Origin of the sequence: Streptomyces sp. enrichment culture (assembly GCF_964272855.1) — a bacterium.
Lineage (GTDB): Bacteria > Actinomycetota > Actinomycetes > Streptomycetales > Streptomycetaceae > Streptomyces.
The window spans coordinates 4,188,949-4,416,319 of record NZ_OZ186847.1 but is presented as its reverse complement, the minus strand read 5'-3'; the positions used below and the strand labels follow the sequence as shown (position 1 = coordinate 4,416,319).

Genomic DNA, 227,371 nt, shown 5'->3' with positions numbered 1-227,371 from the left:
CCGCCATGTCACCCACCTCGCCGAGCGCGGCTGGATCCAGCGGTCCCCCGACCCGGCGGACAAGCGCTCCCGCATCCTGCACCTCACCCCGGCCGGGCAAGCCCAGCTGGACGAGTTGTCCGAGCGGACCAGCCGGCTGCTCGCCGAGCGGCTGAGCGACTGGTCCGACGACGACGTCGGCCGGCTCACCCAGCTCATGGCCCGGCTGCGGGCGAGCTTCGACGACTGCCGGGCCGCTCCGCCCCGGCCACCGGTGCGGCCCCCCGCACCGCCGGAGGCCGAGCAGCGCACGGCTCCCACCACCCGTACACCCGCATCAACGACGTAAGCAAAGGAAGCCCATGGCAACGACCACACCAGCCGGTGTGCGGGCTCACGCCAAGCACGGCGGAGGCGCCCACGGCGCCCATTCCGCCGGCGGCGCATCCATGTCCCACCGGCAGATCATGGAGGCGCTCTCCGGGCTGCTGCTCGGCATGTTCGCCGCCATCCTGTCCTCCACGATCGTCTCCAACGCCCTGCCCGAGATCATTCAGGACCTCGGCGGCGGACAGAGCGCGTACACCTGGGTCGTCACCGCCGCGCTGCTGTCGATGACCGCGTCCACCCCGCTCTGGGGCAAGCTGGCCGACCTGGTCAGCAAGAAGGCGCTGGTGCAGATAGCCCTGCTGATCTACATCGTCGGCTCGGTCGTCGCCGGTCTGTCGCAGAACAGCGGGATGCTGATCGGCGCCCGGGTCATCCAGGGTCTCGGCGCGGGCGGTCTGACGGCCCTCGCCCAGATCATCATGGCCGCGATGATCTCCCCGCGTGAGCGTGGCCGCTACTCCGGCTACCTGGGCGCGACGTTCGCGGTCGCGACGGTCGGCGGTCCGCTGGTCGGCGGTGTCATCACCGACACCGACTGGCTGGGCTGGCGCTGGTGCCTGTACGTCGGTGTGCCGTTCGCGCTGATCGCGCTGGTGGTGCTGCAGAAGACGCTGCACCTGCCGGAGAGCAAGCGCAAGGTGAAGGTCGACTGGGCCGGCGCGTTCTTCATCACCGCCGCGGTCTGCCTGCTGCTCATCTGGGTGACCTTCGCCGACGACAAGTACGAGTGGCTGTCGTGGCAGACGTACACGATGGTCGGCGGCGCGGCCCTGCTCGCCCTCGTCTTCCTGTTCATCGAGGCGAAGGCCGCCGAGCCGATCATCCCGCTGCACCTGTTCCGCAACCGCACCATCACGCTGGCCTCGGTCGCGTCGCTGTTCGTCGGTATCGCGATGTTCGCGGGCACCGTGTTCTTCAGCCAGTACTTCCAGCTGGCCCGGGACAAGTCCCCGACGATGTCCGGTGTCATGACGATCCCGATGATCGCCGGTCTGTTCGTCTCCTCCACCGTCTCCGGTCTGATCATCACCAAGACCGGCAAGTGGAAGGCGTGGCTGGTCAGCGGTGGTCTGCTGCTGACGGCCGGTCTGGGTCTGCTCGGCACCATGCGCTACGACACCGACTACTGGAAGATCGGCGTCTACATGGCGGTCATGGGTCTCGGCGTCGGCATGATGATGCAGAACCTCGTGCTGTCCACGCAGAACCAGGTCGCCCCGCACGAGCTGGGCGCCGCCAGCTCGGTCGTCACCTTCTTCCGGTCCCTCGGCGGCGCGGTGGGCGTCTCCGCGCTGGGCTCGGTGATGTCGACCCGGATCACCCACTACGCCGAGGACACCATCGGCACCCTCACCCCCGAGCAGCAGGCCGGTGCCGCCAAGGCCATGGGTTCCGGGCAGCTGCCCGACATGGACCTGCTGCCCGCTCCCATCCGCACCTGGCTGGAGAGCGCCTACGGGCACGGCATCGCCGACGTCTTCCTGTACGTCACCCCGGTCGCCCTCGTCGCGTTCCTGGTGACCCTGTTCATCAAGGAGGTCCCGCTGCGGACGTCCGGCGCGCTGGCCCAGGCGGCGGAGGCGGACGCTCCGGCGCAGGCCCAGGCGCAGGCCGCGGCCCCGGCCGCCACGGTTCCGGCCGCCACGGCTGCCACCGCCGAAGCCGCGACCGCCGAGGAGCAGGTCCCGAGCTGGGCGGTGGCCGTCCCCGCCGACACCACCGGCGGCATCCCGGTCCGCGGCCACGTCCGCGGCGCCGAGAGCGCACCGGTCCCGCAGGCAGCGGTCACGCTGATCTCGCTGTCCGGGCGCCAGCTGGGCCGGTCGGTCACCCAGGCCGACGGCTCCTACGCGCTCGACGCGCCGGGCGCGGGCTCGTACGTGCTGATCGCCTCCGCCGACGGGTTCCAGCCGCAGGCGTCCACGGTCGTCGTGAACGACGAGCCGCTGGCGTACGACATCCTGCTCAGCGGCACCAGCGGGCTGAGCGGTGTGGTGCGGGCCGCCGACGGCGGGCTGCCGGTGAAGGACGCGATGGTCGTCGTCACCGACGTGCGCGGTGATCTGCTGGTCGGCGCGGCCACCGGGGAGCAGGGCGAGTTCGGCTTCGCCGAGCTGGTGCCCGGTCCGGTGACGATCGCGGTGAACGCCGCCGGGTACCGGCCGCGTGCCCTGCCCGTCGAGGTGGGCGGCACCGGGGTCACCCGGGTCGAGATCGACCTGGACGCCGGCGCCCGGGTGCAGGGCGTGGTGCACGCGCCGCACGGTCCCCTCGCGGACGCCCGCGTGACGCTGGTGGACGCGGCGGGCAACGTGGTCGGCTCGGCCACCACCGGGACGGACGGGGCGTACGCCTTCACCGACCTGGACGGCGGCGAGTACACGGTCATCGCGACGGGTTACCCGCCGGTGGCGACCGCGCTGACGGTCGCCGGCGCGGGCGTCGACGACCACGACATCCGGCTCGCCCACCCCGGCGAGTAGTCCGGACCCCGGCCCGTGGCGCGCGCTCTGAGCGGAGGTGCGCGCCGCGGGCCGGTTCACATCCAGGCCGAACGACTCGGCGAGAAAGCTTCGAAGGACGTAGGGACATGGGACTGACCGCGAGGATCCGTACCCGGGACGGATGGGCCGTGTCGCACGCGGTCGTCACGCTGACCGACATGACCGGTACGCAGGTGCTGCGCGCCGAGGCGGACGCGGAGGGAGCCGTACAGGACACGACCGGGCTGGCGCCCGGGGCGTACACCGTGATCGTCACCGCCGTCGGGTACGCGCCGCACGCCGCCAGCGCGATCGTCACCGCGAGCGGACGCGCCGAGGCCGGCACGGTGACGCTGGCCCGGCAGGGCGGTGGCTCGGAGCTGCCGCCGCCGGGGCCCTGGACGATCGATCCGGCGCACTCCAGTGTCGCCGCCGTCGCCCAGCACCTGGGGATCTCCAGCGTGCACGGGCGGTTCACCGAGTTCGGCGGGGTGATCGAGATCGCGCCGGACGACGTCGCCAAGTCGCGGGTGGAGGCAGTCATCCGGGCCGCGTCCATCGACACCGGCAACGGCATGCGCGACACGCATCTGAGGTCGGCGGACTTCCTGGACGTCGAGCGGTTCCCGGAGATCACCTACCGGTCGGCGGGCCTCACCGAGGCCGGCCCCGACCGCTGGACGGTCCACGGCGAGCTGGGCCTGCACGGCGTCGTGCGCCCCGTCGACCTGGACCTCTCCTACCTCGGCACCGGCGCCGACCCGTGGGGGGGCACCCGGGCCGCGTTCCGGGCGACGACCGAGCTGCGGCGCGACGACTTCGCCATGCACTACAACCAGGTCGTGCAGGCGGGCATCGCCGCCATCGGCACGACCCTGCGGGTGGAACTCGACATCCAGGCGGTCCAGGGCGAGGGCCTGCCCCAGTCGTAGGCTGCGGTCATGGCACCGAACATCGCGACCAACACCCGCGTATCGCTGACCGAGCTGCTGGACTTCGTACGTCCCCGCCACCGTGCCCTGCTGATCACCCGCCGTGCCGACGGCAGCCCCCAGGCGTCGCCGCTGACCTGCGGTGTCGACGACTCCGGGCGGATCGTGGTCTCCACCTACCCCGAGCGTGCCAAGACCCGGAACGCCAAGCGGGACGTGCGGGTCAGCGTGGTCGTGCTGAGCGACGACTGGAACGGGCCCTGGGTGCAGATCGACGGCACCGCCGAGGTCGTCGACTCGCCCGAGTCCGTCGAGCCGCTGGTGGAGTACTACCGGAACATCGCCGGTGAGCACCCGGACTGGGACGAGTACCGGGAGGCGATGGTCAAGCAGGGCAAGTCGATCATCCGGATCACCCCCGAGCGGTGGGGGCCGGTCGCGACGGGCGGGTTCCCGGCGCGGCTGGTGTCCGGAGAGGGCGGGCAGTAGGCCGGGCTCAGCCCCGTTCGACCATCGCCTCGATGCCCGCGACCAGCAGGTCCAGGGCGTAGGTGAAGTCCCGGTCCAGCATCTCCTCGACCGTGTCGCCGCCGCGGGCCGCCATGATGTCCTTGGACTCCTGGAGGACCTCGGCGGTCTCCGGCACCTCGCTGACCGAGCGCATGGCCTGCTCGAAGTAGTCGTCCGGGGTCACCCCGGCGTCCGCGACGCGGGCGAAGAAGTGGCCCTCGATCGTGCCGTAGCCGTAGACGAACTGGAAGACCGCCGAGATCGCGCTGGTCACCCGGTGTGCGGGCATCCCGGTCCGGCGGATCACCCGCTGCACCACCCGGGAGAAGGCGAGCGAGTTGGGGCCGATGTTGAGGTAGGCGCCGGCAAGCGGCGACAGCCACGGGTGGCGCACCAGCAGCGAGCGGTACTCGGCCGCCAGCCCGCGCAGCTGGTCGCGCCAGTCGTCGCCGGCGTCCGGGTCGGGCAGCCGAAGCTCGCCGTAGACGGCGTCCAGGGCGAGTTCGAGCAGGTCGTCCTTGGTGTCGACGTACCAGTACACGGACATGGCCGTCACGTTCAGCTCGGCGGCCAGCCGCCGCATGGAGAACCTGGCCAGTCCCTCCGCGTCCAGCAGCCGCACGGTCACCTCGGTGATCCGCTCCCGGTCCAGCCCGGACGGCTGCCCCCCGCCGCGCCGGCGGCGCGCCTCCCCCAGCCAGACGCTGGCCCGCGCCCCCGAGTCCTTCGTCATACCGTTCCTCACCTTCCAGCGCGGGTCGTCCGAGGCACCCTAGGGGCGCGGGGAACTCCGCGACCAGCCACGACGGCCCGCAGCCTCACGGCACGCCGCACCCTCCGGGTTCCTAGGCGTCTTCCCGCTCGGCCCGCCGCAGCAACGCGGCGGCCACGAACCCGCCGAACAGCACGGCCAGCGCCCCCACCAGCTGACTGACCGACAACCCGTCGGCGTACGCGTCGATCACCCGCTGCCGCTCCGCGGCCGTGCCCGCCGCCGCCAGCGCCACCGGCAGGGACACCGCCGCGAACCGGGAGTTCAGCACCGCGCCCAGCACGGCCACCCCCAGCCCGTTGCCGAACTCGGCCAGCGTGCCGTTGACACCGGCGCCGACCCCGGCCTTGGCCGGCGGGATGGCGCTCATGACGGCGTGGGCCATCGCGGGGTTGGCGACCGCGCAGCCCACCCCGATCAGCACCAGGCCGAGCAGCATCCCGGCGTATCCGGCGGAGCCGAGCGTGGCGATCGACACCAGGCCCGCGGACATCAGCACCATGCCGAGCGCGACGGACACCGGGGTGCCGAGCTTGGTCAGCCACTTGGCGGACAGCCCGGAGAAGTTCAGCGCGACGACCACCAGCGCCAGTGGCGCCGTCCGCACCCCCGCCTCCAGTGGGCCGTAGCCGAGCACGAACTGCAGGTGCTGGGTGAGCAGGAACAGCGCCCCGCCCATGCCGAAGGTGATCAGCACCGCGCCGGCGACCGCGCCGGTGAACCGGCGGTTGCGGAAGAAGTGCATGTCGAGCATGGGGTACGGGATCCGGCTCTCCCACCAGGCGAACAGGGCGAGTACGACGACCGCGACGCCGCCGCTGGTCAGCACCCGGCCCGAGGACCAGCCGTGCTCCGGCCCGGAGATGATCGCGAAGACCAGTGACGACATGCCGATGGTGGAGAGCACCGCGCCGAGCAGGTCCGGCCGGTCCCCCTGCGGGTTCCTGGACTCGGGGACCAGCGCGACCACGGCGGCCAGTCCCAGCGCCGCCACGGGGAGGTTGATCAGGAAGATCGCGCCCCACCAGTAGTGGTCGAGCATGAAACCGCCGACCAGCGGGCCGGTCGCGAAGCCGAGCGCGTTGACCGCGCTCCAGATGCCGATCGCCTTGGGGTGCTCCTCCGGCGTGAAGATCTGCATGGCGACGGCGAGGGTGGTGGTCAGCAGCAGCGCGCCGCCGACGCCCATGCCGGCCCGCGCGGCGATGAGCTGGGCGGTGGAGTCGGCGAGTCCGGCGGCCAGCGAGCCCGCGCCGAACAGGGCGAGACCGGTGATCAGCATCTTCTTGCGGCCGTAGCGGTCGGCGGCGCTGCCCGCGGTGAGCAGCAGGCCCGACTGGACCAGCGAGTAGGCGTTGATCATCCACTGGATGTCGGACGTGGCGGCCCCCAGTTCCTCGGTGAGGGAGGGGATCGCCACGTTCAGGACGGTGTTGTCGAGCAGCACCGTGAGCTGTGCGAGACAGATGACTCCGAGGATCAGCCAGCGCTGCGGGTGGCCGCCCTGGGTGTCCTGCGGGGACCGCGCCTGGGAGGTCGATGACATGCTGTACACCGTATAGGGACTCCCATACGGTGTACAGCGCTTATCGGGCCGGGGTGTCGGTGCCGGTCAGTTCCCGCTCTTCGGCTGGGTCAGGTCGTAGAAGGTGGCCGAGCCGGCCGTGACCTCCTCGAAGTTCTCCTCGACCCAGGAGCTGATCTGCGAGGAGCTGCCGTCGGCGCCGCCGCCCGGTCCGCCGCCCATGCCGCTCGCGATGAAGTAGTGGATCCTGCCGTCCGCCACGTACTGCTTGAACTGGGCGAGCGTCGGGGACGGGTCGGTGCCGTTGAAGCCGCCGATCGCCATCACCGGCTCGCCGGTCGCCAGCTGGTAGCTCGCGGCGTTCTGGGAGCCGATGGCCGCGGCCGCCCAGGTGTGGTCCCCGGCGTTCGCCTCCAGCAGTTCCTTGGCCTCGTCGGAGACGGAGGCGCCGTTGAGCAGGCCGCCCATGCCGCCGCCGCCCTCGCCCGTCTGGCCGCCGGCGGCCTGGCCGCCGGGCGTCTGGTTCTGCGGGCCGCCTTGCCGGCCCTGCTGGTTCTGGCCGCCGCCGGGGAACCCGCCGCCGAAACCGCCCGCCGGGGGCTGGCCCATGCCGCCGCCCTGCCGGCCCTGCTGACCGCCCTGCTGGTTCTGGCCCCCGCCCGGGAGGCCGCCGACCCCGCCGGGGCCGCCGCCGGGACGCCCGCCGCCCATGCCGCCCAGGCCGCCCGCGACCGACGGGCCCGCTGTGACGATGGAGCCGCTGTGACCCTCGCCGAGGGTGGTGAGGCTGTACGCCGCCGGACCGGCCACCCCGGTCACGACGCTCAGCGCGACCACGCCGAGGGCCACGCGACGGCCCAGCCGGTTCGCGAAGACCAGGCCGAGCGCGGCGAGCAGGCCGCCGACCAGGACCAGCCACTTCAGCCACGGGAGGTAGTCGGAGGAGCGGTCGAGCAGGACGTATCCCCACGCCGCGGTGGCCGTCATCGCCGCCGCCAGGGTCAGCGAGGCCCGGGCCCGGCCGCGCTCCGCCCACAGCAGGGCCGCGCCCATGCCGGTCAGCGGGGCGATGTACGGGGCGAGGGCGACGGTGTAGTACTCGTGGAAGATGCCCTGCATGAAACTGAAGATCACCATGGTGATCAGCAGGGAGCCGCCCCAGAGCAGGAACGCGGCGCGCGTGGCGTCCGTGCGCTTCAGCCTGCGGGTGGCGAACAGCGCGCCGACGAGGAGGATCAGCGCGGCCGGGATCAGCCAGGAGATCTGGCCGCCGATGTTCGAGCCGAACATCCGGTCCCAGCCGGTCTCGCCCCAGCCGCCGCCCCCGTTGCCGCCACCACCGCCGACGCTGCCGGTCTCCTCGCCGTTGATGCGGCCGAGGCCGTTGTAGCCGAAGGTCAGCTCCAGGAAGGAGTTGTTCTGCGAGCCGCCGATGTACGGCCGCGAGGACGCCGGCCACAGCTCGACGACCGCCACCCACCAGCCGCCCGCGACGACCATCGCGGCACCGGCGAGCAGCACCTGCCCGATCCGCTTCCTCAGCGGGGCGGGCGCCAGGGCGACGTAGACGAGCGCGAGCACCGGCAGGATCAGGAACGCCTGGAGCGTCTTCACCAGGAAGGCGAGGCCGATCGCCGTGCCGGCGAGGAGCAGCCACTTGGTCCGTGCCTTCTCCAGGGCGCGCTGCGTGCAGTACACGGCGGTGGCCATCAGCAGGGCGAGCGCCGCGTCCGGGTTGTTGAAGCGGAACATCAGCGCGGCGACCGGGGTGAGCGCGAACACCGCCATGGTGAGCAGTCCGGCCGGCGCGGGGAAGCGGCGGCGCACGGACGCGTACAGCACGCCCGCCGTCGCCACCGCCATCAGCACCTGCGGGAACAGGACGGCGAAGGAGTTCAGGCCGAGGAGCCGCACCGACAGGGCCATCGGCCACAGGGCGGCCGGGGGCTTGTCGACGGTGATGGCGTTGCCCGCGTCCAGCGAGCCGAAGAAGAACGCCTTCCACGACTGGCTGCCGGCCTGGACGGCCGCGGAGTAGAAGGAGTTGGCGTAGCCGGACGCCGTCAGGTTCCAGGTGTAGAGCGCGCCGATGACGAGGAGCGCGCCGAGGAAGGCCGGGCGGACCCAGCGCGCGTCCTCGGGACGGCCGCGCCACAGCCGTCGTACGAACGACCGCTCCCGGGTCTCCGGCGAGGGCGCGGGAGTGCCGACGGGCGGGCCGTGCAGGGTGGTCGTGGTCATCGGAAGTCCCTTGGATCGGTGTCGTACGGACGCACCGGCTGCAACCGCATGGTGTCGTCCCCCCAGGTCGTGGTGGTGCGGTCCGGGAAGACCCAGGCCCGGAAGAGCAGGAAGCGCAGCACCGTCGCCGCGAGGTTCGCGGCGATCAGCACGGCGAGTTCGGTGGAGTGCGCGGGGTCGGGGGTGGCCGCGCCCAGGGCGGCGAGGGAGCCGCTGGTGAGGGCGAGGCCGATGGCGAAGACCACCAGACCCTGCGCCTGGTGCTTGACGGCCCCGCCGCGGCCGCGCACGCCGAAGGTGAGGCGCCGGTTGGCCGCCGTGTTGGCGATGGCGGAGACGAGCAGGGCGAGCGCGTTGGCGGTCTGCGAACCGGTGAAGGAGCGAAAGCCGCTGTAGAGGAGGAGGTAGAAGAGGGTGGACAGGGCGCCGACGAAGCAGAAGCCGAGGAGCTGGCGGGCCAGCCCCCTCGGGACGTCGGGCAGTTCGCGGTCGCGCGGGTCGTCGCCGAACGGCCGGGTGAGCCGGTCGAGCGGCAGCGAACCGGTGGCCAGGGCCTTGCCCACCCGCCAGACGCCCTTCAGGTCGTCCGTGGCGGTCCTGACGATGTGGACGGTGGAGTCGGGGTCGTCGACCCAGTCGACGGGCACCTCGTGGATCCGCAGGCCCGCCCGCTCGGCGAGCACCAGCATCTCGGTGTCGAAGAACCAGCCGGTGTCCTCCACCAGCGGCAGCAGCACCTGCGCGACGTCCCGGCGGATCGCCTTGAAGCCGCACTGGGCGTCGGAGAAGCGGGCCTGGAGCGAGCCGCGCAGGATCAGGTTGTACGAGCGGCTGATGAACTCCCGCTTGGCGCCGCGCACCACGCGCGAGCCGCCGGCGAGCCGGGAACCTATCGCCAGGTCGGAGTGTCCGGAGATCAGCGGCGCGACCAGCGGCAGGAGCGCGTTGAGGTCGGTGGACAGGTCCACGTCCATGTAGGCGAGGACCGGCGCGTCCGAGGCCGACCAGACGGTGCGCAGGGCGCGCCCCCGGCCCTTCTGCTCCAGCCGCACGGACCGCACCTGCGGGATCCGGGCGGCCAGCCCGGCGGCGACCCGCGGGGTGGTGTCCGTCGACGCGTTGTCCGCGATCGTGATGCGGAATGCGTACGGGAAGGTGCGTGCCAGGTGCTCGTGCAGCCGCAGCACGCACGGCTGGAGGTCCTTCTCCTCGTTGTAGACGGGAATCACTACGTCCAGGACAGGCGTACCGGCGTCTCCGGCCGGGAGGTGCTCCCGCGCCGGCAGGGTGCCGGGAGAAGAGTCGGTTCGCATGGCACCGACTCTTCTCAACTCCCCTGTCGCACCCGTGTGGTGAGGCTGTGCCGTGCCTGTGAGTGCGGTTGCCGGTTCGTTTCGGCGGCTGTGGGCGTCGTGAGCGCCGGCAGGTGGACGGTGAAGACGGTCCGTCCGGGCACGCTGTCGACGGTCACCGCGCCACCGTGCGCGGTCGCGACGGCCTGCACGATGGCCAGCCCGAGGCCCGTGGAGCCGGTGGCGCGGGAGCGCGCCGAGTCGCCGCGCGCGAACCGCTCGAAAACGTGCGGCAGCAGTTCGGGCGGGATGCCCTGACCGTCGTCCTGCACGTCCACGCACAGCCACGCCCCGCTCCGCCGCACCCGCGCGGTGACCGTCGTACCGGGCGGGGTGTGGGTACGGGCGTTGGCGAGCAGGTTGACGAGGACCTGCTGGAGCCGGGCCGCGTCCGCCGACACCGGCGCCGGCTCGTCCGGCAGCTCCAGGCGCCAGTTGTGGTCCCGTCCGGCGGCCCGCGCGTCGCTGATCGTGTCGACGACGAGCGGGACGAGGTCGGTCTGCTCGAACTGGAGCGGGCGTCCGGCGTCCAGCCGGGCGAGCAGCAGCAGGTCCTCGACCAGCAGGGTCATCCGGCCGGCCTCGGACTCGATCCGGCCCAGGGCGTGCCGGGTGTCGGGGCCGACCGCCTCCCGGCCGCGCCGGGTCAGCTCGGCGTAGCCGCGGATGGAGGCCAGGGGCGTCCTGAGTTCATGGCTGGCGTCCGCGACGAACTGCCGTACCCGCGTCTCGCTCCGCTGGCGGGCGTGCAGGGCGCCGTGCACGTGGTCCAGCATCCGGTTCAGGGCCGCGCCCACCTGGCCGACCTCGGTGTGCGGGTCGCACTCCGACTCCGGGACCCGCTCGTCGAGGTTCACCTCGCCGCTGTGCAGGGGGAGTTCGGAGACCCGGGTGGCGGTCGCGGCGACCCTGCGCAGCGGGCGGGTGGCGACACCGACGATCACGACTCCGGCGAGGAAGGCGGCGGCCAGGCCGGCGGCGGTGACGCTGACCTCCACGATGATCAGGGTGTTGACGGTGCGGGTGACGTCGGAGGTCGGGATGGCGACGTAGTAGCTGCCGTTGGGGCCGGTCTGGTACCGCGCGAGGTATCCGCCGAGGCCGGGGACGTCCACGGTGTGCGCCTCGCCGTCCCGGGCGACCGAGCCGAGCGCCTCGGTCTGGGCGTCGCTCAGCGGCTCCGGGTTCAGCTGGGGCACGTTGTTGCCGTCGGCGGCCTTCTTGCCGACCTCGGCCTCGGCGATCGAGCCGTCGCGCACCTCGGCGGCGATGGTGCCGACGGGCTGCGGGCCGCGTGTGACGAACTTGGAGAGGTCGATGTCCTCCGGCGGCTTGTCCTGCCCGCCGATCAGACCGGCGCCGCCACCCCCGGTCACGTCCTTGTCGGGCGGGTCGAACCTGCCGGACGCGCGCGCGGCGACCTCCTTCAGCTGGCCGTCGAGCTGGCCGTAGAGATAGGAGCGCAGCGCGAGCGTCGTCACCGAGCCGATCACCGCGCAGACGACGGCGATCAGCACCACGGACGCGACGACGAGCCGCGTCCGCAGGGTGCGCGGCTGCGGACGCGGCCGTCGTCGCCCGCTCATGAGACGGCGGGCTTGATCAGGTAGCCGGCGCCGCGCCGGGTGTGGATCATCGGCTCGCGGCCGGCGTCGATCTTCCGCCGCAGGTAGGAGATGTACAGCTCGACGACATTGGCCTGCCCGCCGAAGTCGTACGACCAGACCCGGTCCAGGATCTGCGCCTTGCTGAGGACGCGCCGCGGGTTGCGCATGAGGAAGCGCAGCAGCTCGAACTCGGTGGCGGTGAGGTGGATGGAGTCCCCGCCGCGGGTGACCTCGTGGCTGTCCTCGTCCAGGGTGAGGTCGCCGACGACCAGCAGCGAGTCGGAACGCCGGTCGGCGGCGCCGGAGCGGCGGATCAGCCCGCGCAGCCGCGCGACGACCTCCTCCAGGCTGAACGGCTTGGTGACGTAGTCGTCGCCACCGGCGGTCAGCCCGGCGATACGGTCCTCGACGGCGTCCTTGGCGGTCAGGAAGAGGACGGGGACGTCCGGCAGCTCGCGACGCAACCGCCCGAGCACGGTCAGGCCGTCCATGTCCGGCAGCATCATGTCCAGCACGACGGCGTCCGGCCGGAACTCCCGCGCGGTCTGCACGGCACCGTGGCCGTCGCCCGCCGTCCGGATCTGCCAGCCCTCGTAGCGCAGGGCCATGGACAGCAGCTCGGTGATCGACAGCTCGTCGTCCACCACAAGCACCCGGACGGGGCTCCCGTCCGGCCTCAGCAGTTCGGTGCGCCCCTGGGGCGAGGTCGTGGTCATGCTGAACACCCTGTCGGGGCGCTCTGAGAGCGTCCTTTCGGCAACCTGTGATTTTCCTGAGAAACACACAGGCCGTGGACAGAGGTCTCTCAGCTACCGCACGGGTCCCTGCTCGTCCACGTGGAAGGCGGGGGTGCCGAGGAAGACGTCGTCGGCCGGTACCTCGCCGTAGGCGATGTTGAACGTGTCCAGCCAGTACGTCCAGTCCTGCATGCCGGCCGCGCTGCTGAACCGGTAGTTGAGCTGCCAGCGCACCCACTCGCCGGGCGCGAGCCGCACGGCGGGCGGGCGACGGGGCCGCGGGGGCAGCGCGTACAAGGGCTCCACGCGGGGCAGCACCCGCAGCCGCCCGTCCCGCTCCCGCAGTTCCACGCCGACGCGTCTCGGCTCCGCCCACCCGTGCCGGGGCGTGAAGTCGTCCCGCTCGTGCATCCGCACCGTGTGGGCGCGGGCGGGGACACCGTCCGGCAGGGCGAAGGCGACGGGTACGGCGTTCCGCCGGGCGGCGGCCGGGCCGCCGCGGGACCGCTTGGTCCACAGCGTGCGCACCCACTGCACGGTGATGTCCACGCCCGCTCCTCCTCCTGTCGCCGCGCCCGGTGTCAGAAGAGCCCGCCCTGCTCATGGGCCGGCGCGCCGCGCAGCTCCCGCACCGGCACCGACAGCTCGTCACCCCCAGCGGACACCAGGTCCCACCCTGTCATCAACCGGATATCGAGTACGACGACCCGGCCGCCGCCCGTCGCCACATGCAGGTCGGGCCCGGCCGCCGCCACCAGCTCCCCGCTCACCGCCCCGCCGGGCACCAGCTCCGTCACCTCCGCCGCGGCGGGGGGCGCGGCGGCGAGCCCGAAGGCCCGGACGTGGTCGACGGGCCGGAACGGCTCGGGGGCCAGGGACTCCGGCCAGCCGGGCAGGGCGACCGCGCGGGCGTGCAGCCCGGCCAGCTCGGCGGCCCGCTCGGCCTCCGTCGCCGGCAGCGCGGCCCGCACGGCCCGCTTCTCGGCGTACGGGATCCGGTCCGGCACGCGCAGCGCGGCCCGCAGCAGCTCCTCCGTCCGCCGCGCGGCCATCAGGGGCCCGGCGCCGAGCCAGCTGAAACAGACCGCGCCCTGCTCCAGCAGCCTCGCGGAGCCGCGTTCCACGGCGGTGATGCCGACCTTGGTCATGCCGGGCCCGAACCAGGCGAGGTAGACGTGGTACGGCCGTGGATCGTCGGCGACCGTGTCGGCGGCCACGGAGTGCGCCCGCTCCAGCCGGGCGCACTCCTCGCACCGCCCGCCGGTACTCCGGCCCGCCACCACGGCCCGCACCGGACATCCGTGCCCCCGCGCCCCGAGACACCTCCGCTCACCCCCGTCCACCACCCGGAACGCCACCCGCCGCCCCCAGCCCAGCGCACTGCGCCGTCCCCCGTCCCACCGGAGAACGGGTCCGCTGTCCGTCCACCGGAGACCGACGCATGTCCATGTCCGTGCCATCACCTGCGAGCGTAGGGGGAGGCACTGACAACGCGATGCGCCGCAGGTGGGGGCTCTAAGGTCTGGCCACCGGCAGGCAGTAACCACCGGCAGCCGCCGACGGCGATGGCATCCCACGGGGGCCACCCGCGCCCGACGATGAAAGTCGCACGGGTGGTGCGGGTGGGAACCCTCGACGGCCGAAGGCGAAGCCGAGGCCGAGCCGGACTACAACCGCGGCTCCACCCGAGCCACCCTCCGCAATACCCCCGGCAGGAACCGCGCCAGCAGATGCGCCCCGCGAGCCTCGGGAGTCACCGGCACCACGGCCTGGTCCTCGACCACCGCCCGCAGGACCGCGTCGGCGACCTTCTCCGGCGGATAGTTCCGCAGCCCGTACAGCCGGGCGGTCCGCTTCTGCCGCCGCCGCTCCTCCTCCGCGTCGACCCCCGCGAACCGCGCCGTGGCGGTGATGTTGGTGTTCACCAGCCCCGGGCAGATCGCGCTCACCCCGATGCCCTGCCCGGCCAGCTCCGCCCGCAGGCACTCGCTCAGCATCAGCACCGCCGCCTTGGAGGTGCTGTACGCCGGCAGCACCTTGGACGGCTGGTACGCCGCCGCGGACGCGGTGTTGACAATGTGCCCGCCCTGGCCCCGCTCCGCCATCTGCTTCCCGAAGAGCCTGCACCCGTGGATGACACCCCACAGGTTCACGTCGAGTACCTTCTTCCAGTCCTCGGGCGTGGTGTCGAAGAAGGACCCGGACAGCCCGATCCCGGCGTTGTTGACCAGCACGTCCACCACGCCGTACTCGGCGGCGACCTTCTCCGCGAGCTTCTCCATGCCCTGCTCGTCGGAGACGTCCACGGTCTCCGCCCACGCCGCCGGCGCTCCCAGCAGCCGCGCCATCTCCGCCGTACGCGCCGCCGTCTCCGCGTCCCGGTCGACGGCGATCACCCGCGCCCCGGCTTCGGCGAACGCGTACGCCGTGGCCCGCCCGATGCCGCTGCCGGCGCCGGTGACCAGCACCAGCTGGCCGCCGAACCGTTCGGCGTAGCGTCCCTTGCCGGTGGCCGGGGCGGTCCGTCCGCCCTCCACGCCGGTGACGAACTCCTCGATCCACGCGGCCAGCCGGTCGGGCCGCGTCCGGGGCACCCAGTGCTTCGCGGGCAGCGTGCGCCGGGTCAGTTGCGGCGTCCACAGCTCCAGTTCGTCGTACAGCCGCTCGGACAGGAACACGTCTCCGACAGGGATGATCAGCTGCACGGGCGCGTGCGCGTACGCGTCACCGCGCGGGCGCCGCAGCCGGGACCGCACGTTGTCGCGGTACAGCCAGGCGCCGTGGGCGGCGTCGGTGGGCAGCGAGGAGGTGGGGTAGTCGCCGGCCGGGACGTTCTCGAGTCGTGCCAGCATGCGCGGCCAGGCCTTGCCGAGGGGGCCGCGCCAGGCGAGTTCGGGCAGGGCGGGGGTGTGCAGCAGGTAGACGTACCAGGACTTGGCGCCCTGGCCGAGGAGCTGCCCGACCCGGCGGGGGGTGGGCCGCTTGACGCGGTTGTTGATCCAGTGGCCGAAGTGGTCGAGGGAGGGCCCGGACATCGAGGTGAAGGAGGCGATCCGGCCCTCGGTGCGCTTGACCGTCACGAACTCCCAGGACTGCACCGATCCCCAGTCGTGCCCCACCAGGTGCACCGGCCGGCCGGGGCTGACCGCGTCGGCGACGGCGAGGAAGTCGTCCGTCAGCTTCTCCAGTGTGAACCCGCCCCGCAGCGGCTGCGGCGCGGTCGAACGCCCGTGGCCGCGTACGTCGTACAGCACCACGTGGAAGCGGCCGGCGAGCCGCGCCGCCACCTCCGACCAGACCTCCTTGCTGTCGGGATAGCCGTGCACGAGGACCACCGTCGGCTGTTCGGGGTCGCCCAGCTCGGCCACGCACAGCTCGACGCCGCCGGTCCGTATCCAGCGCTCCCGCGCGCCCTTGAGCACCGTCACTTCTCCTCCGTCCAGCGCCGCACGTGCGGCAGATCGTCGTCCAGCCAGAAGGCGCTTTCCTCGGGGTCCCGGGAATCGGTGACGACCAGGATCTCCTCGAACTTCGCGCCCGTTCCCCGGAAGCCGAGGTGGGGTTCGACCGCCCACAGGCCCGGCTGCGGCGGATGGTCGGAGAAGCGGTACGGCGACCACAGCGGCGACCAGCCCTCCCGGTGGCCGTGCAGCGCGTCGGCCGCGAGCCCCTTCAGGGACTGGGTCCCGAACCCGAACAGCCGGGGCGAGAAACGCCGTTCGCGCACCCGGTCGACCTTGTGCGCGATCACACCGAAGGGGTACGCGCGGTGCCGGTTGGCGTAGCCCTGGCGGACCATGAGGCGGTCGACGTCCTCGTAGATCTCCCGCAGCGAGCGGCGCTCGCGCACCTCGCGCAGGATCAGCTCGCGGTGCGCCTCCAGGTCGGCCATCAGCCTGTTCTGTACGGGGTTGATGCCGAGCGAACCGGAGTAGCCGATGTCGGCGGTGTGGCCCCGGTGGACGGGCGCCATGTCCAGGATGAACGGCATCCCGGGCTCCAGCCGGCGGTTGGTGGGGAAGAACTGGAGCGGGACGCGGAAGTTCACGAAGGCGGTGCGGTCGCCGAACCAGGCGAACGGCAGGTGGAACCAGTCCCGCACGCCCCGCGCGCCGAGCCATTCCCGCTGCATGCGCGCCGCCTCGCGCTCGGTCACGCCCGGCTCGAGCCGTGCGGCGACGGCCTCCGCGCACTCGTAGGCGAGCCGCTGGACCTGCCGGAACCCGTCCAGCTCCGCGGAGAGTGCCGCCGCCGAGAGTCCGCTTGTCAACGCCGTGGTCATGCCGGCTCCTTCGACTGCGCTACGCGCCCGTAACTTGACAGGCCTGAATCTCGCAGTTGTTAGAGTCCGCGTCAATAGGCGTGATCCCTCACGCTCCGGAGCCCGCTCCGGGACCCGGTCCGTAGCCCTCAGGCACTGCATCCCCTACGGGTCCGTACGACTGGAGGCTGACGCGAAGACGGCTCTGCGGGGTGACGCCCGGCGTGCCACGCGTCACTACCTTCTATGACGTGACTGTGATCGCGACCGAAAGCCTGAGCAAGCGGTTCCCCCGGGTGACCGCGCTTGACCGGCTCTCCGTGGACGTCGGGCCCGGTGTCACCGGACTCGTCGGAGCCAACGGTGCCGGCAAGTCCACACTGATCAAGATCCTGCTGGGTCTGTCCCCGGCCACCGAGGGCCGCGCCGAGGTGCTCGGCCTCGACGTCGCCACCGAGGGCGCCGCCATCCGCGAGCGCGTCGGCTACATGCCGGAGCACGACTGCCTGCCGCCCGACGTCTCGGCCACCGAGTTCGTCGTCCACATGGCCCGCATGTCCGGCCTCCCGCCCGCCGCCGCCCGCGAACGCACCGCGGACACCCTGCGGCACGTGGGGCTGTACGAGGAGCGCTACCGCCCCATCGGCGGCTACTCCACGGGCATGAAGCAGCGCGTCAAACTCGCCCAGGCCCTGGTGCACGATCCGCAGCTGGTCTTCCTGGACGAGCCGACCAACGGGCTGGACCCGGTCGGCCGGGACGACATGCTCGCCCTGATCCGCCGCATCCACACCGACTTCGGCATCTCGGTCCTGGTCACCTCCCACCTGCTCGGCGAACTGGAACGCACCTGCGACCACGTGGTCGTCATCGACGGCGGCAAGCTGCTGCGCTCCAGCTCCACCACCGACTTCACCCAGACCACGACCACCCTGGCGATCGAGGTCACCGACAGCGACGAACACCCCGACGGCACCCGCGCGATGCGCGACGCGCTGCACGCGCGCGGGATCACCGTCGACCACGCCGGCGGCCTGCCCGGCGCGGGCCACGTCCTGCTCCTCACCGCCCAGGGCGAGGAGACCTACGACCTGGTCCGCGACATCGTCGCCGGCCTCGGCCTCGGCCTGGTCCGCATGGAGCAGCGCCGTCATCACATCTCGGAGGTCTTCCAGGAGACCGGCGACCAGCGGAAGGAGGCCGTGGGCCATGGCGGTTGAGCATCCCCTGCCCACCTCGGACGCCCCGTCGGGCCCGGGCGACCAGAGCCGCATCCACAACATCGGCTACCGCGGTTACGACGGCCCCCGCCTGGGCCGCGCCTACGCCCGCCGCTCGCTCTACTCGCAGTCCCTGCGCGGCGCCTACGGCCTCGGCCGCTCGGCCAAGTCCAAGGTGCTGCCGATGCTGCTGTTCGTGGTGATGTGCCTGCCCGCGGGCATCATGGTCGCCGTGGCCGTCGCCACCAAGGCCGACGACCTCCCGGTCGACTACACCCGCTACGCGATCCTGATGCAGGCCGTGATCAGCCTCTACGTCGCCTCGCAGGCACCCCAGTCGGTCTCCCGCGACCTGCGCTTCAAGACCGTCCCGCTGTACTTCTCGCGGCCCATGGAGACCGCCGACTACGTCCGTGCCAAGTTCGCGGCACTGGCCTCGGCGATGTTCCTGCTCACCGCCGCCCCGCTGCTCGTGCTCTACATCGGCGCTCTGCTCGCCAAGCTCGACTTCGCCGACCAGACCAAGGGATTCGCACAGGGACTCGTCTCCGTGGCACTGCTCTCGCTGCTCTTCTCCGGCATCGGCCTGGTCATCGCCGCGGTCACCCCGCGCCGCGGCTTCGGCATCGCGGCCGTGATCGCCGTACTGACCATCGCCTACGGCGCGGTCACCACCCTCCAGGCCATCGCCTTCGAACAGGACACCACCGACGCCATCGCCTGGATCGGCCTCTTCTCACCGATCACCCTCATCGAGGGCGTGCAGTCCGCCTTCCTGGGCGCCACCTCGACGTTCCCCGGCAACGTCGGCCCCGGTGACGGCCAGGGAGCCGTCTACGTCCTCGTCTCCCTCGGCCTCATCGCCGGCTGCTACGGCCTGCTGATGCGCCGCTACCGGAAGGTGGGCCTGTGACCACACTCAGCATCGACCACGTCTCCCGCTGGTTCGGCAACGTGGTCGCCGTCAACGACATCACCATGACGATCGGCCCCGGCGTCACCGGCCTGCTCGGCCCCAACGGCGCCGGAAAGTCCACCCTCATCAACATGATGGGCGGCTTCCTCGCCCCCTCCACCGGCTCGGTCACCCTCGACGGGCAGCCGGTGTGGCGCAACGAGCAGATCTACAAGCACATCGGCATCGTCCCCGAGCGCGAGGCGATGTACGACTTCCTCACCGGCCGCGAGTTCGTCCTCGCCAACGCCGAACTCCAGGGCCTGGATGCCAAGGCCGCCCAGAAGGCGCTGGCCACGGTGGAGATGGAGTACGCGCAGGACCGCAAGATCGCCACCTACTCCAAGGGCATGCGGCAGCGCGTGAAGATGGCCTCCGCGCTCGTCCACGACCCCTCGCTGCTGCTGCTCGACGAGCCGTTCAACGGCATGGACCCGCGCCAGCGCATGCAGCTCATGGACCTGCTGCGGCGCATGGGCGACGAGGGCCGCACGGTGCTGTTCTCCTCCCACATCCTCGAGGAGGTCGAACAGCTGGCCTGGCACATCGAGGTCGTGGTCGCGGGCCGGCACGCGGCGAGCGGCGACTTCCGCAAGATCCGCCGCCTGATGACCGACCGTCCGCACCGCTACCTGGTCCGCTCCAGCGACGACCGCACCCTCGCGGCCGCGCTCATCGCCGACCCGTCGACCTCCGGCATCGAGGTGGACCTCGCCGAGGGCGCGCTGCGGATCCAGGCCGTCGACTTCGGCCGCTTCACCGCCCTGCTGCCCCGGGTGGCCCGGGACCACGGCATCCGGCTGCTGACGGTCTCACCGTCCGACGAGTCCCTCGAGTCCGTCTTCTCGTATCTGGTCGCGGCGTAGGAGGCCGAAGATGTACGACCCCACCGTCGCCCGGCTCACCTACCGGGCCCTGCTCGGCCGCCGCCGCGCGCTCATCCTCGGCGCGCTGCCACTGCTGCTGATCGTCATCGCCGTCGCGGTGCGCGCCCTGTCCGGCGCCGACGACCAGACGGCCGTGAACGTCCTCGGCGGCTTCGCCCTCGCCACCATGGTCCCGATCATCGGCGTCATCGCCGGCACCGGCGCGATCGGCCCGGAGATCGACGACGGCTCCGTGGTGTACCTGCTGTCCAAGCCGCTGAAGCGGCCGACGATCATCTACACCAAGCTGATCGTCGCGATCGCCGTGACCATGGTGTTCTCCGCGATCCCGACCCTCGTCGCGGGCCTGATCCTCAACGGCAACGGACAGCAGATCGCCGTCGCCTACACGGTGGCCGCGCTGGTGGCGTCCATCGCCTACGCGGCGCTGTTCCTGCTGCTCGGCACGGTCTCCCGGCACGCCGTGGTGTTCGGGCTGGTCTACGCCCTGGTCTGGGAGGCGCTGTTCGGCTCCCTGGTGCCCGGCGCCCGCACCCTCAGCGTCCAGCAGTGGTCGCTGGCGGTGGCCCAGAAGGTCTCCGGCGGGGATCTGATCACCTCGGACGTGGGGCTGACCACGGCGACCGTGCTGCTGGCCGCGGTGACCGTGCTCGCCACCTGGTACGCCGGGCAGAAACTGCGCTCGCTGACCCTCGCGGGCGAGGAGTAGACGCCCCGCCGCGGACGGCCCCGTTAATCGGTGGCACCCGACTCCTCGTACCGGCACAGTGGTTGTCGTCCACCACGAACCGGGAGAGGAGTCCGGCGATGCCCATGCACGGCAGTACGCCGCACTCCCTTCAGGGCAGCCGCCGGCGGGCTCCGGAGTAGTCGCCACCCCTCCGTAGAGCCCGCCGCACACGGGGAGCTGCCCGGGGCGGCCGCTTCGAGCACGCGACGCACACTCGCGTGGGCCGCCCTTCCCGCCTTCGCCTCTGTTCGAAAGAGGCGCCTGGGCAGCCCGAGGCTAGGGGGTGTCTCCTAGGCCAGCAGTCGTTCCAGCACCACGGCGATCCCGTCCTCCTCGTTGGAGGACGTCACCTCGTCGGCGACCGCCTTCAGCTCCTCGTGGGCGTTGGCCATGGCCACGCCTCGGGCCGCCCAGCCGAACATCGGGATGTCGTTGGGCATGTCGCCGAAGGCGAGCGTGTCGGCCGCCTTCAGGCCCAGCCGCCGCGCCGCCAGGGACAGGCCCGTGGCCTTGGACAGTCCGAGCGGCAGCAGCTCCACGATGCCCTCGCCCGCGATGAGGACGGTGACGAAACCACCGGCCACACGGGTGGCGATCGCGGCCAGCTCGTCGTCGTCGAGGGTCGGGTGCTGGATGTACAGCTTGTTCAGCGGCGCGGTCCACAGGTCGGAGGCGTCCGTGAACGGGACCGCCGGAAGGGTGCCCTGCACCTCGTAACCGGGGCCCACCAGCACATCGCCGTCCAGACCGTCCCGGCTCGCCGCCAGATACAGCGGGCCGGTCTCCGCCTCGATCTTGGCCAGCGCCACCCCGGCGAGCTGCCGGTCCAGCGTGACCGAGGTCAGCAGACGGTGCTCGCCGGCGTGGTACACCTGGGCGCCCTGGCCGCAGACGGCGAGGCCCTGGTAGCCGAGGTCGTCGAGGACGGGCCGGGTCCACGGGACCGCGCGCCCGGTGACGACGATGTGCGCGGCGCCCGCCGCGGTGGCCGCGGCGAGCGCGTCACGGGTGCGCCGCGACACCGTGTCGTCGGAGCGCAGCAGCGTTCCGTCCAGGTCGGTGGCGATCAGCCGGAACGGGAACCCGGAGGCCGTACTCACTTGGCGACCGGCTCCAGAACCTCACGTCCGCCCAGGTAGGGGCGCAGCACCTCGGGCACGCGCACCGAGCCGTCGGCCTGCTGGTGGTTCTCCAGGATCGCCACGATCGTGCGCGGCACGGCGCACAGGGTGCCGTTGAGCGTCGCCAGCGGCCGGACCTGCTTGCCGTCGCGGACGCGGATCGACAGGCGGCGGGACTGGAACTCGGTGCAGTCCGAGGTCGAGGTCAGCTCGCGGTACTTGCCCTGGGTCGGGATCCACGCCTCGCAGTCGAACTTGCGGGAGGCCGAGGAACCCAGGTCGGCCGAGGCGACGTCGATGACGCGGAACGGCAGCTCGAGCGAGGTCAGCCACTGCTTCTCCCACTCCAGCAGGCGCTGGTGCTCCGCCTGCGACTCCTCCGGAGCCACGTAGGAGAACATCTCGACCTTGTCGAACTGGTGCACGCGGAAGATGCCACGCGTGTCCTTGCCGTGCGAGCCGGCCTCACGGCGGAAGCAGGGCGAGAAGCCCGCGTAACGCAGCGGGAGGCGGTCGGCCTCGATGATCTCGTCCATGTGGTAGGCGGCGAGGGCCACCTCGGAGGTGCCGACCAGGTACAGGTCGTCGTTCTGCAGGTGGTACACGTCCTGCGCGGCCTGGCCGAGGAAGCCGGTGCCGGCCATCGACTGCGGGCGCACCAGCGCGGGCGTCAGCATCGGGGTGAAGCCCGCCGCCGTGGCCTGCGCCATCGCGGCGTTGACCAGCGCGAGCTCCAGCAGCGCGCCGACGCCGGTGAGGAAGTAGAAGCGGGAGCCGGAGACCTTCGCGCCGCGCTCGACGTCGATGGCGCCGAGGAGCTGGCCGAGCTCCAGGTGGTCCCTGGGCTCGAAGCCCTCCGCACCGAAGTCGCGGATCGTGCCGTGCGTCTCCAGCGTGGCGAAGTCCTCCTCGCCGCCGACGGGGACGTCGGGGTGGACGAGGTTGCCGAGCTTGAGCAGCAGCTCCTGGGTCTCGGCGTCGGCGGCGTCGCGCTCGGAGTCGGCGGCCTTGACGTCGGCGGCGAGCTGGCTCGCCTTCTTCAGCAGCTCGGCCTTCTCTTCCGGCGAGGCCTTGGGGATGAGCTTGCCGAGCGACTTCTGCTCGGACCGCAGCTCGTCGAAGCGGACGCCGGACGACCTGCGCCGCTCGTCGGCAGACAGGAGAGCGTCGACGAGCGCGACGTCCTCTCCACGGGCGCGCTGGGACGCGCGCACACGGTCGGGGTCCTCACGGAGCAGGCGAAGGTCAATCACGCGCTCAAGGCTACCGGTGCGGGGTGACGGCTCACGACCCACTATTCCGCGTCGCCACTTACGTTCCGTTATGCGTCATTTGCCGACTGTGCTCTACGCTGTCAATAAAAAGGATCTCACCCCCCGGAACGGGGCACTCCGGAAGGTCGCCCGTTGACCGGAACCCTCTGGAATCCCTTGCGGCAGGCGGGACTTGAGGACCGTTCGTCCACAGGAATCCACAGCCGCGAAGAGTTATCCACAGGCTGTGCGAAAGTTCTGTGGACAGCGGAAGTGATCATTCCGAATCGGGCAAGCGGGACGAGGAATTCCAGATCCAAACCACCCCCGCCCCCACTTTCGAGTGGAATTGGGTCACCCCAAAGGATTGATCGAAGGAAACAGATGGACGAAGGGTGACCTGTGACCCTGTGGACGGCCTTGCCGCCTGTAGGGCGATTTGTCGACTACATCGCACTTCGTTGTCGACTTGTCCCCAGGTCGAGAAGCGGACCTGTGGATAACTTCTGTGGACAAGGAAAATCGGCCGGTAGGACCAGTGGGACAGTGGGACTGGCTAGAACCGACCGTCCTGGCAGCGCGCCACCCAGTCCGACGCCGTCGTGAACGCCTCGTCCGACGTCCCCTGCCGAGGCGGCAGCACCTCGCCCGGCCGGACATCCGCCCGCGGGTACGAACCGAGGAAGCGCACCTGGAGACAGATCCGCTTGAGTCCCATCAGCGCCTCGGCGACCCGGCGGTCGGAGATATGGCCCTCGGCGTCGATGCAGAAGCAGTAGTTGCCGATGCCGGCGCCCGTCGGGCGGGACTGGAGCAGCATCAGGTTGATGCCGCGTGACGCGAACTCGCCCAGCAGGTCGCGCAGCGCGCCCGGGTGGTCGTCGCGCTGCCACAGCACCACGGAGGTCTTGTCCGCGCCGGTCGGCGCCGCGGGCCGGGCGGGGCGGCCGACCAGCACGAAGCGGGTCTGGGCGTTCTCCGCGTCGTGGATCTCCGTCTCCAGGGCCTCCAGGCCGTACCGGGCGGCCGCGAACTCACCGGCGAAGGCGGCGTCGTAGCGGCCCTCCTGCACCAGCCGGGCGCCGTCCGCGTTGGAGGCGGCCGACTCCCAGGTGACGTCCGGGAGGTTCGCCTTCAGCCAGTTGCGCACCTGGGGCTGTGCGGCCGGGTGGGCGGTGACCGTCTTGATGTCCGACAGCTTGGTGCCCGGGCGCACCAGCAGCGCGAAGGTGATCGACAGCAGCACCTCGCGGTAGATCATCAGCGGCCGGCCGGCGACCAGCTCGTCGAGGGTGGTGGTGATCCCGCCCTCGACGGAGTTCTCGATCGGCACGAACGCCGCCTCGGCCTCACCGTTGCGCACCGCGTCGAGCGCGGACTGCACGGACACGTACGGGATCAGCTCCCGCGTCGCCGCCTCCGGGAGGGTGCGCAGGGCGACTTCGGTGAAGGTGCCTTCGGGGCCGAGATACGCATAACTGGCTGGCATGACCTCACCCTAATGCGGCGTCTCACCCCATGGCTCGGACGTCTCGCCGACGCGCACCCCGGTCAGCCCTCCAGCAGCCGCTGCCCGACGTACTCGCCCTCCGCCGCCCCGCCCGGCACCGCGAACAGCCCGCTCGCCTCGTGCCGGATGAAGCGTGACAGCGCGTCGCCGCGGTCGAGCTTGCGCTGCACCGGCACAAAGCCGCGCAGCGGGTCCGCCTGCCAGCAGACGAACAGCAGCCCCGCGTCGGGCACCCCGTCGGCGTCGATGCCGTCGTGGAAGGAGAAGGGGCGCCGGAGCATCGCCGCGCCGCCGTTCTGGTCGGGCCGGGTGATCCGGGCGTGCGCGTTGATCGGCACGACCAGGTTGCCCTCGGCGTCGACCTTCTCCAGGTCCATCTCGGTGGTCTCGTCGCCCCCGGACAGCGGCGCCCCGTCGGACTTGCGGCGCCCGATGACGTCCTCCTGGGCCTTGACCGACAGCTTCTCCCAGTCGTCGAGGAGCATGCGGATCCGGCGTACGACGGCGTAGGAGCCGTTCGCCATCCACGCGGGCTCCCCGCTCGCGGGCACGAAGATCCGCTGGTCGAAGTCGGACTCGGCCGGCTTCGGATTGCGGGTGCCGTCGACCTGGCCCATCAGGTTGCGGGAGGTCATCGGGTGGGCGGTGGCGCCCGGCGAGCGGTTGAAGCCGTTCATCTGCCAGCGGACCCGGGCCGCGCCTCCCGCGTCCTTCTGGATGGCCCGCAGCGCGTGGAAGGCGACCAGGGCGTCGTCGGCGCCGATCTGCACCCACAGGTCGCCGTTGCTGCGCTTCTTGTCGAGCTGGTCGGAGGAGAAGTCCGGTAGCGGGTCCAGGGCGACCGGGCGCTGCTTCTCCAGGCTCGTACGGCCGAAGAAGCCGTGCCCGAAGCCGAAGGTGACCGTGAGGGACGACGGTCCGGCGTCCCGGGCGATGTCCGTGTCGTCCTGCCCGGCCGGTTCGCCCGCCATCAGCCGCCGAGCCGTCTCCGACCAGCGGCGCAGCAGCGCGGCGGCCTCCTTGCGGCCGGCGCCGGGCGCGAGGTCGAAGGCGACGAGATGGCCACGGGACTGCGTCGGGGTGGTGATGCCGGGCTGATGTTTCCCGTGAAACATCACCTCCTCGGCGCCGAGCGAGGTGAGCGGCGTCGCCGCGGAGGGCGCCGAGGCGTAGCCCACGGCGCCGCCCGCCGCGCCGAGCACGAGCCCGGTGGCACCGGCGGTGCCGAGCAGCCGGCGACGGGAGAGGCCGTCCCTCGGGGGCGTGCCGGACGTGCCCGGGTCGCCGGGGGTGCCGGGCGTCCGGGCCTGCGGAATGGACTGGTCAGCCGTCTGGTCAGGCATGGTGTGGGGTTCAGCCGATCTGCGCGTTCTTGTCGACGGTCACCTGGTCGATGTCGGAGGTCCGCACGGTCACGGCGATCTTCCACTCGCCCGCCATGGGGATCTGCACTCCGCTCGCCGACCAGTGTCCGGTGGTGATGTGGTCCGGGACGACGGGCAGCGGCCCGATGTCCTGGGACTCCAGGGTGAAGGCGACCTTCACCTCGGGGACGTCGAAGGCCCGGCCGTTCGGCCGTGTCACATAGACGTGCATCTCGTTGGCGCCGGCCCGCGCGGGGTCGAGGTCGATACGGACGACGCCCTTGCCGTCCTCGCCGCCGGTGTCGAAGGGGATGTCGAGGGTGACGGTCCCGGTCGTGGTGGTCGACGACGAGGCCGCCGTGGCCGCCTTGGCCTCCTCCTCGGTGCGGCCCGGCTCGGTGGACGTCAGCGCGGTGGTGACGGCCAGCAGGACGACGGCGACACCCGCCTCGGCCAGCACCGAGCGGCGCAGTCCGTACCGGTTCGGGTCGGCGTCCCGCTCCCGCTTCTGCCGCGCGGTGTCGACGGCGGCCCGCTGCCGGGCGAGCTGAGCGGCGCGCTCGGGGTCGGGCCCCGCGCCGGAGGAGGAGGACGACGAGGACGAGGCCGATGAGGCCGCCCCCTTCTTGACGCCGTCGCCCTTCTCGGCGACCTCGGCGCCATCACCGGTCCCGGCACCTTCTGCGGTCACCGCGCCCCCGGCGCTCCTGGCGCCCCCCGCCGTCCCGGCACCCTCGGCCAGACGCTCGGCCCCGGCGCTCCCGACCCGAGCCTCGACACGCTCCCCACGCTCTTCCACCGCCACGGTCACCGTGTCCGCCAGCCTCGCGGTCCATCGGCGTGAGATCCACGCGACCCCGAGGAGCAGCAGCACGAGCCCGACCTTCACGCACAGCAGCTGCCCGTACCGGGTGCCGGTGAGCGCCGACCAGGAGCCGACCTGCCGCCAGGACTGGTAGATCCCGGTCGCGACCAGCGCGAGCACGCTGCCGAAGGCGACCTGGGAGAACCGCCGTACGACCGTGGCCCCGAGCGGGGTCTCCACGGGTGCCCGGTAGAGCGCGACGAGCAGCGCGCCGAGTCCGCCGAGCCAGGCCGCGACGGCCAGCAGATGGGCGACGTCGACGGGCATGGCGATCCCGGGCTGGATGCCGGTGGAGGCGTGCTCGGCCATGGCCCAGCTCGCCGCGAGCCCGGCGGCCACGACGACCCCGCCGACGGCGAGCCCGAAGGCGAGGTCCCGTGTCTCCTTCAGGTCCTGCTCGTCCTCGCCCTCGACCCGCCGGGCGAACGCCCCGAAGAGCACGGAGATGAACAGCGCCGCCGCGGCGAGCAACAGCAGCCGGGAGACGAGGGCCGCGCCGGTCTTGGTCTGCAGCACCTGCCCGAGCAGGTCCAGGTCGAAGACGTCCGCGAACTTCCCGGACGTCGTGTAGGAGCCGCGCAGGAGCAGCAGGCCGAGCGTGGCCGCGGTGAGGGCCAGCCATCCGGACACGACGAGCCGCTGCACGGCCCGTACGCCCGCGCCGCGCGGCCAGCAGGCGAGCACGAACGCGGCGCCGCCGACGAGCACGATGAACCCGGCGTACGACGCGTACCGTCCGAGGTCGTACAGCAGGCCGACGACTCCGCCGTCCGACGTCTCGCCGGACACCGTGACGGTGGTCTCGGAGGGCGCGCCGACGGAGAAGGTGAACGCCCCGGCGACGGGATGGCTGTCCGCCGACACCACCTGGTACGACACGGTGTACGTACCGTCGGGCAGGCCGGGCTTGAGCTTCACGGAGTAGGTGGCGCCGCCGGTGCCGGTCGGCTCGCCGGTGTCGACGCGCCCGCCCTTGGGGTCGAGGACCCGCAGCGCGTCGTCGGACAGCGAGACCGTCTCGGAGAAGGTGAGCGAGACCTGCGCGGGCGCCTTGTCGACCACCGCACCCTGCTGGGGGTCGCTGCCGGTGAGCGCGGCGTGCGCGGAGGCGGGCGCCGCACCGGCGAGGAGCGCGCCGACGACGGCCAGGAGCAGCAGCACCAGGCTTCGGACGCGCGGTGCGATGGTCTGCGGCACGGTGGTTGGTCCCTCCCTCAGTGTCCGGACACCGGGCGGTACGTCGCCGGCTTCACGGGCATCTCGACCGTGACCGGGTCGGTCCCGGCGAAGTGCAGTTCGATCTCGACCGTCTCACCCTGCTTCGGCTTGCGCTTCAGCTTCTCGAACATCAGGTGGTTCGCGCCGCTCTCGAAGACGAGCCGGCCGTGCGCGGGCACCTCGGCGTCCGTCATCTCGCGCATCGCCGAGTCGACGGTCTCGTGGAGGGTGACCTGGCCGATCTCGCTGGTTATCGAGGTCAGCTCGGCGGCCTCGTCGCCGTCGTTGGTGACGGTCAGGAAGCCGGCCGCCATGGAGTCGGAGACCGGCTGCGGCATGTAGGCGCCGCTGACGGAGAGGTCCGCGCCCGGGTCGCCGGCGCCGGACCCGGAACCGGAACCGGAGTCCGAGCCGGTGCCGCAGCCCGCGAGGGCCAGCGCTCCGGCGGCGAGCAGGGCGGTCGCCGCTGTGCGCCTCACGGCTTCTCTCCCTTGACCAGCTTGGGCAGGTCCTTGGTGTAGTCGTCGACGGTGGCGTCCTCGCCGTAGAGCACGTACCCCGCGTCGGTCTTCGGCGAGAAGGCGATGACCTGGGTGCCGTGCATGGAGACGACCTTGCCCTTCTCCTTCGTCGTCGGCTCGATGGAGATGCCGATGGTGCGGGCGCCGGCCTGGATGGTGTCGAAGTCGCCGGTCAGGCCGACGACCTGGGGGTCGATGCCCTTCAGCCACTTGCCGAGGGCCTCGGGGGTGTCGCGCTCCGGGTCGGTGGTGACGAACACGACGCGCAGCTCGTCCTGGTCCGCCTTGGGCAGCTGCTTCTTGGCGACGGCGATGTTGCTCATCGTCGACGGGCAGACGTCGGGGCAGTTGGTGTAGCCGAAGTAGATCAGCGTGGGCCTGCCCGCGGTCTCCTTGCGGAGGTCGTAGGCCTTGCCGTGGGTGTCGGTCAGCACCAGGTCCGGCTTCTCGAACGGCTGGTCGAGGACGGTGGCGGCCTTGTCGGAACCGGTCTCCTCGGAGACCACGGAGACCGGCGAACCGGCCTCGTCGTCACCGCCGCAGGCGGTCAGGGTCAGGGAGGCGGCGGCGAGCAGCGCGGCCGCCGCGAACATCTTCTTGCGCATGTCGGTATTTCCTGGGATGGGAGTGATCCGGCAGGCGCCGGGGCCTGCCGCGGCCCCGGCGCCCGCCACGAGCGGAGAGCGTCAGGCGTTGCCGCGCCGACGGCCGGCCAGCACGCCGTAGGCGACGCCGGCGGCGCCCACGACGATGCCGACGATGCCGAGGACCCGGGCGGTGGTGTCGGTGCTGTCGCCGGACTCCTCGGAGGCGGTGGTCTGCGCGGCCGCCTCGGTGTCGTCGGCGGTCTCCTCGGACGCCTCCTCGGCACCGGAGCCGCCGTGGTGGTCGTCCCCGGCCTCGGACAGGGTCAGCACGGGCGCCGGGCTGTCGGGCTCCTCCTGGCCCTCCTGCGGCACCTCGATCCAGCGCACGACGTCCTTGTTGTCGTAGGTCTGGATCGCCTTGAAGACCAGTTCGTCGGCGTCCTCGGGCAGCTGGCCGACGGAGACGGGGAACTTCTGGAGGTAGCCGGGCTCGATGCCGTCGCCCTTCGCCGTCCAGGTGATCTTGGAGACGGCCTCGGTGATCTTCTCGCCGTGCGAATCGACAGGCTTGTCCAGCTCGGCCTTGGTCACCTTGACGTCCCAGCCGTCGACCGGCACGGGCAGCGCCGAGGTCAGCGGGTGGTCGGCCGGGAAGCTGACCTCCAGCTTGATCGTCGCGGCGTTGTCGCGCTCGTTGGGGACCCGGAAGTCCACGATCGCGTAGCCGCCCTTGGCGGCCGTGCCCTCCGGCTGCACGGTGACGTGCGCGAAGGCGGGCACGGACAGGGCCAGGACGGCCGAGGCGGCGAGGGCGCCGGCGGCGGCGATACGGGAAGCCTTCATGGTGATGAGCACTCCACTTCGAGTGAGAGTCCGTTGACGGACGTGATCGCGGTGGCGGACCGCGGACGGTCCACCGCTCGGGAGGGATACGCGCGGAACGGCGCACCGTCGAAGACGGAAGTGCGCACGCGCGCGTGCCGCGCGACGGCGGACCCTCCCCACCGCGGGTGGAGTGCCGGGTCGCGTCGCGTCAGGCGGCGAGGGCGAACACAGCGGCCGGCGGGCCGCGCCGGATCACGGTGTGCTGGAGTGCGAGGGTGCGGGGCTCGGGAACGGTGAGCAGCGTGGTGCGCGGCAGGCGCGGGCCCGCGTGGGGCGCGGCCGGGAGCCCAGTGCACAGGGCGCGCACCAGCGCGAGCGCCGCGCGCAGGGAGCGTACGAACGCGCCGTCGGCGACGGTTTCCGCCGACAGGCCGAGGATGCGCAGCAGCGCCAGGTCACCGCGCCGCAGCAGCCAGCCGGCGGTGACGGCCGCCAGGACGTGGCCGAGGAGCATCGGCAGGGACGGCAGCAGCGCGGCCGGTGAGCCCGCCGCCGTGGACAGGGCGTCCGACGGCTGATGGGCCAGGTGTGTGCCGGGATCGATCCGGGCGTCCGCGAGGATGCGCTGGGCCTGGGCGGGGCTGAGGGCCGCGGCGGTGGTGCCGCACACCAGCCGCGCGGCCTGCTGGACCAGCGAGGCGTCGGTCGCGGCGGTCGCCGCCGTGCCCGCCGTGCCGTGCTGCCCCAGTCCGAACAGCATGTGCAGGACCGTCTGTCCGCCCGCGAGGAGCACCGCGATCCCCGGCAGCGAGCGCGCCCGCCCGGCGAGCGGCGCCGCGACCAGGACCGCCCCCAGGAAGCCCGCGCCCAGCGTCCACAGCGGCACTGTGGCGCACGAGGCGATCGCGTGACCGGCCGCGGCCAGCACGACGCAGACCGCGGCGAAGACCGCGGCCCGCAGCATCCGGAGATCGCGTCCGGCGGGCGCCGGGCGCGCGTGGGGGGCAGACATGGCGGGCTCATCATCCCACTGGACTTACCGCCGCCATACGGCAGGTCCGCAAAATCGCCGACTGATGCATTCGGCCCTACATACACCGATTGGCGCCCTCGGCGCATCCCCTGTATGGGCGGCATCACGTTGACGGAGGGCTTACGCACGGACGCGCGCGGTAATACGTAACGGTATGTCGAGCCGCGGCCAGGAGGCCGGCGCCCAGGAGGCTGGAGCATGAGCATCTGGTGGTCACTCCATCTACGGCGCGAGGCCGCGAGCGTGCCGCTCGCCCGCAGGCTGCTGCTCGGCACGATGGAGACGGCGGGCGTCGACCCCGAGGTCTCCTACGACCTGTCCGTCGCCCTCACCGAGGCCTGCGCGAACGCCGTGGAGCACGGCGGCGGCCGCGCCTCCGGGGCGTACCGGGTCACCGCGTACCTCGACGGCGAGAAGTGCCGGATCGAGGTGACCGACTCGGGCCCGGGCTTCACCCGTACGACCTCCCGCCCGGCCCCCGCCCCCGCCGCCGACGAGGCGGAGCACGGCCGCGGCCTGTGCCTCATCCGGGAACTCGCCGACCACGTCCACTTCGGCAACAAGCCGGGCCGGGGCGGCGCGGTGGTCAGCTTCGACAAGATGCTGAAGTGGCGTGACAACGCCCCCCTGATGACGGCGTCCTGAGCGCCCGCCGCATTCACAGCGCCCTCTTACGCCGGACCCGACTGCCTGACGGGCTGCGGTCCTACGTTCCCGCTCATGACGGAGAACACGACGGGCGCCCCGAAACGGGCGGCCCACAAGGACACATCCCTCACCCGGCGCCGCGCCCTCGCGGTGACCGGCGGCACGGTCGTCGCCGGCGGTCTCGCCGTCGCCGGCTACCAGGCGGCGTTCGCCGGCCCGGCCACCGGCACGGAGGCGACCGGCCGACGTCCTGACCCGGGCCCGGCGGGCCTGCGCCACGTCCAGGCGGGCGCGCGGACGGTCCTGGACGCGGGCGGCACGGCGACCCCGGCATGATCCGCGAGACACCCCCTAGGGAAGTGCGGGCCTGCTGGCGGGCGCCCTGTTCCTGGACGCCCTCCAAGGGGCGCGGGGCTGAGCCGACACGCGGCCCCGCCCCGTGGGCACGGCCGACCGCGGCACAGCCTCGCCCAGCAACGATGGCCGGGCACCCGGTCGGTGCCCGGCCATCGAGCGGAACGTCAGCCCTTCAGCGCGGCCATCCAGGCCTCGACCTCGTCCGACCTGCGGGGCAGCCCCGCGCTCAGGTTCCGGTTACCGTCCTCGGTCACCAGGATGTCGTCCTCGATCCGCACGCCGATGCCCCGGTACTCCTCCGGCACGGTCAGATCGTCGGCCTGGAAGTACAGCCCCGGCTCCACGGTCAGGCACATGCCCGGCTCCAGCACGCCGTCGACATACGTCTCGGTCCGCGCGGCGGCGCAGTCGTGGACGTCCATGCCGAGCATGTGGCCGGTTCCGTGCAGCGTCCACCGGCGCTGGAGACCCAGCTCCAGCACCCGCTCGACCGGCCCCTCGACGAGCCCCCACTCGACCAGCTTCTCGGCCAGCACCCGCTGGGCGGCGTCGTGGAAGTCCCGGTACTTCGCGCCCGGCTTCACCGCCGCGATACCGGCCTCCTGGGCCTCGTACACGGCGTCGTAGATCTTCTTCTGGATCTCGCTGTAGCGGCCGTTGACCGGCAGCGTGCGGGTGACGTCGGCGGTGTAGTACGTGTGCGTCTCCACACCCGCGTCGAGCAGCAGCAGATCACCGGACCGCACGGGCCCGTCGTTGCGCACCCAGTGCAGCGTGCAGGCGTGCGGTCCGGCGGCGGCGATGGTGCCGTAGCCGATGTCGTTGCCCTCGACGCGCGCGCGGAGGAAGAAGGTGCCCTCGATGTACCGCTCACTGGTCGCCTCGGCCTTGTCGAGGACCTTCACGACGTCCTCGAAGCCGCGCACGGTGGAGTCGACGGCCTTCTGCAGCTCGCCGATCTCGAACTCGTCCTTGACCAGCCGGGCCTCGGAGAGGAAGACCCGCAGTTCCTCGTCGCGCTCGGCGGTGACCTTGTCGGTCAGCGCCGCCTCGATGCCGGTGTCGTAGCCGCGGACGACGCGCACCGGGCCGGTGGCCTCGCGCAGCTTGCCGGCCAGCTCGCGCACGTCGGAGGCGGGGATGCCGTACAGCTTCTCGGCCTCGGTGAGGGAGTGCCGGCGGCCGACCCACAGCTCGCCCTGGCCGTCCAGCCAGAACTCGCCGTTCTCGCGGTTGGAGCGCGGCAGGAGGTAGATGGTCGCCGTGTGGCCGTCGGTCGTCGGCTCCAGCACGAGGACGCCGTCCTCGGTCTGGTTGCCGGTGAGGTACGCGTACTCGACCGAGGCGCGGAAGGCGTACTCCGTGTCGTTCGAGCGGGTCTTCAGGTTGCCGGCGGGGATCACCAGGCGCTCACCCGGGAAGCGGGCGGAGAGCGCGGCACGGCGGGCGGCGGTCTCGGCGGCCTGGGCGATCGGCTGCAGGTCGTGCAGCTCGGTGTCCGCCCAGCCGGAGCGCATGTTCTCGGCCAGCTCGTCGGACACGCCCGGGTACAGGCCGTTCTTCCGCTGCTTGATCGGCTCTTCCGTCTCCTCCGGGGTCTCCGGGGTGAGCTCGTCGGCCACGGTCATCCTCCTTGATACGGCACTGGACCTCCCCCATCGTACGGTCGTACGGCTCGGAGCCCAGGTGCCGAAGGACCCGTCACCTGCCGTTGTGGCCGTTCACTCGAACCGCGCCGCGAGCAGGACCACGTCCTCCTCGCTGTCGGCCTCGTCCAGCCCGTCGGGCAGCACGGTCCGCAGGACGTGGTCCACCACCGCCTCCGGGTCGCGCCGCTTGGTGCGGGGCAGGCCGGCCGCCGCCGCGTGCAGGCGGGCGAAGGCGCGGTCGGCCGGGTCGCCGGTGCGGTGCAGCAGCCCGTCGGTGTAGAGCAGAACCGTCTCTCCGGGTTCCGCCTCGATCTCCACGCTGGGCGCCTCCCAGCAGGCCAGCATCCCGAGCGGGGCGGAGACGGAGGTCTCCGCGAACTCGGTGCGCCGCTCGCCGATCAGCAACGGCGGACTGTGCCCGGCGCCGGCCAGGGTGATCTTGCGCAGCGCGGGCTCGCAGAACGCGAAGAGCGCGGTGGCCGAGCGGGCCGGTTCGGTCAGCCGGAGCAGCAGTTCCAGGTCGGACAGGACGGCGACCGGGTCCTCGCCCTCCATCACGGCGTACGCCCGCAGCGACGCCCGCAGCCGGCCCATCGCGGCGATCGCGCTGGGCCCCGAGCCGGTGACCGAGCCGACGGCGAGACCGAGGGCCGCGTCCGGCAGCGGCAGCGCGTCGTACCAGTCACCGCCCCCGCGCGGGCCGGTGCGGTGCCGCGCGGCGAGCTGGACACCGGAGACCCGGGGCAGCCGGGAGGGGAGCAGTTCCTCGGCGATCGTCGTCATGCACGCGCGCGTGCGCTCGACCTCGAGGAGCCGGGCGAGGTGTTCGGTGGCGTAACGGATGTACAGGCCGGCGAGATGGCGCTGCCGCTCGGTGGGCTCGGCGGGCTCGTCGTAGACCCATACGGCGGCGCCGAGGCGGCCGGCGGTGTCGGTGGACAGCCGCAGGGCGTAGCTGGCGGCGTAGCCGAGGCGGGCGGCCACCTCGCGGTGGCGGGGGTCGAGCCCGTCCTCGGCGAACAGGTCGGGGCGGACGATCTCGGTGACGCCGCCGGGCCGTCCGGCGGGCGGGTCGAGGAGGTCGCCGTACGGCAGCGCACCGCGCGGGACGGTCTCCAGGTGGCCGAGATCCGACGGGCCGAGCCCGAGGCCGACGGTGCCGCGGGGCGCCAGGCCGTCGGCGGGTTCCAGGACGACGAGTCCGCGCCGGGCGCCCACGAGCGCGGCTCCCGCGCGCAGCAGTTCGTTCAGGGCGTCCGCGAGGGTGTCCGTGCGGACCAGGCGTTCGGTGAGCTCGTGCAGGGTCGTGAGATCGGAGACCCAGCCGGCGAGCCGGTCCTGGAGAAGAGCCCCTGGTCCGGTCGCCGCGGCGGCGACGCCCGGGGCCAGCGACGCGGGCGCGACAGTGTGTGCGGGCGCCGGAACCGTTGAATCGATTCCGGCCACTTTCGGAGGGTGCGGGGCGTTCATGGCGTCCGGCTTTCCGACCGGCGCGTATTGCTCAAAAGCATCGCAAACCCCCATGTCAATCTGCGCCGCTGGCAATGTCTCCACATGTACACGCAGTCAGGAGGAGATGTCCAGCATTGTCCTGGTGGGATTGGTGGTGTCAGTGGGATTTCAGGGACTTGGAGCCGACTCTCTTGCGGAAAGGCAAAGTTGGCTTAAAACTGCCTCGGGTAAGCCCATATTGCGGTCGACTGGGCTTGCTCGACGGAGCGTCACAGCGGTCGTGATGGGTACGTACTTCGGTGAAGGCCAGGGGCGGTTGGGAGCCGCCCGGAACCTGGCGACGGACCCGGGCGTCCTATCCACCGACGACCGTGCCCCATCCTCCCGTGGCGGCGGCGGAGAGAAATACGCGGGACGGCAAAACGCCACACTTCGCCACCCCACGCCAGGCCCCACGCTTTTGAAACACGGCGGCGGAGGCAGCCAACGCTCGGCCCATAGGGGTTCCCCGCGCTTCGACGCAGGGTGTGATGCGCCAGCAGGTACGCACAGTGAAGTGATCGACACATGATGTGATGTGGCCCACCGTGTTGCCAGGCGTGCAACGGAAAGGACGAGCGCTCATGCGCGAGATCCCCGGAAGGCGACGCAGGCTCCTGTCCAGGCGGAACGACGGGAGGCGTGAACTGATCAGCGCGGCCCTGACCTTCGCGACGGAATGGCAGTGGCCCGTACTCCCGGGTGTGGCGGCCGACCCGCAAGGGCGCGACCGCTGCGGCTGCCCGGACCCGGAGTGCCCGGCGCCCGGCGCCCATCCCTTCGACCCCGGCCTGCTCGCGGCCACCACCGACGAACGCATGGTGCGCTGGTGGTGGACCAACCGGCCGACGGCACCGATCATCCTGGCCACCGGCCACAAGGCGCCCTGCGCGGTCAGCCTGCCCGCCTCCGCCGCCGCCCGCGCGCTGGCCGCGCTGGACCGGGAGGGCGTCCGCGTCGGCCCGGTCGTCGCGTCCCCCGCCCGGTGGGCCGTGCTCGTCCGGCCGTACTCCATGGAACGGCTGGGCGACCTGCTGTACGCCCAGGACTTCGTCCCCGGCTCGCTGCGCTTCCACAGCGAGGGCGGCTATCTCGCCCTGCCCCCCTCCGAGACCGGACAGGGCCGGATCCGCTGGGAGCGTGCCCCGCTGCCCGCCCCGGCCGCCCCCTGGGTCCCGGACGTGGAGACCGTGGTGGGCGCCATGGTCGACGCCCTCACTCGTACGGGTGTGAGCGCGCCCGAGTTCTAGGGTGTCGGGCGCGCGCGGAACCGGGCGCCCGACATGGATCGTTATCGTCCTGTTCATGCCGCGTCACTCTGGGGGCCCCAGGTCCCGAACGCCGCGCCGCCACCGGTCAACGGCCGCACCCAACGCCCGAAGGTTCCGACTCCTCGCCGTCGCGGGCGCCGCCACATGCGCGGTGGCACTGCCGCTGGCGATGGCCTACGGAGGGTCGGTGGGGTCCCGGGGCGCCACGAGCACGGCGGAGCCGGGCACCGGGTGGCCCCTGGGCGCCGGGCCCGCCGCGGGGCCTGAATCCGCTCGGGAGGGCGCCGGGGAAGCCTCGGACGCCGAGGGCGCCGGGCATGCCGGAGAGCGCGGGGGCGCCGGGGACGACCGGGCGCCGTCGGACCGGGGCAGCGCCGGACCCGACGCCCGCCGCTCCCCGTTCCTCCTCGGCCTCGGACTGGCCACCGCCGCCCGCTGCGGGCCCGAGCTCACCTCGCCCGACGGCATCGAGGCGCAGACCTGTGTGCTGACCCAGAACGAGGAGAACTGGGCGCGCACCTACTACCGCAACGCCACCGGCCGCTCCCTGGACGCCGTACTGACCCTGATGGAGCCCGGCGGACGTACCGTGCGGATCCGCTGTGCCGTCGGCGCCGAGGACGAGCCGGCGAGCTGCGAGACCCCCCGCGAGGGCGGCCGGGGTCCGGTGAGCGGGTACACGGCGGTCGCGGAGTTCGCGGAACGGGGCGGCCGGGGGCCGCTGCTGCTGCGGGTCGGCAGCAACTCAGGGCAACTTGACGGCAGTTGAGGCGCGGCCGCGCACCGGGCGCCGGATCGCACATGGAAAGACCCGGTTGCTGGCGACGGGGGATGCACCAGCAACCGGGCTACTGGAACGGTAACAAGAGATCGGCGGTTCGCAAATTCGATCTCAGGATTGCCTCGGCTATTCGGACACCGACTCCCCCTGCTCCAGGGGGAGTTGTGACACGATTCACCCGATGCGCCGGATCCGGTTCGGCTGACCGGTCGGTCAGCCGAACCGGGTCCGCGGGGTCCGCGTCAGCTGAGCGTGACCTGCCGGTTGGTCAGTCCGCCGCGCGCCCGGCGCTCCTCCGGGGTGAGCGGCGCGTCCGTGGCGAGGGCGGCGGCCAGGCGCTCGGCGAACTCGGCCGCCGGCTTCTCGATGTCCTCGGCCGAGACGCCGCTCGGCAGGTCCCAGACCGGGACCGTGAGCCCGTGAGCACGGAAGGAACCCACCAGACGGGTGCCCTCGCCGAGGCTGGAACGGCCCGCGGCGTGCAGCCGCGCGAGCGCGTCCAGAAGCTGCTCCTCGGGGTGCGGCATGACCCAGCGCAGGTGGTTCTTCTCCGGGGTCTCGCACCAGTAGGCGGCATCGACGCCGGTCAGCTTCACGGTGGGGATGGCCGCGGCGTTGGCCCGCTCCAGGGAGGCGGTCACCTCGGGAGTGGCGTTCTCCGCGTCCGGCACCCAGAACTCGAAGCCGCTGTGGACCACCGGCTCGAACGCGCCCTCGGTGTCGAGCAGGTCCTGCAGGCGCGGTCCGTCGGCCGGCGCGCGGCGGCCCTGGACGGGCGTACCGGGCTTGGCCTGAAGGGCTCGCTCGAGGGTGTCCGCGAGATCGCGGCTGATGTCACCGGACGCCGTGTCGTTCTGCAGGCCGAGCAGGACCGAGCCGTCCTCGCGGCGCAGGGCGGGCCAGGCCATCGGCAGCACCGTGGCCAGGGTGACCGACGGGACTCCCTCGGGCAGGCCGTCCTTCAGGGTCAGCTCGGCGGTGGCGGCCGGCACCAGCTCGCGCAGCGCCACCCAGTCGCACTCGCCCGGCAGCCCTTCGAACGGGCGGTGCACCAGCTCGGTCACGGCGTGGGCCGCGGCCCGGCCGTGGCAGGCCTTGTAGCGGCGGCCGCTTCCGCAGGGGCAGGGCTCACGGGCACCGACGACCGGGACCTCACCGTCGGTGATCTGCGGCCGCGTGGCCTTCGTCTGGGGTCGCTTCTTGGCCATGGTGGGTGTCTCCCGGTGACGGCTCATCTCGTACGTCGGGAGCCTAGCCGTTTGCGCCATGACCGACGGGCCCCTGTGGACAACGCCCCGGGCGTGGACTACCCGAGCGGCGGTGCGGAGTGCTCCCCCAAGGGCCCGGAACGGTGCTCAGTCCAGGTCGTCGAAGGCGTCCGCGAAGTCCAGCTCCGGCATGGCGGCCACCGACGGGGCGGCGACGCGCGTAGCGAAGTCGTCGCGGCGGTGCCCGGCATCCGGATCATGGACGTCGTCGTGGACCACGACCCACACGGTGACCTCGCCGTGGAGCTCGTCCCGTACGCCCCAGTCGTCGGCCAGGGCCGTGATGATGTTCAGCCCGCGGCCGCCGTGGGCCGTGACCGACGGAGTGGCCGGGGCCGGGCGGGTCGGGCCGCCCCCGTCCGTCACCTCGACGAGGAGCCGGCCGCCCGGATCGACGCGCCACGCGGCCCTGACGTCACCGTCCCCGGCGAGGGCATCACCCAATGGCCGGCCATGTTTGCAGGCGTTGCTCAAAAGTTCCGAAAGGATCAGTACGGCATCGTCGATGACCGATTCCGCCACGCCGCCTCTGCGCAATTGATCACGCATACGGTGCCGTGCTTTCCCCACGCCCGCAGGGCCATGGGGTACGGCCATGCTCGACGACGTGGGCACCTCCTGTGCCACCACCAACGCCACCCCCGAGACCTCCTTCGCCCCACGCCACGGTGTGGATGCCCCATTGGCCTGTACCGGAAACCGGCCGATTCCTCTCCGGTGACGCATTCGAAACGATCGAATACGGACCGAACACGCCGGAGCACTACCCGTGACGACGCTGCGGTCAGGGGCGGTTTTCGGTCAGCGGCCGAGCCGGTCCAGCACCGCGCGGGGGCGGTTGGTGATGATCGCGTCGACCCCCAGCTCCACACAGAGGTCGATGTCCTCCGGCTCGTTCACCGTCCAGACGTGCACCTTGTGCCCGGACTGCCGCAGCCGCTCCACATACGCCGGGTGACCGCGGACGATCCGGATCGACGGGCCGGCGATGCCGACGCCGACGGGCAGCCGCCCGTCGCGCAGCCGGGGCGAGAGGAACTGCATCAGATAGACCGTCGGCAGCGTCGGGGCGGCGGTCCGCACGCGGTGCAGCGAACGCGCCGAGAAACTCATGATCCGCACCGGGGACTCCTCCGGAGCGGCCGGCGCGTCCAGGCCGAACCGCTTCAGGAGCACCAGCAGCCGTTCCTCGACCTGCCCCGCCCACCGCGTGGGGTGCTTGGTCTCGATGGCCAGTTCCACGCGGCGTCCGGCGTCGGCGACCAGCTCCAGCAGCCGCTCCAGGGTCAGCACCGACGTCTCCGCGGGATCCTCCGGGCGGTGCTCCCAGTCGGGATCCTCGTCCCGCACGCGCCCCGCCGGGGTTCGCTTCCAGGAGCCGAAGTCGAGGGCGGCGAGATCGGAGAGCTCCAGGGCGGAGACCGCTCCGCGACCGTTGGACGTACGGTTGATCCGGCGGTCGTGCACACAGACCAGATGGCCGTCCGCGGTCAGCCGTACATCGCACTCGAGGGCGTCGGCGCCGTCCTCGATCGCTTTCTTGTACGCGGCCAGGGTGTGCTCGGGGGCGTCTTCGGAGGCTCCCCGGTGGGCGACGACTTGGATCCGGTGCTGCCGTGCGTGGGTCACCGCGTCATGGTGCCACCGGGACGGGGTAGCCGTCGGGTCGGATGGAATGCGAAGAGCCTGCGGGCCTCTGCAAGGCGCCTGAGATGCACCGCTTGTCGATAAAAGATCCTATATAAAGAATGACCGCGGACCCACAGGCACGGCTTATGGTGCCCTGACGGCCCGTGGGAAAAGCTGACGGCATACAAAAACACCGGCACAGCTGCGTGACCGAGCATGAGGAGAAGAGCTGTGAGCACCGAGAACGAGGGCACTGCGGTACCCCCGGCCCCGTCCGCACCTCCGGTGCCGGTGGACACTCCGGCAGCTTCCCCCGCGCCCGCGCCTCCGGCCCCGGACCAGCCCCCGGCGCCCGCGTCGCCGGCCGCCCCGGAGACCGGCTCCCCGTACGCCGCCCCCACGGCCTCCGGCTCCGCCCCCGACAGCAGCTGGCCGCCCCCGCCGCCGCCGAGCGGCCCGTCGGCGACGCCGACGCAGACCTCGGCGTACGGCCAGGACGGGCTCGGCACTCCGGGTGCCCCCGGCGGCCCCGGCGGTCCGGACGCCGGATGGGGAGCCGCGTACCAGCAGCCCCCCGCCCCCGAGCCCAAGCGCAGGCGTGGCGGGCTGGCCGCCGCGATCCTGGTGGCGGCGCTGCTCGCGGGCGGTCTGGGCGGCGGCCTCGGCTACACCCTGGCCAAGAACGACGACAGCTCCAGCTCCACCACCGTCTCCTCCTCCGAAGCCGGCGGCGACTTCAAGCGCGACCCCGGCACGATCGCGGCCGTCGCCTCCACGGCACTGCCCAGCACGGTCACCATCGAGGCGGAGAGCAGCAGCGGCGAGGGCGGCACCGGCACCGGTTTCGTCTTCGACACCGAGGGCCACATCGTCACCAACAACCACGTCGTCGCGGACGCGGTGGACGGCGGCAAGCTCACCGCGACCTTCCCCAGCGGCAAGAAGTACGACGCTGAGGTCGTCGGCCACGCGCAGGGCTACGACGTCGCGGTCATCAAGCTCAAGAGCGCCCCGTCGGACCTGAAGCCGCTCACCCTCGGCGACTCCGACAAGGTCGCCGTCGGCGACTCCACGATCGCCATCGGCGCCCCCTTCGGCCTGTCCAACACGGTGACGACCGGCATCATCAGCGCCAAGAACCGCCCGGTCGCCTCCAGCGACGGCACCGGCAGCCAGGCCTCCTACATGAGCGCCCTGCAGACCGACGCCTCGATCAACCCCGGCAACTCCGGCGGCCCGCTGCTGGACGCCAAGGGCAACGTCATCGGCATCAACTCCGCCATCCAGTCCGCCGGCAACGGCCTGGGCGGCACCAGCCAGTCCGGCTCCATCGGCCTCGGCTTCGCCATCCCGATCAACCAGGCGAAGTACGTCGCCCAGGAACTGATCAAGACCGGCAAGCCGGTGTACGCCAAGATCGGCGCCTCGGTCTCCCTGGAGGACGCCGTCGGCGGCGCGAAGATCACCGACACCGGCGCCGGCGGCTCCGACCCGGTCGAGGCGGGCGGCCCCGCCGACCAGGCGGGCCTCAAGCCCGGCGACGTCATCACCAAGCTCGACGACACGGTGATCGACAGCGGCCCCACCCTGATCGGCGAGATCTGGACCCACAAGCCCGGTGACGAGGTCACCATCACCTACGAACGCGACGGCAAGACCCGGACGGTCGAACTCACCCTGGGCTCACGGGTCGGCGACAGCTGACACAGGGCCGCACCCAACCGTTACTCTTGTCCCGCGCCGCCGATCACCGACGGCGCGGGGTGGGTTGCCCGAGCGGCCTAAGGGAACGGTCTTGAAAACCGTCGTGGCGCGAGTCACCGTGGGTTCAAATCCCACACCCACCGCGTGGTGAGCTGTGAGAATGGCCCCTGACCTGCATGTTCGGTTGGGGGTCGTTCGCATGCGGAGACTCTGTGGCTACCCGGTGTTCCCCGTGGTTTCCCGGTCGATCGGGCACGCCTGGGGCACGGTTGTGTGCGACGGCCGAGGCGACTTCTCCGGGCAGGATGCAAGTCGGCAGCCCCCGAGAAATTCCCTGCCTAAACGCCTGGCATCATGCCTATCCTGTGAATCATGGCGCGACAGCAGCTGCAAACATGGTGGATAGATCCCGCGCTTCCGGGTTGCGGAGAGGGTGGGTCTGGGCGGTCCGGTATGACGTCAGAGGAAAACGCTCTTAAGGACCTGGCAGAGTTCTCGCACGCTCACGCTGATTACCGGATCAAGAATCACCAGAACGCATACGACAGGATTGACGCCATATTGGCACTCAAGCGGTCTATGCAAACCCGCATAGATCACTTAGATCAGCTGTATGGGTTCAAGCAGTACCCGGAGTTCAAGCAGCTCGGTCCTCTTGGTCTACTGGATCACTGGGGCGTCATTCGTCGGCGGATGCTGCATCGCATGAGGCAGCTTCGTAATGCGGTTGAGCATGACGGCGCTGAGCCTCCGAGCCTGGATGACTGCGAGGACTACGCTGAGGTGACCTGGTGGTTCTTGCGAGGGACTTCTCCGCTCTTGCAGCCGATCGAGAATGTCGATTACCTCGGCAAATTTCGCGGCGACATTACGTACACTTACCAGCCGCTCCAGATCAGGATTTCGGGCGATGTGGCCCGTGATCTTATCTCTGATTCGGAGCGTTTGGGGTGGTCCAAGCTGAAGACCGAGGTGGCTCGGTACGGTGCTCGAAAAGGGGACATGACGCCGGTTGAAGATCGTGACGGGCGTTACCAACTCGAGGCCACCGTCGCTGACACTGAATGGGCACACGAATTCCTGAGGAATGCATTCCGGCAGCTGCTGTGACGCTGCTCTTCGGGTTCGCCTTCCCGCCTGCCTTTCTCACCACTTACCCCAGCTCCCATCCCGTCTGCCGTCGACCCACACACCGTGGAGCGGGCGTGGTCCATGGCGTCCAGGTGGAGCGCGCCACTGTACGAACGACCTGGACGCCATGGGCCGCGTCTGCTCGGCTCTGCCTGGGTCGACGGCAGACGGGATGGGAGCTCCCCGCGCACGCCACCACTCCGCCGGCACTTGCGAACGGCGCCCCTCCATCTCGGAGCCTGAGCGCCCCCGCCGGAGGCACTGCTTTGAGCGTTGCCGCGCCATGCGGTGATCGACTCATGGCCACCCGGCCCTATCCACATGTGGGCGCGCGTCGGCGGCGGCAGCGCCGAGCGGGCCGAAGGCAGGAGCGCGGGCGCAGCCAGAGCCGGGAAGCGCGCCCGGCGGAGCGGAGCGCAGCCGGGGCTTGATGAGGTAGAGAAACCTGTAACAGCTCTCGTTTCGCTGGTCAGGTCGAAGATGTCGCGGCGGATGTAAGTCGGCTCGTGTACCCGGCTTGGCACAGGCGCTCGTACGCCTCGGCCACGTCGGCGGGTACTGGCTGGCGGATCATGAATCCCTGATCCGGGTAGATCATCAGCCGTTGCAGGGCGCCGACCAGCATGTCGATCACCAAACGGGCGTCACCGATGGAGTCGACGTACTCGTCGAAGGTCATGGGCGTGGAAGCGCTGACGACGTCGACCTCGGGCCAGAGCTTGCGTGCCGTGGCGTACGCGCGCCGCTCCTCGTACGGCTTGCTGATCAGCAGCACGGAGGCGACCTCTACCCCATTCTCCTCCAACACCTTCCGGGAGAAGCGGATGTTCTCCCCGGTGTTCCGGGCGTGCGGCTCCACAAGGATGGCCTCGCTGGGAACCCCCAGCTCCAATGCCCGCTCGCGGTAGTGGACGGCTTCGCCGCGGGGCATGCGGTCCCGTGTCGTCGGGCTGGTGGCTCCGGTGAAAACGAGCAGTGGGGCCATGCCGCGCTTGTACAGGTCCACGGCGGTGTCAGCCACTCCCAGGTCGTGACTGCCGAGTCCGATGGCCACCGAGCACGGCCGGGGGGCATGGCCCATCTGGTGGTAGTCCCACACGCGCCGGGCGTCGGCCCAATCCTGCGTTGAGATCACTGCTGCCCTTCTCCGTCCCTCGCCGAGTCGGGCACCTTGAAGTCGTACTCCCACGCGAAGCGTGATGCCGCGTGCACCCCGATGGCGAACTCCACGACGGTGCCGTCCGCCGTATACGTCGTCCGATGCAGCTCGACCACCGGTTCGCCCGGCGGCAACTGGAGCTGCTTCACCTCGTCCGGTGTGGCGGCGCGAGCGAACAACTGCTCCTTCATGTGGTCGATCTCGTAACCCGCGTCGTACAGCACGCGGAATCCGCCGCCTCGGCCGGCGGGGCCCGGAGTGGGGTCGACCAGTCGCGTCCCTTCCACGTGCTCGGGCCGGTAGTAGCTGGTCAGCGTGTGCGTCGGTTGGTCGCCTTCTTTGACCAGGCGGGCGCGTGCGTAGACCTCCGCGCCTTCCGGCAGCCCGTGTGCGGCTGCGACCTCCGGCGGTGCCACGACGCGGCTCACCGTCTGAGTCTGCTCGTTCCGGCGGTAAGTGCGGCCCGATGCCACGCGGTCCGCGATGAACGCGACCTCGTCGCCGTCTCGCCACTTGGCCTTGTCGTAGCGGGCAATGCCCAAGCGCTTGAGGGGGACCTGCTGGCGCACGACAGTGCCGTGGCCGCGTGAAGAGGTGACCAGGCCTTCGGCTTCCAGTGCCTTGTAGGCGGCGTGCACGGTTGCCTTGGAGCCTTCACCGGCGTCGACGAGTTCTCGGATGTGAGGCAAACGCTGGCCAGGGGCGTAGTCACCCCTTCTGATCTGCTCGGCCAGCTTGTCCGCCAGCTCCCGCCACTTGGACGCCATCTCGAACCCCTCTCAACGAGGTCTAGTGAAACATAGTCCTAGGACTGTTGACAGTCCTAGGACTGCGATGCACTATCTCAATCAGCGGCTCGCAGTCCTAGGACAGCGAGTCATGCAGTCCGGTTTGGGCTGCCTCGTCTTCAACGCTGGGAGAACTGATGCCGTCCTTCAAGATCGACACGTCGTCTGCTGTGGTGTTCGTGGCGACCGCGCCGGTGCCGAAGCTGGCCAACGCCAAGACCGGGGAGCGGGCGATGGACCGGGAGACCGGAGCCGCGCTGTCCACGGTGGGCCTGCTGGTCTCGGACGAGGGGGAGGGGAACCTCTACCAGGTGACCATCCCGGAGACGGGCCTGCCCGAGGGTCTTCAGCCGGGTATCCCGGTGCGGGTCGTCGGGCTCAAGGCGCGGGACTGGGAGAACGAGTTCAACGGCCAGAAGCGGCACGGGATCTCCTTCCGTGCGGTCGCGATCACCCCGGCGGCCTGACCATGAGCGACTGGACGTTGTGGCTGGAGGCCACGGGGGCGTTAGCGGGGGCCGGCGGTGTCGGCTACGCCAAGGCTCGGGCTCCGCGCGTGTACTGGTCGACGGTGGGTCTGCCGCTGACGTGGGGCCGCTTCGCCTGGTCGTATCGGTCCACGATGGAAGTGTGCGGGCTGACGGTGCAGCCGACGGGTCTGCGGGCGTTCATGACCCGCAACCTGGCCCGGCGTGAGGTCCGGCCCGTCGCGCCGAAGGTCCGCCGTATCCGCCCGACCTCGACGGGCCTGCGGGTGACGTTGCGGCTTCCGGCCGGTCTTGAGCCGGTCGACGTGGCGGTGTCCTCGGAGCGGCTGCGGCACGCCTTCGGGGTGCAGTCGGTGACCGTGGCGGAGACCAAACCGGGCTATGTAGAGCTGCGGATGACGGGCTACGACGTGCTGCGCCGGGTGCGTCTGCCGCGCAAGGCCCGGCCGCGTGACCTGGTGGTGCCGGTGGCGCTGCGGGAGGACGGCACGGTCTTCGAGCGGGACTACCGCAAGATGCCGCACGCCCTGACCCTGGGGGCGAACTCGTCGGGCAAGTCCATGTACCAGCGCAACCTGGTGATGGGCCTGGCGAAGCTCCCGGTCGGCCTGGTCGGGATCGACTGCAAGCGCGGTGTCGAGCACAGCCGGTACCTGCCCCGCCTGTCGGCGCTGGCCACCGATCCGGACATGGCCGGCCGCCTGATAGACGCGCTGGTGCTGGAGATGAGCGAACGGTTCGATCTCCTCGCCCTGCACGGGGTGTCCGACCTGTGGGACCTGCCCGAGAAGCTGCGGCCGGTGCCGCTGGTCGTCCTGGTCGACGAGGTGGCGGAGCTGTTCTTCGTCACCTCCAAGAAGGAGGAAGCAGCGCGGGACAGGACCGTCATGCAGCTCGTGCGGCTGGGGCAGATGGCCCGCGCGGTCGGGATCTACCTGGAGGTGTGCGGGCAGCGCTTCGGCTCCGACCTCGGCCGCGGTGCGACCGCGCTGCGGGCTCAGCTCACCGGCCGTGTGGTGCACCGCGTCAACGACAAGCAGACGGCAGAGATGGGCCTGGGTGACATCGCCCCTGAGGCGGTGGTGTCCGCGACCTCGATCCGGGTGGACCGTCCCGGTGTCGCGGTGGCCGGTGACACCTCCGGTGGCTGGTCGCGCATCCGCACCCCGGAGACCACGCCGGCCCAAGCGGCGGCCGTCTGCCGGGAGTACGCCCACCTGACCCCGGACCTGCCGTTCCTGGCCTCGTTCCGCCCGCCCGTGGCGGTCCCGCCGATGCCCACCACACCGCCGTCCGTCCCGCAGTCCTGACCACTGAGGGGAGGTGAGGACGTGTTCCGCTCGATCCGCATCGATGCCGTGCTCATTCAGGCCGTGATCGCCGGTGCCCTGTCCTTCGCCCACCTGCACGACCTCGCCGAAGCGGCCGGACAGTCCGGCTGGAAGGCGTGGGCCTACCCGGTCTCCGTCGACCTGCTGTTGGTGGCGGCCTGGCGTCGACTGCGCGGCGCTCGCCGGGACCGTTCGGCCTGGACGTGGTTCGTCATCGCCCTGGTCGCCTCCCTCGGCGCGAACGTCGCGACCGCCGGACTCCTCGACCTGGCCAACGTTCCCGCCTGGCTGCGCATCCTCGTCGCGGGCTGGCCCGCGCTGGCCTTCCTGGGCGGCACCCTCCTCGTCCACCAGCCCACCGAACCCGCACCGGCACCCGCGCCCGCGGCTTCTGCCGATCCCGCGCCGGTCATCGACCGCCCCGACGTGGCGGACGAGGGACCGGAGATCGCCTCGGCCGAACCCGTCCCGGCTCTGCCGGAAGCCCCGGCCCCGGCCTCGGTGCCGGTGGTGCCCCCGGCTCTGGTCGACCACGCACGCAAGGTCGCCACCGAGCACCGCACCCGCACCGGATCCGACATCGACACCGCCACCTTGCGCGCTCGCCTCGGCATCCCGGAAGACCTCGCCGGCGCGATCGTCGCCCAACTCGCCTGAAAGGAGGTGACCAGGTGCGCCCCAACCGCTTCTACGACGTGATCCGCATCGGCCCCGTGCAGGTCGGCACGTTCAACAACGGCCGTGGCCAGACCCGGCACACCGCCGCCTGCACCGCCCCTGAGTGCGGCTTCTCCACCGAGCACCGCGACCGCTCGGCCGCCGAACTCGCCGCCCGCACCCACCGCTGCAACCCCTGAGAGGCCGACCATGCAGCTCCCCGAGGACCAGCTCCGCGCCGGTCACATCCCCGCCGACGTCTACCGGCGGCTCCCGCCCGGCACCGACGTGCACAAGGTCGTGATCGTGCAGGAAGCGCCCCACTCCTACACCGGGCCGATCGTGCTGACGCTCGTCGTCGTCACCGGGTCCATCGCCGTGCTGCTGGTCATCGCCTTCGTCGCCCAGGTCGTCGCCGGCGCCGCCGTCGCGGTCCTGTCGGCTACCAGCGGACTCACCTACACGATCAACCGCGCGGCCAAGCGCCGCGCCGTCAGCAAGTAACGCCCTCCGGGGCGGCCTCGGTCGCCAAACTTCCGCCGCCCCGGACGGCTCCACCCATCCAGATCCAACGGACCCGAAAGGGAAGCCTCATCATGCCCCAGCACGCCCAGAACACGCGTGTCTGCCGCGACTGCGACGGCTTCGCCACCGCCGCGATCACCACCGGCACCCGCCACCGCGACGGGACCCGCGTCACCCTCCGCGTCACCTGCCCGACCTGCAAGGGCACCGGCATCACCCGCCACGTGCGCCCGCTGGGGGTGAACGCCTGATGCCGCGCCGCTGGAGCCTCGGCCTCGACCGCCTGCACTACGAGGCCATCGACGGCGACTACGACCGCTTGAAGAAGACAGCCAAGGCCCACGAGCTGCACGACGGCGACCGCAAGATGCCCCTGTCCGGCCGCAGTGGCCCGTCCAAAGGCCTGTCCGGACCGTCCAGCAACGACGCCAACACCCCGAAGAAGCGTCGTTGGGGGCGGTGATCAAGTGACTGACACCGCCACGATGGCGGGCCTGGACCCGGCCACCCTCGCCGACGTGCTGAGGCTGGCCGGGTCTCCCGGCTTCGACCGCATCCAAGAGCAGCTCCGCCGTACTGGCGGCTGCACCGACCCGATCCGCCTGACGGGCTCGACCGTCACCCGCGACGCCGCCACGGGGCAGGTGCTGTACTCGTACTCCACCGACACCGAGCCCGGCGGGGTCCTGCGCGTCGCCTGCGGCAACCGCCGCGCCTCCCGCTGCCCGGCCTGCGCCTGGACGTACGCGGGCGACACCTACCACCTGATCCGCGCCGGCCTCGTCGGTGACCCCGCCAAGGGCACCCCCGAGACGATCCGCGACCACCCGCGCGTGTTCGCCACCCTCACCGCGCCGTCCTTCGGCCCGGTCCACAACCGGCCCGGCAACCGGCCCTGCCGCTGCGGCACCCGCCACGCCGAGGACGCCCCCGAACTGGGCACACCACTCGACCCCGACAGCTACGACTACGCGGGCGCGGTGCTGTGGAACAACCACGCCTCCGAGCTGTGGCGCTACTTCACGATCTACCTGCGCCGAGAGATCGCCAAGCGGGCCGGACTCATCCAGAAGGCCGCACGCGAGCAGTCGCGGGTGTCGTTTGGGAAGGTCGCCGAGTACCAAAAGCGCGGGGCCGTGCACTTCCACGCGGTGATCCGCTTCGACGGCCCGGCCGGCCCCGACGACCCGCCGCCCGCGTGGGCCACCCTCGACCTGCTCACCGACGCCATCCGGGCCGCTGCCGCCCGCGTCGAAGTCGACGTGCCCCCGTCCGGGGACCAACCGGCCCGGACCCTGCGGTGGGGCACCCAGCTCGACGTACGGCCCATCCGCGCCTTCGGTGACGGCGAGGACATCACCGAGCAGGCGGTCGCCTCCTACGTCGCCAAGTACGCCACCAAAGCGGCCGAGACCACCGGCACCGTGGACCGCCGCATCGGCAACAAGGAAGCCCTGGTCCTGCTCGACGTCCCCGACCACCCGGCCCGGCTCATCGCCGCCTGCCTCGACCTCCACCCGCTCTACCCGGACCGCAAGCTCCGCGACTGGGCCCACATGCTCGGCTTCCGCGGCCACTTCTCCACCAAGTCCCGCCGCTACTCCACCACCCTCGGCGAGCTGCGCCAGGCGCGCGCCGACTACCGCGCCGCCCAGCAACGCGCCGCCCTCGGCCTGCCCGACCCCGACGACGAGGAAGCCACCACCCTCACCGTCGCCCACTGGGCCTACGCCGGCCACGGGCACACCCCCGGCGAATCCTGGCTCGCCGCCAACATCCGCCGGGACCTGCAAGCAAGCCGCGAACTCGCACGCGAAGCGCTCACAGACCTGCGCTCGGAAGGGGAGGACTGGTGAACACGGACCGACTGCTCACCGTGCAGGAAGTCGCCGAACGTCTCGGCACGGGCGTGCGGTTTCCTCGACGGCTCATCGAGGAACGGCGGATCACCTTCGTGAAGGTCGGTCGACACGTGCGCATCCCTGAGAGTGCGGTGGACGCGTTCGTAGCTGCCCACACCGTGCAGCCGGTCAACCTGCGTCTGGTGGCTCTGCGGGGTGCTGCCTGATGGCTTCGAAGCGTAGGTCCCGCCGGCCGTTCGGTCGTGTCCGTAAGCTTCCGTCCGGCCGCTTCCAGGCTCGCTATCCGGGACCGGACGGGGTGTTGAGGCCAGCGAACCGGACGTTCGCCACGTCGACGGACGCCGACCGGTGGCTCATGCGGAAGCGCATCGAGATCGAAGAGGGCCGTTGGCTCGACCCTGCCGAGGGGCGGACGACCGTGCGGGACTGGTCCGCTCGCTGGTTGGCCGCTGTCGCTCCGCAGCTGAAGCACAAGACGCAAGCGACGTACCGGTCGCTGATCAACTCACGGATCAATCCGGCACTCGGGGACCGGGAGTTGTCGAGCCTGCGGCCGATCACGATCACTGAGTGGGTGGCCGCGATGCGCACCGAGGGCCTGAGTGCTTCGCGCATCCGCCAGGCGTACCGGGTGCTGTCGCAGATCATGGCGTCGGCCGTGGACAACGACCTGATCCCGCAGACTCCGTGCCGTGGTGTCCGGCTTCCGCGTATGCCGCAGACCGAACCGCACATCGTCACGCCGCAGGAGGCTTCGGGCATCGTCCGCGCTGCCGAGAAGCCGCACGACTTGCTGATTGCGCTGCTCGCCTTCGCCGGTCTGCGGGTGGGAGAGGCGTTCGCGCTTCGGCGCTCGGACGTGGACGTCGTCGGCGGCTTCCTCCTGGTCGACGAGAACCTTGCCGAAGCGAACGGCACCCTCGTCTTCGACACCCCGAAGTCGCATCAGAAGCGGGTTCTACGGCTGGCGCCCTCCCTGGCTCAGCGGCTCGGGGCCTACCTCGAGGAGCTGCCGGACGGGGAAGACGCGCTGTTGTTCACCACACCCGCGGGCAAGCCGCTGCGCTACAACCAGTGGCGCAAGGTGTATTTCGACCCTGCCGTCTCGGCGGCCGGCCTCGCCGACGTGACGCCTCACGACCTCCGGGCCTCCCACGGCACATGGGTCGCCGACCGGTACGGCGTCATGACTGCCGCTCACCGCCTCGGCCACTCAAATGCGAGCGTGACCACCCGGCACTACGCCAGGCCGGTCGCCGGCCGTGACGACCAGGTGGCGGATGCGGCCGATGCATGGCTCAGATGGCAAGAGGGAGAGGCCTCTCCTGAGGCGCGTAAGCCGTTCTGAGCAGCCTGCACTTACTGATGCCCCTGGCCAGGATGTAGCCAGGGGCATCACCGTTTGTGACCCTCAGTGTTGCGCAGGAAGCCTTCACCTCTACATGGTCACCTGACCAAAACGTCTCTATGCACCATGCATATGCGCGGATACTCTGCGTGCTCATGGCGAAAGTGGTGCATCTGTACTGGGGATACATGGTGGCCGCGGCTTTGATCGTGGCTTGGAGTCAGCAATGGTCCTTGCCCGTGATCGTGGCTCTATCGCTTGGCGTCTCGGCCTACGCGGCCTTCCAAGTGCCTGTCTGGTGTGGAGCGGTCAACCGGGACGGGCAGACCTACTGCCGCAACAACGCCTATGGCGTGTTGATGGGTTGTTCGAAACGTCAACACAGGTGGCAGAAGGTGAAGATGATCGTCTTGCGTAGCAAGGTCGGTAACGCGAGTCGCTCCGTGTTCCCTACGGCCAAAGAGAAGTTCAATGGCGCCCTCGCTGTGGCAGGGCTGCTGTCGGCCGTCGCGGCCGTGATCGTTCCCGTTGTGACGGGAGGCTGAGGGGCACGATCGTGCCGCCTGGGGCACGTAGAGGGCACGACATCGCTGACGACGGCTCCGCAGGGGCTTTCACACTTGCTTGACCTGCGGCGGAGCACACTGCGCGCCGTACGTCGGGAAGGTCTTGAAAACCGTCGTGGCGCGAGTCACCGTGGGTTCAAATCCCACACCCACCGCACGGTGAACGGCCCCTGACCGGATGGATCGGTCAGGGGCCGTCGCGTGCCCGGGATGCCTCGACAGCGTCTTCGTGCGCGACGCACCATGAGGGGGAGGCGGCGCCGACGCGCGTGCCCGGTACGTCGGAGCTCCTCCCGATGAAGTGGAGGCCCCGATGAGATGCAGGACCGCGGTGCGCGGCGCGGGGTCGGCCCCGCTGGCCCTGGGGATGGCGTTCGGCCCGGTCGGGCGGTGCGCAGGTCGCGGAGCCAGGCCACGGCCGCGGTGCCGTCGCCCGGCCAGGTGACGGCGGTGCGGTCCCGGGGCGGACGGCCCTGAAGGTGGTCCTGGGCGACGGTCCACCACCAGCCGATGTGCCAGGTCAGTCAGCCGATGGTGGGGACCGGGACGGGATCCGGCTCGGTGTCCGACCAGTCCGGCAGCCAGGGTGCCGTCGGCCGTGGGGCGGACGGTCCAGGAGCCCGGCGCGGGCTCCCAGAGGAAGTCCTCCGGGGCCAGCCGCTCCAAGTGGTACTCGAACAGCGCCCACGTCAGGTCGAACTGGCGGCGAAGCAGCGCCACCGTCGCGTCAGAGTTCGTAGTCAACGGCCAGCTCCTCCCAGGCGATTCCGCGCAGCCCTTCGTCCGCGTCGTGCTCCGCCGGGATCCGCGGTGTCGGCTGGTACCAGACCACGGTGAGGCCGGAGCGGTACTCGACCGGGTCGTGCTCCGGGTCGACGGCGGTGGAGTGGAACGAGCCGACGCAGGAGACGGACGGCAGCACCTCGACCGGGCCGAACGGGCCGGCCGGCTCGTCGTGCCGTTCACGCGGGGGCGGGACGAGGTGCACCGGCAGGAAGGGGAAGGCCGTTTCCGCGGCGGCCACCAAGGTGTCGACCTTGCGGTCGTTCAGCGGCTTGCTGGGGTAGCCCTCCAGCATCCCGCCGTAGGTCGACGTCAGCCGCAGTTCGACCAGCTCGAGCGAGCGGCCGGAGGCGAGCACTACTCGGGTCAGGGACATGGCGCTCACCCTAGGAGCGCTCCCGGGGCGCGGGCCCGGGATTTTTCCCCTCTCAGTGACGCTGTCCCGTCAGCCGCGCCGCCGAGGCGATCGTCGCGCGGGCCTCGCGTTCGGTGAGGCCGGTGCTGCGGGCCGCGTCGATCAGCGGGGCGACGAGGTCGGGGCCGATGCCGTTCTCGTAGGCGCGGCAGGCCGCCCAGAACAGACGGGTGTTGCGCTGGCCCTCGTGGGCGGCGAGGACGAACTGGACGAGGCCCTGGCCGTGCCCGCCGGACGAGGCGGGCGGTGGGGCGGGGGTGCGGGGCGGGGGCAGGAGGAGCCGCAGCAGGGCCGGCGGGCAGGGCGCCGGGGGCAGGCCGGCGGTGCCGGGGGCCGTGCCGTACACGCCGTGCTCGGTGCGGGAGCCGGGGCCGACGAGGTAGCCGCCGGCGCCCCGGATGTCGATTCCGGGGGCGAGGCGGCCGGCCGAGTTGGGGACGACCACGTCCGGCGGCCCGGTGAGCCAGAGGTGACGGCCGCCGCTGGGGGTCAGGACGACGACCGTGTCGGGGATCGTGAACAGATGCCGCAGGGCGAGTTCGCGCAGGGCCGCCGAGGAGTCGGTGCCTGTCTTGGTGTCCAGGTCGATGCCGATGAGGTGGTGCGGGGGCAGTCCGCAGGCGATGCCGTAGCCGGTGGCCCAGGGGGCGGCGGCGAACAGGGCGCGGATGCGCGCGGGGTCCGTCGAGGCGTCGTACACGCCGTGGCCGAACCGGCCGCATTCGCCGTGGCAGGGGATGGGGACGGGGTCGAGGCGGTGGGGGGAGCGCAGGGCCGGGAGCTTCGTCCGGGACAGGGGGATGACGGGCAGTCCGCGTTCGGCGGCTGACAGGGCGTGCGCGAGGGCCAGCGTCGTGGCCTGCCGGTCGGTGGTGGCCATACTTCATGTTCGTACACACGTTCGAAAAAGGAAAGGGGCAGACCAGGGCGACGCGCCGGGGCTCGGAGATTGGCCGGAATCGCGCCGGAACGCTTCACCTCTTGTGGCGCTTGGGGTGGAGGTGTCCTGCCTGCCCCGTCGTGGGGCTCCAGTGAAGTAAAGGTGGCGAAGGGGGTTTATCGACTTGTCATCACGCTTGAGGGCGAATCGGTGCTTCCGGGGTGGTTCGCCAGGGATTCGGTGGGCAACTCTGGTCTCGCGACGTCGTGCACAGCACCGAGGCGGTCGGCCAACTGCCTGGGTGGAAGCCGTACTTACGCACTGAACGGCCCACAGGCCGGTGCGACATTTGCTTCTGAGAGGAACCAACATGGCAAGCTTCCGTACCGCCCACGTCATCGCCGCCGTCTCCGCCCTTCCGCTCGCGGCCGCCCTCTTCAGCGGCGTTGCGACGGCTGACAATGGCGCGATCGCGGACAACGGATCCAGCGCGGCCGTCACCAACGCCATCCAGGGCAGCCTCGGCAGCGGTGTCGGCGGTGACAACAGCGGCAACTCGGCCACCACGCAGCAGCAGGCGATCGGCTCGGGTGCGTCGAACCAGAGCAACACCGCCCAGGTCGACGGTTCCGCCTTCACCGCCGTCAACCAGGGCAACGACAACGTCGCCGTCTCCTTCACCCCGCTGTGGTGGTGAGCTGAGGGGCCGGTGCCGGGGTACCGGCCCCTCGACTTCCGGTGGGGTGTTCCGTGGGGTGAGCAAGGTCCGGCTGCGCGGCGGTGCTTCGGCACCGCCGCGCAGTCGTTCTCGGCCCTTGACAGGCCTTCACATCTGGCGGCCAGTCAGATTCCTGCCGGAGGGAGGCACCGCAGTGGACGACGACGACCTCGCCGCACGGCTCAAGGCCTTCGAAGGCCGCCGCACCACCGTCGCCGGCCGGGGCAAGGACCCCGTCAACCTGCCCATGATCCGGCACTGGTGCGAGGCCCTGGGCGACACCAACCCCGCGTACACCGGCCCGGACGCCATCGCCCCGCCGACCGTGCTGCAGGGCGTGGACATGGGCGGCCTCTCCGGCCACACGAGCCGCACGCGCGCGTAGGACGACCTGCTCGCCCTGCTGGACGAGGCGGGCTGCACCTCGGTCGTCGCCACCGACTGCGAGCAGGAGTATCCGCGACCGCTGCGTCCCGGCGACGAGATCACCTTCGACACGGTGATCGAGTCGGTGTCCGCGCGGAAGACCACCAGGCTCGGCACCGGCTACTTCGTCACCACGCGGACGGACATCCGCGCGGGCGGCGAACCCGCGGGCACCCACCGCTTCCGCATCCTCAAGTACGCGCAGGGCGCGGGGCGGGCGCAGGGGCAGATGACCGGCTTCCACCACGGCGACCTGACCGGCCTGCCGGAGGCCCGGGTGGTGGCGCGGCAAGTGTGGCGGCGGTCCGGACTGGGGCCCGCCGACATCGACGCGGGGATCCTGTGCGACCGCTTCACCGCGTTCGTCCTGATGCAACTCGAGGAGTACGGCTGCTGCGGCCCCGGTGAGGCGGCCGGCTTCGTCGCCGAGGACCGGCTGCCGCTGAACACCCACGGCGGCCGGCTCGGCGAGGCCTGCCTGCACGGCATGAACGGCGTCGCGGAGGCGGTGCGGCAGCTGCGCGGCACCTCCCCCAACCAGGTGCGCGGCGCGGAAAGGGTGCTGGTGACGGCGGGGACGGGGTGCCGACGTCGGGACTGGTGCTCACCGCCGACCGGTGAGCACCGCGGCGCCCTCCGCCTCCTGCCTCCAGACGAGCCCCCAGGGGTAAACCCGCAGGCGTTCTCCCCGCCTCGTCCGCCTTCAGGAGGTGCGGCGGACCCCACCTCTACAACCTGAGGGGGAGTCGTCTTCGGGACCTGCGGGCGATGAGGACTACACGCTCGCGAACCTAGCGTTGAGCCATGACCACACCCGTCTGCACCAGCGCCTCGGACGCCGCCACGTTGGCCACGCGGGTCCTGCCGCACGCCGCGTACCCGTCGTTCTCGTCGTACGTGCGGGCCCGGCAGCCGGTACTGCTGCGCACCGCCCGGTCGCTGACCGCGAACCCGAGCGACGCGGAGGACCTGCTGCAGACCGCGCTGACCAAGACGTATGTCGCGTGGGACCGCATCGAGGACCACCGCGCGCTCGACGGCTATGTGCGCCGCGCCCTGCTGAACACCCGCACCTCGCAGTGGCGCAAGCGCAAGGTCGACGAGTTCAGCTGCGACGAGCTGCCCGAACCCGAGCCGATGCCCCACGGGGACGACCCGGCGGAGCGCCAGGCGCTGCACGACGCGATGTGGCGGGCGATCATGCGCCTGCCCGCCCGGCAGCGGGCGATGGTCGTCCTGCGGTACTACGAGGACCTGACCGAGGCCCAGACCGCCGAGGTGCTCGGCGTCTCGGTCGGCACGGTGAAGTCGGCGGTCTCCCGCGCCCTCGGCAAACTCCGCGAGGACCCGGAGCTGGAGCCGATCCGCTAGATCTGGTCGACGTCGCCCCCGCCGGCCGGCGATAGCAGCGCGCCATTGTTGCCGCAAGGTGACAAGTTCTATCGCCCGCGCCTAGTGACATACCGCGCGGTATGCGTCCAGAATCAGCGCAACCTTTACCACCGCGCAGGCAATGCCGCCCCGGGAGGACGCCGTGCTGAGCACCATGCAGGACGTACCGCTGCTGATCTCCAGGATCCTGACCCACGGGTCCACGATCCACGGATCGTCGCAGGTGACCACCTGGACCGGCGAGGGTGAACCGCACCGCCGCTCCTACGCCGAGATCGGCGCCCGCGCCGCCCAGCTGGCGCACGCCCTGCGCGAGGACCTGGGCGTCGCCGACGACGACCGCGTGGCCACCCTGATGTGGAACAACGCCGAGCACGTCGAGGCGTACTTCGCGATCCCCTCCATGGGCGCGATCCTCCACACCCTCAACCTCCGCCTGCCTCCGGAGCAGCTGGCCTGGATCGTCAACCACGCCGCCGACCGGGTCGTCATCGCCAACGGCTCCCTGCTCCCGCTGCTCGCCCCGCTGCTGCCGCACCTGAAGACGCTGGAGCACGTCGTGGTCTCCGGCCCGGGCGACCGCTCCCTGCTCGCCGGGGCGTCCGTGCGGGTCCACGAGTACGAGGACCTGATCGCCGGCAAGCCGATCACCTACGACTGGCCCGAGCTGGACGAGCGCCAGGCCGCCGCCATGTGCTACACCTCCGGCACCACCGGCGACCCCAAGGGCGTGGTCTACAGCCACCGTTCGATCTACCTGCACTCCATGCAGGTCAACATGGCCCAGTCGATGGGCCTGACCGACCAGGACACCTCCCTGGTCGTGGTCCCCCAGTTCCACGTCAACGCCTGGGGTCTGCCGCACGCCACCTTCATGACCGGCGTGAACCTGCTGATGCCGGACCGCTTCCTGCAGCCCGCGCCGCTCGCCGAGATGATCGAGGGCGAGAAGCCGACGCACGCCGCCGCCGTCCCCACCATCTGGCAGGGCCTGCTCGCCGAACTGACCGCCAACCCGCGCGAGGTCTCCTCCCTCGGCCAGGTCACCATCGGCGGCTCCGCCTGTCCGCCCTCCCTGATGGAGGCCTTCGACAAGCTGGGCATGCGGGTCTGCCACGCGTGGGGCATGACGGAGACCTCCCCGCTCGGCACGATCGCCCGCCCGCCGGCCCACGCGGTCGGCACCGACGAGGAGTTCGGCTACCGCCTCACCCAGGGCCGCTTCCCGGCGAGCGTCGAGGCCCGCCTCACCGGCCCCGGCGGCGAGCGCCTGCCCTGGGACGGGGAGTCGGCCGGTGAGCTGGAGGTCCGCGGCCCGTGGATCGCCGGCGCCTACTACAACGGCCCGGACGCCGAACCGCTGCGCCCGGCCGACAAGTTCAGCGAGGACGGGTGGCTGAAGACGGGCGACGTCGGCACCATCTCCGCCGACGGCTTCCTCACCCTCACCGACCGCGCCAAGGACGTCATCAAGTCCGGCGGCGAGTGGATCTCCTCGGTGGAACTGGAGAACGCCCTGATGTCCCACCCGGAGGTCGCCGAGGCCGCGGTCGTCGCCGTCCCCGACGAGAAGTGGGGCGAGCGCCCGCTGGCCACGGTCGTCCTCAAGGAGGGCGCCACCGCCGACTTCGAAGCCCTGCGCGCCTTCCTCACCGAGGAGGCCAAGATCGCCAAGTGGCAGCTCCCGGAGCGCTGGACGGTCATCGCGGCGGTGCCGAAGACGTCCGTCGGCAAGTTCGACAAGAAGGTGCTGCGCAAGCAGTACGCGGAGGGCGAGCTGGACGTCACCAAGCTCTGAACCCTCCGCGCGGACGGCAGCGCGATCGTCGTACGGCGGCCTCACCGCCGTGCGGCGGTCGTCCCCCAGCCCAGCAGCAGCCACAGCCCCGCCACCGCGCACACCCCGCCCCAGGCGAAGTGGGCGTAGGCGGAGCCCGCGAGGGCTGAAGCGGTGGCGCCGCCCGCGAAACCGGCGACGACGTAGGCGGTGTTGGCGGTGGCCGGGGTCGAGGTGGTGGTCAGGGCCAGGGTCTGGTTGGCGACGTGCGAGGCCACCAGCGCCGCGTGGATCGCGATCGCGGCGACGAACAAGGCCGCGAGGACCTGACCGCCGGCCCAGAACAGCGGCACGGACACGGCGGCGAGCAGATACGCGGTACGGACGACCCGGGCCGCCCCGAACCGGTCCACCAGCCCGCCCGCCAGCGGCGCGACCACGGTCGCCGCCAGGCCGAAGAGGCCGAAGAGACCGGCGGTCGCCGTGGACAGACCGTACTCCGGGCCGGTCAGCAGCAGCGCGAGCGAGGTCCACAGCGCGCTCCACGCGCCGAACATCCCCGCCTGCCGGACGCAGGCCCGCCACAGGTCGGGCGAGTGGCGGACGACTCCGGGCAGCGCGGTGATGCCCCCGAACAGCGATCCGGTGCGCGGCCGCCGCTCGGACGGCAGCACGAGCGAGGTCGCGAGACCGAGGGCGAGAGTCAGTACGGCCGCGCCCGCGAACACCCAGCGCCAGCCGAAGGCCTGCCCGGCCAGCCCGCCGGCCACCCGGGCCGCGACGATGCCGGTGAACAGCCCCGCGACGACGGCCGCGACATGGCGGGCGCGGCGCTCGACGGGCGCCCGTTCGGCGACCAGCGGCACGAGCAGCTGGGGGATGACGGTCGCCGCGGAGGCGACGAGTACGGCGGCCGCGAGGGCGGCGGAGCCGGGGGCGGCCGCGGCGGCGGCCAGTGCCAGGGCGGTGACCACGGTGAGACCGGAGACCAGCCGGCGCCGGTTCACGCTGTCCCCGAGCGGGGCGAAGAGCAGCAGGCCGAGCGCGTAGCCGAACTGCGCGACCGAGGCGATCCAGGCCACGGCGGAGGGCGCGGAGCCGAAGTCGCGGGCGATGAGGGTGAGCAGTGGGGCGGCCAGATAGATGTTGGCGGCGGTGACCGCGCTGCACACGGCCAGAAGGGTGAGGAAGAGGGCGGGTGCGGGGGTGCGGGGCCCTCCTGCGGAGGGCGTACCGGTCGCACCACGTGTCGCGGTGATCTGCTGGGTGGTGCTGCTCGCTGACGGCATGAGCGGGAGCCCCTTCGAGCCGACTCTAATAACTAACTGGTTGGTTGGACGATGGGGGAACAGTCTGCGCCGCCTCCGATTCCCTGTCAACCAAACAGTTGGTTATCCGCCTTCCCGCGTTACCCTGTCCCCCATGGGAGCAAGGGACCCCGAGGCCACCAAGGCCCGGATCTTCGAGGCGGCCGTCGCCGAGTTCGCCCGCCACGGCATCGCGGGCGCCCGCATCGACCGCATCGCGAGCGAGGCCAAGGCCAACAAGCAGCTGATCTACGCCTACTTCGGCAACAAGGCGCAGCTGTTCACCCACGTCCTCGAGAAGAAGATGCTCGACCTCGCCGCCTCGGTCCCCGTCGACCCGGACGACATCGAGGCCTGGATCGACCGCCTCCTCGACCATCACTCCGCCCACCCGGAGATCCTGCGCCTGCTCTACTGGGAAGGCCTCGAATACGGCTCGTCCGAACTCCCCGACGAAGCCGAACGCCAGGAGCACTACGCCCGCAAGGTCGCCACCGTCGAGGACGGCCAGCGCCGGGGCGTCATCACCGACGCGATCCCGGCCCCCGACCTGCTGCTCCTGCTGACCGCGCTGGCCAACTGGGCGACCGTCGTCCCCCAGATGGCCCGCATCCTGGTCGGCGCGGACAGCCCCGACCGCGAGCGCCTGCGCGCGTCGATCAAGGAGGCGGCACGCAGGCTGGTCGCCCCGTAGGCCTGGGCGTCGTACCCGTAGGCGCAGGGGTCAGTTGGTGCCGATCCGCGCCAGCAGGTCCACGATCCGCGACTGCACCTCTTCGCTGGTCGACCGTTCCGCCAGGAACAGCACCGTCTCCCCCGAGGCGAGACGCGGCAGGTCGGCCTGGTCGACGGCGGCCGTGTAGACGACCAGCGGGGTCCGGTTGAGCTGCCCGTTCGCCCGCAGCCAGTCCACGATCCCGGCCCGGCGCCGATGCACCTGCATCAGGTCCATCACGACCAGGTTCGGCCGGAACTGCCCCGCCAGCGCCACCGCGTCCGTATCACTCGCCGCCCGCGCCACCTGCATCCCGCGCCGCTCCAGCGTCGCGGTCAGCGCCAGCGCGATCTCCGCGTGCTCCTCGATCAACAGGACGCGCGGCGGGTGCTGCTCGCTGTCGCGCGGGGCAAGCGCCTTCAGCAGGACGGCGGGGTCGGCGCCGTACGCCGCCTCCCGCGTCGCCTGACCGAGCCCGGCCGTCACCATCACCGGCACCTCGGCGGCGACCGCCGCCTGCCGCAGCGACTGCAGGGCCGTACGGGTGATCGGCCCGGTCAGCGGGTCCACGAACAGCGCCGCCGGGAACGCGGCGATCTGCGCGTCGACCTCCTCGCGCGAGTGCACGATCACCGGCCGGTAGCCGCGGTCGCTGAGCGCCTGCTGGGTGCTGACGTCCGGCGCCGGCCACACCAGCAGGCGCCGCGGGTTGTCCAGCGGTTCCGGCGGCAGCTCGTCGTCCATCGGCTGCGGCCGCGGCGTGTCGGCCACCTCGACGGCCCCACCGGGACCGTCCAGCGGCTCGGGGCCCTCGGCGGCGTTCTCGTCGGGTGCGCCTATGGCGTACGACCGCCCTGCACCCTCACTGGCCTGCCCGGGCAGCCGCGGCGGCTGCGCCGGCTGCGCCGACGGCTGGGGGACGGGCTGCTCGGCCGAGGGGTGCGGACGGGCGGCGGCCGGGTCCGGGGGCGTGCCCAGCTTCCGGCGCCGGCCGGAGCCGCCCGGCTGGTTCGGGGGAGGCGTCGCGGTCGACGGCTGCTGTACCTGGGCGGCCTGCCGGGTGAACGGCACGCCCTGGCCCAGCGTGCGCACGCTGATCGACCGGCCCTGCGTGGAGGTGGAGTCGGTGTCCGCCGGCGCCGCCGCCTCGGCGGGCAGCGGCTGGGCGACCCGCGCGGCGGTGGCCTCCGGGGGCAGCGGGGTGCCGGAGCTCGGGGTCGGCTGCGGCTGCGGCGCGGCCTGCGGCGGCACGGCGGCACCGTCGGCCGGTACGGCCGTACCCGCGCCGGACGTGTCGCCGTCGGCGGCCGGCCACGGCTGGGGCGCCGGGGTGCCCGCGGCGGGGGTCGCGGCGCCGGGGGCCGCCTCGGCCGGGAGCGGCCGGCCGGGCAGCGGGGGCGCCACCGGCTGGACGGCGGGCTGGGCGACCGAGTGCCCCACGGGCTGCGGCGCGGCCTGCGCGGGCACGGTCACCTGGCCGGTGCCGGACGCGGGCTGCGCGGGGGCCGCCGCCGGGGCCGCCGGGACAGGGGCGGGAGCCTGGGCGGGCCCGGCGTCGGGCCTCGCCACCGGCGTCGCCTGATCGGCGTGCCCCTGCTGGGCGGCCACCTGCGCCGGGATGCCCTGCGGGGGCGTCACGGACGGCTCCGCGGGCGGGGCCACGGCACGCCGGCGACGGCCCGTCGGCGCGCTCGCGGGGTGCGGCTGCGGCGGGGTGTGGTCGTGGGACTGGTCGTGCGGTACGGCATCGTGCCGACCGTGGTCGCGGGCGTCGGCGTGCGCGTCGGCCGGCGGGACCTGGTGCGGGACCTGGGCCGGAACGGGCGTCGGCAGGGGCACGGAAGCGGGCGCCGGGGCAGCAGGTGCCGGGGCAGGCGCAGGCGCGGGCTGCGGTGCCGGAACCGGAACGGGGACGCCGGGGGCACCGGGGGCGTCGGCCTGTGGGGCCTGCGGAACCTGCGGGACGGGCTGCTGGGCGGTCCGCGGCTGTTGCTGTTGCTGTTGCTGTTGCGGGGGCGATGCCTGCTCGGGCAGCTGAGGCGACACCTGCTCGGGGAGCGTCTGCTGAGGCAAAGCCTGCGGCGGCAACGCCTGCTGGGACATCGCCTGCGGCGGCAAAGCCTGCGGCGGCAGCGCCTGCTGCGGCCCCGCCTCCCCCTGCGGCCCGTCCGGCGCCCGGTCCGCCTCCGCGGGCGGCAGCGCGAACACCGTGCGCGGCCCGGCCTCCTGAGCCGCGGCGCGCTCCTGCGCGGCGGCCAGGGCACGGCGCCGACGGCCCGTCGGCTGCTGGTCCTCCCCCGACACGGCCGGCAACGCCGGTGGCAGGGCGTGCTGTTCCTCCGGGGCGCGCCGGGCACGCCGGCCACCGGACGCGGGAACGCCCTGCGGCGGAACCGTGCCGCCCAGGCCGCTGCCCACGGCCGCGGTCCCCGCGGCATGCTCGTCGGCCGTGACGACGGACCCCTCGGCCACGCCCTCGCCCGCGTCGGCCTGCTCGGCGCCCTCGGCGGGCCGGCCGCGCCGGCGGCCCGTGCCACCGGCGGCCTCGGGCCCGTCGGCCGGGACGTGCAGCTCGACCTCCGCCGCCGCGGCCGCGGCACGCCTGCGCCGCCGTCCGGTCGGCACCGGGGCGGCCTGCTCGGACTCCGCCTCCGTGCCGCCCTCGGGCGCGCCGGGCACGTCGCTCTCCAGGAAGGCGTCGGTGGAGGCCCGCCGGGCCCGCCGCCGCCCACCGCCGGAGGTCTGCTCGGCGGCGGGAACCAGGTCGCTCTCGGGGGCGGGAGCGGGTGCGGACACGGCGCCCGCGCCGCCGCCGAGGGGCACTTCGAGCACGTAGGCACTGCCGCTCATGCCCGGCACCTCATGGGTCTGCAGCACACCGCCGTGCGCCCGCACGATGCCGCGCACGATCGGCTCGTGCACCGGATCGCCCCCGGCGTACGGCCCACGCACCTCGATCCGTACGACCTCGCCCCGCTGCGCCGCCGCGACCACCACGGTGTTGTCCATGTAACCGCCCGCGGACACCGGGGAGTTCCCGGTCGCGTCGACCCCGGCGACATCGGCGACGAGATGCGCGAGCGCGGTCGCCAGCATCCGGGCGTCGACCTCGGCCTCGATGGGCGGCGCGTGCACGGCGAACTGCACCCGCCCCGGCCCGATCAGCTCGACGGCCCCGTCGACACCCGAGGCGACCACGGAGTCGAGCATCACCTTCGTACGGGTCACCTGCTCGGTGCCGGAGTCGAGGCGCTGGTAACCGAGGACGTTGTCGATGAGGGCGGTGATGCGGGAGTAACCGGCGGAGAGGTGGTGGAGGACCTGGTTGGCCTCGGGCCACAGCTGGCCGGCGTCGTCCGCGGCGAGCGCGGACAGCTCGCGGCGCAGCTCGTCGAGGGGCCCGCGCAGGGACGTGCCCAGCAGGGTCAGCAGCTGCTCGTGCCGCCCGGCCAGCGCCTCGTAGCGGTCCTTCTCCCGCTCGCCGAGCGCGGCGTACCGCTCCTCACCGGCGGCCAGCTCCTCCTCGTGCCGCTCGCGCAGCTCCGCCAGCTCGGTGACGTGCTGCTGGCGCAGCGCGGTGAGGTCGGAGGCGTGCTCCTCGGCGAGCCGTTCCAGCTCCTCGGCGTGCCGCCGCTCGGCCTCCTCCTTCTCCTCCACCAGCGCGTCGTACGGCCGCCGGTCGAGGAAGGTCATCACGGCGCCGACGAGCTGGTCGCCGTCGCGCACCGGCGCGGTCGTCAGATCGACCGGCACCTTGTCGCCGCTCTTGGACCACAGCACCTGCCCGCGCACCCGGTGCTTGCGCCCGGAGCGCAGGGTGTCGGCGAGCGGGGACTCGTCGTACGGGAACGGCGAGCCGTCGGCGCGCGAGTGCAGGACGAGGTCGTGCAGCTCCTTGCCGCCGAGGTCGCTGGCCCGGTAGCCCAGTATCTGCGCGGCGGCCGGGTTGACGAGGACGATCTGCCCGTCGGTGTCGGTGCCGACCACGCCCTCCGCGGCGGCCCGCAGGATCATCTCGGTCTGCCGCTGCGAGCGTGCCAGCTCGGCCTCGGTGTCGACGGTCCCCGACAGGTCGCGGACGACGAGCATCAGCAGCTCGTCGCCGGTGTAGCCGTAGCTGTCGTAGGCCTGCTGGCCGTTCTCCAGATTCGCGGACGTGACCTCGACCGGGAACTCGCTGCCGTCGGTGCGCCGGGCCATCATCCGGGTCGGCTTGGTCCGACCGCGCGGGTCCATGTGGTCGGGCCGCCGCATGGAGCCGGGGATGAGCTTGGAGTCGAACTCCGGCAGCAGATCGAGCAGGCCGCGCCCGACGAGGGCGGTGCCCGGTGCCTCGAAGGCCTCCAGGGCGATGGCGTTGGCGTTGACGACGGTTCCGTTGGCGTTGACCAGGACCAACGCGTCGGGCAGCGCGTCGAGTATGGCTGCGAGGCGAGCAGCGCCTCGGGGTGGCCTGCTGCTCACGAGACGCTTCCTCCCTGTTACCGCACCTTGCCGACCGCTCGGGCCATCTTGCCAACCGGCCCGCGGCGTGTCACGCGAGGGAGTCTAAGGGCTGGGGTTGCGCTCGCGACGCCGGATGGGAGAGAGGTCGCACGAGCCGGTGACGACCGGTGGCGTCGGACCGGCAGGGAGCGCATGACCGCGTACGTCCACGCCCATGCGCTCCTTCTCGCCACCTCCGCAGGACGTCTACAGAGGCCCGCGTTCTCTCCTTCTCCCGTCCACCTGCCGTTCCCGCTCTTCCGGGCCCGGTCCTACTCGCTGGGGGCCGGCAGCAGCGGTACGAGCCGGTCCCAGCGAGCGATCTCGCAGCCGTTGCTGCGGTCGAACGTGGCGTCGACGGGGCGTCCGGCCCAGGTTCCGGTGACGCGCGCGGTGGCGGAACCGCCGTACTGCATGGTGCAGACGGTGCCTTCGGGAACGGGCGCGAAGACGTCCTCGCCCCACCGGGTGTTCCGGTCGACACTCGCGCAGGCCCCGCCCGCGTCCGGGTGGCTGCCGCCGGCCGGGTGGCAGGCCAGCCGGAACGTGCCGTCCGCGCCGCCGCCCATGTGCCGGACGGCGACCGTGAGGTGGTCCCCCAGGCCGGCGCCGTGGAGGGGCGGCGGCGGGGCGGGGGACGGAGCCGCGGTGACGGCGACGGCGGCGGGCGCGGCGGAGAGCGAGCCGAGCGCGGCGAGAGAGGTGCCGACGGCGACGATCAGCCGGCGGAGTGCGTGGGGGGTGGTGACCTGCGACATGCCCTGACTAACGCCGCACGCGTCTCCACGTTGCGTTCGACGCCCCCGGCGAATCTCCCTCGGGCTTCACCCGGGAAGCCCTTTGCTCTGTGGCCCGCCTGCCTAGTACCGTGGGGGGCGATTGGTGACAGCACGCTCGACTGTGTCATCATCTGCACGCACCACTCGCGCTCGCGCGGGCGGCTGTGCTGGAGGCGTCGCCTAGTCCGGTCTATGGCGCCGCACTGCTAATGCGGTTTGGGCCTTAAAGCCCATCGAGGGTTCAAATCCCTCCGCCTCCGCGCAAGATCACCGAAGCCCCGGTCCACACGGACCGGGGCTTCGTCGTTCCCGCCTGGTCAGCGCCCCCGCCCCGCTCCGTGCCCGACACCCCTCATCCGGCGTTTCCGCAGGTCAGACGGGGTGAGCCAATCGGATTTCACATGACGGCGGCAGTCATGTAATGTTCTTCCTGTCGCCGCGAGCGGGCCGAAAGGACCAGGAGCGGCGGAGAAAAAAGAACAAGCACTCGTAGCTTAACGGATAGAGCATCTGACTACGGATCAGAAGGTTGCAGGTTCGAATCCTGCCGAGTGCACACAGGTGAGAGGCCCCGGAGAGATCCGGGGCCTCTGGCGTTGCCGGGGATTGTCCACAGGAAGCACCAAAATCCCTGTGGATAACTGCACTTGCTGTGGATCAAACCTCAGGATGTATATCGACTGAGTGATCCACGTCTCTCCCGAGGCCCGTCTCCCCGTCCGTGGCCGGTCTGCCGCGCACGGTGACTGTTTCACGTGAAACACCGAGCGGCGCATACGCTCGATGCATGAGTCTGCGTCTGAGCACCGTGATCCTCCCGTACCGCCGCTGGCACGAGGGCGCCAAGGAGGCGTGGCAGCGTGCGGAGCAGCTCGGCTTCCACACCGCTTACACCTACGACCATCTGTCCTGGCGCAGCTTCCGGGACGGCCCGTGGTTCGGCGCCGTTCCGACGCTGACGGCCGCGGCGGCCGTGACCGACCGGCTGCGGCTGGGCACCCTGGTGACCTCGCCGAACTTCCGGCACCCGGTGACCCTCGCCAAGGAGCTGATCTCCCTGGACGACATCTCCGACGGCCGGGTCACGCTCGGCATCGGCGCGGGCGGCACCGGCTTCGACGCCACCGCGCTCGGCCAGGAACCGTGGACGCCGCGCGAGCGGGCCGACCGGTTCGCCGAGTTCGTGCCGCTGCTGGACCGGCTGCTGACCGAGGACTCGGTGTCGTACGAGGGCGACTTCTACTCGGCGCACGAGGCGCGGAACATCCCCGGCTGCGCGCAGCGGCCCCGGCTCCCCTTCGCCATCGCCGCCACCGGCCCGCGCGGGCTGAAGCTGGCGGCCCGGTACGGGCAGGCGTGGGTGACCACCGGCGACCCGAAGCTGTACGAGACGGGGACGCCCGAGCAGTCGGTCCAGGCGATCCGCGGGCAGATCGAGAAGCTGGCGGACGCCTGCGCGGTGGCCGGACGGGATGTGCGGGCGCTCGACAAGGTTCTGCTCACCGGCTTCACCCCGGACCGCGGCCGGCCGCTGGAGTCCCTGGACGCCTTCGTCGACTTCGCGGGCCGGCACCGGGAGTTGGGCTTCACGGAGATCGTGATCCACTGGCCCATCCCCGACTCGGACTTCGCCGCGGACCTGAAGGTCTTCGAGCAGATCGCCATGGAGGCACTGGCCCAGCTGGACTGAGACGACGGAGCGTGACGGTGCTGGTGAGGACCGTCACCACTCAGATGTGCGGAGACCCGCACGACCGTGCGGGCATATGCGGGAGAATGACGCGGTGACCTCAGCGACTCGACAGCCCGAGACCCCGGCCCCCGCGATACCGCCCCGCCTGATCGCCACCGACCTCGACGGCACGCTGCTGCGCGACGACAAGTCGGTGTCCCCGCGCACGGTCGCCGCCCTCGCCGCCGCCGAGGAGGCGGGCATCGAGGTCTTCTTCGTCACCGGCCGCCCGGCCCGCTGGATGGACGTCGTCAGCGACCACGTCCACGGCCACGGCCTGGCGATCTGCGGCAACGGCGCCGCCGTGGTCGACCTGCACGGCGGCCCCGGCACCCACCGGTTCGTGAAGGTGCGCGAGCTGGCGCGGGAGAACGCGCTGGACGCCGTACGACTGCTGCGGGACGCGGCGCCGGGAACCGTGTACGCGGTGGAGCAGACGTACGGCTTCCACCAGGAGCCGGACTATCCCAAGCTGCACATGGAGATCCCGGACACACTCGCGTCGGCCGAGCGGCTGCTGGCGCCGGACGCCCCCGGTGCCGGGGAGCCGGTGCTGAAGATCCTCGCGTACCACCCGACGCTCGACCCGGACGCCTTCCTCACCCTGGCCCGGCTCGCCATCGGCGAGCGCGCCAACGTCACCCGCTCCAGCCCCAGCGCCCTGCTGGAGATCAGCGGGCCGGGCGTCTCCAAGGCCAGCACGCTCGCCCTGTGCTGCGCCGACCGGGGCATCTCGCACGAGGAGGTCGTCGCCTTCGGGGACATGCCGAACGACGTCGAGATGCTGACGTGGGCCGGCCGGTCGTACGCCATGGGCAACGCCCACCCGGACGTGATCGCCGCCGCCTCGGGCCGCACGGTCGCCAACAACGACGACGGGGTCGCGGTCGTGATCGAGCGGCTGCTGACGGAGCGGGGCTAGCTCCCATGCTTCCGGGCCGGTGCCCGCGCTAGGCTCTGTCGTTTGGATCAGACCGGCTGTGAGGGACGGTGCGTCCTGGCCGAGCCGAGCGGGGTCTGGTGCGTGCAGCTGCAAGGGGGAGTGCGTGCCGGATCCCGCGACGCCGGGATGATCCAAACGACAGGGCCTAGCCGATCGGGACGTTTCGCTCCGTCAGCCACGGCACCGGGTCGACGCCCGAGCCGTGCTCCGGGGTGACCCGGACCTCGAAGTGCAGGTGCGGGCCGGTGGAGTTGCCGGTCGTACCTGCCTGGCCGATCCACTGGCCGGTCTCCACCCGCTCGCCCTGGTCGACGGCGACGGACGCGAGATGGGCGTACTGCGTGTAGTAGCCGTCCGGGTGTTCCAGCACGATCTGGATGCCGAAGGCGCCGCCGCACACCACCCGCACCACCTTGCCCTCGCCGACCGCCCGCACCGGCGTGCCGATGGGCACCGCGAAGTCCTGCCCGGTGTGCACGTTGGCCCACCGGGCACCGCCGCTGCCGAACCCGGCGGACATCTCGTACGTCTCCACCGGCGCGACCCAGGCGTTCGTGAAGGACGTCTCCGGCTGGTCCAGGCGTACCGCGCCCCGGCAGGTGCCCGCCGCCGCCGACGCGTCCGCCTCGCCCTGCAACCGGACGCGCGCCTCCGCCAGCTTCTGCTCGATGGACTGCTTCATCGCCGCCATCTCGGCGTTCCGGTTCTCCAGCTCCTGCCAGGCCTTCTCGGCCTTCGTCTCGTCGGCCGCCAGCCGGGCCTCCGCGTCCCGGCTCTTGCCGATCGCGTTCTTCACCGCCTGATCGGCCCGCGAGAAGACCTGCTGACTTCGCATCAGCGCCTCCGGATCGTCCGAGAGGAGCATCTGGGCGGCCAGTGGCACACCCCCGCCGTCGCGGTACTGAGCGCTGGCGATCCGGCCCAGGTCCTCGTGCAGCGCACCGATCCGCTGCCGCTGCCGGTCCAGCAGGCCCTCCAGCCGCTCGACCTCGGCTCGCTGTGTGTCCGCCTCGCGCCGCGCCTGCTCGTACCGCTGCGTCACCACCGCCGCTTCCCGGTACAGCCGCGCCACCTCAAGGCTGGCGCCGCCCGCCACGACACCGCCATCGCCCGAGGGCTCGGCGGGCCGAGCGGCGAGCACGGCGAGCGCGCAGGCGAGCGCGGCGTAGAGCTTGGAGTGACGACGAGGTGACAACATGTCAGCGATCCTGGCCCGTACGGACACCGCACCGCTTGTTCAAGTCGTACGCATGGGGGATCCACGGGCTCGGATGGAGCAGTCCCGGGCCCTGCTGACGGCGTGTCAGCCGAGAGGAGGGTCGGACGAACCTAGGGTCAGTGCGGCACGCCTGCGCCTTGTCATACCGCCGCCGGCAGCTCCGCCTCCGCCTCCCGCGCCACCATCTCCCGCAGCGGCCCCTCCACCGCGGCCAGTTCGGCGTACGGCCCGCGCTGCACCACACGGCCCGCGTCCAGCACGATCACCTCGTCCACGGCCTCCAGCCCGGCCAGCCGGTGGGTGACCAGGAGCGTCGTACGGCCCTCGGTGGCGGCCAGCAGGTCGGCGGTGAGGGCGTCGGCCGTCGGCAGGTCCAGGTGCTCCGCCGGCTCGTCGAGGACCAGCACCGGGAAGTCGGCGAGCAGCGCCCGCGCGAGGGCCAGCCGCTGCCGCTGGCCGCCCGACAGCCGGGCCCCGTGCTCGCCGACGAGCGTGTCCAGCCCGTCGGGCAGGCTGTCCGCCCAGTCCAGCAGCCGGGCCCGGGCGAGCGCGTCGCGCAGCTCGCCCTCCGTGGCGTCCCGCCGGGCGAGCAGCAGGTTCTCCCGCACGGTGCTGTCGAAGAGGTGCGCGTCCTGGGCGCACAGACCGACGAGCCGCCGCACGTCGTCGCCGTCGAGGGCGTACGCGTCCACACCGGCCAGCGTGTAGGAGCCCGCGCGGGCGTCCACGAACCGCAGCAGCACCTGCGCCAGGGTCGTCTTGCCGGACCCCGACGGGCCGACGATCGCGATCCGCCGTCCGCGCTCCAGGGTGAGGTCGAGACCGGCGAGCGCGTCCCGGTCCTGGCCGGCGTGGCGGGCGGCCAGATCGCGCAGCACGAGCGGGAACGGTGTCGCGGGCGCCTGCCGGGGCCGCGCGGGCTCCCGGACCGGCTCGGGGGCGTCCAGCACCTCGTACACGCGCTCCGCGCTGCGGCGCACCCGCTGCCGGTACTGCACGGCCAGCGGCAGCCCGAGAACCGCCTCGAAGGCGGCGAGCGGAGTGAGCACGACGACGGCCAGCGCCACACCGCTCAGCCGTCCGTCGGCCACGGCCTGGACACCGGCGAGCGCGGCGGCGGCGACGGTCAGGCCGGAGATCAGCGCGGTCAGACCGTCGCCGAGGGCGGTGGCGGTGGCCGCGCGCGAGGCGATCCGGGTCAGCTCGGCGTCGGCCCGCCGGGTCTCGGCGGTACGGGCGGGCAGGGCACCGGCGACGGTCAGCTCGGCCGTGCCGGTGAGCAGGTCGGCCACCCGGGTCGCGAGCACGCCCCGCGCGGGGGCGAGCCGGCGCTCGGCCCGCCGGGCCACGGCACCGGTGATCAGCGGGACCCCTGCGCCGGCCGCCAGCAGGCCCACGGCGAGCGCGGCACCGGCCTCGGGCAGGAGCCAGGCCGTGAAACCGACGGACAGCGCGGACACGGCGATCGCGGCACCGGCCGGGAGCAGCCAGCGCAGCCAGTAGTCCTGGAGGGCGTCCACGTCGGCGACCAGCCGGGACAGCAGGTCGCCCCGGCGAGTCGTCCGCAGGCCCGCGGGCGCCAGCCGCTCCAGGCGCCGGAAGACGGCGACCCGGGTGTCGGCCAGCATCCGCAGCACCGCGTCGTGCGACACCAGCCGCTCGGCGTAACGGAACACCGCCCGGCCGATGCCGAAGGCCCGCGTCGCCGTCACGGCCACCATCAGATACAGCACGGGCGGCTGCTGCGAGGCCCGTGAGATCAGCCAGCCGGACGTCGCCATCAGCCCCACGGCACTGCCGAGCGCGAGGCTGCCGAGCAGCAACGCGAGGGCGAGCCGGCCACGGCGTGCGGAGGACAGGAGACGGACGCGGGCGAGGATGCCGTCGGGGGCGGGGTTCGCCGGGGGGTGCGGCGCGGACTCCGCGAGGGTGCCGACGGGGGCCGACTCCACCGGGATTCCCGGCACGGGCTCAGCGAGGGTGCCGTCAGGGTGTGACGGTGCCGGGGCCTTTGGTGCGGGGCCGGGGCGGATGCCGCCCGGGGCGGGTGCCGTCCGGGCGGGGGGTACCGAGGGCGTCGCGGAAGGAGTCGCCGGCGGTACCGCCTGGGCGTCGGTGACAGCCGGTCGTACGTCCTGGTCCGCCGTGTCCGTCCGAAGGGGGCGGTCGGCCCCGTCCAGCCGTACGACCCGGTCCGCCACACCCAGCAGCGCCGGGCGGTGCACCACCAGCAGGACGGTGCGCCCGGCGGCGAGGCGGCGGACCGCCGCGACGATCTCCGCCTCCGTCGCCCCGTCGAGCGCGGCCGTCGGCTCGTCCAGCAGCAGCACGGGCCGGTCGGCGAGGAACGCGCGGGCCAGGGCGAGCCGCTGACGCTGCCCGGCCGAGAGGCCCGCTCCGTCCTCGCCCAGCACGGTGTCGACGCCCTGGGGGAGGGCGTCCACGAAGCCCAGCGCGCCTGCGTCGCTCAGCGCCCGGCGCAGGGCATGGTCGTCGGCGTCGGGACGGGCCAGCCGTACGTTCTCGGCGATCGTCCCGGCGTACAGATGCGGTCGCTGCGGCACCCAGGCGATGCGTGAGCGCCACTGCTCCAGGTCGAGGTCGGTGAGGTCGGCTCCGCCGATCCGGACCCGGCCCTCGGTGGGCCGTACGAATCCCAGCGCCACGTTGAGCAGCGTGGACTTGCCCGCGCCGCTCGGGCCGACGAGGGCGACGGTCTCACCGGGTTCGACGGTGAGCGAGACACCGGAGACCGCGTCCGCCGAGCGTCCCGGGTAGCGGACGGTCACGTTCTCGAAGGCCACCGCCCCGGCCGGGACGGGCGTGGTGCCCGAGGCCGGTACCGGGGTCTCCAGCACCGAGAAGATCTCCTCGGCCGCCGCCAGGCCCTCCGCCGCCGCGTGGTACTGGGCGCCGACCTGCCGCAGCGGCAGATAGGCCTCCGGAGCCAGAACGAGGATGACCAGGCCGATGTACAGATCCATGTCGCCGTGGACCAGCCGCATGCCGATGGTCACGGCGACCAGCGCCACGGAGAGGGTGGCCAGCAACTCCAGCGCGAAGGAGGACAGGAAGGCGATACGCAGGGTGCGCATGGTCGCCCGCCGGTACTCACCGGTGATGCGCTTGATCGACTCGGCCTGGGCCTTGGCCCGTCCGAACACCTTCAGCGTCGGCAGCCCGGCGACCACGTCCAGGAAGTGCCCGGACAGCCGGGACAGCAGCTGCCACTGGCGGTCCATCCGGGACTGGGTGGCCCAGCCGATCAGCACCATGAAGACGGGGATGAGCGGCAGGGTGCCGACGATGATCACCGCCGACACCCAGTCCTCGGTGACGATCCGCGCCAGCACCGCCACCGGGACGACCACCGCGAGGCCCAACTGGGGCAGGTAGCGCGAGAAGTAGTCGTCGAGGGCGTCCACTCCCCGCGTGGCCAACGCGACCAGCGAGCCGGTGCGCTGGCCGCTCAGCCAGCCCGGGCCGAGTGCCGCCGATCGTTCCAGCAGCCGCCCGCGCAGCTCCGACTTCACCGCCGCGCTCGCCCGGTGGGCGGCCAGCTCGGTGAGCCAGGCGACCAGAGCGCGGCCGCAGGCGACGGCCACCAACAGCAGCAGGGGGGTGCGGAGTTCCGCGACCGCCATCCCGTGCTGGAAGGCGCCCACCACCGTCTCGGCGATGAGCATCGCCTGCATGATGACCAGCCCGGCGCCGACGGCACCCAGGCCGATGACGGCCACCAGGAAGAACCGGGTGGCCCGGGCGTAGCGAAGCAGCCGTGGATCGATCGGTTTCACGTGAAACACACCTCAGTGCGCGGCTTCGGGGGTGGTGTGTGGTTCGGGAGTGGTGCGCGATTCAGGAACCTCGTGCGCTTCCGGGGCAACGTGTGCGCCGGGAGCCGCGTGCGGGTCGGGAGCGATGTGCTGGGTACCGATCCGCTTGCGGAAGACCCAGTACGTCCACGACTGGTAGAGCAGCACGAGCGGCGTGGCGATCGCCGCGCACCAGGTCATGATCTTCAGGGTGTACGGGCTGGACGAGGCGTTGGTGACCGTGAGGCTCCACTCCTCGTTCAGCGACGACGGCATGACGTTCGGGAAGAGCGACAGGAAGAGCATCGCCACGGCGGCCACGATGGTGACGCCGGACAGCGCGAACGACCAGCCCTCACGCCCTGCCTGGTTCGCCGCCAGTGCCGCCAGCAGCGCGGCCACGGCCACGACGAGCGCGACCAGGCTCTTGCCGTCCCCGCTGTCGGCCTGCGTCCACAGCAGGAAGACCAGCGCGAGGACGGCCGTGACGAGGCCGACCTTGAGCGCCAGCTTCCGGGCGCGTTCCCGGATCTCGCCGACCGTCTTCAGGGCGGTGAACACCGCCCCGTGGAAGGTGAACAGGGTGAGCGTCACCAGGCCGCCGAGCAGGGCGTACGGGTTGAGCAGGTCCCCGACGGTGCCGACGAACTCCATGTCCTGGTCGATCTTCACGCCTCGCACCAGGTTGCCGAAGGCCACACCCCACAGGAACGCGGGGAGCAGCGAGGTCCAGAAGATCGCGGTCTCCCAGTTGCGCTGCCAGTGCTCCTCGGGGCGCTTGGCGCGGTACTCGAAGGCGACACCGCGGATGATCAGACAGACCAGGATGAGCAGCAGGGGCAGGTAGAAGCCGGAGAAGAGGGTGGCGTACCACTCGGGGAAGGCGGCGAAGGTGGCGCCGCCCGCGGTGAGCAGCCACACCTCGTTGCCGTCCCAGACCGGGCCGATGGTGTTGATCAGCACCCGCTTCTCGGGCCGGTTCCGGGCCAGCAGCCTGGTGAGGATGCCGACCCCGAAGTCGAAGCCCTCCAGGAAGAAGTAGCCGATCCACAGGACGGCGATCAGAACGAACCAGACGTCGTGCAGTTCCATGACTGTGCAGCTCCCTCGGCCTAGTACGAGAAGGCCATCGGCTTGTCGGCGTCACGGAGGTCGCCGCCGATCTTCGTGGGCGGGTTGAGGTCGGCCTCGGTCAGCTCGGGCGGGCCGGCCTTGACGTACTTCACCAGCAGCTTGACCTCGATCACGGCGAGGACGGCGTAGAGCACGGTGAAGGTGATCATCGAGGTGAGGACCTCGGCCGTGGAGGTACCGGGGGAGACCGCGTCCCGGGTCTGGAACAGGCCGTAGACGACCCACGGCTGGCGGCCCATCTCGGTGAAGATCCAGCCCCAGGAGTTGGCGATCAGCGGGAAGCCCATCGTCCAGAGCGCCAGCAGCCAGTACAGCCGGGTGAGGCGGGATCCGAGCGGCTTCTTCAGCAGCACCAGTCGCGGCACCTCGTCGTCACCGGTGCGGTGGGCGGCCGGCAGCAGGAACTTCTTCCGGGTGAGCCACAGGCCCAGCACGCCGAGCGAGAAGGAGGCCATGCCGAAGCCGATCATCCAGCGGAAGCCCCAGTAGGCGACGGGGACGATGGGCTTGTAGTCGCCGGGCCCGAACTGCTCCTGGAGGGCCTCGTTGGTGTCGTTGATGCCCGGTACGTACGACTCGAAGTCGCTGTGGGCGAGGAAGGACAGCAGGCCGGGGATCTCCAGGGCGACCGTGTTGTGCCCCTTGTCGACGTCCCCGTACGCGAACACCGAGAACGGCGCGGGCTTCTCGCCGTCCCACAGGGCCTCGGCGGCGGCCATCTTCATCGGCTGCTGCTCGTACATGACCTTGCCGAGGGTGTCGCCGCTGACCGCGGTGAACAGGCCGCCGACGGCCAGGGTGACCAGGCCGAGCCGGAGCGACGTCCGCATCACCGGGATGTGCTTCTTGCGCATCAGGTGGAAGGCGGCGATGCCCACCATGAAGGCGCCACCGGTGAGGAACGCGGCCGAGAAGCTGTGGAAGACCTGGTTGAGCGTGGTGTTCTGGGTGAGGACCAGCCAGAAGTCGGTCAGCTCGGCCCGGCCCTTCTCCTCGTTGATCCGGTAGCCGACCGGGTGCTGCATCCACGAGTTCGCCGCGAGGATGAAGTACGCCGACAGCAGCGTGCCGATCGACACCATCCAGATGCAGGCCAGGTGGATCTTCTTGGGCAGCTTGTCCCAGCCGAAGATCCACAGGCCGATGAAGGTGGACTCGAAGAAGAAGGCGATGAGCGCCTCGAAGGCGAGCGGCGCGCCGAAGACGTCACCGACGAAGCGGGAGTAGTCCGACCAGTTCATGCCGAACTGGAACTCCTGCACGATGCCGGTGACGACACCCATCGCGATATTGATCAGGAAGAGCTTGCCCCAGAACTTCGTCGCCCTGAGGTACTTCTCCTTCTCCGTGCGCACCCATGCGGTCTGCAGGCCGGCCGTGAGGGCGGCGAGCGAGATCGTCAGGGGGACGAACAGGAAGTGGTAGACGGTGGTGATGCCGAACTGCCAACGCGCCAGTGTCTCCGGCGCCAAAGCCAATTCCACGTCGTCAGTCTCCTTACATCGCCGTGGACGCGGCAGTTTGCCCCTTATGCCATGCACAACACGGGAGCAATCGGGACGCGCTTGTGAACGCGTTCACATTCACAAGTAATTATGACGCACTGATTTTCGGTCTGGACAGGGGGGTCCCTCCTTGGCCTCTGCGTCAATCCCTTGGCAGCGACTTCAACGTCTTGTTGAATTGCGCGCCATGCACACAGAGCACTCACAGACACACTCAGAGGCGCGGACCCGCATACGGATCTCCTGGCCGGCGGGCCACCTGACCGCGATCCTCGACGACACACCGACGACGCGGGCCCTCACCAAGGCCCTGCCGCTCACCTCCACCGCCCACACGTGGGGTGAGGAGGTCTACTTCGACACCGGCGTCGCGGTTTCACGTGAAACCGACGCGCGTCAGGTCGTCGAACCGGGCACGGTCGCCTTCTGGACCGACGGCGACGCCCTCGCCCTCCCCTACGGCCCCACGCCGATCTCACACGGCGACGAATGCCGACTCGCCAGCCCCTGCAACATCCTCGGATGCCTCGATGGCGACCCCCACCTGCTGGCGACCGTGCGCAACGGTGATCCGGTGCGCGTGGAGCTCATGGATCTGTAGATCGTCCCCTAGCCCTGTTCCAGGTGCCGCACCACCGGGACGGGCGTGTGATGGACGGCATGCGATGGACGGCGTCGGCGACGCGATGCAGGCCGGGCACGGCGCGCGACGCGCCGGAGCGCGAACGAACGCCGTGACCATGACCCGCTCTCGGGCTCACACAGCCCTTGATTCAGACCTTCCTGCCGAGCCTCTTGCTCAGACTTCCTTGCGAAGCGCCTCCGACACCTTGAGGAAGATGTCGTTGCCCTCGGCCTCCCCGATCGTCACCCGGACACCCTCACCGGGGAACGGCCGCACGACCACGCCCGCCTGCTCGCAGGCCTCGGCGAAGGCCATCGTGCGCTCCCCCAGCCGCAGCCACACGAAGTTCGCCTGGGTCTCCGGCACCGTCCAGCCCTGGGCGCGCAGCCCGTCGACCACGCGGATGCGTTCGCACACCAGCGAGCCGACCCGGCCGAGCAGTTCGTCCTCGGCACGCAGGGAGGCGATCGCCGCCTCCTGGGCCAGCTGGCTCACCCCGAACGGCACGGCCGTCTTGCGCAACGCCGCCGCCACCGGCTCGTGGGCGATCGCGAAGCCGACCCGCAGCCCGGCGAGGCCGTACGCCTTGGAGAAGGTGCGCAGCACACAGACGTTCGGCCGGTTCCGGTACAGCTCGACGCCGTCCGGCACCTCGGGGTCACGGATGAACTCCCGGTACGCCTCGTCGAGGACGACCAGCACATCGCTGGGCACCCGGTCCAGGAAGCGCTCCAGCTCGGCCCGGCGGACCACCGTACCGGTGGGGTTGTTGGGGTTGCAGACGAAGATCAGCCGGGTCCGCTCGGTGATGGCCTCCGCCATCGCCTCCAGGTCGTGCACATCGCCCGGCGTCAGCGGCACCTGTACCGAGGTCGCCCCGCTGATCTGCGTGATGATCGGGTACGCCTCGAAGGACCGCCAGGCGTAGATCACCTCGTCTCCGGGGCCGGAGGTGGCCTGGATCAGCTGCTGGGCCACACCGACCGAGCCGGTGCCGGTGGACACGTGGGTGACGGGCACCCCGAACCGCTCGGCCAGCTCGTTCATCAGGCCCGTGCAGGCCATGTCCGGGTAGCGGTTGAAGGACGAGGCCGCGGCCGTGACGCTCTCCAGCACACCGGGCAGCGGCGGATAGGGGTTCTCGTTGGAGGAGAGCTTGTAGGCCACCGGGCCGCCTGCGGCCGCGGGCTTGCCCGGCTTGTAGGTGGGGATACCCTCCAGCTCGGCGCGCAGCTTGGGGCTCGTCTCGCTCACCGCAGTCCTCCTCGCGACCACCGACGCCGCCTGACCGCCGCCGGCTTCCAATGCTTCTCACCTTATGAGGATTCGGCCCTGCTGCGAACAGGTGAGCGCGGACCTCCTCGCTGAGAGGAAAACCTCAGGTGTCTCATGGGCAACAGGGGCATCTCTGAGCGAAGGCGTACGAAGCCGGGGGGCGCGCCGTACATATATCTATGCGCCGGTGGCTCACGCCGTGGCGCGCGTCCCTCGTGAAGGTGAGTTGAGACCTCTTCGATACCTCGGCGACTTGGCAGGCCGGTGCACGCCAACGAGTCACGTCCTATGCCACGCAGCCCCAACTCCCTTGCATTCCAAGGCAATTGGCTCGCTTTCACCATGCAGAAACGTGCCTGTCAACGGTTGCATATGCGTCCGCACTACCCCGGCGCATGAGCCCTACTATCGGCTCGCCATGACAGCAGCAGGGAAGCACCAGGTGAGCCGCGCGGAAACCTCACGTCGAGGCAGCCGGCCGGGCCGGGCGGGCATCAGAGACGTGGCCGCCGCCGCCGGGGTCTCCATCACGACCGTCTCCGACGCCCTCAACGGCAAGGGCCGGCTCCCGGACGCCACCCGACGCCATGTCCGAGAGGTCGCCGACCGGCTGGGCTATCGCCCCTCGGCCGCGGCCCGCACCCTCCGTACCGGCAAGTCGGGCCTCATCGGCCTGACCGTGACCACGTACGGGGATGAACCTTTCACCTTCACCGAGTTCGCGTACTTCGCGGAGATGGCGCGGGCCGCCACCTCGGCCGCGCTCGCCCGCGGCTACGCCCTGGTCATCCTCCCGGCGACCTCCCGCCACGACGTCTGGTCGAACGTCGCCCTGGACGGCACGGTCGTCATCGACCCCTCCGACCAGGACCCGGTCGTCAGCGAACTGGTCCGGCAGGGTTTACCGGTGGTCTCCGACGGCCGCCCGGCCGGCTCGCTGCCGGTCACCGCCTGGGTGGACAACGACCACGAGGCCGCCGTCATGGGCATCCTCGACCACCTGGCCGACGCCGGCGCCCGCCGGATCGGCCTGCTCACGGGCACCACCACGGACACGTACACCCACCTGTCGACCACCGCCTACCTGCGCTGGTGCGAGCGAGTCGGCCAGGACCCGGTGTACGAGGCCTACCCGGCGCACGACCCCTGTGCGGGCGCGGTCGCCGCGGACCGGCTGCTCGCCCGCCCCGACCGGCCCGACGCGGTGTACGGGCTGTTCGACCCCAACGGCACCGACCTGCTCGCCGCCGCCCGCCGCTACGGACTGCGCGTACCGGACGACCTGCTTCTGGTCTGCTGCAGCGAGTCCGCCGTCTACGCCAACACCGAGCCGCCGCTCACCACGCTCTCCCTGAAGCCGCGCCGGATCGGCACGGCCGTGGTCCAGCTCCTCATCGACGCCATCGAGGGCGTGGAGTCGGAGCAGCCCGTCGAGCAGGTGATACCGACCGAGCTGATCGTGCGTACCTCGTCCCAGCGACGCCAGCCCCGGACGACGGTCAACCCTCCACGATCGCCCGAGAAGGGCTAGTGGGAGCGGTCACCAGGTCGGGCCAAGACCCGCCCAATCGGGGCGAAAGCCGCGGTGAACCGGAGTCTTGCCCTGATTCACCACCCCTGGGTCATCACACGGCGCGATCCGCATTCCTATGATGGGCCCACGACACCGCGGGCCGCTGCGACCAGGCAGTCCGAAGCGGTGCAGCGGCGCGCGATGGTGGAGGGGTCGATGACTCAGGGGGCCGGTCAGGGACCCGAGGTGGAGCGGACGGCGACGTTGCGCGACTTCCGGGTACCCGCGTACGTCCACGAGACCGGTCCGTACGTCCGCAGCGCGCACCCCGGCGACGCCGCCGAGCCCGTCGCGGAGCCCGTGGGCTTCCCGCAGGAGTACACGCCGACCGAGCGCGACCTGCCCGTCATCAACCGCGGTGACACGGTTCAGGTGCACGTCGACCCGACGCCCGTCGCCCAACCCGCCGCCGGCCCCGGCCCCGGCCCGCTGTTCGTCGTGGGCGACGTGCACGGCTATCTCGAGGAACTGGTGGCCGCCCTCCAGGAGAAGGGCCTCATCGACGCCGCCGGGCACTGGTGCGCGGGCACGGCCCGGCTGTGGTTCCTCGGCGACTTCACCGACCGCGGCCCCGACGGCATCGGCGTCATCGACCTCGTGATGCGCCTGTCCGCCGAGGCCGCCGCGGCCGGCGGCTACTGCAAGGCCCTGATGGGCAACCACGAACTGCTGCTCATCGGCGCCAAGCGGTTCGGCGACACACCCGTCCACTCCGGCGCGGGCACCGCCACCTTCCAGGCGGCCTGGTTGCTCAACGGCGGCCAGAAGACCGACATGGACCGCCTCCAGGACCACCACCTGCAGTGGATGGCCCGGCTCGACGCCCTCACCGAGACGGACGGCCACCTGCTCGTCCACTCCGACACCACCGCCTATCTCGACTACGGCGACTCCATCGAGGCCGTCAACGACAACGTCCGTGAGACCCTCACCCGCAACGACGCGGACGAGGTCTGGGACCTCTTCCGCAAGTTCACCAAGCGCTTCTCCTTCCGCGACGAGGGCGGCGCGGACGCCGTGCGCTCCCTGCTCGATACGTACGGCGGCACCCGCATCGTTCACGGCCACAGCCCGATTCCGTACCTGCTGGGCGAGGTCGGCTCCGAGGACGGCGAGGACAACGGCGGCCCCGTGGTCGAAGGACCGCATGTCTACGCCGACGGACTCGCCATCGCGATGGACGGCGGAGTGACCATGGCCGGAAAGCTGCTGGTCCAGCAACTCCCCTTGAATAAATGACGTTTCACCGGGCAGGCGTCCCCCGACGCCGGACCGGCGAGTGACGGCGCAGGCCAGGGCCCAATTTCGGCAAACCCCCTGTCACCACGTACCGTCACCGCTCTACCATCGGCTTATCCGTAGCAGGCTCCCCTCCGTTTCTGCCCGACGGCTCGTCAGCGTGCGAGCCCCAAGCCCTACGGAGCATCGGGGGATGCACATGAACAGCGTTCCGCAGCACCTGCTGAGTGAGGACCGCCAGGACTACGAGCGGCTCCTCGACGAGGCGCTGCGCTCCGCACCACACCGCCCGGAACTGGCCGCCGTCGGCCGGCGGCTCAACACCGAACAGCTGCGCACCATGGCACTGGGCGCCACCGCCCTCATCACGGCGGCCGCCTCGACCGAGTACCAGCACTATGTGAAGGTCCGCGAGGAACTGCGCCGTCCGGCGCCGTCCACCCCGTCGTCGGTCCGCGCCTCCGGCTCCGAGGAGCCGGGACCGAGCGCGATGGGGCTCGCCACCACCGTGGGGGAGGCCGCCGAGACCGTCGGCGCGGGCGTCATAGCCGTCGTCGCCGTCCTCGCCCCCGTCCTGGCCGGAACCGCCGCAGCGATCTTCCTGCTCGTCGGGTACATCCTGCGGATGCTCGCCCCCGGACAGGCGTTCGCCCAGACCATGCTGACCACCGGATGGGTGTTCGGAGCCGTGGCCGCACTGGCGATCCTGGTCGCCGCCGGCGGTCTGCTGCTCACCGCCCTGCGCAACCGGCCCTCCCCGGAACCGGGGCCGTACGGCGAACCCGCCGGCGAGCTGGCCCTGGCCAGGGAAGCCTGGCGTGAGGCCCTGCTGGAGCGCGGCATCCTGCCGTTCCTGCGGGACGCCCTCGCCGAGCCCGGTACGGCCGCACTGCACCACACCGCCCCGCCCGCGCCGGCCGGCCGGATGCCGCACCTCGGGTACGACCGCCCCGGCTTCACCAGCCCGGGCGGTGGCCCGACGACCGGACCCCGGCCGAGCTTCAGCAGCCCGGACTACACGAGCCCGGACTTCGGGGGTCCTGAACACCGGCCGGAGTGACCCTCGGTCCGCGCGCCCGCCCAGGGGAGCGCAATCCGACGGCTCCATCCGAGGGCTCGATCCGACGACCGGCTCCTCGCCGGGCCGCCGCAGGACGACGGCGTGCCCGGAGGCGCCGGCCCGGCGCGAAGACACGGTCCGGCGCGAGGACGGGGCCCGGCGAGGACGTCCGGCGAGGACGGGGCCCGGCCGGGCGCGGGTCAGTCCGCGATCGGCAGGTACACCCGGTTGCCGGCCGCGGCGAACTCCTTCGACTTCTGGGCCATGCCCTGCTCGATCTCCGACTGGGTACCGCCGTGTTCGCGGCGGATGTCCTGGGAGATCTTCATCGAGCAGAACTTCGGCCCGCACATCGAGCAGAAGTGCGCCGTCTTGGCGGGCTCGGCCGGCAGGGTCTCGTCGTGGAACTCGCGGGCCGTGTCCGGGTCGAGGGCCAGGTTGAACTGGTCCTCCCAGCGGAACTCGAAGCGGGCGTCGGACAGCGCGTCGTCCCACTCCTGCGCACCGGGGTGCCCCTTGGCGAGGTCGGCCGCGTGGGCGGCGATCTTGTAGGTGATGACGCCGGTCTTGACGTCGTCCCGGTTGGGCAGCCCCAAGTGCTCCTTGGGCGTGACGTAGCAGAGCATGGCCGTGCCCCACCAGGCGATCATCGCGGCGCCGATGCCGGAGGTGATGTGGTCGTACGCCGGAGCGACGTCCGTCGTCAGCGGGCCGAGCGTATAGAACGGAGCTTCATCACAGATCTCCTGCTGAAGGTCGATGTTCTCCTTGATCTTGTGCATCGGGACGTGACCGGGGCCCTCGATCATCGTCTGCACATTGAAACGCTTCGCGATCCGGTTGAGTTCCCCGAGCGTCTTCAACTCGGCGAACTGGGCGGCGTCGTTGGCGTCCGCGATCGAGCCGGGCCGCAGGCCGTCACCGAGCGAGTAGGTGACGTCGTACGCGGCGAGGATCTCGCAGAGCTCCTCGAAGTTCTCGTAGAGGAACGACTCCTTGTGGTGCGCCAGGCACCACGCCGCCATGATCGAGCCGCCGCGCGAGACGATGCCGGTCTTGCGGTTCGCGGTGAGCGGGACGTACGCCAGCCGCACGCCCGCGTGGACCGTCATGTAGTCCACGCCCTGCTCGGCCTGCTCGATGACCGTGTCCTTGTAGATCTCCCAGGTCAGCTCCTCGGCCTTGCCGTCCACCTTCTCCAGGGCCTGGTAGAGGGGCACGGTGCCGATGGGGACGGGGGAGTTGCGCAGCACCCACTCGCGGGTGGTGTGGATGTTGCGGCCGGTGGAGAGGTCCATGACGGTGTCGGCGCCCCAGCGGGTCGCCCACGTCATCTTCTCGACCTCCTCCTCGATGGAGGAGGTCACCGCGGAGTTGCCGATGTTGGCGTTGACCTTCACCAGGAACCGCTTGCCGATGATCATCGGCTCGATCTCCGGGTGATTGACGTTGGCCGGCAGCACCGCCCGCCCCGCGGCGATCTCCTCGCGGACCACCTCGGGAGAAACGTTCTCTCGGATGGCCACGTACTCCATCTCCGGCGTGATCTCGCCACGGCGTGCATACGCCAGCTGCGTGACCGCCTCACCGCCACGCGCCCGGCGCGGCTGCCGCGGTCGTCCCGGGAAGACCGCGTCGAGGTTGCGCAGCCCGCCGCGCGGCGAGGTGTGCTTGATGCCGTCGTCCTCGGGACGGACGGGCCGGCCCGCGTACTCCTCGGTGTCGCCGCGGGCGATGATCCAGTTCTCCCGCAGCGGCGGCAGGCCCCTGCGGACGTCGGTTTCGACGTGCGGATCGGTGTACGGGCCCGACGTGTCGTACAGCGTGACCGACTGCCCGTTTGTGAGATGCACCTGACGGACCGGCACCCGCAGATCGGGGCGGGTGCCCTCGATGTACGCCTTGTGCCAGCCGATGGACTTCCCGGCCTCCTCGTTCGTCGACGTCTCCGTCGCGATCTCAGCGTTCTGCGTGGAGGCAGGCGTGCGCGCGTCCTTGATGGTCATGAGACCTACTCCCTACGCCGGCATTACCCGGTAACAGGTTCGGCGGTCGACGCAGCGGTATCCGTCTGCCGATGTCTCGTGTGAAACATCACTCGTGTGAGGTGATGTTTCATGTGAAACATCGCTGGGACGGAGGTCAGCGCCCTCTCAGCCCGGTGCTCCGAGCTCCCGCGTGTACAAAGGTGCCCCCACGCTAGCGTCAATTCGGGCGCGGTGAACAGAGGGCCCCGTTCGTACTTGCGATGATCGGTCGGTGACCACGACGCAGCATCCTCCGTTCCCGCCGTCCGAGCCTCCCCACGGAGGTGGTGCCGGAGCCGGTGGTGGAGCGGGATCCAATGGCGGGCACGGGGCGGGAGGCGGCCACGGGGCCGGAAACGGGAACGGCCATGGGAACGGGAACGGCCATGGTCATGGGCATTCGCACGCACATGGGCCCGCCGCGCCCGTCTCCAAGCACCTGCGCAAGCTGATCGCGGCGGTACTCATCCCGTTCGCCACCGCCGTGCTGGTCGGGCTGGCCGTGCTGTGGCCGGGTGGCGCGCCACCCCACGAGCGGACCGGGGTCGGATTCGACCGGCAGACCGAGCAGGCCACCGTCACCGAGGTCGTGGAGGTGGGCTGCGATTCGGTCAACGCCTCGGCACCGCCCCCGACCGGCGACACCTCCACCGCCGAGGGTTCCTCCGCCCAGCAACAGGCCGACGGCACCTGCAAGAAGGCGACGATCCGGGTCGACACCGGAGAGAACAAGGGCCGTACCTTCACCGAGATCGTCCAGCCGGACCAGTCGCGCCAGCTGCACGAGGACCAGAAGGTGATCGTCGCCTACGAGCCCTCGGCGCCCGAGGACCTGCAGTACTCGGTCGCCGATGTGAACCGCAGGCTGCCGATGACGGTGCTCGCCGGGCTCTTCGCCCTCGCCGTCGTGGTCGTCGGGCGGATGCGGGGCGTCATGGCTCTGATCGCGCTGGCCATCAGCTTCCTGGTGCTGAACTTCTTCATCCTGCCGGCCATCCTCCAGGGCTCGAACCCGCTGCTCGTGGCGGTCATCGGGGCGAGCGCCATCATGCTGATCGCCCTCTACCTCTGCCACGGGCTGTCGGCTCGTACATCCGTGGCGGTGATCGGCACCCTGATCTCGCTGCTGCTGATCGGCGTTCTGGGCTCGGTGTTCATCGACTGGGCCGCGCTCACCGGCAACACGGACGACAACACCGGGCTGATCCACGGTCTGTATCCGTCGATCGACATGAGCGGTCTGCTGCTGGCGGGCATCATCATCGGTTCGCTCGGTGTGCTGGACGATGTGACCGTCACGCAGACGTCGGCGGTGTGGGAGCTGCACGAGGCCAACCCGACGATGGGCTGGCGCGGCCTGTACCGCGCGGCCATCCGGATCGGCCGCGACCACATCGCCTCTGTCGTCAACACGCTCGTCCTGGCCTACGCGGGTGCCGCGCTGCCCTTGCTGCTGCTCTTCTCGATCGCGCAGAGCAGTGTGGGGACGGTCGCCAACAGCGAGCTGGTCGCGGAGGAGATCGTGCGCACTCTGGTGGGCTCGATCGGCCTGGTGGCCTCCGTACCGGTCACCACGGCCCTGGCCGCGCTGGTGGTCTCGGCTGACAAGCCGGGCACGGAACCGGCGACGACGGGCACCCGGGCTTCCCTGACGCTCGGCGGCGGCCGAGGGCGGCGCCGCAAGCGCTGAGGGCGTAGGGGGCGGGGGCACACCAAGGCGAAACCGCGCCACCGGGCCACGCCCGTACCCGCACCGGTCCGCCCATCCTCCGATACGCCGGTAAGCCAAAACGGAAAGAAGAAGCGTTACGCCACTCGTGGTACGCGACGCCTCAACCCGCGCTCTGCTCCTCCGCGAGGATCCGGTCAAGCGCCTCGTCGAGATGCGCGTCGAAGTCGGCGAGCGATCCTTCCTGCCCCAGCGGCACCAGCTTGTCGGTGCGGTCCAGAAAAGCGACGAGCGGCGCCGCGGAGGAGCGGAACAGCGCCTGGTCGGCGCCGACCTGAAGCCGGATCAGAACCTCACCCAGCGAATCGGGCTCCACGGGCGACACCCGCACATCGCCCTCGCCGCACGGCCGGCCCACTCCGTCGATCAGCAGCTCACGACCGAAGGCCCAGGTGACCGGAGCGTCACCGGGCAAATGGAAGGTGAGCCGCACGGCATAGGGATCACAGGTCTCGTAGCGCAGTTCCACCGGAATGCGGAAGGAGAGCTCCTCGGAAACGAGGAAGCTCATCATGACCTCTGCCTGTACGGACTCGCGCATCGCCTACCCCGTCTTTGCCGTCGACTGGCCGGGAATCAACCGTTGAATACTGGAGGCATCTTGCTGAACGTACACGAGAGATCACAAGGAGTGAGTTTTCAGATACTGATAGAGATCGCCAGTGACCCCAGAAGCCGCCCGACCTCGGCCTGCAATTGCCGTGCCGCGGGCAGCAGACGGTCGGCCTGATGACATGGCAGTGAGATGGCCATCGTGGCCGCTGTCGTGCCCACCGTGATCGGAATCGCCGCACAGACCGTCCCCAGCGCGTACTCCTGTCGCTCGATCACCGGTTCCATCCGGCCGATCCGGTCCAGCCGCTGCAGCAGGGTGTGGGTGTCACGGACCGTGTACGGGGTGATCGACTGCACCGGGTAGCGGTCGAGGTGGTCGCGGCGGGCGGACGGGGGGAGCTGGGAGAGCAGGCACTGGCCGATGGCGTGCGCGTGGCCGGTCTCCCGGAAGTCGGCCCACTCCTCGACCGCCGGACTGCTGGGGCTGTCCGAGACGCACACGACCTCGATCTCGCCGTCCCGGTAGATCGCGTAGTACACGGGTACGCCGATGGAATCCCGCCAGCGGGCGAGCAGCTCGGCGACCGTGCTGCGACGTTTCTCCTGTGCTCCGCTGCTGCTCAGCCGCTCGGCCGCCTCACCGAGGAAGAACAGTCCCTTCTCCCGGCGCAGATAGCCCTCGTGCACCAGGGTGCGCAGCAGGTGGTACGTCGTGGGGAGGGCCAGGCCGGTCTCGCGGGCCAGTTGCTTGGCGGGGGCACCGTACTCGTGCCCGGCGACGCACTCCAGGAGACGCATCGCGCGCTGCACGGATCCGATGAGGGTGGTGGTCTGCTGCGGTGCGGGGGAGGCCGTCAGCGGTGCCGCCGAGGCCGCCGGCGTGGGTGCGGCCGGTACCGAGAGGGCCGTACGCCGGTCCTCCTCCGGGCTTCTCGGTGTCGACCTCGGTGGGGCGGGCTGTGCCGGTGGCCGGACGCGGAGGGCCTCGGCGGAGAGTGCGGCTCGGGTGGGGGGTGCGTGGGGTCCTGCGGGGGCGGTGTCAGCCGTGGCCATGGGTCACTCCCGAAGCGCGAGGTGGCCGGCCCGTGCGGAGGGACACGGGCGGGTTGTACGGGGGTGTACGCCACTCGCGGTGTCGTCTCCGCGAGGGGTTCCGGACTCTAACCGTCCGCCACGGCTCGCAGACTCTGTGCTCCGGAAACTTCCCTCGCCCGAGGGAACCGGTCAGTCTCGCTACCGGTCCCCGTCACCCACTCCTTTACCAGTCGCCCCGTGAGGACGAGTTCGTGGTGAACTTCCGCACGACGTAGATGAGACCGCCGACCAGCGCCACGAAGACCAGCACCTTGAACAGCAGACCGATCACGAAGCCGACGACGTTGGCTATCAGACCACCGAACACGACGAGGGCGATGACCGGCACCGCGACCCACTTGACCCACCACGGCAGCCCCGCGAAGATCTCTCGCATCGCCCCAGCCTTTCTCTCAACTGCGATGTCCTGCCCTCGATGCTAGGTCCGCGACCAGGCCGGACGGGGGCCTCGCATCCCTTGTCCTCCCCTGACCGGTCCCCTAGGGAATCCGGGGGCGCCGGATCAGCTCTCGGGCGGAGAGAACACCACCATCACCCGGAGGTCCTCGGTGATGTGGTGGAACTTGTGTGCCACCCCGGCCGGGACGTACACCACGCTGCCGCGCGCGACCTGCGTGGTCTCCATGCCGACGGTGATCGAGGCACGGCCGCTGACCACGAAGTACACCTCGTCCTGGTCGTGCGGCTTCTGCGCGTCGTGCTCCCCCGCGTTCAGCGCGTACAGACCGACCGACATGTTCCGCTCCCGCAGGAACTGAAGGTAGGCCCCGTCGTTGGCGGCGCGCTCCGCCTCCAGTTCGTCCAGCCGGAATGCCTTCATCGTTGCGTCGCCTCGCACCCCTGCTCGTATCCGATCGCGTCTGCCACGATCAGACACATGATGAATTTCCTAGTCAAGACGATCGCCAACGCGGGCGCCCTCGCGGTCGCGGTGTGGCTGCTCGACAAGATAACCCTCACCGGGGACGGCACCGGCAAGAAGGTCGGCACCCTGCTGATCGTCGCGCTGATCTTCGGGCTGGTGAATTTCCTGGTCAAGCCGATCGTGAAGCTTCTCAGCCTGCCGCTGCTGATCCTCACGCTCGGCCTGTTCACCCTGGTGGTGAACGCGCTGATGCTGCTGCTGACCTCGTGGCTGGCCGACAAGCTGGACATCGGCTTCCACGTCGAGGGCTTCTGGACCGCCGTCCTGGGCGGCCTGATCATCTCGATCGTGTCCTGGGCCCTCAACGTCGTCCTGCCCGACAAGGACTGAGCACCATGACGTACCGCCTCTGCTTCGTCTGCACCGGCAACATCTGCCGCTCCCCGATGGCCGAGTCCGTGTTCCGCGCCCGCGTCGAGGAGGCCGGGCTGGACGGCCTCGTCGAGGTCGACAGTGCCGGCACCGGCGGTTGGCACGAGGGCGAGGCGGCCGACCCGCGCACCGTCGCCGTACTGGAGGAGCATGGGTACGACAGCGAGCACACCGCACGCCAGTTCCATTCGGCCTGGTTCGACCGGCTCGACCTCGTCGTGGCCCTGGACGCCGGCCACGCGAAGGCGCTGCGCCGCCTCGCGCCCACCGAGGAGGACGCCCGGAAGGTCCGGCTGCTGCGCTCCTACGACCCCGCCGCAGGCGACGATCTCGACGTCCCCGACCCGTACTACGGGGGCCTGGACGGCTTCGAGGAGTGCCTTGAGATGGTGGAGGCGGCGAGCACCGGGCTGCTCGCCGCGATCCGTGAGCACGTGGAAGGGCAGACGGCATGAACGATTCGGAGCGTTTCGCGGGCGGTGACGGCACCCGCGCCGTGCGGGCGGGGCTGCCCGAGCCGGTCAAGTACGAGCCGACCCTGCCGGGACCGGTGTTCGCCGCGCACTTCCATCTGCCGGGCGAGCCCACCGGGCCGTACACCTACGGCCGCGACGAGAACCCGACCTGGACGCACCTCGAAGCGGCGATCGGGGAGCTGGAGGCGCCCGGCGAGGAGGGCGTGGAGACGCTGGTCTTCGCGTCCGGCATGGCCGCCATCTCGTCGGTGCTCTTCTCCCAGCTGCGCGCCGGGGACGCGGTCGTGCTGCCGAGCGACGGCTACCAGGTGCTGCCGCTGGTGCGGGTGCAGCTGGAGGCGTACGGCATCGAGGTGCGCACCGCCCCGACGGGCGGCGACGCCCAGCTCGGCGTCCTGGACGGCGCGAAGCTGCTGTGGATCGAGAGCCCGTCCAACCCCGGGCTGGACGTCTGCGACATCCGCCGGCTCGTCGAGGCGGCGCACGCGCGCGGGGCACTGGTCGCCGTGGACAACACCCTCGCGACCCCGCTCGGGCAGCGGCCGCTGGAGCTGGGCGCGGACTTCGCCGTGGCCAGCGGCACCAAGCAACTCACCGGGCACGGCGACGTTCTGCTGGGGTACGTCACCGGCCGCGCGGGCGAGCCCATGACCGCCGTACGCCGCTGGCGCAAGATCGTCGGGGCGATTCCGGGACCGATGGAGGCCTGGCTGGCGCACCGCTCGATCGCCACGCTCCAGCTGCGCGTGGAGCGGCAGAACGCCACCGCTCTGGTGGTCGCCGAGGCGCTGCGGCAGCGGCCCGAGGTGTACGGGCTGCGTTATCCGGGGCTTCCCGACGACCCGTCCCACAAGGTGGCGGCGCAGCAGATGCGCGGCTTCGGCTGCGTGGTGTCCTTCACGCTGCCCTCACGCGCGCGTGCGGACCGTTTTCTCGACGCGCTGCGGCTGGTGGACGACGCGACGAGCTTCGGCGGGGTGCGCTCCACGGCCGAGCGGCGCGGTCGCTGGGGTGGTGACGCGGTGCCGGAGGGCTTCATCCGGCTGTCGGTGGGCGCCGAGGACCCCGAGGACCTGGTGGCGGATCTGCTGCGCGCGCTGGACGAGTCGGCGGACTGACTACGTAGAACGGACGGTCCGGGCCTCCCCCCTCGTGGCTCGGACCGTCCTCGGTTCCGCGCGCGAAGAACCGCGCTAGCAAGGCTAGTTGACTGTGTGTCAGTGTCCAATCACAGTAGCGACAGCGACCTATCGACATATTTATAGTTGGGCCCTGTCCGGGGGCTGGGAGATGGGCAGGGGAAGGGGGACATCGCCGTGGACCTGGCCTTGCTGCGCACCTTTGTGACGGTGCACCGGGCCGGTTCCTTCACCCGCGCGGCCGCCCTGCTGGGTCTGTCCCAGCCCGCCGTCACCTCGCAGATCCGCACCCTGGAGCGGCAGCTGGGCCGCCCGCTGTTCCTGCGGCAGGCCCGGGGCGTCACCCCGACGACCATCGGCGACGAACTCGCGCACAAGGCCGCGCCGCACCTCGACGCCCTGGTGGAGATCGCCGAGCGGGGGCTCGACGACGAGTCCTCGTTACGCACCCTGCATCTGGCCGGTCCGCCGGAGTTCACCGCCGAGCGTGCCCTGCCCGCCCTGGTGGAGCTGATCGGCGACGACGGCCAGGGGTTCGCTCTGCGGACCTCCTTCGGGAACGCCGAGGACACCCTGGAAGGGCTGGCCGCCGGGCATCACGATCTGGCCATCAGCCCCGCCCGGCCCCGCGGCGCCCTGCTCACCGCGACTCCCCTCTGCGACGAGGAGCACGTCCTGGTCGCTTCCCCCCGCTGGGCCGAACGCGCCGGCCTCGGCGAGCTGCCCCTCAAGGACGCGGCCGCCCTGGAGCACCTGCCCGTCGTCGAGGTGCACGAGTCGCTCCCTTTCGTCTCCCGTTACTGGGCCTCCGTCTTCGATTCCCGTCCGACCGCCTCCGGCACGGTGATCGTCCCCGATCTGCGCGCGGTGCTCGGATGCGCGGCCGCGGGTGCCGGGCTCGCCGTACTGCCCCGTTATCTGTGTACGACCGCGCTGGAGCGCGGTGACGTCGTCGCCCTGCACGAACCCGCGGTGCCGCCGCTGCGCACGTATTTCCTGGTGGTCCGCACCGGGACGCTGGCGATGCCGCACATCGCGCGGGCCCATGAGTGGCTTCAGCGGGCGGCGTCCCACTGGTGCTGAGCGCGGTCGGCCCTGACCACGGCCGCAGCGTTACTCCATGAGCCCCATCGGTCACATTTCGCAATGTTTCACGTGGAACCAGCCGGGCCACATTCCACCCATGACCGTCCGACCCGTGGTCAAGCGCACCGCCCGCGCCGTTCTGCTGGACGGTGACGACCTGATTCTGATCAAGCGCACCAAGCCCGGCGTGGACCCTTACTGGGTCACTCCCGGCGGCGGTGTCGAGCCCGAGGACCCGACCGTCGTCGACGCCCTGCACCGCGAGGTGTACGAGGAGCTGGGCGCCAAGATCGTCGATGTGGTGCCGTGCTTCGTGGACACCGTCGAGCACATCGGCGAGGACAGCAGCGCGACCGGTGTGAAGGTGCAGCACTTCTTCGTCTGCCGACTGGAGTCCATGGACCCGGCCCTGCGCCACGGCCCGGAGGTGGACCAGCCCGCGGGCGAGTACGAGATCGTGCGGGTGCCCTTCACCCGCGTCGGCATCGCGTCCGTCCATCTCGTGCCGCTGTCGCTGCGGCACTACCTCGACGGGAACATCGAGGGCGTACGGGCCATGCACGCGCCGGACCTGGGCTGAACCGTCGGCTGCTCCACATCGGCTGCTCGGCCTCAGCTGTTCGCGGCGACCAGTTCCTCCAGCGAGTCATGCCGTATGCGGTCCGACGGGATGCCGGCGTGCCGGAGGACGTCGACACCACTGCGGATCATGCCGGGCGGGCCCGAGAGGTAGGCGTCGTACTCGTTCCACGGCCCGTACTCGCGGATGGCGTCGGGGAGCCGGCGATGCGCCTGCTGGTCGGTGATCGCGCGGACCGAGAGCCAGGGGTGGCTCTGCTGGAGTCGGAGCATCGTGTCGATGTCGTACAGGTCCTGGTCGGTGCGGGCGCCGTAGAAGACGTCGACCGTCCGCCGCTCACCGTGCTCGGCGACCTCCTCGACGAGCGCCTTGATCGGGGCGATGCCGGTGCCGCCGCCCAGACAGAGCAGTCCGCTGCCGGTGCCGTGATCGACGGTCATGGAGCCCGTCGGCGGGCCGAGCCGGAGGACGTCGCCGGGCCGCGCGCGATGGACAAGGGCGTTGGAGACCCAGCTCGCCGGCTCGTGTGAGACCACCTCGGCGTACCACCATGCCGGAGCCCGCAGTTCGTCCGCGGCCGCTGCGTCGATCATGACCTGCAAGATCGTCGTGTACGTCCGGACCCAGGCCGCTTCCGTCTCCGGGCCCCAGACGGCGTCGGCATACCGGCTCAGCGCGCCGATCAGGCATTCCCCGAGGGCCGGATAGTGCTCCGGACGGGTGCCGTACTTGCGGTGCCCCCGGCCCAGGTTCTGCAGGTAGTCGACGAGCACGGGGGTGTTGTCGATGTGCTCGGCGGCGGTGAGGAGCGCCTTGAGCAGCCGGTCCCGCTGAATGTCCATCGCGGGCGGGAAGAGCGGCCTCAGCTCGGGGTGGCGGTGAACCAGCCGCCCCCGCCGTAGGAAGTGCCGTAGTCGGCCGACGTGGTGGCCGGAGCGTCCATGCTGTGCCTCGCCTCGACATCTCTCGGTCGGTCTGCGCACTCGCGTCACCATGGAAGGTGCCTGCCTCCCCCACGGAGGGCTTGCTTTCCCGCACGTGCTGCCGCGTCCGATACGGCCCCATCCACCCCGTTCCGTCTCTTCACGGGCGCGAACCGGACTCGACCATACCGGCCACCGCACCGCACACAAGTACCCCCTGCGACCGTCACCGATCCGCCCTGGGGCGAACCAGCGGTTCCCTCAATTACCGGTCAAGGCGCACCAGTTCATAGGCATCCCACAAATCCTTCCCCTCATAGGCGTGGGTGGCGATCCCGGTCAGATGGCGGTCCGCGTTGACCGCGACGGAAACCGGTACGGCAGCGAACAGATCCTTGTCCGACAGTGAGTCCCCATAGGCGACACAGTCCGCTCGCGTCACCCCGAACTCCTGGCACAGCCGGTCCGCGATCAGCACCTTGGCCGCCGCGCTGAGCACCCCAGCCGGATCTACGGGCTCGGTGAACGGCACGGCGGGAAAGCGCGAGCCGTGCGCCGCGTGCGCTCCCCATCCCGTGAGCCGTTCCACGAAGAACGAGGGCGACAGCGAGACGACGGCGCAGTAGTCGCCCCGCGCTCTGATCTCCGCCCAGACGTCCCGGATGCGGGCCAGCCAGGGGGCCCCGTCGAAGGCGGCCGCCACATGCGCCTCCGTCAGCTTCGCCCAGAGCGTGTGGACCCGCCGCGCGTACTCGGGTGGGTCCATCTCCCCGGCCGAGATCGCCCGGTCGAGCGCCACCGTCTCCGCCTCCAGCCCGAGTTGCCGTGAGATCTCCACCGGTGCGGAGGTTCCGTGGAGCAACGTGCCGTCCAGGTCGAAGAGATGCAGTCTCGCCATGGGCCTGGAGGCTACCTGCGCTCGTTCCCCGGCCACGGCACTCGGACGCCGGCGCATCAGGGCTATGCCGACCGTTCGCCGATGTTTCACGTGGAACACCTCGTCCCCGTCCTCCAGTGCCGTGCACCGGGCCGCGACATGGCCAAAAGGACGTACGTCTCACCTGAAACGGCTGGACGCCGAGGGCACCCGTCGGACAGCCTGACCTGCGTGCCCACTCCTTCCCTCGCCGCTCTGCCCATCCGCCGCCTGACGCTTCGCGATCTCACCGCCTGCGCCGACCTGTCCGAGAACCGGGGGTGGCCACGCGAGGAGCACAAGTGGGGCTTCCTCCTCACCGCAGGGAAGGGGTACGGCATCGACGACCCCGACGGCGGACTCGTCAGCGCCTGTGCCGTCACCGAGTACGGCCCCCACGACCAGCCCGATCTCGCGGCCATCGGCATGGTGCTGGTCGCCGACCGGCACGCCCGTCAGGGCATCGGACGCCGGCTGATGCGCCACATCGTCTCCGCGATGGGCACCACCCCGCTCACACTGCACGCCACGCCATACGGCCGCCCGCTCTACGAAGAGCTCGGCTTCAAGGTCACCGGCCGGGTCGAGATGCTGCGGGGCCGCTTCCTGCCGGGTGGGCCGACGCCCCGCATCGCGACCCGGCCCGCCACGGCGGAGGACCTGCCGGCGATCCTGCGGCTCGACGAGGAGGTGTTCGGCGCCGACCGCACGCACATCATCACGCGGCTGCCCGCCTTCGCCGACCAGCTGCGGGTCGCCGAGGAGGACGGCCGGATCATCGGCTACACGGCCGCGTGGCCGAACATGGACACCCATGTGGTGGGCCCGCTGATCGCCCGGGACACGGAGACCGCGAAGGCGCTCATCACGTCTCTCGCCGCCCACACCGACCGGCCGCTGCGCACCGACATCGACGTACGGCACGACGAACTGCTGTCCTGGGCCAAGGAGCGAGGGCTCGCGTCCGTCGCCTTCAACGCGGTGATGACGTATGGCATCGAGGAGCTGCCCGGCGACTGGAGCCGGCGCTTCGCTCCGCTGACGGTGGCCGCGGGCTGAGGCATCCGGACACCGAAGACGCCGGTCCCCGTCGGGAACCGGCGTCTTCTCTGTGGGGGGTGTCAGGCGAGGCTTTCCACGGCGGTGGTGGCGAAGGTGTGGTCCTGCTCCGGCGCGCCGCCGCCGACACCGATCGCGCCGATCAGCCGGCCGTCGCGGTGCACGGGCACGCCACCCGCGATGAACAGCAGCGGCTGGTTGAGCGCGGTCGGGAGGCTGTGGAACGGCCCGTCGGGCTTGACCGCGTCGACGACGTCGGCGGTGGCGGTGTTGAGCTGGAGGGCGGTATACGCCTTGCGGGTGCTGGTCTCCCCGGAGATCAGGACGGCGCGGTCGTCCCGCCTGAAGGCCAGCAGATGGCCGCCGGCGTCCAGGACGGTGACGCTGACGGTGACTCCGGCGGCCTCGGCGGCACGGGAGGCCACCGCGACCAGGGTCTCGGCGTCCTGGGTGGTCAGGGGGGCGACGGCGGTGGTGGTGCTCATCAGGGGGTTTCTCCTTGTGAGGGGTTGCTGTCGGACCGACGGCCGCGGGGACGGCCCTGGCCCTGCGGGGTGCGGCCCGCGTCTGGTAACGGTGACCCGGTGGACGTCACGGGGACGGCCCTGGCCCCGTGACGCCCGGATCGGGTCAGTGGTGGACGGCGGCCGGCTGCGGCGCGACGGGCTCGGACGCCGAGACGGCAGCGGAGGCGTTGTCACGGCGCTCCAGGCCGGCGGAGACGAACGCCAGGACCAGGGCGGCGGCGGCCAGCAGGGCGCCCACCCAGTTCGGGGCGGTGTAACCGAGGCCGGCCGAGATCACCAGTCCGCCGAGCCAGGCGGAGAGGGCGTTGCCCAGGTTGAAGGCGCCGATGTTCACGGCGGAGGCCAGGGTCGGGGCGCCGTGCGCCTGGTCGAGAACGCGCTTCTGGAGCGGCGGGACGGTGGCGAAGCCCAGAGCACCGATCAGGGCGATGGTGACGGCCGCGAGGATCTTGTTGTGCGCGGTGAGCGTGAACAGCGCGAGCACGACGGCGAGGGCGCCCAGGGAGACGTAGAGCATGGGCATCAGCGCGCGGTCGGCGAACTTGCCGCCGACGAGGTTGCCGCCGACCATGCCGAGGCCGAAGAGGACCAGCAGCCAGGTGACGGAGCCGTCGGCGAAGCCGGCGACGTGGGTCATCATCGGCGCGATGTAGGTGATGGCCGCGAAGACGCCGCCGAAGCCGAGGACGGTCATCGCCATGGCGAGCAGGACCTGGATGTTCTTGAAGGCGGCCAGTTCGTGGCGCAGGTGCACGCCCTCCTGCTTGGGCATGTCGGGCACGAGCTTGGCGATGCCCGCCAGGCCGACGACGCCGAGCGCGGCGACGATGGCGAAGGTGACGCGCCAGCCGACGGACTGGCCGACGAGGGTGCCCAGGGGGACGCCGACGACATTGGCGACGGTCAGTCCGGTGAACATCATCGCGATGGCGCCGGCCTTCTTGTCCGGGGCGACCAGATCGGCGGCGACGACGGAGCCGATGCCGAAGAAGGCGCCGTGGGCGAGTGAGGCGACGATCCGGCCGATCAGCATGACACCGAAGACGGGGGCGACGGCGGACAGCAGGTTGCCCACGATGAACAGGCCCATCAGCAGCATGAGCATCCGCTTGCGGGAGACCTTGGTGCCGAGCACGGTCATCAGCGGGGCGCCGAACATCACGCCGAGGGCGTAGCCGGTCACCAGGTAACCGGCGGTGGGGATGGAGACCCCGTAGTCGCTCGCGACCTCGGGCAGCAAGCCCATGATCACGAACTCGGTCGTTCCGATCCCGAAGGCCCCGATCGCGAGGGCCAGAAGCGCGAGAGGCATGGGTGGGTACACCTTCCCAGAAGATTGCAGGAGCGCTTTGCGTGCGTCCACAATAGTTGCAGACGCGGGTTAAATGCAATCGCAGGCTTTTGCGGGCCTGCTCTATCCTGGGATTCAGCCGCTCCGGGACGGAGGAAACGCCAATGACAGCGACGGACCCCGCGCTCACCGCCCTCACCCAGGGCTGGTGCGCCCTCTCCTTGCTCCACGGCCGTATCGAGGCGCACATCGAGCGCGCCCTGCAGGCCGGGCACGGACTGAGCGTGCGCGAGTACTCCCTGCTCAACGTGCTCAGCCGACAGCACGACGGGGAGGGCGGGCATCTTCAGATGAAGCAGGTCGCCGACGCGGTCGTACTCAGCCAGAGCGCCACCACACGCCTGGTCACACGGCTCGAGGACCGCGGTCTGCTGGAGCGCTATCTGTGCCCCACCGACCGCCGCGGGATCTACACCAACGTCACCGAGACCGGCCTGAAGCTGCTGGAGGAAGCGCGGCCGACCAATGACGCCGCGCTGCGCGAGGCGCTGGACGAAGCCGCCGAGAACCCCGAGCTGGCCCCCTTGGTGCGAGTCGTGGAGTCGCTGAACGTGCCCGCATAGGGTGCGGGCATGGGAGATCTTGAGATACGTGCCGCAGCCGCCGAGGACGTCCCCGCGATCGTTGCCATGCTCGCGGACGACCCGCTGGGCGCCCAGCGCGAGTCCCTGGACGACATGACCCCGTACGTGACCGCGCTGGACCGGCTCGCCGCCGACCCGAACCAGCACCTGGTGGTGGCCGTCCGAGAGGGAAGGGTGGTGGGCACGCTGCAGCTCTCGATCATCCCGGGCCTCTCCCGGCGCGGCACCATCAGGTCGATCATCGAGGCCGTCCGCGTTCACGCCGAGGAACGCGGAAGCGGGCTGGGGACCCAGCTCATCCAGTGGGCCATCGAGAAGTCCCGCAGCGAGGGCTGCCGGCTGGTGCAGCTGACGTCCGACGCCTCACGTGCGGACGCGCACCGCTTCTACGAACGGCTGGGCTTCACGGCGTCCCACGTGGGCTTCAAACTGCAGCTCTGAACGACTGAACGGAGAAGGGGCTCTGTTTCACGTGAAACCGAGCCCCTTCTCCCTTGGTGCCCTTCTTCGTCGGCGCCTCTCTCCGGCGCCTACTTGATCCCTCGCCAGCCCTCGGGGTCCACGCCGCCCGGTACATCGGCCGTCTCGTCGTACGGCTGACGCGTGAAGACGAACGAGCCGAGGTCCAGATGACTCACCGACCCGTCCGGCCGCCGTACGGCCCGCAGCAGCTCGCCGGCGTAGTAGCCCTCCAGCCCGGTCCAGGTCCCGTCGCCGTTCGCCCGGAACCGCGAACGGCGGCCTGCGGCAGTCAGCGGGCCCAGTGAGACCCCGCCATCGGCGGTGAGCCGCAGGGCGAACACCTGCGTCCCCCAGTACCACTGGCCCGCCAGCTCCAGTACGGACAGGTCGACTTCGGGCAGCGGACGCCAGGGCTCGGGGATCCTCGGCTCCGCCTCGGCGACGATGCGTACGAGATCGGCTCCCACAGAACCCGGCAGCGGCCCAGAGGTGCAGTTGGTCAGCACCACCGCCGCCACGTCGTCGTCCACGTTCATGGTGAGGTTCGCCAGGAAGCCCGGCAGCGAGCCCGAGTGGCCCGCGAGCAGTCGGCCGTCCCGGTGCTGGATCTGCAGTCCGAGGCCGTACGTGACCCCGTCGGCGACATCCGCGGGCTCCGCCGGGGCCGCGGGCGCCCGCATCTCCCGTACGCTCTCCGCACTCAGCACCCGCTCGTCGCCGTACATCAGGAAGGCGGCGAACTTGGCCAAGTCAGCGGTCGTCGACCACAGTTGCCCGGCCGCGGCCATCCGGCCCAGGTCCTCCAAAGGCTCCGGCAGCAGCACGTCGGCCCATGGATGCACCGCCCAGCCACCGGCGTGCGGGGCGGACGGCTGGGCGCTCGTCCGGTTCAGCCCCAGAGGCTCGAGCACCTCCCGCCGCAGCACGTCCTCCCAAGGCGCACCGCGCAACTTCTCCACGAGTGCGCCGAGCACGGTGTAGCCGGGATTCGAGTAGTGGTGGCGGCGGCCGACCGGATGCCGGAAGGGCTGGTCGCCGAGGACGTCCGAGAGTTCGGGGCGCAGTGATCCGGGCGTCCGTTCCCACCAGGGCGCGGGGCTCTCGGCGGCCAGGCCGCTGGTGTGCGCCAGGAGTTCGGCGATGGTGGCCTCCCCCGCACCGGTGCCCGGCAGGTGCTTCTCCAGCGGGTCACCGAGGTCGAGCACGCCCTCGTCGCGCAGCCGGAGGACGAGGACCGCGGTGAAGGTCTTGGTGATCGAACCGATCCGGTACTGCACGTTCTCGTCCGGCGCGTGCCCGTCGACCGAGGTCCGCGCCCCGTGCCACACGACCCGCCCGCCCCTGACCACGGCCGCCACCAGCGACGGAGTCCGCCCTTCGGCCTGCGCCACGGCGATCCGGTGCAACAGCGCCCGCTGTGTGCCGGGCAGCAGCTCTTCCTGAGTTGTCGTCATGTGCCCAGTCCATACCGCGCGGGACCGGGGGTCGAGTTGATTTCCGGGTTCCGCGCGGCCCGTCGGCCGATAGGGGATCAGGTCTGTGCCATGTCCACGAATCGCGAGTAGTGGCCCTGGAAGGCGACGGTGATCGTCGCCGTGGGGCCGTTTCGGTGCTTGGCGACGATCAGGTCGGCCTCGCCCGCGCGGGGGGACTCCTTCTCGTAGGCGTCCTCGCGGTGCAACAGGATGACCATGTCGGCGTCCTGCTCGATGGAGCCGGACTCTCGGAGGTCCGAGACCATCGGCTTCTTGTCGGTGCGCTGCTCGGGACCACGGTTCAGCTGGGAGAGCGCGATGACCGGGATCTCCAGCTCCTTGGCGAGGAGCTTGAGGTTACGGGACATGTCCGAGACCTCCTGCTGCCGGCTCTCGGCCCGCTTCGAACCGCCGGACTGCATCAGCTGGAGGTAGTCGATGACGACCAGCCGGAGGTCGTTGCGCTGCTTGAGGCGGCGGCACTTGGCGCGGATCTCCATCATCGACAGGTTCGGGGAGTCGTCGATGTAGAGCGGCGCTGCGGAGACGTCGGGCATCCGGCGGGCCAGGCGGGTCCAGTCCTCGTCGGTCATCGTGCCGGAGCGCATGTGGTGCAGCGCGACCCGGGCCTCGGCGGACAGCAGACGCATCGCGATCTCGTTGCGGCCCATCTCGAGGGAGAAGATCACGCTGGGCAGGTTGTGCTTGATCGACGCGGCCCGGGCGAAGTCCAGCGCCAGCGTCGACTTACCCATGGCGGGACGCGCGGCGATGACGATCATCTGGCCCGGGTGCAGGCCGTTGGTGAGCGAGTCGAAGTCGGTGAAGCCAGTGGGGACACCGGTCATCTCGCCGCTGCGCGAGCCGATCGCCTCGATCTCGTCGAGCGCGCCCTCCATGATGTCGCCGAGCGGCAGGTAGTCCTCGCTGGTGCGCTGCTCGGTGACCGCATAGATCTCGGCCTGGGCGCGGTTGACGATCTCGTCGACGTCGTCGTCCGCGGCGTATCCCATCTGGGTGATCCGGGTGCCGGCCTCGACCAGGCGGCGCAGGACCGCGCGCTCGTGGACGATCTCCGCGTAGTACTCCGCGTTCGCCGCCGTCGGCACCGTCTGGACGAGGGTGTGCAGATAAGCGGCACCGCCGACCTTGTTGATCTCGCCGCGCTTGGTCAGCTCGGCGGCGATGGTGATGGGGTCGGCCGGCTCGCCCTTGGCGTAGACGTCGAGGATGGCCTGGTAGATCGTCTCGTGGGCCGGCTTGTAGAAGTCGTGGCCCTTGAGGATCTCGACGACGTCGGCGATGGCGTCCTTGGACAGCAGCATGCCGCCGAGCACGGACTGTTCGGCGTTGAGGTCCTGCGGCGGCACCCGCTCGAAGGCGGAGCCTCCGCCGTCCCAGGCGCCGTTCTCACTGCCGCGGTCGTGCTGCTCGTCGCGCCCCCGGCCGGCGTCGGGACGGCGACGGGAGGGCAGGCGATCGCTGGGACCACTGTCGGCCCACGGATCGTCCAAGGGCTCGGAAATGCTCACCGAGCCACCTCCTCCCGTCCGCGGAGCGGACCTCGCCGCGCCTCTCTTTTCTACGGCACGGCACTGACAAAACGAGAGGCCCAACTCCGGTTCTGGCCCGCCTGTTTTGTGACGGTTTCCCGGTCGGCGGGCGGAGTGGGCGCCGGACCACGGTAGGGCCCCGGGCACCGTCAGCCAATCTGGTTATCCACAGGCCATGTGGACGACGAGCCCGATGCTGTGGAGAACTGCCCGAAACCTGTGCACGACACGGTGGACAGCCCTGTGAACAAGAACTCGCGCCGCCCCGACAAACGACCCTGACCAGCGGCTTTACCATCCACCGGCTGTGCAGAAGAAAAACTTCCTCAGTCGGATCAAGATCAGTTCACACCGTGCACAGAACCGCGCGCGGCGAGACTCACAGTAAGGGGCACATTGGCTTTGCATCTCTTACCTGTGGACGATTAGATTGGTGCTCATGACACAGGCTCCCGCGACCCCCGCAGCTACCGCACGACGGCACGATCGGGAGATCGTCGCGCTGGCCGTACCGGCCTTTGGCGCACTGGTCGCCGAGCCCTTGTTCGTCATGGCCGACAGCGCGATCGTCGGCCACCTGGGCACGGCACAACTCGCCGGTCTCGGCGTCGCCTCCGCCCTCCTGATGACGGCGGTGAGCATCTTCGTCTTCCTGGCCTACGCCACCACCGCGGCCGTGGCCCGCCGCGTCGGCGCCGGCGAACTCCAGGCCGCCATCCGGCAGGGCATGGACGGCATCTGGCTGGCCATGCTCCTGGGCGCCGGAGTGATCGCCGTCGTCCTGCCCACAGCCCCCGCCCTGATCGAACTGTTCGGAGCGTCGGACACAGCCGCCCCCTACGCGACCACCTATCTGCGCATCTCGGCGCTGGGCATACCCGCCATGCTCGTCGTCCTCGCGGCGACCGGAGTGCTGCGCGGACTGCAGGACACCAAGACACCGCTCTACGTCGCCATCGCGGGCTTCGTCGCCAACGGCGCTCTCAACGCGGGTCTCGTCTACGGCGCCGACCTCGGCATCGCCGGTTCCGCCTGGGGAACCGTGCTGGCCCAGTGCGCCATGGCCGCCGCCTACCTCGTGGTCGTCGTCCGCGGTGCCCGCCGGCACGGAGCCTCTCTGCGGCCCGATGCCGCCGGGATCAAGGCCTCTGCCCAGGCGGGCGTCCCGCTGCTGGTGCGCACGCTCTCCCTGCGAGCGATCCTGATGATCGCCACCGCTGTCGCGGCCCGACTCGGCGACGCGGAGATCGCCGCCCATCAGATCATCCTGTCGCTGTGGAGTCTGCTGGCCTTCGCACTCGACGCCATCGCCATCGCCGGACAGGCCATCATCGGCCGCTACCTGGGCGCCGGTGACGGGCAGGGTGCCCGGGACGTCTGCCGCCGCATGGTGCAGTGGGGCATCGCCGTCGGCATCCTGCTGGGTGTTCTGGTGATCGTGTCCCGGCCGCTCTTCCTCCCGCTGTTCACCAGCGACTCCGCCGTGAAGGACGCGGCGCTGCCCGCTCTGCTCGTGGTGGCGCTCTCGCAGCCGATCAGCGGCGTGGTCTTCGTCCTGGACGGTGTCCTGATGGGCGCGGGCGACGGACCGTATCTGGCCTGGGCGATGGTCCTCACGCTGGCCGTCTTCACTCCGGTGGCCCTGTTGATCCCCACGTTCGGCGGTGGGCTCACCGCGCTGTGGATCGCGATGACGCTGATGATGATCACGCGGATGGCGACCCTGTGGTGGCGAGCCCGCTCGGGCCGCTGGGTCGTCACGGGGGCCGCCCGCTGACGCTGCCGGACACGACCGGACGCACGGCCACCGACCGTTTCACGTGAAACCGTCGTTCCACGTGAAACGGCACATACGAAGCGGGGCCGCACCCAGCAGGGTGCGGCCCCTCTCTCAGCTGTTCAAGCCGAGCGCGGCGATCAGGCCGCGACAACCTCGATGTTGACCTTGGCGGCAACCTCGGGGTGCAGACGCACGGACGTCTCGTGGGCGCCCAGGGTCTTGATCGGCGCGCCGAGCTCGATGCGGCGCTTGTCGACCTCGGGACCGCCGGCGGCCTTGATCGCCGAAGCGACGTCGGCCGGGGTGACGGAACCGAAGAGGCGGCCGGCGTCGCCGGAGCGAACGGCCAGGCGGACCTTGACGCCCTCGAGCTGGGCCTTCACAGCGTTGGCCTGCTCGATGGTCTGGATCTCGTGGATCTTGCGAGCACGACGGATCTGCTCGACGTCCTTCTCGCCACCCTTGGTCCAGCGGATCGCGAACTTCCGCGGGATCAGGTAGTTGCGAGCGTAGCCGTCCTTGACGTCGACGACGTCGCCGGCGGCACCGAGGCCGGAGACCTCGTGGGTGAGGATGATCTTCATTAGTCGGTCACCCTTCCCTTAGCGCGCGGTGGACGTGTAGGGCAGCAGCGCCATCTCACGGCTGTTCTTGACGGCCGTGGCGACGTCACGCTGGTGCTGCGTGCAGTTGCCGGTCACGCGGCGGGCACGGATCTTGCCGCGGTCGGAAATGAACTTCCGCAGCATGTTCGTGTCCTTGTAGTCCACGTACGTGACCTTGTCCTTGCAGAACGCGCAGACCTTCTTCTTCGGCTTGCGCACAGGCGGCTTCGCCATGGTGTTTCTCCTGTGTGATCAAGAAGTTGGGGTGCGAGCCCGCCCTTAGAAGGGAGGCTCGTCCGAGTAGCCGCCACCGCCGCCGGAGCCGCTGCCCCAGCCGCCGCCACCCTGCTGGCCGCCGGCGGGAGCGCCGGTCGCCCACGGGTCGTCGGCGGGAGCGCCGCCACCCTGCTGGCCGCCGCCGGGGCCACCGCCCCAGCCGCCGCCCTGCTGGCCGCCGCCGCCGTAACCACCCTGGCCACCCTGGCCACCCTGGCCGCCTCGGCCGCTGGTCTTGGTGACCTTGGCCGTGGCGTTGCGGAGGCTGGGGCCGACTTCCTCGACGTCCAGCTCGAAGACCGTGCGCTTGACACCCTCACGGTCCTCGTAGGACCGCTGCTTCAGACGGCCCTGCACGATGACGCGCATGCCTCGCTGAAGCGACTCGGCGACGTTCTCCGCCGCCTGACGCCAGACCGAGCAGGTCAGGAAGAGGCTCTCGCCGTCCTTCCACTCGTTGGTCTGACGGTCGAAGGTGCGGGGAGTGGACGCGACACGGAACTTCGCGACGGCCGCACCGGAGGGGGTGAAGCGCAGCTCGGGGTCGTCGACAAGATTGCCGATGACCGTGATGACGGTCTCGCCTGCCATGGGGAACCTCTCGGCGGGTTTGCGGGCTGCTGGTGGTGCTACTCGTTTCCCGAGATCAGCTGAGCGGGAGAGCTCAGTGGGTCTCGGGGCGGAGGACCTTGGTCCGGAGGACCGACTCGTTCAGGTTCATCTGGCGGTCGAGCTCCTTGACGACCGCAGGCTCGGCCTGCAGGTCGATGACCGAGTAGATGCCCTCGGGCTTCTTCTTGATCTCGTACGCGAGACGACGACGGCCCCAGGTGTCGACCTTCTCGACCTTTCCGCCGCCGTCACGGACGACAGAAAGGAAGTTCTCGATCAGCGGGGAGACAGCGCGCTCCTCGAGATCGGGGTCGAGGATGACCATCACCTCGTAGTGACGCATGTGGAACCCACCTCCTTTGGACTCAGCGGCCACGGTCGTTCCGTGGCAGGAGGGTTGTGATGCGTACGCAACGGTATCGGTCGCCACTGACAATCAGAGGTCGGTGAGCGACGTCCCAGGTGGGTCTGGCGTTATCCCCCAGCCGTGCCTGGGCAGACACCGGTGCAGACGGTACAGAGTACCCGCACACGAGCTTCCGGTTGAAATCCGGCCGCGAAGGCCGTCAATCTGTACACATCGGGTGTGTATGGCGCTACAGTGCGCCGCCTTCCGCAAGGAGGTGCCTCATGGCACAGGCATTGCGACCCAACACCGCCGGTTCCCTCTTCGCCACCGACGGCAGGTCCCACCCTGTCCAGGACACGCTGATGGTGGTGACCCTGGTACTCGGAGTGGTCTCCTTCGTCACGGCGCAGTTCGACAGCCTGCATCTGCTGGCTTCCTGGACCGGGCTGGCGGGGATCTTCACCGGTGCGTACGGCCAGTGGATCTCGGAAACGACCCGCGAACGCTTCGGACTGATCCTGGGCCTCGGTGCCTCCGCCGTCGGCTTCTTCCTCGGTATGGCGCGCGGCGGCCTCTTCGGCTGACACGACACCCACCCGGCCGCCGGGCCGACAGACCTCGTCCCCACCCCGGCGGCCGGCAGGCCGTGGCCAAGGTGCCGTACGCCCAGCCTGGCCGCTCTGCGGGCGCAGTAGGCTTCGGCGCTAGAGCCGGAGCCCCTGACCCATGGGGACACACCAGCCCGAGGAGCGCCCCGAATGAGCCTGACCCTGAGGACCATCAGTCGCGAGCAGCATCTGGCGTACATCCAGAGCCTGCCGGCGGCGAGTCACATGCAGGTGCCGGCATGGGCTGACGTCAAGGCGGAGTGGCGGTCGGAGAACCTGGGCTGGTTCGACGACCGGACCGGCGAGCTGGTCGGCGCGGGCCTCGTCCTGTACCGCCAGCTGCCGAAGATCAAGCGGTACCTCGCCTATCTGCCCGAGGGTCCGGTCATCAACTGGTTCGCGCCGAACCTCGAGGACTGGATGCAGCCGATGCTGGCGCACCTGAAGCAGCAGGGTGCCTTCTCGGTGAAGATGGGCCCGCCGGTCATCATCCGGCGCTGGGACGCTACGTCCATCAAGCAGGGCATCCAGAACCCGGACGTGAAGCGCCTGCGCGACATCGAGGCCGACTTCATCGAGCCGCGCGCCTTCGAGGTGGCCGACAAGCTCCGCCGCATGGGCTGGCAGCAGGGCGAGGACGGCGGCGCCGGCTTCGGCGACGTGCAGCCCCGCTATGTCTTCCAGGTGCCGCTGGCCAACCGCTCCCTGGAAGAGGTGCACAAGAACTTCAACCAGCTGTGGCGCCGCAACATCAAGAAGGCCGAGAAGGCCGGGGTCGAGGTCGTCCAGGGCGGATACCACGACCTGGAGGAGTGGCAGCGGCTGTACGAGATCACCGCTGTGCGCGACCACTTCCGGCCCCGCCCGCTGTCCTACTTCCAGCGCATGTGGACGGCCCTCAACAGCGAGGACCCCAACCGCATGCGGCTGTACTTCGCCCGGCACAACGGGGTGAACCTTTCGGCAGCGACGATGCTGATCGTCGGCGGACACGTCTGGTACTCCTACGGGGCCTCCGACAACATCGGGCGTGAGGTCCGGCCCTCGAACGCGATGCAGTGGCGGATGCTGCGCGACGCCTACGCGCTCGGCGCGACCGTCTACGACCTGCGAGGCATCTCCGACTCGCTGGACGAGTCCGACCACCTCTTCGGTCTGATCCAGTTCAAGGTGGGCACGGGCGGCCAGGCCGCCGAGTACCTCGGCGAGTGGGACTTCCCGCTGAACAAGCTGCTCCACAAGGCACTCGACATCTACATGTCGCGCCGCTGAGCCCGGGGCGTTTGCTTCGATAGCTTCGACAGCTTCCATACCTCTGATACACCGCAGCCACGAGAAAGGTTCCAGGTCCGGCCATGGCGCTCACGCTCTACGTCGACACCGCGCGCTGGCGGGCGCACCACAAGCACGTGCAGGAGCAGTTCCCGGGGCTGGTCCCGGTCTGCAAGGGCAACGGCTACGGCTTCGGGCACGATCGGCTCGCGGAGGAGGCCACCCGGCTGGGCTCCGACATGCTGGCCGTCGGCACCACGTACGAGGCCGCGCGGATCAAGGACTGGTTCGGCGGTGACCTGCTGGTGCTCACGCCCTACCGGCGCGGCGAGGAGCCCGTACCGCTGCCCGACCGCGTCATCCGCTCGGTGTCGTCGATCGACGGCGTGTACGGCCTCGTGGGCGCCCGGGTCGTCATCGAGGTGATGTCCTCGATGAAGCGGCACGGCATCAGCGAGCAGGACCTGCCGCAGCTGCACGCGGCCATCGAGAACGTCCGCCTCGAGGGCTTCGCGATGCATCTGCCGCTGGACCGCACCGACGGCTCGGACGCCGTCGAGGAGGTCATCGGCTGGATGGACCGGCTGCGCGCGGCCCGGCTGCCGCTGCACACCATGTTCGTCAGCCACCTCAAGGCCGACGAACTGGCCCGGCTCCAGCAGCAGTTCCCGCAGACCCGGTTCCGTGCCCGCATCGGCACGCGGCTGTGGCTCGGCGACCACGAGGCCACGGAGTACCGCGGCGCGGTGCTGGACGTGACCCGGGTCGCCAAGGGCGACCGCTTCGGCTACCGGCAGCAGAAGGCCGCCTCCGACGGCTTCCTGGTGGTCGTGGCGGGCGGAACGTCGCACGGGGTGGGTCTGGAGGCCCCCAAGGCGCTGCACGGCGTCATGCCGCGCGCCAAGGGCGTCGCCCGGGCCGGCCTCGCCACGGTCAACCGGAACCTCTCTCCGTTCGTCTGGGCAGGCAAGCAGCGCTGGTTCGCGGAGCCGCCGCACATGCAGGTGTCCATCCTCTTCGTGCCGTCCGACGCCACGGAGCCGAAGGTCGGCGACGAGCTGGTGGCCCATCTGCGGCACACCACCACGCAGTTCGACCGGATCGTGGACCGCTGACCTGACGGGGCGCGCCCCTCAGTCCTGAGTCACGCAGAAGGCCGTACGCGGTACCCCCGCGTACGGCCTTCTGCGTGACGCCTCTTCATCGTGTTCGCTCAGAGCGAACCATCTGTCTTTGAAGCGCCCCACTCCACCTGCGGCCCCTCGAAGTCGGCCGTGTGGCGCGACGGATGAGCCGCGGCGCCGAGGACGAAGACATCCTCCGCCTCGTCGAGCACACCCCCGGAGGGGTCGTCGTCGCCGTCCCGGCGCACCACGTCCCGTTCCGGCATGAGGATGTCGCGCACGACGATGGCGCACAGGTACAGCGTCCCCACCAGGTGCAGGCCGACCGCCCAGTGGTAACCGTCGGTCGGCAGCCCCTTGTGGGCGTCACCGCTGGTCGTGTACGCGAGGTACATCCAGATGCCCAGGAAGTACATGACCTCGCACGCCTGCCAGATCAGGAAGTCCCGCCAACGGGGCCGGGCCAGTGCGGCCAGCGGCACCAGCCACAGCACGTACTGCGGCGAGTAGACCTTGTTGGTGATGATGAACGCCGCGACGATCAGGAAGGCCAGCTGGGCGAAGCGCGGACGGCGCGGAGCGGTGAGGGCGAGGGCCGCGACGCCCACGCAGCACAGCGCCATCAGCAGGGTGGCGAGGGTGTTGACCGTCTCGGTGTCGAGCGGGTCGCTGGAGTTCTGCGCCATGATCAGCCAGAAGGAGCCGAAGTCGACACCGCGTTCCTGGCTGAAGCGGTAGAACTTCGACCAGCCCTCGAAGGCGAAGAGCATCACCGGCCCGTTCACCACGACCCAGGCGACGACGGCACCGCTCACGGCTTTCCCGAAGTCCCGCCATTTGCCGGTCCGCCAGCACAGCACGAGCAGCGGGCCGAGCAGCAGGAAGGGGTAGAGCTTGGCGGCCGTGGCGAGCCCCAGGAGGACACCGAAGGCGAGGGAGCGGCCACGGGCCCACATCAGCATCGCCGCGGCCGTCAGGGCGACGGCCAGCAGGTCCCAGTTGATGGTGGCCGTCAGCGCGAAGGCGGGCGCGAGAGCGACCAGCAGGCCGTCCCAGGGGCGACGGACGTGCGTCCGGGTCACGCACACGGCGATGACGGCCGCGCAGACCATCAGCATCCCGGCGTTGACCATCCAGTACCACTGCTCCTGGTGCTGGATGCTGCCGCTGCCCGTGGTGAGCCACGCGGCGACCTCCATGAAGACTCCGGTCAGCACCGGATACTCCAGGTACTCCATGTCGCCGGGCAGCCGGTCGAAGTACGGCACCAGCCCGTCGGCGAAACCGCGGCCCTGGTAGAGGTGCGGAATGTCCGAGTAGCACGCGTGCGTGTACTGGGAGCTGGCGCCGAAGAACCAGGCTCCGTCGTAGCAGGGCGCCTTCTGGACCAGGCCGAGGGCGAACATGCCGATCGCCACGAGCGCGATCACCCGTACGGGAGTCCACCAGGACGTCCCCAGCAGGGCGTGCCGCCCGACGGGGCCGCCGATCAGCTCGCTGCCGACCGCGGCGACCTCATCGGCCTTCGTCGGCCGTACCCGGTCCTGCTCGTGCGCGCTCGTCTGCGTCGTTTCTGCACTGGGCATGGGGCACATCCTGCCGTACGCGGCTGAGAGTCCACGGTGACGTCGGCCCACGACAAGAAAAGTGCCCCTGTTTCACGTGAAACGAAGGGTTTCACGTGAAACAGGGGCACTCCGCCACGGTCAGGACGAGCCGTGACGACCGGCGTCACTCAGCTGAGGTTCCTGCGAAGATTCCGCCGTTCCCATTGCCTCCGCCATTTCCGTTGCCGCCGGTGTCGAATGTCTCGCTGGCCGTGGGTGTCGGCGTCACATCGCCGCCTGTGCCTCCCGTGTCGGTGCCGCCGTCGTCACCGCACCACTCGAACGGACGGCACTGCTTGCTCTCCGAGGGACTGGGAGTGGGCGACGTCTCGGACGCGCTGGGCGACGGGCTCGCCTCCTCCGTCTCGGTCTCGCTGGGCTCCACGGTGACGGACGGCGTCGGCGACGGGGCGCCCACCTGGTCGAAGACGTCTCCGATCGGAGTGGGCTCCGGGAAGCCGGGGTCGGGCTTCCCCTTCAGCGCGACCTTCATGTACTCGGTCCACACCTGGGTCGGGATGTCACCACCGTGGATGGAGTCGACACCGGCCGTGCCGTTCATGGAGAGCAGCGCATGGCTCTTGGGGTTCTCGCGGAACATCGCGATCGAGGTCGACAGCTGCTGGGTGTAACCGACGAACCAGGCGGACTTGTTCTCATCGGTGGTACCGGTCTTGCCGGCCGCCGTCCGCCCCAGGGCCTTGGCGTTCTTACCCGTGCCGTTCTCGATGACGTTCTCGAGGACCTTCGTGACGTTGTTGGCCACGTTGTCGGGCATCGCCTGCGCGACCTTCGGCTTGTCGAACCCGGGCAGAGGCTGACCGCCCTCCTTGACCTCCTTCACCGAGTACGGGTCGGCCTGCTTGCCGGACGCCGCGAACGTCGCGTAGGCGTCGGCCATGCGGATCGCACTGGGCGTCGAGGTGCCGAGCGCGAAGGACGGGTTGATGTCGGAGAAGCTCTGGTCCAGGATGCCCGCCTCCTTGGCGACGTCCCGCACCTTCTCCATGCCGACATCGACGCCGAGCTGCACGAACGGCGTGTTGACGGACTGCTCCATCGCCTTGTGCAGGGTGATGTAGCCCCAGGGATGGTCGCTCTCGTTCTCCTGGTAGAAGAGCGAGTTGTCCTTCTTGAGGTAGTAGGTGCCGTCCGGCTTCTGGACCTTGAGGTGGTCGTTGCCGTTGTACTTGCTCATCGGCGAGACGCCGACGCCGTCGCTCTTGTACGTGCCGTACTGCATGGCCGCGGCGAGCACGAACGGCTTCCAGGTCGAACCGACGGGGACACCGGCGGTGTCGGCGTTGTTGGTGAAGTGGCCGTTCTCGTAGCCCGCGCCGCCGTAGAGCGCGACGATCGCGCCGTCGTTGGGCCGCACCGACGCGGCGCCGAACTGGACGTGCTTGTCCAGCTCCCGGTTCTCCGGGTCGATGTGCTCCTTCTCGACCTTCTTGACGGCCTTGGCCAGGGCGTCGACCTTCTTCTTCTCGAAGGTCGTGTAGATCTGGTAGCCGCCTTGGTCGAACTTGGCTTCCGTGATGTCGGAGTGGGCCAGCACGTACTTCTTGGCGGTGTCGACCAGGTAGCTGACCTGGCCGGTCATCCCCTTGATCGCCTTGCGGTCGTCAGGCTCGGGGTACTTGCTGACGGCCTTCTGGTACTCGGCGTCCGAGAGGTGGCCGTCCTTGTTCATCTCGCCGAGGATCCAGCGCCACCGCTTCTCGGACCGCTCGCGGTTGGCGTCCCGGGTCGCCGTCCTGTCGATGCCCTCGTTGCCCGCCGGGTCGTAGTACGTCGGGCCCTTCAGCAGGGCCGCGAGGAAGGCGGACTCGCTGGCGGTGAGGTCGATCGCGTCCTTGCTGTAGTACGTCTGGGCCGCGGCCTGGATGCCGTACGCGCCCCGCCCGTAGTACGAGGTGTTCAGGTAGCCCTGCAGGATCTCGTCCTTGGTGAGCTCGTTGCCCACCTTGATCGAGATGAACATCTCCTTGAACTTCCGGGAGACGGTCTGCTCCTGGGACAGGTAGGTGTTCTTGACGAACTGCTGGGTGATCGTCGAACCGCCCTGCGTGTCACCGCCGGTCGCCATGTTGCCCAGGGCACGGACGATGCCCATGGGGTCGACGCCGGAGTCGTCGTAGAACGTCTTGTTCTCGGCCGAGATCACCGCGAACCGCATGTGCTTGGGGATCTGCTCGATGGTGACGTTCTGGCGGTTCTCTCCCGCGCCCGTCGCCACCATCTGGGTGCCGTCCGCCCAGTAGTAGACGTTGTTCTGCGACAGCGCCGCGGCGTTCTCCTCGCTGGGGACGCCCACCATGGCGTAGCCGATGCCGGCGATGGCGACCAGGCTGCCGAAGAACGCCAGGAACAGACCGGAGACGAACTTCCAGGAAGGCACCCAGCGCTGCCAGCCGTACTTGCCGGCGCGCGGGTAGTCGATGAACCGCTTCCGGCCGGAGGTGTCGGCCCGCCCGCGGCCCCGTCCGGGACCGCTCGGACCGCCGGGACCTCGGCGGCCGTTCTCGGCCACTCTGCGGCGTCCGCCCGTACTTCTCTGGGCGGCCCGGCGCGCCTCGGCGCGGCCGCCGTACGACTGTTCTCCTTCCGCCCCGTGGGAACCCGACCCAAATGCGTCGGAAGGAGACCCAGTGGCGCCTCGCGGTGCCGCTCGGCGGCCGGAGGACGAGCCGGACTGGCCGCGTCGGGCCGCGGCACGTCCGCCTCCCTGCGGCTGCGGCGGTTTGCGACGGTGCTCGCTCATCGAACGACTACTCCTCGGGCAGGCGCACCCTTGCGCGCCTGGAAACGGCGGCTGGTTTCCGGTCCCCCCGAAGTACGGATGTGGTCTGTTCCGCATTCACCCGTACTGCACCAGGGACAGGGACGCCCCCAGTCGCAACTCGGTTCCCGGTGGTGTGCATGCCGCACAGACTACGCAGCGCCAAAACCCACCGAGCCCTGAAGTTCACCCCAAAACAGGCAACTCGCATCCAACGAATCGGTGATGTGACGCCGTTCACGATTCCCCCTCTTGTCGCAAGAGGGGGGCCGTTCTATCGTGCTGATGTATCGAGTCGATACATCAGCACGACATAAAGACCGTGACGGCACGACCGCGGAAGAGAGGAGGCGACCATGAGCCGGCGTTCCGGGATCCTTGAGTTCGCCGTACTCGGCCTGCTCCGCGAATCTCCGATGCACGGCTACGAGCTGCGCAAACGACTCAATACGTCACTGGGTGTGTTCCGTGCGTTCAGCTACGGGACGCTCTACCCGTGCCTCAAGACGCTGGTCGCAAACGGCTGGTTGATCGAAGAGCCGGGCCAAAGCGCCGAGGAGGCGCCGGCCACCGCGCTCGCGGGGCGCCGCGCCAAGATCGTCTACCGGTTGACGGCCGCGGGTAAAGAGCACTTCGAGCAGCTGCTCTCGCAGACCGGCCCCGACGCGTACGAGGACGAGCACTTCGCCGCGCGGTTCGCCTTCTTCGGGCAGACGTCGCGCGATGTACGCATGCGCGTGCTGGAGGGCCGCCGCAGCCGGCTGGAGGAGCGCCTGGAGAAGATGCGCGCCTCCCTGGCGCGCACCCGAGAGCGCCTCGACGACTACACCCTCGAGCTCCAGCGCCACGGAATGGAGTCCGTGGAGCGCGAAGTGCGCTGGCTGAACGAGCTCATCGAGAGCGAGCGGGCCGGGCGGGACCTCCGGGGTTCCGCCTCCGGGGAGACCGCTCAGCAGGACACCACATCTGGAGCGACGGGCGGCCTGCCCCGGCCCGGGGACGACACCCGGCCGGATACGCCCGGCGACACCGCCACGTGAGGCTCCCGTCAGGGCCTCACCGAGTACACACAGGGAGCAACCGGAATGGGTTCGGTTCGCGTAGCCATCGTCGGCGTGGGCAACTGCGCCGCGTCGCTGGTGCAGGGAGTCGAGTACTACAAGGACGCCGACCCGGCGTCCAAGGTCCCCGGCCTGATGCACGTCCAGTTCGGCGACTACCACGTCCGTGACGTGGAGTTCGTCGCCGCGTTCGATGTCGACGCGAAGAAGGTCGGTCTCGACCTCGCGGACGCCATCGGCGCCTCCGAGAACAACACCATCAAGATCTGCGACGTGCCCAGCACCGGCGTGACCGTGCAGCGCGGCCACACCCTCGACGGCCTCGGCAAGTACTACCGCGAGACCATCGAGGAGTCCGCCGAGGAGCCGGTCGACATCGTCCAGGTCCTCAAGGACAAGCAGGTCGACGTCCTCGTCTGCTACCTGCCCGTCGGCTCCGAGGACGCGGCGAAGTACTACGCCCAGTGCGCCATCGACGCCAAGGTCGCCTTCGTCAACGCCCTCCCGGTCTTCATCGCCGGCACCAAGGAGTGGGCGGACAAGTTCACCGAGGCGGGCGTCCCGATCGTCGGTGACGACATCAAGTCCCAGGTCGGCGCCACCATCACGCACCGCGTCATGGCGAAGCTGTTCGAGGACCGCGGTGTCATCCTGGACCGCACGATGCAGCTGAACGTCGGCGGCAACATGGACTTCAAGAACATGCTCGAGCGCGAGCGCCTGGAGTCCAAGAAGATCTCCAAGACGCAGGCCGTCACCTCGCAGATCCCCGACCGGGAGCTCGGCGAGAAGAACGTCCACATCGGCCCGTCCGACTACGTCGCGTGGCTCGACGACCGCAAGTGGGCCTACGTCCGCCTCGAGGGCCGCGCCTTCGGTGACGTTCCGCTGAACCTGGAGTACAAGCTCGAGGTCTGGGACTCCCCGAACTCCGCGGGTGTCATCATCGACGCCCTGCGCGCCGCGAAGATCGCCAAGGACCGAGGCATCGGCGGCCCGATCCTCTCGGCGTCCTCGTACTTCATGAAGTCCCCGCCGGTCCAGTACTTCGACGACGAGGCCCGCGAGAACGTCGAGAAGTTCATCAAGGGCGAGGTCGAGCGCTAGCCGGACACGGCGCCGCGCACCAAGGCTCCGCTCTCCCTGGGCTGTTGAGGGTCCCCGAGGCATTGCGCCCGGGGACCCTCCCCATATGTGAGGCTGGCCCCATGGCCGTCGTACGTGATCTGCGCGTCCTGCTCCGCTTCCGGGACTTCCGGCGCCTGCTCGCCGTACGGCTGCTGTCCCAGGGCGCCGACGGCGTCTACCAGGTCGGACTCGCCACCTACGTCGTCTTCTCGCCGGAGAAACAGACCTCGCCCACCGCGATCGCCTCCGCCATGGCGGTCCTGCTGCTCCCGTACTCCCTGGTCGGCCCCTTCGCCGGTGTCCTGCTCGACCGCTGGCGGCGCCGCCAGGTCCTCGTCCACGGCAACCTGCTGCGCGCCCTGCTGGCCACGGTCACCGCCCTGTTGATGATCGGTCACGTCCCGGACTGGCTCTTCTACGTCTCCGCCCTCTGCGTCACCGCGGTCAACCGCTTCGTGCTGTCCGGCCTGTCCGCCGCGCTGCCGCGCGTCGTGGACGCCGAGCGCCTGGTGGTCGCCAACTCCCTCTCACCGACCGCCGGAACACTGGCTGCGACCGCCGGCGGCGGCCTCGCCTTCGTCGTACGGCTGCTCGTGTCCGACTCCGACGCCGCGGTGGTGCTGCTGGGTGCCGCCCTGTACGTGTGCGGAGCCGCAGCGTCCCTCCGCATGCCCCGGGAGCTGCTGGGACCGGACCCCGAGCTGGTACGGCCGCGGCTGGCGTCGGCGCTGTCCGGTACCGCCCGCGATCTGGTGGCGGGAGTACGCCACCTCTCCTCGCCACCGCGCCGGGAGGCCGCCTGGGCGCTGACGTCGATGACGCTGATGCGGTTCTGCTACGGCGCTCTCACCGTCATGTTGCTCATGCTCTGCCGATACGCCCTGACATCGGACGCCGACGACGGGCTCGCCCTGCTGGGGCTGGCACTGGGCGTGTCCGGCGCCGGGTTCTTCGTCGCGGCCGTGGTGACGCCCTGGGCGGCCGGACGACTCGGCCCCGGCCGCTGGATCGCGGTGTGCGCGGCGGCTGCCGCCGTGCTGGAACCGGCCCTGGGACTGCCCTTCGCCACCGCCCCGCTCCTTGTGGCGGCCTTCGTGCTGGGACTGACCACACAGGGCGCCAAAATCGCCACGGACACCGTCGTGCAGTCCTCGGTCGAGGACGGCTTCCGCGGGCGCACCTTCTCCGTCTACGACGTCCTGTTCAACGTCGCCTTCGTGGGCGCGGCCGGAGTGGCGGCGCTGATGCTGCCGCCGGACGGCCGGTCGGCGGCGCTGGTGGTCGTCGTGGCCTTGATCTACGCGGCGGTTGCGGTGGCTATGGCCCGCTTTGAGCGACGGCAAGTGTCACATCAGTGACACAGACCGGCTCCCGGGTGCGGCGATGTCAGTGGGGGCCGATAACTTACGTGGGTCTTATCGGATCTTTATGCGCGTCGTTTTTCCGCGTCACGCACCCAGTTTCTAGGGGGACCCCCAAGTGACCACTCCGCCGCCCCAGGGCAACCCGTTCGCGCAGGGCCAGCCGCAGGGCCAGAACCCGTTCGCCCAGGGGCAGCCCCAGGCCCCGTACGGCCAGCAGCCCGGCTTCCCGCAGCAGGATGCGTACGCCCCCGCACCGGCCCAGCCCCGTCGCAAGCTCAGCTTCAAGACGATCAAGAACATCGTCATCGTGATCGCGGTCGCCACCGCGGCCATCGGCGGTTTCATAGCCAGCCGTGACGACGCCAACACCGCCGCGGTCGGCGACTGCATGCACCGCGGCAGCTCCGACGACAACAACCCGGACCTGGAGGTCGTCGACTGCACCGACTCCAAGGCCGAGTACGTGGTGCTGGCCAAGGTCGAGGGTTCGTACTCCGCGCTGACGGCCGAGTCCAAGTGCGCCGAGGAGGCCAAGGACTTCCAGTACTCCTACACGGAGTCCGGCGACGGCAGCGACTTCCTGCTCTGCCTGAAGGACTACAAGAAGTAAGGCAGACAGCGAGAGGGGCGATGTTTCACGTGAAACATCGCCCCTCTTCACATCCGGGGGTTCCCGCGAGCCTCGTGGAGGGGTCATGTTTCACGTGAAACATGACCCCTCTTTCACGCGCTCAGCCCTGCGCGGCCCACCACTCCTTGAGCGCCGCGACCGCCTCGTCGTGCCCCATCGGCCCGTTCTCGAGCCGCAGCTCCAGCATGTGCTTGTAGGCCTGGCCGACCTCCGGGCCCGGCTTGATGCCCAGGATCTCCATGATCTGGTTGCCGTCGAGGTCGGGCCGGATGGCGTCCAGCTCTTCCTGCTCCTTCAGCTGGGCGATGCGGTCCTCCAGACCGTCGTAAGCCCGGGAGAGCGCGGCCGCCTTGCGCTTGTTCCGCGTCGTGCAGTCCGAGCGGGTCAGCTTGTGCAGCCGGTCGAGGAGCGGGCCCGCGTCCCGGACGTAACGGCGCACCGCGGAGTCCGTCCACTCACCGGTGCCGTAGCCGTGAAAACGCAGATGCAGCTCGACGAGTCGGGAGACGTCCTTGACCAGCTCGTTGGAGTACTTCAGCGCTGTCATGCGCTTCTTGGTCATCTTCGCCCCGACCACCTCGTGGTGGTGGAACGAGACCCGGCCGTCCTTCTCGAAGCGGCGGGTGCGCGGCTTGCCGATGTCGTGCAGCAGCGCGGCCAGGCGGAGCGTCAGGTCGGGGCCTTCATGCTCCAGCGCGATCGCCTGCTCCAGGACGATCAGTGTGTGCTCGTAGACGTCCTTGTGGCGGTGGTGCTCGTCCCGCTCCAGACGGAGGGCCGGCAGCTCGGGCAGGACATGCCGGGCGAGCCCGGCGTCGACCAGCAGCGTCAGTCCCTTGCGGGGGTACGCGGACAGGAGCAGCTTGTTCAGCTCGTCCCGGACCCGCTCGGCCGAGACGATTTCGATCCGTCCGGCCATCTCCGTCATCGCGGTAACGACCTCGGGGGCCACCTCGAAGTCGAGCTGTGCGGCGAACCTCGCCGCACGCATCATCCGCAGCGGGTCGTCCGAGAAGGAGTCCTCGGGCGTGCCCGGGGTGCGCAGTATCCGTGCCGCGAGATCGTCGAGACCACCGTGCGGGTCGATGAACTTCTTCTCCGGCAGGGCCACCGCCATCGCGTTCACCGTGAAGTCACGCCGGACGAGGTCCTCCTCGATGGAGTCGCCGTACGACACCTCCGGCTTGCGCGAGGTCCGGTCGTAGGCCTCCGACCGGTAGGTGGTCACCTCGATCTGGTAGCCGTCCTTCTGCGCGCCGACCGTACCGAAGGCGATACCGACGTCCCATACGGCGTCGGCCCACGGCCGTACGATCTTCAGCACGTCCTCGGGGCGGGCATCCGTCGTGAAGTCCAGGTCGTTGCCGAGCCGGCCGAGCAGCGCGTCCCGCACCGAACCGCCGACCAGGGCGAGTGAGAACCCGGCCTCCTGGAATCGGCGGGCGAGGTCGTCGGCGACAGGGGCGACCCGCAGCGGCTCGCTCACCGCACGGTGCGTCTCCTGGCTGAGGGCGCTGGTGGTTTCTTCGTTGGCGTTCGGCACAACAGAAGAGGGTACGTGCCCTGGACGGCCTCGGGCGCCCCGATAAGCACCGCGACAATCTCTCCGCCGATACCCGCCCAAGGGCAGCCCTTGTGACGTACTCCACCGCTCCCCTTTATCGTGCACATACGGGACGGCGGACCGGAGTCCCCCGATCTTCTGGCGCAGTCCGCGGCACTTAGTCTCAGCGCACCTCGTTACCATGCGTGGACGCACATTCCGACGACCACTGACGACGACGAGGGACGGGCGAGCGCGTGGCCGAGGCGGCAGACTTCCAGGGGACGTGTCCCTCACCTGCCCGCCGGTGGCTGCTGCGCACCGGAGCGCTGCTGGCGGGGGCACCCCTGCTGGCCGGGCTGTTCCAGCTGCCCGCCGCGCCGGCCGCGGACGCCGCCGGGCAGACCTCCGCGAAGGCGGACTCCGGCGGCTCCCGCACGGTGGCGGTCGCCCTCGACTCGTTCAGCCCCGCCGTCCCGACGGACGGCGACACCCTGACCGTCTCGGGCACGGTGACCAACAACGGCAAGGACACGGTCACCGACGCGCATGTGGATCTGCGTGTCGGCCCCGAGCTGAACACCCGCTCGGCGATCGACGACGCCGCCAAGAACACCGGCTACGTCGACGGCACCGTGGTCGGCGACGACTACACGCAGGAGTTCGACAAGCTCGCCCCGGGCGTCGCCCAGCACTTCAGCATCTCCGTGCCGGTCGACGAGCTGGACCTCGGCGGCGACGGCGTCTACCCGTTCACGGTCGCCCTGAGCGGTGAGACCTCCGCGCAGTCCTGGGAGCAGGTGCTGGGCTTCCAGCGGACCCTCCTGCCGTGGCAGCCCGACGAGGCGGACCCGACGACGAAGACGACGGTCATGTGGCCGCTGGTCTCCTCCGCTCACATGACGGCGGAGACGGGATCGAACGAGCAGCAGACGCCGGTCTTCCTCGACGACCGCGACCTCGCCAAGGAGATCTCGCCGGGCGGCCGCCTGGCGCAGATGGTCGCGCTCGGCAAGGACCTCGACATCACCTGGGTCATCGACCCGGACCTGCTGGCGTCCGTCGACGCCATGACCCGTGGCTACGAGGTGCAGGACGGAGACGACACCCGGCCGGGTGGCCACCAGCAGGTCGCCCGGCAGTGGCTCGCCGACCTGCAGCGCGCAGTGGCCGGCGAGGAGGTCGTCGCACTGCCCTTCGCCGATCCGGATCTGGCCTCACTGGCGCACAACGGCACGGATGTCACCGGCTCGCTGAACCAGTTCAAGGCGGCCACGGAGGTCGCCGCCACCACCGTCGACGCGATCCTCCATGTGCAGCCGAACACCGACTTCGCCTGGCCGATCGACGGGGCGGTCGATCCGTCGATCGTGAAGGTGGCCACCTCCGCGGGCGCCGACAAGGTGATCGCGCGCAGCGACAGCCTCCAGGAGACCAGCGGCCTGCCGTACACGCCGTCCGCGGCCCGTCCCATCGGCAGCGGCACCACCGCGGTGGTCGCGGACGAACGGCTGTCGACGGCGTTCGAGGGTGATCTGACGAAGGCGTCCGCGAGCACGCTCGCCGTGCAGCGGTTCCTCGCCCAGAGCCTCGCCCTGAACCTCCAGACAGGCAAGCAGCGCAGCATCGTCGTCGCCCCGCAGCGCATGCCGACCGCGAGCCAGGCCCGGGCGATGGCGGAGGCGGTCACGGCCCTCCAGGGCGGCACCTGGACCGAGACCCAGGAACTGTCGGCCGCCGCGGAGGCCAAGCCGGACTCCGCCGCCACCACCAAGGTCCCGCCGGCCTCCGCGTACCCCTCCGCGCTGCGCAAGCAGGAACTGCCCCGCGAGGCCTTCGAGCAGATCGCGACCACGCAGGACAAGCTGGACGACTTCAAGGTGATCCTGAGCTTCCCGCTGCGCGTGGTGACCCCCTTCGGGCGGGCCATAAACCGTGAGATGTCCACGTCGTGGCACGGCCGCTCCACCGAGGCGCAGAGCTACCGCAACGGGGTGGAGGGCTACCTCGACGAACTGGCCGAGCAGGTCAAGCTGATCGAGAAGTCGGAGACGAAGCTCTCCGGCCGCAGCGCCACCATCCCGGTGACCGTCCAGAACAACCTGGTGCAGGGCGTCGACAACCTGGTGCTGCGCCTCACCTCCACCAGCCCGACCCGGCTGGAGATCGGCGACAAGACCTACGACGAGCAGCCCGTGTCCGTCTCCGGAGGGCACAGCCAGTCGGTGAAGTTCGACACGTCCGCCAACGCCAACGGCCGGGTCACGGTGATCGCCCAGCTGTTCACGGAGGACGGGCAGCCGTACGGTGAGGCCGTCACGTTCGACGTGAAGGTCACCGAGATCACGGCCACCGTGATGCTCGTCATCGGCGGCGGTGTCCTGCTGCTGGTCCTCGCCGGGTTCCGGATGTACACCCAGCGCAAGCGCGCGGCGGCCCGGGAAGCCGGGCAGGACGGCCCGCACGGGAACGACGGGCCAGCCGACGCCGAGAAGCCCGCCGACGCGTCCGAGAACCCAGAAGACCCCGACGACCGTCTCACTGAAGAGTCCGGCAACCGGCCCGGGGAAGACGACCCGGAGCAGCCGAGTGACCCGACACCGGACACCGCAGCGGAAAACGCAGACCCATCCGGCACGGGTGAGAGAGTGGACCGTTGAGGATGTCGTGGCCGGTGGGCCCGGGACGATGAGGTGGGGTAAGCATGAACGCGCCGTATGACGGTGACCACGGCCAGGCCGTGGGCAGCTCGGGCTACCCCGAGGGCCCGCCGCCCGAGCACGGCCAGGTGCCGCCGCAGCACCCCGCGGACATGTACCTCCAGGACGCCTACGACCAGGACCCCTACCGGGCACAGGACCTCACCGCCCAGGACCCGGTCGCCGAGGCGCTGTACGACCGTGCCGCGCACCCCCCGCCCCCTCCGGGCACCTACCCGCCCCAGCAGCCGCTGTACGCCCAGCCGCCGCAGTCGCCGTACGCCCCCGACCCGCAGATCTGGGCGCAGCCCCCGGCCCCCGAGCCGGACGGCGCAACCCAGTACCTGCCCTACGGCGACGACCCGCGCACCACCCACTACGTGGGCGTCGACGACCTGGTCACCCAGGCCGGCGAGGAGGCCCCGCAGCACGACGCGTTCGCGCACCTCTTCCGCGACCAGCAGCACACCGGCGCCCCCTCGATGGACCACCCCGCGGTGCCGGGTCCGGCCGCCGCGCCGGCCATGGGCCACGCACCGGCACAGCAGTACGCCGCGCCCGGGCACTACCAGGAGCCCACGGAGCAGTACCCGCGCCACGAGGAGCAGGCGCCCGAGCCCGAGACCCCACCGGCACCCGCGCAGAAGAAGGGCGGCCGGGCGGCCGGCCTGCTGAAGTCGAGCGCCGTGATGGCGGCGGGCACGATGGTCTCCCGCCTCACCGGCTTCATCCGCTCGGCGATGATCGTCTCGGCGCTGGGCCTGATGCTCCTCGGCGAGTCCTTCCAGGTGGCCTACCAGCTGCCGACGATGATCTACGTCCTGACCGTCGGCGGCGGCCTCAACTCGGTGTTCGTGCCGCAGCTCGTGCGGGCCATGAAGAACGACGAGGACGGCGGCGAGGCCTACGCCAACCGGCTGCTGACCCTGGTCATGGTGAGCCTCGGTGTCCTCACCGGCCTGGCGATGCTCGGCGCCCCGCTGCTGGTCCGCGCCCTGTCGAACCCGCTGGCCTCGGACCCCGCCGCGTTCGACACCGCCGTCACCTTCACCCGGTACTTCCTGCCCTCGATCTTCTTCATGGGCATCCACGTGGTGATGGGCCAGATCCTCAACGTCCGGGGCCGCTTCGGCGCGATGATGTGGACCCCGGTCCTGAACAACATCGTCATCATCGTCACGCTGGCCCTGTTCCTGTGGGTGTACGGCACCGCCGAGCACTCCGGCATGACCGTCGAGAACATCCCGCCGCAGGGCGTGCGCCTGCTGGGCGTCGGCGTCCTGCTCGGCCTCGTCGTCCAGGCCCTCGCGATGATCCCGTACCTGCGGGAGACCGGGTTCAAGCTGCGCCTGCGCTTCGACTGGCGGGGACACGGCCTCGGCAAGGCCGCGATGCTCGCCAAGTGGACCATCCTGTTCGTCCTCGCCAACCAGGCGGGCGCCCTGGTCGTCACCCAGCTGGCCACCGCCTCGGTCGTGGACACCAAGATCGACGGCACCGGCTTCAGCGCCTACGCCAACGCACAGCTGATCTGGGGCCTGCCGCAGGCGATCATCACCGTCTCCCTCATGGCCGCGCTGCTGCCGCGGATCTCCCGCTCGGCGGTCGAGAACGACAGCGGCGCCATCCGCGACGACATCTCCCAGGGCCTGCGCACGACCGCCGTCGCGATCGTGCCCATCGCCTTCGGCTTCGTCGCCCTCGGCGTCCCGATGTGCACCCTGATCTTCGGCACCTCGGGCACGAGCGCGGCCACGAACATGGGCTACATGCTGATGGCGTTCGGCCTCGGTCTGATCCCGTACTCGGTGCAGTACGTCGTCCTGCGGGCCTTCTACGCCTACGAGGACACCCGCACGCCCTTCTACAACACGGTCATCGTCGCCGCGGTCAACGCGAGCGCGTCCGCGCTCTGCTACCTGCTGCTGCCCGCCCGGTGGGCGGTGGTCGGCATGGCCGCCTCGTACGGCCTGGCCTACGTCATCGGCGTCGGCGTCGCCTGGCGGCGGCTGCGCAAGCGGCTGGGCGGCGACCTGGACGGCTCGCGCGTGCTGCGCACCTACGCCCGGCTGAGCATCGCCTCGGTCCCGGCGGCGCTGCTCAGCGGCGCGGCCTGCTACGGCATCACCCAGGTCCTCGGTCAGGGCGTCCTCGGCTCGTTCGCCGCGCTGCTGGCCGGCGGAGCCGTCCTGCTCGGGATCTTCTACATCGGTGCCCGCCGGATGCGCATCGAGGAGCTGAACTCGCTGGTCGGCATGGTGCGCGGACGCCTGGGCCGCTGAGGCGGGGGGTACGCGCACAACCATCGTCCGCCGCCGTGTGTCGTGCATAGCGGCGGACTGTGGGCACAATTGGTTTCGGCGTCGGACGGCGCGCACGGGGTCGTACGGCGCGCGATGGATGGGGAGGCAGGAACGACGGTGGCGGAACGGAGCACGGCTGCCGTCGACGTGGCAGACAACAGCGGCGAAGAGTCGCTGACCGCCAAGGCGGACCAGGCGGACCAGTCCACGGCCGACGGGGTGGCCCAGAAGCGGGAGCGGAACACGGAACCGGACGAGGCACAGGGGAGTGGCGGGACCGAGGGTCCCGGGAAGAAGGCCTCGCCGCCCGAGCTGCACAGCGGCCACAAGCTCGCCAGACGCTACCGGCTGGAGGAGTGCGTCACCCGACTGGACGGTTTCAGCAGCTGGCGCGCGGTCGACGAGAAACTTCGCCGCGCCGTCGGCGTGCACGTGCTGCCCGCGGACCACACACGGGCCCGCTCCGTCCTGGCCGCCGCCCGCTCCTCCGCCCTGCTGGGCGACCCCCGGTTCGTCCAGGTCCTGGACGCCGTCGAGGAGAACGATCTCGTCTACGTCGTCCACGAGTGGCTGCCCGACGCGACGGAGCTGACCACGCTGCTCTCCGCCGGGCCGCTGGAGCCGCACGACGCGTACCAGATGGTCAGCCAGCTCTCCTCGGCCATGGCCGCCGCACACCGCGAGGGCCTCGCCCATCTGCGCCTGAACCCGAACGCCGTGCTGCGCACGTCCACCGGGCAGTGGCGCATCCGCGGCCTCGCCGTGAACGCCGCCCTGCGCGGCATCAGCTCCGACACCCCGCAGCGCTCCGACACCGAGGCCATCGGCGCCCTGCTGTACGCCACGCTCACCCAGCGCTGGCCGTACGAGAGCGACGCCTACGGCCTGTCCGGGCTGCCCAAGGACGTCGGGCTCATCCCGCCGGACCAGGTGCGCGCCGGTGTCCACCGCGGCCTGTCGGAGCTCGCCATGCGCGCGCTCGCCAACGACGGCGCGACCGCGTCCCGGCACGAGTCCCCCTGCACCACGCCCGAGGAACTGGTCAAGGCGATCAGCGAGATGCCTCGCATCCGCCCGCCGGAGCCGGCGTTCACCGCGCCGCCCGAGTACCAGCGCACGACCTACCAGCAGGGCACGTACGGCCGTACCGCGCCGCACCCGGGCGTCACCCAGCCGGTCCCCGCCCCGCCGCCCCCGCTGCAGAGCCGTACCGGAAAGGCGCTGAAGTGGGCCGTCTCGGCCCTGCTGATCGCCGCCCTGGGACTGGGCAGCTGGCAGCTCGCGGACGCCCTGATGGACCAGGGCGGAAAGGCCGACGACCCGAACCAGACGCAGACCACGGACGGCGACGACAACAACGTCGAGAAGCCGAAGAAGCCGCAGCCCATCGCGATCCAGGGCGCCAAGGACTTCGACCCGTTCGGCTCCGACGGTTCCGAGAAGCCCGGCGACATAAGCAAGGTCCACGACAGCGCTTCCGGCACCTACTGGCAGACGGACTATTACCTGGGCGCCAAGTTCGGCAATCTGAAGTCCGGCGTCGGCGTCATCCTCGACCTCGGCAAGGTCCAGGAGGTCGGGAACGTCACCGTCACCTTCGTGGGCAGCACATCGGTCGAACTGCGCGCCGCGGACGGGGAGACGCAGCCGCAGACCTTCGACGGTTACACGAAGGTCGCCGACGGCACCGGCACCACGGTCCAGCTGAAGCCGGACAAGAAGCTCAAGTCCCGGTACCTGCTGGTCTGGCTGACCGAGCTGCCGCTCCAGGCGGACACCGGCGAGTACCGCGGCAGGGTCGTCGACATCAAGGTGACCAGCTGAAAGGGCGGGGGCGGGGGCGTGCAGAGCGACCATCACGATGCACCTGACGAGGTCCTCCTGGCGCGGCACGTCGCCGGCGACCCCGACGCCTTCGGCGAGCTCGTCCGCCGCCACCGCGACCGGCTGTGGGCCGTCGCCCTGCGCACCCTCGGCGACCGCGAGGAGGCGGCCGACGCGGTGCAGGACGCCCTCGTCTCCGCCTTCCGGGCCGCCCACACCTTCCAGGGCAAGTCGGCCGTCACGACCTGGCTGCACCGGATCACGGTGAACGCCTGCCTGGACCGCGTCCGCAAAGCCGCCTCACGCAAGACCGCTCCTGTGGACGACACCGAGCGGCTGGAGCAACTTCTGGAGCCGCACGAGTCGGCCTCGGAACCGGCGGAGCGCAACGATCTGCACCGCCAGCTCCTGGAGGCGCTCGGCACGCTCCCCGCCGAGCAGCGGGCCGCCCTCGTCCTCGTCGACATGCAGGGCTACCCGGTCGCCGAGGCGGCCCGCGTCCTCGATGTGCCGACCGGGACGGTGAAGAGCCGCTGTGCGCGCGGTAGAGCGAGACTCCTGCCGCTGCTCACCCATCTGAGGCCGGAAAACACCGGTACCGACAGGCAACCGGGTGAGGAGCGGAACCGGACGCAGGGGACATCCGTCCCACCGGCAGCGGGACCGCACGATGCGGGACCACAGGATGCCGGGCCGAGCGATTCAGCTGCTGTGAAGGGCGGAGGTGGGCGAGCGTGACATCAACGACGGACACGGCCGGGCACCCGGACATCACCGAGATCTCCGACCTCACCGAAGGCCTGCTCCCCCCGTCCCGCACAACGGACGTCCGACGGCATCTGGACGACTGCGAGCTGTGTGCCGACGTCTACGCCTCCCTGGAGGAGATCCGGGGCCTGCTCGGCACCTTGCCGGGGCCTCCGCGCATGCCCGCGGATGTCGCCGGCCGGATCGATGCGGCCCTCGCCGCGGAGGCACTGCTCAGCGCCACAGCGTCCGAGGCACCCGGGGAAGCTGGCAGCAGCGCGGCGCAGCAGGAGGCGGTGGACGTGCCTCACGGCCCGTCCGAGGCCGATGGCAGCGCCCACGTTTCACGTGAAACATCGACAGCGGCAGACCGTCCGGCCGGGCGCGCCCGCACCGCCTCCACAGGGCCGGGCCGCAAGGAACGCAAGCGGAACGGCCGTCGCAGGACCGTCGCCCTGGGCGCCGTCCTCTCGGCAGCTGCTCTCGGTTTGGGCTCCGTGCTGTGGACTTCGCTGACCGGTACCCAGCCGGACACGCCTGCCCAGGAACGGCAGACCACCGCCGTGGACACCTTCTCCGAGGGACGGCTGGAGAGCCAGGTCGCCGATCTCCTGACGCAGAAGCACACGCCGAGGGACGGCTCCCGCACTCCGGAGTGGGGCGTCGCGTCGGCCCCCGGTTCCGAGCAGCCCCGTGTCCTCAAGACGCCCACGGTCGACGTCCCCGAGTGCGTCCAGCAGGGCATCGGACGCGACGAGCCGGCCCTGGCGAGCAAGCCAGGCGTCTACAAGGGGACGGGCGTCCTCCTTGTCGTCCTGACCGATCCCGCCGACCCCTCACGGGTGACCGCCTACATCGTGGAGTCCACCTGTGTGGACCAGCCTTCACCGACCACGGCGAAGGTGCTGCTGGAGCACTCCTACGAGCGTTCCTGACGCCCACTGCTTCACACGGCCCCGATCTTCACGGCTCGCGGAGCCCGTCTCGTATAGCGGTCACCCGCCCGTGTGCCCGGACACAACGGGAATGCGCGCCCCTTAGGATCCGTTGGGTGGGGTGAGAGTTCTGAAAGGAGCTCCCACCGGTCAAACGACGCCGTCCAGAGACGAGGAATCAAGCCGTGAGCGACGTCCGTAACGTGATCATCATCGGCTCGGGGCCCGCCGGCTACACCGCGGCGCTGTACACCGCGCGCGCGTCGCTGAAGCCGCTGGTCTTCGAGGGCGCCGTCACCGCGGGCGGTGCGCTGATGAACACCACCGAGGTGGAGAACTTCCCGGGCTTCCAGGACGGCATCATGGGCCCCGAGCTCATGGACAACATGCGCGCCCAGGCCGAGCGCTTCGGCGCCGAGCTCGTCCCGGACGACATCGTCTCCGTCGACCTGACCGGTGAGATCAAGACCGTCACCGACACCGCCGGTACGGTCCACCAGGCGAAGGCCGTCATCGTCGCCACCGGCTCCCAGCACCGCAAGCTCGGGCTGCCCAACGAGGACGCGCTCTCCGGCCGCGGTGTCTCCTGGTGCGCCACCTGCGACGGCTTCTTCTTCAAGGACCAGGACATCGCCGTCATCGGCGGCGGCGACACCGCGATGGAGGAGGCCACCTTCCTGTCGCGCTTCGCCAAGTCCGTGACGATCGTCCACCGCCGGGACACCCTGCGCGCCTCCAAGGCGATGCAGGAGCGCGCCTTCGCCGACCCGAAGATCACGTTCGTCTGGGACAGCGAGGTCGCCGAGGTCCAGGGAGACCAGAAGTTGTCCGGCCTGAAGCTGCGCAACGTCAAGACCGGCGAGCTCTCGGACCTGCCGGTGACCGGCCTGTTCATCGCGATCGGCCACGACCCGCGCACGGAGCTGTTCAAGGGCCAGCTCGACCTGGACGAGGAGGGCTACCTGAAGGTGGACGCTCCGTCCACCCGGACCAACCTCACCGGTGTCTTCGGCGCCGGTGACGTGGTGGACCACACCTATCGCCAGGCGATCACCGCGGCCGGCACCGGCTGCTCCGCTGCCCTCGACGCCGAGCGGTTCCTCGCCGCCCTCGCGGACACCGAGCAGCAGGCCGAGCCCGAGAAGACCACTGTCTGACCCTCATCCCCACGCACAATCAGTTAAGGAGCCCTCCGTGGCCGGCACCCTCAAGAACGTGACCGACGACTCCTTCGAACAGGACGTCCTCAAGAACGACAAGCCCGTCCTGGTGGACTTCTGGGCCGCCTGGTGCGGTCCGTGCCGCCAGATCGCCCCGTCCCTTGAGGCGATCGCCGCCGAGTACGGCGACAAGATCGAGGTCGTCAAGCTCAACATCGACGAGAACCCGGGTACGGCGGCCAAGTACGGCGTCATGTCGATCCCGACCCTGAACGTCTACCAGGGCGGCGAGGTCGCCAAGACCATCGTCGGCGCCAAGCCGAAGGCCGCGATCATCCGCGACCTCGAGGACTTCATCGCCGAGTGACCTCCCACGGGAACGAGCAACGTTTCACGTGAAACACGAATGGGCCAGCCCGAAAGGGCTGGCCCATTCGTATGGCCGAAGCATCGCTGAGAGAAGCCCCCGGTCGGGGGCCCGCCCTACAACGGCCGCAGCGCCGGCTCCTTCTGCACGGCCCCCAGAAGCCGGTCCAACGCCATCTCCACGTCTTCCTTCCAGGAGAGCGTCGTCCTCAGCTCCAGCCGCAGCCGGGGATGCGCCGGGTGCGGCCGGACGGTCTTGAAGCCCACGGCCAGAAGATGGTCGGCGGGCAGCAGACAGGCCGACTCCTTCCAGCGCGCGTCACCGAACGCCTCGATCGCCTTGAAGCCGCGTCTCAGCAGATCCTTGGCCACCGTCTGCACCATCACCCGGCCCAGCCCCTGCCCCTGGTAGCCCGGCATGATGAACGCCGTCATCAGCTGCACCGCGTCGGGCGAAACCGGGCTCGTGGGGAACGCCGTGGAGCGCGGCACATAGGCCGGGGGCGCGTAGAGCACGAACCCCACCGGAACGTCGTCGACATACACGACCCGGCCGCAGGAGCCCCAGTCCAGCAGGACCGAGGAGATCCAGGATTCCTTCTCCGTCGCAGCGGTACCCGCCCTGACTGCGGCCTCACCGCTGACCGGGTCCAACTCCCAGAAGACACACGTGCGGCAGCGCTGGGGAAGATCCTCAAGGTTGTCCAGCGTGAGCGGTACGAGCCGACGCCCCATGAAGGCTGTTCCTCGCTTCCTATACCCGAACGCATCGTATCCACGAAGCGATTCCATCGATACCGCCAAAAAGCAAAGTGCGGGCCGTGTTCCGGTACACACCGGACACGGCCCGCACGCGCACGATCAAAGAACGCACTAGGCGAAGGCTCAGGCCTCCGACTCCTCGTCGTCGCTCTCCAGCAAGCTCTTCTGCAGCACCGGCCCCTCACCCGGAGCCAGCGTGCCGAGGATCCGCTCAAGGTCCTCCACCGAGGCGAACTCGACGGTGATCTTGCCCTTCTTCTGACCGAGGTCGACCTTCACCCGCGTCTCGAAGCGATCGGACAGCCTTGTCGCGAGATCATTCAGCGCCGGGGAGACCAGCGAGCCGGCGCGAGGGCCCTTCGGCCGCTGAGCGGTCTTGGGGTGAGAACCCATGAGGGTCACGATCTCCTCGACGGCCCGCACGGACAGCCCCTCGGCCACGATCCGGTGGGCCAACCGGTCCTGCTCCTCCGAGTCCTCGACCGAGAGCAGAGCCCGGGCGTGACCGGCGGAGAGCACGCCCGCGGCCACCCGGCGCTGGACCGCCGGGGAGAGCTTCAGCAGACGCAGCGTGTTGGAGACCTGCGGGCGGGACCGGCCGATGCGGTCCGCCAGCTGGTCGTGCGTGCAGTTGAAGTCCTTCAGCAGCTGATCGTAGGCAGCCGCCTCCTCCAGCGGGTTCAGCTGCGCCCGGTGCAGGTTCTCCAGCAGCGCGTCCAGGAGGAGCTTCTCGTCCTCGGTCGCCCGCACGATCGCCGGGATCGCTTCCAGGCCGGCCTCGCGACAGGCACGCCAGCGCCGCTCACCCATGATGAGCTCATAACGCCCGGCGCCCAGCTGCCGCACCACGACCGGCTGGAGCAGTCCGACCTCCTTGATGGAGGTGACCAGCTCGGCCAGCGCGTCCTCGTCGAAGACCTCACGCGGCTGCCGCGGGTTCGGCTTGATGGCGTCGAGCGGGATCTCGGCGAAGTGAGCGCCCATGGGAGGAGCGGGCACGTCCACGACGCCGTTGATCGACGGCTCTTCGGTTTCACGTGAAACAGGCGGCAGCATGGCCACCTTCGCCGCGGCCACTCCGCGGTCGGTGGTGAGTACCGGCACCGCCGTGGGAGACGTCGACGCGGCACCCCCCACCGCGGCCTGCGCCGGCGTCTTCTCGGTCGGGGCCGCAGGGATCAGTGCGCCGAGACCGCGGCCCAGCCCCCTCCGTCGCTCACTCACTGGATCCCCTCCACCATGCTCTGGTCGTTCTGAGCGCCGACGTGGCCGTGCATCCCGTCATAGCTGATGCCGACACCCCTCAGCGCGATTTCCCGTGCCGCCTCAAGATAGGAGAGGGCGCCGCTCGATCCCGGATCGTAGGTCAGCACCGTCTGCCCATAGCTCGGCGCCTCGGAGATGCGGACAGAGCGGGGGATGCTCGTCCGCAGCACCTCGTCACCGAAGTGGGTGCGCACCTCTTCGGCGACCTGGGACGCAAGTCGCGTCCGGCCGTCGTACATGGTGAGCAGAATCGTCGATACATGCAGGACGGGGTTGAGGTGCCCCCGCACCAGATCGACATTGCGCAGCAGCTGGCCCAGCCCCTCCAGCGCGTAGTACTCGCACTGGATCGGGATCAGGACTTCCTGCCCGGCGACCAGCGCGTTGACTGTCAGCAGGCCGAGTGAGGGCGGGCAGTCGATGAGGATGTAGTCCAGCGGCTGCTCATAAGCCTGGATCGCCCGCTGCAGACGGCTTTCTCGTGCCACCAGAGACACCAGCTCGATCTCCGCACCGGCGAGATCGATCGTGGCGGGGGCGCAGAAGAGACCTTCGACATCGGGGACCGGCTGGACGACCTCCGAGAGCGGCTTGCTGTCGACCAACACGTCGTAGATGGAAGGAACCTCGGCGTGATGGTCGATACCCAGAGCAGTGGAGGCGTTGCCCTGCGGATCGAGGTCGATCACCAGAACCCGGGCACCGTGCAGAGCCAGCGAGGCGGCAAGGTTGACGGTGGTCGTCGTCTTGCCCACGCCACCCTTCTGGTTGGCGACCACGATGACTCGCGTCTGCTCGGGCCGTGGCAGGCCCTCACCGGCGCGGCCCAGAGCCTCCACCGCCAGTTGGGCAGCACGACCGATGGGAGTGTCGTCCATCGGAGGCGGTGTTTCACGTGAAACATCCGCCCCCGTCGACTCGGTACGGGGACCGGGGACCGGATCGGTCATCGGTCCCGCGATGTTGGCGTCGGACCGCAAGGATTCACTCTCCTCGACTTCAGGCTCGCAATGAACAGAGCCTCCCATGCCTTCGGGGTCGTGAACCAGTGAGGCCTGGTCTTCTGTGGAGAAATCCACCTCTGTGGACAACTCCGTGCCACTCCCGAGGGATGAGGCGTCGGGGAGATCGGGAGCCTCGCCAAGAGACCCGAGAGGCTTACGGTCGCGGGGTTCGGCCGCGGCGCGGCCCCGGCTGATGATGCCGTGCAGCAGTGAGCGACGTTTCACGTGAAACACGATGCACAGCGGCCGAGGCCGAACTGCCGCGACACTCCGGCATGCGTAGGTTTGGCACCTTGTGTGGAGTAGGCGTTGTTGACCGCGGTGATCAGCGTCGGCGGCGAGCCCGCCCCGTCCGGGCCGCCTTCGCCCGCTTGGCCGCGAAGCGCACACCGCCGGGGCTCTCCCCGACCTCCACCCGCACGACGGTCGACAGCGGGTCGACGACCCCTTCTCCCACATGCAGGATCGAGGTCTCCACAGCACCGAGCTTGCTCAAGGCCGTCGCCGCGGCCTTCAGCTCCTCCTCGGCGGTGTCGCCCTTCAGGGCCAGCATCTCGCCGTACGGACGCAGCAGCGGGATGCCCCAGGTGGCCAGCCGGTCGAGCGGGGCCACAGCGCGGGCCGTCACCACATGGACCGGGGGCAGCTTGCCCATGACCTCCTCGGCACGGCCGCGGACGACGGTCACATGGTCAAGACCCAGCAGCTCCACGACCTCCGTAAGGAAGTTCGTCCGCCGCAGCAGCGGCTCCAGGAGCGTGATCTTCAGGTCCTCCCGGACCAGGGCCAACGGGATACCGGGCAGGCCGGCGCCCGACCCGACGTCGCACACCGTCACCCCCTCGGGCACCACCTCGGAGAGCACCGCGCAGTTCAGCAGGTGCCTCTCCCACAGGCGAGGCACTTCACGCGGGCCGATGAGCCCCCGCTGCACTCCTGCATCGGCCAGCAGCTCCGCGTACCGGACCGCGTCGGTGAAGCGATCGCCGAATACGTCACGAGCCTGTTCGGGCGCAGGGGGGAGCTCAGCTGCCTCCGTCACGGGGACCGTCCTTCCGTACCGCATCGGCGCGACGAGCGCCGACCTCCAGAACTACCAGGCTGACAAAGTTCGGCCCCGCCTGCGCAACAGACGGGGCCGGAGGAAATGTGCGTACCGAATCAGTTGGGCAACACGACGACGAAGCGCTGCGGCTCCTCGCCTTCGGATTCGCTGCGCAGACCGGCGGCCTTGACCGCGTCGTGCACGACCTTGCGCTCGAACGGCGTCATCGGCTTCATCTTGACCGGGGAACCGCTGCTCTTCGCCTCAGCGGCGGCCTTGGCGCCCAGCTCGGACAGCTCGGCGCGCTTCTTGGCCCGGTAGCCCGCGATGTCCAGCATCAGCCGGCTGCGGTCCCCGGTCTCCCGGTGCACGGCCAGGCGGGTGAGCTCCTGAAGGGCCTCCAGCACCTCGCCGTCCCGGCCGACCAGCTTCTGCAGATCACGGCTGCCGCTGTCGCTGATGATCGAGACAGAGGCGCGGTCGCCCTCGACGTCCATGTCGATATCGCCGTCGAGGTCGGCGATGTCCAGCAGACCCTCGAGGTAGTCCGCCGCGATCTCGCCTTCCTGCTCCAGGCGGGACAGGGTGTCTGCACCCTCGGCAGCGGCGGAGGTGGTGCCTTCCGTCACGGGATGGACTCCTTCTTACTTCTTGGACGGGGACTTGGGCCGCTGCGGACCCTTGCGCTGGCCGGACTGGGCCCGGCTGCGGGTGCCGCCGGACTTGGGCGCCTTGCCGGTGGATTCCCCGGCCTCGCTGTCCTGCGGTTCGTCGGACTTGCTCAGCGAGGTCTTCTCGCCGCCGCCCGCCGGCTTGGGGCCGCCGGTCTGCCGCTGGGCCTTCGTCTGCCGCTTCGGCTGCTGCCGCCTGCCGGCCGCGGTGGTGGTGGTGGTGGTGGTGGTCGTACCGTCCTCGTTCTCGGCGACGACGGTGCTCTCGCCCTTCACCACGGTGCCGTCGGCCTGAGCCGCGAGCCCGGCCTTGCTGAGGCCGTTGATGAACTTCCGCTCGTGCTCGTTGCGGTCACGGCCCTTGGCGACGATGGCCTTGACGATGGCGCGCTCACGGCGGTTGCGGGTCTTGCCGTGGTGGGTGACGTGCTTGTACAGGCGCTCCAGATACGCGGCCTGGGCCTTGGAACCCGGGGTCGGGTTGTTGTGGATGACGTACATCTGCTGGCCCATGGTCCACACGTTGGTGGTCAGCCAGTAGACGAGGACACCGACCGGGAAGTTGATGCCGAAGACGGCGAAGATCACCGGGAAGACGTACATCAGCATCTTCTGCTGCTGCATGAACGGCGTCTTCACCGTCGTGTCGACGTTCTTCATCATCAGCTGGCGCTGCGTGTAGAACTGCGACAGCGACATCAGGACGATCATGAGCGCGGTGACGATCCGCACGTCCGTGATGGTGGACCCGAGTGCTTCGACCTTCTCCGAGCTGTCGGTGAACTTCGCGGCGAGCGGGGCGCCGAAGATGTGGGCCTTCTGCGCGCTCTCCAGCAGCCGCTCGTTGATCACACCGATGGTGTCGTTCGACGCGATGCTGTTGAGCACGTGGTACAGGGCGAAGAAGAACGGCGACTGCGCCAGGATGGGAAGGCACGAGGACAGCGGGTTGGTGCCCGTGTCCTTGTAGAGCTTCATCATCTCTTCGGACTGGCGCTGCCGGTCGTTCTTGTAGCGCTCCTGGATCTTCTTCATCTCCGGCTGGAGCGTCTGCATGGCTCGCGTCGCCTTGATCTGCTTCACGAAGAGCGGGATCAGGCAGATGCGGATCAGGATCACCAGAGACACGATGGACAGGCCCCAGGCCCAGCCCGTGTCAGGGCCGAAGATCGCACCGTACAGCGAGTGGAACTGGACGATGACCCACGAGACGGGTGTGGTGATGAAGCTGAAGAGGCTGGCAATCGTGTCCACTAATCATGCTCCTTGGGCATGGGACGGGGTCTCTGCGGCCGGGCTCGAAGGGGCGTTGCTCCGAGAAGCATTCTCTTCGGTGGCCGTTTCGGCGGCGGAGGGCCCGCCCTTGCGTGCGCTCCAGGCGTTGCGCAGGATTTCGTGCCACCGCGGACGCTTGCGCGGCGGGACGTGGTCCACGCCGCCCAGTGACCACGGATTGCAACGCAGGATGCGCCAGGCCGTGAGTGCGGTGCCTTTGAGAGCCCCGTGCCGGTCGATGGCCGTGTAGCCGTAGTGGGAACACGACGGGTAGTACTTGCACACCGGCCCGAGCAGCGGGCTGATGGTCCACTGGTACAGCTTGATCAGCGCCAGCAGCGGGTACTTCATCGCGCGCCCCCTCCCAGCAGCCGCTGAAGGGCGGCGTCCAGGTCTTGGGCCAGTTGGGCGTATTCGGCGTCACCCGCACCGGGCAACGCTCGTACGACTACCAGGCTACCGGGGGGAACCTGAGCGACTCGATCGCGCATCAGATGGCGAAGTCTGCGCTTCACCTTGTTGCGCACGACGGCACCGCCCACGGCCTTGCTCACGACGAAACCCGCACGCGTCGGGGGAGCGCTCTCCCCAGGCGCGTGCGGGTCCGTGGCACCGCTTCGAAGGTGGACGACGAGGAGTGGGCGTCCGGCCCGGCGCCCTCGTCGTACCGCGGTCGCGAAGTCCTCGCGCCGCCTCAGCCGGTTCTCGGTGGGCAGCACGACGTCATGACCTGACCGGGATCAGGCGGACAGACGGGCGCGACCCTTGCTACGGCGGGACGCGAGAATCGCGCGGCCGGCACGGGTGCGCATACGCAGCCGGAAGCCGTGGGTCTTCGCGCGACGACGGTTGTTCGGCTGGAAGGTGCGCTTGCTCACTCGGGGGCTCCAGAAAAGAATCGGTGGTGGCGGGGTGCCGTCCTGGCTGTCACCGTGCGCCCACGAGTAGCTCGCGTTACGCCCGAGTGCACCGCTTTCCGATCACCGGACTACCCCCACACTGGCGGGGACGTGATCTGTGCCCATCGGAGGCAGGCGGCAGCAGCCATCGACAACTCGACCTGGTTACGGTACGCGGGGCTACGCCATCCGGTCAAACCGACAGCGACTGAGGGACACTATCCACAGGCTGGGGACAACAACTTGAACCGCACGGGTCGCCCTGACTACCGTGACTGGACTCCGATTCGTTCCCTTATCCCTACCCACCCCGATTTACATCCCGACCCGTCCCACAACCACACGTTCGTGGGACCTGTGAGAGAGCGTGCCCTGTGGCTGACGTACCTGCCGATCTTGCCGCAGTGTGGCCACGAGTACTCGAGCAGCTTCTCGGTGAGGGCCGCGGACAGGGTGTCGAGGCCAAGGACGAGCACTGGATCCGGCGCTGCCAGCCGCTCGCGCTGGTCGCCGACACCGCACTGCTGGCCGTACCGAACGAGTTTGCGAAAGGCGTGCTCGAAGGCCGCCTCGCGCCGATCGTGAGCGAGACGCTGAGCCGCGAGTGCGGCCGCCCGATCCGTATCGCGATCACCGTGGACGACTCCGCCGGCGAGCCCCCGGCCCCGCCGGCGCCGCCCACCGCGCCGCGCTACGAGGAGCCCGAGCTCCCGTCCGGCCGGTACGAGGGCTACGGCCGCCACCGCGCGGAGCCGCTCCCCGGCACCGACGACCAGCTCCCCACCGCCCGCCCGGCCTACCCGGGGGAGTACCAGCGCCCCGAGCCGGGCGCCTGGCCGCGGCCCACCCAGGACGACTACGGCTGGCAGCAGCAGCGCCTGGGCTTCCCCGACCGGGACCCGTACGCGACCCCGCCGCAGGAGTCGTACCGCTCCCACGGCCAGGACTCCTACGGTCCGCCCGCCAAGGAGTCGTACGGGTCCTCCGGGAACGACACCTACGGGCCGTCCGGCGGTGACGCCTACGGCGCGCCGTCCCAGGACTACCGGACGGGCGTGGACCGCCCGGGCATGGACCGCGCGCCGTACGACCAGCATCAGCAGCGCTCCGACTACGAGCCGTCCCGCGGCGACTACGACCAGCAGGGCGCCCGGCGCGAGCTGCCCGAGCCGCCGTCCGGCGGCGGCCCCGCGCACCGCGGTCCGGGTGGCGTCCAGCCTCCCTCCGCGGGCGGCGCCCCCGGCCCGCTGGCCGCGCAGCCCGCCCCGGCGGCCGGCCCCGGCGAGCCGACCGCGCGGCTGAACCCGAAGTACCTCTTCGACACGTTCGTGATCGGCGCGTCGAACCGTTTCGCCCACGCGGCCGCGGTGGCCGTCGCCGAGGCGCCCGCGAAGGCGTACAACCCGCTGTTCATCTACGGCGAGTCCGGCCTGGGCAAGACGCACCTGCTGCACGCGATCGGGCACTACGCGCGGAGCCTCTACCCGGGCACGCGGGTGCGGTACGTGAGCTCGGAGGAGTTCACCAACGAGTTCATCAACTCCATCCGCGACGGCAAGGGCGACAGCTTCCGCAAGCGCTACCGCGAGATGGACATCCTGCTCGTCGACGACATCCAGTTCCTGGCGGACAAGGAGTCGACGCAGGAGGAGTTCTTCCACACCTTCAACACGCTCCACAACGCCAACAAGCAGATCGTGCTCTCCAGCGACCGGCCGCCCAAGCAGCTGGTGACCCTGGAGGACCGGCTGAGGAACCGTTTCGAGTGGGGCCTGATCACGGACGTCCAGCCGCCCGAGCTGGAGACGCGGATCGCGATCCTGCGCAAGAAGGCGGTCCAGGAGCAGCTGAACGCCCCGCCGGAGGTGCTGGAGTTCATCGCCTCCCGCATCTCGCGCAACATCCGCGAGCTGGAGGGCGCGCTGATCCGGGTGACGGCGTTCGCGTCGCTCAACCGGCAGCCGGTGGACCTGGGCCTGACGGAGATCGTCCTCAAGGACCTGATCCCCGGTGGCGAGGACTCGGCGCCCGAGATCACCTCGACGGCCATCATGAGCGCCACGGCCGACTACTTCGGGCTGACCGTCGAGGACCTGTGCGGCACCTCGCGCGGCCGCGCGCTGGTCACCGCGCGGCAGATCGCCATGTACCTGTGCCGTGAGCTGACGGACCTGTCGCTGCCGAAGATCGGCGCGCTGTTCGGCGGCCGCGACCACACGACGGTGATGCACGCCGACCGCAAGATCCGCAATCTGATGGCCGAGCGGCGCTCCATCTACAACCAGGTCACCGAGCTCACGAACCGCATCAAGAACGGCTGACAGGCCCACCCGTACGGCACTGAGGGCGCCCCTGGAGACGATCCGGGGGCGCCCTTCGTCATGCCGGCGCCGCTCCTGCCGGTCACCCGGTGTTCGATTTTCTGCCCGGTTACGGCCACTCTCCACAGATTCGGTGACTTTCTTCCGTCCACACACTGGGGACTGCGAAGTTGTCCAGATCGTGTCCACAGGCAACCCTGTTGAAAGACGATCAGACCAGGTCAGCCGCTTGTGGATTGGTGGACGAACGATCTCCACAGCTTGTGGACAACGCGGCGGTCCACAAGCTGTGCACGAAGTTGTCCACGGGCAACCCACAGGCTGGGGGCGGTTGTCCCCAGTGATCCCCAGCTTCTCCACATGGCTGTCCACTGTTCGGCAACGTGACGCACCTGCTCACCGCGTCGAGTGAAAGCCGTCACACAAAGCTGCCGGGTTGGGCTGTGGGAAAGACGGGTAAAGCTGGGGACGGCGCTGGGGAGAACTCGCCCTCGCCTGTGCACGGGGTGTGCAGAACTTTCCGTTCTCCACAGAGACCGCTGGTTGTCCACCGGCGCCACCCACAGGGCCCGTGGACAAAATCTCCGCGCTGAGCTGGGCAAACGTGGTTATCCACGGTATCCACAGGCCCTACTACTACCAACGACTAGAGAGAGCGCGGAATTCGTTTCGAAGAGGGCCCTGTGCACAACTCGCTCTTCGCTGCCCGGCTGCCCCTCGTCACGACTTGACCCCGAGAGGCACCTACTGTCAGTGCGGTGCGTCAGACTGGACCCCGGTGTCCTTCCCCTCACCGGGGCCGGTGACACCGAGACAGACGACGAAGGCGAAGCAGGGCGAGAAGCGCCGGCAACAGCAGGAGGCGGCTTACGGTGAAGATCCGGGTGGAACGCGACGTACTCGCGGAGGCAGTGGCCTGGGCGGCGCGCAGCCTCCCGGCCCGTCCGCCGGCGCCGGTCCTCGCCGGCCTGCTGCTGAAGGCCGAGGACGGTCAGCTGAGCCTGTCGAGCTTCGACTACGAGGTCTCCGCGCGGGTGAGCGTCGAGGCCGAGGTCGAGGAGGAGGGCACGGTCCTGGTATCCGGCCGCCTGCTCGCAGACATCTCGCGCGCCCTCCCCAACCGGCCGGTGGAGATTTCCACAGACGGTGTACGGGCGACCGTGGTCTGCGGCTCCTCCCGCTTCACGCTCCACACACTGCCTGTGGAGGAGTACCCGTCGCTGCCGCAGATGCCGAACGCCACGGGCACCGTCCCCGGCGAGGTCTTCGCCTCCGCCGTACAGCAGGTCGCCATCGCCGCCGGCCGTGACGACACGCTGCCCGTGCTCACCGGTGTGCGCATCGAGATCGAGGGCGACACGGTCACGCTGGCCTCCACCGACCGCTACCGCTTCGCGGTCCGTGAGTTCCTGTGGAAGCCGGAGAACCCGGACGCCTCCGCGGTCGCCCTGGTGCCCGCCAAGACGCTCCTGGACACCGCCAAGGCGCTCACCAGCGGCGACAGCGTCACCCTGGCGCTCTCCGGTTCCGGAGCGGGCGAGGGCCTGATCGGTTTCGAGGGCGCGGGCCGGCGGACGACCACCCGCCTGCTGGAGGGCGACCTCCCGAAGTACCGCACGCTGTTCCCGACGGAGTTCAACAGCGTCGCCGTGATCGAGACCGCCCCGTTCGTGGAGGCCGTCAAGCGTGTGGCGCTGGTCGCCGAGCGCAACACCCCGGTGCGGCTCAGCTTCGAGCAGGGCGTGCTGATCCTGGAGGCGGGCTCCAGCGACGACGCACAGGCTGTGGAAAGGGTCGACGCCCAGCTGGAGGGCGACGACATCTCGATCGCCTTCAACCCGACCTTCCTGCTGGACGGTCTGAGCGCGATCGACTCCCCGGTGGCCCAGCTGTCCTTCACCACGTCCACCAAGCCCGCGCTGCTCAGCGGCAAGCCGGCGCTGGACGCGGAGGCGGACGAGGCCTACAAGTACCTGATCATGCCGGTGCGCCTCAGCGGCTGATCGCCCTCGGCAGCGGTCGGCAGCAGCGAAAACGGCAGCTCAGGGCATGTGTGCGTATGAGCGCGTATGCCCACAGGTGTGCACGAGAATCCGGGTTTAGGCTCGGACACAGGTACGCCGGTGCCGGGGCGGGAAACCGCCCGGCACGGCCGTGCCGTCACGCCACCTCGGACACCTAAGGAACACAACTGATGGAGCTCGGTCTCGTCGGCCTCGGCAAGATGGGCGGCAACATGCGCGAGCGGATCCGCCGCGCGGGCCACACCGTCGTCGGATACGACCGCAATGCGGACCTCGCCGATGTCCACAGCCTGGAAGAGCTTGTGGGCAAGCTCAAGGGCCCGCGCGTCGTATGGGTCATGGTGCCGGCCGGTGAGGCCACCCAGTCGACCGTCGACCAGCTCGCCGAGCTGCTGGAGCCCGGTGACATCGTCGTGGACGGCGGCAACTCGCGCTGGACGGACGACGAGAAGCACGCCGCCCAGCTGGCCGCCAAGGGCATCGGTTTCGTGGACTGCGGCGTCTCCGGCGGTGTGTGGGGCCTGGAGAACGGCTACGCGCTGATGTACGGCGGCGACGCCGAGCACGTCGCCAAGGTGCAGCCGATCTTCGACGCGCTCAAGCCGGAGGGCGACTTCGGCTCGGTGCACGCCGGCAAGGTCGGCGCGGGCCACTTCGCGAAGATGGTCCACAACGGCATCGAGTACGCCATGATGCAGGCCTACGCCGAGGGCTGGGAGCTGCTGGAGAAGGTCGACTCCGTGGAGAACGTCCGCGAGGTCTTCCGCTCCTGGCAGGAGGGCACGGTCATCCGTTCCTGGCTGCTGGACCTGGCGGTCAACGCCCTCGACGAGGACGAGCACCTGGACGAGCTGCGCGGTTACGCACAGGACTCCGGCGAGGGGCGCTGGACTGTGGAAGCCGCCATCGACAACGCCGTGCCGCTGCCCGCGATCACGGCCTCCCTGTTCGCGCGGTTCGCCTCGCGTCAGGACGACTCGCCGCAGATGAAGATGATCGCCGCGCTGCGCAACCAGTTCGGCGGCCACGCGGTCGAGAAGAAGTAATCCACACCCTGGGGAAACCCCGGGACGCACGTCCCGGGGAACTCCGGGACACACTGCCCGGGGAAACCCGGGAACCCCCGGGGACGACCCGGGGAGACCACGCCGGGGAGGTCGGCGAAACGACCATGCACGTCACGCATCTGTCGCTGGCCGACTTCCGCTCGTACGCCCGGGCCGAGGTCCCGCTCGACCCGGGCGTCACCGCGTTCGTCGGCCCCAACGGCCAGGGCAAGACGAACCTCGTCGAGGCCGTCGGCTATCTCGCGAGCCTCGGCAGCCACCGCGTCTCCTCCGACGCCCCCTTGGTCCGCATGGGCGCCGAGCGGGCGATCATCCGCGCCCAGGTCCGGCAGGGCGAACGGCAGCAACTGGTCGAGCTGGAGCTGAACCCCGGCAAGGCCAACCGCGCCCGCATCAACCGGTCGTCGCAGGTCAGGCCCCGCGACGTGCTCGGCATCCTGCGCACCGTCCTGTTCGCGCCGGAGGACCTGGCGCTGGTGAAGGGCGACCCCGGGGAGCGGCGCCGCTTCCTCGACGAGCTGATCACCGCCCGCTCCCCGCGCATGGCCGGCGTGCGCTCGGACTACGACCGGGTCCTCAAGCAGCGCAACACCCTGCTGAAGACGGCCGCGCTGGCCCGCCGCCACGGCGGCCGCTCCATGGACCTGTCCACCCTCGACGTCTGGGACCAGCACCTCGCCCGCGCGGGCGCCGAGCTGCTCGCCCAGCGCCTCGATCTGATCAATGCGATCCAGCCGCTCGCCGACAAGGCGTACGAGCAGCTGGCTCCCGGCGGCGGCCCGATCACTCTGGACTACAAGCCGTCCGCCCCCGGCGAGGCCCACACCCGCGAGGCGCTGTTCGAACAGCTGATGGCGGCGCTCGCCGACGTCCGCAAGCAGGAGATCGAGCGGGGCGTCACCCTCGTCGGCCCGCACCGCGACGACCTGCTGCTCAAGCTCGGCGAACTCCCCGCCAAGGGCTACGCCTCGCACGGCGAGTCCTGGTCCTACGCTCTGGCCCTGCGCCTCGCCTCCTACGACCTGCTGCGCGCCGAGGGCAACGAGCCGGTGCTGATCCTGGACGACGTGTTCGCCGAGCTGGACGCCCGCCGCCGTGAGCGGCTGGCCGAGCTGGTCGCGCCCGGCGAGCAGGTGCTGGTGACGGCCGCGGTCGACGACGACGTACCCGGCGTACTGACCGGGACGCGGTACGCCGTGTCCGGCGGGACGGTGGAGCGCGTATGAACGAGTCCGAGAAGCGCAACGGCCCCGAGCGGCCGAAGCAGCCCGAGCCGTCCGGCGTCGACCTCGCGCGCGTGGCGCTGCGCGCGGCGAAGGAGGCGGCACGCGCGCGTGGGGACGCGGCGCAGCAGAAGAAGCAGGCCCGGCGCGGCGGTGGCCTGCGCTCCGGCGCGCGCGCCGACGGCCGCGATCCGATGGCGCTCGGCGCGGCGATCAACCGGCTGCTCACCGAGCGCGGCTGGGAGGCGCCGGCCGCGGTGGGCGGGGTCATGGGCCGCTGGCCGGAGATCGTCGGCGAGGACCTGGCCAAGCACTGCGTGCCGGACCGGTACGACGAGGACGAGCGGGTGCTCGTGGTGCGCTGCGACTCCACGGCCTGGGCGACGAACCTGCGGCTGCTCGCCCCGCAGCTGGTGGCCCGGCTGAACGAGGACCTGGGCCACGGCACGGTCCGGATGATCAAGGTCTACGGTCCGGGTGGCCCCGCCCGCCGCTACGGCCCCCTGCGCGCTCCGGGCAGCACCGGGCCGGGCGACACCTACGGCTGAGCGCCGGCACCCAGGGCCGAGCGCCCCGCGAGCACGTCCGCAGCCGGGTGCGGCCCTTCACCAGTCTCACGTGACCGACCTCACGTTCACTCGCCCCAGAGCCCCTCTTTTCCACAGCAGTCACTGTCTTGTCGTACAACCGCACGCGCATGCGAATTTCGACCTGACCGGGGAGTAGCTATGGGTTGACACCTCGAAGCGCTGGGTGCCGCTGTGAGCCTCTTGGAGCCCCCATCCGCATATCGGGACCCGATCGAGGACGGTTCAGGGCGGCACATGCGGACTCAGGTACCGGCAAACCCCCATCACTGTCAGTGCTACCGGTAGACTGGAAGACAATCCCGCCCCGAACGTGGGGACCGCCCGGGAAACGCTGAGCAACGCTGATCAAGGCTTACCAACGCAACATGCCGCAGCCGCTCCGGCAGCCCTCCAGGAGGGGGTACTCCCAGGAGCCCGGCTCGTGCTGTGCCAGAAAGGGCGCTTCGTGGCCGATTCCGGCAACCCCAACGAGAACATCCCGTCCACCGAGGCCATGGCAGAAGGTGCCGAGGCCTCCGTCACTGCGTCCTACGACGCCAGTGCCATCACCGTCCTCGAGGGTCTGGACGCGGTCCGCAAGCGACCCGGTATGTACATCGGCTCCACCGGCGAGCGTGGTCTGCATCACCTCGTGTACGAGGTCGTCGACAACTCCGTCGACGAGGCGCTGGCCGGGCACGCGGACACGATCGAGGTGACGATCCTGGCCGACGGCGGCGTCCGTGTCGTCGACAACGGCCGTGGCATCCCGGTGGGCATCGTCCCGTCCGAGGGCAAGCCGGCCGTCGAGGTCGTGCTGACCGTGCTCCACGCGGGCGGCAAGTTCGGCGGCGGCGGCTACGCGGTCTCCGGTGGTCTGCACGGTGTCGGCGTCTCGGTCGTGAACGCCCTGTCCAGCAAGGTCTCCGTCGAGGTGAAGACGGACGGCCACCGCTGGACGCAGGACTACAAGATGGGCGTTCCGACGGCCCCCCTCGCCCAGCACGAGGCCACGGACGAGACCGGCACCTCGGTCACCTTCTGGGCCGACGGCGACATCTTCGAGACCACGGAGTACTCCTTCGAGACGCTGTCGCGGCGTTTCCAGGAGATGGCGTTCCTGAACAAGGGACTGACCATCAAGCTCACCGACGAGCGCGAGTCGGCGAAGGCCACGGCCGGCGCGGACGAAGCGGGCGCGGACGAGAAGGACGAGCCCAAGACCGTCACGTACCACTACGAGGGCGGCATCGTCGACTTCGTGAAGTACCTCAACTCCCGCAAGGGAGACGTGGTGCACCCCACCGTCATCGACCTGGAGGCGGAGGACAAGGACAAGAGCCTCTCCCTCGAAGTCGCGATGCAGTGGAACAGCGGCTACAGCGAGGGCGTCTACTCCTTCGCCAACATCATCCACACCCACGAGGGCGGCACCCACGAAGAGGGCTTCCGCGCGGCGCTGACGAACCTGATCAACAAGTACGCGCGCGACAAGAAGCTGCTCCGCGAGAAGGACGACAACCTCACGGGTGACGACATCCGCGAGGGTCTGACCGCGATCATCTCGGTCAAGCTGAGCGAGCCCCAGTTCGAGGGCCAGACCAAGACCAAGCTGGGCAACACGGAGGCCAAGACCTTCGTGCAGAAGGCGGTCTACGAGCACCTCACCGACTGGCTCGACCGCAACCCCAACGAGGCCGCGGACATCGTCCGCAAGGGCATTCAGGCGGCCACCGCGCGCGTGGCGGCCCGCAAGGCCCGCGACCTGACCCGCCGCAAGGGCCTGCTGGAGACGGCATCGCTGCCGGGCAAGCTGTCCGACTGCCAGTCGAACGACCCGACCAAGTGCGAGATCTTCATCGTCGAGGGTGACTCCGCCGGCGGTTCGGCCAAGTCCGGCCGCAACCCGGAGTACCAGGCGATCCTCCCGATCCGAGGCAAGATCCTCAACGTCGAGAAGGCGCGGATCGACAAAATCCTGCAGAACCAGGAGATCCAGGCGCTGATCTCCGCCTTCGGCACCGGAGTCCACGAGGACTTCGACATCGAGAAGCTCCGGTATCACAAGATCATCCTGATGGCGGACGCCGACGTCGACGGCCAGCACATCAACACCCTGCTGCTGACCTTCCTGTTCCGCTTCATGCGGCCGCTGGTCGAGGCCGGCCATGTGTTCCTGTCCCGTCCCCCGCTGTACAAGATCAAGTGGGGCCGGGAGGACGTCGAGTACGCGTACTCCGACCGCGAGCGCGACGCGCTGCTCGAGATGGGCCGCCAGCGCGGCAAGCGGGTCCGCGAGGACTCGATCCAGCGCTTCAAGGGCCTCGGTGAGATGAACGCCGAGGAGCTGCGCGTGACGACCATGGACCAGGAGCACCGCGTCCTCGGCCAGGTCACCCTCGACGACGCCGCCCAGGCCGACGAGCTGTTCTCGGTCCTGATGGGCGAGGACGTCGAGGCCCGCCGCGCGTTCATCCAGCGCAACGCCAAGGACGTCCGCTTCCTCGACATCTGAGTCGGTCTCAGCTGACCGCACCAGGAAGGATCCCCACCCGCAATGACCGACGAGAACACTCCCGTCACCCCGGAGCAGGGCGGCGAGGTCGCCATGCGCATCGAGCCCGTCGGGCTCGAGACGGAGATGCAGCGCTCGTACCTCGACTACGCGATGTCCGTCATCGTCTCGCGTGCGCTGCCGGACGTCCGGGACGGCCTCAAGCCCGTCCACCGCCGCGTGCTGTACGCGATGTACGACGGCGGCTACCGCCCCGAGCGCGGCTTCTACAAGTGCGCGCGCGTGGTCGGCGACGTCATGGGCAACTACCACCCCCACGGCGACAGCTCCATCTACGACGCCCTGGTCCGCCTCGCCCAGCCGTGGGCGATGCGCATGCCGCTCGTCGACTCCAACGGCAACTTCGGTTCCCCGGGCAACGACCCGGCCGCGGCCATGCGGTACACCGAGTGCAAGATGGCGCCGCTGTCGATGGAGATGGTCCGCGACATCGACGAGGAGACCGTCGACTTCACGGACAACTACGACGGCCGCTCCCAGGAGCCGACCGTCCTGCCCTCCCGCTTCCCGAACCTGCTGATCAACGGCTCCGCCGGTATCGCGGTCGGCATGGCGACCAACATCCCGCCGCACAACCTGCGCGAGGTCGCCGCCGGCGCCCAGTGGTACCTGGAGAACCCCGAGGCCTCGCACGAGGAGCTGCTGGACGCGCTCATCGAGCGCATCAAGGGCCCCGACTTCCCGACCGGCGCCCTCGTCGTCGGCCGCAAGGGCATCGAGGAGGCCTACCGCACCGGCCGTGGCTCGATCACCATGCGTGCGGTCGTGGAGGTCGAGGAGATCCAGAACCGCCAGTGCCTGGTGGTCACGGAGCTGCCGTACCAGACCAACCCGGACAACCTCGCGCAGAAGATCGCCGACCTGGTGAAGGACGGCAAGATCGGCGGCATCGCGGACGTCCGCGACGAGACGTCGTCCCGTACGGGCCAGCGCCTGGTGATCGTCCTGAAGCGGGACGCGGTCGCCAAGGTCGTCCTGAACAACCTGTACAAGCACACCGACCTGCAGACCAACTTCGGCGCGAACATGCTGGCGCTGGTGGACGGCGTGCCGCGCACCCTCTCGCTGGACGCGTTCATCCGTCACTGGGTGACGCACCAGATCGAGGTCATCGTCCGCCGTACGCGTTTCCGGCTGCGCAAGGCCGAGGAGCGCGCGCACATCCTGCGCGGCCTCCTGAAGGCCCTGGACGCCATCGACGAGGTCATCGCGCTGATCCGGCGCAGCGAGACCGTCGAGATCGCCCGCGGCGGCCTGATGGACCTGCTGGAGATCGACGAGATCCAGGCCAACGCGATCCTGGAGATGCAGCTCCGCCGCCTCGCGGCCCTGGAGCGGCAGAAGATCGTCCAGGAGCACGACGAGCTCCAGGCGAAGATCAACGAGTACAACGAGATCCTGGCCTCCCCGGTCCGCCAGCGCGGCATCGTCAGCGAGGAGCTCGCCGCGATCGTCGAGAAGTACGGCGACGACCGCAAGACCCAGCTGGTGCCCTACGACGGTGACATGTCCATCGAGGACCTGATCGCCGAGGAGGACATCGTCGTCACCGTCACGCGCGGCGGCTACGTCAAGCGCACCAAGACGGACGACTACCGCGCCCAGAAGCGCGGCGGCAAGGGCGTACGCGGCGCGAAGCTGAAGGAAGACGACATCGTCGACCACTTCTTCGTGTCGACCACGCACCACTGGCTGCTGTTCTTCACCAACAAGGGCCGGGTGTACCGCGCGAAGGCCTACGAGCTGCCGGACGCCGGCCGGGACGCGCGCGGTCAGCACGTCGCCAACCTGCTGGCCTTCCAGCCGGACGAGGCGATCGCCGAGATCCTCGCGATCCGCGACTACGAGGCGGCGCCGTACCTGGTCCTGGCCACCAAGGCCGGCCTGGTGAAGAAGACCTCGCTGAAGGACTACGACTCCCCTCGCTCGGGTGGCGTCATCGCCATCAACCTGCGGGAGCGGGAGGACGGCTCCGACGACGAGCTGATCGGCGCCGAGCTGGTCTCGGCCGACGACGATCTGCTGCTGATCAGCAAGAAGGCGCAGTCGATCCGATTCACGGCAACGGACGAGTCGCTGCGGCCCATGGGCCGTGCCACTTCGGGCGTCAAGGGCATGAGTTTCCGTGAGGGAGACGAACTGCTCTCGATGAATGTTGTTCGACCCGGTACGTTCGTGTTCACTGCCACCGACGGCGGGTACGCGAAGCGGACCGCTGTCGACGAGTACCGCGTTCAGGGACGCGGCGGCCTCGGCATCAAGGCCGCCAAGATCGTCGAAGACCGCGGTTCGCTCGTCGGTGCGCTGGTGGTCGAGGAGACCGACGAGATCCTCGCCATCACGCTGTCGGGCGGTGTGATTCGTACGCGAGTCAACGAGGTCAGGGAGACGGGCCGTGACACCATGGGCGTTCAACTGATCAATCTGGGCAAGCGCGATGCCGTGGTCGGCATCGCACGTAACGCCGAGGCGGGGCGCGAGGCGGAGGAGGTCGACGGCGACGTGGCCGTCGACGAGACCGCCGAGGACGCCGTGACCAGCGGCACGGACGAGGGTGAGGCGCCCTCGGTCGAGTAGCACGAGGAGTGAGTCAGCGTGAGCGGAGCCACGGGCGCCGGATCGGCCGGTACCTCGACGGGTCGTACGACCGGTCAGGAAACGGACGGCGGCGCCCGTGGCTCCGCCGCGCCGGCGACGGATCCGCACACGACCAACCTCCAGGCGATCAAGCCGTCGGAGCGGAAGACGAAGCCCTCGCCCTCGCCCGACACTCATGGATCCCAGGGGGGAACTGTGACGGACACCCGAGGCCCGCAGACCCAGCAGCAGGGGGCCTCGCCGCTGCCCGGGGAACGGCAGCCGCAGCAGCCCTCCGGGCCGTACCACCCGCCGCAGGCCTACCCCGCGCAGGGGCAGGCCGCGCAGGGCGGTCAGGCGGGCGGTGCCGTACGCCGCCCGCGCACCGGCGCGCGCACCACTCCGCGCGTCCGCAAGGCACGGCTGCGGGTGGCCAAGGCCGACCCGTGGTCGGTGATGAAGGTCAGCTTCCTGCTGTCGATCGCGCTGGGCATCTGCACCATCGTCGCGGCGGCCGTGCTGTGGATGGTCATGGACGCGATGGGCGTCTTCTCGACCGTCGGCGGCACCATCTCCGAGGCGACCGGCTCCAACGAGTCGAACGGCTTCGACCTGCAGGCGTTCCTGTCCCTGCCGAACGTCCTGCTCTTCACCTCGATCATCGCGGTCATCGACGTCGTCCTCGCGACGGCCCTCGCCACCCTCGGAGCGTTCATCTACAACCTCTCCGCGGGCTTCGTGGGCGGTGTGGAGCTGACGCTCGCCGAGGACGAGTGAGCCGCCGGTCCCCATCGAATCCCCATCGATTTTGGGACTGCCCCGGTCGTGCGCTAATCTTCAGGAGTCAGCGCGCGGGACACACACCGCAGAGCGCGGCGGGGCTATAGCTCAGTTGGTTAGAGCGCATCCCTGATAAGGATGAGGCCACAGGTTCAAATCCTGTTAGCCCCACAGCGAGAAGACCCCCGGTCCGGATGGATCGGGGGTCTTCTGTGTCGTCAGGCGATCGGCTGCGGGCTCTTCTCCAGGTTCTTCTCCGGGTCTCGGGGGCGTCCTCGGCGGGCTGCTCGGGCTTGCTGTCGCGCATCACCAGGGTGGCGACGACCGCGGCGGCGAGGACGCCGATCGCGCTGAGGGTGAAGGCCGTGGACATCGAGGTGGTGAAGGCCTCGCGGGCGGCGTGCAGCAGGCCGCTGTCGGGCCCGGCGACCGCCAGGGCGCCCGCGATGGACTCCTTGGCCTGCTCAGGGGCGTCGGAGGGCATCTCGGCGGTGTAGGAGCTGGTCAGCAGCGAGCCGAGGATGGCGATGCCGAGGGCGGTGCCCGCCTGCTGGATGGTGTCGTTGAGGGCGGATCCGACGCCGGCCTTGTCGGCCGGGACGGTGCCCATCAGCGCGGCGACCGCGGCGGGCATCGCCATGCCGGCGCCGAGGCCCAGCAGGCCCGGGGCCACTGCCGGGACGGTGAAGCCGGAGTCGGTGGTGACCGTGGCCAGCAGGCCGAAGGAGCCCGCCATCACGAGCATGCCGGCCAGGATGACGAACCGGTTGCCGATCTTCTGCGCGAGCTTCACCCCGCCGCCGTTGCCCGACGAGGGCCGCGACCGCCATCGGCAGGAAGGCCAGACCGGCCTTGACCGGCGAGTAGCCGAGCACGAACTGCAGCTACTGGGTGAGGACCAGCAGCAGACCGCCGTTGCCGATCTGGACGAGCGCCAGGGAGAGCGAGCCGCCGCTGAAGTTGCGTCGCCTGAACAGGACCAGCGGGACCATGGGGGACGAGGTGACGTTCTCCCAGATCACGAAGGAGGTGAGCGCGACCGCCGCGACGGCCAGCGTGATCACGGAGTCGCCGCCGAACGCGCCGTGCTGCGGGATCTCGATGATCCACCAGACCAGCGCGGTCATACCGGTGGCGGACAGCAGCGCGCCGAGCGGATCGGGCTTCTGCCAGGGCGCCCTGGACTCCGGCATCAGGGTGCGGCCGGCGATGAGGGCGAGCACGACGATCGGCACGTTGATCAGGAAGGTCGACTGCCAGGAGAAGTGGTCGATGAGGACGCCGCCCAGGACCGGGCTGCCCACCAGGCCGGGCATCGACACCGAACCCCACGCGGCCACCCTCCGCAGTAGGGCACACACGCGCACGAAGGCCCGGTCACCTAGGGGTGACTGGGCCGCTTCGTGAGGGCGTGTACGCAGTTCGCCGTTCTGACAGGTTGGATCCAGGGGGGAAGGAGGATCAGGCCTTATGGAAATGGATTGGGTCTTGGTCTGGTCTGGGCTGGTCTGGGCTGAGGGTTCGGCGGTCGCGCTCAGCGCTGGAGTGGCGGTGCGACGGGCTCGGTCAGTTCGGCCGGTTCTGCCTGGGACGCGGGGGCCGGTGGGGAGCAGTCGGTGGTCGCCGGGGCGGCGTCAGCGAGGGTGCGGTGCCGGCAGCTCGGGGACTTTCCGTGGGCCTCGGCCCGGATCCGTTGCTTCATCGTGGGGGGCAGTGACCTGGCGTAGGACCAGGACCAGGACCAGGGGGCCATCGCCGGTGTCGTGACCGGGGCGGTCGTGTCGTCGCTGCTGTTGCGGCTGGACTCGGTCTGCGGTACCGCCGCGGCGGCGGTCGTGGTGATGAGTCCCAGCGCCGTGCACAGCGCGAGGAAGGCGGTGACGAGTGCGGTCCACAGATTCATGACCTTGTTGCGGGCCATGGCCCCTCACTTTCGGGTCGGGCGATTTGCGTACTTTCCTCATGATGTGTATGAGGGTCGCGAAGTGGTGGACCGACGCCCGTGGCGCGGCGATGTTCAGATCAACACCACTCGAATGGCCGCAAGAGCCATGAAGAAGCCCTATAGAGGAAGAAAAGTTGCGAAAAGCGGCAAGGTGTGACGCTCGGTGCTGATGTGATCACCCTCAGATCGGAGTGGCCGCGTCCGCTTCTAAAGCGGTGCCCCAGGCGGCAGTTGAGCCCGGGGCGCAGGTCACCGATCGATATCGGTCGGTGTGTATAGTCGGGCGCCAGAGGTCCCCTACGTCAAGGAAAGACGAGGTCGCGCGGTGAAGAAGCTTCTCCTGGTCGCACTGGCCGCCATCGGCGGGCTCCTCGTGTACCGCCAGATCCAGGCGGATCGCGCCGAGCAGGATCTGTGGACGGAGGCGACTGACTCCGTGCCCACGGGTTCGTGACCACCGACATACCCTTCCGGGCACTCGGGACACCCCGAGCACTCGGAACAGTCTGAACAGACCCCGGCCGCCGTTGCGGTCGGGGTTTCGTGTGTGGACGGTGAGGACGCCTGGGTAAGGGGGCCCGCGTGAGGTGGTGTCGTTCATCGGCGGTACGCGCGCGCGTGACCGTCACCGGAGTGGTATTAGGAGCACTGGCCGCACTGACGGCGTCACCCGCCTCCCCCGCTCCTCGCACGTCGGCCGAAGGCGACGTCCGCTCCTACGCCTTCGCGGAGGACGCCCGGCGCGTACCCGGCGCGACGACTACCACCGGCGCCGCCCTCCTGCGGCCCGGCGGCACCTACCGCAGCACCCTCCCTGCCGACGGGACCGCCTACTACCGCCTCGACCTGGACGCCACATCGAACGCGTACGTCGCCGCCACCGCCGTACCCGGCCCCGACGCCGACGTCTCGGCCGCCGACGGCGTCGACGTGTCCGTGCAGGACGGCGACGGCCGCTCCTGCTCCTACGACAGGACGATCGTCGGCTCCTCCCGCAGCCCGCGTCCGATCACCGCCTGGGGCGCGCGGGAGACGAGCGGAACACGGTGCGCGGACTCCGGAACGTACTACGTCGTCGTCGAACGCGTCCGACCCGGTGGGGCCACGGCCGGCTCGGCGCCGGAACCCTGGGAGCTGGAACTCACCGTCGTCACCGAACCCCAGCCGGCCCGGCCCGGCGTCACCGACGCGCCCCAGGCCTGGGACTCAGCCTCCCCCGCGCCTCCTACGGACGCTCCCGAGCGGCGCCCGGGCGGTGCCGGGTTCGACACGGCGGCGACCGTGGGGCAGGGCGTGTGGAGCGCCGACATCGAACCCGGACAGACCCTGTTCTACGAGGTCCCCGTCGACTGGGGACAACAGCTGTCGGCCACCGCCGAACTGGGCAGCGCGGGCGGCGGCGACCGCCACGACTACGCCGTCGGCGCGCTGAACCTGTCCCTCCACAACCCCGTGCGCGCCGTCGTCGACGACGACGGCACCGGCTACGACGGCAGACAGCAGTCCGCCTCGCTCGATCCTCTGCCACCCGTCGACTTCGCCAACCGGAACGCCACCACCGACCGGGTGAGCGGCATGCGGTTCGCCGGCTCCTACTACCTCGTCGTCCACCTCGCCGCCCAGGTCGCCGAGAAGGTCGGCCCCGGGCCGTTCGGGCTGACGCTGCGGGTGCGGGTGAAGGGCGACCCGCAGGACGGTCCCCTCTACGCCGGCCGGTCCGTGCCCGAAGGGCTCTTCGACCTCACGGAGGGGGAGCGGGAGGCCTCGGCGGGCAGTGCCGGGGGAGACGGCGTCGCGATGAAGGCGGTCGCGGCGGGCGGATTCGGCGCGGGGACGCTGATTCTGGTGGGGCTGGTGGTGTGGACGGTGCGGGGGCGGCGGCGGTCTGGGGCGGTTGTGGGCTAGGGGGTGTCTCGTCGATCAGGCCGGATCAGGGAGCGGCGTCTGGTGCCGTGCATCGCAAGGCGGAGGAGGGAGTCGATGCGATGGGGGTCCCTCCCTGCTCGAGCGGAGCCGAGAGCTTGGGGGAGTCGCGGACCGACGACAACGCGGCGAGGCGCGGTGCCAGGCGCCGCGAGCCCGGCATGATCGGCGAGACACCCCCTAGGGCGTACTACAGCTGGCCCAGCGCCCAGAACCCCACCGCGTAACAGGCCAGCGCGAGGAGCACCAGCGGGATCGCCACCTTGGCCGGCGGGCCCGGACGGCGGGCCGCGGCGTGCGAGCGGCGCCGGGAAGTTCTCTGCGCGGGGAGTGGAACCTGCGGGGCTTGAGCGGTGTACGAAGCAGTAGAGGCGTCGGCGGGCTGCTGCGGGAGCCGTGGCGGTGAGGGTGGGGGCGGGGCCGACGCCCAGGTTGGCGGGGCCGGAGCGGTGGTCTGAGGTCGCTGGGGCGGCTGTGCTGCAGGTGACTGAGGGGACTGGGGGGAGGACCTGACGTGGGTGGGAGCGTTGGGGGTGCTCAGGGAGTCGGGAGCGATCGGCGGTGGCAGGTGGAAGCTGCCGGTGTCCGACATGCCGGTGCTCGTCTGGGAGGGGGCAGGCGGGGGAGCGGTCGGCCGCGGAGTGACCGGGCCCTGGGCCTCGCCGGGATCCTGCTGGGGCTGGGGCTGGGGCTGGGGCGCGGGTTGTGCCTGGTGGGCGCGCTGGTCGAGCTCCTGGCGTGGGTCCACCGGACGCCCCGCGCTCGCCCCGCTCGCCGCGCCCGACCCGTACGGCACGGAGGACGTGCCGGGCCACGGCGAGGCCGTGACCGAGCCGGACAGGGAGTCCGCGTCGTCGCCGGCGCCCCGGGACGCTCCCGGGCGGAAGTCCGTCCGCAGGCCGGGCGCGACCTTCAGCGGGCCGTCCGGCCCGAACCCGTCCGGCAGTGGTCCCAGTTGGTCGAAGATCTCGATCAGCTCGTCGTCGGGGCCGGGCTCCGGCAGGAGCTCCGCGGCGGCCGCGAGCGCCTTGCGCGCCCCTGTGGCCGTGCGGAAGCGGGCGTCCGGGTCCGGCTGGAGCAGCGTCGCCACGACCTGCCACAGCGGCTCGGGAATGCCCTTGGGCGCCCCGGGCGTCCCGTGCTCCGCGAAATACTGGATCAGCGCCTTGGCGTCCGGCTTGGCGCCCTCCAGCAGATACAGAGCGACCAGCCCCACGGCGAACAGATCCGCCGGGAAGTCCGGTTCGGCGCCCATCATCTGCTCCGGCGCGAGGTAACCGGGCGTGCCCACCACGAGGTTGGTCTCGGTCAGCCGTGGCTCGCCGAACCGCATCGCTATCCCGAAGTCGGACAGCCGCAGCTTCGGCCGGCCCGTGCCGGTCGCCTCCAGCAGCACGTTGGCGGGCTTGATGTCCCGGTGCACCACGCCCTCGGCGTGCACCGCGGACAGCCCGGACAGCAGCTGGTCGAGCAGCGTGCACACGAACGCCGGTGGCAGCGGACCGTAGTCCCCGACGAGATGGACCAGCGAACCACCGGCGACCAGGTCCATGGTGAACAGCACCTTGTCGTCGTCCGCGGCCCAGCTGGCGGGCGCCAGGACGTGAGGGTGGTCGATCCGCAGCGCCTGCTCGCGGACGAAGCGGAGCAGCGAGTGGGCGTCGCTCTGCTGCAGGACCTTGGCGGCGACGTAGCGGCGGCGTCGGTGGTCCCAGGCGCGCCAGACGGCACCCACCCCTCCGCGCCCGATCGGGTCGACCAGTTCGTACCGACCGGCGAAGACCTCACCCATCGCTGTACGGCGCTCCTCCCCCTCGACCCTCTGGAGTATTCCCCCCGCTCTGGCCCTTCGCATTCCCCCGTCGCTCGGATCTCCCCCTGCTTTCGCCCCCGAGCCCGTCCCCCGTGCTCGGCTTCGTGCCGGCCCCGAGCCGGTCCCCCGTGTCCTCGCTCGTTCAGGCCCGCGGCCCGGCTGCCGCATCCCTTCGGCTACCGGGCCGGTGGATCAGTTCTGGTGGGACTGGTAGTGCGCGACCGCGTCGGAGGTGCGGCCGGCGCCGTAGACCCGGAGGAACTCCGCCAGCTCCGGGTGGGTCGGGGCGAGGGAGTCCGCCGCCTCGATGATGTCGCCCGCGGCCGCCACCGAGCGCAGCAGCGACTGGATCTCGCGGACCACCCGCTTCACCGTCGGCGCTCCCGAACTGCTGGTGGTGTGTGTGGTGTTGTTGAGCACCGAGCCCCCCTGCGACTTCTTGATCTCCTCCATGCGCTCGGTGGCCTCGGCCGCGCTCACGCTGCCGTCCGACACCAGCCCCGCCAGCTCCTGCAGCAGCTGCACCCGCTGGACCACGGCAGGATTGCCGATCTTCGCCCGCTGACCGCTCATCAGCTGCGACAGCATCGGTGCGGACAGTCCCAGCACCCCCGCGAGACGAGCCTGGTTGAGGCCAAGATCGTCGATGAGCTTACGGAAGAGCGCCCCCAAAGGCTCCCCGTACCAGTTCCGCTGCAGTTCCCGCGCTCTTGCGGTGGCTTCCTGCTGTGCGGCGTCCATTGCGTCTCCCCATCGCTTCCCCAAAAACCGTGGTTCGCTGTAGCGAACCACGCCGAGCATCTTACGGAGAGTGGTCGTTCACGGGGACCCCCCAATCTTTTTGCGAGATACCGGGGGCGACCCGCTACTCTGGTCTGCGGCGCCTGCCGGTACGCGGTTCCTCCGGCCGGACGTCTCCCTCACGGGGCCTTAGCTCAGTTGGTAGAGCGCCGTCTTTGCATGGCGGATGTCAGGGGTTCGACTCCCCTAGGCTCCACACCAGGAAAGCCCCTCCGACTTGCGGGAACGCGAGCCGGAGGGGCTTTGTCGTCGGTCCGGGCCCCGCCCCCGGCCCCCGGCTCGCGAATGCAACCGGGTCACGTTTTGCCAGGTGGGACCAAACGAGCCACGACTTGACCCGTGATGGTCCCGGACTTGGCTTTCGCGAACGTTTTCGTCACGCGTGGAACATGGCTGTGGGGCAGAAGAGCCATGAACTCTCCTGCCCCACAAGGACGTTGTCTCCTCGGGCGCTCCGTCAGCCGCGTTCGTCCCGGTCCGCGGCCTCGTCCTCGGCCTGCTTGGCCTGGACATCGGGGTCCAGCGTGGACGTACCACTGCCGTCCACCGACGTCAGGCGGCCGGACTCGGGCACCTCGGTCGCGGCGGGCGGCTCGACCAGCCAGTCGGGGTTGGCCTGCTTGTCCCACCACTTCCAGGCGGCGAAAGCGCCGCCCGCGACGGCGCCCAGCACCGCCAGGGCCTTGAACGCGCGGCCGGCCTTGGCCCGCCGCTCGTGCTTGCGGACCAGCTTCCGGATTTCCGCGGGCGAGACCTGGCCGCGCAGTGCGGCCAGCGCGGCAGCGCCCCGTGCCGTCGCCTCCTCCTTGACGGGCCCGGCCGCGGCGACCGCCTGCTCGATCTTCGGCCGGGAGTAGTAGGCGGCCTGCCGCGCGGCCCTGCGGGTGCGGTAGGCCGCCTCGTGGGCGGCGTGGTCGACCTTCGGCGGCACATGCGCGCGGGCCTGCTCCACGTACGGCGCCAGATGGGCGGCGTACTGGACGCGGGCCTGCCCGGCGGCCTGCGACATCATTGGCGCGATGCGGGCACGAGCCTCGTGTGCGTACAGTGCGGCCCGGTCCTTGGCCGTGTCGGCGTAGGGCGCCACCACTTCCGCGGCGTGCAGCACGCTGTCCTTCGCCGAGCCGGTCGCGGCGCGCACGCTGTCGATGCGGGTCACGGGATCCTCCTCCTCGGTGGCGTACGGTATTTCGACTTTCCACCCTTTTACGGATCATGCCTGTCGACGCGCGGCACGGCATGCGAGAGCGGGCATCCGGGTCACTCCATCGGTGCTGGGAGTGGGCCAGGGGGTCGATAAGGGATGAATCCGGAGCAACCGGAGCTTGTCGTCGACAATGCCACGGATCGTCGCCGTTCGCTGGCGAACCCGGGCGCCGGACGACGCAGGGCGTGGGGCGTGCGAGGATCAGAGAGTCACAGGAAGACAACGGAAGGCAGATCGTGGCTGAGCAGCTGTACGCCACCCTGAAGACCAACCAAGGCGACATCGAGGTCCGGCTCTTCCCGAACCACGCGCCGGAGACGGTCAAGAACTTCGTCGAGCTCGCCCAGGGCGAGCGTGAGTGGACCAACCCGGCCACCGGTGAGCGGTCCTCGGCCAAGCTGTACGACGGCACGGTCTTCCACCGGGTCATCAGCGGCTTCATGATCCAGGGCGGCGACCCGCTGGGCAACGGCACGGGCGGTCCGGGCTACCAGTTCAAGGACGAGTTCCACCCGGACCTGAAGTTCGACAAGCCGTACCTGCTGGCCATGGCCAACGCCGGCCCGGGCACCAACGGCTCGCAGTTCTTCATCACCGTCTCCCCGACGGCCTGGCTGAACCGCAAGCACACCATCTTCGGCGAGGTCAGCAACGCGGCCAGCCAGAAGGTCGTGGACGCCATCGCGAGCACCCAGACCAACCCGCGCACCGACCGCCCGCTCAAGGACGTCGTCATCGAGTCGGTCGTCGTCGAGACGCGCCAGGCCTGAGACCGCACCCGGGCCGGGACCGCGCCGGCGCTCCGACCGCGCCTCGCCGGGACCGCGCCCAAAGCGTCATAAGGGAACCAAACGCCCCCTCCGTCCGTAAGGATGGAAGGGGCGTTTCTCGCTTACGACGACGTAGGGGACCTCATGGACCAGGTGTCGGAAAGTCCGCAGGAAGCGCACAGCCTGCCCGGCTGCTACCGGCACCCGGACCGTGAGACCGGAGTGCGCTGCACCCGCTGCGAGCGCCCGATCTGCCCCGAGTGCATGGTCAGCGCCTCGGTCGGCTTCCAGTGCCCGGACTGCGTCCGCGACGGCTCCGGCACGGGCCACTCCCCGGGCGCCGCACAGCCGCGCAACCTCGCCGGGGCGCCCGTCACCACCACCGGCGACCCGCATCTGATCACCAAGATCCTGGTCCTGATCAACCTCGCGGTGTTCGTCGCCGTCCAGGTGTCCTCGACGGTGCTGGGCGAGCTGTTCCTGATCGCCGAGTGGCCGCCGGCGCCCTGGGTGCCCACCGAAGGCGTGGCCGAGGGCGAGTGGTACCGCCTGATCACCGCGATGTTCACGCACCAGGCGATCTGGCACATCGCCTTCAACATGCTGAGCCTGTGGTTCCTGGGCGGTCCGCTGGAGGAGGCGCTGGGCCGGGTCCGCTATCTCGCGCTCTACCTGATCTCGGGGCTGGCGGGCAGTGCCCTGGCGTATCTGCTCCAGCCGGCGTCCACGGCGTCTCTGGGCGCCTCGGGCGCGGTCTTCGGCCTGTTCGGTGCCACCGCCGTTCTGATGCGCCGCCGCAACTACGACATGCGCCCGGTGATCGTCCTTCTGGTGATCAACCTGCTGTTCACCTTCAACCCCAGCCTGAACATCTCCTGGCAGGCCCACATCGGCGGACTGGTGGGCGGCGTGGTGATCGGCTACGCCATGGTGAACGCGCCGCGAGAGCGGCGGGCGCCGATGCAGTGGGGTGCCTGTGCACTGGTGCTGGCGGTGGTCGTCGGCATGTACCTGCTACGGACGGCTCAGCTCACCTGAGCACCCGTCCTCATCCTCTGAGCGGTGGTTTTCCACAGCGTGTGCCCGATCTTGTGCACACGGTGCGGGAACAGGTGTGCCCCCTGTCACCGACCGGTGTTTCCGCAGGTCAGACAGGGGGCGAACGTAGATTCGGATGCCGGTCGTTCCGTCACACCGGCGTCAACCTCCGGTGAGTTATCCACAGATCGTCTTTCTTTTCCCCATGTGGAAAACGGCTGTGGATAACTCGGTGGATAGCCCTGGGCAGAGCTGTGTTCACTGCCCGGCAGGCTCTACTTCCACTGCGTCGATACACCGAATCCGGCGGCGATGAACCCGAAGCCCACGACGATGTTCCAGTTGCCGAGCGCGTCGAGCGGCAGCGAACCGTCGGTCACATAGAAGACGACGATCCAGGTCAGGCCGATGAGGAACATCGCGAGCATGACGGGCGCGACCCAGGCGCGGCTGTTCAGTTTGATACTGGCTGCCTGCTTCGCCGGCGGCGGCGTGTAGTCGGCCTTCTTGCGGATACGTGACTTCGGCACGAGGGTCTCTCCTGTCGATGCGCTGCGTGGCCGCGCAGGGAACTGGGTCGGGCTCGGGGCAGCGTACAAGGGGACACTGAGCGCTCCCCCGGGCGTCCGTTAGCGTAGTGCTTCCGTGGCGCCGAAGGAGATAAGGGTACGTTGAGCAATTCTGCCGACTCCCCCCAGTCGGGATCCAGCGCCCGTCGGGGATCATTCCGTCCCGTCCGTCTCCTCACGGTGAGCGTGTTCGCTCTCGCGGGGCTCATTTTCTTCACCAGTTTCCATACGGCCAAGGGCACCAATATCCGCACGGATGCGTCCTTGCTGAAGCTTTCCGACCTCATTCAGGAACGCAGCCGCAAGAACGGCGAACTGGACGAGTCCAACGCGGCGCTGCGCGACCAGGTGGAAGCCCTCGCCGAACGGGACGACGGCAGCACGAAAGCCGAGGACGAGAAACTCGCCGCCCTGGAGAAGAGCGCGGGCACGCAGAAGGTCACCGGCGAGGCCGTCACCGTCACCCTGAACGACGCACCGCCGAACGCCACCGCCAAGCTCCCCGGCTACCCCGAGCCGCAGCCCGACTACCTGGTCATCCACCAGCAGGACCTGCAGGCCGTGGTGAACGCCCTGTGGCAGGGCGGCGCCAAGGGCATCAAGGTCATGGACCAGCGGCTGATCTCCACCAGCGCCGTGCGCTGCGTCGGCAACACCCTGATCCTCCAGGGCCGCGTCTACTCGCCGCCGTACAAGATCCAGGCCGTCGGTGACCCGGAGAAGCTGCAGCAGGCGCTCGCCGAGAGCCCCGCGATCCAGAACTACATGGTGTACGTCAACGTCTACGGCCTGGGCTGGAAAGTCGAGGAGAACGGGACGGTGACTCTTCCCGGCTACTCGGGCACAGTGGACCTGCACTACGCGAAGCCCGTGGAGTAGGCCCACCCACCAGCCCTCGCACCCTCGCAGGAGCCGCCGGTGCGCGTGATCGTGAGGACCGTCAGCGAGCTGTGCATCACCGTCGGCACCGTGATCGTGCTGTTCGTCGTCTACGTCCTGTACTGGACCGGCGTGCGGGCCGGCTCCGTCATGGACGACCAGATCGACGCGCTTCAGGAGCAGTGGGCGCAGGAAAGCGTGCGCCCCGGCGTATCGGGGGCCACGCACGCTCCCGGAGCCTCCGCCCCGGCCGCCGGTGCCTCCGCGAGCCCCCCGGAGTCGCGGCCGTACCGGGACGGAAAGCCCTTCGCGATCATGTACATCCCACGTCTTGGTTTCACGTGGAACAAGCCGGTGCTGGAAGGCACCGGCACGGGCACCTTGAAGAAGGGCCTCGGCCACTACACGGCCACCGCCCGGCTCGGGCAGAAGGGCAACTTCTCCGTCGCCGGCCACCGCCGCACCTACGGCGACCCCTTCAAGGACTTCCCGAAGCTGCGCCGCGGGGACGCGGTGGTGCTGACCGACGGTGCGACCTGGTTCACGTACCGGATCGACAAGGGCCCCTACAAGACGGTCCCCAGCGATGTCGCCGTGATCGATCCGGTCCCCCGCGCCTCCGGCTACACCCGCCCCGGCCGCTATCTGACCCTGACGACCTGCGAGCCGGAGTGGGGGCACAGCCACCGGCTGATCGTCTGGGCGCACCTGGACTCCACCCAGCCCGTGGAGGCAGGCCAACCCGAGGCCTTGCGCCGTTAGTCTGGTGCCGTACGGCGTGAGTCTGGTGCCGTGGTGCGACGGAAGGGACGGCATGTACGGCTGGATCTGGCGGCATCTGCCGGGGAACGCGTGGGTGAGGGCGCTGATCTCACTGGTACTGGTCCTGGCCGTGGTCTACGTCCTCTTCCAGTACGTCTTCCCATGGGCCGAACCGCTGCTTCCCTTCAACGATGTGACGGTGGACAACCAGTGAGCGCGCGCATTCTCGTCGTGGACAACTACGACAGCTTCGTCTTCAACCTGGTCCAGTACCTGTACCAGCTGGGCGCCGAGTGCGAGGTGCTGCGCAACGACGAGGTGTCGACCGCGCACGCGCAGGACGGCTTCGACGGCGTCCTCCTCTCGCCCGGCCCGGGCACCCCCGAGCAGGCCGGCGTCTGCGTCGACATGGTCCGCCACTGCGCGGCCACCGGCGTCCCGGTCTTCGGCGTCTGCCTGGGCATGCAGTCGATGCAGGTGGCGTACGGCGGTGTCGTGGACCGTGCGCCCGAGCTGCTGCACGGCAAGACCTCGCTGGTCGAGCACGAGGGCAAGGGCGTGTTCGCGGGGCTGCCCACGCCGTTCACCGCGACCCGCTACCACTCGCTGGCCGCCGAGCCGGCCACCGTGTCGGCCGAGCTGGAGGTCACCGCGCGGACCCACGACGGCATCATCATGGGTCTGCGGCACCGCGAACTGCCCGTCGAGGGCGTCCAGTTCCACCCGGAGTCCGTGCTCACCGAGCACGGCCACCGCATGCTGGCCAACTGGCTGGTGGAGTGCGGCGACCATGACGCGGTCGCCAGATCGGCGGGGCTGGCCCCGGTGGTGGGCAGGGCCACGGCGTGACCGCACTGCGCCCCGAGCGCGAGAGCACCTCGTACGGGCAGCAGCCGTACGAGGGCTCCGGCGTGCTCGGGGACGGGTACGAGCAGACGTCGTACCCATCGTCGTACGGACCCCTCGACGACGAGACCGTCGCGTTGCGGATAGCGGATCCGCGAGGCGCCTCGACACCGGCCTCAGAGCCCCGGTCCGGCAGCGCGGGCGATCCCCCCGCCCCGGGTGGCCGTGCGGCCCGCAGGAAGGCCGCCAAGGCCCGTCACGGGCGTCGTCGCAAGGGTGCGCCCCCGTCGCCGCCCGCCGGTGAGGACGGCGAGCGGCGCGCGCCGCTGTCCCGGGTAGAGGCGCGCCGCCTGGCGAAGGCCAGCAAGCCGAGCCCCGGAGTGATCGCCAGCCGGGTGATCGGCGAGGTGTTCATCACCACCGGCGTGCTGATGCTGCTGTTCGTCACCTACCAGCTGTGGTGGACCAACATCAGGGCCCAGGCCCAGGCCGGCAACGAGGCCAGCCAGCTGGAGGACGACTGGGCGAGCGGCAAACGCAACCCCGGCACCTTCGAGCCCGGACAGGGCTTCGCCCTCCTGCACATCCCCGATCTCGACGTCAAGGTCCCCATAGCCGAGGGCACCAGCAACAAACGGGTCCTCGACCGGGGCATGGTCGGCCACTACGCCGACGGCGGGCTGAAGACGCCGATGCCCGACGCGAAGACCGGCAACTTCGGGCTCGCGGGCCACCGGAACACCCATGGCGAACCCTTCCGGTACATCAACAGGCTGAAGCCGGGCGATCCGATCGTCGTCGAGACGCAGGACACCTACTACGTCTACAAGATGGCGTCGATACTGCCGGTGACCTCGCCGAGCAATGTGAGCGTCCTCGACCCCGTCCCGAAGGGCTCGGGATTCACCACGCCCGGCCGGTACATCACCCTCACGACATGCACGCCGGAGTTCACCAGCAAGTACCGGTTGATCGTCTGGGGCAAGATGGTCGAGGAACGGCCGCGCAGCAAGGGCAAGCCGGATGCGCTCGTCAGTTAAGGGCAGATGAATCGTGGCAGCGACCACCGACGACACCGAAGAGCAGACCGCGGCGCCGGAACCCGCGTCCGAGTCCGAGTCCGCGCCCGCTCCCCGGCGCCGCCCCGGCAGGATCGCCATGGCGGTCAGCGTCTTCGGAGAACTCCTCATCACGGCAGGCCTGGTCCTGGGCCTGTTCGTCGTCTACTCGCTGTGGTGGACCAACGTCCTCGCCGATCGCAAGGCGGCCGAGGAGGGCGACAAGGTCCGCGACACCTGGGCCCACGAGGGAAGCGGCGGCCCCGGCGCCCTCGACACGAAGGACGGCATCGGCTTCCTGCACGTCCCGGACATGAACGATGACGAGATCCTGATCAAGAAGGGCACCGCGACCAAGATCCTCAACGACGGTGTCGCCGGCTACTACACCGACCCGGTCAAGGCGACCCTGCCGACCAGCGGCAAGAACGGCAACTTCGCGCTCGCGGCGCACCGCGACGGGCACGGTGCCGAGTTCCACAACATCCACAGGCTCGAGGAGGGCGACCCGATCGTCTTCGAGACCAAGGACAAGTGGTACGTCTACAAGGTCTACGCCATCCTCCCCGAGACCTCGAAGTACAACGTCAAGGTCCTCGACGCGGTCCCCAAGGAGTCCGGCCGGAAGAAGGCCGGGAAGTACATCACCCTGACCACCTGCACGCCCGTCTACACGAGCCGCTACCGGTACGTCGTCTGGGGCGAGCTGGAGCGGGTGGAGAAGGTGGACGCGGAGCGGACGCCGCCGGAGGAGCTTCGCGGCTGATTGCCTATCGCAGGAACGGGAAAGTCCCGGCGACCTGAGGTCGCCGGGACTTTCCCGTCGTACGGGCGGATGAGCCGCGTCGGTCAGCCGCCGTCGCCGCCTCCGAAGAGGCCGCCGCCGTTGTTGCCGCCGCCGTTGTTCTGACTGCCGCCCACGGTGATCAGGTTGACCGCCGTGCCCTTGTTGACCGTGCTGCCCTGCTGCGGGTCGGAGCTGAGGACGAGGGAGTTGTCGTCCGGGGAGCCGGCGATGTTGCCCACCTGGAGGCCCGCGTCCTGCAGGGCCTTCTTGGCGTCCTTCAGGGTCTGGCCCTGGATGGCCGGGACCTGGACCTGCTCCTGCTGGAGCTTGCCGACCTTGATCGTCACCGTGGAGCCGGGGTCGACCGAGGTGCCCGCGGCCGGGCTGGTCTCGATGACCTTGCCGTCCTGGTTCGGGTCCGTGGTCGGCGTGTCGGCGCAGGTGCCGGTGAGCCCGTTGGCCGTCATCTGCTGCTGGGCGGCCTCACAGGTCTGGCCGGTGACCGTGGGAACGGTCGCCTTCGCCTCTTCCTTGGCGACGGTCAGGGTGATCGTGGAGCCCTTCTGCACTTCCTGGCCGGAGACCGGGTCCTGTTCGAGGACGGTGCCGGGCGCCTCCGGGGACTCCTTGGCCTCCGTCTCCACCTGGAACCCGTACTTGTCCGCCTTCAGCTTCGACTGGGCGTCCTCGAGGCTCAGGCCGATCACGTTCGGCACGGCCACCTTGGGGGCGCCCGTGGAGATCACCAGCTCGACCGTGCTGTTCTTCTTCACATCGACCTTCGGCTCCGGGGCCTGGTCGCAGATCTTGCCCTTCGGCTGCTGTTCGCAGGCCTTGGGGGTGAAGTTCAGCTGCAGGTCGGAGTTGGTCGCCCGTTTCTCGGCCTGTTCCTTCGTCAGCCCGACGAAGTTCGGCATCGGCACGGTGTCGTTGCCCACGCCGCCGCCGCTGAACGCGAACTTGCCGATGAGGATCGCGCCGACGAGGACCAGGATGCCCGCGACGACGAGCAGGATCGTCGAGGTGTTGGACTTCTTCTGGTTCTGGCGGCGCCGGTCGGGGCGGTCGTCGTAGCCGTAGCCGCCGTCGTCCGGGTTCATCGGGGGCAGCATCGAGGTGGCGCCGGCGTCGGTGGGACGCATGGCCGTGGTCGGCTGGTCGTCGGGGTAGCCGCCGTAGCCGACCGCGCCCATGGCGGCGGTCGCGGCGACGGGGGCGCCGTCGAGGCAGGCCTCGATGTCGGCGCGCATCTCGTCGGCCGACTGGTAGCGGTAGTTCGGGTCCTTGGTCAGCGCCTTGAGGACGATGGCGTCCATCTCCGGCGTGATCTCCGGGTCGAACACCGACGGCGGCTGCGGCTCCTCGCGTACGTGCTGGTACGCGACCGCGACCGGGGAGTCGCCGACGAACGGGGGGCGGACGGTCAGCAGCTCGTAGAGCAGGCAGCCGGTGGAGTAGAGGTCCGACCGCGCGTCCACCTGCTCGCCCTTGGCCTGTTCCGGGGAGAGGTACTGGGCGGTGCCGATGACGGCCGCGGTCTGGGTCATCGTCATGCCGGAGTCGCCCATGGCGCGGGCGATGCCGAAGTCCATCACCTTGACCTGGCCGTTGCGCGTCAGCATGACGTTGGCCGGCTTGATGTCGCGGTGGACGATGCCGTTGCGGTGGGCGTACTCCAGGCCCTGGAGGATGCCGATGGTCATCTCCATGGCGCGCTCCGGCAGCAGCTTGCGGCCGGAGTGCAGCAGTTCCCGGAGCGTGGAGCCGTCGACGTACTCCATGACGATGTACGGGATCGAGACCCCGTCGATGTAGTCCTCGCCCGTGTCGTAGACCGCGACGATCGCGGGATGGTTGAGCGAGGCGGCCGACTGGGCCTCCCGGCGGAACCGGGCCTGGAAGGACGGATCGCGCGCGAGGTCCGCGCGGAGCGTCTTCACCGCCACCTGGCGTCCGAGCCGGGTGTCATGTGCGTGGTAAACCTCCGCCATGCCACCACGGCCGAGCACCGGGCCCAGCTCGTACCGGCCGCCGAGGCGACGCGGCTCTTCCATAGCTTCCTACCAGCCCTCTCCGTCGGTCCCGACCGCCGTACTCGTGCGGTCGGAGGCTGCCGTCCGGGCCTACCGTACCCGGCTCGCTTTCTGTGACCTGGCCAAGCCCGTCACCCGATACAGGACCGGTATCGCAACGTGCACCGATGTGAAGGTGACGTGAGCGGGGTCACTTCCGGTTGCCGATGACCGCCTCCATCACACTCTTGGCGATCGGCGCCGCGAGACCGCCGCCGGAGATGTCGCCGCGGTCGGCGGCCTCGTCCTCGACCACCACGGCGACGGCGACCGGGGAGCTGCCGTCGCTGAGCTTGGCGTAGGAGATGAACCAGGCGTACGGCTTCTCGCTGTTGTCCACGCCGTGCTGGGCGGTACCGGTCTTGCCGCCCACCTTCACGCCCGGGATCCGCGCGTTCTTGCCGGTGCCCTGGTCGACGACGGTCTCCATCATCGACTGGAGGATCTGCGCGTTCTCCTCCGACAGCGGCTGGCTCAGCTCCTCCGGGTCGGTCTGCTCGATGGTGTCGACGTTGGGCGCCTGCAGCTTGTCGACCATGTACGGCTTCATGAGCGTGCCGTCGTTGGCGACCGCGGAGGCGACCATGGCCATCTGCAGGGGGGTCGCGGCGGTGTTGAACTGGCCGATCGACGACAGCGCGACCTCGGAGGGGGCCATGTCCTCGGAGAAGACGGAGGCGTTGGCGCGGACCGGGGTGAACTGCTCGCTGGTGAAGCCGAACTTCTTGGCCTGCTCCAGCATCTTGTCGTTGCCGAGGTCGGAGCCGACCTTGCCGAAGACGGTGTTGCAGGACCACTGGAGCGCGACGCGCAGGGTCGCGTTCTCGCAGGGGATGTTGCCCTCGTTCTTCAGCACGGTCGTGGTGCCGGGCATGGTCCACGGCAGCGGCGTCTTCGTCTTCTGGTCCGCGCCCGTGTACAGGCCGTTCTCCAGCGCGGCGGCCGCGGTGACGACCTTGAACGTGGAGCCCGGCGGGTAGGTCTCGCGCAGGGCCCGGTTCAGCATCGGGTCGTCGGGGTTGTTCTTCTTCTGGAGCTTGTTCCAGGCCCGCTCGTCGTCGGCGGAGTAGCCGGCGATCGTCGACGGGTCGTACGACGGGTACGACGCCAGCGCGAGGATCTTGCCGGTGGACGGCTCGATCGCGGCGACGGCGCCCTTGCCGCGGCCCTTCAGCCCCTCGTACGCGGCCTTCTGGGCGGCCGAGTTGAGGGTGGTGACGACGTTGCCGCCCTCCTTCTTCTTGCCCGTGAGCATGTCGAGGGTCTGGCGGAAGAACAACCGGTCGTCGTTGCCGGTGAGGATGCCGTCCTCCAGGTTCTCCAGCTGGTTGGTGCCGAAGGCCTGGGAGGCGTAGCCGGTGACGGGCGCCCACATGGCGCCGTCCTTGTAGGTGCGGACGTACTCGAAGTCGCCGCTGGAGGCTTCCTTGTAGCCGGTGATGGCCTTGCCGTCGACGATGATGTCGCCGCGCGGGCTGGCGTAGCGCTCGATGGCGACCCGGCGGTTGTCGGTGTCCGTGGCCAGCTCGTCCGCGCGGACGTACTGGAGCCAGTTGTCGCGGATCAGCAGGGTCAGGATGAGCAGCCCGCAGAAGATCGCGATCCGTCGCAGGGGCTTGTTCACGGGCGGACCACCTGGGTCATCTCGGCGTCGGGGTTGGGGGCGGGGGAGGGTGCCGGGCGGCGCGCGGTGTCGCTGATTCGCAGCAGGATGCCGATGAGCGCCCAGTTGGCGATCACGGAGGATCCGCCGTAGGCGAGGAACGGCATGGTCATACCGGTCAGCGGGATGAGGCCCATGACACCGCCGGCGACGACGAACACCTGGAGGGCGAAGGCGCCGGACAGGCCGATGGCGAGCAGTTTGCCGAACGGGTCGCGGGCGGCGAGGGCGGTGCGCACGCCGCGTTCCACGATCAGGGCGTAGACGAGCAGGATGGCCATGACGCCGGCCAGGCCCAGCTCCTCGCCGAAGGTGGCGAGGATGAAGTCGGAGTTGGCGGCGAAGCGGATCAGTTCGGAGTGGCCCTGGCCCCAGCCGGTGCCGAGGGTGCCGCCGGAGCCGAACGCCCACAGGGCCTGCATGGCCTGCTCGGAGTGGCCGGCGACGCCCTGTCGGGAGAGCGTGTACTCGCGCATCGGGTCGAGCCAGGCGTCCACACGCTGCTGGATGTGCGGTTCGAAGCTGGCCACGCCGACGGCGCCGACCGCGGACATCAGCAGACCGAACACGATCCAGCTGGTCCTCTCGGTGGCGACGTACAGCATGATCACGAACATGCCGAAGAACAGCAGCGACGTACCGAGGTCGGTCTCGAAGACCAGGATGAGGATCGAGATCGCCCAGACCACGATGATCGGTCCGAGGTCGCGGCCGCGCGGCAGGTAGAGGCCCATGAAGCGGCGGCTGGCCAGCGCGAGCGCGTCCCGCTTGACCATCAGGTAACCGGCGAAGAACACCGCGAGGACGATCTTCGCGAACTCACCGGGCTGGATGGAGAACCCGGCGACCGAGATCCAGATCTTCGCGCCGTAGATGTTCTGGCCGAGGCCCGGCACCAGCGGCAGCAGCAGCAGGAACAGCGCGCCGACCATCGAGATGTAGGTGTAGCGCTGCAGGACGCGGTGGTCCTTGAGGAAGATCAGCACCACGATGAACAGCGCGATGCCCATCGCCGTGTACATCAGCTGCCGCGGCGAGGCCGTGCCCGCCTGCTTGATCGACTGCAGCAGCTCGGACTGGTCCAGCCGCCAGATCGCGACCAGCCCCAGCCCGTTCAGCAGGGTGGCCAGCGGCAGCATCAGCGGATCCGCGTACGGCGCGAACTTGCGTACGACGAGATGGGCGATGCCGGCCAGCAGACCGAGGCCCAGGCCGTAGCTCAGCAGCCCGGACGGCACCTGCTCGTCGATGGCGAGGCCCACATTGGCGTACGCGAAGACCGGAATGAGCACCGCGAAGACCAGCAGGGCCAGCTCGGTGTTGCGGCGGCTCGGCGCGCCGATGGAGCCGATCGTGGACGTGTGGTGCGTCGGCGTGTTGGTTGAACTGCTCATCGTGTGACAGGGCCTCTCACGGCTTGCCTACTGCTTACCGCACAGCGAGACGACCTTCTGCTCTTCCTCCGAGAGGCTGGGGCCGGGGCTGGGAGTGGCGGTCGGGGTCGGGCTCGCGGACGCGGACGGGTTCGGGGACACCGAAGGGCTCGGCGACGCCTTGGACGTGACGGAGGTGCGGGTGGTTCCCGTGATACCGCCGGCCTCGCCCTCGCCGGTCCGCGCGTTGTTCTCACGCTCGGCGGCGCGCTGCTCCGACTGCTTCTTGCACGCGGAGGCCTGCACGGCCAGCTCGTCGATCTTCTCCTGGGCGTTCTTCAGGTTGCCCTCGGCCATCGTCGCCTCGACCCGTTTCCGCTGGTAGGGAGGCAGGTACTTGAGTTCGATCTCGGGGTGGTCCTTCTCGACCTCGGACAGCGACACCCAGGCCAGGTCCTGGCTGATGCCGCGGTACAGGGCGACGTGCTCGCCGTTGGTGCCGACGTAGTACTGGGTCTGGGTCCAGCGGTAGCCGCCGTAGAGGCCGCCGCCGACGACGGCCAGCGCCAGGGCGCCGTAGAAGGAGCGCTTGAGCCACTTGCGGCCCTTGCGGGGCTTGGCGAAGTCGTCCTCGTCGTAGGCGCCGAAGCCGCCGGTGGGGATGAACCCGGTGACGTCGCCGGAGCCGGGCGGGCCGAACTCTCCGCCGCCCTGTCCGGGCACCTGGCGGCCGAGGCCGGAGGCGCGGCCGGCGGGGGTCTGCATGATGCCGTTGTCGGACAGCTGGTGCTGGTTCTCGGCGACCGCGCCGACCACCACGGGGGTGTCGGACAGCTGCCCGGCGAGGGTGTCCCCGGTGTCCAGGTCGAGGACATCGGCGACGATCACGGTGATGTTGTCGGGGCCGCCGCCGCGCAGCGCGAGCTGGATCAGCTCCTGCACGGTCTCCTGCGGGCCCTGGTAGCTGGCGAGGGTCTCCTCCATCGTCTGGTGGGAGACGACCCCGGACAGTCCGTCGGAGCAGATCAGGTAGCGGTCACCGGCGCGGACCTCACGGATCGACAGGTCGGGCTCGACGTGGTCGCCGCTGCCGAGGGCGCGCATCAGCAGGGAGCGCTGCGGGTGGGTGGTGGCCTCTTCCTCGGTGATCCGGCCCTCGTCCACCAGCCGCTGCACCCAGGTGTGGTCCTGGGTGATCTGGGTGAGGACGCCGTCGCGCAGCAGGTAGGCGCGGGAGTCCCCGACGTGCACCAGCCCGAGTCGCTGGCCCGTCCACAGCAGGGCGGTGAGCGTGGTGCCCATGCCCTCCAGCGACGGGTCCTCCTCGACCATCTGCCGCAGCTGGTCGTTGGCCCGCTGCACGGCCGCGCCGAGCGAGGTGAGGACGTCGGAGCCGGGGATGTCGTCGTCGAGGGCGACGATCGTGGAGATCGCCTCCGAGGAGGCCACCTCGCCGGCGGCGGCGCCGCCCATGCCGTCGGCGATGGCGAGCAGCCGGGGACCGGCGTAACCGGAGTCCTCGTTGCCCTCCCGGATCATGCCTTTGTGCGAACCGGCGGCGAAGCGCAGTGACAGACTCATGCGCACCTCGCCCGTCGGCTCCGGGTACAGCCGATCGTGTCGAGCCACACTGCCCACCCTCCGGTCGGGAGCGCGCCGGGGCCCCGGGTGTGGACCGCCGCTGCGTGCTCGCTCCGCTCGCGCTCATTCATGACGTGGCACTACTTCCGCAGCTCGATGACGGTCTTGCCGATGCGGATCGGCGCACCCAGCGGGATCGGCGTGGGGGTCGTGAGGCGGTTCCGGTCGAGGTACGTGCCGTTGGTGGACCCCAGGTCCTCCACGATCCACTGGCCGTCCCGGTCCGGGTAGATCCTGGCGTGCCGGCTGGAGGCGTAGTCGTCGTCCAGCACGATCGTGCTGTCGTGCGCCCGGCCCAGCGTGATGGTCTGGCCCTGCAGCGCGACCGTGGTGCCGGTGAGGGTGCCCTCGGTCACCACCAGCTTGGTGGGGGCGTTGCGGCGGGCGCGGCCGCCCGCCGGCTGCTGGCGCTGCTGCGGGGGCGCCTGGCGCGCGGCCTGCTGGGGCCGGGCGGCCTCCCGCCTCGCCCCCCGCTGGGTGACGCGCGTACCGAACAGGTCGCTGCGGATGACCTGCACGGCCACGATCACGAACAGCCACAGTACGGCCAGGAAACCCAGCCGCATGACCGTGAGGGTCAGCTCTGACATTGCCCCCGGATCACCCTTCGGCTTGCCTATAGATAACGGTGGTGCTGCCCACGACGATCCGCGAGCCGTCGCGGAGCGTAGCGCGGGTGGTGTGCTGCCCGTCCACCACGATGCCGTTGGTGGACCCGAGATCCTGGATCGTCGAGGGCGTTCCGGTCCGGATCTCGCAGTGCCGGCGGCTCACGCCGGGGTCGTCGATCCGCACGTCGGCGTCGGTGCTGCGACCCAGCACGAGCGTCGGGCGGGAGATCTGATGGCGGGTGCCGTTGATCTCGATCCAGTAGCGGGTGCGTCCGCCGCCCGCCGGAGCGGCGGGAGGACGCTGGCCGGCCGCGGCCGGGGGATAACCGTAACCGCCGGGGCGGCTGCCGGGCGGCGGGCTGGAAGGCATGGGGGGCGCGCCCGCGGGGGCGGCCGGCGGGTAGCCGTAGCCGCTCGGGGCGCCGGAGGGCGGGGCGGAGGCGGGTGGCTGCTGCTGGCTGCTGGACGAGGCGAGCGTGCGGCTGCGCACCCGGTACAGGCCGGTGTCGAGGTCGTCGGCCTTCTCCAGGTGGACCTTGATCGGGCCCATGAAGGTGTAGCGCTGCTGCTTGGCGTAGTCGCGCACCATGCCGGCCAGCTCGTCGCCGAGCTGCCCGGAGTAGGGGCTCAGCCGCTCGAAGTCAGGGGTGCTCAGCTCGACGATGAAGTCGTTGGGGACGACGGTCCGGTCGCGGTTCCAGATGGTGGCGTTGTTGTCGCACTCGCGCTGGAGCGCGCCCGCGATCTCCACGGGCTGCACCTCGGACTTGAAGACCTTGGCGAAGGTGCCGTTGACCAGACCTTCGAGACGCTGCTCGAAACGCTTCAGGACTCCCATGGGGCACCTCCTCCGTAGTTGCCGTCCTGCGTACTGCTGTGCGTGCTGCCGTGCCTGCTGTCGTGCCTGCTGTTCTCTGTACTGCTTACCCGGTACTGCTTACTGATCGTATCCACGCGCCCGTGAATCGGCTGGTTCCCCCTGTCCGCCTGGTCGACGGGTGTCGAACGGGTGTCGACGCCTGCGAGGTTCCCTTGGGAGCCGCCTCCGAACTCCTGCCATGGATCGTAGAGGCGGTCGTGGACAAGTGTCCCGCACCGGACTGTGGACTCGGTCCGGCTCCTGGGCAGACGGCCGGGACCGGTACGAGGTTGATACGTGAACGGACCGGGACGGGCACGGGACGGGCATGGGAAGGGGGGCGGGACGGGGGTGGAGACAAGGGATGTGAAGCCACCCCGCGCAGCGTGCTAATGTTCTGCGTGTCGGAAGGCGCCGGGCCGAAAGGAACGGAGCCGGAAGACACACCCAATGCGCGGGTGGCGGAATAGGCAGACGCGCTGGATTCAGGTTCCAGTGCCCGCAAGGGCGTGGGGGTTCAACTCCCCCCTCGCGCACCAGCTGGAAGCCCCGCAGGTCTAGGACCTGCGGGGCTTTCGCTTGTCCGGGGTGTAGTTCGTGGCTGGTGGTTCTGCTTCGCGGCTCCTGGTCCGCCTGGTCCGTGGTTCGTGGCTCCTGGTTCGCAGTTGGTGATGTGAGCGATGTCTCAGATCATGTCGCCGCGTGGACCGGGGTGCGCCGCAGGGCCAGTGCGGCGGGTACGACGGAGGCGATCACGGCGAGGACCGCGCAGCCGGCGAGGACCGTGCCGAGGACCGGCCACGGGATCCGGATGCCGGCCGGGACCTCCAGGAGCGCGAGGGCGGCCCGCATGCCGAGCAGGTTCAGCACGGCGACCAGCAGGCCCAGCGCGCCGCCGAGCGCCACGACCGTCAGGGCCTCGGCCGCGACCACCCGCAGCGTCTGGGCGCGGGTCGCCCCGGCCAGCCGGAGCGCCGCCAGCTCGCGGACCCGGTCGGACGTCGCCATGACCATGGTGTTGACCAGGGAGATGCCGGTGTAGAGCAGGGCGATGCCGAGGACCAGGAACAAGCCGTAGCGGGTCGACCGGTCGGTCTCGGGGTGCGTGGCCCGAACCCACGCGTCCCCGGTCCGCACCTGTGCCCACTCGCCTGCCGCCTTCCGCAGTGCTGCCCCGACCGCGGCCGCCGCACCCTCATCCCGGAGTCGTACGCCGACCCGGTCCGCGCGGGCGCCCGGCGCGTTGGCCGGGGTGACGTAGACGCCGTTGTCCCCGGTGCCGGTGCGCAGCACCGCGGCGACGCGCAGCGAACGGCGGGTGCCGTCACCGAGCCACACGTCGACCCGGTCGCCCACGCGGTGCCGCTCCCACTCCTCGTTGACGATGATCGAGCCGTCGTCGAGATCGGCGACCCGGCCGGCGGCCAAGGGCAGGCGGGCGGTCGCGGCGAGCGCGTCCGGCTCGGCCGCGCGGGCCTCGGATCTGATCAGGGCGACGCCCTCCTCCAGTACGTACACGGCGCTCGACGAGGTCACGGAGACGTCGGCGCCGGGCACCGCGCGCAGCCGCCGCAGTGCCATCGGGTCGAGAACCGTGTCCCCGCGCGGGGTGACGACGAAGTCGGCGGCCGTCCGGGCACGTGTCTCGGCGGCCTTCGCCGCGTTCACGGTCGCGGGGGCGCCCAGCAGGGAACCCGCGAGCCCGACCGTGACGAGGACGGGCGCCGCGATCGCCGCGGTACGGCGGACCCCGGTGGCGGCGTTCTCCCGCACCAGCATGCCGGTGGCACCGGGCAGCCGGGCGAGCAGCCGGGTCAGCGGGCGGACCAGGACCGGCGCGAGCAGCGCGACCGCGGTGATCAGCAGCATGGGGCGGCTGACGTACGTCTTGCGGTGCAGCAGCTCGCCCGGGTCGTCGGCCAGGGCGAGGACCAGGGTGACGGCTGCGGCCAGCAGCAGTCCGGCCCCGCACAGCCACCGGCCCCACGTCATCGCCCCCGCGTCCACGGACGCCTCGCGCAGCGCCTGCGCCGGACCGGTACGGCCGGCCCGCCAGGACGCGGCCACCACACCGAGCAGCGCGACCAGCAGACCCGTCCAGAAACCCAGGTGGTACGGCCAGGTGTGATCGCCGATCACGAACCAGGGCGGGGCGAGATCCGCCGCCACCACCCAGGCCGTGAGGCGGGGGGCGCCGTATCCGCCGAGCACGCAACCGGAGGCCGAGGCGAGCACACCGACGAGCAGCGCCTCCGCGCCCACCATGCGGCGGATCTGCCCCGGCGTCGCGCCCGCGGTGCGCAGCAGGCCGAACTCGCGGCGCCGCTGGGCCACCGCGAAGGCGAAGGTCGAGGCCACGACGAACACCGAGACGAAGGCGGTGACGCCGCCGGCCGTGCCGAACAGAGCGTTCATCGCGGTGAGGGCTTCGGCGTCCCGGTCGGGCCCCGGGTCGGCGAGGTGGCGGGCGTCACCGGTGAGGACCTGGACGCCGGAGGCGTCCGCGACGGCCGCGCGGACGGCGGCCGGGGCCGCGGTGACGATCAGTTGGGTGGGGGCGGACGGGGAGAGCTGCGCGGCGCGGGTGTCGGTGAAGAAGAGGGTGGGATCGGTGGGGCCGGCCGGTTCGGAGCGCTGGGAGGCGGTGCGTGGCTCCGCTGTGCCGACGACGTGGACGGTGCCCCGGTCGGTGCGGAGGCGGGTGCCGGGGTGGGTGTCGGTGCCCGCGGCCACCACCTCGTCCGGGGTCCTCGGAGCGCGGCCCGCGGTCAGCTCGTACGGGGTGAAGGCGGCGGTCGACCAGGGGTGGCCGGTCAGCACCGTGCCGTCGGCGGCCCGTACGGCGAACGTGCGGTCCTCGACGACCCGGCCCAGGCCCTTGAGGCGGGCGACCGTCTCGGCGGGCACCGCGCGGGGATGGGCCAGCTTCTGGATGCGGTCGCCGACCGGGGTGCGCACGCGGAGGGTGTCCTGGCCCCGGACCACGACCGGGGCGGCGGCGAAGCGTCGCGGCGCGTGGTCCGGGGCGTCCAGAGAAGACGCGAGGGCCAGTCCCGTCACGGTGAGCAGGGCGACGCCGAGCGCGAGGGCGACGAAGCTGCCGGTGAAGGTGACCCAGCGGGTGCGGAGTGTGCGGAGGGCGACGGTCAGCACGGCTGGGCCTCCAGGGTCCCCAGGGTCCCCAGGGTCTCCAGGGTGGTCATGTGGGCGGCGATCGTGTCGGCGCTCGCGCCGGTCAGTTCGCCGTGCGGGCGGCCGTCCACCAGGAAGACGACGCGGTCGGCGTGGGCGGCGGCCACCGGGTCGTGCGTGACCATGACGGTCGTCCGGCCCTCGCGGTCGACCATGCCGCGCAGCAGGGTCAGCACCTCACGGCTGGTCCGCGAGTCCAGCGCGCCGGTGGGTTCGTCACCGAACAGCACGTCGGGGCGGGTGATCAGGGCCCGCGCGAGGGCGACACGTTGCTGCTGGCCGCCGGACAGCTCGGTGGGCCGGTGTCTCGCGCGGTCACCGAGACCGACCTGGGCGAGCACCTCGCGGATCCGGGCCTTCGCGACGCGCCGGCCGGCCAGACGCAGCGGCAGGGCGACGTTCTGCTCGGCGGTGAGCGACGGCATCAGGTTGAACGCCTGGAAGACGAAGCCGACCCGCTCGCGGCGCAGCAGCGTCAGCCCGCGCTCACTGAGCCGGGTCAGCTCGGTCCCGCCGATGGTGACCGAACCGGACGTGGGGCGGTCCAGTCCCGCCGCGCACTGGAGCAGCGTCGACTTGCCGGATCCGGACGGGCCCATCACGGCGGTGAACGTGCCCTCGCGGAAGGCGAGGGAGACGTCGTCGAGCGCGGTGACGGCGTGGTCGCCGGTGCCGTGTGTGCGGGTGACGGAGGTCAGCTGGACGGTGGCGGGCTGGGCGGCGGGGGGCTGAGTGGCGGCTTGCTGGGTCATCGGGTTCCCCGTGGTTTCTGTGAAGGCAGTGAGGTCAGGGACGTTGTGAGGTCGGCGAGGTGAGGTCGGTGATGTCGGCGAGGACGTGATGACGTCACGAAACCGCGCGGGGCCTGTCGGGCGCAGTGCGGCAGGGGCGAGAAACGGGGTAGGGCCGGCCATACCCCTCGTAGGCCCACTGGACGGATGGAGACGGGGCGGGGGCGGCTTCTACGGTGGCGGGCATGCGTCCACTGGAGTCCCGAAGCGTGTGGCAGGCCATGGCCCGGCCGGGCTTCCCGCTGTCGTCCTGGCCGTGGCGGGCGGCCGGATACCTGGTGAGCGGGGCGGTGTTCGGGGCTGTGGTGCTCGTGGCGCTGGCCGGTCTGGCCGTCGCCGGGGGCGTACTGGCCGTCGTCCTGGTGGGGCTGCCGCTGCTCGTCGGGCTGGCGCTGGCCGGGATACCGGTGGCGTGGGTGGAGCGACGGCGGCTGCGGCTGCTCGGCCCGGAGCCGGTACCGGCGTGGCACGGGGAGCCGGCGGCCACCGGGCCGTGGGCGTGGCTGACGACCCGGCTGCGGGAGCGGGCGACCTGGCAGGAACTCGGCTACGCGCTGCTGTTCGCGGTGCTGTTGTGGCCGGTCGACGCGCTGCTGGTCTGCGTGGGGCTGCTGGTGCCGGCGGCCGTGGTCGCGACGCCGGTGCTGATGGCCACCGTCGGGGACGGGCGGGAGGCGAAGGTGGTCAAGCTGTGGACGGTGACCACCTGGCCGACGGCGTTCGCGGTGGCCGTACTGGGGCTGCTGCTGATGGCCGTGGGCGCGTACGTGCTGGGCGTCGGCGCGGGGGCGCGGGCCGGGCTGGCACGTCTGCTGCTCACCCCGCGGGACGGGGCCAGGGAGGGCGAGCTGGACGCGCGGGTGGTCGAACTGACGCGGTCCCGGGTGCGGTTGGTGGACGCTTTCGAGGCGGAGCGCCGGCGGATCGAGCGGGACCTGCACGACGGCGCCCAACAACGGCTCGTCGCCCTGACGATGACGCTGGGTCTGGCCCGTCTCGACGCCCCGCGCGGACCCCTCGCCGAACAGCTCGCCAAGGCGCACGAGGAGGCGGGGCTGGCGCTGGCGGAGCTGCGGGAGCTGATCCACGGGATCCATCCCAAGGTGCTCGCCGACTACGGGCTGCGGGCCGCGGTCGCCGACGCCGCAGACCGGTCCGTCGTGCCGGTCGACGTGGCGGTGGAGTTGCCGGGGCGGCTGCCGCAGGCGGTTGAAGCCGCCGGGTACTTCGTGGTGTGCGAGGCGTTGGCCAACGTCGCCAGGCACAGCGAGGCGGAACGGGCACGGGTGCGCGGCGGGCACACGGCGGGCCGGCTGTGGCTCGAGGTCTGGGACGACGGGCGGGGCGGCGCGCGGGCACCCGGAGACGGTTCCGGGGGCGGCAGCGGGCTCACCGGGCTCGCGGACCGGGTGTCGGTGCTCGATGGCAGACTCGTGCTGTCCAGTCCGCCCGGCGGGCCGACCCTGTTGCGTGTGGAGATCCCTTGCGAACCGATCGAGGCGACGACCGGTCCCTGCGGGTAGTGCTGGCCGAGGACAGCGTGCTGCTGCGGGAGGGCCTGGCCGGGCTGCTCACCCGGTTCGGGCACGAGGTGGTGGCGGCCGTCGGGGACGCGGAGGCACTGGTCGACGCGGTCGGCGAGCACGCGCCCGACATCGTCGTGACGGACGTCCGGATGCCGCCCGGCTTCCAGGACGAGGGACTGCACGCCGCCGTCCGGCTGCGCGCGACACGGCCCGGACTGCCGGTGCTGGTGCTCAGCCAGTACGTGCAACGGACGTACGCCGCCGACCTGTTGGACTCCGGGGACGGCACGGGCGTCGGCTATCTGCTGAAGGACCGGGTCGGGCAGGTCGAGGAGTTCGTCGACGCGCTGGCCCAGGTCGCGGCGGGCGGCACGGTCGTCGACCCCGAGGTCGTACGCCAGTTGCTGCGCCGGCGCCGCGACCCGCTGGAGCGGCTGAGCCCCCGCGAGCGGGAGGTGCTGGCGCTGGTCGCGCAGGGCAAGTCGAACGGCGCCATCGCCCGGGAGCTGGTGGTCTCCGAGGCGGCGGTCGGCAAGCACATCGGCAGCATCCTGGCCAAGCTGGATCTGCCGCCGGCGGAGGAGACGCATCGGCGGGTGCTGGCGGTGCTGGCGTTTCTTCGGGGGTGAGGGCCGCAGGGGCGGTGCGGTGACAGGGGCTGTGCGGTTCGCAGGGTTGTGCGGGTCTGCCGGGGGCTGCGCCGGTCTGCCGGGGGCTGCCTGGGTCCGCTGGGCGCTGTTTGGGGCTACCGGGTTTTCCACAACCGTGGAGTTGTCCACAGGGGCTGACGCGGTGCCGTCGGGCGGCTGTACGGTCGGCACGAACTGAGTCGGGGGCGGGCGCCGTGAGGACAGGGGAGGCGGTCGGAGTGACCGAAGTCGGTGCGGAGGCGCGGGGCGTCGCACAGGCCGGCGGCGAGTCCGGAGCGGGGGCCGGCGCGGGATCCGCTGGGGGACGGCGGCTGCCCCGGGTGCCGGGATTCGCCGAGTGGCCCGCCCAGGGCTCGCCCAAGGACGAGGGCAAGGCGATGCGGCAGCGGGTGCCGCGGCGCGCCCATGCCGCACTCGAACTCGACGGCTCCCGCCCCGACGCGGTCACCGCGGTCGAGGAGTCCAGCCGCGACCGCATACCCGAGCTGGCGCCACTCCGGGTCGGCCGGATGGCGGCCACGCCGTTCGCCTTCCTGCGCGGCTCGGCGGGACTCATGGCGTACGACCTCGCCCGCACGCCCGTGACCGGGATCGGCGCCCAGATATGCGGCGACGCGCACGCGGCGAACTTCGGCCTCTACGGCGACGCGCGCGGCGGCCTGGTCATCGACCTCAACGACTTCGACGAGACCGTGTACGGCCCCTGGGAGTGGGACCTGAAGCGGCTCGCCGCCTCGCTGGTGCTGGCGGGCCGGGAGGCGGGCGCCGACGAGGACACCTGCCGCGCGGCCGCCCACGACGCGGTGGGTGCCTACCGGCGCACCATGCGGCTGCTGGCGAAACTGCCGGTGCTGGACGCGTGGAACGCCATCGCGGACGAGGAGCTGGTCTCCCACACCGACGCCCACGATCTGCTCGGCACTCTGGAGCGGGTCTCCGAGAAGGCGCGGGCCAACACCAGCGGACGGTTCGCGGCGAAGTCCACCGAGTCGACGCCGGACGGCGGACGCCGGTTCGTCGACGCGCCACCCGTGCTGCGCCGGGTCCGGGACGAGGAGGCGGCGGCGGTCGCGGCGGCACTGGAGGAGTACGCGGCGACGCTGTCCGAGGACCGCCTGCCGCTGCTGGCCCGGCACGCGGTGCACGACGTGGCGTTCCGCGTGGTGGGCACGGGCAGCGTGGGGACCCGCTCGTACGTCGTCCTCCTCCTGGACCACCGCGGGGAGCCGCTGGTGCTCCAGGTCAAGGAGGCGCGGGCGTCGGCGCTGGTGCCGCACCTGGTGACCGCCGGGTTCGAGGCGCCGCCGGCGGAGCACGAGGGCCGCCGGGTCGTCCTCGGGCAGAAGCGCATGCAGGTCGTCAGCGACATCCTGCTGGGCTGGACGACGGTCGACGGGCGCCCCTTCCAGGTCCGCCAGTTCCGCAACCGCAAGGGCAGCGTCGACCCCGCCGCCCTCGCCGCCGACCAGGTCGACGACTACGCCCGCATGACCGGCGCCCTCCTCGCCCGCGCCCACTCGCACAGCGCCGACCCACGGCTGATCGCCGGGTACTGCGGCAAGAACGAGGAACTGGACGAGTCGATCGCCGCGTTCGCCGTCGCCTACGCCGACCGCACGGAGGCGGACCACGCGGCGCTGGTGGCGGGCGTGCGGGCGGGGAGGGTTGCCGCGGAGACGGGGGGCTGAGGCTTTTTTGGGGGGAGGGGGACGGGGCGAGGGAGGGAGGGGGGAGGGGGAGGAGGGGGCGGGGGCCCCGCCCCCGAAGGCGGCCACGTCGGCGTGGACCGGGCCCGCATCAGCCGAGGGCGCCACCCCCGGAAGCCGTGGCCTACGCTGGTCGGGTGACCACCCCGGAAGCTGAGCAGCCCGAGTCCGTGTCCGATGGTGCCGAGTCGCGGCCCGAGGAGCGGTTGGAGCGGGCCGTGCGGGCGGCTGAGCAGGCGCTGATCGAGTTCGAGATCGCGGTGGAGACCTTCCGCGTGGAGGTGGAGAACTTCTCACGGCTGCACCATCAGCGGCTCGGCCCGATGTACGCCCGCCTGGAGGAGCTGGACGCGTGCATAGCCGAGGCCAAGGCGGCCCGTACCGGCGATCCCGAGGATCTGCGGATCGCGCAGGAGCTGCGGGCCCGGGTGCTGCCGATGCCGTCCGTGGAGGAGCTGTTCCACGGCTGGATGGACGGCGACGGCCTGTTCGAGGAGGCCACCGCGATGCTCACGGACCAGCCGGTGAGGCCCCCGCAGCGGGTGCGGCCCAGCGACGAGGCCCGCAGGCTCTACCGGGACCTGGCCCGCAAGGCGCACCCGGACCTGGCGCAGGAGGAGGGCGAGCGGACCCGGCGTGAGGAGTTCATCACCCGGGTGAACGCCGCCTACGCCCGCGGCGACGAGGTGCTGCTGCGGGAGCTGGCCGGGGAGTGGGCGGCCGGCCCGGTGCCGGCGGAGCGGCGCCCGAGCCGCGCCGAGGAGCTGTACGCCCGGCTGGAGTGGCTGGCACAGCGCAAGGAGCTGCTGACGGTGGTGGCCCGCGAGCTGGAGGACGGCGCGATCGGGGGGATGCTGCGGCTGGCGCCGGACGACCCCGACCGGCTTCTCGACGAGATCGCCGAGCAGCTGCTGGCCGAGGTCGCCAAGCGCGAGGCGGAGCTGGCGGCGTTGCAGGCGCAGGGCGGCTGAGTCGCCGCTCCTGGGGCGGCGGCCGAGTCGGGTAGCGTCGGGAGCATGAATTTCGGAGCTGGGGTGCCCACGGTTCAGGTCACCGACCTGAAGGACGACGACTTCCTGCTGGACGTCCGCGAGCACGACGAGTGGCAGGCGGGTCACGCCGAGCGGGCGCTGCACATTCCCATCAGCGAGTTCGTCGCGCGCTACGGCGAGCTGACCGAGGCAGCGCCGCAGGACGGCCGTATCCACGTCATCTGCCGCTCGGGCGGGCGTTCGGCGCAGGTCACCATGTATCTCGCCCAGCAGGGCATCGATGCCGTGAACGTCGACGGCGGAATGCAGGCGTGGCAGGCGGTCGGCCGCCCCGTCGTGACGGACGCCGGGCAGCAGGGTCACGTCCTGTAGGCAGGCTCAGGCGGCCTCTGGCCGGGGCAGCGGGTGTGGCCGGGGCCGGGTCCGGTCCGGGTTCAGGCGAGCTGGTGTGCGGCCAGCAGGTCTCCCAGGGTGTCCTCGTGTGCAGCTGCCGGGCCGAGGGAGAGTTCCAGGTGCTTGGCCCAGGCGCGGTAGCGGTGCAGCGGGTACTCGACGTCGGCGCCGAAGCCGCCGTGGAGGTGCTGCGCGGTCTGCACGACCCGGCGTACTCCTTCCGCCGCCCGGATCTTGGCGACGGCGACGTCCCCGGACGCCGGCAGTGCGCCGTGCGCGCAGGTGCCGATCCGCCAGGCGGCCTGCCACAGGCTCCGTCGGCGTCGATCAGGTGGGAGGCGGTGATCCGCGCGGACTCCAGGCGCAGCGATGGGGTCGAGGCCCGCTCCGCCGTGTTCCGGGGCGAGCAGCAGGCCCAGCAGGTCGGTGGCGGCGAGCCGTGCCCACAGGGCCCGGTCGAAGTCCTCGGCGACGGCGCCGCGGGTGAGTGTCGGGCTGGGTACCGAGTCCGGTACGACGTCGGCGAACACGCCCCGCGCCGCCTCGGCCGCCGCTTGCTGCTCCTCGCTGAAGGCGAAGTCCACGGCCCTGTCCTCTTGGCGGCTCCGGCAAGCTCACTGCGATCTGACGGAGCGTCAAGACAGGACAGGTTCCAGTAGAAGGGAACGGTCGCGCCGAGCCCGGTGCCACCGTGAGCACCGGGCCCCGGGGTCTGGGGCCCGGGCCCCGGGCACGAGGCTCAGCGGTCGAAGTCCAGCTCCACCCGCTCCGTCACCGGATGCGACTGGCACGCCAGCACATAACCCGCCTCCGTCTCCTCCGCCTCCAGGGCGAAGTTGCGGTCCATGCGCACCTCGCCGGAGACCAGGAAGGCCCGGCAGGTGCCGCACACCCCGCCCTTGCAGGCGTAGGGCGCGTCGGGGCGGTTGCGCAGGACCGTCTCCAGCAGCGACTCGCCGGCCTGGACGGGCCAGGTCCCGCCGCGGCCGTCCAGCCGGGCCGTCACCGCGCTGTGCGCGGGGGCCGGGGAGGCCGTCGCGTTGGTCGTACCGGCGTCCACGTGGAAGATGTCCTCGTGGATCCGTGCGCGCGGCACCTCCAGGTCGCGCAGGGCGCGCTCCGCGCCCTGCACCAGCCCGTACGGCCCGCACAGGAACCACCCGGTGACCTCCGCGACCGGCAGCAGCGCCGGAAGCAGCCCGGTCAGCCGCTCCCGGTCGAGCCGGCCGGTCGGCAGGCCCGCCTGCTGCTCCTCCCGGGACAGCACGGTGACCAGCTGCAGCCGCTCGGGGTAGCGGTCCTTGAGGTCGGCGACCTCCTCCAGGAACATCGTCGAGGCCGTCGTACGGTCGCTGCGGATCAGGCAGAACCGGGCCTCCGGTTCGCGGGCGAGCAGCGTCGAGACGATCGACAGGACGGGTGTGATGCCGCTGCCGCCGACGATGGCCGCGTAGAGGCCGGGTGCGGGGTCGAGGGTGAAGCGGCCCGCCGGGGTCATCACCTCCAGCTCGTCCCCGATGTCGATCTCCTTCAGGGCGTACGTGGAGAACGCGCCGCCCTCGACCAGCCGGACGCCGACCCGCAGGGTGCGCGGGCCGTCGCCGTCCGGGGCGGGGGCCGGGGAGCAGATCGAGTAGGTGCGCCGTATCTCCGTGCCGTCGGCGGTGCGGCGCAGGGCGAGATGCTGTCCGGGTTTGTGCCGGTACTCCTCGCGCAGCTCCGGGGGCACGGTCAGGGTCAAGGCGACGGAGTCGTCGGTGAGCCGCTCGACCGCGGCCACGGGGAGCGTGTGGAAGCGGGCCATCACAACTCCTTGAAGTGGTCGAACGGTTCGCGGCAGGCGAGGCAGCGGCGCAGTGCCTTGCACGCGGTGGAGGAGAAGCGGCTGAGCAGTTCGGTGTCGGCGGAGCCGCAGTGCGGGCAGTGGACGGGGTCCGGCTCGGCCGCGGTCGTACGGGTGGGTCCCAGTCCGACGAGGACGGGTTCGGAGGGCGTCTGCCGGACGCGCGGCGGGGCGATGCCGAACTCCCGCAGCTTGCGGCGGCCCTCGTCCGTGATGTCGTCCGTGGACCAGGCCGGGGCGAGCACCGTGCGGACGGTGACCTCGCGTACGCCCTGCTCGTGCAGTGCCCGCTCTATGTCCAGGGACATCGCCTCGATGGCGGGACAGCCGGTGTACGTCGGGGTCAGCTCGACCTCGACCGCGTCGGCGCCGCGCACATGCACCGCGCGCAGCACGCCCAGCTCCCGGAGGGTCAGCACGGGCAGCTCGGGGTCGGGGACCGAGCCGGCGATCTCCAGGAGTTCCGCCTCCAGCGGGGTGACGGTCACCATGACGCCCCCGGGTGGCTGCGGTGCAGGTGCTGCATCTCGGCGAGCATCCGCCCGAACGACTCGGTGTGCAGGCCCTGCCGGCCGGCACCGGCCGACCAGGCGCCGGTCCGTGAGCCCTCGGGGACGGTCAGGGTGGCCCGGCGCAGCACGTCCCCGACCTGCTCCAGCCAGGCCGTCTCCATGCCCGCCCAGTCGACGTCGAGGCCTTCCACGGGCTGGAACATCTCGCCGGTGAACCGCCAAAGCGCGGTGCAGGCGTGCCGCATCCGCTCGTGGCTGACGTCCGTGCCGTCGCCGAGCCGCAGGGTCCACTGTTCGGCGTGGTCGCGGTGGTAGGCGACCTCCTTGACGGCCTTCGCGGCGAGGCCGGCGAAGGGGCCGTCCCCGGTGGCCAGCCGGTCGTAGAGCAGGTGCTGGTAGGTGGAGAAGTACAGCTGGCGGGCGATGGTGTGGGCGAAGTCGCCGTTGGGCTGTTCCACCAGCTGGAGGTTGCGGAAGGCGCGCTCCTCGCGCAGGTACGCCAGCTCGTCCTCGTCGCCGGCCGTCGACAGCAGCACCCGGGCCTGGCCGAGCAGGTCCAGGGCGATGTTGGCGAGGGCGACCTCCTCCTCCAGGACGGGGGCGTGGCCGGCCCATTCGCCGAGCCGGTGGGAGAGCACCAGGGCGTCGTCGCCGAGCGCGAGGGCCGCCGTGGTGGGCACGGTCGTCGTCACAGGTGCTTCACTCCCTCCGGGATCTCGTAGAACGTGGGATGCCGGTACGGCTTGTCGGCGGCGGGTTCGAAGAACGGGTCCTTCTCGTCGGGCGAGGACGCGGTGATCGCCGAGGACGGCACGACCCAGATCGAGACGCCTTCGCTGCGGCGGGTGTACAGGTCGCGGGCGTTGCGCAGGGCGAGTTCCGCGTCCGGCGCGTGCAGGCTGCCGGCGTGGGTGTGGGAGAGTCCGCGCCGGGAGCGGACGAAGACCTCCCACAGCGGCCAGTCGGTGTTCGTCATGCGTGCGTCGCTCCCGTCTCGCTGTGCTTGGCCGCGTAGGCCGCGGCCGCTTCCCTGACCCAGGCGCCCTCTTCGTGGGCCCGCCTGCGCTGGGTCAGCCGCTGTTCGTTGCACGGCCCGTTGCCCTTGAGGACGTCCCAGAACTCCGTCCAGTCGATCGCGCCGAAGTCGTAGTGCCCGCGCTCCTCGTTCCACCGCAGGTCCGGGTCGGGGAGGGTGAGTCCCAGGGACTCGGCCTGCGGGACGCAGATGTCGACGAAACGCTGCCGCAGCTCGTCGTTGGAGTGGCGTTTGATCTTCCAGGCCATCGACTGTGCCGAGTGCTGCGACTCGTCGTCGGGAGGGCCGAACATCATCAGGGACGGCCACCACCAGCGGTCGACGGCGTCCTGCGCCATCGCGTGCTGCTCGGGGGTGCCGCGGCTGAGCGCCAGCAGCAGTTCGTAGCCCTGGCGCTGGTGGAAGGACTCCTCCTTGCAGATGCGGACCATCGCGCGGGCGTACGGGCCGTAGGAGCAGCGGCACAGGGGGACCTGGTTGGTGATCGCGGCGCCGTCCACCAGCCAGCCGATGGCGCCGACGTCGGCCCAGGTGAGTGTGGGGTAGTTGAAGATCGACGAGTACTTCTGGCGGCCGGAGTGGAGCTTGTCCAGGAGTTCGTCGCGGCTGGTGCCGAGGGTTTCGGCGGCGCTGTAGAGGTACAGGCCGTGGCCGGCCTCGTCCTGGACCTTGGCCATCAGGATGGCCTTGCGGCGCAGTGAGGGCGCGCGCGTGATCCAGTTGGCTTCCGGCTGCATGCCGATGATCTCGGAGTGGGCGTGCTGGGCGATCTGCCGGACGAGTGTCGCCCGGTAGGCGTCGGGCATCCAGTCGCGTGGTTCGACGCGCTCGTCGGCGGCGACGGCGGCGTCGAAGGCGCGCTCGTAGGCGGCGGTGTCCTGGGCGGTGCCGTCGGCGGTGTGATCGCCGTCCGCCTGGCCGCGGGCGGTGTGCTGCGCGGCTGCTGTCGCCATGAGGTCCCCCTCGACCTGGGCTCCGCGAGGAGCAAGCTCCCGACCGATCGTTCGGTCCGTGCGATTCCATGGTGGGACGGGCGCCGTAAGGTGTCAACCGCTGTGGATAACCTGCGGACGGCGGCCGTGCGGCTGTGGACGACCGTCGGGGCCGGCCGAAGGGGCTGTGCCGGGCGGCCAGGCCTGAGTAGCGTTCGCCTTCGGCACCGCTCGGCGGTGCGGGCGGGTGATGACGGCTCCGGACCGGCTCCGTGGCGGGCGGCACGGCGGTATATGAGGCTTCGCGGACGGGCGGGCGGAGAAGTCGGACCGGAAGGAATCGGGGAACGGGGCGGAATGGACGCGCACGGCGGAACGGACGCGCACGGCGCAGGGGAGGCGCGCGGGACCGGCGCGGCCGCTCCGGGCGTTCCGGGGGAAGCGGTCGAGGCGGCGAAACCGGCCGGCCCCACCGGCGCGGCGGACCCGGACGGCCGGATCGCCGACCGCCGTACCGGCGTCGCCGCGCTCTCCCTCGACTGGCAGATCGGCGTGGCACTGGCGCTGGCCGTCGTCGCGGTCGCCGTCTGCGCGCACGTCGGGATGGTCTTCCTGCACGTCGCGCCGTCGAACACGGTGACCAAGGCGCACGGTGACGCGATCGACGACTGGATATACCCGGAGTTCGAACAGAACTGGAAGCTGTTCGCGCCGAACCCGCTCCAGCAGAACATCGCCGTCCAGGTCCGCGCCCAGATCCGCACCGAGGACGGCGATCTGCGCACCACCGGCTGGTACGACCTGTCCGCCGCGGACGGCCGGGCGATCGACGGCAACCTGCTGCCCAGCCACACCCAGCAGAACGAGCTGCGCCGCGCCTGGGACTTCTACACCGCCACCCACGACGACGACAGCCGGTCCAGCGCCTCGCGGGGCCTGCTCGCCGAGACCTATCTGCGCCGCATCGTCGTGATGCGCCTGGACCGCGCGGACGCGGCCGGTCCCGGCGGTGCCGTCGAACGCGTCCAGATACGCTCCCGTACCGCCAATGTGCGACCGCCGGAGTGGAGCGAGGAACGGATATCGCTGAAGCCGGTGTACCGGGTGCTGCCCTGGTGGTCGGTCCCGGCGGAGGAGACCCGTGGAGGTGTCGGGTGAATCGCCTCGCCCTCGCGCTGTCCGGCGCGATCGCCCGGGTCACCGAGTCCGCTCTCGGCCCCTACCAGACCGCGGTGGTCCGCATCGGTTTCTCCGCGACCTGGCTGCTTTTCCTGCTGCGCGAGTTCCCCCACCGCGCGGAGCTGTACGGCCCCGACGGCCCGTGGAGCAAGCCTCTCGCCGAAGAGCTGGTCGGGCAGAACGGCGCCTTCACCGCGCTGCTGTGGTTCGACGGCCGGGTCTGGTTCGAGATCGGCTACGGATTCGCCATGCTGTCCAGCCTGCTGCTGATGCTGGGCTGGCGGACCCGGACGATGTCCGTGCTCTTCATGGTGGGCGTGCTGTCGCTGCAGAACCGCAGCGTCTTCATGGGCGACGGCGGCGACAACGTCCTGCACCTGATGAGCGTCTACCTGGTCTTCACGCGCTGCGGTCAGGTGTGGTCGCTGGACGCGCGGCGCGCCCGCCTCACCGCCGCGGCACGCGCGCGTGGGGAGCGGTCCGGCGACGCCACGGGTCCCGCGCTGTGGGCCGTGCTCGGCCTGGCGCTGGCCGCGGTGGCCGCCGCGGGCCGCCTCGACGGCGACCCGCTGGTGCCGGCGCTGCTGCTGGCCGTCCTGGTGGCGCAGGCCCTGTGGTGGGCCGTCGGCCGGTACGCGCGGACCGCGCAGCCGCGGATCGCGCTCGATCTGGTCGCCAACATCGTGCACAACGGCGCGCTGCTGGTGATCATGGCCGAGGCCTGTCTGATCTACGCCACGGCCGGCTGGTACAAGATCCAGGGCTCTCGCTGGCAGGACGGCACCGCCGTCTACTACCCGCTGCACCTGGACTCCTTCTCCCCCTGGCCCGCCCTCGCCGACCTGCTCTCCAGCAGCGGCACCCTGGTGATGCTGGTGACCTACGGGACGGTCCTGGTGCAGGTGGCCTTCCCGTTCACGCTGTTCCACCGGCGGGTCAAGAACGTCCTGCTCGCCGGCATGATCACCGAGCACGCGGTGATCGCCGTGGTCCTCGGGCTGCCGTTCTTCTCGCTGGCCATGATCGCGGCGGACGCCGTCTTCCTGCCGACGTCGTTCCTGCGCCGCCTCGGCGGCTGGGCGGCACGCGCGCGTGGACGGCTGTTCTCCCGCATGGGCCTGTTCTCGCGCCTCTCCCGGGCGGGCCGGGCCTCCGAGCCCGAACCGCGGGTGCCGGAGCCGGGCACGCCCAGCCACGTAGGCTTCACGGCATGAACGACCTGGCCGGCCCGGCCGACCCCGTGACCGTCTGGCACCGGCTCGCCGGCGGCTGTGTGCTGCTGGACGGCTTCCACGCCCTCAAGCACGCGCTGCGCTTCGACGCCGAGGTGCCGGTGGCGGTCACCACCGACCGGCGGGCCGCCCTCGCCCTCGCCGACGAGCTGGCCCCCGACGTCCGGCAGCCGCTGGAGGCGCTGCTCACCGAGGTGCCAGAGACGACGTACGCCTCGCTCGTGCCGCGCCCGCACCCCACCGGCGTGGCCGCGCTCGCCGTACGGCCCTCCCGCGCGGCCAACCTCGACCGGCTGGGCGGCACCGCGCGCACCGCCCCCGTGGTGGTCCTCGACAACCCGCGCAACCTCGGCAACGCGGGCGCCGTGATCCGGCTGGCCGCCGGTTTCGGGGTGACCGGCGTGGTCACCACCGGCACCCTCGACCCCTGGCATCCGACGGTGGTGCGCGGCGGTGCGGGCCTGCACTTCGCGACCGCCGTGGAGCGGCTGACCGTGCCGGAGCTGCCGCCGGGGCCGCTGTTCGCGCTGGACCCGGAGGGCGACGACATCCGCGGCGTGAAGCTCCCGGACGACGCCGTCCTCGCCTTCGGCTCCGAGCGCAGCGGGCTGTCCGCCGAGCTGCGCGCGCGGACCGACCATCTGCTGGCCCTTCCCATGCGGCCCCAGGTCTCCAGCTACAACCTCGCCACCAGCGTGGCCATGACGCTGTACCACTGGAGCCTCGGAAGCGCGTAGGCCCGCGCGCTCGGGCCACGCGCCTCGCGCATCACCTCAGGCGGCTCGCGCCGCACCGAGGCGCCTCCCTCCGCACTCAGGCCTCGCGGCGTACCTCCACCACCCGGAAACGGTTGGCGACGAACGCCCCGTCGGTGAGGGCCGAGTTGGCCGCCGGGTTCCCGCCGGAGCCGTGGAAGTCCGAGAAGGCGGCGGTCTGGTTGACGTACACCCCGCCGGTGAGGTTGAGGGAGAGCTGGGCGGCCTCCTCCAGGCAGACCTCCTCGACGGCCCGCTCCACCTCCGTGTCGGTGGTGTACGCGCCGACCGTCATGGCGCCCTTCTCGCGGACCGTGCGGCGCAGCAGCTCCAGCGCGTCGGCCGCCGAGTCGACGGCGACCGCGAAGGAGACCGGGCCGAAGCACTCGCTCATGTAGGCGGCCTCGTCGTCCGGCTTGGCGCCGTCCAGCTTCACGATCACCGGGGTGCGGACGACCGCGCCCGGGAACTCCGGGTTGGCGACCTCGCGGGAGGCCAGCGCGACCTCGCCGAGACCGGCCGCCGCCTCCAGGCGGGCCTTGACGTCCGGGTTGACGATCGCGCCGAGCAGGGCGTTCGCGCGGGCGTCGTCGCCGAGCAGACCGTCGACCGCGCGGGCGAGGTCGGCGACCACCTCGTCGTAGCTCTTGGGGCCCTGGTCGGTGCGGATGCCCTCGCGGGGGACGAGCAGGTTCTGCGGGGTGGTGCACATCTGGCCGCTGTACAGCGACAGCGAGAAGGCCAGGTTGGACAGCATCCCCTTGTAGTCGTCGGTCGACTCCACGAGGACCGTGTTGACGCCGGCCTTCTCGGTGTGGACCTGCGCCTGGCGGGCGTTGCTCTCCAGCCAGTCGCCGAAGGACGTGGAGCCGGTGTAGTCGATGATGCGGATCTCGGGGCGCGTGGCGAGTGTCTTGGCGATGCCCTCGCCGGGCCGCTCGGCGGCCAGCGCGACCAGGTTCGGGTCGAAGCCCGCCTCGGCGAGGACCTCCCGCGCGATCTTCACCGTCAGCGCGAGCGGCAGCACCGCGCGGGGGTGCGGCTTGACGAGGACCGCGTTGCCGGTGGCGAGGGAGGCGAACAGGCCCGGGTAGCCGTTCCACGTCGGGAAGGTGTTGCAGCCGATGACCAGCCCGATCCCGCGCGGGACCGGCGTGAACCGCTTGGTCAGCGCGAGCGGGTCGCGCTTGCCCTGGGGCTTGGTCCACTCCGCCGAGTCGGGGGTGCGGACCTGCTCCGCGTACGCGTACGCAACCGCCTCCAGGCCGCGGTCCTGGGCGTGCGGGCCGCCCGCCTGGAAGGCCATCATGAAGGCTTGGCCGGAGGTGTGCATGACCGCGTGGGCGAACTCGTGCGTCCGGTCGCTGATCCGCTTCAGGATCTCCACGCAGACCAGGGCGCGCAGCTCCGCGCCCGCGTCCCGCCAGGCGCGCTGTCCGGCGCGCATGGCGGGCAGCAGTACGTCGATGTCCGCGTGGGGGTACTCGACGCCCAGCTCGATGCCGTAGGGCGACACCTCGCCGCCCACCCAGTCGTCCGTGCCGGGCTGGCCGAGGTCGAGGCGGGTGCCCAGGAGGGCGTCGAAGGCGGCCTTGCCCGCTGCCGCGTCCAGGCTGCCGTGCTCGCCGTAGGCCTTGGGGTGTTCGGGGTGCGGGGACCAGTACGCGCGTGTGCGGATCGCTTCCAGCGCCTGGTCGAGGGTGGGCCGGTGCTGGGCGGTCAGCTGGTTCGCGGTGAGTTCGGCGGCCATGCGGGACCAACTCCTCGTCTCAAGAGCTCCTCGTCGAGCTCATGACCTGGGCAAAGACATGGGCAGGAACAGGCAGACAGAGTTAGAGTAACCGAACGATCGGTCGGGACAAGGGGGACCGGCGCATCTGTGGAAAACGCCGTGCGGGAGGATCGCGCTCATGACAGCACTCGACCTCAGCAGCCCCGTCGCCGTCGTCGGCACCGGCACCATGGGTCAGGGCATCGCCCAGGTGGCGCTGGTCGCGGGGCATCCCGTACAGCTCCACGACGCCGTTCCCGGGCGCGCCGCGGAGGCGGCCGCCGCGATCGGCGCCCGCCTCGACCGGCTCGTCGAGAAGGACCGGCTCACCGGCGCGGAACGCGACGCGGCCCGCGCCCGGCTGAAGCCGGCCGAGAGCATCGCCGACCTCGCGGACTGCGCGCTGGTCGTGGAGGCCGTCCTGGAGCGGCTCGACGTCAAGCAGCAGCTCTTCCGCGAGCTGGAGGACGTCGTCGCCGACGACTGTCTGCTCGCCACCAACACCTCGTCGCTGTCGGTGTCGGCCATCGGCGGCGCCCTGCGCAACCCGGGCCGCTTCGTCGGCCTGCACTTCTTCAACCCCGCCCCGCTGCTGCCGCTGGTCGAGGTCGTCTCCGGGTTCGGCACCGACGTCACGTCGGCCACGCGCGCGTACGAGACGGCCCGCGCCTGGGGCAAGACGCCGGTCGCCTGCGCGGACACCCCCGGCTTCATCGTCAACCGCATCGCCCGGCCCTTCTACGCCGAGGCCTTCACGGTCTACGAGTCCCAGGGCGCCGACCCCGCCACCATCGACGCGGTGCTGCGCGAGTCGGGCGGCTTCAAGATGGGCGCCTTCGAGCTGACCGACCTCATCGGGCAGGACGTCAACGAGTCCGTCACGCACTCCGTCTGGCAGTCCTTCTTCCAGGACGTGCGGTTCACCCCGTCGCTCGCCCAGCGCCGGCTGGTCGAGTCCGGCCGCCTCGGCCGCAAGAGCGGGCAGGGCTGGTACGACTACCGCGACGGAGCCGACCGTCCCGAGCCGCACACCGCGGAGCCCGCCCAGCCGCCCGCGTACGTCGTCGCCGAGGGGGGACTCGGTCCCGCGGCCGATCTGCTGCCGATGATCCGCGAGGCGGGCATCGAGGTCCGCGACGAGGACGAGGACAACGGCACCCGCCTGGTGCTGCCCAGTGGCGGCCAGCTGGTCCTCGCCGACGGCCAGACCTCCGTGGAGTTCCGCGACGTCGTCTACTTCGACCTCGCCCTCGACTACCGCAAGGCGACCCGCGTCGCCCTCTCCGCCTCCCAGGACACCTCCCCGCGGACCCTCGCCGAGGCCACCGGGCTGTTCCAGGCGCTCGGCAAGAAGGTCAGCGTCATCGGCGATGTCCCCGGCATGATCGTGGCCCGCGCGGTGGCCCGCATCGTCGACCTGGCGTACGACGCCGTCGCCAAGGGCGTGGCCACCGAGGAGGACATCGACACCGCCATGCGCCTGGGCGTCAACTACCCGCTGGGGCCCTTCGAATGGAGCCGCCGGCTCGGCCGGGGCTGGGCCTACGCCCTCCTCGACGACCTGCACCTGCGCGACCCGTCCGGCCGCTACGCGCCGTCCCTCGCGCTGTACCGCCACGCGTACGCCACCGACAAGCGGGAGGGCAGCACGTCATGACCACCGCCAAACGCGACACGTACACGCCGGAGAGCCTGCTCTCGGTCGCCGTGCAGGTCTTCAACGAGCGCGGCTACGACGGCACGTCCATGGAGCACCTGTCCAGGGCGGCCGGTATCTCCAAGTCGTCGATCTACCACCACGTCACCGGCAAGGAAGAGCTGCTGCGCCGGGCCGTCAGCCGGGCGCTGGACGGGCTCTTCGCGATCCTCGACGAGGAGCACGCGCGCGTGGGGCGCGCCGCCGACCGGCTCGAGTACGTCGTACGGCGCATGGTCGAGGTGCTGATAGCCGAACTGCCGTACGTCACCCTGCTGCTGCGGGTGCGCGGCAACACCGACACCGAACGCTGGGCCCTGGAGCGCCGCCGGGACTTCGACCACCGGGTCGCCGAGCTGCTGAAGGCGGCCGCCGCCGACGGGGACGTGCGCGGTGACGTGGAGGTCCGGCTGGCGACCCGGCTCGTCTTCGGGATGATCAACTCCATCGTGGAGTGGTACCGGCCGGACGGACGCGGCATGGGTGAGCGCGAAGTGGGCGACGCGGTGGCCCGGTTGGTGTTCGGGGGGCTGCGCCAGGCCGACTGACGGCGGCCTCGCGGGTGAGTACGCGCGCGTGGCGGGCATGAGTACGTCTCCCGATGCCCGGCCGGCGCGCCGGTGATGGGGTGGGACGCATGCCTACCGCCGACGTGCCGTCCTCCTCGTCCTCCGCCGCCGCCCACCCCACCTGGTGGCGGGCGCCCCTCGTGGCCTCCCTGTTCGGTGTGCCGATCCTGGCGCTGGAGTACAGCTGGTTCGCGTCCGAGGACGGCCCCGGAGCCTTCGGCGGCATCCTGTACTGGGCGACCGGCTTGTTCGTGCTCGCCTGGGTGCTGCCGCACCGCCGGTCGCTGCGCGGGGTCCGGATGGCCGCGGCGGTCACCGGGCTCGGGTGCGCGCTGCTTCCGCTGGCGTTCGCGATCCTGCTGGGCGCGGCGATGGCCTCCGGCTGACGGACGCAGGCCGGGGCGTTCACCCCTGCGGGTCCAGGTCCTCCTCCTCGAACACCAGCAGCGTGCGGGTGGAGAGCACTTCCGGGATGGCCTGGAGACGGGTGAGCACCAGCTCGCGCAGGGCCCGGTTGTCCGGGGTGTGCACCAGCAGCAGGACGTCGAAGTCGCCGCCGACCAGGGCGATGTGCGAGGCGCCGGGCAGCCGCCGCAGCTGTTCGCGCACCGTGCGCCAGGAGTTCTGGACGATCTTCAGGGTGATGTACGCCGAGGTGCCGTGACCGGCGCGCTCGTGGTCGACGCGCGCCCCGAAGCCGCGGATGACGCCGTCCTCGACGAGCCGGTTGATCCGCGCGTAGGCGTTGGCCCGCGACACGTGGACCCGCTCGGCGACGGAGCGTATGGAAGCACGGCCGTCCGCTTGGAGCATCCGCAGGATGTCCTGGTCGATGGCGTCGAGGGGGCGGGGTGGCGGCAGGGGAGCGCCGGTGTCGGCGGCCTCGGCCATTTGTTCAGATGCCATGTCCCCCCGCCTCCCTACCATGGACGTACTGCGTCCATCTCAGGCTGTGCAGAACCGTTTGTCCACAGCCTGGACCCGCCCGTAGCCAAAATGTGCCGACGACCGAACAATCGGTAGGTGAGGCGCATCACAGACGCTGCGCCTCTCGAAGCCACCCCCACGAGGAGGTGCCGTCATGACGGTCATGGAGCAGCGGGGCGCGTACCGGCCCACACCGCCGCCCGCCTGGCAGCCCCGAACCGACCCCGCGCCGCTGCTGCCCGACGCGGAGCCCTACCGCGTCCTCGGCACCGAGGCGGCGGCCAAGGCCGACCCCGAGCTGCTGCGCACCCTGTACGCCCAGCTGATCCGCGGCCGCCGGTACAACGCGCAGGCCACCGCCCTCACCAAGCAGGGCCGGCTCGCCGTCTACCCGTCCAGCACCGGCCAGGAGGCCTGTGAGGTCGCCGCCGCCCTCGTCCTGGAGGAACGCGACTGGCTGTTCCCCAGCTACCGCGACACCCTCGCCGCCGTCGCCCGCGGCGTGGACCCCGTCGAGGCGCTGACCCTGCTGCGCGGCGACTGGCACACCGGCTACGACCCGTACGAGCACCGCGTCGCCCCCCTGTGCACCCCCCTCGCCACCCAGCTCCCGCACGCGGTCGGCCTCGCCCACGCCGCCCGCCTCAAGGGCGACGACGTGGTCGCGCTGGCCATGGTCGGCGACGGCGGCACCAGCGAGGGTGACTTCCACGAGGCGCTGAACTTCGCCGCGGTCTGGCAGGCACCGGTCGTCTTCCTGGTCCAGAACAACGGCTTCGCGATCTCCGTCCCGCTGGCCAAGCAGACCGCCGCCCCCACCCTCGCCCACAAGGCCGTCGGGTACGGCATGCCCGGCCGCCTGGTCGACGGCAACGACGCGGCCGCCGTGCACGAGGTGCTGACGGACGCCGTACGGCACGCCCGCGCGGGCGGCGGCCCCACCCTCGTGGAGGCGGTGACGTACCGCCTGGACGCCCACACCAACGCCGACGACGCCACCCGCTACCGCACCGACGACGAGGTCGAGACCTGGCGCGAGCACGACCCGATCGCGCTGCTGGAGCGGGAGCTGACCGACCGCGGCCTGCTCGACGAGGCCGGAATCCAGTCCGCGCGGGACGCCGCCGAGGCCATGGCAGCCGACCTGCGCGCCCGCATGAACCAGGACCCCGTGCTCGACCCGATGGACCTGTTCGCCGACGTCTACGCCGAGCCCACCCCGCAACTGCGTGAGCAGCAGGCCCAGTTGCGGGCGGAGCTGGCGGCCGGCCAGGAAGGGGCCCACCGATGACCACCGTCGCCGTCAAGCCGGCCACCATGGCGCAGGCCCTCACGCGGGCGCTGCGCGACGCCATGGCCGCCGACCCGGCCGTGCACGTCCTCGGTGAGGACGTCGGCACCCTAGGCGGTGTCTTCCGCGTCACGGACGGGCTCGCCAAGGAGTTCGGCGAGGACCGCTGCACCGACACCCCGCTCGCCGAGGCCGGCATCCTCGGCACCGCCGTCGGCATGGCCATGTACGGGCTGCGGCCGGTCGTGGAGATGCAGTTCGACGCCTTCGCCTACCCGGCGTTCGAGCAGCTGATCAGCCATGTCGCCCGGATGCGCAACCGCACCCGCGGGAAGATGCCGCTCCCGATCACCGTCCGCGTCCCCTACGGCGGCGGCATCGGCGGGGTCGAGCACCACAGTGACTCCTCCGAGGCCTACTACATGGCGACCCCGGGACTCCACGTCGTCACGCCCGCCACCGTCGCCGACGCCTACGGCCTGCTGCGCGCCGCCATCGCCTCCGACGACCCGGTCGTCTTCCTGGAGCCCAAGCGGCTGTACTGGTCGAAGGACTCCTGGAACCCGGAGCAGCCGCAGTCCGTCGACCCCATCGGCCGCGCGGTGGTGCGGCGCCCGGGCCGCAGCGCCACGCTCATCACGTACGGCCCGTCGGTGCCCGTCTGCCTCGAAGCCGCCGAGGCCGCGCGGGCCGAGGGGTGGGACCTGGAAGTGGTCGACCTGCGCTCCCTGGTGCCGTTCGACGACGAGACGGTCTGTGCCTCGGTGCGGCGGACCGGGCGGGCGGTCGTGGTCCACGAGTCGGGCGGCTTCGGCGGGCCGGGCGGGGAGATCGCCTCCCGGGTCACCGAGCGCTGCTTCCACCACCTGGAGGCGCCGGTGCTGCGGGTGGCCGGTTTCGACATCCCCTATCCGCCGCCCATGCTAGAGCGGCATCATTTGCCCGGCGTCGACCGGATCCTGGACGCCGTGGCGCGTCTGCAATGGGAGGCCGAGAGCTGATGGCACAGGTGCTGGAGTTCAAGCTCCCCGACCTCGGCGAGGGGCTCACCGAGGCGGAGATCGTGCGCTGGCTGGTGCAGGTCGGCGACGTCGTCGCCGTCGACCAGCCGGTCGTCGAGGTCGAGACGGCCAAGGCGATGGTCGAGGTCCCCTGCCCCTACGGCGGTGTCGTCACCGCCCGCTTCGGCGAGGAGGGGACCGAGCTGCCCGTCGGGGCGCCCCTGATCACGGTCGCGGTCGGCGCTCCCGCCTCCGAGGGCCTGGCCTCCGAGGCCCCGGCCCCGGGCGGTGCGGCCGAGAGCGCCGAAGGCCCGGCGGGCGAGAGCGAGGGCTCCGGCAACGTCCTCGTCGGCTACGGCACGGGCGCGCCCCCGGCCCGCCGCCCGAGGGTCCGTCCGCAGCAGCCGGCCGCCGCCACGCCTCCGCCGGCCCCGGAACCCGCCGTGCGGAGCACTCCCCCTCCGGCCCCCGTGTCCCCGGCCGCCCCCGAAGGCGACCGCGTCAACGGTGACGGCCCCATCCCTGTGATCTCCCCCCTCGTCCGCCGGCTCGCCCGCGAGAACGGGCTGGACCTGCGGGAGATGACCGGCTCCGGCCCGGACGGGCTGATCCTGCGCGCGGACGTGGAGTACGCCCTGCGCGCCGCCGCGGCACAAGGCGGCCGTACGGCGGCCCCGCAGGCCGGGACGCCCGTGCGCGCGGTCCCCCAGCCCGCCGCCACGGCCCCGCCCGCCGCCTCCTCGGCTCTCGGCGGGGGCACCCGCGTACCGCTGAAGGGAGTACGCGGCGCCGTCGCCGACAAGCTGTCCCGCAGCCGGCGCGAGATCCCGGACGCCACCTGCTGGGTGGACGCCGACGCGACCGAGCTGATGCGGGCCCGGGCCGCGATGAACGCGGCCGGCGGACCGAAGATCTCCCTGCTCGCCCTGCTGGCCCGGATCTGCACCGCCGCGCTCGCCCGCTACCCCGAGCTGAACTCCACCGTCGACCTGGCCGGCCGCGAGGTCGTCCAGCTCGACCACGTCCACCTGGGCTTCGCCGCGCAGACCGAGCGGGGTCTCGTCGTCCCCGTCGTCCGGGACGCGCACGCCCGCGACGCCGAGGGCCTGACCGCGGAGTTCGCCCGGCTGACCGAGGCGGCCCGGACCGGGACCCTCACACCCGGGGACCTGACCGGCGGCACCTTCACGCTGAACAACTACGGCGTGTTCGGCGTCGACGGCTCCACGCCGATCATCAACCACCCCGAGGCGGCCATGCTCGGCGTCGGCCGCATCGTCCCCAAGCCGTGGGTGCACGAGGGCGAGCTGGCGGTCCGCCAGGTCGTCCAGCTGTCGCTGACCTTCGACCACCGGGTCTGCGACGGCGGCACGGCGGGCGGCTTCCTCCGTTATGTCGCGGACTGCGTCGAACAGCCGGCGGTGCTGCTGCGCACCCTGTGACCTGTCGCCCCCACCCCCGCCACCCCTGCCACAGCCGTACTGTCCACATGCTGTGCGCAGGGGTGGCAATGATCTTTGCGGCGCTCATACTCGGGACATGACCTCTAACAGGGCTCCGACCGCGCCCGACGCCGTCGTCCCCGACGCCGTCGTCCACGACGCCGTCGTGCTCGCCGGGGGAGCCGCGCGGCGGCTCGGCGGTGCCGACAAGCCCGCCGTGCGGGTGGGCGGGCGGCCCCTGCTCGACCGTGTCCTCGCCGCCTGCGCCGAGGCCCGCACCACTGTCGTCGTCGCCGCCCCGCGCCCCACCGCGCGGCCGGTGACCTGGGCCCGCGAGGACCCGCCCGGCGCGGGCCCGCTCGCCGCGCTCGACGCCGGGCTGCGGCACACCACCGCCGAGCACGTCGTGGTGCTCTCCGCGGACCTGCCGTTCCTCGACGAGGGCACGGTACGGCGGCTGGGCGCCGCCCTGGACGCGGGCGGTGCCGACGGCGCGCTGCTCACCGACGCCGACGGCCGCGACCAGCCGCTGGTCGCCGTCTACCGCGCGGCCGCCCTGCGCCGCGAGCTGACCGCGCTCACCGCCGCGCACGGCTCGCTCACCGGGCTGCCGCTGCGCCGGCTGACCGGCGCCCTCGACCTCACCCGGGTCCCGGATCCCGTCGCCTCCTTCGACTGCGACACCTGGGACGACATCGCCACCGCAAGGGCACGCATCAGGGAGCATGATCAGGTGTTGGATGAATGGATCTCCGCGGTCAAGGACGAACTGGGCATCGACCTCGATGTCGACACCGGCGTCCTGCTCGACCTGGCCCGCGACGCAGCCCACGGGGTGGCGCGTCCCGCCGCCCCGCTGACCACCTTCCTCGTCGGCTACGCCGCCGCCCGCGCCGGGGGCGGCCCCGAGGCCGTCGCCGAGGCCGCCCGCAAGGCCGCCGCCCTGGCCCAGCGCTGGGCGGACGAGGAAACCGCCGCAGGGGCCGACGCGCGTCCGGACGCCGGATGACCGCCCCCGGCATCCGGACCGGCGGGGAAACCGACGACCTCGACGTCGAGGAGGCACTGGCCCTGGTGAAGAAGGCACACGGCCGAGACGACCACGCCCACGCCCCGACGGGCCGGGAGGTGCCCGCCACCGCGCCCGCCGCCTCCCCGAAGACGGATGCCCACCACCGCGCCACCCCCTGGCCGGAGGCCCGCGCGATCGCCGAGCGGGCCGGACGCGGCCTCCGCCCGCACAGCACCGGCGCCGACGCTCCCGTCGGCCGGAACGGGCACACCGACCGCAGCGACGCTCCCGCCGAGCCCCGGTCCCCCGCCTCCGTGCCGCTCGACGCCGCCCTGGGCCTGGTCCTGGCCGCCCCCTTGGCCGCCCTCACCGACCTGCCCTCGTTCGACACCTCGGCGATGGACGGCTGGGCCGTCGCCGGGCCCGGGCCCTGGGCGCTGCGCGACGAGGGAGTGCTGGCCGGGCACGCGGGGCCCGCGCGGCTCGCCGACGGAGAGGCGGTCCGGATCGCCACCGGCGCGCGGATCCCGCCGGACACCACGGCGGTCCTGCGCAGCGAGCACGGCATCACCGACGACAAGGGCCGGCTGCACCCCACCCGGGAGGTGGGCCACGGCCAGGACATCCGCCCCCGCGGCCAGGAGTGCCGCAGCGGAGACCAGCTGCTGCCGACCGGCACGCTCATCACCCCCGCCGTCCTCGGCCTCGCCGCGGCCGCCGGATACGACACCCTCACGGTGGTGCCCCGCCCCCGCGTCGACGTCCTCATCCTCGGCGACGAACTCCTCACCGAGGGCCTTCCGCACGACGGCCTGATCCGGGACGCCCTCGGCCCCATGCTGCCGCCCTGGCTGCGGGCGCTCGGCGCCGAGGTCAGCTCGGTGCGGCGGCTCGGGGACGACGCGAAGGCCCTGCACCGGGCGATCACCGGCAGCAAGGCCGACCTGATCGTCACCACCGGCGGCACCGCCGCGGGCCCCGTCGACCACGTCCACCCCACCCTGCGCCGTATCGGGGCGGAACTGCTGGTCAACGGCGTCAAGGTGCGCCCCGGCCACCCGATGCTGCTCGCCCGCCTCAAGGAGCACCAGCACCTCGTCGGCCTGCCCGGCAACCCGCTCGCCGCGGTCTCCGGCCTGCTGACCCTCGCCGAGCCGCTGCTGCGCGCCCTGGCCGGCCGCCCGTCCCTGGAGCGGTACGCGCTGCCGCTGAAGGACGGTGCGCACGGGCACCCGCACGACACCCGCCTCATCCCGGTCACCCTGCGCGGCGACCGGGCGGTGCCCCTGCACTACAACGGCCCGGCGATGCTGCGTGGCGTCGCGGCGGCCGACGCGCTGGCCGTCGTGCCTCCGGGCGGGGCCGACCCCGGCCAGGAGACGGAGATCCTGGACCTGCCGTGGGCGACGGCGGGGATCGGGACATGTTTCACGTGAAACACGCCCCACACCGGCCCTACGGGCCGCACCGCCCTACTCGGCGGCCTCCGTCACCGGCCGGCTCACGGCGATCACCCGGTCGCCGGCGCGCAGCTCGGTCTGCCAGCCGACGGCGTAGTCCAGTCGCTTCCGGTCCCGGACGATCGCCAGGACCAGGTCGTCGCACTCGCGGGGTGTGCGGCCCACCTCCTCCAGGGTGACGGTCCGCTCGATGAGGTCCAGGCCGCTGCCGAGGGTCATCAGATCCTCCAGCGTCCGGGCCGTGGGCGGGCTGGCCATGAACGTGCCGAGCAGACGGCCGGCGGAGCTGGAGCTGGTGACCACGGTGTCCGCGCCGGACTGCTTCAGCAGCGGCACGTTCTCGTCCTCCCGGACGGCCACGACGATCGTCGCCCGCCGGTTCAGCTGCCGGGCGGTGAGGGTGATCAGCGTGGCCGTCTCGTCCCGCTGTGGGGCGACGATCACCTGGGAGGCGCGCTGCAACTCGGCCTTGAGCAGGGTGTCCGTGAGCGTGGCGTCCCCGGTGACCGCCACCAGTCCGTCGTCGCCGGCCGCGGTCACCGCCTTGGTCTGGGCGTCCACGACGACGATCCGGTCCTTGCCGATGCCCTGCCCGACCAGGGTCCGGACGGCATGGCGGCCCTTGGTGCCGTAACCGATGACCACCACGTGGTTCCGGGTCCGGGAACGCCAGCGGTGGATACGGACCTGCTGGCGGGTGCGCTCGGTGAGGACTTCCAGGGTGGTGCCGACGAGGATGATCAGGAACAGCACCCGCAGCGGGGTGATGACGAAGATGTTGATGAGCCGGGCGCTGTCGCTCACCGGGGTGATGTCGCCGTAGCCGGTGGTGGAGAGGGTGACGGTGGCGTAGTACGCCGCGTCGATGAAGTCGACGGACCCGTCGGAGTTGTCGTTGTAACCCTCACGGTCGAAATAGACGATCATCACCGTTATGACCAGCACCGTCAGCGCCATGACCAGGCGCTTGATCACCTGCTGGAGCGGCGGGACGACACTCTGCGTGGGCATGGTGATCGCGCGGCCGGCCTCGACGTCGTCGCGGGCCTCCTTGCGCGAGCGGTACCAGAGGGACCGTAGGAGGGATGCCCCCGTCCGCTGGGTATGCGGCTGTTCGTCGCCCTTCATCATGTGCCCCCTGGGATGCTGATCCGGACAGTCGGCACCATGGTTCCTGACGATCTCCCGTCCGTCACAAACCACACGCTGGAGGCCCATCTTGCGGGATCACACCGTCGTCGTCGGCTTCGGTACGAAGGGCCGGTCGGCGATCCACGCCGTCTGCACCACCGGTCTGCGCAAAGAGCGGGTCGTCGTGATCGATCCGAGCAGCAAGGCGATCGACGCCGCGACGACCGAGGGCTACGGCGGAGTCGTGGGCGACGCGACCCGCAGCGAGGTGCTGAAGCGGGCCGAGGTGCAGCGGGCCGGCCAGATCATCATCGCCACCCAGCGGGACGACACGGCCGTGCTGGTGGCATTGACGGCGCGGCAGCTCAACGCCGGGGCGAAGATCGTGGCCGCGGTGCGTGAGGAGGAGAACGCACCGCTGCTGAAGCAGTCCGGCGCGGACGCGGTGATCACCAGCGCCGGGGCGGCCGGCCGGCTGCTGGGGCTGTCCGTGCTCAGCCCGGCGGCCGGCCTGGTGATGGAGGACCTGATCCGGCAGGGCAGCGGCCTGGAGATCGTCGAACGGCCCGTCACCCGGGCCGAGGTGGGCCGCGGCCCACGTGAGACGGAGGAGCTGGTGGTGAGCGTCGTCCGCGGGCACCGGGTGCTCGGCTACGACGATCCGGCCGTCGGCGGGCTGGAGCTGACGGATCGGGTGATCACCATCGTGCCGGCGATCGCACCGGAGGACCGACACGGCCTGCACCACTGGCGGGACATCTCCGAGGGAGGCCCGCAGCTCTGACACCGAGGCGGGCCCACGCCTGCGACCACGCGCGCACGCTGGTCGGCGACGGCACCCGCTACTTGCGGTTGTAGAGCCGCATCGTGATCGGCCCGAAGACCAGCACGAACAGCGCCGCCCATCCCAGCGTCCAGGCGATCTCGTCGGCCGGCCAGCCGCCCGCCATCAGCTCGCGCACCGCCGAGGCGAGATGGGTGACCGGGCTGTTGTCGACGAACGCCTGGAGCCAGCCGGGCATGGTGCTCGGGTCGACGAAGACGTTGGACAGGAAGGTCAGCGGGAAGATCACCATCATGCTGACGCCCATCACCGACTTCTCGGTGCGCAGCATCAGCCCGAACATCGTCCAGATCCAGGAGAACGCGAAGGAGAAGACGATCAGCAGCGCGATGCCGGCGATCACCCCGCCGACCCCGCCGTCCGGGCGGTAGCCGAGGACGATGCCGACGGTGAGCATCACCACGGACGCGATGGTGTAGCGCAGGGCGTCGCCGAGGAGATAGCCCACCATCGTCGACGGACGCCAGATGGGAAGTGACCGGAACCGGTCGAAGACGCCCTTCTCGATGTCCGTGTTGACCGAGACGCCGGTGTACATCGTGATCATCACGACCGACATCACCAGGATGCCCGGCAGCAGGAACTGGATGTACTCCTTCGGCGACCCGGCCAGCGCGCCGCCGAACAGGTAGGTGTACATCAGCACCATCATGATCGGGAACGCGGTGACATCGAACAGCTGCTCGGGCACATGCTTGATCTTCAGGATCGCCCGCCAGCCGAAGGTCAGCGAGGCCGACCAGGCGCTCGGCCGCGGCGGCCGTTCCCTCGCCACCAGCAGCGCGGCCAGCGACTCGGCACTGACGGGGGCGAGTTCCTTGGTCTCCGTGGTCGCCGCGGTGCTCATGCCGCCACCTCGTCCTTCGGGGCCTGTGTGTCGTGTCCGGTCAGGGCGAGGAACACCTCGTCCAGGCTGGGCTGGCCCAGCGAGAAGTTGTCCACGGTGATCCCGGCGCGGGCCAGCTCGCCGAGCGCCCGCGCGGCCTGCTCGGCCGCGGTGTCGTCGCTCGCCGCCGTACCGAGCCGGGCGGTCAGCGCCACCGGGTCGGGTTCCGGCTGCACATGGGCGTCCAGGGTCCGGCGCAGCACGTCCGCCGCCTCGGTCCGCTGCTCGGCGTCCCGCAGCCGCAGATGGACGGAGCCCGCGCCGACGGACGCCTTCAGCTCGCCCTTCGTCCCCTCGGCGATCACCCGGCCGCGGTCGATGACCGCGATCCGGGACGCCAACTGGTCTGCCTCGTCCAGGTACTGCGTGGTCAGCAGCACGGTCGTGCCCTGTGCGACCACCGCGCGGACGATCTCCCAAACCTGGTTGCGGCTGCGCGGGTCCAGCCCGGTGGTCGGCTCGTCGAGGAAGAGCAGATCGGGCGTGTTCAGGATGGACGCGGCGATGTCGATACGGCGCCGCATGCCGCCGGAGTAGTTCTTGACCTGCTTGCCGGCAGCCTCGGTCAGCCCGAAGGCCTCCAGCAGCCGGGCGGCGCGCTCCCGCGCGTTCTTCTTGCCGTGCCCGAGCAGGCGGGCCAGCAGGACCAGGTTCTCCGTGCCGGTCAGGTCCTCGTCCACCGACGCGTACTGCCCGGTCAGGCTGACCCGGCCGCGCACCTCGTCGGCCTCGCGGACCACGTCGTGGCCGAAGACATGGGCCTGGCCGGCGTCGGGCCGCAGCAGGGTGGCGAGCATCTTGACGGTGGTCGTCTTCCCGGCGCCGTTCGGACCGAGGACTCCGTAGACCGTGCCGGTCGGCACGGCGAGGTCGACGCCGTCCACGGCCCTGGTGTCACCGAACGTCTTCACCAGTCCCGCGGTCTCGATGGCCAGGCCGGAGGTCTGCTGGCTCATGGTGGGTGTCCTTCCGCGTACTCGGATTACGCAAGGGAAGACCTCCACCGTCGCGCAAACTCATCGCTCCCGCATACGCTTTTCGCCGCGATTCCGCCCGATGTCCCAGGCGCCTCCGCCTTCCGACCGAGGAGTAGCGTCGCTTCCATGCATGCGATCACGATTCCCAAACCCGGCGGTCCCGAGGCGCTGACCTGGGCGGAGGTACCGGATCCTGAACCCGGCGAGGGCGAGGTCCTGGTCGAGGTGACGGCGAGCGCCGTGAACCGGGCCGACATCCTTCAGCGGCAGGGCTTCTACGCGCCGCCGCCCGGCGCCTCCCCCTACCCCGGCCTGGAGTGCTCCGGACGGATCGCCGCCCTCGGCTCCGGCGTCGGCGGCTGGTCCGTCGGCGACGAGGTGTGCGCGCTGCTCTCGGGCGGCGGTTACGCCGAGAAGGTCGTCGTCCCCGCCGGGCAACTGCTGCCGGTGCCCAAGGGACTGACCGTCACCCAGGCCGCGGCGCTGCCCGAGGTGGTCTGCACGGTCTGGTCGAACGTCTTCATGGTCGCCCATCTGCGGCCCGGTGAGACGCTGCTCGTGCACGGCGGCTCCAGCGGCATCGGCACGATGGCGATCCAGCTCGCCAAGGCCGTCGGCGCCGACGTCGCCGTCACCGCCGGTACCCGGGAGAAGCTGGACCGCTGCGCCGAGCTGGGCGCCGACATCCTGATCAACTACCGGGAGCAGGACTTCGTCGCCGAGATCAAGGAGGCCACCGGCGGCGCGGGCGCCGACGTCATCCTCGACAACATGGGCGCCAAGTACCTCGACCGCAACGTCCAGGCGCTTGCCGTCAACGGCCGGCTCGCGATCATCGGGATGCAGGGCGGCGTCAAGGGCGAGCTGAACATCGGCGCCCTGCTCGCCAAGCGCGCCGCGATCAGCGCGACCTCGCTGCGGGCCCGCCCGCTCTCCGAGAAGGCGGCCATCGTGGCGGCCGTACGCGAGCATGTGTGGCCGCTGCTGGACGCCGGTCACGTACGGCCGGTCGTCGACCGCGAACTGCCGATGCGGGAGGCCGCCGCCGGGCACCGGCTGCTGGAGGAGAGCGGCCACGTCGGCAAGGTGCTGCTGGTCACGGAGTGACGGTGCCGCGCTGACGGCGGCGCGGCCGTCAGCCCCGTCCGCGCCGCACCCGCAGCCCGACGAAGGCGAGCCCGAGGCCGAGCCCGATGAGCACCATCCCGGAGCCGAGCGGCAGGATCCGCAGCACGGGCTCGCCGGTCCGCTCCACGGCGGCCTCGGGCGCGCCGGTGGCGGGTTCCGACGGCGGAGTGTCTGCTTCTTCCGCCGCGTCTGCGGGGGGCCGGTCCCTCGGGGGCTCCCGCAGGGGTTCCTCCATCCGCCCGGGCCGGTTCCGCCCCTCACCCGCGGGGTTCCCGGCCCGGCTGGGCGAGGGGGACTCCGCGGGCGGGGTGGGCGGCGGCGTCCCGTAGGCCGATACGGTCCCGTACGACGAGACGATGGCGTACGACGAAACGCCCACGTACGACGAAACGCGACCGTACGTCGAGACGTGGCCGTACGTCGAAACGCCCTCGTACGACGAAACGCCGCCGTACGACCCCGCACCACCCCCCGGCAGGACCAGTACCGCTCCCAGTCCCGCCGCGCCCAGTGCCCGCGGCCATCGGCTCACGGAGTCAGCCTCACATCTCGGACAGACCCCGGCATTCCGGATGCCGCCAGGTGGCTGGCCGTACCGGGGTCATTCAGTGCGGTGCACGCGTGGGAGAGAATGACCGTATGGAGATGCCGAGGAACGAAAGGTCGCCGGAGAACCCCCAGCGCATCCTGGTCGTGGGCCAGGACGGCATGGCACTCAGCGGCGGCGGTGGAGACGAGGACTCCCACGAGACCCCGGTGACGGACCAGGTCGAGCAGCCGGCGAAGGTCATGCGGATCGGCAGCATGATCAAGCAGCTGCTGGAGGAAGTGCGGGTGGCGCCTCTCGACGAGGCCAGCCGGGTCCGGCTCAAGGAGATCCACGCCAGCTCGGTGAAGGAGCTGGAGGACGGTCTGGCGCCGGAGCTGGTGGAGGAGCTGGAGCGGCTCTCCCTGCCGTTCACCGACGACGCGACCCCGTCCGACGCGGAACTGCGCATCGCGCAGGCTCAGTTGGTGGGCTGGCTGGAAGGCCTCTTCCACGGGATCCAGACGACGCTGTTCGCCCAGCAGATGGCCGCGCGGGCCCAGCTGGAGCAGATGCGCCGCGCGCTCCCGCCCGGCGTCGGCGGCCACGACGGCCACGACGACCCGCGCGGGGGTGGCCGCCAGGGCGGCCCGTACCTGTAAACCGTCCGCCCCACTCACCAGACGTACGACCGAGAAAGGCCCGGCATCACGCCGGGCCCTTTCTCGTCCCCGGGTCTGTCAGGACGCCGGGTTGCCGGTCGAGACGTAGAGCTGGATCTGGACGGTCTCCTCGGGATCGACGTCCGTGCCCGCGGCCGGGAACTGGCTCATGACCGTGCCGTCGCCGTAGGTGTTCTCGTCCTGGTCCTTGACCTCCACCTGCCAGCCAGCGGCCCGCAGGCACGCCTTGACCGACGTGATGTTCTTGAACTGGAAGTCCGGGATCTTGATCTTGTCGGGGTCGTTGTACGACTCCTGGGGCTCGGTGCACTCGGTCGTCTCGATCGTCCGAGAGGTGTCCGGACCGCGGTACCCCGGCTTCTGCGTCGCCGTGGCCGAAGGGCTGGCGTCGCCGCCCTTGCCCCGCTCCTCCTCACCGCCGCCGCTCAGCGACAGCGCCGCGATCAGACCGCCGACCGCGAGCACGGCCACGATGGCGGAGCCGAGGATCACCGGCTTGTTGCTCCTGCGCCCGCCGGAAGCCGAGGGGGCCGGCGGCTGCGGGGTGAGGTTGTACGCCGGCGTCGGCTGCGCGGCGTACGGCGCCGGCGTCTGGTAGCCGCCCTGCTGCGGGTAGCCGTACGACGGCTGGGGCGTGGGCGGCGGAGTGCCGTACGGGTTGGGGACCGGCGTCGGCTGGTACGGCGTCTGGACGCCGCTCACGGGCGCCGGGGTGCCCTGGTCGACCGGCGGGAAGACGGCGGAGCCGACGCCCGCACCGCTCTGCGTGGGGGCGCCCGGCACGATGCTCGGCGGGGCCGCCTGGACGGAGGCCGCGACCCGCAGGCACTCGTCGCGCATCGACTCGGCGGTGGGGAAACGCTCGTTCGGGTTCTTCTTCAGCGCGCGGGCGATCAGCGCGTCCACGGCCGGCGGCAGGGAGCGGTTGATCGAGGAGGCCGCGGCCGGCTCCTCCTGGACGTGCGCGTAGGCGATCGCCAGCGGTGAGTCCGCGTCGAACGGCAGCCGTCCGGTGACCAGTTGGAACAGCATGATGCCGACCGAGTAAAGGTCGGAGCGGGCGTCCACGCCGCGGCCGAGCGCCTGCTCCGGGGAGAGGTACTGCGGGGTGCCGACGACCATGCCGGTCTGCGTCATCGAGGTGACACCGGACTGCATGGCCCGCGCGATGCCGAAGTCCATCACCTTGATGACGTTCCGCTTCGTCACCATCACGTTGCCGGGCTTGATGTCCCGGTGGACCAGCCCCATCTCGTGGCTGATCTCCAGAGCCGCCAGCACGTCCGCGGTGACCTTGAGGGCCTTGTCGGCGGGCATCGCGCCGAACTGCCGGATGTCCTCCTCCAGCACGGAGCCCAGCGGACGGCCCTCGACGTACTCCATGACGATGTAAGGCGTCGTCATGCCGTCGACGTCGTCCTCGCCGGTGTCGAAGACCGAGACGATGTTGGTGTGCGTGAGCTTCGCCACCGCCTGGGCCTCGCGGCGGAACCGCTCGCGGAACGCCTGTTCGCGGCCCAGTTCGGTGTGCAGGGTCTTGATCGCGACCTGGCGGTCGAGCACCGCGTCGTACGCGAGGTGGACGGAGGCCATGCCGCCCTGGCCGAGCAGATCACGCAGCTGATAGCGGCCGCCGGCGAGCGAACGCCCCGCGTACCGGTCCTGTGCGCCGTCCTGGCTCATGATCCGTATCCCCCGTAGGCCTGCAGGCGCCGTTGATCGAAAGTGCTATTCCCGGCCAAGTCTGCCCCAGGCCACTGACACGTCAAGCTCGGTGCCCGTTCCGTGACCGTACGCGAAAGAAGCGTCGCGGAAGCGTTACAGCGGCCGTACGCCCGGTACACAGGATTTGCACGACCGCGCGGGCGCACGGTTTCATGGCCGGTCCGTCTCGTGCCGGTCACGGCGCCCGTCCCGGACCGGTGGCTTGCGCGGAGGCTGTAGCGTGGCCGACGGAGACCGTAACAACACCGCGCGCACCGCGGGCAGAAACGACGGCGAGGACTGATGGCACAGCAGCAGCGCGCTCAGGGCCCGTCCGACCCCGAGGCGAGTGGCGGCGGGATGTCGGATGCGCCGGAGCTGTGGGGTAATGGCGGACTGGTCGGGGACGGCCGGTACCGGCTGACGCACCGGCTCGGCCGGGGCGGCATGGCCGAGGTGTTCGCGGCCGAGGACGTACGGCTCGGCCGTACCGTGGCGGTCAAGCTGCTGCGCGCCGACCTCGCCGAGGACCCGGTCTCCAAGGCCCGCTTCACGCGCGAGGCGCAGTCCGTCGCCGGCCTCAACCACCACGCGATCGTCGCCGTGTACGACTCCGGCGAGGACTTCGTGGGCGGCCAGTCGGTGCCGTACATCGTGATGGAGCTGGTCGAGGGCCGCACCATCCGCGATCTGCTGCACAACGCCGAGGCGCCCGGCCCCGAGCAGGCGCTGATCATCGTCTCCGGCGTCCTGGAGGCGCTGGCCTACTCGCACCAGCACGGCATCGTGCACCGCGACATCAAGCCCGCCAACGTCATCATCACCGACAACGGCGCCGTGAAGGTGATGGACTTCGGCATCGCCCGCGCCCTGCACGGCGCGTCCACGACGATGACGCAGACCGGCATGGTGATGGGCACCCCGCAGTACCTCTCCCCGGAGCAGGCGCTCGGCAAGGCCGTCGACCACCGCTCCGACCTGTACGCCACCGGCTGTCTGCTCTACGAACTCCTCGCACTGCGCCCGCCGTTCGTCGGCGAGACCCCGCTGTCGGTGGTCTACCAGCACGTCCAGGACATCCCGACGCCGCCGTCCGAGGTCTCCGAGGGCACCGCCCCGCCGGAGCTGGACGGCCTCGTCATGCGCTCGCTCGCCAAGGAGCCCGACGACCGCTTCCAGACCGCCGAGGAGATGCGGGGGCTGGTCCAGTACGGCCTGCAGATGCTGTACGAGCAGGGCGGCCACACCGGCACCTGGAACACCGGCCCGGTCGAGGCGCACGAAGGCCGGCACACCCCGGCCGGCGGTCTCGCGGGCACCACGGTGCTGCCGCACCCCGTGGACGCCTCCGGCACCACCCAGATCCCGCAGCAGATCCTGCCGAACTACGGCGGCGGCCGGGACGACGGCGGCTTCGAGGGGCACGGCAACAAGGGCAGCGGCCGCGGCAAGCTGTGGATCCTCGCCGTCCTCGCGGTGATCGCCATCGCGGCGGGCGTCGCGCTCGCCCTCAACGGCGACAACGGCAAGAAGCCGAGCACGGACAACTCGCCGTCCCCGACGGTCTCGCAGAGCACCGACGAGGAGACGCCCGAGGAGTCGCCGAGCGACGACACGCCCGAGGAGTCCCCGGACACCTCCACGGGCCAGGACACGGGCACCGGCGACGGCTGGGGCAACTACGACCCGACGCCGGCCCCCTCGTACTCCCCGCAGCCGTCCTTCACCGACGGCCCGTCGGACCAGCCGACGAACACCGCGCCGACCGACACCGGCGGCACCGACACCGGTGGCACGGACACCGGCGGTACGGACACCGGCGGTACGGAGAACGGCGGTACGGAGAACGGCGGTACCGAGAACGGCGGTACCGAGAACGGCGGCACCGAGAACGGCGGCACCGAGAACGGCGGCACGGACGCGGGTGTCATCGGCGGTGCCGACGGGGGCGGCGGCGTCTGAGCCGCTGGCGCCCCCGCGCGGACGTCCTTACACCCACGTCCGCCCCCGCGCGGACGTCCTTCACACCGACGTCCGCCCCCGCGCGGACGTGCTTGCACCAACGCCCCTTGCGCGGGCGTCACTCCACGAACGCCCCGCACACCTCGTCGTACTCCCGGGTCCACCACACCGCCAGCGCCGAGGCGGCGGGGAACTGGGGGTCCGCGCGGGTGTCGCCGCGCTCGTAGTGCCAGCGCAGCATCCAGAAGTCGTTGAGGCGTTCCCACCACACGCGGTGCACGGCCGCCGCGAGTTCCGAGGGCGTGGCCTGCGCCGCACGCCGGTACGCGCGCGCGTACGCCCCCACCTTGGGCAGGTCCAGGGTGCCCGCGGGCTGGACGAAGAAGATCGCGGCGGCGCGTACGGCCTCCTCCGCGCGGGGCTGCACGCCGAGCCGGTCCCAGTCGACGATCGCGGCCGGGGCGTCGCCCTGATAGAGCACGTTGAACGGGTGGAAGTCGCCGTGCACCCAGCCCACCGAGCCTCCGCGCGGGGGCCGTCGGTCCGCGTGCCGCTCCAGTAGGGCGCGCCGCTCCAGGAGGCGGTGCCGGGCGAGTTCGTCGAAGGAGTCGGCGGGCCGGTGCCTGCGCACGCGCGCGAGGAGGTCGTCGATGAGGTCGAACGTGTCGGCGGGGTCGGCGCTCTCCACCGGGTGCGGGCTGGTGGCGGGGGGCGTGCGTCCCTTGGGCGGCATCACGCGCTCCAGGCTCGCGTGCACGGCTCCCAGGAGCGCCCCGAGCCGGGCGCACTGGCCGGGGGTGAGCTGGCCGCCGTGGCGGTGCCGGCCGTCGATCCACGGGTGCAGGGCGTAGGCGTGGCCGCCGACGACGGCGACCGTGCGGCCGTCGCGTCCGGCCAGCGGCGGCGCGACGGGGACGCCGAGGGCGGCCAGGCGCTGGGTGGCGCGGTGGCGGCGCTCGATCGCGGCGGGGTCGGCGGTGTCGGGGTCGAAGTGGTGCTTGAGGAAGTAGCGGCCGCGGGTGGTGCACAGCCGGTAGCCGCGGTTCAGCAGCCCTTGGTCGACGGGGTCGCAGGCGAGGGCGGAACCTGCGGCGTACTGACGGAGCAGAGCGCTCAACGGGGGCGCATGGGGGGCGGGGGGTGGTACACAGGGGCGCGGCACGCGCCAGATGCTAGGGCACCGAATGAGCCCGTGAGCTGGGCGTTGTCACAGGAAGTCGCCGACGATCGCATTCGGTCACAGGGTGTCACGGTATGCCTTTCGAGGCGCCTTTTTCATAAAGTCCGACCCCGAGTCCGGGCTCAAGTCCGACCCCGAGTCCGGCCCCGAATCACACCACGATGCTCAGCGTTTCCCGGCCCGCATCCGCGCCACATGGGCGGCCGCCTGGGAACGCCGCCGCATACCGGGTTTCGCCAGCAGACCCGGCACGTAATTCTTGATCGTCTTCTCGGCCGGATGCAGCTCGTGCCCGGGCCGCCCTCCCGCAGCCGGGCCGGCATCCGCGCGGTCGCCGCCGGGTCCAGCAGGGACTTGCCCGCGGCCACGTCCCGCACCGCGGACAGCAACTCGTACACGCCGCGGCGCACGGTCTCGTGATCGTCGAGTAGGAATATCCTGATTTTTCAGTCTTCGCGCACGGGATCAGTGTCACACACCAGCTCTTCCCGTGACCTGGGTGGCCGGGATAACGTGCCCGTGTTCCGGCCCCCTGCAAGGCTGTGACCAGGGTTCCTTCCCGGCTTTTCGATTTACTTGGATTTCCAAGCAAAAACGCAGGTCAGGAGGGGTTTCACAGAAATGTGGAGCACTGGGTAACGTGATTGTTGCAGGGCGCTCGCCGGGGCACCTGTCACGCCTGTTCCCGGCCGAGTGGCACCCACCCCGTGCCCGGAGGCCGAGAAAAGGTGAGCCGCACTGGCCTTACCGGCGAACCCGGGGGCCGGACCGACGGAGGAGCACACGTGACCGTGGAGAGCACTGCCGCGCGCACACCGCGACGCAGCGCCAGTACGAAGAGCACGGCCGGCAAGCGCACGACGGCGAGGAAAGGGACCGGCGCCGCCAAGGGCACCGAACCCGAGCTCGTGCAGTTGCTGACGCCCGAAGGCAAGCGCGTCAAGAACGCCGAGTACGACAAGTACGTCGCCGGCATCACCCCCGAAGAGCTGCGCGGTCTGTACCGCGACATGGTGCTCACCCGCCGCTTCGACGCCGAGGCGACCTCGCTCCAGCGCCAGGGCGAGCTGGGCCTGTGGGCGTCGCTGCTCGGCCAGGAGGCCGCCCAGATCGGCTCCGGCCGGGCGCTGCGGGACGACGACTACGTCTTCCCGACCTACCGCGAGCACGGCGTCGCCTGGTGCCGCGGGGTCGACCCGGCCAACCTGCTCGGCATGTTCCGCGGGGTGAACAACGGCGGCTGGGACCCGAACGGCAACAACTTCCACCTGTACACGATCGTCATCGGTTCCCAGACCCTGCACGCCACCGGCTACGCCATGGGCATCGCCAAGGACGGCGCCGACAGCGCGGTCATCGCGTACTTCGGCGACGGCGCCTCCAGCCAGGGCGACGTGGCCGAGTCCTTCACCTTCTCCGCGGTCTACAACGCGCCCGTGGTGTTCTTCTGCCAGAACAACCAGTGGGCGATCTCCGAGCCGACCGAGAAGCAGACCCGCGTCCCGCTCTACCAGCGCGCGCAGGGCTTCGGCTTCCCCGGCGTCCGTGTCGACGGCAACGACGTCCTCGCCTGCCTCGCGGTCACCAAGTGGGCCCTGGAGCGGGCCCGCCTCGGTGAGGGACCCACCCTGGTCGAGGCGTACACGTACCGCATGGGCGCGCACACCACCTCCGACGACCCCACCCGGTACCGGGGCGACGAGGAGCGCCTGGCCTGGGAGGCCAAGGACCCGATCCTGCGCCTTCGCCGGTATCTGGAGGCCTCAAACCACGCGGACGAGGGATTCTTCGCGGAACTCGACGCGGAGAGCGAGACGTTGGGCAAGCGAGTACGCGAGGCGGTCCGCGCCATGCCGGACCCGGACCACTTCGCCATCTTCGAGAACGTGTACGCGGACGGACACGCGCTCGTCGACGAGGAGCGCGCCCAGTTCGCCGCCTACCAGGCGTCGTTCTCGACGGAGTCCGAAAGCGGCTTCGCCGCGGGTGAGGGGGTCTGACATGGCAGCGGAGAAGATGGCTCTGGCCAAGGCGATCAACGAGTCGCTGCGCCACGCCCTGGAGGCCGACCCGAAGGTCCTCATCATGGGCGAGGACGTCGGAAAGCTCGGCGGCGTCTTCCGGGTGACCGACGGCCTGCAGAAGGACTTCGGCGAGAGCCGCGTCATCGACACCCCCCTCGCCGAGTCCGGCATCGTCGGCACGGCGATCGGCCTCGCGCTGCGCGGCTACCGCCCCGTGGTCGAGATCCAGTTCGACGGCTTCGTCTTCCCGGCGTACGACCAGATCGTCACGCAGCTCGCGAAGATGCACGCCCGCTCGCTGGGCAAGGTCAAGATGCCCGTCGTCGTCCGCATCCCCTACGGCGGCGGCATCGGCGCGGTCGAGCACCACTCGGAGTCCCCGGAGGCGCTCTTCGCGCACGTGGCGGGCCTGAAGATCGTCAGCCCGTCCAACGCCTCCGACGCGTACTGGATGATGCAGCAGGCCATCCAGAGCGACGACCCGGTGATCTTCTTCGAGCCCAAGCGGCGCTACTGGGACAAGGGCGAGGTCAACACCGAGGCCATCCCCGGCCCGCTGCACGGCGCGCGCGTGGTCCGCGAGGGCACCGACCTCACCCTGGCCGCCTACGGCCCGATGGTGAAGACCTGCCTGGAGGCCGCCGCCGCGGCCGCCGAGGAGGGCAAGTCCCTCGAGGTCCTGGACCTGCGCTCGGTCTCGCCGCTCGACTTCGACGCCGTCCAGGCCTCCGTCGAGAAGACCCGCCGACTGGTCGTCGTCCACGAGGCGCCGGTGTTCTTCGGCTCCGGCGCGGAGATCGCCGCCCGGATCACGGAGCGCTGCTTCTACCACCTGGAGGCCCCGGTGCTCCGGGTCGGCGGCTACCACGCCCCGTACCCGCCGGCGCGCTTGGAGGAGGAGTACCTGCCGGGCCTGGACCGGGTGCTCGACGCCGTCGACCGTGCCCTGGCGTACTGAGGAGAGGGTCGTGACGACGATGACGGAAGCGTCCGTACGCGAGTTCAAGATGCCGGACGTGGGCGAGGGCCTCACCGAGGCCGAGATCCTCAAGTGGTACGTCCAGCCCGGTGACACGGTCACCGACGGGCAGATCGTCTGCGAGGTGGAGACGGCCAAGGCCGCCGTCGAACTGCCCATCCCCTACGACGGCGTGGTTCGCGCGCTGCACTTCCCCGAGGGCACCACGGTCGACGTGGGCACGTCGATCATCGCGGTCGAGGTGGCGGGCGGCGCCCCGGCCGGCGAGGCTCCCCAGCCCCAGCCCGCGCCGGCCGTGACGGAGGCGCCTGCGGCGGAGGAGCCGCAGCCCGAGGGCCGCCAGCCGGTGCTGGTCGGTTACGGCGTGGCCGCCTCGTCGACCAGGCGCCGCCCGCGCAAGGGCGCCGAGGTCCCGGCCCGGCAGGTCTCGACGGCGATCCAGACGGAGCTGAACGGCCATGGTGGAGCCACCCCGGCCCCGCCCGCCCAGCCGCCCGCTCCCCCCGCGCAGGCCGCTCCCGCGCAGCCCGCCGCGGTGGCCCAGCAGCGCCCCCTGGCCAAGCCCCCGGTGCGGAAGCTGGCCAAGGACCTCGGCGTCGACCTCGCCACGGTCGTCCCGACCGGCCCCGGCGGCATCATCACGCGCGAGGACGTGCACGCGGCGGTGGCCCCGCCGCAGGCCCCCGCCCAGGCCCCGGCCGCCGCACCCGCGGCCCCGGCCCCGGCCCAGGTCCCGGCCGCCGCCCAGGCGCCGGCGCCGGTCGCCACGTACGACGCGGCGCGCGAGACCCGTATCCCGGTCAAGGGCGTCCGCAAGGCGACGGCCGCCGCGATGGTCGGCTCGGCGTTCACTGCGCCGCATGTCACGGAGTTCGTGACGGTCGACGTCACGCGCACCATGCGTCTGGTCGAGGAGCTGAAGCAGGACAAGGAGTTCAGCGGGCTGCGGGTGAACCCGCTGCTGCTGATCGCCAAGGCCCTGCTGGTGGCCGTCAAGCGCAACCCGGACATCAACGCGTCCTGGGACGAGGCGGCCCAGGAGATCGTGGTCAAGCACTACGTCAACCTGGGCATCGCCGCGGCCACCCCGCGCGGTCTGATCGTCCCGAACATCAAGGACGCCCACGACAAGACGCTGCCGCAGCTGGCCGAGTCCCTGGGCGAGCTGGTGGGCACGGCACGCGAGGGCCGGACGTCCCCCGCGGCCATGCAGGGCGGCACGATCACCATCACCAACGTCGGCGTCTTCGGCGTCGACACCGGCACGCCGATCCTCAACCCCGGCGAGTCCGCGATCCTCGCGGTCGGCGCGATCAAGCTCCAGCCGTGGGTGCACAAGGGCAAGGTGAAGCCGCGTCAGGTCACCACTCTGGCGCTGTCCTTCGACCACCGCCTGGTCGACGGCGAACTGGGCTCCAAGGTGCTGGCCGACGTGGCGGCGATCCTGGAGCAGCCCAAGCGGCTGATCACCTGGGCGTAGGACCCCTGGAGCCGCGTGTCCCCTCGGGGGCGCGCGGCTCCCGCCTTTCGGGAGGCCGGGCCGGCTTCGGGAGGCGATCCGTCCTCGGGAGGCGGTCCGTCAGTCCTCCCAGAAGGCCCAGAAGACCCCGACCTCCGTGTCCGAGACGGCGACCAGGCCGCAGTCGGTGGTGTACACGGACAGGCACTCCCACGCGGTGTCCGCGTCGAGCAGGTCGACGTCCGGGTTTCCGCGGGCCTCGGACACATTGGTGAAGTAGCGGGCTCGCGGGCCGAAGCGGGACAGGACCTGCCGGGAGCTTCGGAACAGCCGGTCCCGGCGGCCGTCGAAGTCGGGAATGCCGGCCGCCCGGTAGTGCTCGCCCCGGAGGGCGACGAGCAGTTGCCGGGCCGACGCCTCGCGCACCTCGTACAGGGAGTCGCCGAGCTGGTCCGGGGACCAGCCCATGAACGGCGCGCCGATGCCGGAGCGGTCCTCGCGGACCTCCGGGGCGTGGTTCAGGGAGTGCCACCGGCGCGGGTCCTCCGCGCGGAGCGTCATGACGGCCACGGCGTCACGGCGCCAGTCCTCGTGCCGTCTCGGTCCGACCCGCGCGAAGGTCCAGCCGCCGCCCAGGAGGTCCAGGACGGCGGCCTTCCACGAGCCTGCGTCGAGCACGGACCAGGCTCAGCCGAGCTTCGCGAAGCCGTAGTTCAGCAGCTTCGTCGCGTCCGACTTGCGGGTCGCCGCGTCGGTGGAGGCGAGGATCGTGCCGTAGACCGTCTTGCCGTTGCGGGTGGCGGCGAAGACCAGGCAGTACTTGGCCTCGGTGCCCGAGCCGGTCTTCACACCGGTCGCGCCGGTGTAGGAGCCGAGCAGCGGGTTGGTGTTCTTCCACGGGTCCATCGTGCGGACCGTGTTGTTCTTGGTGATGGTCTTCGCCGTGTACGACTTCGTCTTCACGATCGTGCGGAACGTGGAGTTCTTCATCGCGTTGGCGGCCAGTTTCGTCAGGTCGCGCGGCGTCGAGTAGTTGGCGCCGTGGCCGATGCCGTCGAACGAGTCGAAGTGCGTGTTGGTCAGGCCCAGGCTCTTGGCCTGCGCGTTCATCTTGCCGATGAACGACTTCACGCGTGCCGCGCGCGTCGAGCCCGTGCCGAACTTGTCGGCCAGGGCGTAGGCCGCGTCGCAGCCGGACGGCAGCATCAGGCCGTACAGCAGCTGGCGGACGGTCACCTTGTCGCCGACGATGAGCCTGGCGTTGGAGGCCCAGTTGTTGTCGACGATGTAGTCGCTGTACGCCTTCTGGATGGTGACCTTGGCGTCCAGGTTGAGGTTCGGCTGGGACAGCACCACCTTCGCGGTCATGATCTTGGTCGTGGAGCCGGTGGAGCGCTTGGTGTCCGCGGCCTTGGTGTAAAGCGTCTTGCCGTTCGCGGCGTTCATGACGAAGCCGCCCTTGGCGGCGATGGTGGGTGTGGCGACGGCCTGCGCTGGGGCCGCGCCGAACGCCCCGGCGGCGAGCAGGGCGCCGGTGGTCATGGTGACGGCGGCTGCTCTGCGGACACGGAAGACCTTGGTGCTGAGGCCCTTGTTGGCGGTGATCAAGTGAGATACCCCGATTACGTCGGATGCGCCTGTGGTGCGGCCGGGTTGACAGATCTGCCTGGTGCAGAGCTGGCGCAGAGAGGGGGGCCGCACCTGTGTGACTCGTGACTACCGCGAAGGGTTGTACGCGGGCCCGGAAAAGCCTGTGAGTCGGGGAGGGCGGCGGGCTGTACGTCCGGATGTTGGACGTTCCCCCTCATGGGTACGTGTTGTATCTATCCTGTCGGCATGACCATGGCCGTGAAGCAACCGCCCGCCGCCGACCGCGTGTACGCCCACGTCAAGAACGGTGTCCTGGACCGCCGCTACGAAGGCGGGACGCTGCTCACCGAGGGCGAGCTGGCCGAGGCGGTCGGGGTTTCGCGCACGCCGGTGCGTGAGGCGCTGCTGCGGCTGGAGGCCGAGGGGCTGATCAAGCTCTACCCGAAGAAGGGCGCCCTGGTGCTGCCGGTCTCCGCGCAGGAGATCGCCGATGTCGTCGAGACGCGCCTGCTGGTGGAGGAGCACGCCGCCCGCAAGGCCGTCCCCGCGCCGCCCGGACTCGTCGCCCGCCTGGAGCAACTGCTCGCCCAGCAGAAGGAACAGGCCGCCGCCGGGGACCTGGCCGCCGTCGCGGTCACCGACCGCTGCTTCCACGCCGAGATCGTCCGCAGCGGCGGCAACGACATCCTCTCCCGCCTCTACGACCAGCTCCGCGACCGCCAGCTGCGGATGGGCGTCGCCGTGATGCACTCCCATCCCGACCGCATCGCCAAGAACCTCGACGAACACGAGGAGATCCTGGACGCGCTGCGCTCCGGCGACGCCGAGGCGGCCGTCGCGGTCGTCCACCGGCACGTCGGCTGGTTCTCGCACCTGGCGCGGGGTGAGGTCCGATGAGCGCACCTGCCACAGCACTGCCGGGCGATCCGCCCGGCGGCCGCCGCGCGGTCGCCGTCTGGTCGATCGGCGTCGCCGTCTACTTCGTCGCCGTCATCTTCCGTACGTCGCTGGGGGTGGCCGGCCTCGACGCCGCCGACCGCTTCGACGTGGGTGCCTCCGCCCTGTCGACCTTCTCCATCCTCCAGCTGCTGGTCTACGCCGGGATGCAGATCCCCGTCGGCCTGCTCGTCGACCGGCTCGGCACCAAGAAGGTGCTGACCATCGGGGTCGTGCTGTTCACGGCCGGACAACTGGGCTTCGCGTACTCCCAGTCGTACGGCATGGCGCTCGCCTCGCGGGCGCTGCTGGGCTGCGGTGACGCGATGACGTTCATCAGCGTGCTGCGGCTCGGCACCCGCTGGTTCCCGGCCCGGCGCGGTCCGCTGATCGCGCAGCTCGCGGGGCTCGTCGGCATGGCGGGCAACCTGGTCTCCACGCTCGTCCTCGCCCGGCTGCTGCACGGCATCGGCTGGACGCAGGCGTTCGCGGGCAGCGCGCTCGCCGGAGTCGTCGTCCTCGTCCTGCTGCTGCTCTTCCTGAAGGACCACCCGGAGGGCCACGAACCGGAACCCGTCCCGCACCAGGGGGCGGCCTACGTGCGCCGGCAGATCGTCACGTCCTGGCGCGAGCCCGGTACCCGGCTCGGCCTGTGGGTGCACTTCACCACCCAGTTCCCGGCGATGGTGTTCCTGCTGCTGTGGGGTCTGCCGTTCCTGGTCGAGGCGCAGGGCCTGTCCCGCGCGGCGGCCGGTGAGCTGCTGACGCTGGTGGTGCTGTCGAACATGGCGATCGGACTGGTCTACGGCCAGATCGTCGCCCGGCACCACGGGGCGCGGCTGCCCCTCGCGCTGGGCACGGTCGGTGCGACGGCGCTGCTGTGGGCGGTGACCCTGGCCTGGCCGGGCGAGCGGGCGCCGATGTGGCTGCTGGTGGTGCTGTGCGCGGTGCTCGGGGCCTGCGGGCCCGCCTCCATGATCGGCTTCGACTTCGCCAGGCCGGCGAACCCGCCGGAGCGTCAGGGCACCGCCTCCGGAATCACCAACATGGGTGGTTTCATCGCCTCGATGACGACCCTGTTCGCGATCGGGGTGCTGCTGGACGCCACCGGGGACGACTACACCGTCGCCTTCTCCGCCGTCTTCGTGCTCCAGGCGCTCGGCATCAGCCAGATCCTGCGGCTGCGCGGCCGGGCGGCCCGCCGGGAACGGGAGCGGCTGGTGGCGAGCCGGGTGGAGACGGTGCACGTACCAGCGTGAGCCGGGCCCTCGCGCGCCGTCAGCGGACCACCGGCACGAGGGTGAGGTAGGCCAGGCCCAGCACACCCCGGTAGTGCAGCCACTGGGACCGGTGCCGGTCGACCTGCTCGCGGGTCGCGTCCGCCAGCGGATGCCCGGGGTGCCGGGCCAGCCACACCTCCACGTCCGCCTGGTACGCCGACTCGAACTCCTCCCACTCCTGGAGGGTCGCCGTCTCCACGTACTCCGGGCGGAACCCCGCCTCGATCGCGAGGTCGACCAGCGTGCCCAGGTCCGGGTGGTCGTCGGCCGAGGCGCCCGGCCACATCCCGGACAGCTCGGCGGCGGTCGGCGTCCGCTGCCAGAAGCCCTCGCCGAGCAGCACCCGCCCGTCGTCGGCGACCAGCTCGCGCAGGGCGCGCAGCGCCGTCGGCAGATGCCCCGGCGGCCGGACGTCGGTCAGCGCCTGACTGGACCCGACGCACAGCACCAGGTCGGCGGGCCCGCGCCGGGTGCCCACGGCGGACTCCTCGACGAACGCCGTCCGCTCGGCGAGGTTCCGGCTCGCCGCCGCGCGGCGGGCCCGGTCGAGGTCGCCGCGGTTGATGTCGACGCCGGTGCCGGTGGCGCCCGGGACGGCGGCGAGGACCCGCAGCAGCAGCTCGGCCCAGCCGCAGCCCAGGTCCAGCACGGTGGCGGGGGAGAGCGTGGACAACCGCCCCACGAGCGTGGCCGCGCGGGCCTCGGAGAGCGGGTTGTGGAAGGTCAGCCGGGTCAGCCGGGGCGGGCCAACCGCCTCGGGGACGGTCACGGTGTCACCGCGAAGTGGCGCAGGATCGCCGCGGTCAGATCCGGATCGCCCTCCAGCTTCACCCGGTCCGCGGCGGCCTCCGGGCTCACCCTGCCGCAGGCGAGCCGGACGTACGTCTCCCAGTCGAGGGTGAGGGTGGCGGCGGGGCCCAGCGCGGGCGCGGTCTCCAGGGTGCCGCGGCCCTGGATGTCGACGCGGATGGTGCGCAGGAACTCGACGGGCCCGTGCACGTCGAAGACGATCGCGGAGCTGCGCGGCGCCTCCGCCTTGACCGCGACCACGTCCGGCAGCGCCGCCAGCAGCACGTCACGGGCGACGTGGGCACCCGGCGAGTCCAGGTTGCCGGGGCGGCCGAGGGCGGTGCGCAGGTCCTGCTCGTGCACCCACACGTCGAACGCGTGCCGGCGCATCGACTCCTCCAGCGTCAGCTCCGCGCCGAGCGGGCCGCGCACCTTCGCCGAGGGGTCGCGGGACTCGTTGCGCAGCTGCCGGTTGCGGCGGATGACCGTGTACTCCAGCTCCGAGGTCATCTCCGGCGCCGTGTGGTGACGGCGCACGTCGACCTGCATCTCCATGTACCGCTGGTGTTCGTTGGTGACGTGGAACAGGTCGCGCGGCAGGGTGTGGATGGGCCGCGGATCGCCCAGCATCTCGCAGTCCAGGCCGATGACGTGGGACACGATGTCGCGCACCGACCAGCCCGGGCAGGGCGTACGCCGGTTCCAGTCGGCCTCCACAAGCGGCTGCACCAGCTCGGATATCGCTTCGATGGAGTGGGTCCAGGCGTCGGCGTAGGGCTGGAGGGTGGGATGCAGACTCACGGGAACAGGACCCCTCGGCGGTCGGTACACGGGCAGGTGGTGGCGGCGTTGCCAGTGGGAGGTGGCGGCTGCGGTCGACGGGTGTCTTGAACCGCTAAGTTACGCTGCTCCCAGGCACCCCGGCAGGCCTTTCGTGTGACGATCGTAGGCCTGAGTGGACGCCGGTGGGGACGCCCTAGTGGACGGCTCGAATGCCAGGACGGTGGTAGTGTGCGCGCCTCTCTGATCCAGATCGCCGTAGAAGAGGGCGAATCGGTCGACGCCCGTCGGCGCAGAGCCGCCTCCCTGGTGCGTGAACAGGCGGGCGCGGACCTCGTCGTCCTGCCCGAGCTGTGGACCACCGGCGCGTTCGCGTACGAGGACTTCGGCCGCGAGGCGGAGACCCTGCACGGACCGACCTTCGAGTCGATGGCCGAGGCGGCGAGCGACGCGGGTGTCTGGCTGCACGCCGGCTCCGTCCCCGAGCGCGATCCCGAGGGCACCCTCTACAACACGTCTCTCGTCATCTCCCCCTCCGGTGAGCTGGCCGCCGCCTACCGCAAGATCCACCGCTTCGGCTTCGACAAGGGCGAGGCCGTGCTGATGGGCGCGGGCGGCGAGCTGGTGACGGTCCGTCTTCCCGGGACGACACTGGGCGTCGCCACCTGCTACGACCTCCGTTTCCCCGAGCTGTTCCGCGGACTGGTGGACGCCGGGGCGGAGACACTGGTGATCCCGGCGGGCTGGCCGGAACGCCGCCGCTCCCACTGGACCCTCCTCGCCCAGGCCCGGGCGGTGGAGAACCAGGCGTACGTCCTCGCCTGCGGAACGGCCGGGACGCACGCGGGAGTTCCCCAGGCCGGTCACTCGATCGTGGTCGACCCCTGGGGCGAGGTCCTGGCGGAGGCGGGCCCCGGCGAGCAGGTCCTCACGGTGGAGTTCGACCCCGGCAAGGTCGCGGTGACACGGGATCAGTTCCCCGCGCTGAAGGACCGGGTTCTGGGGCTGGGGACACCCCGCCGCTGAGGCCGGCCGGCACGGCGGCGGTCAGTCCCCCCGGTCGTCGTCCCCCTGCTTCTCCGCCAGCTCGATCACACACACCGCCACCGCGATCAGCAGCGCCGGATCCACGTCCTCGCGGACCACGTCCACGCAGTACGTGTCGCGGAGGTGCAGCACGCGGCGCGAGATCACGGCGAGCAGCTCACCGTCGTACTCGACGGCGAACTCCCGGTCGAGGATCTTCCCGCTGACGTCGAGTTCCGTGCCGTCGACCAGCGTCACCCGATAGTGGTTGCGCAGCAGGGACAGCCGCTTGCGGCGGATCGTCGCCAGGGCTTCGCCGTCCCGCTCGATGAGCATGGTGTCGCGCAGCGCGAGCATCTTCTCGCGGATGTCGATCAGGACCCGTCCGTCGGGGTCCTTCAGCTCGAAGGTGTCCCGCAGCCGCAGGGCCTTGCCGTCGACGAGGAACTGCTTGGCGCCGTGCTCGTCCTCGATCCAGTAGTCGTCACCGAAGCCCAGGAGCCGGTCGCGTACGAGGTATCTCATGTCACCAGCGCTTCCCCGGCGGCCGTCCCGAAACGCCGTCGATAGGCCGAGGGGCTGAGCCCGGTCTCCCGGCGCAGCCGGACGCGCAGGTTGGCGGCGGTCCCGAGGCCGCTCCGCGCGGCCACGACGTCCAGCCGCTCCTCCCCGCGCTCGATCAGCCGGCACGCCAGCGCCACCCGCTCGCCCGTCAGCCAGGCGAGCGGTGTCGTGCCGAGCTGCGCGCGGAAGCGCCGGTGCAGGGTGGCCGGCGACACGGCCGCGCGGGCGGCGAGACCGGCCACCGTCAGCGGCTCCGCCAGCCGCTCCTGGGCCCACGCCAGCAGCGGTCCCAGCGACTCGTCGGGCACGTCCGGAACCGGGCGCTCCACGAACTGCCGCTGGCCGCCGTCGCGGTGGGCGGCGAAGACGAGGCGCCGGGACACGGCGTTGGCGATCTCGGCGCCATGGTCCCGTCGTACGAGATACAGCCCCAGGTCGAGCGCGGCCGCGCTGCCGGCGGCGGTCAGGACGTCGCCCTCGTCGACGAACAGCACGTCGGGCTCCAGCAGCACCTCGGGGTGCAGGTCGCGGAAGGCGTCCGCCCACATCCAGTGGGTGGTGGCCCGCCGCCCGTCCAGCAGACCGGCCTCGGCGAGCGCGAAGCTGCCGGTGCAGAAGCTGACGACGCGGGCGCCACGCGCGTGCGCGCGGCGGATGGCGTCCAGGACGGGCGCCGCGCGGGGGACGACGTTGTCCGGCCGGCCGGGGACGACGAGGGTGTCGGCGCCGTCCACCGCGTCGAGTCCGGGCACGCCGGTCATACGGAAGAAGCCGTGGTTCATCCGCACCTCGGGTGAGGGCGCGCACAGCGTCACCTCGTACAGCGGCCGCGGAAGCCCCAGCTCGGGCCGCGGCAGGCCGAACAGTTCGGTCGCGACACCCACCTCGAAGGGGTTCGTGCCCTCGTCGACGATCACGGCGACCCGATGTGGTTGAGAGGATCCTTGCGGCACATGCGATTCCTATCACTCGTGCCCGGGGCCCGCAGCCCCGCACGATGACCGCATGGAACCGATCTCGCTGACCACGGCCCTCGCGTCCTTCACGCAGCAGTGGAGCCCCCGCATCGTCACCTCCGTCAACGACTACGACGTCCGTGTCGCGAAGGTCGAGGGCGAGCACCTGTGGCACACGCACCACCACACCGACGAGTTCTTCCTCGTCCTGACCGGCGAACTCCACATCGGCCTGCGCGAACCGGCGGGCGAACGCACGGTCGTCCTGCCCAAGGGCTCCGTCTTCACCGTCCCCCGAGGCACCGAGCACAAGCCCTACGCCCCCGTCCCCACGGAGATCCTGCTCTTCGAACCCACCGGCACCCTGACGGTCGGCGACCGTCACGACCCGGTCCCGGAACACGTCGACGCGACGACGGGACACTCGCTGGCCTAGGGGACGTCTCGCCGATCATGCCGGGCTCGCGGCGGGCCGGAGCGTCAGTCGCCCACCTGGTGCTCCACGCGGTGGCGGATGTAGTCGTCCGGGTGGGACCGGGCCGTCGCCACCGCCGTGTCCACCAGGTCGTGCAACTCCGGTGGGTAGGCCGACTTGCGCAGCGGCAGGACGGGAAGGACGCAGCGCCGGACGTCCAGGTGCTCGTTGCCTACGAACTCGCGCAGAGCCGCCTCGTTCCACTCGGCCACCACGGCCGGGTCGGCGTCGGGCGGGGCCGGTCCGGCGGCCGGGTTCTCCGCCCGTACGCCGGGCATTCTCGGCGGCAGCGCCGACCAGTACCAGGCCCGCGCGGCCCCCGCCCGTTCGAGATCCGTGCCCGTCCGCAGGCAGGCCAGCAGGGCGGACTGGACGCGCACCCGGCCGAACGCGTTCAGCACCGGCTCCAGGAAGTGCCGGTTGAAGCTGGGGTCGGGGTCGTGGACCGCCGCCCGGAGCAGCACGTCGAAGGCCTCGTCGGAGAGGGTCGTGCCTCTCTGGCAGGCCTCACGCAGTGCCGTCCGGACGCGGCGCTCCCAGACCCGCCGGTCATCGGTTCCGGGGCCGGGAGCGACGCCGAGCCCGAGGACCCGGACGACGTCGGCCACGCACCGGGAGAACAGCTCCCGCCGGTCCTCCGTACGCCCCGGCAGGGCCATGAACTCCCGGGCGGGCCGCCCCGTCTCGTTCCCGTCCCCGGCCAACCGCCGCTCCCCCCGTTGGTGTCGCTCGTCGTGTTCCGCTACACGCCGTACCCGTCGCTGTAGCCGTCCCGCCGGTGATGGTGGTGGTGGGGCTCCTCGTCGACGACGGGTGTCGTCGGTGGCACCACCACCCGCCGGCGCCGCGCGATGCTGCTGAACGTCGTCACACCGATCAGTCCGACGATCATCAGGATGATGCCGACCAGGTCGAGGTTGACCCCCTCCATGTCCCAGTCGGTCGCGAACGTGAGGATGGCTCCCACGGCGATGAGGATGATGCACCCGCCGAGGCCCATGAGTTGTCGCCTCCTGTCCGGTCCGGTGTTTCCGGTGCTTCCGGTCGACGACGGGTACCCCGGTGGGCGGCGTCCACGCCGGGTCATCCCTCCAGGAACGCCACCAGCGCGTTCGCCAGCAGATACGGGTCCTTCGCCCCGCACAGCTCGCGCGCGCTGTGCATCGACAGGATGGCCACGCCGATGTCGACGGTCCGGATGCCGTGCCGGGCGGCGGTGATCGGGCCGATCGTCGTGCCGCACGGCATGGAGTTGTTGGAGACGAACGACTGGAAGGGCACGCCCGCCTTCTCGCAGGCGGCGGCGAACACCGCGCGGCCCGAACCGTCCGTGGCGTAGCGGTTGTTGACGTTCACCTTCAGGAGCGGTCCGCCGTCGATCCGCGGGTGGTGCGTCGGGTCGTGCCGTTCCGCGTAGTTGGGGTGGACGGCGTGGCCGGTGTCGGAGGACAGGCAGACCGTGCCGGCGAAGGCGCGCGCCCGGTCCTCGAACGATCCGCCGCGCGCGAACACCGAGCGCTCCAGGACGTTGCCGAGCAGCGGCCCGTCGGCGCCGGTGTCCGACTGGGAGCCGTTCTCCTCGTGGTCGAAGGCGGCCAGCACCGGGATGCAGGGCAGGTCGGCGGCACCGGGGCCGGTCGCCGCTGCGACGAGCGCCGCCGTGCCCGCGTGCACCGACAGCAGGTTGTCCATGCGGGGGCCCGCGACCAGCTCCTGGTCCCGGCCGAGGTACGCCGGCGCCTCCACGGAGTGGGTCATCAGGTCCCAGCCGGTCACCTCGCCCTTGGGCAGTCCGGCGGCCTCCTCGAGGAAGGCGATCAGGTCGCCGTCGCGGACGTCGTCACCGAGCCCCCAGACGGGCTGCATGTGGCGCTGCTTGTCGAGCTTCAGGCCGTCGGCGGAGACCGCGCGGTCCAGGTGGATCGCCAGCTGGGGGACGCGCAGCAGCGGGCGGTCGACGTTCACCAGGCGGGTCGAGCCGTCCCGCAGGGTGAGCCGGCCGGCCAGGCCCAGGTCGCGGTCGAGCCAGGAGTTCATCAGCGGGCCGCCGTAGATCTCCACGGCCACCTGGCGCCAGCCGTGCGCGCCGCTGTCGGGCAGCGGCTTGACGCGCAGGTTGGGGGAGTCGGTGTGGGCGCCGACGATGCGGAACGGCGTGTGGGGGGCGGCGCCCTCGGGGACGTACCAGGCGACGATCGCGCCACCGCGCAGCACGTACTTGCCGCCACTCGTCCCGTCCCAGGCGTCCGTCTCCGCGACCTGCCTGAAGCCTGCCTTCTCCAGCCGCTCGGCGGTGTTCGCCACCGCGTGGTACGGCGACGGGCTGGCCGCCAGGAAGGACATCAGGTCGTCTGTGTGGCCGCGGTCGAAGCGGGGGGGTTCGCTCATGGGGTTCACCTTAACGACGGACGAAAGCCCGCTCCCGGTGAAGGGAGCGGGCTGACGTGAGGACGGTGTGGAGTTCCGCGAGGCTTTCGGGGGGTGCCCCTCAGGGGTGCCTCAGAAGGCGGCCTCGTCCAGCTCCATCAGGTCCAGGTCGACGCCCTGGGCGACCTTGCGGGCCAGGGTCACGCCGGGCAGGACGCTGGCCGCGAAGAACTTCGCCGCGGCGATCTTGCCGGTGTAGAACGCCTGGTCCTTGGCGGGGGCCGACTCCAGCTTCTCGGCGGCGACGGCGGCACCCTTGAGCAGCAGGTAGCCGACGATGACGTCACCGGAGGCCATCAGCAGGCGGGTGGTGTTCAGACCCACCTTGTAGATGTTCTTGACGTCCTTCTCGGTGGCCGCGAGGTCGGTCAGCATCAGACCGACGATCGCCTCCAGCTCGACGGCCGCCTTCGCCAGGTGCTCGCGGGCGCCGGACAGGGCCTCGCCGCCCGTGCCGAGGGCGAGGAACTTCTTGATGTCCTCGGCGAGGGAGTTCAGCGCGGCGCCCTGGTTGCGGACGATCTTCCGGAAGAAGAAGTCCTGGCCCTGGATGGCCGTGGTGCCCTCGTACAGGGTGTCGATCTTGGAGTCGCGGATGTACTGCTCGATCGGGTACTCCTGCAGGAAGCCGGAGCCGCCGAAGGTCTGCAGCGACTGGGCGAGCTGCTCGTAGCCCTTCTCGGAGCCGTAGCCCTTCACGATCGGCAGGAGCAGGTCGTTCAGCGCGTGCTCGGCGGAGGCGTCCTCGCCGTTCGCCTCCTTGACGGCGATGGCGTCCTGCACGGAGGCCGTGTAGAGGACGAGCGCGCGCATGCCCTCCGCGTACGCCTTCTGCGTCATCAGCGAGCGGCGCACGTCCGGGTGGTGGGTGATGGTGACCTTCGGCGCGGCCTTGTCCATGAAGTTGGCCAGGTCCGGGCCCTGGACGCGCTCCTTGGCGTACTCCAGCGCGTTCAGGTAGCCGGTGGACAGCGTGGAGATCGCCTTCGTGCCGACCATCATGCGGGCGAACTCGATGATGCGGAACATCTGGCGGATGCCGTCGTGCTTGTCGCCGATCAGCCAGCCCTTGGCGGGGTGGCGGTCGCCGAACGTCATCTCGCAGGTGTTGGAGGCCTTCAGGCCCATCTTGTGCTCGACGTTGGTGGCGTAGACGCCGTTGCGCTCGCCCAGCTCGCCGGTCTCGAAGTCGAAGAGGTACTTCGGGACGAGGAAGAGGGACAGGCCCTTGGTGCCGGGGCCGGCGCCCTCGGGGCGGGCGAGGACGTAGTGGAGGATGTTCTCCGACATGTCGTGCTCACCGGACGTGATGAAGCGCTTCACGCCCTCGATGTGCCAGGAGCCGTCCTCCTGCTGCACGGCCTTGGTGCGGCCGGCGCCGACGTCGGAGCCCGCGTCGGGCTCGGTGAGGACCATGGTGGATCCCCACTGCTTCTCGACGGCGATCTGCGCGATCTGCTTCTGGACCTCGTTGCCCTCGTCGAAGAGGATGCCGGCGAACGCCGGGCCGGAGGAGTACATCCACACGGCCGGGTTCGAGCCGAGGATCAGCTCCGCGTACGCCCAGATGAGCGACGGCGGGGCGGTCGTGCCGCCGATGGCCTCGGGCAGGCCCAGGCGCCAGTACTCGGAGTCCATGAAGGCCTGGTAGCTCTTCTTGAAGGACTCCGGGACCGGCGCGGTGTTCGTCTCCGGGTCGAAGACCGGCGGGTTGCGGTCGGCGTCCGTGAAGGACGCGGCCAGCTCGTTCTCCGCGAGGCGCGTCAGCTCCTCGAGGACGCTCTTCGCGGTGTCGGTGTCCATCTCCTCGAACGGGCCGGTGCCGTACAGCTTGTCGCGCCCGAGTACTTCGAAGAGGTTGAACTCGATGTCGCGGAGATTCGACTTGTAGTGCCCCATGGCGACGGCTCCGTAGAGAGAGATCGGCGAGGCACTGGCTCCTCGCACCTAATTCACGTACCAACAAGTAGCTACGATGATGCTACCCGTCAGTAATAAGACGCAACCCCGAACCGGCCATCTGTGACTCAGCCCTCTGCGGCGGTCGATACCCTTACCCGCATGTACGGCTACGACCAGAGCGCCGGAGCGCAGCAGCAGTACGCCCCGCCGCAGCAGCAGATGCCCGGCGCGGGGGGCTACGGCCAGCAGTCGCCGCTGTACCCGGAGCCGTCCCCGCCCTCCCTCGCCGACGCGGTCCGCTCCTTCACCACCGGGCAGCTGACCGCGGAGGACTTCCAGCAGATCTTCGCCACGTCCAAGGTCTACTGCCCCCGCGGCGACACCCCCGGCTTCCTCGCCCTTCACAACACCCAGCAGCCGGTGATCCCCATGTTCACCTCGCTGAAGGAACTGCGCCGCTACGCGGGCAAGGAGTCCAAGTACTTCGTCATCACCGGCGCGGAAGTGATCGACCTCCTCCCCACCGGCTACGGCTTCGTCCTCGACATGGAGGGCGAACACCGGATCGTCTTCGACGCGAAGGCCGTGGAGGAGATGGTGGAGTTCGCGATGCGGCGGATGTACGGGGGCTAGGCACGGCGAAGGCCCGAAGCCGCAACGGGAACTTGCGGCTTCGGGCCTTGTCGTGCCTTACCGGCCTTCTCAGGCCTGCGGGCCCTCCGCCGTCATTCCGTGGACCGCGGGGATCGTTCCCAGGCGGCCCTTCTGGAAGTCCTCGAACGCCTGCATGAGTTCGTCCTTGGTGTTCATGACGAACGGGCCGTAGTGGGCCATGGGCTCGCGGATCGGCTGTCCGCCCAGCAGTACGACCTCCAGGTCCGGTGTGTGCGAGTCCTGCTTCTCGTCGGCGCGGACGGTGAGGGAGGAGCCCGTGCCGAAGACCGCCGTCTGGCCCGAGTGGATCGGGCGGTGTTCGGCGCCGACCGCGCCCTTGCCCGCCAGGACGTACGCGAGGCCGTTGAAGTCCTCCCGCCACGGGAGGGTGATCTCCGCGCCCGGCGCGAGCGTCGCGTGGATCATCGTGATCGGGGTGTGGGTGATGCCGGGGCCCGCGTGGCCGTCGAGTTCTCCGGCGATGACGCGCAGGAGCGCGCCGCCGTCGGGGGAGGTGAGCAGCTGGACGTTCCCGGCGCGGATGTCCTGGTAGCGCGGGGCCATCATCTTGTCCTTGGCGGGGAGGTTCACCCACAGCTGGAGGCCGTGGAAGAGACCGCCGGACACGACCAGGTGCTCCGGCGGGGCCTCGATGTGGAGGAGGCCCGAGCCCGCCGTCATCCACTGGGTGTCGCCGTTGGTGATGGTGCCGCCGCCGCCTTGGCTGTCCTGGTGGTCGAAGATGCCGTCGATGATGTAGGTGACGGTCTCGAAGCCGCGGTGGGGGTGCCAGGGGGTGCCCTTGGGCTCGCCCGGCGCGTACTCCACCTCGCCCATCTGGTCCATCATGATGAACGGGTCGAGATGGCGGTAGTTGATGCCGGCGAACGCCCGGCGCACCGGGAAGCCTTCGCCCTCGAAACCGCTGGGCGCGGTGGTGACGGTGAGCACGGGACGTGCCACGGCGTCTGCGGGTGCGGTTACGCGG

General features: G+C 70.9%; 204 protein-coding genes, 6 tRNA genes and 6 pseudogenes (2 of these 216 running past the window's edge). 112 read left to right on the top strand and 104 right to left on the bottom strand.

Annotation, left to right across the window (positions count from 1 at the left end; genetic code table 11):
• The 4 genes from ACSU6L_RS19175 to ACSU6L_RS19160 all read left to right on the top strand — a co-directional run.
• Positions 1-328: the 3' portion of a MarR family winged helix-turn-helix transcriptional regulator gene (locus tag ACSU6L_RS19175; protein WP_437058402.1), read on the top strand. Its footprint begins 197 nt before the window's first position; the window shows 328 of its 525 coding nt (coding positions 198-525); its start codon lies off the left edge, out of view; its stop codon occupies positions 326-328.
• 13 nt (positions 329-341) lie between these two features.
• On the top strand, positions 342-2,852 hold the full coding sequence (locus tag ACSU6L_RS19170) for an MFS transporter (protein ID WP_437058400.1): 2,511 nt from the start codon (positions 342-344) through the stop codon (positions 2,850-2,852).
• 107 nt (positions 2,853-2,959) lie between these two features.
• Positions 2,960-3,784: a YceI family protein gene (locus ACSU6L_RS19165; RefSeq protein ID WP_437058398.1), complete on the top strand. Its 825-nt coding sequence runs from the start codon at positions 2,960-2,962 to the stop codon at positions 3,782-3,784.
• Positions 3,785-3,793: 9 nt separating this feature from the next.
• Positions 3,794-4,273 (top strand): PPOX class F420-dependent oxidoreductase, encoded by a 480-nt coding sequence (locus ACSU6L_RS19160; protein ID WP_437058396.1) that lies wholly within the window; start codon positions 3,794-3,796, stop codon positions 4,271-4,273.
• Positions 4,274-4,280: 7 nt separating this feature from the next.
• Here ACSU6L_RS19160 and ACSU6L_RS19155 read toward each other — a convergent pair whose 3' ends face one another.
• The 10 genes from ACSU6L_RS19155 to ACSU6L_RS19110 all read right to left on the bottom strand — a co-directional run bounded on the left by ACSU6L_RS19155 (position 4,281) and on the right by ACSU6L_RS19110 (position 16,810).
• Positions 4,281-5,027, bottom strand: a complete 747-nt coding sequence (locus ACSU6L_RS19155; RefSeq protein ID WP_437058394.1) for a TetR/AcrR family transcriptional regulator — start codon at positions 5,025-5,027, stop codon at positions 4,281-4,283.
• A 112-nt stretch (positions 5,028-5,139) separates the two neighbouring features.
• On the bottom strand, positions 5,140-6,612 hold the full coding sequence (locus ACSU6L_RS19150) for an MFS transporter (protein ID WP_437058392.1): 1,473 nt from the start codon (positions 6,610-6,612) through the stop codon (positions 5,140-5,142).
• 66 nt (positions 6,613-6,678) lie between these two features.
• Positions 6,679-8,832 carry an ArnT family glycosyltransferase gene (locus ACSU6L_RS19145; protein ID WP_437058390.1) on the bottom strand — a complete coding sequence of 718 codons (2,154 nt, stop codon included), beginning with the start codon at positions 8,830-8,832 and terminating at the stop codon, positions 6,679-6,681.
• On the bottom strand, positions 8,829-10,145 hold the full coding sequence (locus ACSU6L_RS19140) for a glycosyltransferase (RefSeq protein WP_437058388.1): 1,317 nt from the start codon (positions 10,143-10,145) through the stop codon (positions 8,829-8,831). The genes ACSU6L_RS19145 and ACSU6L_RS19140 overlap by 4 nt, the downstream gene beginning before the upstream one ends.
• 14 nt (positions 10,146-10,159) lie before the next feature.
• Positions 10,160-11,770 (bottom strand): HAMP domain-containing sensor histidine kinase, encoded by a 1,611-nt coding sequence (locus ACSU6L_RS19135; protein WP_437058386.1) that lies wholly within the window; start codon positions 11,768-11,770, stop codon positions 10,160-10,162.
• Entirely contained in the window at positions 11,767-12,507 is a 741-nt protein-coding gene (locus ACSU6L_RS19130) for a response regulator transcription factor (protein WP_073944823.1), read from the bottom strand. Before ACSU6L_RS19130 ends, ACSU6L_RS19135 begins: the two co-directional genes overlap by 4 nt.
• 93 nt (positions 12,508-12,600) lie before the next feature.
• Positions 12,601-13,077: a hypothetical protein gene (locus ACSU6L_RS19125; RefSeq protein WP_437058384.1), complete on the bottom strand. Its 477-nt coding sequence runs from the start codon at positions 13,075-13,077 to the stop codon at positions 12,601-12,603.
• A gap of 32 nt (positions 13,078-13,109) precedes the next feature.
• Positions 13,110-13,988 carry a DUF2797 domain-containing protein gene (locus ACSU6L_RS19120; protein ID WP_437058382.1) on the bottom strand — a complete coding sequence of 293 codons (879 nt, stop codon included), beginning with the start codon at positions 13,986-13,988 and terminating at the stop codon, positions 13,110-13,112.
• A 207-nt stretch (positions 13,989-14,195) separates the two neighbouring features.
• The gene (locus ACSU6L_RS19115) at positions 14,196-15,956 is read right to left on the bottom strand and encodes an SDR family oxidoreductase (protein ID WP_437058380.1); all 1,761 of its coding nucleotides are present in this window, start codon (positions 15,954-15,956) and stop codon (positions 14,196-14,198) included.
• A complete protein-coding gene (locus tag ACSU6L_RS19110) occupies positions 15,953-16,810 on the bottom strand; it encodes a M24 family metallopeptidase (RefSeq protein ID WP_437058378.1) in 858 nt (285 codons plus the stop codon). Before ACSU6L_RS19110 ends, ACSU6L_RS19115 begins: the two co-directional genes overlap by 4 nt.
• Before the next feature lie 236 nt (positions 16,811-17,046).
• Between ACSU6L_RS19110 and ACSU6L_RS19105 the strand changes: the two genes are divergently transcribed.
• From ACSU6L_RS19105 to ACSU6L_RS19090, 4 genes are read left to right on the top strand one after another with little or no spacing between them, the layout of a single operon-like run.
• The gene (locus tag ACSU6L_RS19105) at positions 17,047-18,009 is read left to right on the top strand and encodes an ABC transporter ATP-binding protein (RefSeq protein WP_437064955.1); all 963 of its coding nucleotides are present in this window, start codon (positions 17,047-17,049) and stop codon (positions 18,007-18,009) included.
• Complete coding sequence (locus ACSU6L_RS19100) at positions 17,999-18,922, top strand: ABC transporter permease (protein WP_437058377.1); 924 nt, start codon at positions 17,999-18,001, stop codon at positions 18,920-18,922. Before ACSU6L_RS19105 ends, ACSU6L_RS19100 begins: the two co-directional genes overlap by 11 nt.
• The gene (locus tag ACSU6L_RS19095; protein WP_437058375.1) at positions 18,919-19,830 is read left to right on the top strand and encodes an ABC transporter ATP-binding protein; all 912 of its coding nucleotides are present in this window, start codon (positions 18,919-18,921) and stop codon (positions 19,828-19,830) included. Before ACSU6L_RS19100 ends, ACSU6L_RS19095 begins: the two co-directional genes overlap by 4 nt.
• A 10-nt stretch (positions 19,831-19,840) precedes the next feature.
• On the top strand, positions 19,841-20,560 hold the full coding sequence (locus ACSU6L_RS19090; RefSeq protein ID WP_073944800.1) for an ABC transporter permease subunit: 720 nt from the start codon (positions 19,841-19,843) through the stop codon (positions 20,558-20,560).
• A 311-nt stretch (positions 20,561-20,871) separates the two neighbouring features.
• On the opposite strand, the gene ACSU6L_RS19085 is transcribed toward ACSU6L_RS19090, so the two are convergent.
• The 9 genes from ACSU6L_RS19085 to ACSU6L_RS19045 all read right to left on the bottom strand — a co-directional run bounded on the left by ACSU6L_RS19085 (position 20,872) and on the right by ACSU6L_RS19045 (position 30,857).
• Complete coding sequence (locus ACSU6L_RS19085; protein WP_437058373.1) at positions 20,872-21,681, bottom strand: HAD family hydrolase; 810 nt, start codon at positions 21,679-21,681, stop codon at positions 20,872-20,874.
• The gene (gene serS, locus ACSU6L_RS19080; RefSeq protein WP_437058371.1) at positions 21,678-22,955 is read right to left on the bottom strand and encodes a serine--tRNA ligase; all 1,278 of its coding nucleotides are present in this window, start codon (positions 22,953-22,955) and stop codon (positions 21,678-21,680) included. The genes ACSU6L_RS19085 and serS overlap by 4 nt, the downstream gene beginning before the upstream one ends.
• A gap of 556 nt (positions 22,956-23,511) precedes the next feature.
• Positions 23,512-24,444, bottom strand: coding sequence for a prephenate dehydratase (gene pheA, locus ACSU6L_RS19075; protein WP_437058369.1), 933 nt, complete (start codon positions 24,442-24,444; stop codon positions 23,512-23,514).
• A 62-nt stretch (positions 24,445-24,506) separates the two neighbouring features.
• Positions 24,507-25,808, bottom strand: a complete 1,302-nt coding sequence (efeB, locus tag ACSU6L_RS19070; RefSeq protein WP_437058367.1) for an iron uptake transporter deferrochelatase/peroxidase subunit — start codon at positions 25,806-25,808, stop codon at positions 24,507-24,509.
• Positions 25,809-25,818: 10 nt separating this feature from the next.
• Positions 25,819-27,891, bottom strand: a complete 2,073-nt coding sequence (locus ACSU6L_RS19065) for a copper resistance CopC/CopD family protein (protein ID WP_437058365.1) — start codon at positions 27,889-27,891, stop codon at positions 25,819-25,821.
• Between the two features lie 17 nt (positions 27,892-27,908).
• Positions 27,909-28,391: a copper chaperone PCu(A)C gene (locus tag ACSU6L_RS19060; protein ID WP_437058363.1), complete on the bottom strand. Its 483-nt coding sequence runs from the start codon at positions 28,389-28,391 to the stop codon at positions 27,909-27,911.
• Positions 28,388-29,038 carry an SCO family protein gene (locus ACSU6L_RS19055; protein ID WP_437058361.1) on the bottom strand — a complete coding sequence of 217 codons (651 nt, stop codon included), beginning with the start codon at positions 29,036-29,038 and terminating at the stop codon, positions 28,388-28,390. Before ACSU6L_RS19055 ends, ACSU6L_RS19060 begins: the two co-directional genes overlap by 4 nt.
• 81 nt (positions 29,039-29,119) lie before the next feature.
• Positions 29,120-29,863, bottom strand: coding sequence for a YcnI family copper-binding membrane protein (locus tag ACSU6L_RS19050; protein ID WP_437058359.1), 744 nt, complete (start codon positions 29,861-29,863; stop codon positions 29,120-29,122).
• Positions 29,864-30,053: 190 nt separating this feature from the next.
• Complete coding sequence (locus tag ACSU6L_RS19045) at positions 30,054-30,857, bottom strand: hypothetical protein (RefSeq protein WP_437058357.1); 804 nt, start codon at positions 30,855-30,857, stop codon at positions 30,054-30,056.
• A 219-nt stretch (positions 30,858-31,076) separates the two neighbouring features.
• On the opposite strand from ACSU6L_RS19045, the gene ACSU6L_RS19040 reads away from it, so the two are divergent.
• Positions 31,077-31,523 (top strand): ATP-binding protein, encoded by a 447-nt coding sequence (locus tag ACSU6L_RS19040; protein WP_437058355.1) that lies wholly within the window; start codon positions 31,077-31,079, stop codon positions 31,521-31,523.
• Between the two features lie 75 nt (positions 31,524-31,598).
• A complete protein-coding gene (locus tag ACSU6L_RS19035) occupies positions 31,599-31,862 on the top strand; it encodes a hypothetical protein (RefSeq protein WP_437058353.1) in 264 nt (87 codons plus the stop codon).
• Between the two features lie 185 nt (positions 31,863-32,047).
• Here the strand turns inward: ACSU6L_RS19035 and ACSU6L_RS19030 are convergent, their stop codons facing one another.
• Positions 32,048-33,505, bottom strand: coding sequence for an aminopeptidase P family protein (locus ACSU6L_RS19030; RefSeq protein ID WP_437058351.1), 1,458 nt, complete (start codon positions 33,503-33,505; stop codon positions 32,048-32,050).
• A gap of 99 nt (positions 33,506-33,604) precedes the next feature.
• The gene (locus tag ACSU6L_RS19025) at positions 33,605-35,056 is read right to left on the bottom strand and encodes a PP2C family protein-serine/threonine phosphatase (protein WP_437058349.1); all 1,452 of its coding nucleotides are present in this window, start codon (positions 35,054-35,056) and stop codon (positions 33,605-33,607) included.
• Between the two features lie 551 nt (positions 35,057-35,607).
• Here ACSU6L_RS19025 and ACSU6L_RS19020 point away from each other — a divergent pair.
• Both ACSU6L_RS19020 and ACSU6L_RS19015 read left to right on the top strand, forming a co-directional pair.
• Positions 35,608-36,273, top strand: a complete 666-nt coding sequence (locus tag ACSU6L_RS19020) for a bifunctional DNA primase/polymerase (protein WP_437058347.1) — start codon at positions 35,608-35,610, stop codon at positions 36,271-36,273.
• Between the two features lie 208 nt (positions 36,274-36,481).
• On the top strand, positions 36,482-37,063 hold the full coding sequence (locus ACSU6L_RS19015; protein WP_437058345.1) for a hypothetical protein: 582 nt from the start codon (positions 36,482-36,484) through the stop codon (positions 37,061-37,063).
• Positions 37,064-37,317: 254 nt separating this feature from the next.
• On the opposite strand, the gene ACSU6L_RS19010 is transcribed toward ACSU6L_RS19015, so the two are convergent.
• From ACSU6L_RS19010 to ACSU6L_RS19000, 3 genes are all read right to left on the bottom strand, one after another.
• The gene (locus tag ACSU6L_RS19010; protein ID WP_437058343.1) at positions 37,318-38,283 is read right to left on the bottom strand and encodes a DUF5926 family protein; all 966 of its coding nucleotides are present in this window, start codon (positions 38,281-38,283) and stop codon (positions 37,318-37,320) included.
• 147 nt (positions 38,284-38,430) lie between these two features.
• Positions 38,431-39,069 (bottom strand): ATP-binding protein, encoded by a 639-nt coding sequence (locus ACSU6L_RS19005; RefSeq protein ID WP_437058341.1) that lies wholly within the window; start codon positions 39,067-39,069, stop codon positions 38,431-38,433.
• Between the two features lie 75 nt (positions 39,070-39,144).
• Positions 39,145-39,972, bottom strand: coding sequence for a glycerophosphodiester phosphodiesterase (locus ACSU6L_RS19000; RefSeq protein WP_437058339.1), 828 nt, complete (start codon positions 39,970-39,972; stop codon positions 39,145-39,147).
• Between the two features lie 231 nt (positions 39,973-40,203).
• On the opposite strand from ACSU6L_RS19000, the gene ACSU6L_RS18995 reads away from it, so the two are divergent.
• The 3 genes from ACSU6L_RS18995 to ACSU6L_RS18985 all read left to right on the top strand — a co-directional run bounded on the left by ACSU6L_RS18995 (position 40,204) and on the right by ACSU6L_RS18985 (position 42,786).
• Complete coding sequence (locus ACSU6L_RS18995) at positions 40,204-41,676, top strand: S1C family serine protease (protein WP_437058337.1); 1,473 nt, start codon at positions 40,204-40,206, stop codon at positions 41,674-41,676.
• A 58-nt stretch (positions 41,677-41,734) separates the two neighbouring features.
• Positions 41,735-41,819 (top strand) — tRNA-Ser (locus ACSU6L_RS18990).
• A gap of 229 nt (positions 41,820-42,048) precedes the next feature.
• The gene (locus ACSU6L_RS18985) at positions 42,049-42,786 is read left to right on the top strand and encodes a hypothetical protein (protein WP_437058335.1); all 738 of its coding nucleotides are present in this window, start codon (positions 42,049-42,051) and stop codon (positions 42,784-42,786) included.
• 490 nt (positions 42,787-43,276) lie between these two features.
• Here ACSU6L_RS18985 and ACSU6L_RS18980 read toward each other — a convergent pair whose 3' ends face one another.
• Together ACSU6L_RS18980 and ACSU6L_RS18975 are read right to left on the bottom strand one after the other, a co-directional pair.
• Positions 43,277-43,942 carry a YdcF family protein gene (locus tag ACSU6L_RS18980; protein ID WP_437058333.1) on the bottom strand — a complete coding sequence of 222 codons (666 nt, stop codon included), beginning with the start codon at positions 43,940-43,942 and terminating at the stop codon, positions 43,277-43,279.
• Complete coding sequence (locus tag ACSU6L_RS18975) at positions 43,939-44,733, bottom strand: GntR family transcriptional regulator (protein ID WP_031018266.1); 795 nt, start codon at positions 44,731-44,733, stop codon at positions 43,939-43,941. The genes ACSU6L_RS18980 and ACSU6L_RS18975 overlap by 4 nt, the downstream gene beginning before the upstream one ends.
• Before the next feature lie 158 nt (positions 44,734-44,891).
• Between ACSU6L_RS18975 and ACSU6L_RS18970 the strand changes: the two genes are divergently transcribed.
• From ACSU6L_RS18970 to ACSU6L_RS18920, 11 genes are all read left to right on the top strand, one after another.
• Positions 44,892-45,221, top strand: coding sequence for an SCO3933 family regulatory protein (locus ACSU6L_RS18970; protein WP_437058331.1), 330 nt, complete (start codon positions 44,892-44,894; stop codon positions 45,219-45,221).
• Positions 45,222-45,223: 2 nt separating this feature from the next.
• A complete protein-coding gene (locus tag ACSU6L_RS18965; RefSeq protein ID WP_437058329.1) occupies positions 45,224-46,552 on the top strand; it encodes an FtsK/SpoIIIE domain-containing protein in 1,329 nt (442 codons plus the stop codon).
• A 21-nt stretch (positions 46,553-46,573) separates the two neighbouring features.
• Entirely contained in the window at positions 46,574-47,230 is a 657-nt protein-coding gene (locus ACSU6L_RS18960) for a DUF2637 domain-containing protein (RefSeq protein ID WP_437058327.1), read from the top strand.
• Positions 47,231-47,244: 14 nt separating this feature from the next.
• A complete protein-coding gene (locus ACSU6L_RS18955; protein WP_019527436.1) occupies positions 47,245-47,430 on the top strand; it encodes a mobile element transfer protein in 186 nt (61 codons plus the stop codon).
• A gap of 10 nt (positions 47,431-47,440) precedes the next feature.
• Positions 47,441-47,734: a hypothetical protein gene (locus ACSU6L_RS18950; RefSeq protein ID WP_437058325.1), complete on the top strand. Its 294-nt coding sequence runs from the start codon at positions 47,441-47,443 to the stop codon at positions 47,732-47,734.
• A 92-nt stretch (positions 47,735-47,826) separates the two neighbouring features.
• Complete coding sequence (locus tag ACSU6L_RS18945) at positions 47,827-48,006, top strand: hypothetical protein (protein ID WP_437058323.1); 180 nt, start codon at positions 47,827-47,829, stop codon at positions 48,004-48,006.
• The gene (locus ACSU6L_RS18940; protein ID WP_437058322.1) at positions 48,006-48,218 is read left to right on the top strand and encodes a hypothetical protein; all 213 of its coding nucleotides are present in this window, start codon (positions 48,006-48,008) and stop codon (positions 48,216-48,218) included. The genes ACSU6L_RS18945 and ACSU6L_RS18940 overlap by 1 nt, the downstream gene beginning before the upstream one ends.
• Positions 48,219-48,222: 4 nt before the next feature.
• Entirely contained in the window at positions 48,223-49,611 is a 1,389-nt protein-coding gene (gene repSA / locus ACSU6L_RS18935) for a replication initiator protein RepSA (protein ID WP_437058320.1), read from the top strand.
• The gene (locus ACSU6L_RS18930) at positions 49,605-49,823 is read left to right on the top strand and encodes a helix-turn-helix domain-containing protein (RefSeq protein ID WP_437064954.1); all 219 of its coding nucleotides are present in this window, start codon (positions 49,605-49,607) and stop codon (positions 49,821-49,823) included. Before repSA ends, ACSU6L_RS18930 begins: the two co-directional genes overlap by 7 nt.
• Positions 49,823-50,965, top strand: coding sequence for a tyrosine-type recombinase/integrase (locus ACSU6L_RS18925; protein ID WP_437058318.1), 1,143 nt, complete (start codon positions 49,823-49,825; stop codon positions 50,963-50,965). Before ACSU6L_RS18930 ends, ACSU6L_RS18925 begins: the two co-directional genes overlap by 1 nt.
• Before the next feature lie 155 nt (positions 50,966-51,120).
• Positions 51,121-51,510 (top strand): hypothetical protein, encoded by a 390-nt coding sequence (locus tag ACSU6L_RS18920; protein WP_031067308.1) that lies wholly within the window; start codon positions 51,121-51,123, stop codon positions 51,508-51,510.
• Between the two features lie 410 nt (positions 51,511-51,920).
• Here ACSU6L_RS18920 and ACSU6L_RS18915 read toward each other — a convergent pair.
• From ACSU6L_RS18915 to ACSU6L_RS18905, 3 genes and pseudogenes are all read right to left on the bottom strand, one after another.
• A pseudogene (locus tag ACSU6L_RS18915) lies at positions 51,921-52,275 on the bottom strand (DinB family protein); the annotation flags it as partial.
• On the bottom strand, positions 52,259-52,690 hold the full coding sequence (locus tag ACSU6L_RS18910; protein WP_437058315.1) for a hypothetical protein: 432 nt from the start codon (positions 52,688-52,690) through the stop codon (positions 52,259-52,261). The pseudogene ACSU6L_RS18915 and the gene ACSU6L_RS18910, both read right to left, overlap by 17 nt.
• A 52-nt stretch (positions 52,691-52,742) precedes the next feature.
• Complete coding sequence (locus tag ACSU6L_RS18905; protein WP_437058313.1) at positions 52,743-53,609, bottom strand: bifunctional DNA primase/polymerase; 867 nt, start codon at positions 53,607-53,609, stop codon at positions 52,743-52,745.
• Positions 53,610-53,979: 370 nt separating this feature from the next.
• Between ACSU6L_RS18905 and ACSU6L_RS18900 the strand changes: the two genes are divergently transcribed.
• The 4 genes and pseudogenes from ACSU6L_RS18900 (at position 53,980) to ACSU6L_RS18885 (ending at position 57,943) form a co-directional block, all read left to right on the top strand.
• Positions 53,980-54,306 (top strand): hypothetical protein, encoded by a 327-nt coding sequence (locus ACSU6L_RS18900; RefSeq protein ID WP_437058311.1) that lies wholly within the window; start codon positions 53,980-53,982, stop codon positions 54,304-54,306.
• 175 nt (positions 54,307-54,481) lie between these two features.
• A pseudogene (locus tag ACSU6L_RS18895) lies at positions 54,482-55,374 on the top strand (thiolase C-terminal domain-containing protein).
• A 183-nt stretch (positions 55,375-55,557) separates the two neighbouring features.
• On the top strand, positions 55,558-56,124 hold the full coding sequence (locus tag ACSU6L_RS18890) for a SigE family RNA polymerase sigma factor (protein WP_437058309.1): 567 nt from the start codon (positions 55,558-55,560) through the stop codon (positions 56,122-56,124).
• 142 nt (positions 56,125-56,266) lie between these two features.
• On the top strand, positions 56,267-57,943 hold the full coding sequence (locus ACSU6L_RS18885; RefSeq protein ID WP_437058307.1) for a long-chain fatty acid--CoA ligase: 1,677 nt from the start codon (positions 56,267-56,269) through the stop codon (positions 57,941-57,943).
• 41 nt (positions 57,944-57,984) lie between these two features.
• Here ACSU6L_RS18885 and ACSU6L_RS18880 read toward each other — a convergent pair whose 3' ends face one another.
• Positions 57,985-59,211: an MFS transporter gene (locus tag ACSU6L_RS18880; protein WP_437058305.1), complete on the bottom strand. Its 1,227-nt coding sequence runs from the start codon at positions 59,209-59,211 to the stop codon at positions 57,985-57,987.
• A 133-nt stretch (positions 59,212-59,344) separates the two neighbouring features.
• Here ACSU6L_RS18880 and ACSU6L_RS18875 point away from each other — a divergent pair, with 133 nt between their 5' ends.
• The gene (locus ACSU6L_RS18875) at positions 59,345-59,923 is read left to right on the top strand and encodes a TetR/AcrR family transcriptional regulator (RefSeq protein WP_073944773.1); all 579 of its coding nucleotides are present in this window, start codon (positions 59,345-59,347) and stop codon (positions 59,921-59,923) included.
• A gap of 30 nt (positions 59,924-59,953) precedes the next feature.
• On the opposite strand, the gene ACSU6L_RS18870 is transcribed toward ACSU6L_RS18875, so the two are convergent.
• Complete coding sequence (locus tag ACSU6L_RS18870) at positions 59,954-64,408, bottom strand: PAS domain-containing protein (protein WP_437058302.1); 4,455 nt, start codon at positions 64,406-64,408, stop codon at positions 59,954-59,956.
• 293 nt (positions 64,409-64,701) lie between these two features.
• Positions 64,702-65,187 (bottom strand): SSI family serine proteinase inhibitor, encoded by a 486-nt coding sequence (locus ACSU6L_RS18865; RefSeq protein WP_437058300.1) that lies wholly within the window; start codon positions 65,185-65,187, stop codon positions 64,702-64,704.
• A 190-nt stretch (positions 65,188-65,377) separates the two neighbouring features.
• On the opposite strand from ACSU6L_RS18865, the gene ACSU6L_RS18860 reads away from it, so the two are divergent.
• From ACSU6L_RS18860 to ACSU6L_RS18845, 4 genes are all read left to right on the top strand, one after another.
• Positions 65,378-65,468, top strand: a tRNA-Ser gene (locus tag ACSU6L_RS18860).
• Positions 65,469-65,691: 223 nt separating this feature from the next.
• Positions 65,692-65,764: transfer RNA gene (locus ACSU6L_RS18855), tRNA-Arg, on the top strand.
• Between the two features lie 231 nt (positions 65,765-65,995).
• Complete coding sequence (locus ACSU6L_RS18850; protein ID WP_437058298.1) at positions 65,996-66,898, top strand: LLM class flavin-dependent oxidoreductase; 903 nt, start codon at positions 65,996-65,998, stop codon at positions 66,896-66,898.
• A gap of 76 nt (positions 66,899-66,974) precedes the next feature.
• A complete protein-coding gene (locus ACSU6L_RS18845; RefSeq protein ID WP_437058296.1) occupies positions 66,975-67,862 on the top strand; it encodes an HAD hydrolase family protein in 888 nt (295 codons plus the stop codon).
• Positions 67,863-68,028: 166 nt separating this feature from the next.
• On the opposite strand, the gene ACSU6L_RS18840 is transcribed toward ACSU6L_RS18845, so the two are convergent.
• The 4 genes from ACSU6L_RS18840 to ACSU6L_RS18825 form a co-directional block, all read right to left on the bottom strand.
• Positions 68,029-69,081, bottom strand: a complete 1,053-nt coding sequence (locus tag ACSU6L_RS18840; protein WP_437058294.1) for a peptidoglycan DD-metalloendopeptidase family protein — start codon at positions 69,079-69,081, stop codon at positions 68,029-68,031.
• 161 nt (positions 69,082-69,242) lie between these two features.
• Positions 69,243-72,899, bottom strand: a complete 3,657-nt coding sequence (gene cydD / locus ACSU6L_RS18835) for a thiol reductant ABC exporter subunit CydD (RefSeq protein WP_437058292.1) — start codon at positions 72,897-72,899, stop codon at positions 69,243-69,245.
• Between the two features lie 12 nt (positions 72,900-72,911).
• Positions 72,912-74,009, bottom strand: a complete 1,098-nt coding sequence (gene cydB / locus ACSU6L_RS18830) for a cytochrome d ubiquinol oxidase subunit II (protein WP_437058290.1) — start codon at positions 74,007-74,009, stop codon at positions 72,912-72,914.
• A 20-nt stretch (positions 74,010-74,029) separates the two neighbouring features.
• On the bottom strand, positions 74,030-75,535 hold the full coding sequence (locus ACSU6L_RS18825) for a cytochrome ubiquinol oxidase subunit I (protein WP_437058288.1): 1,506 nt from the start codon (positions 75,533-75,535) through the stop codon (positions 74,030-74,032).
• 208 nt (positions 75,536-75,743) lie between these two features.
• Here ACSU6L_RS18825 and ACSU6L_RS18820 point away from each other — a divergent pair, with 208 nt between their 5' ends.
• Complete coding sequence (locus tag ACSU6L_RS18820) at positions 75,744-76,157, top strand: cyclophilin-like fold protein (protein WP_437058286.1); 414 nt, start codon at positions 75,744-75,746, stop codon at positions 76,155-76,157.
• Positions 76,158-76,355: 198 nt separating this feature from the next.
• Here ACSU6L_RS18820 and hisC read toward each other — a convergent pair whose 3' ends face one another.
• Positions 76,356-77,435 (bottom strand): histidinol-phosphate transaminase, encoded by a 1,080-nt coding sequence (gene hisC / locus ACSU6L_RS18815; protein WP_437058284.1) that lies wholly within the window; start codon positions 77,433-77,435, stop codon positions 76,356-76,358.
• 439 nt (positions 77,436-77,874) lie between these two features.
• On the opposite strand from hisC, the gene ACSU6L_RS18810 reads away from it, so the two are divergent.
• From ACSU6L_RS18810 to ACSU6L_RS18800, 3 genes are all read left to right on the top strand, one after another.
• On the top strand, positions 77,875-78,987 hold the full coding sequence (locus ACSU6L_RS18810; protein WP_073944765.1) for a LacI family DNA-binding transcriptional regulator: 1,113 nt from the start codon (positions 77,875-77,877) through the stop codon (positions 78,985-78,987).
• Positions 78,988-79,170: 183 nt separating this feature from the next.
• Positions 79,171-80,268, top strand: coding sequence for a metallophosphoesterase (locus tag ACSU6L_RS18805; RefSeq protein WP_437064952.1), 1,098 nt, complete (start codon positions 79,171-79,173; stop codon positions 80,266-80,268).
• Between the two features lie 193 nt (positions 80,269-80,461).
• On the top strand, positions 80,462-81,328 hold the full coding sequence (locus ACSU6L_RS18800) for a hypothetical protein (protein WP_365508855.1): 867 nt from the start codon (positions 80,462-80,464) through the stop codon (positions 81,326-81,328).
• Between the two features lie 200 nt (positions 81,329-81,528).
• On the opposite strand, the gene thiC is transcribed toward ACSU6L_RS18800, so the two are convergent.
• Positions 81,529-83,334 carry a phosphomethylpyrimidine synthase ThiC gene (gene thiC / locus ACSU6L_RS18795; RefSeq protein WP_073944762.1) on the bottom strand — a complete coding sequence of 602 codons (1,806 nt, stop codon included), beginning with the start codon at positions 83,332-83,334 and terminating at the stop codon, positions 81,529-81,531.
• A 253-nt stretch (positions 83,335-83,587) separates the two neighbouring features.
• Between thiC and ACSU6L_RS18790 the strand changes: the two genes are divergently transcribed.
• Positions 83,588-85,045, top strand: coding sequence for a YibE/F family protein (locus ACSU6L_RS18790; RefSeq protein ID WP_437058281.1), 1,458 nt, complete (start codon positions 83,588-83,590; stop codon positions 85,043-85,045).
• A 142-nt stretch (positions 85,046-85,187) separates the two neighbouring features.
• On the opposite strand, the gene ACSU6L_RS18785 is transcribed toward ACSU6L_RS18790, so the two are convergent.
• From ACSU6L_RS18785 to ACSU6L_RS18770, 4 genes are all read right to left on the bottom strand, one after another.
• The gene (locus ACSU6L_RS18785; protein ID WP_073944760.1) at positions 85,188-85,625 is read right to left on the bottom strand and encodes an SsgA family sporulation/cell division regulator; all 438 of its coding nucleotides are present in this window, start codon (positions 85,623-85,625) and stop codon (positions 85,188-85,190) included.
• 98 nt (positions 85,626-85,723) lie between these two features.
• The gene (locus tag ACSU6L_RS18780) at positions 85,724-86,692 is read right to left on the bottom strand and encodes an IclR family transcriptional regulator (RefSeq protein WP_437058278.1); all 969 of its coding nucleotides are present in this window, start codon (positions 86,690-86,692) and stop codon (positions 85,724-85,726) included.
• Positions 86,693-86,897: 205 nt separating this feature from the next.
• A complete protein-coding gene (locus ACSU6L_RS18775; protein ID WP_437058276.1) occupies positions 86,898-87,110 on the bottom strand; it encodes a DUF5326 family protein in 213 nt (70 codons plus the stop codon).
• A gap of 126 nt (positions 87,111-87,236) precedes the next feature.
• Positions 87,237-87,554, bottom strand: coding sequence for a cupin domain-containing protein (locus ACSU6L_RS18770; RefSeq protein WP_437058275.1), 318 nt, complete (start codon positions 87,552-87,554; stop codon positions 87,237-87,239).
• 57 nt (positions 87,555-87,611) lie between these two features.
• Between ACSU6L_RS18770 and ACSU6L_RS18765 the strand changes: the two genes are divergently transcribed.
• From ACSU6L_RS18765 to ACSU6L_RS18745, 5 genes are all read left to right on the top strand, one after another.
• Positions 87,612-87,989 carry a phage holin family protein gene (locus ACSU6L_RS18765; RefSeq protein WP_437058273.1) on the top strand — a complete coding sequence of 126 codons (378 nt, stop codon included), beginning with the start codon at positions 87,612-87,614 and terminating at the stop codon, positions 87,987-87,989.
• A 5-nt stretch (positions 87,990-87,994) separates the two neighbouring features.
• A complete protein-coding gene (locus ACSU6L_RS18760) occupies positions 87,995-88,486 on the top strand; it encodes a low molecular weight protein-tyrosine-phosphatase (protein WP_437058271.1) in 492 nt (163 codons plus the stop codon).
• Complete coding sequence (locus ACSU6L_RS18755) at positions 88,483-89,625, top strand: cystathionine gamma-lyase (protein WP_437058269.1); 1,143 nt, start codon at positions 88,483-88,485, stop codon at positions 89,623-89,625. The genes ACSU6L_RS18760 and ACSU6L_RS18755 overlap by 4 nt, the downstream gene beginning before the upstream one ends.
• 198 nt (positions 89,626-89,823) lie before the next feature.
• Positions 89,824-90,729, top strand: coding sequence for a LysR family transcriptional regulator (locus ACSU6L_RS18750; protein WP_437058267.1), 906 nt, complete (start codon positions 89,824-89,826; stop codon positions 90,727-90,729).
• Positions 90,730-90,829: 100 nt separating this feature from the next.
• Complete coding sequence (locus ACSU6L_RS18745) at positions 90,830-91,312, top strand: NUDIX domain-containing protein (RefSeq protein ID WP_437058265.1); 483 nt, start codon at positions 90,830-90,832, stop codon at positions 91,310-91,312.
• Positions 91,313-91,344: 32 nt separating this feature from the next.
• Here ACSU6L_RS18745 and ACSU6L_RS18740 read toward each other — a convergent pair.
• Both ACSU6L_RS18740 and ACSU6L_RS18735 read right to left on the bottom strand, forming a co-directional pair.
• Positions 91,345-92,190 (bottom strand): annotated as a pseudogene (locus ACSU6L_RS18740) (globin domain-containing protein); the annotation flags it as partial.
• A 310-nt stretch (positions 92,191-92,500) separates the two neighbouring features.
• Positions 92,501-93,133, bottom strand: coding sequence for an HAD family hydrolase (locus tag ACSU6L_RS18735; RefSeq protein WP_437058263.1), 633 nt, complete (start codon positions 93,131-93,133; stop codon positions 92,501-92,503).
• A gap of 210 nt (positions 93,134-93,343) precedes the next feature.
• Between ACSU6L_RS18735 and ACSU6L_RS18730 the strand changes: the two genes are divergently transcribed.
• Positions 93,344-94,210: a GNAT family N-acetyltransferase gene (locus ACSU6L_RS18730; protein ID WP_437058261.1), complete on the top strand. Its 867-nt coding sequence runs from the start codon at positions 93,344-93,346 to the stop codon at positions 94,208-94,210.
• A gap of 62 nt (positions 94,211-94,272) precedes the next feature.
• Here ACSU6L_RS18730 and ACSU6L_RS18725 read toward each other — a convergent pair whose 3' ends face one another.
• A complete protein-coding gene (locus tag ACSU6L_RS18725) occupies positions 94,273-94,695 on the bottom strand; it encodes a GlcG/HbpS family heme-binding protein (protein WP_073944749.1) in 423 nt (140 codons plus the stop codon).
• A 145-nt stretch (positions 94,696-94,840) separates the two neighbouring features.
• Entirely contained in the window at positions 94,841-96,049 is a 1,209-nt protein-coding gene (locus ACSU6L_RS18720) for an MFS transporter (RefSeq protein ID WP_437058258.1), read from the bottom strand.
• Positions 96,050-96,192: 143 nt separating this feature from the next.
• Between ACSU6L_RS18720 and ACSU6L_RS18715 the strand changes: the two genes are divergently transcribed.
• Positions 96,193-96,651 carry a MarR family winged helix-turn-helix transcriptional regulator gene (locus ACSU6L_RS18715; protein WP_437058257.1) on the top strand — a complete coding sequence of 153 codons (459 nt, stop codon included), beginning with the start codon at positions 96,193-96,195 and terminating at the stop codon, positions 96,649-96,651.
• 9 nt (positions 96,652-96,660) lie between these two features.
• Complete coding sequence (locus ACSU6L_RS18710; protein WP_437058255.1) at positions 96,661-97,113, top strand: N-acetyltransferase family protein; 453 nt, start codon at positions 96,661-96,663, stop codon at positions 97,111-97,113.
• Positions 97,114-97,202: 89 nt separating this feature from the next.
• Here the strand turns inward: ACSU6L_RS18710 and ACSU6L_RS18705 are convergent, their stop codons facing one another.
• Together ACSU6L_RS18705 and dnaB are read right to left on the bottom strand one after the other, a co-directional pair.
• Positions 97,203-98,588, bottom strand: a complete 1,386-nt coding sequence (locus tag ACSU6L_RS18705) for a serine hydrolase domain-containing protein (RefSeq protein WP_437058253.1) — start codon at positions 98,586-98,588, stop codon at positions 97,203-97,205.
• 77 nt (positions 98,589-98,665) lie between these two features.
• Positions 98,666-100,141 carry a replicative DNA helicase gene (gene dnaB, locus ACSU6L_RS18700; protein WP_073944742.1) on the bottom strand — a complete coding sequence of 492 codons (1,476 nt, stop codon included), beginning with the start codon at positions 100,139-100,141 and terminating at the stop codon, positions 98,666-98,668.
• Positions 100,142-100,601: 460 nt separating this feature from the next.
• On the opposite strand from dnaB, the gene ACSU6L_RS18695 reads away from it, so the two are divergent.
• Positions 100,602-101,939 carry an MATE family efflux transporter gene (locus ACSU6L_RS18695; RefSeq protein ID WP_437058250.1) on the top strand — a complete coding sequence of 446 codons (1,338 nt, stop codon included), beginning with the start codon at positions 100,602-100,604 and terminating at the stop codon, positions 101,937-101,939.
• 140 nt (positions 101,940-102,079) lie between these two features.
• Here the strand turns inward: ACSU6L_RS18695 and rplI are convergent, their stop codons facing one another.
• The 4 genes from rplI to rpsF form a co-directional block, all read right to left on the bottom strand.
• Positions 102,080-102,526 (bottom strand): 50S ribosomal protein L9, encoded by a 447-nt coding sequence (rplI, locus tag ACSU6L_RS18690; protein WP_073944741.1) that lies wholly within the window; start codon positions 102,524-102,526, stop codon positions 102,080-102,082.
• 18 nt (positions 102,527-102,544) lie between these two features.
• Positions 102,545-102,781, bottom strand: coding sequence for a 30S ribosomal protein S18 (rpsR, locus tag ACSU6L_RS18685; protein WP_003949403.1), 237 nt, complete (start codon positions 102,779-102,781; stop codon positions 102,545-102,547).
• 45 nt (positions 102,782-102,826) lie between these two features.
• Positions 102,827-103,414, bottom strand: a complete 588-nt coding sequence (locus ACSU6L_RS18680) for a single-stranded DNA-binding protein (RefSeq protein ID WP_437058248.1) — start codon at positions 103,412-103,414, stop codon at positions 102,827-102,829.
• Positions 103,415-103,487: 73 nt separating this feature from the next.
• Positions 103,488-103,778 (bottom strand): 30S ribosomal protein S6, encoded by a 291-nt coding sequence (gene rpsF, locus ACSU6L_RS18675; RefSeq protein WP_014673750.1) that lies wholly within the window; start codon positions 103,776-103,778, stop codon positions 103,488-103,490.
• Between the two features lie 287 nt (positions 103,779-104,065).
• On the opposite strand from rpsF, the gene ACSU6L_RS18670 reads away from it, so the two are divergent.
• The 3 genes from ACSU6L_RS18670 (at position 104,066) to ACSU6L_RS18660 (ending at position 106,779) form a co-directional block, all read left to right on the top strand.
• Positions 104,066-104,368, top strand: a complete 303-nt coding sequence (locus ACSU6L_RS18670) for a hypothetical protein (protein WP_437058247.1) — start codon at positions 104,066-104,068, stop codon at positions 104,366-104,368.
• 174 nt (positions 104,369-104,542) lie between these two features.
• Entirely contained in the window at positions 104,543-105,664 is a 1,122-nt protein-coding gene (femX, locus tag ACSU6L_RS18665; protein WP_437058245.1) for a peptidoglycan bridge formation glycyltransferase FemX, read from the top strand.
• Positions 105,665-105,747: 83 nt separating this feature from the next.
• On the top strand, positions 105,748-106,779 hold the full coding sequence (locus ACSU6L_RS18660) for an alanine racemase (protein ID WP_437058244.1): 1,032 nt from the start codon (positions 105,748-105,750) through the stop codon (positions 106,777-106,779).
• Positions 106,780-106,877: 98 nt separating this feature from the next.
• Here ACSU6L_RS18660 and ACSU6L_RS18655 read toward each other — a convergent pair whose 3' ends face one another.
• Together ACSU6L_RS18655 and ACSU6L_RS18650 are read right to left on the bottom strand one after the other, a co-directional pair.
• Positions 106,878-108,383: a glycosyltransferase family 87 protein gene (locus ACSU6L_RS18655; RefSeq protein WP_437064951.1), complete on the bottom strand. Its 1,506-nt coding sequence runs from the start codon at positions 108,381-108,383 to the stop codon at positions 106,878-106,880.
• 136 nt (positions 108,384-108,519) lie between these two features.
• Entirely contained in the window at positions 108,520-111,159 is a 2,640-nt protein-coding gene (locus ACSU6L_RS18650) for a transglycosylase domain-containing protein (RefSeq protein WP_437058243.1), read from the bottom strand.
• Positions 111,160-111,533: 374 nt separating this feature from the next.
• Here ACSU6L_RS18650 and ACSU6L_RS18645 point away from each other — a divergent pair, with 374 nt between their 5' ends.
• The 4 genes from ACSU6L_RS18645 (at position 111,534) to ACSU6L_RS18630 (ending at position 115,340) form a co-directional block, all read left to right on the top strand.
• Positions 111,534-112,217 carry a PadR family transcriptional regulator gene (locus tag ACSU6L_RS18645; RefSeq protein ID WP_073944735.1) on the top strand — a complete coding sequence of 228 codons (684 nt, stop codon included), beginning with the start codon at positions 111,534-111,536 and terminating at the stop codon, positions 112,215-112,217.
• A gap of 45 nt (positions 112,218-112,262) precedes the next feature.
• Positions 112,263-113,345 (top strand): inositol-3-phosphate synthase, encoded by a 1,083-nt coding sequence (locus ACSU6L_RS18640; RefSeq protein WP_437058242.1) that lies wholly within the window; start codon positions 112,263-112,265, stop codon positions 113,343-113,345.
• 101 nt (positions 113,346-113,446) lie between these two features.
• A complete protein-coding gene (locus ACSU6L_RS18635) occupies positions 113,447-114,724 on the top strand; it encodes an MFS transporter (protein ID WP_437058240.1) in 1,278 nt (425 codons plus the stop codon).
• 121 nt (positions 114,725-114,845) lie between these two features.
• On the top strand, positions 114,846-115,340 hold the full coding sequence (locus ACSU6L_RS18630) for an LppU/SCO3897 family protein (protein WP_437058239.1): 495 nt from the start codon (positions 114,846-114,848) through the stop codon (positions 115,338-115,340).
• 121 nt (positions 115,341-115,461) lie between these two features.
• Here ACSU6L_RS18630 and ACSU6L_RS18625 read toward each other — a convergent pair whose 3' ends face one another.
• The gene (locus tag ACSU6L_RS18625; RefSeq protein ID WP_437058237.1) at positions 115,462-116,904 is read right to left on the bottom strand and encodes a CCA tRNA nucleotidyltransferase; all 1,443 of its coding nucleotides are present in this window, start codon (positions 116,902-116,904) and stop codon (positions 115,462-115,464) included.
• 257 nt (positions 116,905-117,161) lie between these two features.
• Between ACSU6L_RS18625 and ACSU6L_RS18620 the strand changes: the two genes are divergently transcribed.
• From ACSU6L_RS18620 to trxA, 7 genes are all read left to right on the top strand, one after another.
• Entirely contained in the window at positions 117,162-119,564 is a 2,403-nt protein-coding gene (locus ACSU6L_RS18620; RefSeq protein ID WP_437058235.1) for a DUF6049 family protein, read from the top strand.
• A 44-nt stretch (positions 119,565-119,608) separates the two neighbouring features.
• Positions 119,609-121,885 carry a murein biosynthesis integral membrane protein MurJ gene (murJ, locus tag ACSU6L_RS18615; protein WP_437058233.1) on the top strand — a complete coding sequence of 759 codons (2,277 nt, stop codon included), beginning with the start codon at positions 119,609-119,611 and terminating at the stop codon, positions 121,883-121,885.
• A 138-nt stretch (positions 121,886-122,023) separates the two neighbouring features.
• Positions 122,024-123,730: a serine/threonine protein kinase gene (locus ACSU6L_RS18610; RefSeq protein WP_437058231.1), complete on the top strand. Its 1,707-nt coding sequence runs from the start codon at positions 122,024-122,026 to the stop codon at positions 123,728-123,730.
• Positions 123,731-123,748: 18 nt separating this feature from the next.
• Positions 123,749-124,468, top strand: a complete 720-nt coding sequence (sigM, locus tag ACSU6L_RS18605; RefSeq protein WP_437058229.1) for an RNA polymerase sigma factor SigM — start codon at positions 123,749-123,751, stop codon at positions 124,466-124,468.
• Positions 124,465-125,412, top strand: a complete 948-nt coding sequence (locus ACSU6L_RS18600) for a hypothetical protein (RefSeq protein ID WP_437058227.1) — start codon at positions 124,465-124,467, stop codon at positions 125,410-125,412. The genes sigM and ACSU6L_RS18600 overlap by 4 nt, the downstream gene beginning before the upstream one ends.
• A 185-nt stretch (positions 125,413-125,597) precedes the next feature.
• A complete protein-coding gene (gene trxB / locus ACSU6L_RS18595; protein WP_073944725.1) occupies positions 125,598-126,569 on the top strand; it encodes a thioredoxin-disulfide reductase in 972 nt (323 codons plus the stop codon).
• A gap of 37 nt (positions 126,570-126,606) precedes the next feature.
• Positions 126,607-126,939, top strand: coding sequence for a thioredoxin (gene trxA / locus ACSU6L_RS18590; protein ID WP_073944724.1), 333 nt, complete (start codon positions 126,607-126,609; stop codon positions 126,937-126,939).
• 116 nt (positions 126,940-127,055) lie between these two features.
• Here trxA and ACSU6L_RS18585 read toward each other — a convergent pair whose 3' ends face one another.
• The 9 genes from ACSU6L_RS18585 to rpmH form a co-directional block, all read right to left on the bottom strand.
• On the bottom strand, positions 127,056-127,673 hold the full coding sequence (locus ACSU6L_RS18585) for a GNAT family N-acetyltransferase (protein WP_437058224.1): 618 nt from the start codon (positions 127,671-127,673) through the stop codon (positions 127,056-127,058).
• Positions 127,674-127,823: 150 nt separating this feature from the next.
• Positions 127,824-128,924: a ParB/RepB/Spo0J family partition protein gene (locus tag ACSU6L_RS18580; RefSeq protein ID WP_437058222.1), complete on the bottom strand. Its 1,101-nt coding sequence runs from the start codon at positions 128,922-128,924 to the stop codon at positions 127,824-127,826.
• On the bottom strand, positions 128,921-129,994 hold the full coding sequence (locus tag ACSU6L_RS18575) for a ParA family protein (protein ID WP_073944816.1): 1,074 nt from the start codon (positions 129,992-129,994) through the stop codon (positions 128,921-128,923). Before ACSU6L_RS18575 ends, ACSU6L_RS18580 begins: the two co-directional genes overlap by 4 nt.
• Positions 129,995-130,295: 301 nt before the next feature.
• On the bottom strand, positions 130,296-131,012 hold the full coding sequence (gene rsmG / locus ACSU6L_RS18570; RefSeq protein ID WP_073944721.1) for a 16S rRNA (guanine(527)-N(7))-methyltransferase RsmG: 717 nt from the start codon (positions 131,010-131,012) through the stop codon (positions 130,296-130,298).
• A gap of 119 nt (positions 131,013-131,131) precedes the next feature.
• Positions 131,132-131,644 carry a protein jag gene (locus ACSU6L_RS18565; RefSeq protein ID WP_073944720.1) on the bottom strand — a complete coding sequence of 171 codons (513 nt, stop codon included), beginning with the start codon at positions 131,642-131,644 and terminating at the stop codon, positions 131,132-131,134.
• A 15-nt stretch (positions 131,645-131,659) separates the two neighbouring features.
• The gene (gene yidC / locus ACSU6L_RS18560) at positions 131,660-132,940 is read right to left on the bottom strand and encodes a membrane protein insertase YidC (RefSeq protein ID WP_437058219.1); all 1,281 of its coding nucleotides are present in this window, start codon (positions 132,938-132,940) and stop codon (positions 131,660-131,662) included.
• Positions 132,941-132,943: 3 nt separating this feature from the next.
• Complete coding sequence (yidD, locus tag ACSU6L_RS18555) at positions 132,944-133,312, bottom strand: membrane protein insertion efficiency factor YidD (protein WP_437058217.1); 369 nt, start codon at positions 133,310-133,312, stop codon at positions 132,944-132,946.
• Complete coding sequence (rnpA, locus tag ACSU6L_RS18550; protein ID WP_437058215.1) at positions 133,309-133,680, bottom strand: ribonuclease P protein component; 372 nt, start codon at positions 133,678-133,680, stop codon at positions 133,309-133,311. The genes yidD and rnpA overlap by 4 nt, the downstream gene beginning before the upstream one ends.
• A gap of 21 nt (positions 133,681-133,701) precedes the next feature.
• Entirely contained in the window at positions 133,702-133,839 is a 138-nt protein-coding gene (gene rpmH / locus ACSU6L_RS18545; RefSeq protein WP_003956500.1) for a 50S ribosomal protein L34, read from the bottom strand.
• 395 nt (positions 133,840-134,234) lie between these two features.
• Here rpmH and dnaA point away from each other — a divergent pair, with 395 nt between their 5' ends.
• The 9 genes from dnaA to ACSU6L_RS18500 all read left to right on the top strand — a co-directional run bounded on the left by dnaA (position 134,235) and on the right by ACSU6L_RS18500 (position 147,167).
• Positions 134,235-136,181 (top strand): chromosomal replication initiator protein DnaA, encoded by a 1,947-nt coding sequence (gene dnaA / locus ACSU6L_RS18540; RefSeq protein ID WP_437058213.1) that lies wholly within the window; start codon positions 134,235-134,237, stop codon positions 136,179-136,181.
• A gap of 872 nt (positions 136,182-137,053) precedes the next feature.
• Positions 137,054-138,184, top strand: a complete 1,131-nt coding sequence (dnaN, locus tag ACSU6L_RS18535) for a DNA polymerase III subunit beta (RefSeq protein ID WP_365508775.1) — start codon at positions 137,054-137,056, stop codon at positions 138,182-138,184.
• A 191-nt stretch (positions 138,185-138,375) separates the two neighbouring features.
• A complete protein-coding gene (gnd, locus tag ACSU6L_RS18530) occupies positions 138,376-139,251 on the top strand; it encodes a phosphogluconate dehydrogenase (NAD(+)-dependent, decarboxylating) (protein WP_437058210.1) in 876 nt (291 codons plus the stop codon).
• Positions 139,252-139,376: 125 nt separating this feature from the next.
• Positions 139,377-140,498, top strand: a complete 1,122-nt coding sequence (gene recF, locus ACSU6L_RS18525) for a DNA replication/repair protein RecF (protein WP_437058208.1) — start codon at positions 139,377-139,379, stop codon at positions 140,496-140,498.
• Entirely contained in the window at positions 140,495-141,043 is a 549-nt protein-coding gene (locus ACSU6L_RS18520; RefSeq protein WP_437058206.1) for a DUF721 domain-containing protein, read from the top strand. The genes recF and ACSU6L_RS18520 overlap by 4 nt, the downstream gene beginning before the upstream one ends.
• A 463-nt stretch (positions 141,044-141,506) precedes the next feature.
• Positions 141,507-143,579 (top strand): DNA topoisomerase (ATP-hydrolyzing) subunit B, encoded by a 2,073-nt coding sequence (gene gyrB, locus ACSU6L_RS18515; protein WP_198948631.1) that lies wholly within the window; start codon positions 141,507-141,509, stop codon positions 143,577-143,579.
• Between the two features lie 42 nt (positions 143,580-143,621).
• Positions 143,622-146,216, top strand: a complete 2,595-nt coding sequence (gene gyrA, locus ACSU6L_RS18510; RefSeq protein ID WP_437058203.1) for a DNA gyrase subunit A — start codon at positions 143,622-143,624, stop codon at positions 146,214-146,216.
• An 18-nt stretch (positions 146,217-146,234) separates the two neighbouring features.
• Entirely contained in the window at positions 146,235-146,993 is a 759-nt protein-coding gene (locus tag ACSU6L_RS18505; protein ID WP_437058201.1) for a DUF3566 domain-containing protein, read from the top strand.
• Positions 146,994-147,093: 100 nt separating this feature from the next.
• A tRNA-Ile gene (locus tag ACSU6L_RS18500) sits at positions 147,094-147,167 on the top strand.
• A gap of 91 nt (positions 147,168-147,258) precedes the next feature.
• On the opposite strand, the pseudogene ACSU6L_RS18495 reads toward ACSU6L_RS18500, so the two are convergent.
• Positions 147,259-148,342, bottom strand: a pseudogene (locus ACSU6L_RS18495) (MFS transporter); the annotation flags it as partial.
• 188 nt (positions 148,343-148,530) lie between these two features.
• Positions 148,531-148,917, bottom strand: coding sequence for a DUF6344 domain-containing protein (locus ACSU6L_RS18490; RefSeq protein ID WP_437058200.1), 387 nt, complete (start codon positions 148,915-148,917; stop codon positions 148,531-148,533).
• Positions 148,918-149,266: 349 nt separating this feature from the next.
• Between ACSU6L_RS18490 and ACSU6L_RS18485 the strand changes: the two genes are divergently transcribed.
• Positions 149,267-149,395 (top strand): DLW-39 family protein, encoded by a 129-nt coding sequence (locus ACSU6L_RS18485; RefSeq protein ID WP_003999697.1) that lies wholly within the window; start codon positions 149,267-149,269, stop codon positions 149,393-149,395.
• 164 nt (positions 149,396-149,559) lie between these two features.
• Entirely contained in the window at positions 149,560-150,846 is a 1,287-nt protein-coding gene (locus ACSU6L_RS18480) for a hypothetical protein (protein ID WP_437058198.1), read from the top strand.
• A 208-nt stretch (positions 150,847-151,054) separates the two neighbouring features.
• Here the strand turns inward: ACSU6L_RS18480 and ACSU6L_RS18475 are convergent, their stop codons facing one another.
• Both ACSU6L_RS18475 and ACSU6L_RS18470 read right to left on the bottom strand, forming a co-directional pair.
• Positions 151,055-152,656: a serine/threonine-protein kinase gene (locus tag ACSU6L_RS18475; protein WP_437058196.1), complete on the bottom strand. Its 1,602-nt coding sequence runs from the start codon at positions 152,654-152,656 to the stop codon at positions 151,055-151,057.
• A gap of 213 nt (positions 152,657-152,869) precedes the next feature.
• On the bottom strand, positions 152,870-153,418 hold the full coding sequence (locus ACSU6L_RS18470; RefSeq protein WP_073944921.1) for a helix-turn-helix domain-containing protein: 549 nt from the start codon (positions 153,416-153,418) through the stop codon (positions 152,870-152,872).
• 183 nt (positions 153,419-153,601) lie between these two features.
• Here ACSU6L_RS18470 and ACSU6L_RS18465 point away from each other — a divergent pair.
• Positions 153,602-153,674, top strand: a tRNA-Ala gene (locus ACSU6L_RS18465).
• 261 nt (positions 153,675-153,935) lie between these two features.
• Here the strand turns inward: ACSU6L_RS18465 and ACSU6L_RS18460 are convergent.
• Positions 153,936-154,637 carry a DUF5324 family protein gene (locus ACSU6L_RS18460; protein ID WP_437058194.1) on the bottom strand — a complete coding sequence of 234 codons (702 nt, stop codon included), beginning with the start codon at positions 154,635-154,637 and terminating at the stop codon, positions 153,936-153,938.
• Positions 154,638-154,921: 284 nt separating this feature from the next.
• Here ACSU6L_RS18460 and ACSU6L_RS18455 point away from each other — a divergent pair, with 284 nt between their 5' ends.
• Positions 154,922-155,455 (top strand): peptidylprolyl isomerase, encoded by a 534-nt coding sequence (locus ACSU6L_RS18455; protein ID WP_437058192.1) that lies wholly within the window; start codon positions 154,922-154,924, stop codon positions 155,453-155,455.
• Positions 155,456-155,599: 144 nt separating this feature from the next.
• Entirely contained in the window at positions 155,600-156,493 is an 894-nt protein-coding gene (locus tag ACSU6L_RS18450) for a rhomboid family intramembrane serine protease (RefSeq protein WP_437058190.1), read from the top strand.
• A 275-nt stretch (positions 156,494-156,768) separates the two neighbouring features.
• Here the strand turns inward: ACSU6L_RS18450 and crgA are convergent, their stop codons facing one another.
• Complete coding sequence (gene crgA / locus ACSU6L_RS18445) at positions 156,769-157,023, bottom strand: cell division protein CrgA (protein ID WP_073944917.1); 255 nt, start codon at positions 157,021-157,023, stop codon at positions 156,769-156,771.
• A 141-nt stretch (positions 157,024-157,164) separates the two neighbouring features.
• On the opposite strand from crgA, the gene ACSU6L_RS18440 reads away from it, so the two are divergent.
• The 6 genes from ACSU6L_RS18440 to ACSU6L_RS18415 are packed head-to-tail and all read left to right on the top strand — an operon-like array spanning position 157,165 to position 161,373.
• A complete protein-coding gene (locus tag ACSU6L_RS18440; RefSeq protein ID WP_437058188.1) occupies positions 157,165-157,941 on the top strand; it encodes a DUF881 domain-containing protein in 777 nt (258 codons plus the stop codon).
• Positions 157,942-157,980: 39 nt separating this feature from the next.
• Positions 157,981-158,703 (top strand): class E sortase, encoded by a 723-nt coding sequence (locus ACSU6L_RS18435; RefSeq protein WP_437058186.1) that lies wholly within the window; start codon positions 157,981-157,983, stop codon positions 158,701-158,703.
• A 16-nt stretch (positions 158,704-158,719) separates the two neighbouring features.
• On the top strand, positions 158,720-158,917 hold the full coding sequence (locus ACSU6L_RS18430; protein WP_198948647.1) for a hypothetical protein: 198 nt from the start codon (positions 158,720-158,722) through the stop codon (positions 158,915-158,917).
• Positions 158,914-159,552 carry an aminodeoxychorismate/anthranilate synthase component II gene (locus ACSU6L_RS18425; protein WP_437058184.1) on the top strand — a complete coding sequence of 213 codons (639 nt, stop codon included), beginning with the start codon at positions 158,914-158,916 and terminating at the stop codon, positions 159,550-159,552. The genes ACSU6L_RS18430 and ACSU6L_RS18425 overlap by 4 nt, the downstream gene beginning before the upstream one ends.
• Positions 159,549-160,589 (top strand): class E sortase, encoded by a 1,041-nt coding sequence (locus ACSU6L_RS18420; RefSeq protein WP_437058183.1) that lies wholly within the window; start codon positions 159,549-159,551, stop codon positions 160,587-160,589. Before ACSU6L_RS18425 ends, ACSU6L_RS18420 begins: the two co-directional genes overlap by 4 nt.
• 13 nt (positions 160,590-160,602) lie before the next feature.
• A complete protein-coding gene (locus ACSU6L_RS18415; RefSeq protein ID WP_437058181.1) occupies positions 160,603-161,373 on the top strand; it encodes a class E sortase in 771 nt (256 codons plus the stop codon).
• Positions 161,374-161,456: 83 nt separating this feature from the next.
• Here ACSU6L_RS18415 and pknB read toward each other — a convergent pair whose 3' ends face one another.
• The 6 genes from pknB to ACSU6L_RS18385 all read right to left on the bottom strand — a co-directional run bounded on the left by pknB (position 161,457) and on the right by ACSU6L_RS18385 (position 169,592).
• On the bottom strand, positions 161,457-163,448 hold the full coding sequence (pknB, locus tag ACSU6L_RS18410) for a Stk1 family PASTA domain-containing Ser/Thr kinase (protein WP_437058179.1): 1,992 nt from the start codon (positions 163,446-163,448) through the stop codon (positions 161,457-161,459).
• A 169-nt stretch (positions 163,449-163,617) separates the two neighbouring features.
• A complete protein-coding gene (locus ACSU6L_RS18405; protein ID WP_073944909.1) occupies positions 163,618-165,090 on the bottom strand; it encodes a peptidoglycan D,D-transpeptidase FtsI family protein in 1,473 nt (490 codons plus the stop codon).
• The gene (locus tag ACSU6L_RS18400) at positions 165,087-166,523 is read right to left on the bottom strand and encodes an FtsW/RodA/SpoVE family cell cycle protein (RefSeq protein ID WP_437058176.1); all 1,437 of its coding nucleotides are present in this window, start codon (positions 166,521-166,523) and stop codon (positions 165,087-165,089) included. Before ACSU6L_RS18400 ends, ACSU6L_RS18405 begins: the two co-directional genes overlap by 4 nt.
• A 27-nt stretch (positions 166,524-166,550) precedes the next feature.
• Positions 166,551-168,083 (bottom strand): Stp1/IreP family PP2C-type Ser/Thr phosphatase, encoded by a 1,533-nt coding sequence (locus ACSU6L_RS18395; RefSeq protein ID WP_073944907.1) that lies wholly within the window; start codon positions 168,081-168,083, stop codon positions 166,551-166,553.
• A 140-nt stretch (positions 168,084-168,223) separates the two neighbouring features.
• Positions 168,224-168,733 (bottom strand): FHA domain-containing protein FhaB/FipA, encoded by a 510-nt coding sequence (locus ACSU6L_RS18390; protein ID WP_073944906.1) that lies wholly within the window; start codon positions 168,731-168,733, stop codon positions 168,224-168,226.
• 10 nt (positions 168,734-168,743) lie between these two features.
• Positions 168,744-169,592: an FhaA domain-containing protein gene (locus ACSU6L_RS18385; RefSeq protein ID WP_073944905.1), complete on the bottom strand. Its 849-nt coding sequence runs from the start codon at positions 169,590-169,592 to the stop codon at positions 168,744-168,746.
• Positions 169,593-170,065: 473 nt separating this feature from the next.
• Between ACSU6L_RS18385 and ACSU6L_RS18380 the strand changes: the two genes are divergently transcribed.
• Positions 170,066-170,152: transfer RNA gene (locus tag ACSU6L_RS18380), tRNA-Leu, on the top strand.
• 151 nt (positions 170,153-170,303) lie between these two features.
• On the opposite strand, the gene ACSU6L_RS18375 is transcribed toward ACSU6L_RS18380, so the two are convergent.
• On the bottom strand, positions 170,304-172,766 hold the full coding sequence (locus ACSU6L_RS18375; protein WP_437058173.1) for an FtsX-like permease family protein: 2,463 nt from the start codon (positions 172,764-172,766) through the stop codon (positions 170,304-170,306).
• Entirely contained in the window at positions 172,760-173,557 is a 798-nt protein-coding gene (locus ACSU6L_RS18370; RefSeq protein ID WP_437058170.1) for an ABC transporter ATP-binding protein, read from the bottom strand. The genes ACSU6L_RS18375 and ACSU6L_RS18370 overlap by 7 nt, the downstream gene beginning before the upstream one ends.
• 260 nt (positions 173,558-173,817) lie before the next feature.
• Between ACSU6L_RS18370 and ACSU6L_RS18365 the strand changes: the two genes are divergently transcribed.
• The 5 genes from ACSU6L_RS18365 (at position 173,818) to ACSU6L_RS18345 (ending at position 178,842) form a co-directional block, all read left to right on the top strand.
• A complete protein-coding gene (locus ACSU6L_RS18365; protein ID WP_437064950.1) occupies positions 173,818-175,119 on the top strand; it encodes a sensor histidine kinase in 1,302 nt (433 codons plus the stop codon).
• The gene (locus ACSU6L_RS18360; protein ID WP_437064949.1) at positions 175,119-175,751 is read left to right on the top strand and encodes a response regulator; all 633 of its coding nucleotides are present in this window, start codon (positions 175,119-175,121) and stop codon (positions 175,749-175,751) included. Before ACSU6L_RS18365 ends, ACSU6L_RS18360 begins: the two co-directional genes overlap by 1 nt.
• 239 nt (positions 175,752-175,990) lie before the next feature.
• Positions 175,991-177,460, top strand: coding sequence for a DUF2252 domain-containing protein (locus ACSU6L_RS18355; protein WP_437058169.1), 1,470 nt, complete (start codon positions 175,991-175,993; stop codon positions 177,458-177,460).
• A gap of 155 nt (positions 177,461-177,615) precedes the next feature.
• Positions 177,616-178,449 carry a hypothetical protein gene (locus ACSU6L_RS18350; RefSeq protein ID WP_437058167.1) on the top strand — a complete coding sequence of 278 codons (834 nt, stop codon included), beginning with the start codon at positions 177,616-177,618 and terminating at the stop codon, positions 178,447-178,449.
• Between the two features lie 63 nt (positions 178,450-178,512).
• Positions 178,513-178,842: a rhodanese-like domain-containing protein gene (locus ACSU6L_RS18345; RefSeq protein ID WP_073944899.1), complete on the top strand. Its 330-nt coding sequence runs from the start codon at positions 178,513-178,515 to the stop codon at positions 178,840-178,842.
• 62 nt (positions 178,843-178,904) lie between these two features.
• Here ACSU6L_RS18345 and ACSU6L_RS18340 read toward each other — a convergent pair whose 3' ends face one another.
• The 6 genes from ACSU6L_RS18340 to paaA form a co-directional block, all read right to left on the bottom strand.
• On the bottom strand, positions 178,905-179,447 hold the full coding sequence (locus ACSU6L_RS18340) for an acyl-CoA dehydrogenase family protein (protein ID WP_437058165.1): 543 nt from the start codon (positions 179,445-179,447) through the stop codon (positions 178,905-178,907).
• 155 nt (positions 179,448-179,602) lie between these two features.
• Positions 179,603-180,667: a 2Fe-2S iron-sulfur cluster-binding protein gene (locus tag ACSU6L_RS18335; RefSeq protein WP_437058163.1), complete on the bottom strand. Its 1,065-nt coding sequence runs from the start codon at positions 180,665-180,667 to the stop codon at positions 179,603-179,605.
• Positions 180,667-181,197 carry a 1,2-phenylacetyl-CoA epoxidase subunit PaaD gene (gene paaD, locus ACSU6L_RS18330; protein ID WP_437058161.1) on the bottom strand — a complete coding sequence of 177 codons (531 nt, stop codon included), beginning with the start codon at positions 181,195-181,197 and terminating at the stop codon, positions 180,667-180,669. The genes ACSU6L_RS18335 and paaD overlap by 1 nt, the downstream gene beginning before the upstream one ends.
• Positions 181,191-181,910 carry a 1,2-phenylacetyl-CoA epoxidase subunit PaaC gene (gene paaC / locus ACSU6L_RS18325; RefSeq protein WP_437058159.1) on the bottom strand — a complete coding sequence of 240 codons (720 nt, stop codon included), beginning with the start codon at positions 181,908-181,910 and terminating at the stop codon, positions 181,191-181,193. The genes paaD and paaC overlap by 7 nt, the downstream gene beginning before the upstream one ends.
• Positions 181,907-182,194, bottom strand: a complete 288-nt coding sequence (gene paaB, locus ACSU6L_RS18320; protein WP_437058157.1) for a 1,2-phenylacetyl-CoA epoxidase subunit PaaB — start codon at positions 182,192-182,194, stop codon at positions 181,907-181,909. The genes paaC and paaB overlap by 4 nt, the downstream gene beginning before the upstream one ends.
• Positions 182,191-183,207: a 1,2-phenylacetyl-CoA epoxidase subunit PaaA gene (gene paaA, locus ACSU6L_RS18315; protein ID WP_437058155.1), complete on the bottom strand. Its 1,017-nt coding sequence runs from the start codon at positions 183,205-183,207 to the stop codon at positions 182,191-182,193. Before paaA ends, paaB begins: the two co-directional genes overlap by 4 nt.
• Positions 183,208-183,543: 336 nt before the next feature.
• Between paaA and ACSU6L_RS18310 the strand changes: the two genes are divergently transcribed.
• The 3 genes from ACSU6L_RS18310 to ACSU6L_RS18300 are packed head-to-tail and all read left to right on the top strand — an operon-like array spanning position 183,544 to position 186,334.
• Complete coding sequence (locus ACSU6L_RS18310; RefSeq protein WP_437058153.1) at positions 183,544-184,344, top strand: DUF5819 family protein; 801 nt, start codon at positions 183,544-183,546, stop codon at positions 184,342-184,344.
• The gene (locus ACSU6L_RS18305) at positions 184,341-185,579 is read left to right on the top strand and encodes an HTTM domain-containing protein (protein ID WP_437058151.1); all 1,239 of its coding nucleotides are present in this window, start codon (positions 184,341-184,343) and stop codon (positions 185,577-185,579) included. Before ACSU6L_RS18310 ends, ACSU6L_RS18305 begins: the two co-directional genes overlap by 4 nt.
• Positions 185,576-186,334, top strand: a complete 759-nt coding sequence (locus tag ACSU6L_RS18300) for a TrmH family RNA methyltransferase (protein WP_437058149.1) — start codon at positions 185,576-185,578, stop codon at positions 186,332-186,334. The genes ACSU6L_RS18305 and ACSU6L_RS18300 overlap by 4 nt, the downstream gene beginning before the upstream one ends.
• A 76-nt stretch (positions 186,335-186,410) precedes the next feature.
• Here ACSU6L_RS18300 and paaN read toward each other — a convergent pair whose 3' ends face one another.
• Positions 186,411-188,102 carry a phenylacetic acid degradation protein PaaN gene (gene paaN / locus ACSU6L_RS18295; protein ID WP_073944890.1) on the bottom strand — a complete coding sequence of 564 codons (1,692 nt, stop codon included), beginning with the start codon at positions 188,100-188,102 and terminating at the stop codon, positions 186,411-186,413.
• A gap of 160 nt (positions 188,103-188,262) precedes the next feature.
• On the opposite strand from paaN, the gene ACSU6L_RS18290 reads away from it, so the two are divergent.
• The 3 genes from ACSU6L_RS18290 to ACSU6L_RS18280 all read left to right on the top strand — a co-directional run bounded on the left by ACSU6L_RS18290 (position 188,263) and on the right by ACSU6L_RS18280 (position 190,774).
• Positions 188,263-189,780, top strand: coding sequence for a 3-hydroxyacyl-CoA dehydrogenase (locus ACSU6L_RS18290; RefSeq protein WP_437058147.1), 1,518 nt, complete (start codon positions 188,263-188,265; stop codon positions 189,778-189,780).
• Complete coding sequence (locus ACSU6L_RS18285) at positions 189,777-190,367, top strand: TetR/AcrR family transcriptional regulator (RefSeq protein ID WP_437058145.1); 591 nt, start codon at positions 189,777-189,779, stop codon at positions 190,365-190,367. Before ACSU6L_RS18290 ends, ACSU6L_RS18285 begins: the two co-directional genes overlap by 4 nt.
• A gap of 89 nt (positions 190,368-190,456) precedes the next feature.
• Positions 190,457-190,774 (top strand): hypothetical protein, encoded by a 318-nt coding sequence (locus tag ACSU6L_RS18280; protein ID WP_437058143.1) that lies wholly within the window; start codon positions 190,457-190,459, stop codon positions 190,772-190,774.
• A 19-nt stretch (positions 190,775-190,793) separates the two neighbouring features.
• On the opposite strand, the gene ACSU6L_RS18275 is transcribed toward ACSU6L_RS18280, so the two are convergent.
• Positions 190,794-191,279 carry an Lrp/AsnC family transcriptional regulator gene (locus tag ACSU6L_RS18275; protein WP_073944886.1) on the bottom strand — a complete coding sequence of 162 codons (486 nt, stop codon included), beginning with the start codon at positions 191,277-191,279 and terminating at the stop codon, positions 190,794-190,796.
• Between the two features lie 190 nt (positions 191,280-191,469).
• Here ACSU6L_RS18275 and pdhA (ACSU6L_RS18270) point away from each other — a divergent pair, with 190 nt between their 5' ends.
• From pdhA (ACSU6L_RS18270) to ACSU6L_RS18250, 5 genes are all read left to right on the top strand, one after another.
• The gene (gene pdhA, locus ACSU6L_RS18270) at positions 191,470-192,606 is read left to right on the top strand and encodes a pyruvate dehydrogenase (acetyl-transferring) E1 component subunit alpha (RefSeq protein ID WP_073944885.1); all 1,137 of its coding nucleotides are present in this window, start codon (positions 191,470-191,472) and stop codon (positions 192,604-192,606) included.
• Entirely contained in the window at positions 192,603-193,607 is a 1,005-nt protein-coding gene (locus ACSU6L_RS18265; RefSeq protein ID WP_073944884.1) for an alpha-ketoacid dehydrogenase subunit beta, read from the top strand. Before pdhA (ACSU6L_RS18270) ends, ACSU6L_RS18265 begins: the two co-directional genes overlap by 4 nt.
• Complete coding sequence (locus tag ACSU6L_RS18260; RefSeq protein WP_437058140.1) at positions 193,607-195,049, top strand: dihydrolipoamide acetyltransferase family protein; 1,443 nt, start codon at positions 193,607-193,609, stop codon at positions 195,047-195,049. The genes ACSU6L_RS18265 and ACSU6L_RS18260 overlap by 1 nt, the downstream gene beginning before the upstream one ends.
• 97 nt (positions 195,050-195,146) lie before the next feature.
• Positions 195,147-196,058: an NTP transferase domain-containing protein gene (locus tag ACSU6L_RS18255; protein WP_437058138.1), complete on the top strand. Its 912-nt coding sequence runs from the start codon at positions 195,147-195,149 to the stop codon at positions 196,056-196,058.
• The gene (locus tag ACSU6L_RS18250) at positions 196,055-197,497 is read left to right on the top strand and encodes a molybdopterin molybdotransferase MoeA (protein ID WP_437058136.1); all 1,443 of its coding nucleotides are present in this window, start codon (positions 196,055-196,057) and stop codon (positions 197,495-197,497) included. The genes ACSU6L_RS18255 and ACSU6L_RS18250 overlap by 4 nt, the downstream gene beginning before the upstream one ends.
• A 36-nt stretch (positions 197,498-197,533) precedes the next feature.
• Here ACSU6L_RS18250 and ACSU6L_RS18245 read toward each other — a convergent pair whose 3' ends face one another.
• Entirely contained in the window at positions 197,534-198,649 is a 1,116-nt protein-coding gene (locus tag ACSU6L_RS18245; RefSeq protein WP_437064947.1) for a potassium channel family protein, read from the bottom strand.
• 76 nt (positions 198,650-198,725) lie between these two features.
• Here ACSU6L_RS18245 and ACSU6L_RS18240 point away from each other — a divergent pair.
• Positions 198,726-199,436, top strand: a pseudogene (locus ACSU6L_RS18240) (potassium channel family protein); the annotation flags it as partial.
• Positions 199,437-199,494: 58 nt separating this feature from the next.
• Here ACSU6L_RS18240 and ACSU6L_RS18235 read toward each other — a convergent pair.
• Positions 199,495-200,343 carry an ABC transporter permease gene (locus ACSU6L_RS18235; RefSeq protein WP_437058134.1) on the bottom strand — a complete coding sequence of 283 codons (849 nt, stop codon included), beginning with the start codon at positions 200,341-200,343 and terminating at the stop codon, positions 199,495-199,497.
• Entirely contained in the window at positions 200,340-201,338 is a 999-nt protein-coding gene (locus ACSU6L_RS18230; protein ID WP_437058132.1) for an ATP-binding cassette domain-containing protein, read from the bottom strand. The genes ACSU6L_RS18235 and ACSU6L_RS18230 overlap by 4 nt, the downstream gene beginning before the upstream one ends.
• Positions 201,339-201,485: 147 nt before the next feature.
• Between ACSU6L_RS18230 and ACSU6L_RS18225 the strand changes: the two genes are divergently transcribed.
• The gene (locus ACSU6L_RS18225) at positions 201,486-202,466 is read left to right on the top strand and encodes an NAD(P)H-quinone oxidoreductase (protein ID WP_437058130.1); all 981 of its coding nucleotides are present in this window, start codon (positions 201,486-201,488) and stop codon (positions 202,464-202,466) included.
• A gap of 28 nt (positions 202,467-202,494) precedes the next feature.
• Here ACSU6L_RS18225 and ACSU6L_RS18220 read toward each other — a convergent pair whose 3' ends face one another.
• Entirely contained in the window at positions 202,495-203,019 is a 525-nt protein-coding gene (locus tag ACSU6L_RS18220; protein ID WP_437058128.1) for a hypothetical protein, read from the bottom strand.
• 107 nt (positions 203,020-203,126) lie between these two features.
• On the opposite strand from ACSU6L_RS18220, the gene ACSU6L_RS18215 reads away from it, so the two are divergent.
• Positions 203,127-203,675, top strand: a complete 549-nt coding sequence (locus ACSU6L_RS18215) for a bacterial proteasome activator family protein (RefSeq protein WP_365508638.1) — start codon at positions 203,127-203,129, stop codon at positions 203,673-203,675.
• 78 nt (positions 203,676-203,753) lie between these two features.
• Here the strand turns inward: ACSU6L_RS18215 and ACSU6L_RS18210 are convergent, their stop codons facing one another.
• Positions 203,754-205,379, bottom strand: coding sequence for a protein kinase domain-containing protein (locus tag ACSU6L_RS18210; protein WP_437058125.1), 1,626 nt, complete (start codon positions 205,377-205,379; stop codon positions 203,754-203,756).
• A 324-nt stretch (positions 205,380-205,703) separates the two neighbouring features.
• Here ACSU6L_RS18210 and ACSU6L_RS18205 point away from each other — a divergent pair, with 324 nt between their 5' ends.
• Positions 205,704-207,362 carry a protein kinase domain-containing protein gene (locus tag ACSU6L_RS18205; protein WP_437058123.1) on the top strand — a complete coding sequence of 553 codons (1,659 nt, stop codon included), beginning with the start codon at positions 205,704-205,706 and terminating at the stop codon, positions 207,360-207,362.
• A 118-nt stretch (positions 207,363-207,480) separates the two neighbouring features.
• Here ACSU6L_RS18205 and ACSU6L_RS18200 read toward each other — a convergent pair whose 3' ends face one another.
• Together ACSU6L_RS18200 and ACSU6L_RS18195 are read right to left on the bottom strand one after the other, a co-directional pair.
• Positions 207,481-208,479, bottom strand: a complete 999-nt coding sequence (locus tag ACSU6L_RS18200; RefSeq protein ID WP_437058121.1) for a phosphotransferase — start codon at positions 208,477-208,479, stop codon at positions 207,481-207,483.
• Positions 208,480-208,707: 228 nt separating this feature from the next.
• Positions 208,708-208,934: pseudogene (locus tag ACSU6L_RS18195) on the bottom strand (DNA-binding response regulator); the annotation flags it as partial.
• Between the two features lie 393 nt (positions 208,935-209,327).
• On the opposite strand from ACSU6L_RS18195, the gene pdhA (ACSU6L_RS18190) reads away from it, so the two are divergent.
• Genes pdhA (ACSU6L_RS18190) through ACSU6L_RS18180 form a run of 3 tightly spaced genes read left to right on the top strand, consistent with a single transcriptional unit; the run spans position 209,328 to position 213,025 of the window.
• Positions 209,328-210,542: a pyruvate dehydrogenase (acetyl-transferring) E1 component subunit alpha gene (gene pdhA / locus ACSU6L_RS18190; protein WP_437058119.1), complete on the top strand. Its 1,215-nt coding sequence runs from the start codon at positions 209,328-209,330 to the stop codon at positions 210,540-210,542.
• 1 nt (position 210,543) lies between these two features.
• Positions 210,544-211,524 (top strand): alpha-ketoacid dehydrogenase subunit beta, encoded by a 981-nt coding sequence (locus ACSU6L_RS18185; RefSeq protein ID WP_437058117.1) that lies wholly within the window; start codon positions 210,544-210,546, stop codon positions 211,522-211,524.
• A 10-nt stretch (positions 211,525-211,534) separates the two neighbouring features.
• Entirely contained in the window at positions 211,535-213,025 is a 1,491-nt protein-coding gene (locus ACSU6L_RS18180; protein WP_437058115.1) for a dihydrolipoamide acetyltransferase family protein, read from the top strand.
• A gap of 99 nt (positions 213,026-213,124) precedes the next feature.
• On the opposite strand, the gene ACSU6L_RS18175 is transcribed toward ACSU6L_RS18180, so the two are convergent.
• Both ACSU6L_RS18175 and ACSU6L_RS18170 read right to left on the bottom strand, forming a co-directional pair.
• The gene (locus ACSU6L_RS18175; RefSeq protein WP_437058113.1) at positions 213,125-213,682 is read right to left on the bottom strand and encodes a hypothetical protein; all 558 of its coding nucleotides are present in this window, start codon (positions 213,680-213,682) and stop codon (positions 213,125-213,127) included.
• 9 nt (positions 213,683-213,691) lie between these two features.
• Positions 213,692-214,612: a D-alanyl-D-alanine carboxypeptidase family protein gene (locus ACSU6L_RS18170; RefSeq protein ID WP_437058111.1), complete on the bottom strand. Its 921-nt coding sequence runs from the start codon at positions 214,610-214,612 to the stop codon at positions 213,692-213,694.
• 228 nt (positions 214,613-214,840) lie between these two features.
• Here ACSU6L_RS18170 and ACSU6L_RS18165 point away from each other — a divergent pair, with 228 nt between their 5' ends.
• Both ACSU6L_RS18165 and ACSU6L_RS18160 read left to right on the top strand, forming a co-directional pair.
• A complete protein-coding gene (locus ACSU6L_RS18165) occupies positions 214,841-215,491 on the top strand; it encodes a GntR family transcriptional regulator (protein ID WP_365508627.1) in 651 nt (216 codons plus the stop codon).
• Complete coding sequence (locus tag ACSU6L_RS18160; RefSeq protein ID WP_437058109.1) at positions 215,488-216,789, top strand: MFS transporter; 1,302 nt, start codon at positions 215,488-215,490, stop codon at positions 216,787-216,789. Before ACSU6L_RS18165 ends, ACSU6L_RS18160 begins: the two co-directional genes overlap by 4 nt.
• Positions 216,790-216,808: 19 nt before the next feature.
• Here ACSU6L_RS18160 and ACSU6L_RS18155 read toward each other — a convergent pair whose 3' ends face one another.
• On the bottom strand, positions 216,809-217,579 hold the full coding sequence (locus tag ACSU6L_RS18155) for an SAM-dependent methyltransferase (protein ID WP_437058107.1): 771 nt from the start codon (positions 217,577-217,579) through the stop codon (positions 216,809-216,811).
• Entirely contained in the window at positions 217,576-218,400 is an 825-nt protein-coding gene (locus ACSU6L_RS18150; RefSeq protein WP_437058105.1) for a maleylpyruvate isomerase family mycothiol-dependent enzyme, read from the bottom strand. The genes ACSU6L_RS18155 and ACSU6L_RS18150 overlap by 4 nt, the downstream gene beginning before the upstream one ends.
• Before the next feature lie 210 nt (positions 218,401-218,610).
• On the opposite strand from ACSU6L_RS18150, the gene ACSU6L_RS18145 reads away from it, so the two are divergent.
• Positions 218,611-219,405 (top strand): carbon-nitrogen family hydrolase, encoded by a 795-nt coding sequence (locus ACSU6L_RS18145; RefSeq protein WP_437058103.1) that lies wholly within the window; start codon positions 218,611-218,613, stop codon positions 219,403-219,405.
• Positions 219,406-219,426: 21 nt separating this feature from the next.
• Here the strand turns inward: ACSU6L_RS18145 and ACSU6L_RS18140 are convergent, their stop codons facing one another.
• Both ACSU6L_RS18140 and ACSU6L_RS18135 read right to left on the bottom strand, forming a co-directional pair.
• Positions 219,427-219,930 (bottom strand): LURP-one-related/scramblase family protein, encoded by a 504-nt coding sequence (locus ACSU6L_RS18140; protein WP_437058101.1) that lies wholly within the window; start codon positions 219,928-219,930, stop codon positions 219,427-219,429.
• Positions 219,927-220,922, bottom strand: coding sequence for a GlxA family transcriptional regulator (locus tag ACSU6L_RS18135; RefSeq protein WP_437058099.1), 996 nt, complete (start codon positions 220,920-220,922; stop codon positions 219,927-219,929). The genes ACSU6L_RS18140 and ACSU6L_RS18135 overlap by 4 nt, the downstream gene beginning before the upstream one ends.
• Before the next feature lie 52 nt (positions 220,923-220,974).
• Here ACSU6L_RS18135 and ACSU6L_RS18130 point away from each other — a divergent pair, with 52 nt between their 5' ends.
• Positions 220,975-221,361, top strand: a complete 387-nt coding sequence (locus ACSU6L_RS18130; protein WP_437058097.1) for a cupin domain-containing protein — start codon at positions 220,975-220,977, stop codon at positions 221,359-221,361.
• 44 nt (positions 221,362-221,405) lie between these two features.
• On the opposite strand, the gene ACSU6L_RS18125 is transcribed toward ACSU6L_RS18130, so the two are convergent.
• The 4 genes from ACSU6L_RS18125 to ACSU6L_RS18110 all read right to left on the bottom strand — a co-directional run bounded on the left by ACSU6L_RS18125 (position 221,406) and on the right by ACSU6L_RS18110 (position 225,726).
• On the bottom strand, positions 221,406-222,104 hold the full coding sequence (locus ACSU6L_RS18125; protein ID WP_437058095.1) for a hypothetical protein: 699 nt from the start codon (positions 222,102-222,104) through the stop codon (positions 221,406-221,408).
• A 38-nt stretch (positions 222,105-222,142) separates the two neighbouring features.
• Entirely contained in the window at positions 222,143-222,400 is a 258-nt protein-coding gene (locus tag ACSU6L_RS18120; RefSeq protein WP_073944863.1) for a DUF6458 family protein, read from the bottom strand.
• A gap of 83 nt (positions 222,401-222,483) precedes the next feature.
• A complete protein-coding gene (locus ACSU6L_RS18115) occupies positions 222,484-223,788 on the bottom strand; it encodes a M18 family aminopeptidase (protein WP_437058093.1) in 1,305 nt (434 codons plus the stop codon).
• A 111-nt stretch (positions 223,789-223,899) separates the two neighbouring features.
• A complete protein-coding gene (locus ACSU6L_RS18110) occupies positions 223,900-225,726 on the bottom strand; it encodes an acyl-CoA dehydrogenase (RefSeq protein ID WP_437058091.1) in 1,827 nt (608 codons plus the stop codon).
• Positions 225,727-225,888: 162 nt separating this feature from the next.
• On the opposite strand from ACSU6L_RS18110, the gene ACSU6L_RS18105 reads away from it, so the two are divergent.
• Positions 225,889-226,362, top strand: coding sequence for an SseB family protein (locus ACSU6L_RS18105; RefSeq protein WP_437058089.1), 474 nt, complete (start codon positions 225,889-225,891; stop codon positions 226,360-226,362).
• Positions 226,363-226,431: 69 nt separating this feature from the next.
• On the opposite strand, the gene ACSU6L_RS18100 is transcribed toward ACSU6L_RS18105, so the two are convergent.
• A protein-coding gene (locus ACSU6L_RS18100) for a pirin family protein (protein WP_437058087.1) crosses the window boundary here: on the bottom strand, positions 226,432-227,371 show its 3' portion. 38 nt of this gene lie beyond the right edge of the window; only the last 940 of its 978 coding nucleotides appear in the window; its start codon lies off the right edge, out of view; the stop codon is at positions 226,432-226,434.

Bases quoted from the DNA above. Each gene is read 5' to 3' on its own strand.
- rplI (WP_073944741.1), bottom strand. From the start codon at position 102,526: ATGAAGATCATCCTCACCCACGAGGTCTCCGGCCTCGGTGCCGCCGGC.
- ACSU6L_RS18655 (WP_437064951.1), bottom strand. From the start codon at position 108,383: ATGTGCCCCATGCCCAGTGCAGAAACGACGCAGACGAGCGCGCACGAG.
- ACSU6L_RS18185 (WP_437058117.1), top strand. From the start codon at position 210,544: ATGGCAGCGGAGAAGATGGCTCTGGCCAAGGCGATCAACGAGTCGCTG.
- ACSU6L_RS18900 (WP_437058311.1), top strand. From the start codon at position 53,980: ATGGCAAGCTTCCGTACCGCCCACGTCATCGCCGCCGTCTCCGCCCTT.
- ACSU6L_RS19045 (WP_437058357.1), bottom strand. From the start codon at position 30,857: ATGTCTGCCCCCCACGCGCGCCCGGCGCCCGCCGGACGCGATCTCCGG.
- ACSU6L_RS18575 (WP_073944816.1), bottom strand. From the start codon at position 129,994: ATGGGAGGCTCTGTTCATTGCGAGCCTGAAGTCGAGGAGAGTGAATCC.
- ACSU6L_RS19040 (WP_437058355.1), top strand. From the start codon at position 31,077: ATGAGCATCTGGTGGTCACTCCATCTACGGCGCGAGGCCGCGAGCGTG.
- ACSU6L_RS19050 (WP_437058359.1), bottom strand. From the start codon at position 29,863: ATGAAGGCTTCCCGTATCGCCGCCGCCGGCGCCCTCGCCGCCTCGGCC.
- ACSU6L_RS18370 (WP_437058170.1), bottom strand. From the start codon at position 173,557: ATGACCCAGCAAGCCGCCACTCAGCCCCCCGCCGCCCAGCCCGCCACC.
- ACSU6L_RS18885 (WP_437058307.1), top strand. From the start codon at position 56,267: ATGCCGCCCCGGGAGGACGCCGTGCTGAGCACCATGCAGGACGTACCG.
- ACSU6L_RS18280 (WP_437058143.1), top strand. From the start codon at position 190,457: ATGCCTACCGCCGACGTGCCGTCCTCCTCGTCCTCCGCCGCCGCCCAC.
- ACSU6L_RS18840 (WP_437058294.1), bottom strand. From the start codon at position 69,081: ATGTTGTCACCTCGTCGTCACTCCAAGCTCTACGCCGCGCTCGCCTGC.
- ACSU6L_RS18905 (WP_437058313.1), bottom strand. From the start codon at position 53,609: ATGGCCACCACCGACCGGCAGGCCACGACGCTGGCCCTCGCGCACGCC.
- ACSU6L_RS18755 (WP_437058269.1), top strand. From the start codon at position 88,483: ATGAACGATTCGGAGCGTTTCGCGGGCGGTGACGGCACCCGCGCCGTG.
- ACSU6L_RS18300 (WP_437058149.1), top strand. From the start codon at position 185,576: ATGAACGACCTGGCCGGCCCGGCCGACCCCGTGACCGTCTGGCACCGG.
- ACSU6L_RS18400 (WP_437058176.1), bottom strand. From the start codon at position 166,523: ATGAGCAGTTCAACCAACACGCCGACGCACCACACGTCCACGATCGGC.
- ACSU6L_RS18585 (WP_437058224.1), bottom strand. From the start codon at position 127,673: ATGGGGCGTCGGCTCGTACCGCTCACGCTGGACAACCTTGAGGATCTT.
- ACSU6L_RS18260 (WP_437058140.1), top strand. From the start codon at position 193,607: ATGGCACAGGTGCTGGAGTTCAAGCTCCCCGACCTCGGCGAGGGGCTC.
- ACSU6L_RS18650 (WP_437058243.1), bottom strand. From the start codon at position 111,159: ATGAGCGAGCACCGTCGCAAACCGCCGCAGCCGCAGGGAGGCGGACGT.
- ACSU6L_RS18310 (WP_437058153.1), top strand. From the start codon at position 183,544: ATGGACGCGCACGGCGGAACGGACGCGCACGGCGCAGGGGAGGCGCGC.
- ACSU6L_RS18250 (WP_437058136.1), top strand. From the start codon at position 196,055: ATGACCGCCCCCGGCATCCGGACCGGCGGGGAAACCGACGACCTCGAC.
- ACSU6L_RS18365 (WP_437064950.1), top strand. From the start codon at position 173,818: ATGGCCCGGCCGGGCTTCCCGCTGTCGTCCTGGCCGTGGCGGGCGGCC.
- ACSU6L_RS18115 (WP_437058093.1), bottom strand. From the start codon at position 223,788: ATGAGCGAACCCCCCCGCTTCGACCGCGGCCACACAGACGACCTGATG.
- ACSU6L_RS18130 (WP_437058097.1), top strand. From the start codon at position 220,975: ATGGAACCGATCTCGCTGACCACGGCCCTCGCGTCCTTCACGCAGCAG.
- ACSU6L_RS18715 (WP_437058257.1), top strand. From the start codon at position 96,193: ATGACAGCGACGGACCCCGCGCTCACCGCCCTCACCCAGGGCTGGTGC.
- ACSU6L_RS18390 (WP_073944906.1), bottom strand. From the start codon at position 168,733: ATGTCAGAGCTGACCCTCACGGTCATGCGGCTGGGTTTCCTGGCCGTA.
- ACSU6L_RS18225 (WP_437058130.1), top strand. From the start codon at position 201,486: ATGCATGCGATCACGATTCCCAAACCCGGCGGTCCCGAGGCGCTGACC.
- ACSU6L_RS18970 (WP_437058331.1), top strand. From the start codon at position 44,892: ATGCCGTCCTTCAAGATCGACACGTCGTCTGCTGTGGTGTTCGTGGCG.
- ACSU6L_RS18110 (WP_437058091.1), bottom strand. From the start codon at position 225,726: ATGGGGCACTACAAGTCGAATCTCCGCGACATCGAGTTCAACCTCTTC.
- ACSU6L_RS18725 (WP_073944749.1), bottom strand. From the start codon at position 94,695: ATGAGCACCACCACCGCCGTCGCCCCCCTGACCACCCAGGACGCCGAG.
- ACSU6L_RS19140 (WP_437058388.1), bottom strand. From the start codon at position 10,145: ATGCGAACCGACTCTTCTCCCGGCACCCTGCCGGCGCGGGAGCACCTC.
- ACSU6L_RS18950 (WP_437058325.1), top strand. From the start codon at position 47,441: ATGCAGCTCCCCGAGGACCAGCTCCGCGCCGGTCACATCCCCGCCGAC.
- ACSU6L_RS19090 (WP_073944800.1), top strand. From the start codon at position 19,841: ATGTACGACCCCACCGTCGCCCGGCTCACCTACCGGGCCCTGCTCGGC.
- ACSU6L_RS18490 (WP_437058200.1), bottom strand. From the start codon at position 148,917: ATGGCCCGCAACAAGGTCATGAATCTGTGGACCGCACTCGTCACCGCC.
- pknB (WP_437058179.1), bottom strand. From the start codon at position 163,448: ATGGAAGAGCCGCGTCGCCTCGGCGGCCGGTACGAGCTGGGCCCGGTG.
- thiC (WP_073944762.1), bottom strand. From the start codon at position 83,334: ATGACCATCAAGGACGCGCGCACGCCTGCCTCCACGCAGAACGCTGAG.
- cydB (WP_437058290.1), bottom strand. From the start codon at position 74,009: ATGGAACTGCACGACGTCTGGTTCGTTCTGATCGCCGTCCTGTGGATC.
- ACSU6L_RS18710 (WP_437058255.1), top strand. From the start codon at position 96,661: ATGGGAGATCTTGAGATACGTGCCGCAGCCGCCGAGGACGTCCCCGCG.
- ACSU6L_RS18450 (WP_437058190.1), top strand. From the start codon at position 155,600: ATGGACCAGGTGTCGGAAAGTCCGCAGGAAGCGCACAGCCTGCCCGGC.
- ACSU6L_RS18775 (WP_437058276.1), bottom strand. From the start codon at position 87,110: ATGCGAGAGATCTTCGCGGGGCTGCCGTGGTGGGTCAAGTGGGTCGCG.
- ACSU6L_RS18660 (WP_437058244.1), top strand. From the start codon at position 105,748: ATGGCGCTCACGCTCTACGTCGACACCGCGCGCTGGCGGGCGCACCAC.
- ACSU6L_RS18230 (WP_437058132.1), bottom strand. From the start codon at position 201,338: ATGAGCCAGCAGACCTCCGGCCTGGCCATCGAGACCGCGGGACTGGTG.
- ACSU6L_RS18695 (WP_437058250.1), top strand. From the start codon at position 100,602: ATGACACAGGCTCCCGCGACCCCCGCAGCTACCGCACGACGGCACGAT.
- ACSU6L_RS18165 (WP_365508627.1), top strand. From the start codon at position 214,841: ATGACCATGGCCGTGAAGCAACCGCCCGCCGCCGACCGCGTGTACGCC.
- ACSU6L_RS18880 (WP_437058305.1), bottom strand. From the start codon at position 59,211: ATGCCGTCAGCGAGCAGCACCACCCAGCAGATCACCGCGACACGTGGT.
- ACSU6L_RS18985 (WP_437058335.1), top strand. From the start codon at position 42,049: ATGGCGCGACAGCAGCTGCAAACATGGTGGATAGATCCCGCGCTTCCG.
- ACSU6L_RS18640 (WP_437058242.1), top strand. From the start codon at position 112,263: ATGGGTTCGGTTCGCGTAGCCATCGTCGGCGTGGGCAACTGCGCCGCG.
- paaA (WP_437058155.1), bottom strand. From the start codon at position 183,207: ATGGCGACAGCAGCCGCGCAGCACACCGCCCGCGGCCAGGCGGACGGC.
- ACSU6L_RS18635 (WP_437058240.1), top strand. From the start codon at position 113,447: ATGGCCGTCGTACGTGATCTGCGCGTCCTGCTCCGCTTCCGGGACTTC.
- ACSU6L_RS18910 (WP_437058315.1), bottom strand. From the start codon at position 52,690: ATGTCCCTGACCCGAGTAGTGCTCGCCTCCGGCCGCTCGCTCGAGCTG.
- ACSU6L_RS18475 (WP_437058196.1), bottom strand. From the start codon at position 152,656: ATGGGTGAGGTCTTCGCCGGTCGGTACGAACTGGTCGACCCGATCGGG.
- gnd (WP_437058210.1), top strand. From the start codon at position 138,376: ATGGAGCTCGGTCTCGTCGGCCTCGGCAAGATGGGCGGCAACATGCGC.
- paaB (WP_437058157.1), bottom strand. From the start codon at position 182,194: ATGACGAACACCGACTGGCCGCTGTGGGAGGTCTTCGTCCGCTCCCGG.
- pheA (WP_437058369.1), bottom strand. From the start codon at position 24,444: ATGCCAGCCAGTTATGCGTATCTCGGCCCCGAAGGCACCTTCACCGAA.
- ACSU6L_RS19170 (WP_437058400.1), top strand. From the start codon at position 342: ATGGCAACGACCACACCAGCCGGTGTGCGGGCTCACGCCAAGCACGGC.
- ACSU6L_RS19025 (WP_437058349.1), bottom strand. From the start codon at position 35,056: ATGGGGGTTTGCGATGCTTTTGAGCAATACGCGCCGGTCGGAAAGCCG.
- ACSU6L_RS18140 (WP_437058101.1), bottom strand. From the start codon at position 219,930: ATGAGATACCTCGTACGCGACCGGCTCCTGGGCTTCGGTGACGACTAC.
- rpsR (WP_003949403.1), bottom strand. From the start codon at position 102,781: ATGGCGAAGCCGCCTGTGCGCAAGCCGAAGAAGAAGGTCTGCGCGTTC.
- ACSU6L_RS18720 (WP_437058258.1), bottom strand. From the start codon at position 96,049: ATGCCTCTCGCGCTTCTGGCCCTCGCGATCGGGGCCTTCGGGATCGGA.
- ACSU6L_RS19155 (WP_437058394.1), bottom strand. From the start codon at position 5,027: ATGACGAAGGACTCGGGGGCGCGGGCCAGCGTCTGGCTGGGGGAGGCG.
- murJ (WP_437058233.1), top strand. From the start codon at position 119,609: ATGAACGCGCCGTATGACGGTGACCACGGCCAGGCCGTGGGCAGCTCG.
- ACSU6L_RS18385 (WP_073944905.1), bottom strand. From the start codon at position 169,592: ATGGGAGTCCTGAAGCGTTTCGAGCAGCGTCTCGAAGGTCTGGTCAAC.
- ACSU6L_RS18865 (WP_437058300.1), bottom strand. From the start codon at position 65,187: ATGTCGCAGGTCACCACCCCCCACGCACTCCGCCGGCTGATCGTCGCC.
- ACSU6L_RS18850 (WP_437058298.1), top strand. From the start codon at position 65,996: ATGAGTCTGCGTCTGAGCACCGTGATCCTCCCGTACCGCCGCTGGCAC.
- ACSU6L_RS19055 (WP_437058361.1), bottom strand. From the start codon at position 29,038: ATGCGCAAGAAGATGTTCGCGGCGGCCGCGCTGCTCGCCGCCGCCTCC.
- ACSU6L_RS18925 (WP_437058318.1), top strand. From the start codon at position 49,823: ATGGCTTCGAAGCGTAGGTCCCGCCGGCCGTTCGGTCGTGTCCGTAAG.
- ACSU6L_RS18520 (WP_437058206.1), top strand. From the start codon at position 140,495: ATGAACGAGTCCGAGAAGCGCAACGGCCCCGAGCGGCCGAAGCAGCCC.
- ACSU6L_RS18645 (WP_073944735.1), top strand. From the start codon at position 111,534: ATGAGCCGGCGTTCCGGGATCCTTGAGTTCGCCGTACTCGGCCTGCTC.
- ACSU6L_RS18890 (WP_437058309.1), top strand. From the start codon at position 55,558: ATGACCACACCCGTCTGCACCAGCGCCTCGGACGCCGCCACGTTGGCC.
- ACSU6L_RS18470 (WP_073944921.1), bottom strand. From the start codon at position 153,418: ATGGACGCCGCACAGCAGGAAGCCACCGCAAGAGCGCGGGAACTGCAG.
- ACSU6L_RS19005 (WP_437058341.1), bottom strand. From the start codon at position 39,069: ATGCGTCACCGGAGAGGAATCGGCCGGTTTCCGGTACAGGCCAATGGG.
- ACSU6L_RS18215 (WP_365508638.1), top strand. From the start codon at position 203,127: ATGGAGATGCCGAGGAACGAAAGGTCGCCGGAGAACCCCCAGCGCATC.
- ACSU6L_RS19120 (WP_437058382.1), bottom strand. From the start codon at position 13,988: ATGGCACGGACATGGACATGCGTCGGTCTCCGGTGGACGGACAGCGGA.
- ACSU6L_RS18805 (WP_437064952.1), top strand. From the start codon at position 79,171: ATGGTGGAGGGGTCGATGACTCAGGGGGCCGGTCAGGGACCCGAGGTG.
- ACSU6L_RS18235 (WP_437058134.1), bottom strand. From the start codon at position 200,343: ATGAGCACCGCGGCGACCACGGAGACCAAGGAACTCGCCCCCGTCAGT.
- ACSU6L_RS18810 (WP_073944765.1), top strand. From the start codon at position 77,875: ATGACAGCAGCAGGGAAGCACCAGGTGAGCCGCGCGGAAACCTCACGT.
- ACSU6L_RS18975 (WP_031018266.1), bottom strand. From the start codon at position 44,733: ATGGCGTCCAAGTGGCGGGAGCTGGCGGACAAGCTGGCCGAGCAGATC.
- ACSU6L_RS18735 (WP_437058263.1), bottom strand. From the start codon at position 93,133: ATGGCGAGACTGCATCTCTTCGACCTGGACGGCACGTTGCTCCACGGA.
- ACSU6L_RS18945 (WP_437058323.1), top strand. From the start codon at position 47,827: ATGCCCCAGCACGCCCAGAACACGCGTGTCTGCCGCGACTGCGACGGC.
- gyrA (WP_437058203.1), top strand. From the start codon at position 143,622: ATGACCGACGAGAACACTCCCGTCACCCCGGAGCAGGGCGGCGAGGTC.
- ACSU6L_RS18255 (WP_437058138.1), top strand. From the start codon at position 195,147: ATGACCTCTAACAGGGCTCCGACCGCGCCCGACGCCGTCGTCCCCGAC.
- ACSU6L_RS19110 (WP_437058378.1), bottom strand. From the start codon at position 16,810: ATGACCACGGCGTTGACAAGCGGACTCTCGGCGGCGGCACTCTCCGCG.
- ACSU6L_RS18105 (WP_437058089.1), top strand. From the start codon at position 225,889: ATGTACGGCTACGACCAGAGCGCCGGAGCGCAGCAGCAGTACGCCCCG.
- ACSU6L_RS18705 (WP_437058253.1), bottom strand. From the start codon at position 98,588: ATGACGACAACTCAGGAAGAGCTGCTGCCCGGCACACAGCGGGCGCTG.
- ACSU6L_RS18760 (WP_437058271.1), top strand. From the start codon at position 87,995: ATGACGTACCGCCTCTGCTTCGTCTGCACCGGCAACATCTGCCGCTCC.
- ACSU6L_RS18275 (WP_073944886.1), bottom strand. From the start codon at position 191,279: ATGGCCGAGGCCGCCGACACCGGCGCTCCCCTGCCGCCACCCCGCCCC.
- yidD (WP_437058217.1), bottom strand. From the start codon at position 133,312: ATGAAGTACCCGCTGCTGGCGCTGATCAAGCTGTACCAGTGGACCATC.
- ACSU6L_RS18245 (WP_437064947.1), bottom strand. From the start codon at position 198,649: ATGAAGGGCGACGAACAGCCGCATACCCAGCGGACGGGGGCATCCCTC.
- ACSU6L_RS18285 (WP_437058145.1), top strand. From the start codon at position 189,777: ATGACCACCGCCAAACGCGACACGTACACGCCGGAGAGCCTGCTCTCG.
- ACSU6L_RS19035 (WP_437058353.1), top strand. From the start codon at position 31,599: ATGACGGAGAACACGACGGGCGCCCCGAAACGGGCGGCCCACAAGGAC.
- ACSU6L_RS18770 (WP_437058275.1), bottom strand. From the start codon at position 87,554: ATGAAGGCATTCCGGCTGGACGAACTGGAGGCGGAGCGCGCCGCCAAC.
- ACSU6L_RS18670 (WP_437058247.1), top strand. From the start codon at position 104,066: ATGGCACAGGCATTGCGACCCAACACCGCCGGTTCCCTCTTCGCCACC.
- ACSU6L_RS19130 (WP_073944823.1), bottom strand. From the start codon at position 12,507: ATGACCACGACCTCGCCCCAGGGGCGCACCGAACTGCTGAGGCCGGAC.
- ACSU6L_RS18160 (WP_437058109.1), top strand. From the start codon at position 215,488: ATGAGCGCACCTGCCACAGCACTGCCGGGCGATCCGCCCGGCGGCCGC.
- ACSU6L_RS18210 (WP_437058125.1), bottom strand. From the start codon at position 205,379: ATGAGCCAGGACGGCGCACAGGACCGGTACGCGGGGCGTTCGCTCGCC.
- ACSU6L_RS18120 (WP_073944863.1), bottom strand. From the start codon at position 222,400: ATGGGCCTCGGCGGGTGCATCATCCTCATCGCCGTGGGAGCCATCCTC.
- ACSU6L_RS19150 (WP_437058392.1), bottom strand. From the start codon at position 6,612: ATGTCATCGACCTCCCAGGCGCGGTCCCCGCAGGACACCCAGGGCGGC.
- ACSU6L_RS19135 (WP_437058386.1), bottom strand. From the start codon at position 11,770: ATGAGCGGGCGACGACGGCCGCGTCCGCAGCCGCGCACCCTGCGGACG.
- ACSU6L_RS18765 (WP_437058273.1), top strand. From the start codon at position 87,612: ATGATGAATTTCCTAGTCAAGACGATCGCCAACGCGGGCGCCCTCGCG.
- pdhA (WP_073944885.1), top strand. From the start codon at position 191,470: ATGACGGTCATGGAGCAGCGGGGCGCGTACCGGCCCACACCGCCGCCC.
- paaD (WP_437058161.1), bottom strand. From the start codon at position 181,197: ATGGTGACCGTCACCCCGCTGGAGGCGGAACTCCTGGAGATCGCCGGC.
- ACSU6L_RS18820 (WP_437058286.1), top strand. From the start codon at position 75,744: ATGCACACAGAGCACTCACAGACACACTCAGAGGCGCGGACCCGCATA.
- ACSU6L_RS18290 (WP_437058147.1), top strand. From the start codon at position 188,263: ATGACAGCACTCGACCTCAGCAGCCCCGTCGCCGTCGTCGGCACCGGC.
- paaN (WP_073944890.1), bottom strand. From the start codon at position 188,102: ATGGCCGCCGAACTCACCGCGAACCAGCTGACCGCCCAGCACCGGCCC.
- ACSU6L_RS18335 (WP_437058163.1), bottom strand. From the start codon at position 180,667: ATGGCCCGCTTCCACACGCTCCCCGTGGCCGCGGTCGAGCGGCTCACC.
- ACSU6L_RS18745 (WP_437058265.1), top strand. From the start codon at position 90,830: ATGACCGTCCGACCCGTGGTCAAGCGCACCGCCCGCGCCGTTCTGCTG.
- ACSU6L_RS19100 (WP_437058377.1), top strand. From the start codon at position 17,999: ATGGCGGTTGAGCATCCCCTGCCCACCTCGGACGCCCCGTCGGGCCCG.
- ACSU6L_RS18845 (WP_437058296.1), top strand. From the start codon at position 66,975: ATGCGGGAGAATGACGCGGTGACCTCAGCGACTCGACAGCCCGAGACC.
- ACSU6L_RS19160 (WP_437058396.1), top strand. From the start codon at position 3,794: ATGGCACCGAACATCGCGACCAACACCCGCGTATCGCTGACCGAGCTG.
- ACSU6L_RS18800 (WP_365508855.1), top strand. From the start codon at position 80,462: ATGCACATGAACAGCGTTCCGCAGCACCTGCTGAGTGAGGACCGCCAG.
- ACSU6L_RS19010 (WP_437058343.1), bottom strand. From the start codon at position 38,283: ATGGCCAAGAAGCGACCCCAGACGAAGGCCACGCGGCCGCAGATCACC.
- recF (WP_437058208.1), top strand. From the start codon at position 139,377: ATGCACGTCACGCATCTGTCGCTGGCCGACTTCCGCTCGTACGCCCGG.
- ACSU6L_RS18680 (WP_437058248.1), bottom strand. From the start codon at position 103,414: ATGGCAGGCGAGACCGTCATCACGGTCATCGGCAATCTTGTCGACGAC.
- femX (WP_437058245.1), top strand. From the start codon at position 104,543: ATGAGCCTGACCCTGAGGACCATCAGTCGCGAGCAGCATCTGGCGTAC.
- efeB (WP_437058367.1), bottom strand. From the start codon at position 25,808: ATGCCTGACCAGACGGCTGACCAGTCCATTCCGCAGGCCCGGACGCCC.
- ACSU6L_RS18785 (WP_073944760.1), bottom strand. From the start codon at position 85,625: ATGCGCGAGTCCGTACAGGCAGAGGTCATGATGAGCTTCCTCGTTTCC.
- ACSU6L_RS18780 (WP_437058278.1), bottom strand. From the start codon at position 86,692: ATGGCCACGGCTGACACCGCCCCCGCAGGACCCCACGCACCCCCCACC.
- rpsF (WP_014673750.1), bottom strand. From the start codon at position 103,778: ATGCGTCACTACGAGGTGATGGTCATCCTCGACCCCGATCTCGAGGAG.
- ACSU6L_RS19165 (WP_437058398.1), top strand. From the start codon at position 2,960: ATGGGACTGACCGCGAGGATCCGTACCCGGGACGGATGGGCCGTGTCG.
- ACSU6L_RS18395 (WP_073944907.1), bottom strand. From the start codon at position 168,083: ATGAGTCTGTCACTGCGCTTCGCCGCCGGTTCGCACAAAGGCATGATC.
- ACSU6L_RS18920 (WP_031067308.1), top strand. From the start codon at position 51,121: ATGGCGAAAGTGGTGCATCTGTACTGGGGATACATGGTGGCCGCGGCT.
- ACSU6L_RS18265 (WP_073944884.1), top strand. From the start codon at position 192,603: ATGACCACCGTCGCCGTCAAGCCGGCCACCATGGCGCAGGCCCTCACG.
- ACSU6L_RS18875 (WP_073944773.1), top strand. From the start codon at position 59,345: ATGGGAGCAAGGGACCCCGAGGCCACCAAGGCCCGGATCTTCGAGGCG.
- ACSU6L_RS18940 (WP_437058322.1), top strand. From the start codon at position 48,006: ATGCCGCGCCGCTGGAGCCTCGGCCTCGACCGCCTGCACTACGAGGCC.
- ACSU6L_RS19020 (WP_437058347.1), top strand. From the start codon at position 35,608: ATGCGCGAGATCCCCGGAAGGCGACGCAGGCTCCTGTCCAGGCGGAAC.
- ACSU6L_RS18205 (WP_437058123.1), top strand. From the start codon at position 205,704: ATGGCACAGCAGCAGCGCGCTCAGGGCCCGTCCGACCCCGAGGCGAGT.
- ACSU6L_RS18965 (WP_437058329.1), top strand. From the start codon at position 45,224: ATGAGCGACTGGACGTTGTGGCTGGAGGCCACGGGGGCGTTAGCGGGG.
- ACSU6L_RS19145 (WP_437058390.1), bottom strand. From the start codon at position 8,832: ATGACCACGACCACCCTGCACGGCCCGCCCGTCGGCACTCCCGCGCCC.